This window comes from Pseudomonas sp. S2_H10 (genome assembly GCF_054668285.1).
On record NZ_CP162754.1, the window covers coordinates 5,679,422 to 5,910,107 of the forward strand.

Genomic DNA, 230,686 nt, shown 5'->3' on the forward strand with positions numbered 1-230,686 from the left:
GAGCGATCGCGAAGACCTTCTGGCCAAGGCACGGGAGTGGATCCTGGCCAACCCGGTGGCGGTGCAGCGCTGGGACGTGAAGGGTTACCAGATTCCGGGCGGTACGCCGTCAAGTCCGAAAGTCGCGCAGATGCTGGCGATTGCACCCTCTATCCTGCGCAGCAAAACCCAGTGCACGATGCCCGCGCCGGAGAAGATCCTCTGCGCGGCGGTCGAGGGCGCCCAAGTGGATTTCGACACGGCGCACCTGATCGAAACCCGCTACTTCACCGAACTGACCACGGGTCAGGTCGCGAAGAACCTGATCGGCACGTTCTGGTTCCAGCTCAACGAAATCAACGCTGGCGGCTCGCGGCCTCAAGGCTTTGCGCCGTATGTCACGCGCAAGGTCGGGGTGCTCGGCGCCGGGATGATGGGTGCCGGCATTGCGTTTGTCAGCGCGTCGGCCGGCATCGATGTGGTGCTCAAGGACATCAACCTCGCCGCCGCCGAGAAGGGCAAGGCACATTCGGCGGCGCTGCTGGACAAGAAAGTCGCTCGCGGACAAATGAGCATCGAGCAACGCGATAGCGTGCTGGCGCGCATTCAACCCACTGAAAGCGATGCCGATCTCGCCGGTTGCGACCTGATCATCGAGGCCGTGTTCGAGGATCGTGAGTTGAAGGCCAGGGTCTCGTTGGCTGCACAGAAAGTTGTCGGCCCGGACGCGGTGATCGCCTCCAACACCTCGACCTTGCCGATCAGCGGCCTGGCGTGCGCGGTGCCCGACCAGAGCAAGTTCATCGGCCTGCATTTTTTCAGCCCCGTGGAAAAAATGCCGCTGGTGGAAATCATCAAGGGCGCCAATACCAGCGACGAAACCCTGGCCCGCGGCTTCGATTACGTCCTGCAAATCAAGAAAACCCCGATCGTCGTCAATGACAGCCGCGGCTTCTTCACCTCGCGGGTGTTCGGTACCTTCACCAACGAAGGCATTGCCATGCTGGGCGAGGGCGTCAGCGCGGCGATGATCGAGACCGAAGCGCGCAAGGCCGGCATGCCTGTAGGACCGCTGGCGATCTCTGACGAAGTTTCCCTCAGCCTGATGAACCATATCCGCCAGCAAACGGCCAAAGACCTGCAAGCAGAAGGCAAACCGCTGACGGAGCACCCTGCGTTCGCGGTGATCGACCTGCTGCTCAATGAGTTCAAGCGCCCGGGCAAGGCTGCCGGTGGCGGTTTCTACGAGTATCCGGCGGGCGCCCAGAAACATCTGTGGCCTGAGCTGAAGGCACGTTTCGAGAAAGCCGACGGGCAGATTTCGCCCAAGGATGTACGTGATCGCCTGCTGTTCGTGCAGGCCATCGAAACCGTGCGCTGTGTGGAGGAGGGCGTGTTGACCTCGACGGCGGACGCCAACATCGGCTCGATCTTCGGCATCGGTTTCGCCGCCTGGACCGGCGGTGCGCTGCAGTTCATCAACCAGTACGGCGTGGAGGACTTTGTCGCCCGCGCCCAGTACCTGGCCAGGCAGTATGGCGAGCGGTTCGCGCCACCGGCCTTGCTGCTGGAGAAGGCCGCGAAAGGGGAGGCCTTCTAAGGGCGTGATGATGCATTTCCGGGCTTGCCTTGTGACGGTGTTTCAGGGCAGGCTCTGGGGTGTGCATTATTCCCATCACGTGTCAGGTATTTTTTATGTCGTTACGCATCTGCATTCTGGAAACCGACCACCTGCGTCCGGAATTGGTTGACCAATATCAGGGCTACGGGCAGATGTTCAAACACCTGTTTTCGCAGCAGCCGATTGCCGCCGAGTTCACGGTCTACAACGTGGTGCAGGGTGAATACCCAAGCGACGACCTGACATTCGACGCCTACCTGGTAACGGGCAGCAAGGCCGATTCCTTCGGCACCGACCCGTGGATCGAAACCCTCAGGAAATACCTGCTGACCCGCTACGAGCGCGGCGACAAGCTGCTGGGCGTGTGCTTCGGCCATCAGTTGCTGGCATTGCTGCTCGGTGGCAAGAGCGAGCGTGCGACCCAGGGCTGGGGTGTCGGTACGCACAATTACAAAATGGCCGCCAAGGCGCCATGGATGAGTCCGGTACGTGAAGAGCTGACGTTGTTGATCAGCCACCAGGACCAGGTCACGTCGCTGCCGGAGAACGCTACGGTCATCGCTTCCAGCGATTTCTGCCCGTATGCCGCCTACCACATCAACGATCAGGTGCTGTGCTTCCAGGGGCATCCGGAATTCATCCACGACTACTCCCGTGCCCTGTTGGACATTCGCCAGGAGGCGCTGGGCCAGCAGATCTACTCAAAAGGTATTTCGAGCCTCGAACACGAGCACCACGGCGCGACGGTGGCCGAGTGGATGATGCGGTTTGTTGCGCACAAGCCTCAAACGGCTTGAAGCAAAAGCTTCGCTGGCAAGCCAGCTCCTACATTGATCCCTGCAACACAGAGGATCCACTGTGGGAGCGAGCCTGCTCGCGAAGGTCGTGAACGATAACGCGTAGAACCAGGCACACAGCGACGCCCTTGGGCGTTTACAACCACCCGGACTTCTTGAAACTCGCCCACAACCCCACGCATCCCACCGCAATGAACCCCAGCACCCCGAAATAGCCGTAGTGCCAGGTCAACTCCGGCATGTTCTGGAAGTTCATCCCGTAAATCCCCGCCACCGCCGTCGGGAAGGCCAGAATTGCCGCCCAGGCTGCAAACTTGCGTTGCACCACGCTCTGGCGCGAGGCCTCCAGCAGCACCCCGACCTCAATCGTCTGGCTGGCAATGTCCGCCAGGGTCGTCAGGTCTTCCATCTGCCGTGTTACATGGATCTGCACGTCGCGAAAGTACGGGCGCATGTTTTTGTCGATGAACGGGAAGCTCAGCTTTTGCAGCTCTTCACCGATTTCCACCATCGGCGCGGCAAACCGACGCAAACGCAACACATCGCGGCGCAGACTGTGAAGCTTTTGAATGTCACGCTCATTCAGCGCGCTGCACATCACGTTGCGTTCCAGCTCATCGATCTCGGCGTGGATCGCCTCGCCCATCGGCTGGTAGTTTTCAATGACGAAATCGAGGATGGCATAGAGTACGAAATCTTCCCCGTGCTCAAGCAACAGCGGACGCGCCTCACAGCGTTGTCGGACGTAGGCGTAGGACGCCGAGTGGCCGTTGCGCGCAGTAATGATGTAGCCATTGCCGGCAAAGATATGCGTCTCGATGAACTTGAGCTTGCCGTCTTCCCTGATGGGCGAATACGTCACGATGAACAGCGCATCGCCGAAGGTTTCCAGCTTCGGCCGGCTGTGCTTTTCCAGGGCGTCTTCAATGGCCAGTTCATGCAGGTTGAACTGGCGTTGCAGGTTGTAGAGTTCCTCGGCGTTCGGCTCTTCGAGGCCGATCCAGACAAAGTGGCCGGGCTTGGCCGCCCAGGCTGCGCCTTCGTCGAGGGTGATATTGGTGACTTTCTTACCGGCGCTATAAACCGCAGCAGCAACAACTCTACCCATGATGGTGGTTCACTTCTTCTTGGCAGATTTCAATTGGCAACAAATGTTACGGCAGTGTCGACCAGCTTAGCCTCGCAAGTGTTTGAGAGTCAGTTAAATCTGCCGAGTTCGCAGGTAAAGTCTCCAGGCAAAAGAAAACCCGCACCAGGCGGGTTTTTTGTTCAGGCGGCTTGCAGTTGCCGGTCCATCGACTCGATGCATTCACGCATCTGCTCGCGGCACCGGGCAATCAGCAGGGGCATGTCGTCCAGGCTCAATCCGGCGGTGGGAATCGCCGGCAACGAGCGAATCAGGATGTTCCCGCTGCGCCAGCGGTTCAATCGCATGTGTTTGACGTAACTGCTGACACACACCGGCACGATCGGCACTCCGGCGGCAATGGCCATCTGGAAGGCGCCTTTCTTGAAGGGCAGCAAGTCCTCACCCAGGTTGCGCGTACCTTCCGGGAAAACCCAGATCGAGGTGTCCTTGTTCTGCAGGGTGTGGGTGGTGGTCAGCATCGACTGGCGCGCCTTGTGCGCATTGCCGCGGTCGATCAGTACGTTGCCGGCCAGCCAGAACAGTTGCCCGAACAGCGGCACCCATTTCAGGCTCTTTTTGCCGATGCACACGGTACGGCGTGGCACCACGTTGCCAAACACAAACAGATCGTAGTTGGACTGATGATTGGCGATGATCACGCAGCTGTCAGGTTTATCCATCAACGGCCCGACGTCGGCCTTCACCCGCAAACGCAAGATACGCATGGCCGGCCATGCGTACAGGCGTGCGCACAGACGGCTGTTGTCCGGGTTGAAGGGCCGGCACAGGCCGAGAATCACACCCAGCACACCCGCCACGATAAAGTGCAAGCCCATCAATGACATACGCAACAAAAACAGCATTTACAGGCCCCACCGGGACAAAAGGTGGCGCAGTGTACGGATGTGCACTGTTTTCGGCAATTGCTCCCGGGGAAGCGGGAGATAGCCGATGTTTGAGCTGATGTTTCCGACTCATTGGTCAGATGCGATCTAGAGCGGTCACAGGCGTTCAACACTGGATCTGAATGAAAAAGCCCGACACGACGGTCGGGCTTTTCATTGCAGCAGATCCGGGCTTAACCCAAATGTTCCTGGTCCTGGATGATTGCGTTGTCCAGAGCCTCCAGCAGCGCTTTGCGCACTTTCAACTTGGTGTTCTTGTGCGCGGTCATGTTGATCTTCTTCAACTGGCGAGCGGCCGCCAGTGCCGCGCCCTGCAGTTCGTCAGCCGCCACCACGACATCAAGGAAGCCGGCTGTCACGGCGCCTTGTGGGTTGAACATCTCACCGTTGACCACCGAACGCTGAAGCGCCACCTTGTTCAGGCGATCACGGGCGATCTCGATGCCTGCGTGGTGCATGGTCATGCCGATCTGCACTTCGTTGAGGCCGATGCTGAACGGACCGTCCACACCGATGCGATAGTCGGCCGACAACAACAGGAATGCGCCCTTGGCCACCGCGTGTCCCGGGCATGCAACGATCACCGGGAAAGGGTGCGACAACAGGCGACGGGCCAGGGTCGAGCCGGAGGTCACCAGCGCCACGGCTTCTTTAGGACCGGACGTCATCACCTTCAGGTCATAACCGCCGGACAGAATGCCTGGCTGGCCGGTAATGATCACCACCGCACGATCAGTCACTGCCTGATCCAGCGCAGCGTTGAACGCGGCAATCACATCCGGGGAGATGGCATTGACCTTGCCATTGCTCAAGGTCAGGGTCGCGATACCGTCTTCGAGATGGTAGGAAATCAACTCACTCATGACGCTATTCCTTTCATTAAAGTTGGGCAGACGTTACCCACCGCCGCAGGCCAGGTAAAGCGCCGTGACTGACCCGCCAGTCACCCTTTGCCTGCCCGCCACGCGTAGCCCGCCATGCCTGCTGCGCATTCCCCTCTATATAGAAGAGCGCGCGAAGCCGAAGATTGGCCGGTTTGCCATGGCCCGGAACGAGCGCAAACGCCGAATCGCGTTAACCGCATGAAAATTCTGAAAAAAATGTTTGCCATCGGAAAAGCTTTCGACTACATTAGCGCGCCTCGACAGACAGAACATGTTTGAAGAGATACGGTGAAGTGTCCGAGTGGCTTAAGGAGCACGCCTGGAAAGTGTGTATACAGGAAACTGTATCGAGAGTTCGAATCTCTCCTTCACCGCCACATTCTGAAGACCCCCGCAAACTTATGGTTTGCGGGGGTTTTTCTTTTTCGGCTGTACTACTCCTGATATCCCGCCACTTGCGAGTGACTCTGCTACGTCAGATCAAGTCGCTCCAACGCATAGTCCTTGCCTGCCAGGGTCAGTTCAAAAGTGGTAGCGCCGAACGTACCCCGGGTCACTTTTTGCATCACCAGGTGTTTAACCTGGAGTTGCTTCAGGCCGTCTTCCACTTCCACTTTGCTCAGTGAGACAAGTTTGCAAATGGAGTCCAGGTTTGCAATTTTTCTGAAGTTTGCGTGATAGGCCAAGGCTTCCATCAGCAGCGTTTGGTTGTCTGTCAGTTGTGGAAACTGAGGGTTGTTGTTCTTGTAGATCTTTCGCTCTATCTCATGTAGCTCGCCGTAAACGCCATCAGTGGTGCGGTAGAAGTAAATCGCTACAGCCAAGGCAATGACCAAAGCCACGAAAATCAGCAGAAGTGACCAATTCGGTACTGGCGTTTCCAAACCCAGCCAGCTCCACGCACCCAGCAACCAGGTCTTGGTATCTGCCAGCAACGTCATGTCGAAGTAGGTGTCGAGCAACTTTGTGGCAATTATCAAGGCAATAAGGAAGCCTGCGGCCACGTAGGCCAGCACCTTGAAAGGGATCGGGGAATGATTGCCTTCTGCTGCCATGCTGCTGGTCTCCAGTGCAGGGAACCGATGTTTCAGCATAGCAGCAGGGCACTCCGGCATTGGCCGCGCCAGATTTGATCATGCCGCCGGCAGAATAAGCGTGACGGTGCCGGTCTTTGATACGCTGGCTGATCTTCTGAACAGGAACAAACAGCAATGATCACCACCACAACCCATTCCATTGAAGGCCGGCAAATTACGGCTTACCTGGACATCGTCAGCGCCGAGTCGGTGCAGGGGATCAACGTCGTTCGCGACGTGTTTGCCGGGATGCGCGACTTTTTCGGCGGGCGCTCCCAGACGCTGGAGCGAGCGTTGCAGGAAGCACGCATTCAGGCCACCGATGAAATCAAGGAGCGGGCGCGGGCGCTTCAGGCGGACGCGGTGGTGGGGCTCGATTACGAGATCAGCATGCCGGCTGGCAAGGGCGGGATGGTCGTGGTGTTTGTCACCGGGACTGCGGTCAAGTTGCGCTGAACGTGCGCCGCCATTCGTCGGTCATGGAAGAGTCCGAACGGCAAGTCCGTTAGTGACCGGCTAGTCTCAAAAACCTTGGCGATCGATATTCTTTCAGGCAAAGGGCTTGCCGGTGTCGATCGCGCTTCTTGAAAAGGGGTGAAGAGATGGCTGATCCGTATATCGAAGACGATGGTGCAGAGTTTCCGATCAACAACAGTGTGCGGTGTGGCCAGACCCAGTATGTGGCCAGTTTCGGCGAAGACCAGACAGAGGTCGACAAGATCAAGACCAGGGCGTGCCGGGTACTGAAGGGCAAATTCCTGCCCAAGGTGACAGCGCCGGTCAGGAAGTGAACGAACGCTGGCAAACCCCGTCTTTGAACGCAATGCTGTTCACTTAAGCATGGGGTTGTTAAAAACTGGATTGGGGGGATATCCATTGCTGCGGTAACGGCCACTTATGGTTTCGCCCTTACGGCGAGTCCCTTTTTCAAACGCCAAAAAGGAACCAAAAGGCTCTTGCCCCACCACTCGGTGCCTCGCCTAGGCTCGGCATGCCCTCTCTCCGGCATTGCTCCGTGGGTCGCCGCGCTGGGCCATCCATGGCCCAGCGCGGCTAAACCGGCGTCCTGCCGGTTTAGCCGCTACGCAATGCCTGCGTTCGGCCATCGTGGTTTAACGGGGCGCCACGATCAAAAGCAAAGCGAGGCGGCCTGACAGCCGACCTGTTTCTAGTGAACACGTTTCCCTGTAGGAGCGAGCTTGCTCGCGATGGTCGCCAACGATAAAGCGCCCTGTCTGGATGACTGCGTTGTCTGGAAGTCCATCGTCGGAACGCCGCCCGGAGCAGGCGCGCTCCTACAATTGGATCGCGCACAGACCTGCAATCAGGTCGGCTGTCAGGCCGCCTCGCTTTGGCTTTGGCTTTTTGATTTTCTTGCCCTATATCGAGAGGCCGAGTGGAGGTTCTGCGCAGGCTTTTCCAAGTGACTCGCTGTAAGAGCAAAACCATAGGTGGCCGTGACCGCAGGAATGGATATACACCTAATCCAAATATCCACCTGGAGCCCTCCAACGTAAAGTGAACAGCATTACGTCTTTGAATGGGGTTTTTCATGTCTGTAACAGGATTTTCAAGGGCCTGATCTTTCACAAACTTTTCACAACACCCTGCGTAGGCTCGACTCATCCGTTAGAAAGCAACATCTGGCCCGTTTCCCCAGCGGGCTTTTTTTTGTCCGCGATAAAACCTTTTGCATAAATGCTGTCCAACCGTCGCCAATCGCGAAGTTGTCCGCGCAACAGCATTCAATCTCGCCCCCTTTTTTTGTTTACCCCTATTTTTGAGGTTTTTGTCATGCGTTTATCACTGCCCGCTCTGGTTCTGGGGCTTCTGGTTGCTCAAGGTGCAATGGCTGGCGACGGCACTGCCGCGCTGGGCGGTGGCCTGGGCGGCGCATTGGGTAACGTTGTCGGCCAGAAGATGGGCGGCAGCACGGGCGCAGCGATTGGTGCGGGCGTCGCTGGCGCGGCGGGCAGCGCGGTTGCCGCCAAGAAGGGTCATCGCACCAGCGCAGCCATTGGTGGTGGTGTCGGTGCGGCCGGTGGTTCGGTGATCGGTAACAGCCTGGGTGGCAAGTCCGGTTCCACCATCGGTGCAGGCCTGGGCGGTGCATTGGGCGGCGGCGTAGGCAGCAACCTGGCCAAGGGTCACAAGCGTCACTGATGCTGATCCAGATATGAAAAGAGCCCGGCTTATGCCGGGCTTTTTCATATATGAACGTTTCACGCTGGCGCGGCTCAAATCTTCCATACCCTTGAAGAAAGCGAGGCGTGCCATGAACACGGAAACCGGCGGCAAGCAAAACGTAGCTCGACGATTGATGTTGCCTGCGATTGTTTTTGGATTGCTGGTCTCTCAGGCAGCGCTGGCAGGAGGCAATGGCGATGCCGCAGTGGGCAGTGGTCTGGGTGGGGTGCTGGGCAACGTTGTCGGCGGTCAGGTCGGTGGCAGTACGGGTGCAGCGGTCGGCGCGGGTGTCGGCGGCGCGGCCGGCGGTGCCATTGCCGCGCCCAAGCGCAATCGCACTGAAGCGGCCGTAGGCGGCGGCTTGGGCGCGGCGGGCGGATCGCTGCTCGGCAACAGTCTTGGCGGCTCGACCGGATCGGCCATCGGCGCAGGTGTTGGCGGTGCGGCCGGTGGTGCGATCGGCAATGACCTGGGGGATGGCAGTGGCGGCTCCCATTCCGGTGGCGGGCATAAACACTCGAACAAACACCACAAAAAGCATCACTGATTGAGCGAGGCATCCCATGAGCTCGGAAACGAAAAGCAAGGAAGAAAAAACCAAGGAAGAAAAAGACCCGAGCGGACAGCCGTATATCAACGATCCGGGCAATGAAGACCCCGGGTCGCTGATGGATGACGCGACAGTGCCGCTTAACGATGCCGATGACGCGGGCGATGTGGGCAATATTGAGTTTGAAGACGAGGAAGAGGACGAAGACTGATTGAGCGCTTGTCTCTCTGGACAAGCGCGGCCATCGTCCCGTCCTGCACTTCAGATCAAATGAGAGGTGCGATATGAGCACTGATCCGAAAGTTTTCGACGATGATGACACTCCGGAATATCCGCTGCCGTCACCTACCGATCCCTTGAGTCGCGACCAGCGTCCGCCGGACGACGATGCAGGCGTGGAGCAAGTGCCGAGCGATGACGATGTCGAGGCAGTCCCGCGAGATCGCGAAGATGCCGATGCCGATGGCTCGCCAGAGCGGTCTGTTTCGACGCAACCGTGAGAATGCCCGGGCTTGATTACTCAGGAATTTGCAGGAATCGACCTGAGTGGGTCGTTCAACCCCGGCGGATCTTCCCATCCCGTCGGATTTCGGCTGTACCGATACGGGTTCAACCCACCGGCCAACCCGAGCGGAGCCGGCGTCAAGTAGCGACCTGAGTCCGGATGATAGTAGCGATGACGGCTGTAATGCAGACCCGTCTCGGCGTCGAAGTATTGCCCCTGAAACCGTAGCGGCTGTTCGAATCGTCCGCGGTCATCGCCACGAAATTTGCCGTGGGCGGTGTATTTGCCTGTCCAGATGATGGCGCCGCTGTAGCTGGTCAGTTCCAGCGGGGTGCCGAGGTGGTCGAGTTGGTAGTAGAACGGGCAGGCCTCAGCGCGGCCTTTGCCATCGAGCAGCGCCAGCGGGCGCAAGTTGCCGGGTTCGTAGACGTAGCTGCGGTAGTGCCCGGGGCCGCTTTCGGCGATGAGCCGGTCGCCTTGCCAGAAGAATTGCGTGGTGTAGCCGTCCACGGTTTTGCGGATGCGTCGACCGAAGGCGTCGTAGCCGTAGCTGGCACTTTTACCGTCCGCAGTACTGACGCCGATCAGGCGGTGCTGGTTATCGTAGGTGTATTGCGTGACCTGGGACCGAGTACCACGGCGATCGCGGATCAGGTTGCCGAAGGCGTCGTAATCGTAGTGACTGTCGTTATTGCGGATCAGACGGTTGCCCCGCAGCACGCAGGGGCCGGGACGGTCATGGATCAGCAGGTTGCCGGCCGGGTCGTGGCTGAAGTTCTCTGCGTACTGGTCGCGAGCGTGACGTACGCCGATCAGGCGGTCGAGTGCATCGTATTGATAACGGCGTGCACCGTGGCGGCTGTCGACAATCTGCAAGAGGTTGCCCTTGGGGCTGTAGGCATATTCGCGGTGGTACAGCGGTCGTTGTTTCTGGCTGACGGAATGGGTCTGCAAACGGCCCTGCTCATCGTAGGCGTAATCGCTGAGCAGCAGGCCCTGTTGGCGTTGCCGCTCCTCGCGCCCGCCAACAAAACGATGGCTGGTCAGGCGCCTGCCGTTGAGGTCGATGGCAGTGAGGGCACCGCCTTTGACGCGGTGGTAGACGAGGACACAAGCATCTGGCAGGCGCAGGCCCTTGAGCCGGCCACAGACGTCATAGTCGTAACCCAGGGTTCCCCAACCCTGATGCTCGGTGAGCAGTCGATCCTGAAGGTCGTATTCGAACCGCAGCGCAGGGTCCTGGCCATCATCGACGCTGATCAGGCGACCGAGGTTGTCGTAGCGGTACTCGACCTTGACCCCATCGGGCAGGATTTTGACCAGTAACCGCCCGGCGCTGTCACGCTGATAGGCGGTCACCAACTGTGTGCCATCGTCGCCAAACTCGGTTTTTACCGCCAACTGGCCGTTGAGGTCGTAACTGTAGGCGGTACGACGTCCATCGAAGGCGGTCTCCTGTCGGATCAATCCGCCTGGGCTGTAGTCCAGGCGATAAGTGTCGCCGACTTCGTTTTCGATCTCGGTGAGCAACAGTTGCGCATGCTCATAGCGGTACTTCAGCGTGCTGCCGTCAGGGTTGATCCGGCGGCTGACCAGGTGCAGGTCGTCGGCGTATTCGTAACGGGTGACCCGTCCCAGTTCGTCGGTGTCGGCGATGACCTGGCCGTAGGCGTTGTAGCGCCAGGCACGGCAGGCCCCGGTGGGCAGGGTGGTGCGGGTCAGTCGACCTGCGGCGTCCCACTCGTTCGAGGTGATGGCTCCGTGTTCGTCCTGCCGGGTCATCTGCCTCCCCAGCGAATCGTAGGAAAAAATGCGCCGGCCACCATCGGGCAAGGTCTCTTCAAGCAATTTCCCCAAGGCGTTCCATGCAAACCGGTGCTCGCTGAGGTCGGGTAAGCGGATCGTCAGCAAGCGTCCCTGCGGGTCGTAGCAGTAGCGGCTGACATGCCCGTCGGGATCGGTGACGGCAGTGATGTCGCCCCTGGCATTGCGCTGATAGGTCCACGTCGCCTGGCCGCGGGTGCGAGCGTGCAGGAAACCGTGGCGATACTCGAAGAACTCGGGCGCCTCATCCGGCGCAAGCAGCGCGACCAGTCGACCGGCTTCGTCATAATGGTATTCGGTGACGGCGCCCAGAGCGTCCTGTTCGGCGATCAGGCGACTCTGATCGTCGTAAGCCTTGTGCTGCACACCGCCGTCCTGCCCGACCTGGCACACCAGTCGCGCGCGGTCGTCATGAACGTAGATCTCTTCGCTGCCGTCGGTGTGGTAAACCGTCACGCAGCCTTGATCGTCCCAGGCGTAATGCACGTCCATCTGCGCAAACGAAGCCCAGTGATGGATGCAGCGGGCAGTCTTGCCGGAGCGTTCCCACGCCCAGAAGAAACTCGCTCCACCCGCCAGTTGGCGTTGCAGGATGACGTGCTGCTCGTCGTAGTCGTAGCGTTCGCTTTCACCCGCGGCGTTGGTTGCCTCGATCAGGCGATGACGGGCGTCGTAACGGTAGCTGGCGAGTGTTTGCTCGGTGCGCCAGGTGTGCGCTTGGGGGCCGCAGCGCTGAAACACCTGATAGTCGACGGCCACCAAATGCTTGAGGTCGTAACGCAGCGACAAGGCACGGCCGGCGCCGCTGTCCAGGCGCTCAATCCGCCCAAGGCTGTCGCGCTGTACCGTCAGGCGGTTGTCGCAGGCGTCGCTGATCACGCTCAGTCGGCCGTCGAGAAAATGAAAGAAACGTGGCGCGTCGCCGGCGGGTGCGATGACCAGTTCGTCCGGCTCTTCGCCGAGGTAAATCGCCGCCTGCGTCAGTCTGTCGTGGATCACCGGGCGCGCAGTCGTCGGCCATGGAAATGGCGTGCGGCGGGTTTCGGGGTCGATCCACAGCACTTGCTCGCCGTGGAATTCCAGGTGTTGGCACAGCGAGTGACGCCAGCCAAAACCGAGGCCACTGTCGAGTTCGACGACGCGGGTGCGATAGAGGCGGGTGAAGTCGAATGACAAGATCCCGTCGAGCGTGCCGTCCGTGAGGGTCAGTAGCACTTCGCCGGTGACCATCGACACCGGGCCGTCGTGGGCCTTTTTGGGATCGAACATCTGCAGACTTTCGCTTGGCGGAATGTAGGACGTGAGACTCTGAGCAGGATCTACGAGAAAAGAAGTCAGGAAAGTTAGCGTTTGGCGTAGGTCAATTCGCTAAATCACGAGAGCCATTCGCCCTGGATCGGGATTTCATCGTTGCTCTGAGCCAGCAGCGCTCGTTATGCTGCTGAATCCTTTAATCCATTCGGGCAGCCGGCCGTATCCGAGCCGCCCGGTGCCTGCGAAAACGGATCAGATGCGATGAATGCACCCCTGAAAGCATTCGGCCCGATCAAGGCCGTGATTTTCGATATGGACGGCTTGTTGCTGGACACGGAGGGCATCTACACCGAAGTCACGTCCATCATCGCCGCGCGTTACGGCCGAACGTTCGACTGGAGCATCAAGCAGAACATCATCGGTCGCGGTGCCGGCGATCTGGCGCGCTATGTGGTTGAAGCACTGGACCTGCCGATGACCGCCGAAGAGTTCCTGGTGGTCCGCGAGCCGCTGATGCGCGAGCGCTTTCCTGCAGCGCAAGCAATGCCTGGCGCACAGGAGCTGGTCCGGCATCTGAAGGCCAACAACATTCCCATTGCCGTCGGCACCAGTTCCTCAAGCCAGTCGTTCGCTCAGAAAACCACCTTGCACCGCGACTGGTTCGCCCTGTTCGACTTCATCGTCACCGCCGATGACCCCGAGGTCGGCGCGGCCAAGCCGGCACCGGATATTTTCCTGACGGCGGCACGGCGCCTGGGCGTCGCGCCCGAGGATTGCCTGGTGTTCGAGGATTCGCCCTTTGGTGTCACCGCGGCGAAAGCGGCGGGGATGACGGCGATCGCCATTCCGGATGCGGCAATGGCGGACGCAAAGTACGCACACGCCGACGGCATTCTTCGTACGTTGAAGGCGTTCGAGCCGGATGCTTTTGGTTTGCCGGCGCTGGATTGGGCCTGACGCCAGATAAAAAATGTGGGAGCGAGCAAGCCCGCTCCCACATTTGCTTTGCGTTTAGTGCATCAGGCGCCGAAACCACCGTCGATGGTCAGGCTGGCCCCGGTGATGTAGCCCGCTTCAGGGCTGACAAGGTAGGCGACGAAGCTGGCGATTTCTTCAGCCTTGCCGTAACGACCCACGGCCATCAGCGGGATCAGGCTGTCCGCAAAGTCACCGTGGGCCGGGTTCATGTCGGTGTCGACCGGGCCCGGTTGCACGTTATTGATGGTGATGCCTTGCGGGCCGAGATCACGGGCCAGGCCTTTGGTCAGGCCGACCAGCGCCGACTTGCTCATGGCGTAGGGGCCGCCACCGGCGAAGGGCATGCGGTCGGCGTTGGTGCTGCCGATGTTGATGATGCGACCGCCTTCGGTCATGTGCTTGGCGGCGGCCTGGGTGGCGATGAACACGCTGCGCACGTTGATGGCCAGGGTCTGGTCGAAGTCTTCGAGCTTGAACTCGGCCAGCGGAGCGACGGCCAGTACACCGGCATTGTTGACCAGGATGTCCAGGCGACCGAAGGCGTCCACCGTGGCGGTCACGGCACCGCGGATCGCCTCGGCGTCGGCGCTGTCGGCCTTGATGGCCAGGGCCTTGCCGCCCTTGGCGGTGATGCCGGCTTGCAGTTCTTCAGCCTTGGCCGTCGAGCTGACATAAGTGAAGGCAACGGTCGCGCCTTCAGCGGCCAGGCGCTTGACGATGGCTGCACCGATGCCGCGGGAACCACCTTGAATCAATGCCACTTTGCCGCTGAGGTTCTGAGTAGTCATGTCTGTCTCCAAGTCCCGAGGCGAGATGTCCCGGTTGATGGAGCCTAGTATCGATTCGGGATTACCTGCTGTGTAGACCATGATTACGATAGTCTGTGTAAACCAGAAGTTTATAGTGGCGCCTATGGAAACCTTCAGCAGTATCGAATGCTTTGTACGCAGCGCCGAGGTCGGCAGCTTCGCTGAAGCTGCGCGGCGCCTGAGCCTGACACCGGCGGCGGTGGGCAAGAGCGTTGCCAAGCTCGAGGCACGCCTGGGCGTCAGACTGTTCCAGCGCAGCACGCGCAGGCTGACGCTGACGGAAGCCGGGCAATTGTTTCTCGGCGAAGTCAGCGGCAGTCTGCACACGATCCAGAACGCCGTGGCCAATCTCGCCAGCGCCGGAGGTCAGCCGGCGGGCACCTTGAAAGTCAGCATGGGCACGGTATTTGGCTGCCTGTACATAGTGCCGATGCTCGGCGAGTTTCTGCGGCGATACCCGGCGATCAACCCGGACTGGCATTTCGACAACCGCCAGGTCGACCTGATCGGGCAGGGGTTCGACGCGGCAATCGGCGGTGGCTTCGAATTACCCCAGGGCGTGGTTGCGCGCAAGCTGAGTCCGGCGCATCGGGTGCTGGTGGCTTCGCAGGCTTATCTGGAGGCGCATGAGCCGATCAGCGAACCGGATGACCTCAAGCGCCATGACGGGATTCTGATCCGCTCGCCGCAAACCGGTCGCGTGCGCTCCTGGCAGTTGACCCATCGCAATCAGCATCACAGCCCGTTGACGCTCAAGACGCGGATGACCATGAGCGATTCCGAGGCGGCCTGCGTCACCGCCGCCCAAGGTCTGGGCATCGCGCTGGTGAGCATGCCATTCGCCTCGGGATACCTGGAGACGGGCAGGTTGCAGCGGGTGTTGCCGGACTGGTACATCGACGACGGCCACACCTCCATCTATTACGCCGAACACAAGCTGCTGCCCGGCAAGACCCGGGCGTTTGTCGAATTCGTCATTGAGCAGTTTGCCGAGCGGGGGCTGGGGCAGCGGTTCAGTGCGGTCTGAGTCTGGCTTGAGACCGAGGTGCCCCAATCGCGGGCAAGCCCGCTCCCACAGGGACTGCACTGGACCCTGTGGGATCGGGCTTGCCCGCGATGAACGATAACGCGGTTTATCGGGCAAACCGAGCCGGCCAACCAATGATGTTTTTCGGCCGCGGCGTTGCATAGGTCCGCACTTTCGAGGTCGACAGCCCCAGCCGCACCAGCGACTCGGCAATGGTCACCGCCGCCGTCACCCCGTCCACCACCGGTACGCCGGTGCGCCGGCGAATCTGCTCGTCCAGCCCGGCCATGCCGCCGCAGCCCAGGCAAATCACTTCGGCCTTGTCCTGGGTCACCGCCAGTTCGGCCTGATGCACGATGGCTTCCAGAGCGCGTTGCGGTTCGTGCTCCAGCTCCAGCACCGCCAAACCACTGGCCCGGACCGAGGCGCAACGGTCCCAGAGGCCGGAGAGCTTGAGGCGGTCTTCGATCAGCGGCACGGTGCGGTCGAGGGTGGTGACCACCGAGTAGGCGTGACCGAGAAACATCGCCGTGCTGGCGGCGGCATCGGTGATGTCCACCACCGGCACGTTGAGCAGCTCCTGCAAGCCTTCACGGCCGTGCTCGCCGTAGCCGGCCTGGATCACCGCGTCGAAAGGCTGGTCGTAGGACATCACTCGGTCCATGACCGCGATCGCCGCCAGGTAACTTTCAAAATTGCCCTCGATGGAGTCGGCGCCGAAGTGCGGGGTGAGGCCGACGATTTCCGTGCCGGGCGATGCGACGGCCTGCGCCGAGCGGGCGATGGCCTGGGTGATGGATTCGGTGGTGTTGACGTTGACCACGAGAATGCGCATGGGGAGTCCTTATTGCAGAGGGTTCTGCGGCCCGACAGGGTCAGGCCGCGGCGGGATCAATGACTGACGTTGTCGACCGCGATGGTTTCGCCGCTGACATCGGCGTAGTGCGGTTGGCGTTTGGCGATGATCAGGTAGAGCATCCCGGCGATGCCGGCACCAATCAGCCAGGAGAACGGCGACACGCTGTGGAACCCTGGCACCAGGGCCAGGACGATGGCGATCAGGGCGGCGGGAATGAACGCCGCCACCGCGCGCAAATTGACGCCGCGGCTGTAGTAATACACGCCGTCGGGGTCTTCGCTGTACAACTGCGGCACGTTGACCTGGCCTTTGCGAACCAGCCAGTAGTCGACCATGATCACGCCGTACAACGGGCCGAGCAGGGCACCGAGGCCGGACAGGAAATACACGATCACCAGCGGGCTGTTGTAGAGGTTCCACGGCAGGATCAGCACGGCGATGGTCGCGCTGATCAGGCCGGCGCGGCGGAAGGTCAGGTACTTGGGCGCCAGGTTGCTGAGGACGAACGCCGGGGCGACGAAGTTGGCCATGATGTTCACTGCCACGGTGACGATCAGGAACGCCAGGCAACCGAGCACCAGGAAGAAGGTGTTGGGGATCGAGGCGATGATCTCGGTCGGGCTTTCGATGATCCGGCCATTGATCTGGAACTGCGCGCCGCAGAGCAGGACGGTGATGGCGGCGAACACCAGGATGTTCACCGGCAGGCCCCAGAAATTGCCGACCTTGATGGTCTTGCGGCACGGCGAAGAGCGGGCGAAGTCGCAGAAGTTGAGGATCAGGGTGCCGTAGATCGCCAGCCACAACGCGCCGCCGGCAAAGATGTTGCGCCACATCTCGCCGCCAGTCAGCGGTTCGCGGATCGACCAGGCGATGGTCGCGTTGGCCTGGAAGTACATCCAGGCGGCGAGGGCGGCGACGGTCAGCAGGATCACCGGGCCGGCAAACGCCTCGTAGCGCCGCACCATCTCCATGCCATAGGCAAGGATCGCCAGTTGCACGAACCAGATCGCGACGAAACACACCCAGCCCAGTGTCGACAGGCCGAGTATCGAGTCGTGGTCGTAGTCGGCGAAGCCGGGGTGGACCGCCGTCAACAGCACGCGAAAGACGACGGACGCAAGGTACGTCTGAATCCCGAACCAGGCGATGGCGATCACGGCGCGGATCAGTGCAGGAATCTGCGCCCCGTGAATGCCGAAACTGATCCGGCTGATGACCGGAAACGGCACACCGGTTTTCTGGCCCATGTAGCCGGAGAGGTTCATGAAGAAGTACACCAGCGCCGCGCCGATCCCCAGCGAAAGGAGAATCTGCCAGCCACCCAGACCCAGCGCATACAAGCCGATGGCGAAGGAGTAGTTGGCGATGTTGTGAACATCGTTGGTCCATAGCGCAAAGATGCTGTAGCGCCCCCAGCGCCGGCCTTCGGCCTTGGTTGGCGCCAGATCCTTGTTATGCAGCCTCGGACTCAGCACGACGGGGGCGTGATGCGCCTGATTGTCGGCGGTGTGGGTGGAATGGGAGGAGGGTAGATCCAGCGCGATATTGTTGTTTGAGAGACTAGTACGCATTCCGGCAGGCTCCTGATGCTCGACGCCGCGATGACTGTGCATGAGCGCGTAGCTCGACAAATCTTCGTCGCGGTGTAGCGAATATCATTGGTTACGGGGCATCTGCAGCCTGTACGGGATAGGGCGCTTCAGGCTTGCGGATCTAAAGTGTGTGTATGTTTTGATCTGATTGTATACAAAACATGTATGCACTTAAGCCAGTTCCATGCCAGCCGGAGGTTCTATGCCGGGTGCTGTTCATTTCGTTTTGTTATGGCGTTCCGCCAAGCTGCTGAAAAAAATGAAATATAAATTGACCGTTTGAACAGGTATTTATTTTCAGGAAGGGAGAAACGCGGCGACGCCAGGTGGGCGGAGGGATGTAACTTTTGGGGGCGTAGAAACAAAAAGTGCACACATAAATGGCACCGATGGTGACATTCGTGTGTACACATTTTTGTGGGCAGCAGAGAACACTGTGGGAGCGAGCCTGCTCGCGATGGTCGTTAACGATAACGCGGGGTGCCAGATACCCCGCTGCGTTCTCGGGTTTATCGCGAGCAGGCTCGCTCCTACAGGGGGTTAAGCTTTGGATTTGCTGATGATGTTGCCGGCATGCAACCCGCATTCTTTCTGGGTCGCTTCTTCCCACCACCAGCGGCCTTCGCGCTCGTGGTGGTTCGGCAGGACCGGGCGGGTGCAGGGCTCGCAGCCGATGCTGATGAAACCGCGCTCGTGCAGGCTGTTGTACGGCAGCTCCAGCATGCGGATGTAGCCCCAGATCTCTTCGCTGGTCATTTGTGCCAGCGGGTTGAACTTGTACAGCGTGCGTTCCGGGGTGGAGAAGGCGGTGTCGACTTCCATCACCGCCACAGCGCTGCGGGTGCCGGGGCTCTGGTCGCGACGCTGGCCGGTGGCCCAGGCTTTCACGCCGGACAGCTTGCGACGCAGCGGTTCGATCTTGCGGATGCCGCAGCATTCGCCATGGCCGTCCTTGTAGAAGCTGAACAGGCCTTTTTCCTTCACGAAAGGTTCGAGTTTGGTGTAGTCCGGCGACACCAGCTCGATGTCGATCTTGTAGTGCTCGCGCACCTGATCGATGAAACGGTAGGTCTCGGGGTGCAAGCGGCCAGTGTCGAGGCTGAATACCTTGACGTTCTTGTTCAGCTTCCAGGCCATGTCCACCAGCACCACGTCCTCGGCGCCGCTGAAAGATATCCACAGGTCATCGCCGAACTCGGCAAACGCGAGTTTCAGAATGTCTTGGGCGGATTTGTTGGCATAGGTCGTGGCGAGTTCCACGACGTCGAACGTTGGGCTCATCAGGGCGGCTTCCTACAGGTCGGTGGCGCTGGGCGCTCTATATGGGGCCGATGGTAACAAAAAGCTGCACGGGCCGGGGCATCCTCTGCGTTGCGCAGGCAGGCCCGAGTCGCTAGAGTTCGGCAGTCTTTTTGCTCGCTCGACTCAATAATCAATACAAATGGGAGTGTCTTGTGGAAATTACCTGTCTGGATCTTGAAGGTGTGCTGGTTCCGGAAATCTGGATCGCCTTCGCCGAAAAAACCGGGATCGAATCCCTCAGGGCCACCACCCGGGACATTCCCGACTACGATGTGCTGATGAAACAGCGCCTGCGGATTCTCGACGAGCACGGCCTGAAGCTCTCCGACATCCAGGAAGTGATCGCCACGCTCAAGCCGCTGGACGGCGCCATCGAATTCGTCGACTGGCTGCGCGAGCGCTTCCAGGTGGTGATTCTGTCGGACACTTTCTATGAGTTTTCCCAGCCGCTGATGCGCCAACTGGGCTTCCCGACCTTGCTCTGCCATCGTCTGATTACTGACGACAGCGGGCGAGTCACTGGCTACCAGCTGCGTCAGAAAGATCCCAAGCGTCAGTCGGTCCTGGCCTTCAAGAGCCTCTATTACCGGGTGATCGCGGCGGGGGATTCGTACAACGACACCACGATGCTGGGCGAGGCCGATGCCGGGATTCTGTTCCATGCGCCGGATAACGTGATTGCAGAGTTCCCGCAGTTCCCGGCGGTGCACACGTTTGAGGAGCTGAAGCAGGAGTTCATCAAGGCTTCGAACCGGACCTTGAGCCTGTAACCCGATCCCCTGTGGTGAGGGGGCTTGCCCCCTCACCACAAAAGCGCTGTGTCAGAGGTTTTGCAGGGTATCGAGCAGCACCTTCACCTTGGTGATCGATTCCTGATACTCGGCCTGCCACTCGGAATCCGCGACAATCCCGCCGCCGCCCCAGCAACAGACCTGCCCGTCCTTGACCAGCAAGCTGCGAATGGCGATCGAGCTGTCCATTTCGCCGCGCACGTCCAGGTACAGCAATGAACCGCAATACAGCCCGCGCCGGGTCGGTTCCAGTTCGTCGATGATCTGCATGGCGCGAATCTTTGGCGCGCCGGTAATCGAGCCGCCGGGGAAGCTGCCGGCAATCAGGTCCAGGGCGTCGCGGTCGTCCGCCAGTTCACCGGTGACGCTGCTCACCAGGTGATGCACGTTCGGGTAACTCTCCAGGCTGAACAATTCCGGTACCCGTACCGAACCGATGCGGCAGGTGCGGCCGAGGTCATTGCGCAGCAGGTCGACGATCATCAGGTTTTCCGCGCGGTCCTTGGGGCTGGCCAGCAGTTCGGCGGCGTTCGCGGCGTCTTGCCCGGGCGTCAGGCCGCGCGGGCGGGTGCCCTTGATCGGGCGGGTTTCCACATGGCGCTGGCTGACTTTGACGAAGCGTTCCGGCGACAGGCTGAGTACGGCATCGCCGTCGGGCAGGCTCTGGAAACCGGAAAAGGCGTCGGGCACGCCTCGCGCAGCGCGCAGTAGGCGGTCCACGGATCACCCTGGCTGGGCGCACGAAAACGCTGGGCGAAGTTGACCTGATAACAGTCGCCGGCCTGAATGTATTGCTGGATGCGCTCGATTGCCTGTTGATACTCGTCCGCGCTCAAGTCGGCCGTCATCGGCGTGAGCAGTCTGAATGGCGCAACCGCTTGCGGTGCAGGCTGGACGAACAGCTCGATCAGGCGCTGACGCTCGCTGCCGGGCAGTGTCGGGTGGAACACCAACTGGCTGGTCAGCGCAAGGTGATCGCTGACCAATGCCCAGCCGTACAGGCCGAAACGCGCGTCAGGCAGTTGCAGGTCGTCCCGCGCCTGGCTCGGCAGGCGCTCCAGGTGTCGGCCAAAGTCGTAACTCAGGTAGCCGATCAATCCACCGGCAAACGGCAGCTCATAAGATGCCGGCAGAGCGGCTTTGCCGAGCCGTGTCAGGTTGTCGCGCAGGCGTTGCAGGAACGCCTCGCCACTTTCGTCGGGCGATACCGTCAGTTGTTCCAGCGGCCAGGCGCTGAGCAGGTCATAGCGACCGCGGTCGGCGCTGGGGCGACCGCTGTCGAGCAGTACGGCGCCGGGGGCATGGCGAATCGCCGCGAAGTACTCGGCGGGGTTGGCGCAATAGGGCAGCGGGTGTACGGAACAGGTCAGCATGGGCGGGGGAGATCAGCCATCGAGGCGGGGTGGCGATTGTAGACCCCTGTAGGATTTGGTCCTAGAGGGATGTCGGAAAGAAGCATGTGGCGAGGGGGCAAGCCCCCTCACCACACCGGATCAACCCTCGACCGCAGGAATATGCCCGAACATCTCCTGCACAAACGCTATGCGTTCCTCGACGGTTTCGGTCACGCCGCGGGCCTTCAGGTCTTCCAGGCGAGCCTCGACCGCATGGGTGCGCAACGTCAGCCCGCAGTCATTGGCAATCTGAATGTTCAGCCCCGGCCGGGCGTTGAGTTCAAGAATCAGCGGGCCTTTTTCCTGGTCCAGGACCATGTCGACACCGATGTAGCCCAGCCCGCACAACTCATGACAACCGGCGGCGAGTTTCATGAAACCGTCCCAGTAGGGCAGTTGCACGCCATCCACCGCGTTGGTGGTGTCCGGGTGTTTGTTGATGATGTTGTTCAGCCAGGTGCCGCGCAGGGTCAGGCCGGTGGCCAGGTCCACGCCGACACCGATGGCGCCCTGGTGCAGGTTGGCCTTGCCGTTGGACTGGCGCGTCGGCAGGCGCAACATGGCCATCACCGGGTAGCCCATCAAGACAATGATGCGGATGTCCGGCACGCCTTCGTAGCTGATGCTCTTGAAGATCTGGTCCGGAATCACGCGGTACTCGATCAGCGCCCGGTCGCGGTGACCACCCAGGGAGTACAAACCGGTCAGGATGCTGGAAACCTGATGTTCGATTTCCTCATGGCTGATGATCTTGCCGGACACCGTGCGGTACCGTCCCTCGAAGCGGTCGGCGATCACCAGGATGCCGTCGCCACCGGCACCCTGGGCCGGTTTGATCACGAAGTCGTTGCGTCCGCCGATGATCTCTTCGAGCTTGTCGATTTCCTTCTCGGTGGAGATCACGCCATACAGCTCGGGCACATGGATGCCGGCGGCGATGGCGCGCTCCTTGGTGAGGATCTTGTCATCGACGATCGGGTACAGGCTGCGCTTGTTGTACTTGAGCACGTAGTCTGCGTTGCGCCGATTGATCCCCATGATGCCCCGGGCTTCCAGGGCCTTCCAGGTCTTCCAGAGGCCGAACATCAGGCGTCAGCCTTCTTCAGGAAAGCCTTGAAGCGCACCAGTTCGGTCAGGCGATAACCGCGATAACGACCCATGGCCAGCATGAAGCCCACCAGGATCAGCAGGATCGCCGGGAAGGTGAACACGAAGTACACCAGTTCCGGCACGGTCATGATCAGGTGCGCCAGGGATGCGGCGAACAGCGTGCCGATGGCCACTTTCATGGCGTGGCCGCCGCCACGTTCTTCCCAGGTGATCGACAGGCGTTCGATGGTCATGGTCAGGATCACCATCGGGAACAGCGCCACCGACAAGCCGCGCTCCAGGCCGAGTTTGTGGCTGAACAGGCTGATCGCCGCGATCAGCACCACCACGAAGGTCAGCACCACCGACAGCCGCGGCAGCATTTGCAGCTTCAGGTGTTCGAGATACGAACGTAGCGACAGGCCCAGCGCGGTGATGATGGTAAACAGCACGATGCCGAAACCGAGCTGGGTTTCGCGGAAGGCCAGGGCGATCAGCACCGGCGTGAAGGTGCCCAGGGTCTGGATGCCGATCAGGTTGCGCAGGATCAGGATCACCAGAACGCCGATCGGGATCATCACCATGATCATGAAGGTCTGCTGGGTCTGCAGCGGCAGGCCGTACAGCGAGTACTCGAGGAAGTTGGCGTCGGTGTTTTCGTCGGTCAGCTTGGCCAGGCGAATGGCGTTCATTTCGCTGTTGTTCAGGCTGAAGGTCACGTTGGCTTTCTTGCCGCCGTCGACGGTGATCAGGTTTTCGTCGCCGGTCCACCACAGCAGGCGGTCGGTCGGCAGGCCCTGCTCACCGGTTTCCGGGTTGAAGTACAGCCAGTCGGTGCCGTTGAAACTGCGCAGCCACAGTTCCGGTACTTGCGGCTGGTCGGCCACCAGGCGGATGGTGTGGACCTTCTCGATCGGCACGTGGGCGATGGACAGCAGCAACTCGACGATTTTCGCCTTGTGCGCGGTGGATGGATCACCGGCCAGCAACAGTTTCACGTTGTCGTCGTTGAGGTTGTTGACCCGCTTGATCGCTTCACCGACGAAGGTTTCGACGTCGGCCGAGTGCTGGCGAATCGGTGCGAGCAGGGCTTCGGCGGCGATTTTTTCCGGGCCTTCGATGGCGACGCTGTCACGGAAGGTCGGGCCCTTGATCTTGGCTTTCTCGCCGGAATAACGCTTGGTCAGCACCAGGCGGTAATACAGCGTCTGATTGCCTTTGGCCCGGCGTGCCGACCAGGTGACCTTGCGGTTGCCGTCGACCCGGTTCACGGCCACGCCGTAGTTATTGGAGATGAAGCTCTCGTTGAGGCTGACGAAGTCGCGGCTCAGCGGCGGCACGAACATCTGGATCTTGACCGGATCCTTGGCACTGGCGACGAACTCGACCTTGGCGTCGATGTTCCACAGGTCGTCAGTGGCGTCTTCGGTCACCGGGATGCCCAGCACGAAGATCTGATAGGCCGTGACTGAAATGCCCAGCACCACCAGGATGGCGATCAGCAGTTTCAGATGAAGGGTAAGAGAGCGCATTTGAATTACTCGGCGGTATGAGCGTCGGTGGTGCAGGCGGGTTTGCCGGCAGCATATTTAAGGCTGGGGTCAACCAGTGCATCGAAGCGCTTGAGTGCTTCGGAGCCAATCAGGAGCGGGTATTGGAACGCGCTGCGGTCGGTCAGGTTCACTTCGATGCTGCGCAGGGCCGAGCCCATGCAGATGTCCAGTTCGATCACGGGGCGGGCGGTGTACTTCTTGCCTTCCTCCGGGTCGTAGTCGCCGGCCCGGCGCTTGATCTTGCTGACACGGGCCAGCGGGCGTTCGATCGGGTGCGAATGGGCGGCGTCGATGGCCAGGTAAAAGCGCACCCACGATTCGCCGTTGCGTTTGAAGCGTTTGATATCCCGCGCACTCAAGGAAGCGGTTTTCGCCCCGGTGTCGAGCTTGGCGGCCACTTCCAGGTCGATGCCATTGAGCGAAGCGTACTCGTTGAGGCCATACACGGTCTTTTCCCCGGCCATTGCGAACCCGGGCAGGCAAAGTAAATAAAGGAAGGCAGGGAAGGGCTTGAGTCTCATAAATCCTGATGCGCAGCGGTCCGACTTGATTCAAGGCCCTGGCATCGCTGCGCAAGCTCCCTCGTACGCCTGTCAGGTTTTCATGACAGGCAGTGCAGATGTGACAAACAAATGCGGGCGGCATTCTAGCACGGTGGTTTGACGGCGCCAGCGCTGGCCGGTGGCTATAAACCATGGGGTCGCTTCCTTATGGTGCAACCGGTTATCAGAAGATTGTCGACAATATCTATTTATCCTTTGACTGCGCCGCCGGTATTCGTTAGTTTTTGCGGCATTGGCTCACAAGGTGTCGACAATATGCTGGATCAACTCGATCCCCCGGTTTCTACGCAAGACGATACGGAGACGCTTTCCGAGAACGTCTTCCGCCGCATTCAGGCGGCTATCGTCAAAGGCGAGATCGCGCCGGGCAGCAAAATCTCCGAACCGGAACTGGCGCGCACCTACGGCATCAGCCGTGGCCCGTTGCGCGAAGCCATCCACCGGCTGGAAGGCCAGCGCCTGCTGGTGCGCGTACCGCATGTCGGCGCGCGGGTGGTGTCGCTCAATCACGCCGAACTGGTTGAACTCTACGAAATTCGCGAATCCCTGGAAGGCATGGCCTGTCGCCTGGCCGCCGAGCGCATGAGCCTCGAAGAAATCGATGAGCTGCGTCGAGTCCTGGAAACCCACGAGCGCGATGCGGCGTTCCAGGCAGGTGTCGGCTACTACCAGCAGGAAGGCGATTTCGACTTCCATTACCGAATCATCCAGGGCAGCGGCAACCGCACGCTGACCCAAATGCTCTGCGGCGAGCTCTATCAACTGGTGCGCATGTACCGCATCCAGTTTTCCACCACGCCCAATCGCCCGCACCAGGCGTTCGCCGAGCACCACCGCATTCTCGATGCCATCGCCGACCGTGACGGTGAGCTGGCCGAGTTGTTGATGCGCCGTCACATCGGCGCCTCCAAACGCAATATCGCCCGTCACTACCAGGACGGCGTCAACCCGACAGCCAAACGAGGTGAGTCATGAGTTTGAACAAGAGCACACCAGGCCAGCGTTTCCGCGATGCGGTCGCCAGCGAACATCCCCTGCAAGTGGTCGGCGCGATCAACGCCAACCACGCGCTGCTGGCCAAGCGCGCCGGTTTCAAGGCGATCTACCTGTCGGGTGGCGGGGTCGCTGCCGGCTCCCTCGGCCTGCCTGACCTGGGCATCACCGGCCTGGATGACGTGCTGACCGACGTGCGCCGCATCACTGACGTGTGTGACCTGCCGCTGCTGGTGGACGTGGACACCGGTTTCGGTTCGTCGGCGTTCAACGTGGCTCGTACCGTGAAGTCGATGATCAAGTTCGGCGCGGCGGCGATTCACATCGAAGACCAGGTTGGCGCCAAGCGCTGCGGTCACCGTCCCAACAAGGAAATCGTGACCCAGCAGGAAATGGTCGACCGTATCAAGGCCGCCGTCGATGCCCGTACCGACGACAGCTTCGTGATCATGGCCCGTACCGACGCCCTGGCGGTGGAAGGTCTGGAGTCTGCCCTGGATCGCGCCGCCGCGTGCATCGAGGCGGGCGCCGACATGATCTTCCCGGAAGCCATCACCGAACTGGACATGTACAAGCTGTTCGCCAGCCGTGTGAAAGCGCCGATCCTGGCCAACATCACCGAGTTCGGCGCGACGCCGCTGTACACCACCGAGCAACTCGCCGCTGTCGACGTGTCGCTGGTGCTGTATCCGCTGTCAGCCTTCCGCGCCATGAACAAGGCCGCCGAAAACGTTTACACCGCACTGCGCCGCGATGGCACGCAGGCGAACGTCATCGACACCATGCAGACCCGTATGGAACTTTACGATCGCATCGACTACCACACCTTCGAGCAGAAGCTCGATGCGTTGTTCGCAGCGAAGAAATAATGAACACCCTGTAACTGTAGGAGCGAGCTCGCTCGCGATGGACGTCAACGATAACGCGGGTAGCCTGATGCCCAGCGGTGCAGCGTCCACCATCGCGAGCAAGCTCGCTCCTACAGGAAGCGAGATAAGTTTCTCTGACAAATTCAAGAAAAACTGGAGACAGAAATGGCCGAAGCAAAAGTACTCAGTGGCGCCGGGCTCCGTGGCCAGGTTGCCGGGCAAACCGCACTGTCCACCGTGGGCCAGTCGGGTGCCGGTCTGACCTATCGTGGTTATGACGTTCGTGAACTGGCGGCTGACGCACAGTTCGAAGAAGTCGCTTACCTGCTGCTGTACGGCGAGCTGCCGAGCAAGGCGCAACTGAACGCCTACATCACCAAGCTGAGCAAGCTGCGTGACCTGCCGCAAGCGCTCAAGGAAGTGCTGGAACGCATCCCCGCCGACGCCCACCCGATGGACGTGATGCGCACTGGCTGCTCGTTCCTGGGCAACCTGGAGCCGGAGAACAACTTCTCCGAGCAGCACGACAAGACCGACCGCCTGCTGGCTGCGTTCCCGGCGATCATGACCTACTGGTATCGCTTCAGCCACGAAGGCAAGCGCATCGATTGCGTGAGCGACGAGCAGTCCATCGGCGGCCACTTCCTGCACCTGCTGCACGGCAAGAAGCCGAGCGAGCTGCACGTCAAGGTGATGAACGTTTCGCTGATCCTCTACGCGGAGCACGAGTTCAACGCGTCGACCTTCACCGCACGTGTCTGCGCGTCGACCCTGTCCGACCTGTATTCGTGCATCACCGCGGCCATCGGCTCGTTGCGCGGCCCGCTGCACGGCGGCGCCAACGAAGCGGCGATGGAAATGATCGAGCGCTTCTCGTCGCCGGAAGACGCGATCAAGGGCACCCTCGGCATGCTCGAGCGCAAGGACAAGATCATGGGCTTCGGCCACGCGATCTATAAGGACAACGATCCGCGCAATGAAGTGATCAAGGGCTGGTCGAAAAAACTCGCTGACGAAGTGGGCGACAAGGTGTTGTTCCCGGTATCCGAAGCCATCGACAAGACCATGTGGGAACAGAAGAAACTGTTCCCGAACGCCGACTTCTACCATGCCTCGGCGTACCACTTCATGGGCATTCCGACCAAGTTGTTCACACCGATCTTCGTCTGCTCGCGCCTGACCGGCTGGGCCGCCCACGTGTACGAACAACGCGCCAACAACCGCATCATCCGCCCGAGCGCCGAGTACACCGGCGTTGAACAGCGCAAGTTCGTACCAATCGAACAACGCTGAATGGTGGAGGCCAAGCACTGATATTGAGGTTCACCGAAAAACCTGTGGGAGCGGGCTTGCCCGCGATAGCGGCGGGTCAGTCGACATACCTGTTGGATGTGACTCAGTCATCGCGGGCAAGCCCGCTCCCACAGTGGATGGTGTGAACTTCAATTCTGGTGCCAGGCCCCGCCTTTTGTAACTACCGTGACCGAGTCCTGACGATGAACACTCAATTCCGTAAACCGCTGCCCGGCAGCCACCTGGATTACTTCGATGTCCGCGCAGCGGTCGAGGCGATCCAGCCTGGCGCCTACGACACTCTGCCGTACACCTCCCGTGTGCTGGCGGAAAACCTGGTGCGTCGCTGCGACCCGGCCACGCTCACCGAATCCCTCAAGCAATTCATCGAGCGCAAGCGCGACCTCGACTTCCCGTGGTTCCCGGCTCGCGTGGTGTGCCACGACATTCTCGGCCAGACCGCGCTGGTCGACCTCGCCGGCCTGCGTGACGCCATCGCCCTGCAAGGCGGTGACCCTGCGCAAGTCAACCCGGTGGTGCCGACGCAATTGATCGTCGACCACTCCCTGGCCGTCGAGCGTGGTGGCTTCGATCCGGACGCGTTCGAGAAGAACCGCGCCATCGAAGACCGTCGCAACGAAGACCGCTTCCACTTCATCAACTGGACCAAGAAGGCGTTCAAGAACGTCGACGTGATCCCGCCGGGCAACGGCATCATGCACCAGATCAACCTGGAGAAAATGTCTCCGGTGATCCAGGTGCGTGACGGCGTGGCGTTCCCCGACACCTGCGTCGGTACCGACAGCCACACCCCGCACGTCGATGCGTTGGGCGTGATCGCCATCGGTGTCGGTGGCCTTGAAGCCGAAAGCGTGATGCTCGGCCGCGCATCGTGGATGCGTCTGCCGGAAAGCGTCGGTGTCGAACTGACTGGCAAGCTGCAACCGGGCATCACCGCCACCGACATGGTGCTGGCGCTGACCGAGTTCCTGCGCAAGCAGAAAGTGGTCGGTGCCTGGCTGGAGTTCTTCGGCGAAGGCGCTTCGGCCCTGACCCTGGGCGACCGCGCGACCATCTCCAACATGGCCCCGGAATACGGCGCCACCGCGGCGATGTTCTACATCGACCAGCAGACCATCGACTACCTCAAGCTCACCGGCCGTGAAGACGAGCAGGTTCAGCTGGTCGAGAACTACGCCAAGATCACAGGCCTGTGGGCCGACAGCCTGAAAGGCGCGCAATACGAGCGCGGCCTGACCTTCGACCTGTCCTCGGTCGTGCGCAACATGGCTGGCCCGAGCAACCCGCACGCCCGTGTCGCGGTTTCCGATCTGGCGGCCAAAGGCATCTCCGGCCAATGGGACGATGTACCGGGCCAGATGCCGGACGGCGCTGTCATCATTGCCGCCATCACCAGCTGCACCAACACCAGCAACCCGCGCAACGTGATCGCCGCCGGCCTGCTGGCGCGCAACGCCAACAAGCTCGGCCTGACCCGCAAGCCTTGGGTCAAGTCGTCCCTGGCGCCGGGTTCGAAAACCGTCGCGCTGTACCTAGACGAAGCCGGGCTGACCGATGAGCTGGACAAGCTCGGCTTCGGCGTCGTGGCTTTCGCCTGCACCACCTGCAACGGCATGTCCGGTGCACTGGACCCGGTGATCCAGCAAGAGATCATCGACCGTGACCTGTACGCCACTGCCGTGTTGTCCGGCAACCGTAACTTCGACGGACGGATTCACCCGTACGCCAAGCAGGCGTTCCTCGCGTCGCCGCCATTGGTCGTCGCTTACGCCATCGCCGGCACCATCCGTTTCGACATCGAAAAGGATGTGCTGGGCGTGGTGGATGGCAAGGAAATCCGCCTGAAAGACATCTGGCCGAGCGACGAAGAAATCGACGCAGTGGTTAAAGCGTCGGTCAAGCCTGAGCAGTTCCGCCAGGTGTACATCCCGATGTTCGCCATCCACGAAGACACCGGCCCGAAAGTCGCGCCGCTGTACGAATGGCGCGAAATGAGCACCTACATCCGCCGTCCGCCATACTGGGAAGGCGCGCTGGCCGGCGCTCGTCCGCTCAAGGGCATGCGCCCGCTGGCGGTACTGCCGGACAACATCACCACCGATCACCTGTCGCCGTCCAACGCGATCATGCTCGACAGCGCCGCCGGCGAATACCTGGCGAAAATGGGCCTGCCGGAAGAGGACTTCAACTCCTACGCGACTCACCGTGGTGACCACTTGACCGCGCAACGCGCGACGTTTGCCAACCCGAAACTGTTCAACGAAATGGTCCAGGAAAACGGCAAGGTCAAGCAGGGTTCGCTGGCTCGTGTCGAGCCGGAAGGCAAAGTGATGCGCATGTGGGAAGCCATTGAAACCTACATGGATCGCAAGCAGCCGCTGATCATCATTGCCGGCGCCGACTACGGCCAGGGTTCGTCCCGCGACTGGGCGGCCAAGGGCGTGCGCCTGGCGGGTGTGGAAGCGATCGCCGCCGAAGGTTTCGAGCGCATTCACCGCACCAACCTGGTGGGCATGGGCGTGTTGCCGCTGGAGTTCAAGCCGGGCACCAACCGCCATACCCTGGCCATCGACGGCAGCGAAACCTATGACGTGATCGGCGACCGCACCCCGCGTGCCGAGCTGACCCTGGTGATCCATCGCAAGAACGGCGAGCGCGTCGATGTGCCGGTGACCTGCCGTCTCGACACCGCCGAAGAAGTGTCGATCTACGAAGCCGGCGGCGTGTTGCAACGCTTCGCCCAGGACTTCCTCGAAGAATCGGCGGTCGCCGTTTAACACACGCAATACAGACACGGGACCTTGAGTCCCGTGTCTGCTTTCAAATCAGGAGTAACGAGCATTATGGCTCATGCACCGCAGATCAAGATTCCAGCCACCTACATGCGTGGCGGCACCAGCAAAGGCGTGTTTTTCAGCCTGAAGGATTTGCCCGAAGCGGCACAGGTCCCGGGTCCGGCCCGCGACGGTTTGCTGTTGCGCGTGATCGGTAGCCCCGACCCGTACGACAAGCAAATCGACGGCATGGGCGGCGCGACCTCCAGCACCAGCAAAACCGTGATCCTGTCGAAAAGCACCAAGGCCGATCACGATGTCGATTACCTGTTCGGCCAAGTGTCGATCGACAAGCCCTTCGTCGACTGGAGCGGCAACTGCGGCAACCTGTCGGCCGCGGTCGGCTCGTTCGCCGTCAGCAATGGCCTGGTCGATGCCAGCCGCATTCCGCACAACGGTGTGGCGGTGGTTCGCGTGTGGCAGGCCAACATCGGCAAGACCATCATCGCCCACGTGCCGATCACCAATGGTGAAGTACAGGAGACCGGCGATTTCGAACTCGACGGCGTGACCTTCCCGGCGGCCGAAGTGCAGATCGAGTTCCTCGATCCGGCGGCGGAAGAAGAGGGCGGCGGCGGGTCGATGTTCCCTACCGGCAATCTCGTGGATGACCTGGAAGTGCCCGGCGTCGGTACCTTCAAGGCGACCCTGATCAATGCCGGCATCCCGACGATTTTCGTCAACGCCGAAGACATCGGCTACAAGGGCACCGAGTTGCAGGGCGCGATCAACGGCGACCCGAAAGCCTTGCTGATGTTCGAGACCATTCGTGCCTACGGCGCACTGCGCATGGGCCTGATTGCCAACATCGACGAAGCGGCCAAGCGCCAACACACGCCGAAGGTGGCGTTCGTGGCCAAGCCTGCGGACTACGTTTCGTCCAGCGGCAAAGCCGTTGCGGCAGGCGATGTCGACCTGCTGGTGCGTGCGCTGTCCATGGGCAAGCTGCATCACGCAATGATGGGCACGGCGGCAGTCGCAATCGGCACGGCGGCGGCGATCACCGGCACTCTGGTGAACCTCGCAGCGGGTGGCATCGAACGCAACGCGGTGCGCTTCGGCCACCCGTCCGGCACCTTGCGCGTCGGCGCCGAGGCCAGTCAGGTCAACGGTGAATGGACGGTGAAAAAAGCCATCATGAGCCGCAGTGCGCGGGTATTGATGGAAGGGTTTGTGCGGGTGCCGGGGGATTCTTTCTAGGATCACCAAAAACCCTGTAGGAGCGAGCCTGCTCGCGATGGAGTGTCAGTCGACACCAATGTGAATGACATACCATCGCGAGCAAGCTCGCTCCTACAGTTGATCTTCGCTGGAGATTTACTTGAACCGCCGCTCCACACCTTTCTCCACGAGAATCTTCGCGGAAATTTCTTCCACGGAAAAATGCGTGGAGTTGATGTTCGGAATGTTTTCCCGGCGGAACAGGTTCTCGACCTCGCGCACTTCGAACTCGCACTGGGCGTAGCTCGAATAGCGGCTGTTGGGCTTGCGCTCGTTGCGGATCGCGGTGAGGCGGTCCGGGTCGATGGTCAGGCCGAACAGCTTGTGCTGGTGGGCGCGCAGGGCGGACGGCAGTTGCAGGCGTTCCATGTCGTCTTCGGTCAGCGGGTAGTTGGCCGCGCGGATGCCGAATTGCATCGCCATGTACAGGCACGTCGGTGTCTTACCGCATCGCGACACGCCCACTAGTATCAGGTCGGCCTTGTCGTAATAGTGCGTGCGGGCGCCGTCGTCGTTGTCGAGGGCGAAGTTAACGGCCTCGATACGCTCCATGTAATTGGTGTTGGCACCGATGGAGTGGGATTTGCCCACGGTATAGGAAGAATGCTCGGTCAGTTCCTGTTCGAGCGGTGCCAGGAACGTCGAGAAAATGTCGATCATGAAACCATTCGAGGTCGCGAGAATCTCACGAATGTCCTGATTGACGATGGTGTCGAAGATAATCGGACGGAAGCCGTCGATTTCGGCGGCCTTGTTGATTTGTTGTACCATGGCCCGCGCTTTGTCCACGTTGTCGATGTACGGCCGCGTGACTTTGCTGAAGGTAATGTTTTCGAACTGCGCCAGAAGGCTTTGACCCAGGGTTTCGGCGGTAATGCCGGTACCATCGGAGATAAAGAAAGCAGATCGTTTCATTTGCACCTTGGGCCTTAAGCTAGTAACGAATCTTGGATATGATAGGCGCGATTTGCCGGCCGCCAATGGCCCGCATTCTCACTTATTTTCCAGGTCCAGGCCATACAACTGGCAAACGCTCCTTCGAGCAGCCGGTTTCTGAGCTTTTCCAACACAGTTAGTGGAGAGATCACCTTGGTAGAGTACGTAGTTTCCCTCGACAAGCTCGGCAAAGACGACGTTGAGCACGTGGGGGGCAAGAACGCATCCCTGGGCGAGATGATCAGCAACCTGGCAGGTGCCGGTGTATCGGTGCCCGGTGGCTTCGCCACGACCGCTCAGGCGTATCGTGATTTCCTGGAACTGAGCGGCCTGAACGATCAGATCCATGCTGCCCTCGACGCCCTGGACGTCGACGATGTCAACGCCCTGGCCAGGACCGGTGCCCAGATCCGTCAATGGATCATGGAAGCCGAGTTCCCTGAAAAACTGAATGCCGAAATTCGTACCGCGTTCGCCGCGCTGTCCGCCGGCAACCCTGACGTGGCCGTGGCCGTGCGTTCTTCCGCTACCGCCGAAGACTTGCCGGACGCTTCCTTCGCCGGTCAGCAGGAAACCTTCCTGAACATCCGTGGTGTCGAGAACGTCATTCGCGCCGCCAAGGAAGTGTTTGCCTCCCTTTTCAACGATCGCGCGATCTCCTATCGCGTGCACCAGGGCTTCGACCACAAGTTGGTAGCCCTGTCGGCCGGCGTGCAGCGCATGGTCCGCTCTGAAACCGGCACTGCCGGCGTGATGTTCACCCTCGATACCGAATCGGGCTTCCGTGATGTTGTATTCATCACCGGCGCCTACGGCCTGGGTGAAACCGTCGTGCAAGGTGCGGTGAACCCGGATGAATTCTATGTCCACAAAGGTACGCTGGAAGCCGGTCGCCCTGCGATCCTGCGCCGCAACCTGGGCAGCAAGGCCATCAAGATGATCTACGGCGACGAGGCCAAGGCCGGTCGTTCGGTCAAGACCGTCGACGTCGACAAGGCTGAACGCGCGCGTTTCTGCCTGAGCGACGCTGAAGTCAGCGAGCTGGCCAAGCAGGCGATGATCATCGAGAAGCACTACCAGTGCCCGATGGACATCGAGTGGGCCAAGGACGGTGACGACGGCAAGCTGTACATCGTGCAGGCCCGTCCGGAAACCGTGAAGAGCCGCACCCAGGCCAACGTCATGGAACGTTACCTGTTGAAGGAAACCGGCACCGTGCTGGTGGAAGGCCGTGCCATCGGCCAGCGCATCGGCGCCGGCAAGGTGCGCATCATCAAGGACGTGTCCGAGATGGACAAGGTCCAGCCAGGCGACGTACTGGTGTCCGACATGACCGACCCGGACTGGGAGCCGGTCATGAAGCGCGCCAGCGCCATCGTCACCAACCGTGGCGGCCGTACCTGCCACGCGGCGATCATCGCCCGTGAACTGGGTATTCCGGCGGTAGTGGGTTGCGGCAACGCCACCCAGCTGTTGAAAGACGGCCAGGGCGTGACCGTTTCCTGCGCCGAAGGCGACACCGGTTTCATCTTCGAAGGCGAACTGGGCTTCGACATCAAGAAGAACTCCGTGGACGCCATGCCGGAGCTGCCGTTCAAGATCATGATGAACGTCGGCAACCCGGACCGCGCCTTCGACTTCGCACAGTTGCCGAACGCCGGTGTGGGCCTGGCCCGCCTGGAGTTCATCATCAACCGCATGATCGGCGTGCACCCCAAGGCACTGCTGAACTACGACGGCCTGCCGCTGGAAATCAAGGAAAGCGTCGACAAGCGCATCGCCGGCTACAACGATCCGGTCGGTTTCTACGTCGAGAAGCTGGTTGAAGGCATCAGCACCCTGGCCGCAGCGTTCTGGCCGAAAAAGGTCATCGTGCGTCTGTCGGACTTCAAGTCCAACGAATACGCCAACCTGATCGGCGGCAAGCTGTACGAGCCGGAAGAAGAGAACCCGATGCTGGGCTTCCGTGGCGCTTCGCGTTACATCAGCGAATCGTTCCGCGACTGCTTCGAGCTCGAGTGCCGCGCCCTCAAGCGTGTGCGCAACGAGATGGGCCTGACCAACGTCGAAATCATGGTGCCGTTCGTCCGTACCCTGGGCGAAGCGAGCCAGGTGGTGGATCTGCTGGCTGAAAACGGTCTGGCCCGTGGCGAAAACGGCCTGCGCGTGATCATGATGTGCGAACTGCCGTCCAACGCCATCCTGGCTGAAGAATTCCTCGAATTCTTCGACGGTTTCTCCATCGGTTCCAACGACCTGACCCAGCTGACCCTGGGCCTGGACCGTGACTCCGGGATCATCGCGCACCTGTTCGACGAGCGTAATCCGGCGGTCAAGAAGTTGCTGGCCAACGCCATTGCCGCCTGCAACAAGGCCGGCAAGTACATCGGCATCTGCGGTCAGGGCCCTTCGGACCACCCGGACCTGGCCAAGTGGCTGATGGAACAGGGCATCGAAAGCGTTTCGTTGAACCCGGATTCCGTACTGGAAACCTGGTTCTTCCTGGCTGAAGGTCAAGCTTCGGCTTGATCCTGTAAAAACGGACCGCTCTCTGTAGGAGCGAGCTCGCTCGCGATGGTCGCTAACGATAACGTGTTTTCCCTGGATAAACGCGTTGTTTGGGAGTCCATCGCGAGCAAGCTCGCTCCTACAGGGGGGGGCGGTCTTTTTGAGATTCAAGCAGGGCGGGCTCCTCCGGATGCCGCCCTTTTTTGTGCAAGAGATTATGCAAAGCAGCAGCAACCTATTTCCTGTCGCCCTGATCAGCGCCGAACGACGCGGCGATCTGAGCGAAGATGTGTATCGATTGAAACCCGGCAACAGCCCCGACTTCACCGTCGAACTGGCTGTGACCCGTCTCGGCATGGCCGATGAGCCGACTTCCCGTGGCGTGCCGGTGATCCTGCTGCATGGCAGCTTTTCCAATCGCCGGTTCTGGTTCTCTCCCAAGGGCCTGGGGTTGGGCGCTTATCTGGCCCGCTTGGGGTTCGACGTGTGGATTGCGGAAATGCGCGGCCATGGCCTGTCCCAGCGTAACCATGATTACCGCAAGAACCGCGTCGCCGACTACGCTCGTTATGACCTGCCGGCCATTGGCGCGTTCGTGCGTGAGCAGAGCGGGCAGGTTCCGCACTGGATCGGTCACTCACTGGGCGGTATCACCCTGGCAGCGGCACTGGGGGGCGAGTACATCGGTGAACCGGTCGTGGCTTCCGCGGCGTTTTTTGGTGCCCAGGTCAGTCGCACCTACTGGCCGTTGAAGATCCCGCCGGTGGAGTGGGGTGGTCGCTTCATTCTCAAGCGTTTTGCCCAATTGTCCGGATCAAGGCTCAAGCGCGGCCCGGAGGACGAGCCCATCGGCCTGGCCCTGGAAAGCATGCGCTGGTACGGTCTGTTCGGGCGCTTTGGCGATGCCGACAAGGACTGGTGGGCGGGTTTGGCCGACGTCAAGGTGCCGGTGCTCGCCGTGAGCGCTGCGGGTGACCATCAGGATCCCGCGTGGGCGTGTCGCAAACTGTTCGAGCAGTTCGGTTCCGAGCACAAGCAATTTATCAATCTGGGTCGTGATCAGGGTTTCACCGACAATTTCGGCCACGTTGAAATGCTCGTCAGCAAACCCGCGCAGACCGAAGTCTGGCCGTTGGTGACCCGCTGGCTGGCGGATCAGCAGGCACCGTTGTTGGGCGGGCAAGGCGATTTGGCCGCGGCGGTTTGAGCCTGATGCTCTAACAAGGGCATTTCGCTCTGATCGGCTTGCGGCTAAGATATGACGCATTGAGCTGTTCCGGTCACTTTGCGTGACCGAGTCATCACTGATGTTCGTGCTGTCTTCCTCTTTACAGGAGTTTCTCGATGATCCATTACCTCACGCCTGACCTGTGCGATGCCTATCCGGAACTGGTGCAGGTGCTGGAACCGATGTTCAGCAATTTCGGCGGCCGAGATTCCTTCGGTGGCGAAATCGTGACCATCAAGTGCTTCGAAGACAACTCGCTGGTCAAGGAGCAGGTCGAGCTCAAGGGCGATGGCAAGGTCCTGGTGGTCGATGGCGGCGGTTCCCTGCGCCGCGCGCTGCTGGGTGACATGCTTGCCGAGAAAGCCGCCAAGAATGGCTGGGAAGGCCTGGTGATCTACGGTTGCATCCGTGACGTCGACGTCATCGCGCAAACCGACCTGGGGGTTCAGGCGCTGGCCAGCCACCCGATGAAAACCGACAAGCGCGGTATCGGCGATCTCAATGTTGCCGTGACCTTCGCCGGCGTGACCTTCCACCCGGGCCATTACATCTATGCGGACAACAACGGCGTGATCATCTCGCCCAGCCCGCTGAAAATGCCTGAATAAAGCGCGGGTCGACTAAAGGAGTGCGGATGTTCGAGGAAGAAAACGCGCAATGGGGGCTGGTCCATGCCCTGGTGCTTGACGGTAAAGGCGGCGCGCGTTCGATTGCCCGGACTGAACTCGACGACTTGCAGCTGCAGGCCCATGAAAGCCTGTGGCTGCACTGGGATCGCAGTCATCCGCAAACCCAGACCTGGTTGCGCAAATCCAGCGGTCTGAGCGAATTCAGCTGCGACCTGTTGCTCGAAGAAAACACCCGTCCGCGCCTTCTACAGCTTTCCGACAGCGAACTGCTGCTATTTTTGCGCGGGGTCAATCTGAACCCCGGCGCCGAGCCGGAAGACATGGTGTCGGTGCGGATCTTCGGCTCTGCCAAGCGTGTCATTTCCCTGCGTTTGCGTCCGTTGCGCGCCACTGAAGAGTTGCTGGTGCAACTGGGCGACGGCAAAGGGCCGAAAACCGCCTCCGAACTCATCCTTTGCATGGCGCAGTACCTCACCAACAAGGTGCAGGATCTGGTCAGCGACCTCTCGGAAGTGGTCGACGTGGAGGAAGAAAAGCTCGATGCCGACGAACGGTATACTCCTGAGCACGGATCGGTTTTGCAGATCCGTCGCCGGGCCGCTGCGTTGAAGCGTTTTCTCGCTCCGCAGCGGGACATTTTCGGTCAACTGACGCGGATCAAATTGCCTTGGTTCGTCGAGGACGATGGCGATTACTGGAACGAATTGAACAACAGCCTGACCCGTTATCTGGAAGAGCTCGAGTTGACCCGGGAGCGCGTGGGGCTTGTGCTGGAGGCGGAAGACCGGCGATTGAGCCTGCGCATGAGTCGCACGATGTATCGCTTCGGTGTCATCACCGGGATCTTTTTGCCAATGAGTTTTCTGACCGGGCTTTTGGGGATCAACGTCGGTGGCATTCCATTCTCTGCGAGCCCGTACGGTTTCCTGATCGCTTGCCTTTTGGTGGTCTCGGTGGCGCTGGGGCAGTGGTGGTTGTACCGACGTTTGCGCTGGGTCTGAGGGGAACCATGTGACCCGAGCAAAACTGACCGCGTCTTCCACAGACATCACGAGAGGTGCGTATGCACGATCCGTTTGAACAGTCTTTGCGCGACATGCTCAATGCCTCACCGTCCACCCGGGACGACGATGCGTGCCTTGGGCGTGTACTGAAAACCGCCAACCGCCAGGTCGGCGCCGGTGATTTGTTCAGCCTCCTGGGCCGCTGGTTGCCCGCACTGATGATTGCCCTCAACAACGGATCGGCCCATGTCTCGCCGGTATCCCGTCTTCGTAAACCTGCTGCCCGCACTGCTGATAAGGCTGATTGAATATGGAACTTGATCTCTGGACACAGAGCCTCGTCACTGCAATGACTGCGTTGTGGACCAAGGTTGCGAACTTCATTCCGAACCTGTTCGGCGCACTGGTTGTGCTGCTGTTGGGTTTTGTCGTGGCCAAGCTGCTGGACACCCTGCTGTCCAAATTGCTCGCCAAGCTGGGCCTTGACCGCTTGATGGGCGGCACCGGCCTGACCAAGCTGATGTCCCGCGCTGGGTTGCAGGTACCTATTTCGACCCTGATCGGCAAAATCGTCTATTGGTTCGTTCTGCTTATTTTTCTTGTTTCTGCCGCAGAATCCCTTGGACTTGAGCGAGTTTCAGCTACGCTGGACATGCTGGCGTTGTATTTGCCGAAGGTATTCGGCGCGGCGCTGGTGTTGCTGGTAGGTGTTTTGCTGGCGCAACTGGCCAACGGGCTGGTGCGCGGAGCGGCAGAAGGCGTGGGGCTGGACTATGCTTCAGGGCTTGGACGAATTGCCCAGGGCCTGGTGATCATCATCAGCATTTCGGTGGCGATCAGCCAGTTGGAGGTCAAGACTGACCTGCTCAACCATGTGATCGTGATTGTGTTGATAACCGTTGGTCTGGCGGTAGCGCTGGCCATGGGGTTGGGAAGCCGGGAAATTGCCGGCCAGATTCTTGCGGGAATCTACGTGCGTGAGCTGTACCAGGTTGGGCAACAAGTGCGTGTTGGCGAGGTCGAAGGCCAGATCGAAGAGATCGGCACGGTTAAAACCACATTGCTGACCGATGAGGGTGAGCTAGTCTCTCTTTCCAATCGGATCCTCCTTGAGCAGCATGTGAGTAGCCGCTAACCCGGCAAACCCTGCTAATGTATGCCGCCGCAAAATGCCAGCTGACGCTGGCTGCGGAGGATATTGACCTGACTGTCGGCCCGACTTGTTTTGAATAAAGCTCAATCGCTATCCATGCGCTACGACCCCCGCGAGCTCTCTGATGAGGAGTTGGTCGCGCGCTCGCATACCGAGCTGTTTCACGTAACACGCGCCTACGAAGAACTGATGCGGCGTTACCAGCGAACATTATTTAACGTGTGCGCACGATATCTCGGGAACGATCGCGACGCAGACGATGTCTGTCAGGAGGTCATGTTGAAGGTGCTGTATGGCCTGAAGAACTTCGAGGGCAAATCGAAGTTCAAGACATGGCTATATAGCATCACGTACAACGAGTGCATCACACAGTATCGAAAGGAACGGCGAAAGCGTCGCTTGATGGATGCTTTGAGTCTTGACCCCCTTGAGGAAGCGTCCGAAGAAAAGACGCCGAAACCTGAGGAAAAAGGCGGACTTGATCGCTGGTTGGTGTATGTGAACCCGATTGACCGTGAAATTCTGGTGCTACGATTTGTCGCAGAACTGGAGTTTCAGGAAATTGCAGACATAATGCATATGGGTTTGAGCGCAACAAAAATGCGGTACAAACGCGCTCTAGATAAATTGCGTGAGAAATTTGCAGGCATTGCTGAAACTTAGTTCAGCGCAAATATCTCTTACGTGTAGGCAAGTTCTGATAGACTTGCCGCCGAGTTGTCCCCCGGTTTGCGGGACTGCTTCACAATCACCAGATGGGGATTTAACGGATGAAACTGAAAAACACCTTGGGCTTGGCCATTGGTTCTCTTATTGCCGCCACTTCCATCGGCGCTCTGGCACAGGGCCAAGGCGCAGTTGAAATCGAAGGCTACGCAAAGAAGCAATATTTCGATAGCGACCGTAACTTCAAGAACGACGGCATCCTGCCGGGCGGTTCGATCGGTTACTTCCTGACAGACGACGTTGAACTGCGTCTGGCCTACGACGAAGTGCACAACGCCGTAGCAAACGACGGCAAGAACGTTAAGGGCGCGAACACCGCTCTGGACGCTCTGTACCACTTCAACAACCCAGGCGACATGCTGCGTCCTTACGTCTCGGGCGGTTTCTCCGACCAGAGCATCGACCAGAACGGCTCGAACGGTCGTAACCGTTCCACCTTCGCCAACGTTGGCGGCGGTGCCAAGCTGTACTTCACCGACAACTTCTACGCTCGTGCTGGCGTTGAAGCTCAGTACAACATCGACCAGGGCAACACCGAGTGGGCTCCTAGCGTCGGTATCGGTGTGAACTTCGGTGGCGGCAGCAAGCCAGCCGCTGCTCCAGTTCCAGCTCCGGAAGTTTGCTCCGACAGCGACAACGATGGCGTTTGCGACAACGTTGACAAGTGCCCAGACACCCCAGCCAACGTAACTGTTGACGCTGATGGCTGCCCGGCAGTTGCTGAAGTTGTTCGTGTTGAGCTGGACGTGAAGTTCGACTTCGACAAGTCGGTAGTCAAGCCTAACAGCTACGGCGACATCAAGAACCTGGCTGACTTCATGAAGCAGTACCCATCCACCACCACTACTGTTGAAGGTCACACTGACTCCGTCGGTCCTGACGCTTACAACCAGAAACTGTCCGAGCGTCGTGCAAACGCCGTTAAGCAAGTTCTGACCAACCAGTACGGTGTTGAATCGTCCCGCGTTCAGTCTGTTGGCTACGGCGAATCCCGCCCAGTTGCTGACAACAAAACTGACGCTGGCCGTGCAGTTAACCGTCGCGTAGAAGCGCAGGTTGAAGCTCAAGCTAAGTAATTAGCTCGCAGCTTTGAGAAAAGCCCGGCTCAGGCCGGGCTTTTCTTTGTCTGCGATTTGCTGAATCAGGCGAAAGCGGACACGTCCGATCGCTGCACCGCAGGCTCCCACAGGGATTGAGTCGCGCAGGCTGCCACTGCACCGATCACCAGGATGGCAGGGCTTTTCAGCTGGAATCTGCAGGCAGCGTCATCCATCGCCGTGAGTGTGCTCCGACATTCACGCTGATGGGGCAGCGACGCGTTTTCAATCATGGCCACGGGCGTGTCCATTGCCATGCCGCCAGCCAATAGCTGTTCACGGATTTCCCCGAGCTTGGCCACTCCCATGTAAATCACCAGGGTCGTTCCGCCTTGAGCCAGCGCCTGCCAGTTCAATTGGCTGTCGTCCTGGGTGTGAGCGGTGACCAGCGTTACGCCACGGGCCACACCGCGCAAGGTCAGCGGGATATCGCACTGTGTTGCCCCTGCCAGTCCGGCAGTGATGCCATTGACCAACTCGACTTCGATCCCGCGCTCACGCAACCACTGCGCCTCTTCGCCGCCCCGGCCGAAAATGCACGGATCGCCACCCTTGAGCCGCGCCACGCATTTGCCCTGCCGGGCATAACGCAGCATCAGGCGATGGATGAACGCTTGCGGGGTGGAGCGGCAGCCGCCGCGCTTGCCCACCGGGATGATTCGCGCCCGTGGACAGTGCTCAAGTATCGCGACATTGACCAGGTCATCGATCAGCACCACATCAGCCTCGCGCATGGCACGTACCGCCTTGAGCGTGAGCAACTCCGGATCCCCCGGGCCTGCACCTACCAGCCAGACTTTTGCACTCATAGTGTTTTCCTCACGAGATGACGGTAATGGGCTGCGCCCTGGCAGCCAGCAGGCGTTTTATTTCCGGAACGCAGGACCCGCATTGCGTGCCGCAACCCAGTTCCTGCTTCAGTTCCTGCAAGTCCAGGCCGCGGTCGATGCCGGCGCAGATCGCCTTCTGGCCGACGTTCTTGCAATTGCACAGGATCTTGTTGGCGTTGACAGGCGCGTCGAGGTTGCCCGGTGGTGCGCTCAGCGGCGCAAGCAACCAGCGCCGCAGTTGCTCGTCTGCGCGACCTTCGAGCCACAGCCCCTGCAACCAGTGTTGGGCAAGGGTTTCGCCGGCCAGGCGGATCGCGGTGATGCGGCCGTTTTCGATGCGCACCCGCTTGCCAATCGCGCGTCGCGGGTCGTCGTAAGCCAGCACCGGGCCGTCATTGAGTGCCAGGCTTTGATCGATTTCGCTGAGCCACTCTGCCGAAGGCGCGGAAGGATTAGCCGCCCGTACAAGCAGGGCAGGGCGTTCACGCCCAATAAGGCTGAGGCTGACGTAGGAAAACGCCTCGCAGAGCGGTCGTAGCGTCTCAAAATGCCGTTGAACATCGCCCTCGATCAGGGCGAACAGTTTCCATGGCAAATCCACCGGCTCCAGGCGAACACCGCTGTGTTTGAGTTCGGGCTGTTTGGACAATGGATCGAAGGCGGACAAGGTGAGGCTGTTGACCCCGCCCTTGAGGAAACGGTCGCCCCAATGCATGGGCAAAAAGGCCTGGCCCGGACGCACGCTGTCATCGCTGGCGACTGTGACGATGACTGCGCCGCGCCGGCTTTTCAGGCTGACCAGATCCCCGGGCTGCAAGCGATGGCGGCGCAATTCGTCCGGGTGCAGGCTCACCTGCGCTTCGCTGACATGACCGAACAATTGCGCGGCGGTGCCGGTGCGGCTCATGCCGTGCCATTGATCGCGCAGGCGGCCGGTGATCAGGGTCAGCGGGAAGCGCGCATCGCGTTGTTCCTTGGCGGCGCGATACGGATCGGCCACGAACTGCGCGCGCCCGTTGGCCGTGGCAAATACCCCGTCGACGTACAGCCGCGCCGTGCCTTCAACGGCGCCCGCAGGGAAGGGCCACTGCTGCGGGCCAAGACGATCGATCAGCGCATGGCTGATACCGGACAGATCGAGGTCGCGACCTTGAGTCAGCTGTTTGTATTCATCAAAGACCTGAGCCGGATTATCAAATTCAAACAGGCTGGCTTGGCCGGGACGCAGGTATTTCTCCAGGCGTTGTGCGAAATCTACGGTAATTGCCCAGTCCGGCCGCGCCTCACCCGGTGCGACGACTGCCTGGCGTACGTGGGAAATGCGCCGCTCGGAGTTGGTCACGCAGCCTTCCTTTTCTCCCCAGCTGGCCGCGGGCAGCAGGAGGTCGGCAAACTTCGCGGTTTCAGTGGTGCGAAAGGCTTCCTGCAACACCACGAACGGACAGTCCTGCAAGGCAGCGCGCACGACTGTCTGGTCCGGCATGGATTGCGCGGGATTGGTGCAGGCGATCCACAGCGCCTTGATCTTGCCGCTGCGCACTTGCTCGAACAGCTCGATCGCCGAGAGCCCGGGATTTTCCGGCAGTTGCTCGACGCCCCAGTAGGACGCCACCTCTGCACGGTGTTGCGCATTGGCGGCGTCACGATGGCCGGGCAGCAGATTGGACAAACTGCCGGTTTCGCGCCCGCCCATGGCGTTTGGCTGACCGGTCAGCGAGAAAGGTCCGGCGCCGGGGCGACCAATCTGCCCGGTGGCCAGGTGAAGGTTGATCAGTGCACTGTTTTTAGCGCTGCCGGCGGTGGACTGATTGAGCCCCATGCACCACAGCGACAGAAAGCTTGGGGAAGTGCCGACCCACTCGGCACATTGCTGCAATTGCCCGACGCTGATTCCGCAGAGCTGCGAGACCATTTGCGGCGTGTAGTCCCGCACCAGGCTTTTCAGCTCGGCCAGGCCTTCGGTGTGGGCCTTGATGAAGTCGCGATCGATCCAGTCTTCCCACAGCAGCAGATGCAAAATCCCATGGAACAGGGCGACATCGGTGCCAGGCAAGATCGCCAGGTGCAGGTCGGCCAGATCGCAGGTGTCGGTACGGCGTGGGTCAATGACGATGACCTTCATCTGCGGCCGGCGCGACCGGGCTTCTTCCAGCCGGCGAAACAGCACCGGGTGGGCGTAGGCCATGTTGCTGCCGACGATCATCACGCAATCGCTCGACTCCAGGTCTTCGTAACTGCAGGGCGGGGCGTCGGCACCCAGGCTGCGCTTGTAGCCGACCACTGCCGAGGACATGCACAGCCGCGAATTGCTGTCGATGTTGTTGGTACCCACCAGGGCGCGTGCCAGCTTGTTGAAGGCGTAGTAGTCCTCAGTCAACAGTTGCCCGGAAATGTAGAACGCCACGCTGTCGGGGCCGTGTTCGGCGATGGTCGCGGCAAAGACGCTGGCAGCATGATCGAGGGCGGTATCCCAGTCGGTGCGGCCCCGGGCCAGGTCTTTGCCGAGGCGCAATTCGGGGTACAGCGCCCGCGCCGTCAGGTCACCGGTCAGGTGCAGGGTCGAACCCTTGCTGCACAGCTTGCCGAAATTGGCCGGGTGCGCCGGATCGCCGCTGACGCCGAGGATGCGTGAACCGTCATGCTCGATCAGCACGCCGCAGCCGACCCCGCAGTAACAGCAAGTGGACGCGGTGATCTGGCGGTCCATCAGCCTGCATCCCGCAGGGCGAGCAGGACCCGGCCATTTTCCACCCGGGTCTGATGGTGGTGGGCACAGCCAATGTCCGGGGCCTGGGCTTCGCCGCTTGCCAGATCGATTTGCCAGTTATGCAGCGGGCAGGCCACCCGTTTGCCGTAGATCAGGCCTTGGGACAGCGGTCCGCCCTTGTGCGGGCAACGGTCGTCGAGGGCGAAGACTTCGTCGTCGCTGGTACGAAAAATCGCGATGTCACCCTTGGGCCCGGTGATGATCCGCGAGCCCAGGGCATTGATCTCTTCCAGTGCGCAGATATCCAGCCAGTTCATGCCAGCACCTCCAGGTTTTTCACGGGGATGACGTCGAATTCTTTTTTCAGCTGTGGCTGTTCCAGGCGTTCCTTCCACGGGTCCTGTTCGAACGACAGGGAGAATTGCAGGCGATCGTTAAGCGCTTTGCGACGCTCCGGGTCCTCAAGCACGGCTTTCTTGATGTGGTCCATGCCGACCCGTTGCAGGTAGTGCACGGTGCGCTCGAGGTAAAAGGCTTCTTCGCGGTACAGCTGCAGGAATGCACCGTTGTATTCGCGCACTTCTTCGGCGGTTTTCAGTTTGACGAAAAATTCCGCGACCTCGGTCTTGATCCCGCCGTTGCCACCGATGTACATCTCCCAGCCGGAGTCCACGCCGATGATTCCCACATCCTTGATGCCCGCTTCCGAGCAGTTGCGCGGGCAACCGGAGACAGCCAGTTTCACCTTGTGCGGTGACCACATGTTGAACAGGTCATGCTCCAGCTCGATGCCCAGCTGTGTGGAATTTTGCGTGCCGAAGCGGCAGAACTCGCTGCCGACGCAGGTTTTCACCGTGCGGATGGATTTGCCGTAGGCGTGGCCGGACGGCATGTCCAGGTCCTTCCATACCCCCGGCAGGTCTTGCTTGCGGATGCCCAGCAAGTCGATGCGCTGGCCACCGGTGACCTTGACCATCGGCACGTTGTACTTGTCGGCGACGTCGGCAATGCGCCGCAGTTCCGAAGGATTGGTCACGCCGCCCCACATCCGCGGGACTACCGAGTAGGTGCCGTCTTTCTGAATGTTGGCGTGGGCGCGTTCGTTGATCAGGCGCGATTGCGGATCGTCCTTGGCTTCCCCCGGCCACGTGGAAATCAGGTAGTAGTTGAGCGCCGGCCGGCAGGTGGCGCAGCCGTTGGGGGTGCGCCAGTTCAGGTAGCTCATGGTGCCGGCGATGGTCAGCAGGTGCTGCTCGCGGATGGCCTGGCGGATTTGCCCGTGGTTGAGGTCGCTGCAGCCGCAGATGGCCTTTTCGCTTTTCGGTTTGACGTCGGCGGCGCCGCCCACGGTGTTGATCAGGATCTGTTCGACGAGCCCGGCGCAAGAACCGCAGGAGCTGGCGGCCTTGGTGTGTTTCTTGACGTCGTCGACACTGAACAGGCCGTGTTCCTGGATCGCCTTGACGATGGTGCCTTTGCACACGCCGTTGCAGCCGCAGACTTCGGCCGTGTCGGCCATGCTCATGGCTTTGTCCTGGCCCTGATGTCCTACGTCGCCCAAGGCGTTTTCACCAAACATCAAGTGATCGCGGATCTCACTGATGGCGTGGTTTTCACGGATCTGCCGGAAATACCAGCCACCATCTGCCGTATCGCCGTACAGGCAGGCGCCGACCAGCACGTCATCCTTGATCACCAGTTTTTTGTAGACCCCGCCGATCGGGTCGGAGAGGGTGATGGTTTCCGTGCCTTCACCGCCCATGAAATCGCCGGCGGAGAACAGATCGATGCCGGTGACTTTCAGCTTGGTCGAGGTCACCGAGCCCTGATAGCGGGCGAAGCCCAGTTGTGCGAGGTGATTGGCGCAGACCTTGGCCTGTTCGAACAGCGGCGCCACCAGGCCATAGGCGATGCCCCGGTGGCTGGCGCATTCACCGATGGCATAGATCCGCGGGTCGTAGGTTTGCAGGGTGTCGTTGACCAGGATTCCGCGGTTGCACGGAATGCCGGATTTTTCCGCCAGTTCGGTATTGGGGCGAATGCCGGCGGCCATCACCACCAGGTCAGCGGGAATGATGTCGCCGTTCTTGAATTGCACCGAACCGACCCGGCCGTTGCCTGCGTCGTGCAAGGCCTGGGTCTGCTCGCACAGGCGAAAGTGCAGGCCGCGAGCCTCCAGGGCGGTTTGCAGCAGCTGGCCGCTGGTCTTGTCCAGTTGGCGCTCCAGCAACCATTCGCCGATGTGCACTACGGTGACGTGCATGCCCCGCAGCATCAGGCCGTTGGCGGCCTCCAGACCGAGCAGGCCGCCACCGATCACCACGGCGTGGCGGTGGGTTTTCGCGGTGTCGATCATGGCCTGGGTGTCGGCGATGTCGCGGTAGCCGATCACGCCTTCAAGGGTGTTGCCCGGAATGGGCAGGATGAAGGGCGTAGAGCCTGTGGCGATCAGCAGGCGATCGTATTCGGCTTCGCTGCCGTCTTCGGCAATGACCCGGCGCTTGACCCGGTCGATTTCCACGACTTTGCGGTTGAGCAGCAGTTTGATGTTGTTGTCCAGGTACCAGTCCAGATCGTTGAGCACGATCTCTTCGAAGGTCTGTTCACCCGCCAGCACCGGCGACAACAGGATGCGGTTGTAGTTGGTGTGCGGTTCGGCACCGAAGACCGTGATGTCGTACAGCTCCGAGCTCAGTTTGAGCAGCTCTTCCAGGGTCCGGACCCCAGCCATGCCGTTGCCGATCATCACCAGTTTTAGTTTTTTCATCAGGTTCTCCGGGGAGCTCAGGCCTGCCTCATCAGGGTTCAGGCCATGCTCGAGAAATTTTGCGCAAACAAAAAAAGGCGTCCCGCTAGTTGCCTAGCGAGGACGCCTTTGTCCTGGTCCCGTTCTCTCGGGAAGTGCAGCCTTCGTCGTTGAAGCCTGCGCTTTATGTCTGTTGAAAGAGGTAATGCAGTGGTTATGCCAACTTGCGCGAGGGCCCGTGTTTAATGGCTTTCTTTGCGTCGGCAAGGGCAGAACCCAGAGCAAATGCACCGATTCAAAGCGCGTTGCCCGCTAATGGAGCGCCACCACCAGCAACGCCAGGTTGGCCAGCAGCGATATCAGCGCCAATGTCCGCCAGACTTTCAGCGGCTCGCGCTCCAGCAACGGTTTGGGGCGCACGTTCAAGCTGCGCCGTTCACCCTGTTCGATCAGCAGCAGCCATTCTTCCGCCGTTTCGAAACGCTGCTCGGGGGCTGCCGCCACGGCACGCTCCAGGTGATGGGCGATCCAGTCCGGCAGGTCGGGCCGGTAGCGGCTGGCGCTGACCGGGAGGCCAAATCGGGGGCGCTGGAACGCTTCGATTTCGCCATAGGGATAGTGCCCGGTGAGCAGGAAGTACAAGGTCACTCCGACGGCGTAAAGGTCCTGCCGTGGCGTCGGCACATCGCCCCGAAAGGCTTCTGGGGCGATGTAACTGGGTGTCCCTGGCAGGGCCCAGGGCAGATCCTGCGAAAGACCGGGGCAGTAGGCGAGGCCGAAATCCAGCAGGCGCAATTCACCGTCGTCCCCCAGCAACAGGTTTTCCGGTTTGATGTCGCGATGCAGGATCTGCCGTCGATGCAACAGGCCGACCGCTCGCAGCAAGCGCTCGGCGATGTCTTGCCACTGGGGCAGCGGCAGCGGTCCACTCTGTTCATGTCGCCGGGCCAGCGTAGTGCCCGAATATTCACGCATCACGTAGTACAAATGCTGACGCTGACTGGCGGCATGCACTTCAGGAAAATGGCGGCCGGCCACGCGTTTGAGGAACCATTCTTCCGACAGTAATGCTTGCCCGGCCTGGGGGTCGTCGTGCAGGCGTCCCGGCAGGGTTTTCAACAGCCAGGCGCGTTGCTGATGGTCGCGAACACGGTAAAGCAGTGATTGCTGGCTCTGGGCGACGATCCCTTCGACCTGCCAGCCTTCGAACGCCTGACCCGGTTTCAGGGCTGGCGGCAGTGGCCATTGCTGCAAGTGCATCAACGCATCGCCAATGCTCGCCTCACCGAGGGCGTCAACCCGTACCAGCAAGGCACTGGCGTTGTCCTGACTGCCCGCCAGGTGCGCGGCATTGACCAGGGTTTGCGCGGCGCTGTGCAAGTCCGGTTGATCGCGCAGGATCGCGGCAATCGCGGTATCGCCCAGCACCGCCCAGACGCCGTCGCTGAGCAGGACGAAGCTTTCATCGAGGCGTAGCTCGCCGTCGAGAAAGTCCAGCACCAGGTGTTGATCGAGCCCCAGCGCCCGTTTCAGCACATGCTGCATGCCCGGCTGATCCCAGACGTGATCTTCGCTGATTCGCTGCAATCGATCGGCGTGCCAGCGGTACACCCGGCAATCGCCGACATGCGCCAGGGTAAACCGCCGGCCGCGCAGGACCAGCGCACTGAGGGTGGTCAGCAGCGGTTGTCCGCCGCCATTGGCCTGCAACCAGCGATTTTGCGCCAGCAACAGGCGATCGAGCGCCTGCGCCGCGCTCCAGGTTTCCGGCGTGGCGTAGTAGTCCAGCGCGAGCGCCTGCAGCGTCGAACGGGCCGCCAGGCCGCCATCGGCGCACTGGCTGACACCGTCGGCGATGGCGAACAGATAACCTTTGCTCGCCGCCAGCACCGGGGCCGGTGTGACCAGGCGCAGGGCGTCCTGGTTTTCCTCGCGAGGACCGATGGCGCTGGCTTCGGCGAAACTCAGTTGCAGGCTCATCGAGACGTCAGACCCGCGCAGCCGTTACGGCGGCCGAACCCCAGGTGGTTCTCCAGCGCCGTTTCACGCCGTGCAGACCAAACCAGGCAAGAACGCCGAGGCTGGCGAACAACCACAGCGCCAGCTGATAGCTGCCGGTGCTTTGCTTGATCGCACCCATGCCGGCCGCGAGGGCAAACCCACCGATGCCACCGGCCATGCCGATCAGGCCGGTCATTACGCCGATTTCCCGGCGAAAACGCTGCGGCACCAACTGGAATACCGCGCCATTGCCTGCACCGAGACCGAGCATGGTGCAGACGAAAAGTGCGAGGGCGGCGTAGGAATTCGGCAGGTTGAAACCGACCGCGGTAATGCAGATCGCCGCGACCGTGTACATCGCCAGCAAGGTGCGAATCCCGCCGAACCGGTCAGCCAGCGCACCGCCCAGGGGGCGCATCAGGCTGCCGCCAAACACGCAGGCGGCGGTGTAGTAGCCGGCAGTCACCGGGCTCAGGCCGTACTGGTCGTTGAAATAACCGGGCAGGGCGCTGGCCAGGCCGATGAAACCGCCGAAGGTGACGCTGTAGAAAAACATGAACCACCAGCTGTCACGATCGCCAAGGGCCTTGAAATAGTCGGCCATGGATTTGGCTTTGGGCCGCTCGGGGGCGTTTTTGGCCAGCCAGGCGAAGACGATCAAGGTCAGGATCAACGGAATCAGGGCGAAGCCGAACACGTTGCTCCAGCCAAACGCCGCCGCCAGCACCGGGGCGATCAGGGCGGCGAGTACCGTTCCCGAATTCCCCGCGCCGGCGATGCCCATGGCCTTGCCTTGATGCTGCGGCGGATACCACTGCGAGGCCAGGGGCAGGGCGACGGCAAAGGAAGCGCCGGCCATGCCGAGGAACAGCCCCAGCAGCAAGGCTTGCTCGTAGCTGTGGATGCCGAGTTTCCAGGCGCCGAACAGCGCGCAAATGACGATGACCTGGCCGATCAGGCCGGCGGTTTTTGGTGACAGGCGATCAGCCAGCATCCCCATGGCGAAACGCAAGACCGCCCCGGCCAGAATGGGCGTGGCCACTACCATCCCGCGTTGCTGTGTCGTCAGGTGCAGGTCGGCGGCGATCTGTACCGCCAAGGGTCCGAGCAGATACCAGACCATGAAGCTCAGGTCGAAATAGAGGAACGCTGCGAACAAAGTGGGGGTATGGCCGGATTTCCAGAAGCTTGAATTCATCGCGCACCTCAGCTGTGAAGAGTCTCGGAAGGAGTCATGAGCTTGCAGGTGGGGCGCCGCTACGGCCGCACCACCGGCCCCGTGCTGTGGGGCCAAAACGAAAAAACGCCGCCACCCGATTCGCCAAGGGCAAATGAGATGAGCGACGTCTTTGTCGTAGGTGGGGCAACCGCCGTTGGTTACCTGTGGCGATTACTTAGCGAGATCTGTGCCAACAACCGAGACCGAGTCGTGGCCCATCGCGGGCAAGCCCGCTCCCACAGGGATAGTTGGTGTCCACAAAACCTGTGGGAGCGGGCTTGCCCGCGATGGGGCCCTGACAGGCGATGCGATGTGTCAGCCGAGCAACTCGCTCATGGCAATGATCTGCTCCGCCACCTGAATCAGCTTCTGCTGTCGGCTCATCGCCTGGCGGCGCATCAGGGTGTAGGCATCTTCCTCGTTGCAGTCCTTCATTTTCATCAGCAGCCCCTTGGCCAGTTCGATGCGCTTGCGCTCGGCCAGTTGCTGGTCGCGGGCGTGCAGTTGGGCACGCAAGGCCTGGTCGCTTTCGAAGCGCGCCATGGCCACATCGAGAATCGGCTGCAGGCGCTGTGCGTGAATGCCTTCGACGATGTAGGCACTGACCCCGGACTTGATCGCCTGGCGCATTACAACGGGGTCGTGTTCGTCGGTGAACATCACGATCGGTCGTGGTTGGTCGCGAGTCACCAGCACCACTTGTTCCATGACATCGCGACCCGGTGACTCGGTATCGATCAGGATCACGTCCGGACGCACCGTTTCGACGCGTTCGGGCAGGTCGATGGTCAGGCCGGACTCGTCGATCACCTCGAATCCGGCCTCGGTCAGGGCGGCCTTCAGGCGTCCGACTTTTTTCGCGGTGTCGTTGATCAGCAGGATACGCAGCATGTTCGTGGTCTCCTGTCAGCGGCTGGCGGATCGATGGGCGCTGTCGCTCATCGCGTGCAGTTTGAAACCGCGGGCATAACCGGCGGGGTCCGAGCCGTCCCAGATCTTGCCGTCGATCAACTGGCTGCTGCGCATCTCCCCGGCGGGCGACACGACGCCGACGGCACTGGCGGCCTGACGGTAGAGGTCCAGTTGCTGGACCTGCCGGGCCACCGCGAGATAGTCCGGGTCCTCGCGCAACAGACCCCAGCGGCGGAACTGGGTCATGAACCACATGCCGTCGGACAGGTACGGCAGGTTGACCTCGCCATTGCCGTGCAAACGCAGGGCGTGCGGGTCTTGCCAGCAGTGGCCGAGTCCGTCGGCATATTCGCCCAGCAGGCGCGGTGCGATGCAGTCCAGCGGCGCGTCCAGATACTGCGCGGCACTGAGCAATTGTGCGGTACTGCGGCGATTCTCGGTGCTTGCCTCGATGAAGCGGCTGGCCTCCAGAACCGCCATCACCAGTGCCCGGGCGGTATTGGGGTATTGCTCGACGAACGCGCGGGTGCAGCCGAGGACCTTTTCCGGGTGGTCGGGCCAGATGTTCTGGGTGGTGGCCAGGGTAAAGCCGAGATCCTGCTGCACGGCGCTGGCGGACCAGGGTTCGCCGACGCAAAAGCCGTCGATTCGTCCGGCCCGCAGGTGCGCGACCATTTGCGGCGGCGGCACCACCACGCTGTCGACATCCAGTAGAGGGTGAATGCCCTGGCTGGCCAGCCAGTAATACAGCCACATGGCGTGGGTGCCCGTAGGAAAAGTCTGAGCGAAGGTGAGTTTTGGGCGAGTTTGGTGCACGTGCCGATCCAATGCTTCAGGACTGGTCACACCCTGCGTCTGCAAGCCGCGGGACAGATTGATGCTCTGACCGTTCTGATTCAGGCCCATCAACACCGCCATGTCGGTCGCGGCCACGCCACCGATGCCCAGGTGAACGGCGTAGATCAGGCCATAGAGGCTATGGGCGGCATCGAGTTCGCCGCTGACCAGCTTGTCCCGCAGGTTGGCCCAGGACGCCTGGCGCTTGAGGTTCAGCGTCAGGCCATAGGGTTGGGCGAAGCCCTGGGTGGCGGCGACCACGACCGAGGCGCAGTCGCTCAAGGCCATGAAACCGAGGTTGATTTCGGTTTTTTCCGGGGCATCGCTGCCATTGACCCAGGCCAGAGGGCCGGCTGACGGTTCGTTCATCGTGCGTTCACCTTGCAAAAAAAACGTCGTCCCGGGGCCAAGCACGAGCAGGCCCGGGACGACGCCATTGTCTTTGCACACATTCCGTCATTGGCATGGGTGCTGGTGCCTGGAGTGGTGCAAGGCATATGCCATCAACTGTTGTTTTGATCGCATGCCTCGCTTGCCACCCCGTTGCCCGGCTATAATCGCCGGCTCAATTCGCCGCCAATCGAGTCAATTCCGCCCATGTACACCCTGGCCCGTCAGCTGTTGTTCAAACTCTCCCCGGAAACCTCCCACGATCTGTCCCTGGACCTGATCGGCGCAGGTGGACGTCTTGGGCTCAACGGCTTGCTGTGCAAGGCCCCGGCGAAGGTGCCGGTGAATGTCATGGGCCTGGACTTCCCGAACCCGGTGGGTCTGGCCGCCGGCCTGGACAAGAACGGCGCGGCCATCGATGGTTTTGCCCAACTGGGTTTCGGTTTTGTCGAAATCGGCACCATCACCCCGCGTCCGCAGCCGGGCAACCCGAAGCCACGCCTGTTCCGCTTGCCGGAAGCCGAGGCGATCATCAATCGCATGGGCTTCAACAACCTCGGCGTCGATCACCTGCTGGCCCGCGTGGCGGCGGCCAAGTACAAGGGCGTGCTGGGCATCAACATCGGCAAGAACTTCGATACGCCGGTCGAGCGTGCCGTGGATGACTACCTGATCTGCCTGGACAAGGTTTACGCCCACGCCAGCTACGTGACGGTCAACGTCAGTTCGCCGAACACGCCGGGCCTGCGTAGCCTGCAATTCGGCGACTCGCTCAAGCAGTTGCTGGCCGACCTGGCCGAGCGCCGTGCGGAACTGGCCTTGCGTCATGGCAAGCATGTGCCGCTGGCGATCAAGATCGCACCGGACATGAGCGACGAAGAAACCGCCCAGGTCGCGCAAGCGCTGATCGAAACCGGAATGGATGCGGTCATTGCCACCAACACCACCCTGAGCCGCATCGGCGTCGAAGGCATGGAGCATGGTGACGAGGCGGGTGGCTTGTCCGGTGCACCGGTTCGCGACAAGAGCACCCACACTGTGTCAGTACTGGCATCTGAGCTGGGTGGTCGCCTGCCGATCATCGCTGCCGGCGGCATCACTGAAGGCAAGCACGCGGCGGAGAAAATCACCGCGGGCGCGAGCCTGGTGCAGATCTACTCGGGCTTCATCTACAAAGGCCCGGCGCTGATTCGTGAGTCGGTAGACGCCATCGCGGCCCTGCGCTGAAGACTGCTTGGGGGCTTTTTGTGGCGAGGGGGCTTGCCCCCGTTCGGCTGCGAAGCAGTCGTGTTTTTCCTGGCATACCGAGTTGTTTGGTTTTGGGGCCGCTTCGCAGCCCAACGGGGGCAAGCCCCCTCGCCACAAAGGTTTGCCGCTGATTTTGAGCAGGCATAAAAAAGGGCTCCTTGAAGGAGCCCCTGGGCCGGAGCCCGCGGTCCGGATGGGACACGCATGGTTAATTCAGTACAAAATCAAATTGTCGTGTCGGAGTGTTGTGCCCTGTAATTAGCCGACGGCGTGAAGTTCGTTGAGTCTGTGGATTCCCGCAGTGCCGGTCATACCGTCCCAGTTGTCGCCGCGTCCTTCTCGCCAGCCGTTGATCCAGGCTTGACGTACCGACGGTAGAGTAAATGGGCAAAGCTCACGGGATTTGCCACCAACGCCATATTGATATCCGCGCAAAAATGCTCTTTCCAACGGATCACGCTTAAGTCTTCTCATAGGGTGTTGCCCTCACTTGTTGACTGTATTTATCGCGTCGACCTCTATTGAGGTCTGGCAGAAAAACTCTGCCGTTGGGGGCTCGTTGCCGGCGTGACGAGCCAAGGTGTTGACGTCATTGCGGCGCCAACCTGAGTTGAGTTCTAACCAATGCGTCACATCGAGGGAATGATCGTTTTGTCATAAGGAAGTAACTGTTCATGTGCTAAGACCATAAGTAACAGAGTGTTTGTTGCGTATTTATTAGCCAAACCCCGGTATGATCGGCCCTGCGCTGGATGATGGGTTTAATCCTTTAGTGAGAATGGCTCCCGTTGCCGGGATGCACTATTCGACGAAGGGTCGACTTATGTCATTTTATTGCATCAACTTTTTTATCTGTCCTTGCATCTAAGCTCATTTGACCCGGGCAGCAGGGGTGGAACGGCACACCTTCGTGCCACGCGGGCGCTCTTCGAGAAAAGCGCCTGATTGAAAACCGGACCGGCAATGCGTTGCCCGGTCACTCAGCCAAAGGTTCTGGAATTCCCATGTCCGATCGTTTCGAACTCTTCCTCACTTGCCCAAAAGGCCTTGAAGGCCTGCTCATCGAGGAAGCCGTCGGGCTTGGCCTTGAGGAAGCGCGGGAGCACACCTCTGCCGTGCGCGGCATGGCCACCATGGAAACCGCTTATCGCCTGTGCCTGTGGTCGCGCCTGGCCAACCGCGTGCTGCTGGTGCTCAAGCGTTTCCCGATGAAGGACGCCGAAGACCTGTACCACGGCGTGCTGGACATCGAGTGGCAAGACCACATGCTCAATGACGGCACCCTGGCCGTCGAATTCAGCGGGCATGGCTCGGGCATCGACAACACTCACTTCGGTGCGCTGAAGGTCAAGGACGCCATCGTCGACAAGCTGCGTACTCCGCAAGGCGACCGTCCGTCCATCGACAAGCTCAACCCGGACCTGCGCATTCACCTGCGCCTGGACCGCGGCGAAGCCATTCTGTCCCTCGACCTGTCCGGTCACAGCCTGCACCAGCGCGGCTATCGCCTGCAGCAAGGTGCGGCGCCGCTGAAGGAAAACCTCGCGGCGGCCATCCTGATCCGTTCCGGCTGGCCGCGCATCGCGGCCGAAGGCGGCGCACTGGCCGACCCGATGTGCGGTGTGGGTACATTCCTCGTAGAAGCAGCGATGATCGCCGCCGATATGGCGCCGAACCTGCGTCGCGAGCAGTGGGGCTTCACCGCCTGGCTCGGCCACGTCCCGGCGTTGTGGAAAAAACTTCACGAAGAAGCGTCCGAGCGCGCCGCTGCCGGCCTGGCCAAGCCACCGCTGTGGATTCGCGGTTACGAAGCCGACCCGCGCCTGATTCAACCGGGCCGCAACAACGTCGAGCGTGCCGGCCTGAGCGAATGGATCAAGATCTATCAGGGTGAAGTCGCGACGTTCGAGCCGCGTCCGGACCAGAACCAGAAAGGCCTGGTCATCTGCAACCCTCCGTACGGCGAGCGTCTGGGCGACGAGGCGAGCCTGCTCTATCTCTACCAGAACCTCGGCGAACGCCTGCGTCAGGCCTGCCTGAACTGGGAAGCGGCGGTGTTCACCGGCGCGCCGGACCTGGGCAAGCGCATGGGCATCCGCAGCCACAAACAGTATTCGTTCTGGAACGGCGCCTTGCCGTGCAAGCTGTTGCTGATCAAGGTGCTGCCGGACCAGTTCGTCACCGGCGAGCGTCGTACCCCGGAACAGCGTCAGGTCGAGCGTGAACAAGCGGCCTACGATCAGACGCCGGACGAGCCGCAGGAACGCAAGTTTAACAAAAACGGCAACCCGATCAAACCGACGCCGGCACCGGCTCCGGTGGTCGAGCAGCCGCGCCTGAGCGAAGGCGGGCAGATGTTCGCCAACCGCCTGCAAAAGAACCTCAAGGCCTTGGGCAAGTGGGTCAAGCGTGAAGGCATCGACTGCTATCGGGTTTACGATGCCGACATGCCGGAATACTCCATGGCCATCGACCTGTATCACGATTGGGTCCACGTCCAGGAATACGCCGCGCCGAAATCCATCGACCCGGAAAAAGCCTCGGCACGCATGTTCGACGCCCTTGCTGCAATTCCGCAGGCGTTGAACATCGACAAGAGCCGCGTGGTGGTCAAGCGCCGCGAGCGTCAGAGCGGCACCAAGCAGTACGAGCGCCAGGCGGCGCAGGGCAAGTTCGTCGAGGTCAATGAAGGTGGCGTGAAGCTGCTGGTGAACCTCACCGACTACCTCGATACCGGTCTGTTCCTCGACCATCGGCCAATGCGCATGCGTATCCAGAAAGAGGCGGCCGGCAAGCGCTTCCTCAATCTGTTCTGCTACACCGCAACGGCCAGTGTGCACGCGGCCAAGGGCGGCGCGCGCAGCACCACCAGTGTCGACCTGTCGAAAACCTACCTGGACTGGGCGCGTCGCAACCTGTCGCTGAACGGCTTCTCCGACAAGAACCGCCTGGAGCAGGGCGATGTGATGGCGTGGCTCGAAGCCAGTCGTGACGAGTACGACCTGATCTTCATCGACCCGCCGACGTTCTCCAACTCCAAGCGCATGGAAGGCGTGTTCGACGTGCAGCGCGACCAGGTGCAACTGATTGACCTGGCGATGGCGCGTCTGGCGCCGGGTGGCGTGTTGTACTTCTCCAACAACTTCCGCAAGTTCGAACTGGAAGCCAATCTCGGCGAGCGTTATGCGGTCGAGGAAATCACCGCGCAGACCATCGATCAGGATTTCAGCCGCAACGCCAAGATCCATCGCGCCTGGAAAATCACGGCCCGTTGAAAACTGAGTGAACCCTTGTAGGAGCGAGCTTGCTCGCGATGAACCCGAAAGCGCCGCGTGTATCCAGAAAGCACGCGTTATCGTTATCGACCATCGCGAGCAGGCTCGCTCCTACAGGTGATCAACGCTGGTCAAATTAGTGGCAAATAGCTATAACTCAACTCACGGCCAAAGGGCTTTCCCGCACCTGGCGTTTTGAGTTGCGTTCTATGTCGTTGCACGCCGTGCGCCCAAAGATCCTGGGTTTTATCAGCGAAGATGTCTCGGCCTGGCTGGTCGCGCTGCTGGTATTGCTGGTCGGCGGGGTGCTCACCGGTTTGCTGGCATGGTCGACGCTGAATCTGTTTCACCATCAATTGCGGCAACGCTTTCAACTGCTGGCCAGTGAGCGTTATAGCCGTATCGAAGAGCGTTTCGAAGATCAGGAGCAGCGCCTCGATGGCCTGCGCCGTTTTTTCGCCAACTCCGACTCGGTGTCCCGGGCGGAATTCGACGGTTATACCCAGCCTTTGCTGCTGCGAACCCAAGCCTATTCCTATGCGCAACGGGTCAGCGGTGAGCAGCGGGCGGCGTTCGAACGCCGTGCCCGTGACGAAGGCTTGAGTGACTTCACCCTGCGCGAACTCGATGCCGATGGCGAACTGAAGCTGGCGGGCGAGCGCGACGAGTACGTGGCGGTGCTCTACAGCCAGACCCAAAGCAAACTCGGTTCTCCCCTCGGTTACGACTTGCTGGCCCAGCCGCTGCGGCGTGCCACGCTCGAACGGGCCCATCAGCATGGCCGCATGGCGGTGTCGCAACCGATGCATCTGGTGAGTATCGAGCCGGCTTATGCGCGAGGCGTACTGCTGGTCGCCCCCGTCACACCACGCAACAGAAAGGACCACAACGCCACCAAGCCCTACGGTTATGTGATGGCCGTGATCAGCATGCGCCAGTTGCTCGCGGACGGGCTGCCGGAAGCGAGCCGTGACTATCTCTCGGTGCGCATCCTCGATCTGTCGACCGACGACCAGCACGAAGTGCTCTTCGAGTCGCCCAACCCGCCGGCTGTCAGCGAGTTGTCGGCCACGCGCCTGTTGCGCATGGCCGATCATGACTATCAAGTCGATATCCAGCCCAGCGATGCGTTCCTGCAAGCCAACCACTCTTCCGTGACCAGCCTGGTGGTGTTGGGTGGTCTGCTCAGCGTGCTGCTCAGTGCCTTGCTGTATGTGCTGGTCAGTCAGCGCCAGCGCGCGTTGAAACTGGTCGAGCAACGCACCCAGGAGTTGCGCGATCGGGAGCAGGAGTTGCGCGGCACTCACGGTCAGCTGCGTGGCGTGCTGAATGCCGCCACCCAGGTTGCGATCATTGCCACCGACCTGCGCGGCGTCATCAGCACCTTCAACGCCGGTGCCGAGCAGATGCTCGGCTATGGCAGTGCCGAAGTGGTGGGTCACATGACCCTGGAAAACCTGCATCTGCCGCGCGAACTGGTCGCTCGCTCGGCAGAGTTGAGCGCACGTTATGGCAAGCCGGTGCCGACCTGCCAGGCGATGCTGGTCGAAGGCGAAGTGGGCGGCGGTCACGAGACGCGGGAGTGGACACTGGTGCGCGGCGATGGCAGCCACTTGATGGTCAACATGCTCGCCACACCGGTGCTCGATGAGCAGGGCCTGTGGGTCGGGCACCTGGCGGTGTGCATAGACATCACCGAGCGCAAACGGGTCCACGAAGCGCTTGCGGCGCGGGACCTGCTGCTGAAGAAACTCAGCGCCCATGTGCCCGGTGGCATCTATCAGTTCAAGATGGAGTTCGACGGGCGCTTCAGTGTGATTTACGCCAGCGACGGCATTCGCGAGATCTACGAGCTGGAGCCCGACGTGCTGTTGCTCAATGCCGAGTCGATCTTCACCCGCATTCACCCTCAGGACACCACCCGTGTCCGCGCCTCGATCCGCGCCTCGGCCGAAACCCTCAGCCCCTGGCGCGAGGAGTACCGCGTGCAACTGCCGCAACGTGGCTTGCGTTGGGTTCGCGGCGAAGCCACGCCGGAGGAGTTGCCCGGTGGCGGTGTGCTGTGGCACGGCTATATCTCGGACATTTCCGATATGAAGCGGGTGGAAGAAGAGTTGCGCGCGTTGTCGGTTACCGATTCGCTGACCGGGATCCACAACCGCCGCTATTTCCAGGAACGCCTGACCACCGAAATGGCCCGGGTGGAGCGTGGCGGCGGGGATCTGTCGGTGATCATGCTCGATATCGACCACTTCAAGCGGATCAATGACCTGCATGGCCACGCCATCGGTGACCGGGTGTTGCAGGCCGTGTGCGAACGGATCGGCCACCGGTTGCGTCGCACCGATGTGTTCTGCCGCCTGGGCGGTGAGGAGTTCATGGTGCTGTGCCCGGATATCAGCGGCGAGCATGCCTTTGTGTTGGCCCAGCAGTTGTGGCAAGGCTTGCGCAGTTCACCCATTGAGGGTGTCGGTACGGTCACCGCCAGTTTCGGCATTGCCAGTTGGCGGGTCGGGGAGGGGGCCGATGCCTTGCTGTTGCGCGCGGATTCGGGCGTGTATGCGGCGAAGCAGGCGGGAAGGGATCGGGTTGAGGAGGAGATGAGCTAACCCGGGTTGTACGCAGACCCTGTAGGAGCGAGCTTGCTCCGGGCGGCGTTCCGACGATGGTCGATAACGATAACGCGGACATACTGAATGTACGCGGCGCTCTGGAATCCATCGCGAGCAAGCTCGCTCCTACAAGGGACCGTGCTGTGCTTTACAACACCGAAGCCGTCTGCGGCATTTTCGGTTGGCGGTACAGGTCCAGCAGCACCTGATCGAGCACCGACGAGGCGCCGAACGGGGCCTTGTCGTTGAGGATCGCCACCACCGCCCAGGTGTTGCCGTTGATGTCGCGACTGAAACCGGCAATCGCCCGCACGGTGTTCAGGGTGCCGGTCTTGACGTGGGCTTCACCGCGCATCGCCGTGGTCTTCAGGCGCTTGCGCATGGTGCCGTCGGTGCCGGCAATCGGCATCGAGCTGATGTATTCGGCGGCATACGGGCTGTGCCACGCCGCTTCGAGCATCGAGGCCATTTCCCGGGCGCTGACACGCTCGGCGCGAGACAGGCCGGAGCCGTTCTCCATCAACAGGTGCGGCGCGGTGATGCCTTTTTTCGCCAGCCACTGACGCACGACACGCTGGGCGGCCTTGGCGTCGTCGCCGTCGGCATCGGTGCGGAAGCGTTGGCCGAGGCTCAGGAACAGCTGCTGGGCCATGGTGTTGTTACTGTACTTGTTGATGTCGCGGATGATTTCCGCCAGGTCCGGCGAGAACGCCCGGGCCAGGACCTTGGCGTCTTTCGGTGTTGGCGCCAGCACATCCTTGCCCTGGATGCTGCCACCCAGTTCCTTCCAGATCGCGCGGACCGCGCCGGCGGTGTAGGTCGCGTGGTCGAGCAGCGAGAGGTAGGTCTGCGAGCTGCAGCCTTCACCGAGTTGACCGCCGACCGTCACGGTCACGGTGCCATCGGCCTGGGCCACCGGGTTGTAGCGCACGCCACCGGTGCATTGCTTGGAATTGAGGGCCTTGACCTGGTTGTCGATGCGGATGCTCGCAATCGGCGGCTCCAACGAGACCAGCACCTTGCCCGAGTCATTGCGCGCGACGAAGCGCAGTGCCTTGAGGTTGACCAGCAGCGAATCGGGTTTGACCAGGAACGGCTTGTTCTCGTCGTTGCCGTCGTCATTGAATTCCGGCAGTTGCGGTTGCACGAAGAAGGTCTTGTCCAGCACCAGGTCGCCGGTGACCTGGGTCACGCCGTTGGCACGCAGGTCACGCATCAGCAGCCAGAGTTTTTCCATGTTCAGCTTCGGATCGCCGCCACCCTTGAGGTAGAGGTTGCCGTTGAGGATGCCGCCACTCAAGGTGCCGTCGGTGTAGAACTCGGTTTTCCACTGGTGGTTCGGGCCGAGCATTTCCAGGGCCGCGTAGGTGGTGATCAGCTTCATGGTCGACGCCGGGTTGACCGACACGTCGGCGTTGAACACCGTCGGGGTGCCGGGGCCGGTCAGCGGGATCATCACCAGCGACAGGGCGTTGTCCTGCAACTTGCTGGCTTTCAGGGCTTTTTCAACGTTGGGTGTCAACGCCGTGTTGATGGGAGCTGCGCAAACGGGGAGGGCCAGGGGGAGGAGAAAACCGGCCAACAGCAATGGACGCAAAGATTTGATCATCAGAAATAAAACCCTACAGTCGAGGGGAAAAAAGATGAGGGCATGAAGATAAATTCCCTCAATGGTCATGAAAGTGTCGGCATTATGCCCCAAGGTGTTGCAGCTTGTGCCGTGCGTCGGCGGTCTGATCGGCTATTTTTTTACCGACGGTAGGGGTAGTGGCCCAGAGAGTCAGGCAATTGGCGGCTTAAACTGCTAAAGTGCCGCCCGTTATTACTTAAGAGGATTGTTCCAATGGCGACTAACCGTTCCCAGCGTCTGCGCAAAAAACTGTGCGTCGATGAATTTCAAGAGCTGGGTTTCGAACTGAACCTGGATTTCAAAGAAGATTTGGCTGATGAAGCCATTGATGCTTTCCTCGACGCGTTCCTCAAAGAAGCCATGGAAGCCAACGGTCTGGGTTATGTTGGCGGCGATGACTACGGTCTGGTTTGCCTGCAGAAGCGTGGCTCGGTCAGCGCTGAACAGCGCGCTGCCGTTGAAGCCTGGCTCAAAGGCCGCACCGAGCTGACCAGCGTTGAAGTCAGCCCGTTGCTGGACGTCTGGTACCCGGAAAAGCCGATCAATCCGGTAGCTTGATGTTGAAAAAACGGCGACCCAAGGGTCGCCGTTTTTTTATGCGTTTTTCCCACCGTTCAGGATCAGCAGCGTCACCACCCCCGCGACAATCCCCCAGAACGCCGAACCGATGGAAAACAGCGTCAGCCCCGATGCCGTGACCATGAAGGTGATCAGCGCCGCTTCACGCTCCTTCACTTCACTCATGGCAATGCTCAGGCCGTTGATGATCGAGCCGAACAGTGCCAGTGCGGCGATCGACAGCACCAGTTCCTTGGGCAGCGCGGCAAACAATGCCGCGAGCGTCGCGCCGAACACCCCGGCGATCCCGTAGAAAATCCCGCACCAGACGGCTGCGGTGTAGCGCTTGTTGCGATCCTCATGGGCGTGCGGTCCGGTGCAGATCGCTGCGCTGATCGCCGCCAGGTTGATGCCGTGAGAGCCGAACGGTGCCAGCAGCAAGCTGGCGATGCCGGTGGTGGTGATCAGCGGCGAGGCGGGCACCGTGTAGCCATCGGCGCGCAATACGGCGATGCCGGGCATGTTCTGTGAGGTCATGGCGACGACAAACAGCGGGATGCCGATGCTGATGGTCGCTGCCAGGGAGAAATGCGGCGTGGTCCAGACCGGCGTGGCCACTTCCAGGTGGAAACCGCTGAAGTCCAGCAGGCCCATGAAACCTGACAATGCCGTGCCGATCAGCAATGCCGCCAACACCGCATAACGCGGCGACAGGCGCTTGACCAGCAAATAGGTGACGAACATCCCCAGCACCAGGGCGGTGCGGTGTTGCGCAGCGACGAAAATCTCGCTGCCGATCTTGAACAGGATCCCCGCCAACAGGGCGGCGGCCAAGGAGGCCGGGATTTTTTTCACCAGCCGTTCGAAGCTGCCGGTCAGCCCGCAAATCGTCACCAGCACCGCGCAGGTGATGTAAGCGCCAATGGCTTCGCCGTAGCTCACGCCGCCCAGGCTGGTGATCAGCAGCGCTGCGCCGGGGGTCGACCAGGCAATGGTGATCGGCGTGCGATAGCGCAGGGACAGGCCGATGGAGCACACCGCCATGCCGATGGAAATCGCCCAGATCCACGAAGAAATCTGCCCGCTGCTCAGGCCCGCCGCTTGTCCGGCCTGAAACATCAGCACCAGGGAGCTGGTGTAACCGGTCATCATGGCGATGAAACCGGCGACGATGGCCGAGGGCGAGGTGTCGGCCAGCGGGCGGAGCTGCGTGTGCGTGGCGTCGTTCATGACGGTAGTGTTCCTTGTGCAAATCGCGGAATTCGGGTTTAAGCCTAAACTCAAAAGTAACCGGACGTTGCGATACAGCCGGGGCAACATTCAGCCGTACAGTCGTGTTGCCACTAAGCATTGTGTACAATCGCAGTGTTTTTTACGCGATACTTGCCAGCGACCCACTGTGCCGTATTACAGTCACGGTCAATTCGCCGCAGTTCTTCCGACTCGAGTGCCCATGAACGAACAGTTGCAACCCCTAAAGAAACAACCGCGAGCAGGCAAAGCCGGCCGCAGCGGTACCCAGGACGATATTGTCTACGCGCATATCTTCGAGGCCATCCTCGAACAGCGTCTGGCGCCCGGCACCAAGTTGAGCGAAGAAGCGCTGGGGGAAATTTTCGGGGTCAGCCGCACCATCATTCGCCGCGCCCTGTCGCGCCTGGCCCATGAAGGTGTGGTATTGCTGCGTCCGAATCGCGGCGCCGTGGTCGCCAGCCCGAGCGTCGAAGAAGCCCGCCAGGTGTTCATGGCCCGCCGCCTGGTGGAGCGAGCGATCACTGAACTGGCGGTTCAGCACGCGACCGCCGAGCAGATTGCCGAATTGCGCCAGATGGTCAACGACGAGCGCGACAGCTTCTCCCGTGGCGACCGTGGTGCCGGCATCCGCCTGTCGGGCGAATTCCATCTGAAACTGGCCGAAGCGGCGAAAAACGCCCCGTTGATCAGCTTCCAGCGCAGCCTGGTGTCCCAGACTTCGCTGATCATCGCCCAGTACGAAAGCGGCAACCGCTCCCACTGTTCCTACGATGAGCACACCCAGTTGATCGACGCCATCGAGAAACGCGACGGCGAGCTGGCGGTGAACCTGATGATGCACCACATGGATCACATCGACAGCAAGCTCAACCTCGATGAGGAAAGTGCTTCGGATGACCTGCATGCGGTGTTCTCGCATTTGTTGCAGACCAAGAAGCCAGGGCGCTCGCCGGCGAAAATCTGATAGACCGGGTCGCCCCTATCGCGGGCAAGCCCGATCCCACAGGATTTGCGGTGGAGCGCAAATCTTGTGAACCCCACAAATCACTGTGGGAGCTGGCTTGCCAGCGATAGCAATCGAACAGGTAGTAAAAATCCCCCGGACTGTAGAGTGCGGGGGATTTTTTATGCCCGGAAAACCTTAGCGCTGATGCACCAGGTTGCCCGCCGCATAGGTCTGCTGAACAGTCCGGTCATCCCCCAGGGTCATCAACACGAACAACGTTTCGGCGATGTTGTTGGCCTGCTTCAGGCGATAGCTCAGCAGCGGCGTGGCGTTGTAGTCCAGCACCAGGAAGTCCGCATCGGTGCCCGGTTGCAGGGTGCCGATCTTGTCTTCCAGGCGCAGCGCGCGGGCGCCGCCGAGGGTGGCCAGGTACAGCGACTTGAACGGGCTCAGGCGCGCACCTTGCAGTTGCATGACCTTGTAGGCTTCGTTGAGGGTTTGCAGCAGCGAGAAACTGGTGCCGCCGCCGACATCGGTGCCGATACCGACGTTGAGGTTGTGCTTCTCGGCCATCGGCAGGTTGAACAGGCCGCTGCCGAGGAAGAAGTTCGAGGTCGGGCAGAACGAGATGGCCGAACCGGTTTCTGCCAGTCGCGCGCATTCGTCATCGCACAGGTGCACGCCGTGGGCGAACACCGAGCGCTCGCCGAGCAACTGGTAGTGGTCGTAGACGTCCAGGTAGCCCTTGCGCTCCGGGAACAGCTCCTTGACCCACTCGATTTCCTTGAGGTTTTCGCTGATGTGGGTCTGCATGTACAGATCCGGGTATTCGCTCAGCAACTGGCCGGCCAGGGTGAGCTGTTCCGGGGTGCTGGTCGGTGCGAAGCGTGGCGTCACTGCATAGTGCAGGCGACCCTTGCCGTGCCAGCGCTCGATCAGTGCCTTGCTGTCGACGTAGCTGGATTCGGCGGTGTCGGTCAGGTAGTCCGGGGCATTGCGGTCCATCATCACCTTGCCGGCGATCATGCGCAGGTCGAGCTGCTCGGCGGCTTCGAAGAACGAGTTCACCGATTGCGGGTGCACGCTGCCGAATACCAGCGCAGTGGTGGTGCCGTTGCGCAGCAGTTCCTTGATGAAAATGTCGGCGACTTCGTCCGCGTGGGTCTTGTCGGCGAACTGGCTTTCACACGGGAAGGTGTAGGTGTTGAGCCAGTCCAGCAGTTGCTCGCCGTAGGCGCCGACCATGCCGGTTTGCGGCAAATGGATGTGGGTGTCGATGAAGCCCGGGGTGATCAGTGCATCCTGATAATGGGTGATCCCGATGTCGGCCGGCAGGGTCGGCAGCAGTTCGCTGGCGTGGCCCAGGGCACTGATCTGGCCGTTATCCACAACCAGCAAGCCGTCTTCGAAATACTCGTAGGAGGCTTCGATGCCAACTTTGGCAGGGTCGGCGATGCTGTGCAGGATGGCGGCGCGGTAAGCGTTGCGAGTCAAAGGCATGAGATTCTCAATTCGAGGCTTTCAAGTTTGCGGTTTGGCTGCGGCGTGACGCGGGCAGCAGTTTGGCAATCGGTTCGGCGCTGGACGTTTGCTGGCCGAAATTGGCGTTGTAGGTGGCGATGATTTCGCCGGCGATGGAGATGGCGATTTCCACGGGCAACTTGCCTTTGACTTCGCCGATGCCCATCGGGCAGCGCATGCGTTGCACGACGCCGGTGTCGAAACCGCGATCGCGCAGGCGGTGTTCGAACTTCACGCGTTTGGTCTTCGAACCGATCAGGCCGAAGTAGGCGAAGTCGTTGCGCTTGAGGATCGCAGCGGTCAGTTCAAGGTCGAGCTGGTGGTTGTGGGTCATGACGATGCAGTAGCTGCCGGCGGGCAGATCGTCGATTTCATCCACAGGTTCTTCGCTGACGATCTTGCGTACGCCATGGGGGATCTGCTCGGGAAATTCATCTTCCCGCGAATCGATCCAGCGTACCCGGCAAGGCAGGCTCGCCAGCAATGGCACCAGGGCGCGGCCGACGTGGCCGGCGCCGAACACGGCAATCTGCGCCTGCACCTGGCCCATCGGTTCGAACAACAGAACAGTGGCGCCACCGCAGCATTGGCCGAGGCTGGCGCCGAGGCTGAAGCGCTCCAGATGGGTGTCCTGCTTGCCGCTGGCGAGCATTTCGCGGGCGATCTTCATGGCCTTGTATTCCAGGTGCCCGCCACCGATGGTGTCGAAGGCCTGGTTCGCGCTGATGACCATCTTCGAGCCGGCGTTGCGCGGCGTCGAGCCGAGCTCTTCGATGATGGTGACGAGCACGCAGGGCTCACCGCGGTTTTGCAGGTCGGCGAGGGCGTCGATCCAGTTGTACATGTTTCACCTCAACATCTCTGTTGTCAGTTCGGGCCTCATCGCTGGCAAGCCAGCTCCCACAGGATTTGAGTTGAATCCAAATTCTGTGGACACCACAAGACACTGTGGGAGCTGGCTTGCCAGCGATGGCCGCACCTCGGTCTAGAGCGAAGCTAACTCGGTCTCGGCCTCGACAGCCTTTGCCGCCTTCAGCTGGCGCATCTGCTCACAGCCCCACAACACCCGCTCCGGGGTCGCCGGCGCATCGATTTTCGGTTGATGTTTGTAGTCGCCCAAGCTCGCCACGGCGTCCTTGATCGCACACCACGAGGCGATGCCGAGCATGAACGGCGGCTCGCCCACGGCCTTGGAATGGAACACCGTGTCTTCCGGGTTCTTGCGGTTTTCCACCAGCTTCACCCGCAGGTCCAGCGGCATGTCCGCCACGGCCGGGATCTTGTAGCTGGCCGGGCCGTTGGTCATCAGCTTGCCCTTGTTGTTCCACACCAGCTCTTCCATGGTCAGCCAGCCCATGCCCTGGATGAAACCGCCCTCGACCTGACCGATGTCGATGGCCGGGTTCAGCGAGGCGCCGACGTCGTGGAGGATGTCGGTGCGCAGCATCTTGTATTCGCCGGTCAGGGTGTCGACCAGCACTTCACAGCACGCCGCGCCAAAGGCGAAGTAGTAGAACGGACGGCCACGAGCCTGGCTGCGGTCATAGTAGATTTTCGGAGTCTTGTAGAAGCCGGTGCTCGACAGCGACACCTGGGCGAAGTACGCCTGCTGGATCAGCGCTTCGAAGGTCAGGATGTGATCGCGTACGCGCACGTGGCCGTTGTGGAATTCCACGTCTTCTTCGCTGACCTTGTACTGGCGAGCCGCGAATTCCACCAGGCGTTGCTTGATGGTTTCGGCGGCGTTCTGTGCAGCTTTACCGTTCAGGTCGGCACCGCTGGAAGCCGCGGTCGGCGAGGTGTTCGGCACTTTGTCGGTGTTGGTCGCGGTGATCTGTACGCGGTCCATTTCCACCTGGAACACTTCAGCCACCACCTGCGCGACCTTGGTGTTCAGGCCCTGGCCCATTTCGGTGCCGCCGTGGTTGAGGTGGATGCTGCCGTCGGTGTAGACGTGCACCAGGGCACCGGCCTGGTTGAGGAAGCTGGCGGTGAAGGAAATACCGAATTTCACCGGGGTCAGCGCCAGGCCTTTTTTCAGGATCGGGCTGTTGGCGTTGTAGCGACGGATCGCTTCGCGGCGTTCGGCGTACTGGCTGCTTTCTTCCAGTTCGGCGGTCATCTCTTCGAGCATGTTGTGCTCGACGGTCTGGTAGTAGTGGGTGACGTTGCGCTCGGTCTTGCCGTAGTAGTTGGCCTTGCGCACCGCCAGCGGATCCAGGGCCAGATGGCGAGAGATGGCGTCCATCACTTCTTCGATGGCGACCATGCCTTGCGGGCCGCCGAAACCACGGTAGGCGGTGTTCGACGCGGTGTTGGTCTTGCAACGGTGACCGTTGATGGTCGCGTCGCCCAGGTAGTAAGAGTTGTCCGAGTGGAACATCGCGCGGTCGACGATCGACGCCGACAGGTCAGGCGAGCAGCCGCAGTTGCCGGCCAGTTCCAGGTTGATGCCGTGCAGGCGCCCGGTGCTGTCGAAGCCGACGTCATACTCGACGTAGAACGGGTGACGCTTGCCGGTCATCAGCATGTCTTCGACGCGCGGCAGACGCATCTTGGTCGGCTGGCCGGTGAGGTGCGCGATCACCGCGCACAGGCACGCCGGGCTGGCGGCCTGGGTTTCTTTACCACCGAAACCACCGCCCATGCGGCGCATGTCGACGACGATCTTGTTCATCGACACGTCCAGCACTTCGGCCACCAGTTTCTGCACTTCGGTGGGGTTCTGCGTGGAGCAGTAGACGATCATGCCGCCATCTTCGGTCGGCATCACCGAAGAAATCTGGGTTTCCAGGTAGAAGTGTTCCTGGCCGCCGATGTGCAGTGTGCCCTGGATGCGATGCTCGGCAGTGGCCAGCGCCGTGACCGAATCCCCACGTTTATGGGTATGGCTGTCCAGTACGAAGTGGCGTTTGCGCAGGGCTTCGACCACGTCCAGCACCGGCTCGAGGTCTTCGTATTCGATGATTGCGGCCATGGCCGCCTTGCGCGCGGTTTCCAGGTCTTTCGCCGCCACGGCGAGCACCGGTTGACCGACGAATTGCACGGTATCGATGGCCAGCAGCGGATCGCCCGGCAGCAACGGACCGATGTCTTTCAGGCCCGGTACGTCTTCGTGGGTGATGGCGATGCGCACGCCTTCGAAGGCGTAGCAGGGCGCGGTGTCGATGCTGATGATCCGGGCGTGGGCACGGTCCGACATGCGCGCATAAACGTGCAACTGGTTCGGAAACTCCAGGCGATCGTCGATGTACTGCGCTTCACCGGCCACATGCTTGGCGGCGCTGTCGTGTTTGACGCTGCGGCCGACACCGGTGGTCAGGTCCTTGGCGAACAGTTCAGCCAATTCGGCTTGGGTCTTCTCTACGGCGTGATGATTAGACATAAGCGGTCACCCGAGTCTCGATGTGCGGTGTTTGCAGTTCGATGAAGTATTTGCGCAGCAGGTTCTGCGCGCTGAGCAGGCGGTATTCCTTGCTGGCGCGGAAGTCCGAGAGCGGCGTGAAATCTTCGGCCAGGGCGGCGCAGGCGCGTTCAACGGTGGCCTGCCCTTGGGATAAAGAGTCAAAACGGGAGCCGAGCAGCGCGGCTTCGCAGGCGGCGGCGCGTTTCGGGATGGCGGCCATGCCGCCGAAGGCGACGCGGGCTTCAGCGACCACGCCGTTTTCCAGGCGAATGTTGAAGGCGGCACAAACTGCCGAAATGTCGTCGTCCAGACGCTTGGAGACCTTGTAGGCGCGGAACAGTTTTTCAGCGCTGGCGCGGGGCACGATGATCTTCTCGATGAACTCGCTTTCCTGACGCGCGGTCACGCGGTAATCGATGAAGTAGTCTTCCAGGGCCAGGGTGCGGCGGGTTTCGCCTTTGCACAGGACGATTTGTGCGCCGAGGGCGATCAGCAGGGGCGGCGAGTCACCGATCGGCGAGGCGTTGCCGATGTTGCCGCCCAGGGTGCCCTGGTTGCGAATCTGCAAGGAGGCGAAGCGGTGCAGCAGTTCACCGAAATCCGGGTACTCGGCGTTCAAGGCCTCGTAGCAGTCGGAGAGGGACGTGGCGGCGCCGATTTCCAGGCGATCGTCAAAACGGTCGATGCGTTTCATCTCGGCGACGTTGCCGACGTAGATCATCACCGGCAAGGTGCGGTGGAACTGCGTCACTTCCAGCGCCAGGTCGGTACCGCCGGCCAGCAGGCGGGCCTGTGGATAAGCGTCGTAGAGGTCGGCCAGGTCGGCTACGGTCAGCGGCACCAGGCAGCGTTTGTCGCCGCTGTTGAGTTCGCCGATATCGGTCGGGGCAATGGCTTTGAGGCGCGCGATCGTCTCGGCTTCGCGGGCGTCGAACTGATCCGGTTTTTTGCCGCAGCAGGACTGCTCGGCGGCTTCCAGGATCGGCCGGTAGCCGGTGCAGCGGCAGAGGTTGCCGGCCAGTGCTTCATGGGCCTTGGCATGATCCGGTGCATCGCTGTTCTTTTGCAGGGCAAACAGCGACATCACGAAACCGGGGGTGCAGAAGCCGCATTGCGAACCGTGGCACTCGACCATGGCTTTCTGCACGCTGTGCAGTTCACCCTTGTGCTTGAGGTCTTCAACGCTGATCAGTTGTTTGCCGTGCAGGGACGAGACAAAGGTCAGGCACGAGTTGAGGCTGCGATAGCGAATGTGTTCGCGGCCGTCATCATCGGTCTGCAATTCGCCGACCACCACGGTGCAGGCGCCGCAGTCACCGCTGGCGCAGCCTTCTTTGGTACCGGGTTTGCCGACATGGTCGCGCAGATAATTGAGCACGGTCAGGTTCGGGTCCAGGGCGTGCTCGCTACGGAGTTCCTGGTTTAGTAAAAACTGGATCACGGAAGGCCTCGCAGACTCATTATTGTTGTTAACCGATGGGACCGAATTTAGCAGGTCTGACTTTTCGGTCAATGATTTTCTGACTTAAAGGTCAGGAAAATGTGTTTTATCGATCAACTACCTGTTCCTTGATTATTGTCGCTGGTTCGATTGCCTGCTTTTTTGCTTGAATCGTGCCAAAAACCTCCGGACGGGCACTCCGCCATGACCCGGCAATTGCGCTACACTGCGCCGCTTGTACAGATCGAAGAGTTTGAAGGACAACCATGACGTTCAAGGCGCCGGACAGCCTCGCCGAGCAAATCGCTCACCACCTCGCCGAACGCATCATTCGCGGCGAAATGAAGCCCGGGGAGCGCATCCAGGAACAGAAGGTCACGCTGGCCCTCAATGTCAGCCGTGGTTCGGTCCGCGAGGCCTTGCTGATCCTCGAGCGTCGGCACCTGATCGCGATCCTGCCGCGACGTGGCGCCCACGTCACCGAGCTCACCCCGCACAAGGTGCAGAGCCTGTGCACGCTGATGGGCGAGATGTACATCCTGCTGGCCAACGCGGTGGCCAGCGGCTGGCAAGTCCAGGCCGACCTGGCGCCGTTCGTGCAGATCCAGCAGCGCCTGACCGCCAGCTACGAGCGTCAGGACATCCATACCTTCGTCGACGACAGTTTCAGCGTGATGCGCGCCACCTATGGGTTCGCCAACAATCCGTACCTGCAGGAAACCGTCGAGAACCTGCAGCCGGCCATGAGTCGTGCCTATTTCCTTGCCCTGGACCAGCGCAAGGCTTCGATGAGCGAGTACCTGGAACTGTTCGAACGCTTGCTCGCAGCGGTGATCGCCCGTGATTTTGCGCAGATCCGCGAAGTGCTGACCGCTTACGGCCAGCGCAGTTGCGATCTGGTGATCTCCGCTCTGACGGACGCCTGAGCGTGCGGCTCAAGTGCATCAAGCTGGCGGGATTCAAGTCCTTCGTCGATCCGACCACGGTGAACTTTCCCAGTAACATGGCGGCGGTGGTCGGGCCCAATGGTTGCGGCAAGTCGAACATTATCGACGCCGTACGCTGGGTGATGGGCGAAAGTTCGGCGAAGAACCTCCGTGGCGAGTCGATGACCGACGTCATCTTCAACGGCTCCACCAGCCGCAAGCCGGTGAGCCAGGCGAGCATCGAACTGGTGTTCGATAACTCCGACGGCACCTTGCTCGGCGAATACGCCGCCTATGCGGAAATCTCCATTCGCCGCAAAGTGACCCGCGACAGCCAGACCACCTATTACCTCAACGGCACCAAATGCCGGCGCCGCGACATCACCGATATCTTCCTCGGCACGGGCCTTGGCCCGCGCAGTTACTCGATCATCGAGCAGGGGATGATCTCCAAGCTGATCGAGTCCAAGCCAGAAGACCTGCGCAACTTCATCGAAGAAGCCGCAGGCATCTCCAAGTACAAGGAGCGCCGGCGCGAGACCGAGAACCGCATCCGCCGTACCCACGAAAACCTCGAGCGCCTGACCGACCTGCGCGAAGAGCTTACGCGTCAGCTCGAACGCCTGCACCGCCAGGCCGAGGCAGCCAAGAAGTATCAGGAATACAAGGGCGAGGAGCGTCAGCTCAAGGCCCAGCTGTCGGCCCTGCGCTGGCAGGCGCTGAACGATCAGGTCGGCCAGCGTGAAGCGATCATCGGCAATCAGGAGGTTTCTTTCGAAGCCCTGGTGGCCGAGCAGCGCAATGCCGACGCGAGCATCGAGCGCCTGCGTGACGGGCATCACGACCTGTCGGAACGCTTCAATCTGGTGCAAGGGCGCTTCTACTCGGTCGGTGGCGACATCGCCCGGGTCGAGCAGAGCATCCAGCACGGCCAGCAGCGCTTGCGCCAGTTGCAGGACGATTTGAAAGAGGCCGAGCGCGCTCGCCTGGAAACCGAGTCCCACCTGGGTCACGACCGCACGCTGCTGCTGACCCTGGGCGAAGAGCTGGACATGCTCACCCCGGAGCAGGAAGTCACCAGCGCCGCCGCCGAAGAGGCCGCTGCCGCCCTGGAAGAATCCGAAACCACCATGCATGGCTGGCAGGAGCAGTGGGATACGTTCAACCTCACTGCCGCCGAGCCGCGCCGTCAGGCCGAAGTGCAGCAATCGCGGATCCAGCAGCTGGAAACCAGCCTGGAGCGCCTGGCCGATCGCCAGAAGCGTCTTGGCGAAGAACGCGCCTTGCTCTCGGCGGACCCGGAAGACGCGGCGATCATGGAGCTCAGCGAGCAGCTCGCGGAATCCGAGGCGACCCTTGAGGACTTGCAGACCAGCGAAGAAGCCCAGGTCGAAAAGCTTGAGCAACTGCGCCAGCAACTGCAGCAAACGTTGACGGCGCAACAGCAGGCCCAGGGTGATTTACAGCGACTCAACGGTCGCCTGGCTTCGCTCGAAGCCTTGCAGCAGGCCGCGCTCGATCCGGGCACCGGTACCGCCGAATGGTTGCGCGAACAGAACCTGGCGAATCGCCCGCGCCTGGCCGAAGGCCTGAAGGTTGAAGCCGGTTGGGAGCTCGCGGTGGAAACCGTGCTGGGTGCCGACCTGCAAGCGGTGCTGGTGGACGATTTCAGCGATTTCGATTTGTCCGGGTTTGCCCGGGGCGACCTGCGTTTGCTCAGCCCGGCCAGCGATGGCGTAAGGGTGCCGGGCAGCTTGCTGGACAAGGTCGAGGCACAGATCGATCTGTCGCCTTGGCTGGGGCAAGTCAAACCCGTAGACAATCTCGAACAGGCCTTGGCCTTGCGCGGGCAATTGGCGGTCGGGCAGAGCCTGATCAGCCGTGACGGTTACTGGGTCGGTCGGCATTTTCTGCGCGTGCGTCGGGCCAGTGAAGCGGAAAGCGGCGTGCTCGCCCGCGGTCAGGAAATCCAGCAACTGGGCCTTGAGCGCGACGAGCGCGAAGCCGCCGTCGAAACCCTGGAAACCCAGCTTCAAAATCTAAGGGCGCAGCAGCGTCAGCAGGAAAACGGTCGCGAACATCTGCGCCGCCTGCTGCAGGACGAAGCCCGCCAACAAGGTGAATTGAAGGCGCAATTGTCGGCCGGCAAAGCCAAGGCCGAGCAATTGACCCTGCGCCGCACCCGCCTCGACGAAGAGCTCACCGAGCTGGACGAACAGCGCGCGCTGGAGCACGAAAACATTGGCGAAGCGCGCCTGCAATTGCAGGAAGCCCTCGACAGCATGGCGCTGGACACCGAGCAGCGCGAGCTGTTGCTGGCCCAGCGCGACAGCCTGCGCGAGCGCCTGGACCGGGTGCGTCAGGAAGCGCGGCAACACAAGGATCATGCCCATCAGTTGGCGGTGCGTCTGGGTTCGCTCAAGGCGCAGCACGATTCGACGCGCCAGGCGCTGGAGCGTCTGGAAATGCAGTCCGAGCGCCTGACGGAAAAGCGCGAGCAACTGAGTCTCAACCTGGAGGAGGGCGAGGCGCCGCTGGAAGAGCTGCGCCTGAAGCTCGAGGAGCTGCTCGACAAGCGCATGACCGTCGACGTAGAACTCAAGACCGCACAGATCGCCCTCGAAGACGCCGACCGCGAATTGCGCGACGCCGAGAAGCGCCGCAGCCAGGCCGAACAGCAATCCCAGTTGATCCGCAGCCAGCTCGAAACCCAGCGCATGGAATGGCAGGCCCTGACCGTGCGCCGCAAGGCCTTGCAGGACCAGTTGCTCGAAGACGGCTACGATCTTCACGGCGTACTCGCGACATTGACCGCCGAGGCCAGCGAGAAGGAAGCCGAGGAAGAACTCGAGCGCATTGCCGCGCGGATTGCGCGCCTCGGCGCGATCAACCTCGCGGCCATCGACGAATACCAGCAACAGTCCGAGCGCAAACGTTATCTGGATGCGCAAAACGACGATCTGGTGGAAGCACTGGAGACGCTGGAAAACGTCATCCGCAAGATCGACAAGGAAACCCGTAACCGCTTCAAGGATACCTTTGATCAGATCAATGGCGGTTTACAGGCGCTTTTCCCAAAAGTTTTCGGTGGAGGACGCGCGTATTTGGAACTGACGGGCGAAGATCTACTCGATACAGGGGTGACGATCATGGCGCAGCCGCCAGGAAAGAAGAACAGCACCATCCATTTGCTCTCCGGCGGCGAAAAAGCCCTGACCGCATTGGCCCTGGTTTTTGCGATCTTCAAGTTGAATCCGGCGCCGTTCTGCATGCTCGATGAAGTTGACGCGCCGCTGGATGACGCTAACGTTGGACGCTACGCAAATTTGGTTAAAGAGATGTCTCAGACAGTGCAGTTCATCTATATCACCCACAACAAGATCGCCATGGAAATGGCCGATCAACTGATGGGTGTGACGATGCACGAACCCGGTTGTTCACGTCTGGTGGCAGTGGATGTCGAGGAGGCGATGGCGATGGTGGATGCCTGAGTCCTGGTCGCGGGAAGGCGTGTTTGTGGATTACAGGACTCTTTTCCTCGCTTCGACTTGCTGGCCAATCGACATATTCGCGCTAGCCAACGTGGTAGACGGTGTAAAGTTGCCTTTGGTCGTGCTAGTTTAATGTCAATTTTTCGTATACGTGGGCAAAACGCCTGTCAGAACATAGAGTTGGCGCCACGTTTTAAAGCGGTTTGCAGGTTGTAAACCCCTTATTTTTCAGCATTTTTTATAGAGGCACGGGATTACATGGAAATCGGTCTGCGCGAGTGGCTGATCGTCATCGGCATTATTGTCATTGCCGGTATTCTTTTTGATGGCTGGCGCCGGATGCGCGGCGGCAAGGGAAAACTGAAGTTCCGTCTTGACCGAAGTCTGTCCAACCTGCCCGAAGAGGACAGCAGCGCCGAGCTGCTGGGCCCGCCGCGAGTGCTGGACAACCATAAAGAGCCGCAACTGGACGAGCAGGATCTGCCGTCGGTGAGCATGCCGGCCCGGGAGCCTCGCGAGTCGGGCTCCAAGCGCGGCAAGCGTGGCCACGGCGAGCCTTCCCAGGGTGACATGAACCTCAGCCTGGACCTGGACGGCGGCCCGAGCTTCAGCAGCCGCGACGACGATTTCCCGGATGAAACCAAGTCCTCGTCATCGCTCAATGACAAAGAACAGCCACAAGCTGAAGAAGTGCTGGTGATCAGCGTGATCTGCCGCGACGCTGCCGGCTTCAAGGGCCCGGCGCTGTTGCAGAACATTCTGGAAAGCGGCCTGCGTTTCGGCGAGATGGATATTTTCCACCGTCACGAAAGCATGGCAGGCAACGGTGAAGTGCTGTTCTCCATGGCCAACGCCGTCAAGCCGGGCGTATTCGACCTGGACGACATCGACCACTTCAGCACCCCGGCGGTGAGCTTCTTCCTGGGCCTGCCGGGCCCTCGTCATCCGAAGCAAGCCTTCGACGTGATGGTGGCAGCGGCGCGTAAACTGTCCCAGGAGCTGAACGGCGAATTGAAGGACGATCAGCGCAGCGTACTGACCGCCCAGACGATCGAGCACTACCGTCAGCGCATCGTCGAATTCGAACGCCGCGCCCTGACCCAGAAGCGCTGATATTGGCAGTGTGTGGGCATGACTGCCACGCACTGTAGGAGCCGGCTTGCTGGCGATGCGGACTTGAAACCGCCATCGCCGGCAAGCCGGACTCCTACAATGAATCTGCGCCGCATCAACAGATTGAGCAGCCTCGGCTGCTCTTTTGCTTTATGAGAGAACACCCATGACCGCCGCCAAGAACCGCATTTTAGAGCTGCGCGCTGAGCTGGATCAGCACAACTATCGCTACCACGTGCTCGACGAGCCGAGCATTCCGGACGCCGAATACGACCGCTTGTTCAACGAGCTCAAGGCGCTGGAAGCGGCCAATCCCGAACTGATCACCAGCGACTCGCCGACCCAGCGAGTGGGCAGCGCGGCGCTGTCGGCGTTTACCCAAGTGCGTCACGAAGTGCCGATGCTCAGCCTCGGCAACGCCTTCGAAGAAACCGACATGCGCGAGTTCGATCGTCGCGTGACCGAAGGCCTGGATTTGCCGGCGGGCGATCTGTTCGGTGGCGGCGCAGCCGTTGAATATAGTTGTGAGCCCAAGCTCGATGGCCTGGCCGTCAGCCTGCTGTATCAGGACGGTGTCCTGGTGCGCGGCGCCACCCGTGGCGACGGTACGACTGGCGAAGACATCAGCGTCAACGTGCGCACGGTGCGCAACATTCCGCTCAAGCTGCACGGCAGCGGTTGGCCGGCGACCCTGGAAGTGCGCGGCGAAGTGTTCATGTCCAAGGCCGGTTTCGAGCGGCTCAACGCCACGCAGCTGGAAGTCGGCGGCAAGACCTTTGCCAACCCGCGCAACGCGGCGGCGGGCAGTTTGCGCCAGCTCGATTCGAAGATCACCGCCAACCGTCCACTGGAATTCTGCTGCTACGGCATCGGCCAGGTGTCGGCGGACATTGCCGATACGCACATCGGCAATCTGCAGCAACTCAAGGCCTGGGGCATGCCGATCAGCCACGAGCTGAAACTGGCGCAGGGCATCGCCGAGTGCCTGGATTACTACCGCGACATCGGTGAACGGCGCAGTGCGCTGCCCTATGAAATCGACGGCGTGGTGTTCAAGGTCAACAGCATTGCCTCCCAGCGCGAGTTGGGTTTTCGAGCCCGTGAGCCGCGCTGGGCCATCGCCCACAAGTTTCCGGCGATGGAAGAGCTGACCGAACTGCTCGATGTGGAATTCCAGGTCGGCCGCACCGGTGCGGTGACGCCGGTGGCGCGTCTGAAGCCGGTCAAGGTCGCGGGCGTCACGGTGGCCAACGCCACGCTGCACAACATGGACGAAGTCGCGCGCCTGGGCCTGATGATCGGCGACACGGTGATCATCCGCCGCGCCGGTGACGTGATTCCGCAAGTGGTGCAGGTGGTGATGGAGCGTCGTCCGGAAGATGCGCGGCCGGTGCAGATCCCCGAACAGTGCCCGGTGTGCGGCTCCCATGTCGAGCGCACGCAACTGATCAAGCGCAGCAAAGGCCGCGAGACGGTCAGCGAAGGCGCGGTGTACCGCTGCGTCGGCCGCCTGGCCTGTGGCGCGCAGCTCAAGCAGGCAATCATCCACTTCGTTTCCCGTCGCGCCATGGACATCGAAGGCCTGGGCGAGAAGAGTGTCGAGCAACTGGTCGACGAAGGCCTGGTGAGTTCGCCGGCCGACCTGTACGCCCTGACTTTCGAGCAGATCGTCGATCTGGAAGGTTTTGCCGAACTGTCGAGCAAGAACCTGCTCGGCGCCATCGAAGACAGCAAGAAACCGGGCCTGGCGCGGTTCATCTACGCCCTCGGGATTCCCGATGTCGGCGAGGAAACGGCCAAGGTGCTGGCGCGTTCCCCGGGGTCGCTGGAGCGGGTGCAGCAGGCCTTGCCGCAAGTGCTGACGTACTTGCCGGACGTCGGCCTGGAAGTCGCGCACGAGATCCACAGCTTCTTCGAGGACGCGCATAACCAGCAGGTGATTGCTGATTTGCTCAAGCACGGTCTGCAGATTCAGGATCAGGGCGAGTTGGGCGCCGAGTTTTCCGCGAGCACCACCCTGGGTGGTTTTCTCGACAAGCTGCATATCCCCTTGGTCGGTCCGGGCGGGGCGCAGAAACTGGCGGACAAATTCGGCTCGCTGCAGGCGGTGATCGGTGCGGACTGGCTCGACATGCGTCAGGCGCTGCCGGAGAAACAGGCCAATTCGGTGCGCGAGTTCTTTGCGCTGGAAGCCAATCGCCAACTGGCCGAAGCGGCGGAGAAGCAACTGCTCGATTTCGGCATGCACTGGCAGAGCGAGAAGAAGGTCGTCGAAGGCCTGCCGCTGGCCGGACAGACCTGGGTGCTGACCGGCTCGCTGGAACTGATGAGCCGCGACGTGGCCAAGGACAAGCTCGAAAGCCTCGGTGCCAAGGTCGCAGGTTCGGTGTCGGCCAAGACCCATTGCGTGGTGGCCGGACCGGGTGCCGGTTCGAAGTTGACCAAGGCCAATGAACTGGGGTTGAAGGTGCTGGATGAGGAGGCGTTTGTGGCTTTCCTGAAGGATCACAACATCCCGATCTAACACGAACTCTGTGGCGAGGGGGCTTGCCCCGTTCGGCGGCGAAGCCGTCGTAAAACCAGTGAACCAGGTGCGGCTGGAAAAGATGGGGGCTGCTTCGCAGCCCAACGGGGGCAAGCCCCCTCGCCACAAAAGCGGTTCATCACCAAGGTATGCTGAGGCTGGGAACGATCTTGTCACGGTAATGATCTAGTCTTGGCAAGCCCCAGGGAGAGATCGCCATGTACCGCTTCTTCGAACAGCTCAGCTCGCGCATCGCCGCGCCGTTCATGGCCGAGAATTCGCGCAACAGCAAGGTCTGGTCCTGCCGATGTGGGCAGTCGCTGTTTTTTCGCAACAGCCAGTGCCTGGCCTGCTCGGCGGCGTTGGGGTATCAGCCGCAGCAGAGTCGCTTGTCCTCGCTGCAACCGGGTGTGCAAACGGGCACCTGGCTGCTTGATGTCGATCCCGGGGACGGGCTATTTCGACGCTGCGCCAACCTCGATTCCCCGGCGGCCTGCAATTGGTTGCTGCCTGCCAATGACCACGAGGTTCTGTGCATTGCCTGCAGCCTCAATCGCACCATTCCCGATCTGTCGATCGCCGAGAACCACGAGCGCTGGCGCAAGGTGGAAATCGCCAAGCGGCGCCTGGTCGCGCAACTGGTCAGCCTCGGGCTGCCAGTCATCCCGAAAAGCGTGGACGAAGACATCGGCCTTGCGTTTGATTTCATCGGCGTCGACCGCGAAGGCAAGCCGCCGACCACGGGTCATGCCAACGGCCTGATCACCCTCGATATCAAGGAAGCCGACGACGCGCATCGCGAGCAGGTGCGGGTGCAAATGCACGAACCCTATCGCACCTTGCTCGGGCATTTTCGCCATGAGGTGGGGCATTACTACTGGGACCGGTTGATCGCCAACAGCCAATGGCTGGAACCCTTTCGCCGACTGTTCGGCGATGAACGCGCGAGCTATGCCGAAGCCCTCGAGCGACATTATCAGCAGGGCGCGCCGCTCGACTGGCAACAGCACTACGTCAGCGCCTACGCGACCATGCACCCGTGGGAAGACTGGGCCGAAACCTGGGCGCATTACCTGCACATGATGGACGCCGTGGATACCGCGCTGGGGTTTGGCATGAGTGCCCGGGAAATGGACTTCGACTATCAGCCGTTTCCGTCGGATACCCTCTACGATCCGCAGCATCCCGGTGGCGCGGCGTTTCTGTCGTTCGTCAACGCGTGGATCGAACTGGCGGGCATGCTCAATGAGCTGTCACGCAGCATGGGGCAGCCGGATTTCTATCCGTTCGTCCTGCCGCCAGCCGTCATTGCCAGGCTGCACTTTATTCACCTGGTGATCCAGCAAGAGGGCGGCAGGGCGGACGAGGTGCTTGAGGCGCAATAGCAAGTGCTTGAACCCCCTCATGTTTTTAATCCGAAACCAACGGTTGTAACTTCGTCTCAGATAGGTACAATGGCGCGGCTCGCCGACTGGTGAGCGTCGTTATGGTGACCCTATCGGTCCCCCCGCAACGATTACCCGTGAACCTGGTCAGAGCCGGAAGGCAGCAGCCACAGCGGGAACATTGTGTGCCGGGGTGTGGCTGGTAGGGTTACCACCTTAACGCCACGCGAGTGTTCTCTCGCGTATCTTTCTGAAAACAGACTTTCGCTAGCTGCCAGGATCTTTTCCGGGGCGGTTTTTTGTCGTTTCCGATTTGTCGGCAGCCGCAGGTTCGCTACCGATGTACAGCCGAACGATCGCATCGATCTCCCCGGACGTTTTCATCTGTGCCAAGGTGCGCAGAATGCGCTGCACCGGCACTTGCGGGTCGTTGCGCACGTAACAGCCGACATCCTGTTCCTGCAGCACCGCCACGCTGCGCAGCTGTTGCGCCGGCAGCAGGCGTTGATTGAACCAGTCCAGGGTCCATTGATTGCTGACGGCGTAGCGGTTGCGGCCGGCGAGGAGTTTTTCCAGCACCTGTTGCTGATTGCGGGCGTCGTCGCGATGCAACCGTTCGGTGTCGAACAGCGGTTGCAGGGTCGGGTAGCTGTAGCCCAGCACGGTGCCGATGGACTGATGGGACAAATCCGCCGGATCGATCGCAGCGGGGTGCGCATGCCGGGTGATCAGCAGGTCGGGCTGGGTAAAGAGCGGGATGCTCCAGAGGTAGTCGCCGGACTGATTGGGCAGCCACGATTGCGCGGCATAGCAGCGGACATCGACCTCGCCGTGCTCCATGGCGTTTTGCACCCGTGCGCGGGGCAATACATGGAATTCGGCCGGAACGCCGACCTGGGTCGCGAGGCTGAGCATCACGTCATACAGGATGCCCTGGGTCGGTTTTCCCCGTTCCAGCTGCACCATGGGCATGGTCCAGCTATCGGTTATCGCGAAGCGCAACGGCGCATTCGCCGCCACGCTATCCAGGCTGATCAACAGCAATGCCCCCAAGGCCAGCCGCATAAACACTCCGTTAAAAGCCCCCGATATGCAGCTTAGTCAGAATACACGAGCGCACCGGATGCAATTTGCGCCTTGCTCCGCTAGCATTAGCCGCTTCTGCTTCCTTCGCTGCGACGGTTTTCGATGAGTTATCAGGTTCTTGCACGTAAATGGCGTCCGCGCTCGTTCCGCGAAATGGTCGGCCAGACCCATGTGCTCAAGGCTCTGATCAATGCCTTGGACAGCCAGCGGCTGCACCACGCGTACCTCTTCACCGGTACCCGCGGGGTCGGCAAGACCACCATCGCGCGGATCATTGCCAAATGCCTGAACTGTGAAACGGGTATCACGTCCTCGCCCTGCGGCGAATGCTCGGTGTGTCGAGAAATCGACGAAGGCCGCTTTGTCGACCTGATCGAGATCGACGCCGCGAGCCGCACCAAGGTCGAAGATACCCGCGAATTGCTCGACAACGTGCAGTACGCCCCGAGCCGCGGGCGCTTCAAGGTCTACCTGATCGACGAAGTGCACATGCTCTCCAGCCATTCCTTCAACGCGCTGCTCAAAACCCTCGAGGAGCCGCCACCCTACGTCAAGTTCATCCTGGCCACCACTGATCCGCAGAAACTTCCTGCAACGATCCTGTCGCGGTGCCTGCAGTTCTCCCTGAAGAACATGACGCCGGAGCGTGTGGTCGAGCACTTGACCCACGTGCTGAGCGCCGAGAACGTGCCGTTCGAAGACGATGCGCTGTGGTTGCTGGGCCGTGCCGCCGACGGGTCGATGCGTGATGCCATGAGCCTGACCGACCAGGCCATCGCCTTCGGTGAAGGCAAGGTCATGGCCGTCGACGTGCGGGCAATGCTCGGGACGCTCGATCACGGGCAGGTCTACGACGTCCTGCATGCGCTGATCGAAGGCGATGCCAAGGCGTTGCTCGAAGCCGTCCGCCACCTGGCCGAACAGGGGCCGGACTGGAATGGCGTACTCTCGGAAATTCTCAATGTGCTGCACCGCGTCGCCATCGCCCAGGCGTTGCCCGAGGGCGTCGATAACGGTCATGGCGACCGCGATCGCGTGCTGGCACTGGCCCAGGCGTTGCCGGCCGAAGACGTGCAGTTCTACTACCAGATGGGCCTGATCGGCCGCCGCGACTTGCCGCTGGCGCCGGATCCCCGGGGCGGTTTTGAAATGGTCTTGCTGCGGATGCTGGCGTTCCGGCCCGCGGACACTGCGGATGCCCCGAGGCAACCGCTAAAGCCAGTGGGGATCAGCCAGGCCACAGTTGATTCCGCAAACTCAGTGGCTGCCGCGCCGGTTGTTGCGCCGGTAGTCGCAGCGGCCGTTGCACCGATAGCGCCTCCAGCGCCTGCACCGGAACCGGTGGCGCCGGTGATTGTGCCAGAGCCTGCGCCTGTGGTTGAGACGGTCGTGGTCGAAGAAGTTGTCGACCTGCCGTGGAACGACCCGGTCGAGCCTGCGCCCGTTCAGCAACCGGCGGTGGAACCGGTGCTGGAAACCGCCGGCGAACAACCCGAATTACCGCCGATGCCGTTGCCGACGCCGGACAGCGTGGTGCCGGACGCTCCGGAGTGGGCCGCCGCGCCGATCCCGGAACCTTCGGTGGCCGAAGTCGATGCCGCGACCCCGGGCATGGACCTGGATGACGAACCGCCGCTGGACGAAGATTACATCGAACCGGACATGGATTCGGCTTACAGTTACCTCGACGAACTGGCCAGCGAGCATGCCGCCGACCCGGCGCCCGAGCCCGAGCCGGAACCCGCGGCAATGCCGGCCACCGGCCTGGCCCTGCAATGGCTGGAATTGTTCCCGAAATTGCCGATTTCCGGCATGACTGGCAGTATCGCCGCCAACTGCACGCTGATCGCGGTGGATGGCGACAACTGGCTGATGCACCTGGACCCGGCCCACAGTGCCTTGTTCAACGCCACCCAGCAGCGTCGCCTCAACGATGCGCTGAACCAGTTTCACCAGCGCACGCTGACCCTGAACATCGAGCTGATCAAGCCCGAGCAGGAAACCCCGGCACAGGCGGCTTCGCGCCGCCGCGCCAACCGTCAGCGCGAGGCGGAGGAATCGATCCACGGTGATCCGTTCATCCAGCAAATGATGCAGCAGTTCGGTGCGGTGGTCCGTAACGATACTATTGAACCTGTCGACGCCCTGGTCACTCAGGGCTAACAACTGAAGGTGCCTGGCCGCATGGGCCGGGCGCTGATTCGATCCAAGTACTTTTGAGGTGATTACCATGATGAAAGGTGGCATGGCCGGCCTGATGAAGCAGGCGCAGCAGATGCAGGAAAAAATGGCCAAGATGCAGGAAGAACTGGCCAACGCCGAAGTCACCGGTAAGGCCGGTGGCGATATGGTCACCGTGGTGATGACCGGTCGCCATGACGTCAAGAGCGTGACCATCGACCCGAGCCTGGTCGAAGGCATGAGCGAAGACGACAAGGAAATGCTCGAAGCGGTCATCGCCTCCGCGGTCAACGATGCCGTGCGCAAGATCGAAGCCAACAGCCAGGACAAGATGGGCAGCATGACTGCCGGCATGCAACTGCCGCCGGGCATGAAACTGCCATTCTGATTCGCCTTCAGGCGGCAGATGAGCTACAAAAAATGCCAGGCATAACGCCTGGCATTTTTGTTTCTGGCTGGCCGATATGTGTGGCTGACAGGCCGCCATCGCTGGCAAGCCGGCTCCCACAGGGTATGTATGGCTCACAAAACCTGTGGGAGCTGGCTTGCCAGCGATGAAGTCGCCCCGGTCCAACTGAATAAACATCGAACGCCATACCGCCACAAAGGTCTGCTCCCTATATCACTCAAACCCATCGATCACAGGAGACGCTGCCATGTCCGACCCCATGACCCTCAATCAACGCATTGTCCTGGCTTCTCGCCCGGTAGGCGCGCCAACGCCGGAAAACTTCCGCATGGAGCGGGTGGCGCTGCCGGATCTGGCCGACGGCCAGGTGCTGCTCAAGACCGTTTTCCTGTCGCTGGATCCCTACATGCGCGGACGCATGAGTGACGCTCCGTCCTACGCCGCACCGGTGGAAATCGGCGAAGTCATGACCGGCGGCGCCGTCAGCCGGGTCGAGCGGTCGCTCAATCCGAAGTTCCAGGAAGGTGACCTGGTGGTCGGTGCCACCGGCTGGCAAAGCCACAGCATCAATGACGGTCGCAGCATCATTCCGATTCCCGCGCTGCCAAACCCTTCGATGGCCCTCGGGGTACTGGGTATGCCGGGCATGACCGCGTACATGGGCCTGATGGACATCGGCCAGCCCAAGGCGGGCGAAACCCTGGTGGTGGCGGCGGCGTCCGGCGCGGTGGGGTCGGTGGTCGGCCAGGTGGCGAAGATCAAGGGCTTGCGTGTGGTCGGCGTGGCCGGCGGCGCGGACAAGTGCCGTTATGTGGTCGACGAACTGGGCTTCGACGCCTGCATCGACCACAAGAGCCCGGACTTTGCCGATGAACTGGCCAAAGCCTGCGGCAAGGGCATCGACATCTACTACGAAAATGTCGGCGGCAAGGTATTCGATGCCGTGGTGCCGTTGCTCAATGCCAAGGCGCGAATTCCACTCTGCGGCCTGATTGCCTCCTATAACGCCCACGAAGCGCCGAGCGGGCCGGATCGCCTGCCACTGTTGCAACGCACCCTGTTGACCAAGCGGGTGCGCATCCAGGGCTTCATCGTGTTCGATGACTATGGTGATCGCCAGCCGGAATTCCTCAGCGCCATGGCGCCCTGGGTGCGTGATGGCAAGGTGAAATTCCGCGAAGACGTGGTCGATGGCCTGGAGCAGGCTCCCGATGCGTTCATTGGCATGCTGGAAGGGCGCAACTTCGGCAAGCTGGTGGTTCGGGTTTCCCGCGACTGAGTAATTGACGCTGCAATTTGACGCTCAACCGAGGCGCGGGTATAAACCGCGTCTCGTTGTTTTGTCGGACGTTTCCACCATGAGCTTCAGCCCTTTGATTCGCCAACTGATCGACGCCCTGCGAATTTTGCCCGGCGTGGGTCAGAAAACCGCCCAGCGCATGGCGTTGCAGTTGCTCGAGCGTGACCGCAGCGGCGGCTCGCGCCTGGCACTGGCCCTGAGCCAGGCCATGGAAGGGGTCGGTCACTGCCGTCTGTGCCGTACGCTGACGGAAGATGATCTGTGCCCGCAATGTTCTGATACCCGTCGCGACGACACCTTGCTCTGCGTGGTGGAAGGGCCGATGGACGTCTATGCGGTGGAGCAGACCGGTTTCCGTGGGCGCTACTTCGTGCTCAAGGGCCATCTGTCGCCACTCGATGGCCTGGGCCCGGAAGCCATCGGCATCCCGCAATTGATGGCGCGGATCGAAGAGGCCGGCACCTTCGCCGAAGTCATCCTGGCCACCAACCCGACCGTGGAAGGTGAGGCCACAGCGCATTACATCGCCCAGTTGCTCAGCAGCAAAGGCCTGATCGCCTCGCGTATCGCCCATGGCGTACCACTCGGTGGCGAGCTGGAGCTGGTGGATGGCGGCACGCTGGCGCACTCGTTTGCCGGGCGTAAGCCAATTTCGCTCTGAGTTCATGTGGCGTCCATGCTGACGCCATCGCTGGCAAGCCAGCTCCCACATTTGATTTGTGTGCACCACAGACTTCCGTAGGAGCCGGCTTGCTGGCGATCCAGCCACCTCGGTCCACCTGACCCACACAATCCTGTTGAAAACCAAGCAAGCGCTCGGTTAACTTCACTGACCCCTTCAGTGGAGCTCGCCGATGTCTGCCTTTCAGGAATACTTCGATCCCAGCCACCAATTGGTCCGCGACAGCGTCAGACGTTTCGTCGAGCGCGAGATTCTTCCTGATATCGAGCAGTGGGAAGAAGCCGAAAGCTTTCCTCGCGAGCTTTACCTCAAGGCCGGCGCGGCGGGGATTCTCGGCATCGGCTACCCGGAGGCTTACGGCGGCAGCCACGAAGTCGATCTGTTCGCCAAGGTGGCCGCCAGTGAGGAATTGATGCGTTGCGGCTCAGGCGGGCTGGTTGCCGGCCTGGGGTCGCTGGATATCGGCTTGCCGCCCATTCTCAAGTGGGCGCGCGCCGAAGTGCGCGATCGTGTGGTGCCTCAGGTGCTGTCAGGCGAGAAGATCAGCGCCCTGGCCGTCACCGAGCCCGGCGGCGGCTCCGACGTCGCCAACCTGCAAACCCGCGCCGTGCGTGATGGCGATTGTTACCGGGTCAGTGGCAGCAAAACCTTTATCACCAGTGGTGTGCGTGCGGACTTCTATACCGTCGCGGTGCGTACCGGTGAGCCGGGGTTTTCCGGCATCAGCCTGTTGCTGATCGAAAAGGGCACACCGGGTTTCACCGTAGGACGGCAACTGAAGAAAATGGGCTGGTGGGCGTCAGACACGGGTGAACTGTTCTTCGATGACTGCCGGGTGCCTGCGGGCAATCTGATCGGCGTCGAGAACATGGGTTTTGCCTGCATCATGGGCAATTTCCAGAGCGAACGCCTGGCCCTGGCGTTGATGGCCAACATGACCGCGCAGCTGGCGCTGGAGGAGAGCCTGAAGTGGGCGCGCCAGCGCGAAGCCTTCGGCAAACCAATCGGCAAGTTTCAGGTGATCAAGCATCGTCTCGCCGAAATGGCGACCGCGCTGGAAGTGTCCCGCGAGTTCACTTACCGCCAGGCCGCGAAAATGGCGGCGGGGCAGAGCGTGATCAAGGAAATTTCCATGGCCAAGAATTTTGCGACGGATACGGCGGACCGGATCGTCACCGATGCGGTGCAGATACTCGGTGGTCTGGGTTACATGCGCGAGAGTCTGGTGGAGCGGCTGTACCGCGACAACCGGATCCTGTCGATTGGCGGCGGGACGCGGGAAGTGATGAACGAGATCATCAGCAAGCAGATGGGGCTTTGAACCGATCTTGAATTTTATGGTGTTGCCGCTGACGCTATCGCTGGCAAGCCAGCTCCCACAGTGTTCTTTGTCATGCACAAAATTTGTGTCCGCCAAAGATCCCTGTGGGAGCGGGCTTGCCCGCGATGGCGTCAGCCAAGACGCCACTTACTTATCGGAAAGGGCAAACTGCGTCAGGCAGAACGTAGGAATGCCCATGTCTTCCAGGCGTTGCGATCCACCCAGTTCCGGCAGGTCGATGATCGCCGCCGCTTCATGCACCCGCGCGCCCATGCGGCGGATCAGGTTGGCCGCTGCAATCAGGGTGCCTCCGGTGGCGATCAGGTCATCGAACATCACCACCGAATCCCCTTCGCACAGGCTGTCGGCGTGCACTTCCAGGAAGGCTTCGCCGTATTCGGTCGCATAGCCCTCGGCCAGCACGTCAGCCGGCAGTTTGCCTTGCTTGCGGAACAGCACCAGCGGCTTGTTCAACTGATAGGCCAGTACCGAGCCGATCAGGAAACCACGGGCGTCCATTGCGCCGATATGGGTGAAGTCAGCCTCGACGTAACGGTGGGCGAAGCTGTCCATTACCAGGCGCAGGGCGGTCGGCGACTGGAACAGCGGGGTGATGTCGCGAAAGATCACGCCCGGTTTCGGGAAGTCGATGACAGGGCGGATGAGGGATTTGATGTCGAAGGAGTCGAAGACCATCGTCGTGGTGTCCTGGCAGGGCTGCAAACGACGCATTATAACGGCGGCTGAACCGTTTCGCTCAGCCGCAACGTTTTGTTTCAGCCTTCCAGTGAGCCACCGGCCAGGGCGCACAGCTGGATCGGGTCGATAATCCGGATTTCCTTGCCTTCTGCCGCAATCAGTTCGTTTTGCTGGAAGCGCGTGAACACCCGGGAAACGGTCTCGACCGCCAGGCCCAGGTAGTTGCCGATCTCGTTGCGCGACATGCTCAGGCGGAACTGATTGGCGGAAAAGCCCCGGGCGCGAAAACGTGCCGAGAGGTTGACCAGGAAGGTGGCGATGCGTTCGTCTGCCGTTTTCTTCGACAGCAGCAGCATCATCTGCTGGTCGTCACGGATTTCGCGGCTCATCACGCGCATCAGCTGACGGCGCAACTGCGGCAATTGCAGGGCCAGTTCGTCGAGGCGTTCAAAGGGAATTTCACACACCGAGGTGGTTTCCAGGGCTTGCGCCGACACCGGGTGCTTTTCGGTGTCCATGCCCGACAGGCCGACCAGTTCGCTGGGCAGGTGGAAACCGGTGAGCTGTTCTTCGCCAGTGTCGCTCAGGCTGAAGGTCTTGAGCGCGCCAGAACGCACTGCGTAAACAGAATCGAAGGTATCGCCCTGGCGGAACAGGAATTCGCCTTTTTTCAGCGGTCGGCCGCGCTTGACGATTTCGTCCAGCGAATCCATGTCTTCCAGATTCAGCGACAGTGGCAGGCAAAGAGGGGCCAGGCTGCAATCCTTGCAATGGGCTTGAGTATGAGCGCGCAGTTTTACTGGCTCGGACATTTCTTCAATCCTTGTGGGAAATCACACATAAGACGTAAGGGTAACTCACCATAGGATCTCGGGGCCAGTCTGGGGCGCTTGCTTGCAGAATTAGATGACGCGTGAAAAACGCTGGCGACTGTGTTGTTCCAGGTACGCGTCGAACACCATGCACACCGAGCGCGCCAACAGTCGTCCGGCGGGCAGGATGCTGATCCTGTCGCGATCGAGTTCGATCAGCCCGTCCTTGGCCATGTCTTGCAGCTGCGGCCAGAGATCGCCGAAGTAGCCCTGGAAGTCGATGTTGAAGGCCTGTTCGATGTCAGCGAACTCGAGACTGAAATTGCAGAGCAGTTGCTGTATGACCGCCCGTCGCAGCCGGTCATCGGCATTGCACAGCAGGCCGCGGCTGGTGGCCAGTTGCGACGTGGCGAGGACGTTCTGATACTGGTTCAGATCGCTGCTGTTCTGGCAGTAGAGGTCGCCGATCTGGCTGATCGCCGAGACGCCGAGACCGATCAGATCGCAATGACCGTGGGTGGTGTAGCCCTGGAAGTTGCGCTGCAGGGTCGATTCTTCCTGGGCGATCGCCAGTTCATCGTCGGGCAGGGCGAAGTGATCCATGCCGATGTAGCGGTAACCGGCAGCGATCAGTTGCTCGATGGTGCGCTGCAGCATTTCCAGTTTCTGCGCGGGTGTCGGCAGTTCATTGCTGTTGATGCGCCGTTGCGGCATGAAGCGTTCCGGCAAGTGGGCGTAGTTGAACACCGAAAGCCTGTCCGGCTGCAGGCGGATGACCTCCTCGACGGTGCGGGCGAAGTTCTCCGGCGTCTGTCTCGGCAGGCCATAGATCAGGTCGATATTGATCGAGCGAAACTGCAGGGTGCGGGCGGCGTCGATCACCGCGCGGGTTTCTTCCAGGCTTTGCAGGCGATTGACCGCGCGTTGCACCGCCGGGTCGAGGTCTTGCAGGCCGATGCTGACCCGGTTGAACCCCAGTTCGCGCAGCAGGCCCATGGTCGACCAGTCGGCCTCGCGTGGGTCGATTTCGATGCCATAGTCGCCGGAGTCGTCGTCCAGCAAGTTGAAGTGTTTGCGCAGATGCGCCATCAACTGACGCAGTTCGTCGTGGCTGAGAAAGGTCGGTGTGCCGCCCCCGAAGTGCAGTTGCTCGACTTTCTGCGCGGGGTCGAGGTGGCATGCGATCAACTGGATTTCCTGTTCCAGGCGCTGCAGGTAGGGCTGCGCCCGCCCGCGATCCTTGGTGATGACCTTGTTGCAGGCGCAGTAGTAGCAAATGTTCGCGCAGAACGGCACGTGCACGTACAGCGACAACGGGCGCTGGGCCTTGCGGCTGTCACGCAGGGCGTGAAACAGATCGAAGGTGCCGACCTGGCTGTTGAACTGCACGGCAGTCGGGTACGAGGTGTAGCGAGGGCCCGCCAGGTCATAACGGCGGATCAGATCAGTGTCCCAACGAATGGCGTCGAGCATCATGCGGGCATTCCCCCGGATTGGCTGGCAGTGTCAGCCACTTTATGCGAGGGCGGGGTGGGGCATCTTGATTTGCATCAAGGTCAGAATCTTTGCTGTTTGCGAGGGCCCCTTCGCGAGCAGGCTCGCTCCCACATTTGGAATGCGCTCCTCTGTGGGAGCGAGCCTGCTCGCGAAGGGGGCGCCGCCGATCTAGTGCCCCATGAGCCAATGCTGATGCGGCCCCGGCAAGGTCCAGATGCCGAACAGCATCACCAGCAACCCGCCCGCCATGCGCACGCTGCGTTTGCGCAACAGTGCGGTGATGCGCTCGGCGGCCAGGCCGGTCGCCAGCAGCACCGGCCAGGTGCCGAGCCCGAACGCGAGCATCAACAATGCGCTGTCCAGGGCATTGCCCTGACTGGCCGACCATAGCAAGGTGCTGTAGACCAGACCGCACGGCAGCCAGCCCCAGAGCGCCCCCAGCAGCAGTGCGCGCGGAACGCTCGACACCGGCAGCAAGCGGTTGGCGACAGGCTGGATGTGTCGCCACAGGCCGCGACCGAGGCTTTCGATGCGGGTCAGGCCGCTCCACCAGCCGGCCAGGTACAGGCCCATGGCAATCAGCAGCAAGCCGGCGAGGACGCGCAGGAACATCGCCGCCGGGCTGCTGGCCACGGCCCATCCGGCCAGGCCGATCAGCAATCCGGCGCAGGCATAGCTCAGAATCCGGCCCAGGTTGTAGGCCAGCAGCAGGCGAAAACGCCGGCTGCGTTGTTCCTTGGGAATCGCCAGGGTCAGCGCGCCCATCAAGCCGCCGCACATGCCCAGGCAATGGCCGCCGCCGAGCAAACCGAGGATCACCGCAGACACCAGCATGGGCGCCAACTCAAGCATGGGGCGGAGCCTTGTCTTGCGGCTTGGCCGGTTGGCCGCTGGCCTCATCGACGGCAGCGGTGTGGTTCGGGTCCTGGTCGTCGAACAGGATGCTGTGGGCCGGGCCGTCGAGGTCGTCGTACTGCCCGCTGTCGACCGCCCAGAAGAAGATATAGACGGCAATGGCCACGATCAGCAGCGCAGCGGGAATCATTACGTAGAGAGCTGGCATCTGGACTCCATGCCCGCGCGGCTCAGGCCGGCAGCGGGCGGGTTTCTGGCGAGGTGCTGGCGGCGGGCGCGCTCGGCATGCGAGTCAGGCGCAGCGCGTTCAACACCACGGTCAAAGAACTGATCGACATGCCCACCGCCGCCCAGACCGGAGTGATCCAGCCGAGGGCGGCGAAGGGCAACATGAGGCCATTGTACAACCCGGCCCACAGCAGGTTCTCGATAATCACCCGACGGGTGCGCCGCGCCAGGCTGAAGGCTTGCACCAACGCGTCGAGGCGGTTGGACAGCAGCACCGCATCGGCACTGGTTTTCGCCAGGTCGGTGGCCGAACCCATGGCGACGCTGATATCGGCAGCCGCCAGCACCGGCACGTCATTGACCCCGTCGCCGAGCATCAACACCTTGCGGCCTTCTTTGTGCAGTTGTTGCAGGACTTGCAGTTTATCGTCCGGACGCAAGCCGCCATGGGCTTCATCGATGCCCAGCTCCGCCGCCACGCTGGCGACCATCGGCGAGCTGTCGCCGGACAACAGCAGCGTGCGCCAGCCACGGGCCTTACACGCCTCCAGCAGCGCGGGCGCGTCGGCACGGAGGCGATCGTCGAGGACGAACCAGGCCAGCGGTCCCTGGCTGTCACCCAGCAGCAGCCATTGGCCGGCTTCTTCGGGCATCGACGGCACCATGGCGCCGCTGAGTTCGCAGACGAATCCCGGCTGGCCGATGCGCAGGCGTCGCCCTTCAACCAGCCCCTCCAGGCCAAGGCCCGGGGTGCTGTGGACTTCTTCGGCGGCCATCGGCGCACGTCCGAACGCCCGGGCGATCGGGTGTTCGGAGCGGTTTTCCAGGGCGGCGGCAAGGCCCAGGCATTGATCGCTGTCGAGCGCGCCGAGGGGGCGGATCGAACGCAGCGCCAGGCGTCCTTCGGTGAGGGTGCCGGTCTTGTCGAAAATCACCGTGTCAATCTGGTTCAGGCCTTCCAGCACATGGCCGCGGGTCAGCAGCAGTCCCAGTTTGTGCAAGGTGCCGGTAGCGGCGGTGAGCGCGGTCGGTGTGGCCAGCGACAACGCGCACGGGCAGGTCGCCACGAGCATCGCCAGCACGATCCAGAAGGCCCGCGATGAGTCCAGCTCCCACCACAACAGGCCAATCGCGGCGGCGGCGATCAGCGACAGCAGCAGGAACCATTGCGCGGCGCGGTCGGCGATTTCCGCCAGGCGCGGCTTTTCCGCCTGGGCACGATCGAGCAGGCGAACGATGGCCGAGAGACGGGTGTCCTGGCCCAGGGCCTGGACCTCGACGGTCAGCGCGCCTTCGACGTTCAGGGTGCCGGCGGTGACCGCGTCGCCGAGGGTGCGCGGTTGCGGCAGGTATTCGCCGGTCAGCAGCGACTCGTCGACGCTCGACTGACCGTCGAGGATCTTGCCGTCAGCCGGAAGAATGGCGCCCGGGTGAACCAGCACCTGATCGCCAACACGCAGTTCGCTGAGCAGAATGCGTTCGCTCTGGCCGTCAGGCATCAATCGCAGGCACGAGGCGGGCAGCAGATTCACCAGCTGCGCGGTGGCGGCGGCCGTGCGCTCGCGGGCGCGGCGTTCCAGATAACGTCCGGCCAGCAGGAACAAGGCAAACATGCCGACGGCATCGAAATACAGTTCGCCGACCCCGGTGATCGAGGTCCAGATCCCGGCGATGTAGGCGCTGCCGATGGCCAGCGACACGGAAACGTCCATGGTCAGGTGGCGGGTACGCAAATCGCGCATGGCGCCTTTGAAAAACGGCGCGCAGCTGTAGAACACGATCGGGGTGGTGAGGAACAGCGCGACCCAGCGCAGGATGGTGTGCATTTCCGGGCTGAGGTCGATGTTGAATTCGGGCCAGGTGGCCATGGTTGCCATCATCGCCTGGAACCACAGCAGCCCGGCCACGCCGAGCTGGCGCAGGGCCAGGCGGTTTTCGCTGGCCAGTTGTTCGCAGGCGCGGTCGGCCTGATACGGGTGCGCGGCGTAACCGATGTGGCGCAGTTCGCTGAGGACCCGGCTCAGCGGTAATTGCCCATCGGCCCAGCGTACGTGCAAGCGATGGTTGGACAGGTTCAGGCGTGCTTCGGCCACTGCCGGGAGGGTGCGCAGGTGTTTTTCGATCAGCCAGCCACAGGCCGCGCAGCTGATGCCTTCCATCAACAGTGTGGTTTCGGCGAGGTCGCCATCGTGGCGGACAAAGGGTTGCTGCACATCGGCGCGGTCGTACAGCGCCAGTTCCTCCACCAGTTGCACCGGCAGTGCTTCGGGGTTGGCCGAGGCTTCGCTGCGGTGCCGGTAATAGCTTTCCAGGCCGCCGGCGACAATGGCCTCGGCCACGGCCTGGCAACCCGGGCAGCAGAACTCGCGGGAATCCCCGAGCACGACGGCGGTGAAGCGACTGCCGGTCGGGACGGGCAGGGCGCAGTGGTAGCAGGGGAGTGGGGTGGTCATGGTAGTTCTATGGCGTCTGGGTGGGCCCCATCGCCAGCAAGCCGGCTCCTACATTGGATTTGCGGCGTACGCAAAACCCTGTGGGAGCGGGCTTGCCCGCGATGCGCGAAGCGCAGCTTTTACTTCTTCAGGTCTTCGGCGCCCTGCAGCGGCTCGTCACCGAGCAGCAGGTCCTTGTCATGGCTGACCAGTTCCTCTTCGAACATGCGCCAGATGTGCTCGTCCTGGGTGCCGAGCAATTCGACAAAACGGCGACCTTCGATCTTGTCGCTCAACTGGCCGATGTAGCGGCCCTGTTCGGTGTCGCTGCGGGTCAGGGTGATCTTGCGATCCTTCTCCGGCTGGGTCGGCGAGATCAGGTTCAGCTCCAGGGTCGTGGGCTGGCTGTCGCCGCTCAGGCGCAGGTCGACTTCGCCGGTCACGTCATCGAGATGAACGCTGGCGCGCATTTTCAGGTTCTGGGCCAGCAGCTCACGGTCGAGGGAGCGGTTGATGCCTTTGCCGGCCTCGTAGTAGTTGTCGTTGACCAGGTTGTCCGGATTCTTCACCGCGATGGTCACCATGGACAAGGTCAGCGTCACCGAGCAGGCCAGGATCCCGATGATGATCCACGGCCAGAGGTGCTTGTACCAGGGACTTGCGGCATTTGCAGCGGGCATGTTCAGTTCTCTCAACGATTTTGTGGGCCGATGAACCGGCTCTTGGCTTCAATGTGGATGCTGTCGTCATCGGCATCCTTGAGGATGAATTTCACCTCGTTGGTGCTCGACGGCAGTTTTTCCGGTGCGACGGACAGCTCGGCCGGCTGGCTGACGATCTCGCCGGCCGCGACCTTGATCTCGCGCCGGCCCTGCAATTTGAGATCCGGCAGGCCGGAGGCTTCGAGCAGGTAGGTATGGTCGCGCTGGTCCTTGTTCATGATTTTCAGGCTGTAGACGTTTTCGATCCGGCCTTCGGCGTTCTCGCGGTACAGCACGCGGTCCTTGCTGACATCGAAACCCACCAGCGAGCGCATGAAGAACGCGGTCACCAGCAAGCTGATCATCGCCAGCAGCACCACGGCATAGCCGATCAGGCGCGGGCGCAGTTTATGGGTTTTCTGCCCCGACAGGTTGTGCTCGGTGGTGTAGCTGATCAGCCCGCGCGGGTATTCCATCTTGTCCATGATGGCGTCGCAGGCATCGATGCAGGCGGCGCAACCGATGCATTCGATTTGCAGGCCGTCGCGGATGTCGATGCCGGTCGGGCAGACCTGGACACACATGGTGCAGTCGATGCAGTCACCCAGGCCCTGGGCCTTGTAGTCGATACCTTTTTTGCGCGGGCCACGGCTTTCGCCACGGCGTGGGTCGTAGGAAACGATCAGGGTGTCCTTGTCGAACATCACGCTCTGGAAGCGTGCGTACGGGCACATGTAGATGCATACCTGCTCACGTAGCCAGCCGGCGTTGCCGTAAGTGGCGAGGGTGAAGAAGCCGACCCAGAAGTACGACCAGCCATCCGCCTGGCCGGTGAAGAATTCGAACACCAGTTCGCGGATCGGCGAGAAGTAACCGACGAAGGTCATGCCGGTGACGAAGCCGATCAGCAGCCACAGGCTGTGCTTGCTGAATTTGCGCAGCAACTTGTTGGCGCTCATCGGCGCCTTGTCGAGCTTGATGCGCTGGTTGCGGTCACCTTCGGTGACTTTTTCGCACCACATGAAGATCCAGGTCCAGACGCTTTGCGGGCAGGTATAACCGCACCAGACCCGGCCGGCGTACACGGTGATGAAGAACAGGCCGAACGCGGCGATGATCAGCATGCCGGACAGCAGAATGAAATCCTGGGGCCAGAAAGTGGCGCCGAAAATGAAGAACTTGCGCTCCGGCAGGTTCCACCAGACGGCCTGATGGCCGCCCCAGTTCAGCCACACCGTGCCGAAATACAGCAGGAACAGCACGGCACCGCCGGCCATCCGCAGGTTGCGAAACAGGCCGGTGAAGGCGCGGGTGTAGATTTTTTCCCTGGAGGCGTAGAGGTCGACGCTGTTGTTCGCGTTCTTGGCGGGTGGAGTGACGTCGTGTACCGGAATCTGGTTGCTCATCGTTGCATCCCACGGCAGTGGAAAAGTGCCTCGGTCAGTACGTGCCGACCGCGGTCAAAAAGGGGTGCTGCAGTGGCGCAATGATACGCCTGTCGCTCTAGCCTGCGGGTGCGACCTTTGGTCACGTTTGGCAAAATCATTTGATGGTGTAATGACTTGAATCAATTGACTTGGGAATTATGGACGAGTTTTGCGGTGAGGCGTTCAATCCTCGTTTCCTTTCAAGAGTGCTCTGACCGATTGACCGCCTGAACATCGAAGCCTGGCCTTAAACAAAACGGCCCCGCCAATTCACATTGGCGGGGCCGTTTTTTGTTGCTTCAAGCGTTTGCCTTACTCGGCGTCCGCTGCCTTCTCACCGTGTGACAGGCTGTAGACATAAGCAGCCAGCAGGTGAACCTTGTCGTTACCCTGCATTGCCTCTTGCGCAGGCATCTGGCCCTGACGGCCGTAACGGATGGTCTGCTGCAGTTGAGCGAAGCTCGAACCGTAGATGAACGCGGCCGGGTGAGTCAGGTTGGGGGCGCCCATCGCTGGTGTGCCTTTGCCTTCCGGACCGTGGCACGCCACGCAGTTGGTGGCGAACAGTTTCTGTCCGGCAGCCGGGTCGGCCTTGGCGCCTTCCGGCAACTTGCGGCCATCGAGGTTGGTCAGGATAAACGCGGCCACGTCGGCCACGCCTTGCTCGCCGATCACTTCAGCCCACGCCGGCATCACCGCATGACGGCCGCCCATGATGGTGGTCTTGATGGTTTCCGGCTCGCCACCCCAGCGCCAGTCGGCGTCTGTCAGGTTAGGGAAGCCATAGGCGCCCTTGGCGTCGGAGCCGTGGCAAACCGAGCAGTTGGAAGCGAACAGGCGACCACCCATTTTCAGGGCTTGCGGGTCCTTGGCCACTTCTTCGATTGGCATGGCGGCGAACTTGGCGAAGATCGGACCGAACTTGGCGTCCGACTTGGCCATTTCCTTTTCCCACTCGTGAACGCCGGTCCAGCCGGTCTGGCCGTTGGCGAACGCGGTCTGCTTCTCGTTATCCAGGTAGTTGTAACCCGGCAGCAGGCCTTTCCAGTTGCCCAGGCCCGGGTACAGCACCAGGTAGCCCAGTGCGAAGATGATGGTGCCCACGAACAGCATGAACCACCATTTCGGCAGGGGGTTGTCGTACTCCTCGATCCCGTCGAAGGAGTGCCCAACCGTCTCGTCCGTCTGCTCGCTGCGCTGGCCCTTGCGGGTCGACAGCAACAGCCAGGTCAGGGCGAAGATCGTACCGAGACTGAGGACTGTGACGTACAGACTCCAGAATGTAGTCATTCTTTGTTACTCCTAGAAGCTTGCTCGACGTGCTTGATGGCTTCGGGATCATCCGCGAAAGGCAGCAAGGTCGCGTCTTCAAACTCCGACTTGCGCTTGGGGCTGAATACCCACAACGCCAGACCGATGAAGGCCACCATCACGACAACGGTGCCCAGGCCACGAATCATCCCGATATCCATTTAGATCACCGTTTGCTTTTGATGATGGTGCCCAGGCCTTGCAGATAGGCCACCAGCGCGTCCATTTCGGTTTTGCCCTTCACGGCATCCTTGGCACCGGCGATGTCTTCGTCGGTGTAAGGGACGCCGAGCGTGCGCAAGACTTCCATTTTCTTCGCGGTGTCCTTGCCGTCGAGCTTGTTTTCCACGAGGAACGGGTAGGCCGGCATTTTCGACTCTGGCACTACGTTGCGCGGGTTGTACAAGTGCGCACGCTGCCAGTCATCGGAGTAGCGACCGCCAACACGGGCCAGGTCAGGACCGGTACGCTTGGAACCCCACAGGAACGGGTGGTCCCAGACGCTTTCACCGGCGACCGAGTAGTGGCCGTAGCGTTCGGTTTCAGCACGGAACGGACGGATCATCTGCGAGTGGCAGCCGACACAACCGTTGGCGATATAAACGTCCCGGCCTTCCAGTTCAAGGGCGGTGCGGGGCTTCATGCCCTCGACCGGCTTGTTGGTGACGTCCTGGAAAAACAGCGGAACGATCTGGGTCAGGCCGCCGATGCTGACGGCGATGACCATGAAGAAGGCCAGCAGGCCAATGTTCTTCTCGACTGCTTCATGCTTCATCAGTGAGCTCCAACTACGGCAATCTGTTCGGCGGCTTTGGCTTCAGCCGGGTTCGAGGCGCGTACGGTACGGAATACGTTGTAGGCCATGAACAGCATGCCGGTGGCGAAGAATGCACCGCCCAGGGCGCGGACGATGAAGCCCGGGTGGCTGGCTTGCAGCGCTTCGACGAACGAATAGGTGAGGGTGCCGTCATCGTTGATTGCACGCCACATCAGGCCCTGGGTGATGCCGTTGACCCACATCGAAGCGATGTAGAGCACGGTACCGATGGTCGCGAGCCAGAAGTGCGTGTTGATCAGGCCGGTGCTGTGCATCTGCGCACGACCGAACAGTTTCGGGATCATATGGTAGATCGCGCCGATCGAGATCATCGCCACCCAGCCCAGAGCGCCGGCGTGTACGTGGCCGATGGTCCAGTCGGTGTAGTGCGACAGCGAGTTCACAGTCTTGATGGCCATCATCGGACCTTCGAAGGTCGACATGCCGTAGAACGCCAGCGATACCACGAGGAAGCGCAGGATCGGGTCGGTGCGCAGCTTATGCCAGGCGCCCGACAGGGTCATCATGCCGTTGATCATGCCGCCCCAGCTCGGAGCCAGCAGGATGATCGACATCGCCATGCCCAGGGACTGGGCCCAGTCCGGCAGTGCGGTGTAGTGCAGGTGGTGCGGACCGGCCCAGATGTACAGGGTGATCAGCGCCCAGAAGTGCACGATCGACAGGCGATAGGAGTAGATCGGACGCTCGGCCTGTTTCGGCACGAAGTAGTACATCATCCCCAGGAAGCCGGTGGTCAGGAAGAAGCCCACGGCGTTGTGGCCGTACCACCACTGGATCATCGCGTCCGTCGCACCCGAGTAGGCCGAGTAGGACTTGAACAGGCTGACCGGCAGCGACATGTGGTTGACGATGTGCAGCATCGCGGTCACGACGATGAACGCGCCGTAGAACCAGTTGCCCACATAGATGTGCTTGGTCTTGCGCTTGACGATGGTGCCGAAGAACACCAGACCGTAGGTGACCCAGACAATGGCCAGCAGAATAGCCAGGGGCCATTCCAGTTCCGCGTATTCCTTGGTGGTGGTGAAACCCATCGGCAAGGTAATGATCGCGCCGACGATCACCGCTTGCCATCCCCAGAAGGTGAAGGCGGCGAGGCTGTCGGAAATCAGTCGCGTTTGGCAGGTTCGCTGCACGACGTAATAAGAAGTGGCAAACAGTGCACATCCACCGAAGGCGAAAATCACCAGGTTGGTGTGCAGCGGGCGCAGGCGTCCAAAGCTCGTCCACGGCAGACCGAAGTTCAACTCCGGCCAGACCAGTTGCGAGGCGATGAAGACACCGAGCCCCATGCCAAGGATCCCCCAGACCACCGTCATGATGGCGAACTGGCGGACTACCTTATAGTTATAAGCAGTCGGACTGATTGCTGTGCTCATTCTAAGGTTCCACGGTTTGGGTGTTTTATTAGGATTAAAAATCGGCCGCAAGTATGGAGAAAGCAGGGGGTCATTGCAACGCGCCATGACCTGGGTCAATGCTTTCAAATGCTGATTCTGCGGCCTTTCCATGCACCGCGTAAGGACAAAATTGCCCGCAGGCAAAATGTCCTGGCGAACTCGAAAGGCGAGGGGTTCAGGTGACATGTAACGGGGTGTGTTGAAACGCAACGATCGAGTGACCGATGGCAATTGGCGCGACAGCCGGTATTACCGGCCTTTGCGGCCTGTCATCGGGCAGATTCGTCGGACACCTCGCTTCGGGTCGACCTGGAACCGGTGCTTGCCGGTCCGCATCGGGGGAAGCTTAGACGTGAATCCGGGGAACCGAAAGGAAGAGTCAAAGAGGGTGCGACAATGCGTCGCAAAGAGGCAGGGAAGCTGCCGCATCCGGGTGAATGCGGCAGTAGAGCGGTCGGGAATTATTCGCCCTTGTCTTCGGCCAGCAAATGCTCGGAGCCGGCAGCGTGTGACAGGCTGTAAACGTACGCGGCCAAGAGCTGCACCTTGTCATTGCCGAGCAGTTCGTTTTGCGCCGGCATATGGCCCTGGCGGCCATGACGAATCGTTTGTTCAAGCTGCGTCAGGCTGGTGCCGTAGATGAAACCGGCCGGGTGCGTGAGGTTTGGCGCGCCCATGGCTTCGGTGCCCTGGCCGTTTGCCCCATGGCAGGCGACGCAAGTGGTGCTGAACGCTTGTTGTCCGGCTTGCAGGTCGGTCTTGCTGCCTTCCGGCAATGGCAGCCCGGCCAGGTCGTGGCGCACATAGGCCGCGACGTTTTTCACGCCTGCTTCGCCAAGGACTTCACCCCAGGCCGGCATCATCGCCATCCGGCCACCCATGATGGTGGTCTTGATGGCTTCTGCGTTGCCGCCCCAGCGCCAGTCGCTGTCGGTCAGGTTGGGGAAACCGAACGCACCCTTGGCATCCGAGCCGTGGCACACCGAGCAGTTGGAGGCGAACAGGCGGCCGCCCATTTTCAATGCCTGTGGATCCTTGGCGACCTCTTCCACGGGCATCGCCGCAAACCGGGCGAAGATCGGCCCGAACTTCGCGTCGGCCTTGGTCATCTCCTTTTCCCATTCGTGCACGCCGGTCCAGCCGTTCTCGTAGCCGGGCAGGATGCCTTTCCAGTTGCCCAGGCCCGGGTAAAGAATCAGATAGCCGACGGCAAACACCAGCGTGCCGGCGAACAGCATGAACCACCATTGCGGCAACGGATTGTCGTACTCCTCGATGCCGTCGAAGCTGTGGCCCATGGTCTGGTCGACGCTGCCCTTGGTTTCGCCCTTGCGGGTGCCGATCAGCAGCCAGGTCAGGCCGATCAGGCTGCCGATGGTCAGTACGCAGATCCACGTACTCCAGAAGGTGGTCATGGCCGGGTACTCCTTGTTGCTGATTCTTCGGTGATGTCAGGTTGTGGCTCGTCGGCGAACGGCAGCAGGCGCGCTTCGGCGAATTCCGGGCTGCGCTTGCTGTTGAATACCCACAGGGTCAAGCCGACGAAGGCCACGAACACCACGACGGTGCCGAGACCGCGGATCATTCCAGTGCTCAATTCAAACATTGCTCACCTCTTGCTCTTGATCGCAGTGCCGAGCACTTGCAGGTAGGCGACCAGTGCGTCCATTTCGCTCTTGCCCTTGAGGGAAGCGACGGCGCCGGCGATGTCGTCGTCGGTGTACGGCACGCCCAGGGTGCGCATGGCCTTGATCTTGGTTTCGGTATGACTGCTGTCGACCGGGTTGGCCACCAGCCACGGGTAGGCCGGCATCTTCGATTCCGGCACGACGTTGCGCGGGTTGTACAGGTGCGCGCGGTGCCAGTCATCCGAGTAGCGCGCGCCGACCCTGGCCAGGTCCGGCCCGGTGCGTTTCGAGCCCCACAGGAACGGGTGATCCCAGACGCTTTCACCGGCCACCGAGTAGTGGCCGTAGCGTTCGGTCTCGGCGCGGAACGGGCGGATCATCTGCGAGTGACAGCCGACGCAGCCTTCGCGGATGTAGATGTCGCGACCTTCCAGTTGCAGCGCGGTGTAGGGCTTCATGCCTTCCACCGGTTTGTTGGTCACGTCCTGGAAGAACAGCGGGACGATCTGGGTCAGGCCGCCGATGCTCACGGCCAGGATCATCAGCAGCAGCAACAGGCCGACGTTTTTCTCGATGGTTTCGTGTTTCATGGCGGACTCCTCAGGCCATCTGCGCGGCAGCGGCGACGTCGGCAGGCTGCGAGGCCCGCACGGTGCGCCAGGTGTTGTAGGCCATCAGGAACATGCCGCTGAGGAAGATCGCGCCACCCACCAGCCGCACGACGAAGCCAGGGTGGCTGGCCACCAGGGTCTCGACGAAGGAGTAGGTCAGCGTGCCGTCCTCGTTCACCGCACGCCACATCAGGCCCTGGGCGATGCCGTTGACCCACATCGAGGCGATGTACAGCACGGTGCCGATGGTGGCGAGCCAGAAGTGCGCGTTGATCAGGCCGATGCTGTGCATCTGCTCGCGTCCGAAGACTTTCGGGATCATGTGGTACAGCGCGCCGATGGAAATCATCGCCACCCAGCCGAGTGCACCGGCGTGTACGTGGCCGATGGTCCAGTCGGTGTAGTGGGAGAGGGCGTTGACCGTCTTGATCGCCATCATCGGCCCTTCGAAGGTCGACATGCCGTAGAACGCCAGCGACACCACGAGGAAGCGCAGGATCGGGTCGCTGCGCAACTTATGCCAGGCGCCCGACAGGGTCATCATGCCGTTGATCATGCCGCCCCAGCTCGGCGCCAGCAGGATCAGCGACATCACCATGCCCAGCGACTGCGCCCAGTCCGGCAGCGCGGTGTAGTGCAAGTGGTGCGGGCCGGCCCAGATGTACAGGGTGATCAGCGCCCAGAAGTGCACGATCGACAGGCGATAGGAATACACCGGGCGCTCGGCCTGTTTCGGCACGAAGTAGTACATCATCCCGAGGAAACCGGCGGTGAGGAAAAAGCCTACGGCGTTGTGTCCGTACCACCATTGCACCATCGCGTCGGTGGCGCCGGAGTACAGCGAGTAGGACTTGGTGAAGCTGACCGGCAACTCCATGTTGTTGACGATGTGCAGGATCGCCACGGTGATGATGAACGCACCGAAGAACCAGTTGCCGACGTAGATGTGCTTGGTCTTGCGCTGCATGATCGTGCCGAAGAACACGATGGCGTAGGCGACCCAGACGATGGTGATCAGGATGTCGATCGGCCATTCCAGCTCGGCGTATTCCTTGGAACTGGTGTAGCCCAATGGCAGGCTGATGGCCGCCAGGAGAATCACAAGCTGCCAGCCCCAGAAGCAGAACGCGGCGATTTTCGGCGCGAACAGCTGAGTCTGGCAGGTACGTTGTACTGAATAAAACGAACTGGCGAACAGCGCGCAGCCGCCAAAGGCGAAGATCACCGCGTTGGTGTGCAGCGGGCGCAAGCGGCCGAAGCTGGTCCACGGCAGATTGAAGTTGAGTTCGGGCCAGACCAACTGGGCGGCGAGAAAAACCCCGAGCCCCATGCCGACGATGCCCCACACCACCGTCATAATGGCGAATTGGCGGACCACCTTGTAGTTGTAGGCGGTACTGATTGAAGTGTTCATGGTTCCCCATCCACGGTTCAGCCGAAGTGAGTGCGGCAGCGCATCCTTCGCCTGGAGTTATAGGCAGACTAAAAGCGAGGCAAGCATGGACAAACAGCACAAGGCCGGTATTGACGGGGATCAATGGGCGCAGTGCGTGCGGGATCATGGATGGTTGTGGAATGCCGCCAGCGGCAAGGCTGCGGCGACGCTGATCCTCGCCCACGGCGCCGGCGCGCCGATGGACAGCGACTGGATGAGCGACATGGCTGCACGCCTCGCCACGCAAGGCGTCAACGTGTTGCGCTTCGAGTTTCCGTACATGGCGCAGCGGCGCATCGACGGCGGCAAGCGCCCACCGAACCCGGCGCCGAAACTGTTGGAGTGCTGGCGTGAGGTGTATGCCGAGGTGCGACGTCATGTCACTGGGCCGATGGCCATCGGCGGCAAGTCCATGGGCGGGCGCATGGCGAGTTTGCTGGCCGATGAGTTGGGCGCGGATGCGCTGGTGTGCCTGGGCTATCCGTTCTATGCGGTGGGTAAACCGGAGAAACCACGGGTCGAGCACCTGGCTTCGTTGAAAACCCGCACGCTGATCGTGCAGGGCGAGCGCGATGCCCTGGGCAATCGCGAGGCAGTGGAAGGCTATGCGCTGTCACCGAGTGTCGAGGTGTTCTGGCTGGTGGCGGGGGATCATGATCTGAAGCCGTTGAAGGCTTCGGGGTTTAGTCATGAGCAGCATTTGGCGACTGCGGCCCAGCGGGTGGTTGAATTTCTTCAGTGAGGTTTTCGCCAGCAGCCAGGGCCTCATCGCTGGCAAGCCAGCTCCCACAGGTTTCAGTGTGTGAATGCAATTGATATCACACAGCGGAACCCTGTGGGAGCGGGCTTGCCCGCGAAGAGGTCTGTCCAGGCGATATACATTTCAGACTGGTAATAAAAAACAATCAGCGGTTAAACCGCTCCACCAACGAGTATTGCGTGTTGGCGGTCTTGGTCAGCTCTTCACTCAACAACGCCGAGTTCTGCGCCTGTTCCGAGGTCTGGTCGGCCAGGTGCGAGATGTTGCTGATGTTGCGGCTGATCTCTTCGGCCACGGCACTTTGCTCTTCGGTCGCGGCGGCGATCTGGGTGGTCATGTCGGTGATGTTGGCCACCGCTTCGCTGATCCCCACCAGTGCCTGGTCGGCCTCCAGTACTCGCGCCACGCCTTCTTCGGCCTGGCGATGCCCGGCTTCCATGGTTTGCACGGCGGTGCTGGCGGTTTGCTGGAGCTTGGCGATCAGCGCATGAATCTGCCCGGTGGACTCGCTGGTGCGTTGCGCCAGTTGACGGACTTCGTCGGCCACCACCGCAAAACCACGACCCATCTCGCCGGCACGGGCCGCTTCGATGGCGGCGTTCAGGGCCAGCAGGTTGGTCTGGTCGGCGATGCCTTTGATCACGTCGACCACGCCACCGATTTCGTTGCTGTCCTTGGCCAGTTGGGTCACGGTCACGCCGGTTTCACCGACCACCACCGACAGGCGCTGGATGGCCTCGCGGGTTTCCCCGGCGATGTCACGACCACGCCCGGTCAGGCGATTGGCTTCCTGGGTGGCGTCGGCGGTGCGTTGTACGTGGCTGGCGACTTCCTGGGTGGTCGCGGCCATCTGGTTGACCGCGGTGGCCACTTGCTCGGTCTCGACGCGTTGACGCTCCAGGCCGCTGGAGCTGTTGTGCGCCAGGGCATCGGATTGCCGGGCCTGATCGGTCAGGTGTTCGGCCGTGTCCTGCAGACGCGTCAGGCAGGTTTTCAGGCGCGCTTCCTGACTGAGGATGGACATTTCCAGGCGCGCCTGATCGCCGCGACTGTCGGTGTACATCTGTGCGATCAACGGATCCGAGGTGGTCTGTTCGGCCAGGCGCAGCAAACGCTTGAGGCCGCGTTGTTGCCAGCGCAGGCCCATCAGGCCCAGTGGCACCGAAAGGCCGGCCGCCAGGGCAAAACCCCAATGGGAGTTCAGCGAGGCGCCGATCATGAAGCTCAATTGGCTGACCAGAATGAACGGCAGCCAGTCCTGCAGGATCGGCACCCATTTATCCGAAGAAGGAATGGCCGACTTGCCCTGGTTGATGCGTTGGTAGAGCGCCTCGGCACGGCGGATCTGTTCGGCGGTGGGCTTGACCCGCACCGACTCGTAACCGGTCACTTGCTTGCCTTCGAAGACCGGGGTCACGTAGGCGTTCACCCAGTAATGATCACCGTTCTTGCAGCGATTCTTGACAATGCCCATCCATGGCAAGCCTTGTTTCAGCGTGGCCCACATGTGTGCGAACACCGCGGCCGGGACGTCGGGGTGACGGACCTGGTTATGCGGTGCACGGATCAACTCCTCTCGGGAAAACCCGCTGATTTCGACGAAGGCGTCGTTGCAGTAGGTGATCATGCCCTTGGCATCGGTGGTGGAAATCAACCGTTGCTGAGCCGGGAAGGTCCGCTCGCGCTGTGTAATTGGCTGGTTGTTACGCATGGCTTTTTTAATCCGCAAGGCTTTCAAGTGCTGTATCGGCAAGACCTGCGGATTGTTGAGATTATTTTTCGATACTCTGTGGATTCCCCCGGTCCCCACATACAAAAACACCGCCCGAAGGCGGCGTTTGTATCAGCGCATGCCTAGGAGGCAATCATCTGCCGCAACACGTAGTGCAGAATCCCTCCCGCCTTGAAGTACTCCACTTCATTAAGGGTATCGATGCGGCACAGCACCTCGATTTTCTCGCGGCTACCGTCTTCGCGCGTGATGACCAGCGTCAGGTTCATTCGCGGCGTCAGTTCGGCGCCGGTCAAGCCGAGGATGTCCAGGGTTTCACTGCCGTCCAGATTCAGGCTCTTGCGGTTCTGATCCAGCTTGAACTGCAACGGCAGCACGCCCATGCCCACCAGGTTGGAGCGGTGGATGCGTTCGAAGCTTTCGGCGATGACCGCTTTGACCCCCAGCAGGTTGGTGCCTTTGGCCGCCCAGTCGCGGCTCGATCCGGTGCCGTATTCCTGACCGGCGATCACCACCAGCGGCGTGCCCGACGCCTGATAGCGCATGGCGGCGTCGTAGATCGGCATTTTCTCTCCGGTGGGAATGTAGCGGGTGTTGCCGCCTTCCTCGCCGCCGAGCATTTCATTGCGTATGCGGATGTTGGCGAAGGTGCCGCGCATCATCACTTCATGGTTGCCACGCCGCGAACCGTAGGAGTTGAAATCCCGTGGTTCTACGCCTTTGTCGCGCAGGTATTGCCCTGCCGGGCTGTCCGCCTTGATATTGCCGGCGGGGGAGATGTGGTCGGTGGTCACCGAGTCGCCGAGCAGGGCGAGTATGTTCGCTGCGCTGACATCCTTGATGACCGGCGGCGGCCCGCCGATGCCGTCGAAGAACGGAGGATGCTGGATGTAGGTCGAGTCGTCCTGCCAGACATAGGTCGCCGCTTGCGGAACCTCGATCGCCTGCCATTGCGCGTCACCGGCAAACACTTCGGCGTACTCCTTGTGGAACATGGCAGTGTTGACCTGATTCACCGCGTCGGCGATTTCCTTGCTGCTGGGCCAGATGTCCCGCAGGTACACCGGTTTGCCGTCCTGGTCTTCGCCCAACGGTTCGCGGTTGAGGTCGGTGCGCACCGTGCCGGCCAACGCATAGGCGACCACCAGCGGCGGGGAGGCCAGCCAGTTGGTTTTCACCAACGGGTGCACCCGGCCTTCGAAGTTGCGGTTGCCCGAGAGCACGGAAGCCACGGTGAGATCGGCTTGCTGGATGGCTTTCTCGATGGGCTCCGACAGCGGCCCGGAGTTGCCGATGCAGGTGGTGCAGCCATAGCCGACCAGGGCAAAACCCAATTCATCGAGGTAACGGGTCAGGTCGGCCGCCTTGTAGTAGTCGGTGACCACTTTTGAACCGGGGGCCAACGAGCTCTTGACCCACGGCTTGCGTTTCAGGCCTTTTTCCACGGCTTTCTTCGCCACCAGCCCGGCCGCCATCATCACGCTTGGGTTGGAGGTGTTGGTGCAGGAGGTGATGGCGGCAATCACCACCGCGCCGTTTTTCAGGCGATAGGTCTGGCCTTCATAGTGGTAATCCGCTTCACCGGCCAGATCGGCGTTGCCGACGGCGACGCCGCCACCGCCCTCACTTTCCAGCCGGCCTTCTTCCTTGCTGGTGGGTTTGAATTGCAGGTCGATGAAGTCACTGAAGGCCTGGGCGACGTTCGACAGGGACACCCGGTCCTGCGGGCGTTTCGGCCCCGCGAGGCTGGCTTCGACGCTGCCCATGTCCAGCGCCAGGCTGTCGGTGAACACCGGCTCCTGGCCGGGCAGGCGCCACAGGCCCTGGGCCTTACTGTAGGCCTCGACCAGTTGCACCGTTTCGAGGGGGCGCCCGGACAGGCGCAGGTACTCGAGGGTTATCTCGTCCACCGGGAAAAAACCGCAGGTGGCGCCGTATTCCGGGGCCATGTTGGCGATGGTCGCCCGGTCGGCCAGCGGCAGGTCGGCTAGGCCGTCGCCGTAAAATTCGACGAACTTGCCCACCACGCCTTTCTTGCGCAGCATCTGGGTCACGGTCAGCACCAGGTCGGTGGCGGTGATGCCTTCCCTGAGCTTGCCGGTGAGTTTGAAGCCGATCACTTCCGGAATCAGCATCGACACCGGTTGCCCGAGCATCGCTGCTTCCGCCTCGATGCCGCCGACGCCCCAGCCGAGCACGCCGAGACCGTTGATCATGGTGGTGTGGGAATCGGTGCCGACCAGGGTGTCGGGGAAGGCATAGGTGCGACCGTCCTCGTCCTTGGTCCAGACCGTGCGGCCAAGGTACTCAAGATTCACCTGGTGGCAGATCCCGGTGCCCGGCGGCACCACGCTGAAATTGTCGAAGGCGCTCTGGCCCCAGCGCAGGAAGGCATAACGCTCGCCATTGCGCTGCATTTCAATGTCGACGTTCTGCTCGAAGGCACTGCTGCTGGCGAATTTGTCGACCATCACCGAGTGGTCGATCACCAGGTCTACCGGCGACAGCGGGTTGATCCGCTGCGGATTGCCACCGGCCTTGGCCATCGCCGCGCGCATGGCGGCCAGGTCGACCACCGCCGGTACGCCGGTGAAGTCCTGCATCAGTACCCGCGCCGGGCGGTACTGGATCTCGCGGTCGGAGCGCCGCTCCTTGAGCCACGCGGCCAGTGCCTTGAGGTCGGCGCCGGTGACGGTTTTTTCGTCCTCCCAGCGCAGCAGGTTTTCCAGCAGGACTTTCAACGACATCGGCAACCTGTCCAGCTCGCCCAGGCTCTTGGCGGCATCGGGCAGGCTGAAGTAGTGGTAGGTCTTGTTGCCGACTTGCAGGGTCTTGAGCGTTTTCAGACTATCGAGGGACGGCATTGCAATCACTCCTTTGAGTCCGCACGGCCACGGACGGAGGGGACGGACAGAGCCTTAAACCTAGCCCTGTTTTCGGTAGCTGGCTAATAACTGGACTCTATGGACAGACCCCAGGTTCCGATCTCGGCTATCATGCGCCGGTTTTCGTGACAGGCTTTGCTTCAACGCAAGCCTGGGCATCGCGCAGTGGCTGAATTTCCTCGCCATTGCCCAGGAGTAAGAATGAACACCCTATTCATGCATTGCCGGCCGGGCTTCGAAGGCGAAGTCTGTTCCGAGATTTCCGACCTTGCCGCACGGCTGAACGTGGCCGGTTATGCCAAGGCCAAGGCCGCCACGGCCTGCGCCGAATTCGTCTGCACCGAAGAAGACGGCGCCGAGCGCCTGATGCGCGGGCAGCGTTTCGCCGAACTGATCTTCCCGCGCCAGTGGGCCCGGGGGATTTTCATCGATCTGCCGGAAACCGACCGCATCAGCGTGATCCTCGCCCATATGGCGGACTTTCCGCTGTGCGGCAGCCTGTGGCTGGAAATGGTCGACACCAATGACGGCAAGGAACTGTCGAACTTCTGCAAGAAATTCGAAGGGCACCTGCGCAAGGCGCTGATGGCCGCCGGCAAACTGGTGGAAGACGCGCACAAGCCGCGTTTGCTGCTGACGTTCAAGAGCGGCCGCGAAGTGTTCATGGGCCTGGCCGAGTCGAACAACTCGGCCATGTGGCCGATGGGCATTCCGCGTTTGAAATTCCCCCGCGAGGCGCCGAGCCGTTCGACCCTCAAGCTGGAAGAGGCCTGGCACCACTTCATCCCGCGCGACCAGTGGGACGAGCGCCTGCACGGCGACATGACCGGCGTCGACCTCGGGGCCGCTCCCGGTGGCTGGACCTGGCAACTGGTCAACCGCGGCATGCTGGTGACCGCCATCGACAACGGCCCGATGGCCGAAAGCCTGATGGACACTGGGCTGGTGCAGCACTTGATGGCCGACGGTTTTACCTTCAAGCCCAAGCAACCGGTGGACTGGATGGTCTGCGACATCGTCGAGAAGCCGGCACGCAACGCCGCGATGCTGGAAGAGTGGATCGGCGACGGCCATTGCCGCGAAGCGGTGGTCAACCTCAAGCTGCCGATGAAACAGCGTTATGCCGAAGTGAAACGATTGCTGGAACGCATTGCCGATGGCTTCAAGGCGCGGGGCATCAGGGTCGAGATCGGCTGCAAGCAGCTGTACCACGACCGCGAAGAAGTGACGTGCCATTTGCGTCGGCTGGATGTGAAGAAGCCGAAATCCCGCTGAAACACCGCAACCCCCTGTAGGAGCGAGCCTGCTCGCGATGGACCTGAGAGCACCACGGGGTGTCAGGTCTCCCGCGTCATCGTTGACGACCATCGCGAGCAGGGCTCGCTCCTACAGGGGGGCGGCGTAATGCCACAGATGACGTTGCACCCGGCAATGCGCGACAATGCCGGCCTGTTTCAGGAGTTGATCATGAGTGAAATGCTTGATACGCCGGTAGACGGCACCCTCGACGCCACCGGCCTCAACTGCCCGGAGCCGGTGATGATGCTGCACCAGCACATTCGTGACCTGGTGCCCGGCGGCCTGCTCAAGGTGATCGCCACCGACCCGTCGACCCGTCGCGACATTCCCAAGTTCTGCGTGTTTCTCGACCACGAACTGGTGGCGCAGCACGAGGATCAGGGCACCTACCTCTACTGGATTCGCAAGAAGTCCGGCTGATCAGCGCCCCCCTGTAGGAGCGAGCCTGCTCGCGATGGACGTCAACGATAACGCGTTAAACCTGATGCCCCGCGGTGTCCTGACGTTTTTCGCGAGCAGGCTCGCTCCTACAGGTGATGCGGTGATCAGTGCTGGCACAGGCGAATCCGCCGGCGCGCACTGAGCGTCAGGCGGATCGACAGCATCAGCGCCGCACAGCTCAACCCGGCAATCAACCCTTCCCACAGCCCGCTCGGGCCGCTGGCCGGACCGAACCAGTCGGTCAGTCCCAGCAAGTAACCGACCGGCAGGCCGATGCCCCAATAGGCGAACAGGGTCAGGATCATCGTCACCCGGGTGTCCTGGTAGCCACGCAACGCGCCCGCGCAGATCACCTGGATGGCATCGGAAAACTGATACAGCGCGGCATAGACGATCAGCATCGAGGCAATCTGGATCACGGCCCGGTCAGGCGTGTAGATCGAGGCGATCTGTTCGCGCAGCAGCAGGATCAGCGCCGCCGAGAACGCCGCGAACACCAGTGCCGCGCCGAGCCCGACCTTCGCCGCGAAACGCGCCTGCCAGGGATTGCCGGCCCCCAGCGCCTGGCCGACCCGCACGGTCACCGCCATGCCCAGCGAGTAAGGGATCATGAACAGCAGCGAGCTGATATTCAGGGCGATCTGATGCCCGGCCACCACGGTAGAGCCGAGACTGCCGATCAACAGGGCAATGACCGCGAAGATGCTGGACTCGGCGAAGACGGCGATACCGATCGGCAGGCCAATGCTGACCAGACGCTTGATCACGGCCCATTGCGGCCGGTCGAAGCGCACCAGTACACGGGTGCGGGCATAGAAGGGGGCCCAGAACGTCCAGCCGGCCATGCTCAGCGCCATGAACCACATCACGATGCCGCTGGCCCAGCCGCACCCGACGCCGCCCAGGGCCGGAGCGCCGAAATGGCCGTAGATCAACGTGTAGTTAAGCGGGATGTTCAGCAGCAGGCCACACAAGCCAATGACCATGCTCGGACGGGTACGCCCCATGCCATCGCTGTAGCAGCGCAGCACGTAATAAAAAGCCATGCCCGGAAAGCCGAAGGCGATCCCGTGCAGGTAACCCATGCTCGGCTCGATCAATTGCGGATCGACTTTCATCCAGTGCAGGATCGGCTCGGCGCCGAGCAGCAGGCCACTGCCGATCAAGCCGACACACAGTGCGAGCCACAGTGCCTGGCGTACCAGCGGGCCGATTTCGTCAAGCTGCCCGGCGCCAAAGCGTTGCGCGACCTTGGGCGTGGTTGCCAGCAGGACGCCAGACATCAACAGGTAGACCGGAATCCAGATCGAATTGCCCAGGGCCACCGAGGCCAGGTCCCGTGGGCTGACGCGGCCGGCCATCACCGCATCGACGAAGCCCATGGCCGTGGTGGCCAGTTGCGCGATCATGATGGGCAGGGCCAGGCTGAGCAGGCCCTTGAGTTCCAGGCGAACGGGGGTCGTCCGCGCAGGAGCAGTGGCGACGGTATTCTCTATTACAGGATTCAAAGGCGAAACGTCCAAAAGGTGTTGATGCACAGGCGCGCATTCTACGCGTTGACGCGCCAGTCAGGAAAAGACCCGTGTTGTGGATTTGTAATCAAAGCAGGAACCCGATTTCTGTGGCGAGGGGCGCGCAATGCCTACTGGCTCACAACGGCCATCTACGCCTAAACTGCCGATCCGCCAAAGGAGCCTGCCATGCTGATTGTTGCCGACGAAAATATCCCCCTGCTCGATGCGTTCTTCGCAGGCTTCGGTGAAATCCGCCGGGTGCCGGGACGCGCCATCGACCGTGCCATGGTCGAGCAGGCCGATGTGCTGTTGGTGCGTTCGGTGACCAACGTCAATCGCGCGCTGCTCGAAGGCAGCAAGGTGCGCTTTGTCGGCACCTGCACCATCGGCACCGATCATCTGGACCTGGATTACTTTCAGCAGGCCGGCATCACCTGGTCCAGCGCACCGGGCTGCAATGCCCGCGGCGTGGTCGACTACGTGCTCGGCAGTCTGCTGACCCTGGCCGAAATCGAAGGTGTCGACCTGACCCGGCGTACCTACGGCGTGGTCGGTGCCGGCGAAGTGGGCGGACGGCTGGTCAAGGTCCTGCAAGGCCTGGGCTGGAAGGTGCTGGTGTGCGATCCACCTCGGCAAGCTGCGGAAGGCGGAGACTACGTCAGTCTCGAGCAGATCATCGACGAGTGCGATGTCATCAGCCTGCACACGCCATTGACCAAGCAGGGCCAGCAATCGACCTGGCATCTGTTCGATGACAAACGCCTGAACCAGCTGCGATCGGGTGCCTGGCTGATCAATGCCAGTCGCGGGCCGGTAGTCAACAACGCGGCACTGCGTGATGTGCTGCTGGAGCGCGAAGACCTGCAAGCGGTGCTCGACGTCTGGGAAGGCGAGCCTGAAGTCGACGTGGCGCTGGCCGAGCTGTGCGTGCTGGCAACGCCGCACATTGCCGGTTACAGCCTCGACGGCAAGCAGCGTGGCACCGCGCAGATCTATCAGGCGTATTGCGAGTTCCTCGGGCAACCGGCCCGCGTCAGCCTGAGCGATTTGCTGCCGGCACCGTGGCTGTCGCACGTGACCCTGAATGCGCAAAGCGACCCGGCCTGGGCATTGGCGATGCTGTGCCGTGGCGTGTATGACCCGCGTCGTGACGATGCGGATTTTCGGCGCAGCCTGGTCGGCAGTGTCAGCGAGCAGCGGGCGGCATTCGATGCGCTGCGCAAGAACTATCCATCGCGGCGGGAGATTGATGGGTTGCAGGTGCGGATCGAGGGGGATGCGCCGCAGTTGCAGAGGATTGTGGCGGCGTTGGGGGCGACACTGGTTTAAAGACCGCATTGGCCTTATCGCGGGCAAGCCCGCTCCCACAGGGATCACACTGAACCTGTGGGAGCGGGCTTGCCCGCGAAGGGCGCGCCTCAGTTCCGAATTGGAATAGCAGGCATAAAAAACCCGGCCAACAAAGGGCCGGGTCAAGAAGACGGTGGCTATATCACTCTTGTTCGGCAGGCTTGACCAATCGCTTTTCCAGTTCGCTGCAAGCTTTCTGGATCATCTCTTCAGTGATCGGTACTTCGCGACCCTGCTCGTCGATAATCGAGCAACCCAGAGACTGGTCTGGTTGCGTGCGGATCACTTGAATCTTGTCATCGCTGCTGTGTTGCAAGGACATGGCCTGTCTCCTCATCAGGTTGTGTGCTTACTGTAGAACCGCCAGGTGACCGGGCTATGACAACTCCCTGCGATCTTTCCGGGGGGACACATCCAGTCCAGCAGAAATGCCTTCGCGTGGCTACCCGAACTTTAGACCAATAGCGTCTAGCCTCTAGTGTTGGTGGACATAATTAACCTGACTCATTGTGATTTGCAGCGAGCCACCCCATTGAGCGGTATAGGCTGACCCTGATGACTGCCTTGTCCTGGAAAATTACGATGCTCTCTGCCCGTCACCGCCGTGCTGTTCGCCTGGCCATCCGTTTCATCGCGCCCTATCGTTGGCAGGCCTTTGGCGCCTTGCTGGCGCTGATCGTCACCGCGGGCATCACCTTGTCCATGGGGCAGGGCATCCGCCTGCTGGTGGACAAGGGGTTCATGACCCAGTCACCGCATCTGCTCAATCAGTCCATCGCGCTGTTCATGCTGCTGGTGGTGGGGCTGGCGATCGGGACGTTTGCACGGTTTTACCTGGTGTCATGGATCGGCGAGCGCTGCGTCGCCGATATCCGGCGTCAGGTGTTCAATCACCTGATTTACCTGCACCCCGGGTTTTATGAAGACAATCGCAGTTCCGAAATCCAGTCCCGCCTGACCGCCGACACCACGCTGCTGCAATCGGTCATCGGCTCTTCGCTGTCATTGTTCCTGCGCAATCTGTTGATGGTGATCGGCGGGATCGTCCTGTTGTTCATCACCAACCCCAAGCTCACCAGCATCGTGGTGGTGGCCTTGCCCCTGGTGATCGCGCCGATCCTGATCTTCGGGCGCCGGGTGCGTAACCTTTCACGCCTGAGTCAGGACCGGATTGCCGATATCGGCAGTTATGTCTCGGAAACCCTGGGACAGATCAAGACCGTGCAGGCCTACAACCATCAGGCCCAGGACGAGCGCCGGTTTGCCGTGACGGTGGAGGAGGCGTTCAACACCGCGCGCAAGCGCATCTTCCAGCGGGCCTGGCTGATTACCCTGGTCATCGTGCTGGTATTGGGCGCGGTCGGGGTGATGCTCTGGGTCGGCGGCATGGACGTCATCGCCGGGCGAATTTCCGCCGGCGAGCTGGCGGCGTTCGTGTTCTACAGCCTGATCGTCGGCAGTGCGTTCGGTACCTTGAGCGAAGTGATTGGCGAATTGCAGCGGGCAGCCGGCGCGGCCGAACGGATTGCCGAGTTGCTGCGTTCGCAGAACATCATCCTGCCGCCGGTGGCGGGTGCGGTGGCATTGCCGGAGCGGGTCAACGGCCACCTGCAATTGCAAAATGTGCGTTTTTCCTACCCGTCGCGCCCGGAAAGTTATGCTGTCGACGGCTTGAGCCTGACCGTCAATGCCGGTGAGACCCTGGCGTTGGTCGGACCGTCAGGGGCCGGCAAGTCGACGGTGTATGACCTGCTGCTGCGTTTCTACGACCCGGCCGGGGGGCGCATCCTGCTCGATGGCGTGCCGTTGACCCAACTCGATCCGCTGGATCTGCGGCGCTGCTTCGCCCTGGTGTCGCAGACCCCGGCGCTGTTTTTCGGCAGCATTGAAGAAAACATCCGCTACGGCAATCCGCAGGCAACGTTGGCCGAAGTCCAGGAAGCGGCAAGGATCGCTTACGCCCATGACTTCATCGAAGCCATGCCCAACGGCTACCAGACGCATCTGGGCGATGGCGGTCTCGGCTTGTCCGGGGGGCAGCGCCAGCGCCTGGCCATCGCCCGCGCGTTGCTGGTGGACGCCCCGATACTGCTCCTCGACGAAGCCACCAGCGCCCTCGACGCCCAGAGCGAGCACCTGATCCAGCAGGCGCTGCCGAGCCTGATGAAAAACCGTACCACCCTGGTCATCGCCCATCGCCTGGCCACGGTGAAAAACGCCGACCGGATCGCCGTGATGGATCAAGGGAAGCTGGTGGCGGTGGGCACGCACCAGGAACTGATCGCCAGCAATGCGTTGTATGCGCGGTTGGCGGCGTTGCAGTTCAACGACGACAAGGTCGTCGTTGAACAGTAGGAGCTGGCTTGCCAGCGAAGGCAATCAGACATTCAACGCTGATGTTGAATGTACCGCCGCCTTCGCCGGCAAGCCGGCTCCCACAGGATCATTGATCGTCGAAAAACCGCTCATGCCAATCCACGATCGGCTGAGGCGAGTTGAGCTTCTGGCCGTAGATCACCGAGTACGACAAAACGTTCTGCACGTACTGGCGGGTTTCGTCGAACGGGATGCTTTCCACCCACACGTCGAAACTCAGGTGGTCGGCGCCGCGCAGCCATTGGCGGACGCGGCCGGGGCCGGCGTTGTAGGCGGCGGAGGCGAGGACGCGGTTGCCGTTGAACTGGCTGTGCACCTGGCTCAGGTAGGCGGCGCCCAGCTGGATGTTCTTGTCCGGGTCGAACAGTTGCTGTGGCGAGCTGTAGGGAATGCTGAACTTGCGCGCGGTTTCCTTGGCGGTGGCAGGCATCAGCTGCATCAGGCCCGAGGCGCCGACTCCGGAGCGGGCGTCGTCCATGAAGGCGCTTTCCTGGCGGGTGATGGCGAACGCCCAGCTTGGATGCAGGCCGCGATTTTTCGCTTCACGCACCAGCGTATTCTGGTGAGCCATCGGGAAGCGGATATCCAGGTCATCCCAATACTGCGCCTGACTGATGGTGCGGATCGCCGGGAAGTACCATTTCAGGTCGTAGGCCAGTTTGGCCTGGGCGACCATTTCGTCGCGGCTGAAGTGACGGCTGACGTAGTACCACTCGCGCCGACCATCGACGATTTGCCCGCGGGCGTGCAGTTCCAGGGCGCGGCGTACACCGGGCGTGTTGCGCACCTTGTTGATGGTGGCCTGGCTGAGCACCAGCGGCTTGTTGAGCAGCGAGTAAGGCGACTGCGAGCGATCGGCGGCGAGGAAACCATAGAAGTCGCGTTCGCGCGCCAGGTTTTTATACAGCGTCTGCACCTCCGGGTTTTGCGGTTGCGCCAGTTCCAGGCTGCGGGCCTGCCAGTAACGCCAGCGATTGGTGGTGGCCAGGTCCTGGGGCAGGCGGCGGGTCAACTGATAGGCATCGTCCCAGCGTGCCAGGCGCAGGAGCAGGCGCAGGCGCCATTCGGAAACCGTGTTGTCGCGCAACTCGGGATCGTACCTGGTCATGACATCCAGTGCGCGGCTGTCGAAACGTCGTGCGAGGGTCAGCCCGATTTCCCGGGCGATCGCCACTTTTTCATCCCGGGAGAAGTGCATGCTGCTGGCATACCCGTCGAGCAGGGCCATGGCCTTGTCCGGGTCCTGGCGAGCCAGGCGGCGCAGGCCGAGGCTGACCACGTCGGACATGGGTTCATCGGCCGGGGTGAAGCGTGACGGCTGGTTGAGCAGCTCCGGTTTCTGCGCGACGTCCACCAGCAGGCGACCACGAGGGGCCAGGGTGGACATGCCGTTGACCAGGCTGTTGGCCAACGGGTAGTTGCGCGCCTGGGCGGCGAGTTTGGCGCGCTCCCAGCGTCTTTGCTCGGTCAACTGGCCATCGGCGGCCCACATGCCGAACAGCGTGTCACAGGCCTCGGGCTGGGACTTGCCGGTCAGCCAGAGCTTTTCGGCGTTGGCGTTGCCTTCGGCCTTGAGGCCGTGGCTGAGCTGGTACTGCGCGTTCAGGCAGTCCAGTTCGGTGAAGTTCATTTTCGGGTCGTAGTACTTGACGAAGGTCGCCCAGTCGCCGCGATCAGCCAGCCAGCGCAACCAGCGCAGTTTCATCCAGTTGGCCTGGGGCAGGTCGCCGTGTTCGGCGAGGAACTTCTCGATTTCGGCGTTGCTCGCGGTTTTCAGGCGCGCGGTCAGCTCGTCGTACGCCAGGTACGGTTCCAGCGGATAATCGGCGAGGGCCTGGCTGTAGCGGAAATATGGGCCGGTATCACCCTTGGCCAGGGCGCGCTTGGCTTCATCGTAATACTGGCGTTGGGTGGACAGGTCCACCGCCTGGGCGGATTGAAACGCTGCGGCTGAAAGTAAAAAGCACGACAAAAGATTGAAAAGGCGACTGCGCATGAGACGTCCAGGCAGAGAAAACATGACAAGTGCGGGCCAGGGCCCGCACTGAATTGTCTGTAGCTTAGCCTTTTGCCAGCAGCCGGCGAAAGCTTTGCGGGTCTTACCGCATCAGTTCGCAACATTTGTCATTCAGAGTGCTACGAGAGTGAAATTGCCGGCCTTCTGAAGCCTCAAGTCAGGTAGAATGCGCGCCCGGTTTTTGGAGAAGCTCATGACCCTGCTCAAATTCAGCGATGTGTCCCTTGCTTTCGGCGCTATGCCGTTGTTGGACAAGGTGTCCTGGCAGATCGCCCGTGGTGAGCGGGTGTGCATCATCGGCCGCAACGGCACTGGCAAGTCCAGCATGATGAAGCTCGTCAAGGGCGACCAGAAGCCCGATGACGGCTCCGTTTGGCGCGCACCCGGGCTCAAGATCGGCGAATTGCCGCAAGAATTGCCGGTAGCCGACGAGCGGACCGTGTTCGACGTGGTGGCCGAGGGGCTGGACGGCGTGGGCGAATTGCTCGCGCAATACCACCACCTGAGTCAGAACTGCGTTACCGACGCCGATCTGGACAAGCTGATGCACGTCCAGCACGACCTCGAAGCCCGCGATGGCTGGCGTTTACAGCAATTGGTCGACAGCACCCTGAGCCGCCTGCAACTGCCGGCGGACAAGACCCTCGCCCAGTTGTCCGGCGGCTGGCGTCGTCGCGTCCTGCTGGCCCAGGCCCTGGTGTCCGAGCCGGACCTGCTGCTGCTCGACGAGCCGACCAACCACCTGGACATCGGTGCCATCGCCTGGCTTGAAGAAGCGCTGAAGGATTTCCAGGGCGCCGTGCTGTTCATCACGCACGACCGTTCTTTCCTGCAGAACCTGGCCACCCGCATCCTCGAACTGGATCGCGGCGGCCTGATCGACTGGAACGGCGACTACGCCAGTTTCCTCGTGCACAAGGAAGCCGAACTCGCTGCCGAAGCCACCGCCAACGCGCTGTTCGACAAGCGCCTGGCCCAGGAAGAGGTGTGGATTCGCCAGGGCATCAAGGCCCGTCGTACCCGTAACGAAGGGCGCGTACGTGCGTTGAAAGCCTTGCGTGTCGAGCGCAGCGAGCGCCGCGAACGTACCGGCAAGGCGAATATCCAGCTGGACACCGCCGACAAGTCCGGCAAGCAAGTGATGGTGCTCGAGAACGTCAGCTTCGCTCACCCGGGCGGCCCGTTCCTGATCAAGGACTTCTCCATGGTGCTGCAGCGCGGCGACCGTATCGGCCTGCTCGGCGCCAACGGCACCGGCAAGACCACGCTGTTGAAGCTGATGCTCAGCGGCTTGCAGCCAACCAGCGGCAAAGTGGAAGAGGGCACCCGGATCGATGTTGCCTACTTCGACCAGTTGCGCCATCAACTGGACCTGGAAAAGACCGTGATCGACAACGTCGCCGAAGGTCGCGACTTCATCGACATAGACGGCCAGAGCCGCCACGTGCTGAGCTACCTCGGCGACTTCCTGTTCAGCCCGCAACGTGCCCGCACGCCGGTCAAGGCGCTGTCCGGTGGCGAGCGTGCCCGTCTGTTGCTGGCCAAGCTGTTCAGCAAGCCGGCGAACCTGCTGGTGCTCGACGAACCGACCAACGACCTCGACGTTGAAACCCTGGAATTGCTCGAGGAGGTCTTGCTGACCTTCAACGGCACCGTACTGATGGTCAGCCACGACCGGGCATTCCTCGACAACGTGGTCACCAGCACCCTGGTCTTCGAGGGTGAAGGCAAAGTTCGCGAGTACGTCGGTGGCTACCAGGACTGGCTGCGTCAGGGTGGCTCGCCGCGCCTGCTGGGCGTGACCGAGAGCAAGTCCGGCAAGGCCGACTTGAACTCCGCGGTGGTGAAGGCCGAGCCGGCACCGCTTGCGGCAGCTGTCGAAGCGCCTGTGGCGAAGAAAAAGCTCAGCTACAAGTTGCAGCGCGAGCTGGAAGCGTTGCCGGGGCAGATCGAAGCCATGGAGCAGCAGATCGCTGCTGTTGAAGCGCAGATGGCGGATGCGGGCTTCTATCAGCGTCCGGCGGCCGAAACGGCTGCGGTGATTGCTCAGCTGGAGCAGTTGCAGGCTGAGCTCGACGTGATGGTCGAGCGTTGGGCCGAGCTGGATGCCTGATTGATCCGGCAATAAAAAAGCCCGGCGCTCAGTGATGAGCGCCGGGCTTTTCGTATGCAATGCGATTTGCTGTTTGAAATGGATTCCCTGTAGGAGCGAGCTTGCTCGCGATGGACCTGGAAGCCCCGCGGGGTGTCAGGTTGGTAGCGTCATCGTTGACGACCATCGCCAGCAAGCCGGCTCCTACAGGGGGTGGCTTCAGTTTTTGCTTTGCAGACGCACCGCCAGCACATCGCAAGGCGCGCCATGCAGTACATCGTTGGCGGTGGAGCCCAGCAGGAGTGCCAGGCCGTGCCGGCCATGGCTGCCCACCACGATCAGGTCGCATTGTTGCTCCTTGGCGAAATGGTGGATTTCCTGGCGTGGCTGGCCGTAGGTCAGGTGGCAGTTGGCGCCTTCGAGTTCGGCGTACTTGTGCTTGAGGCGCTCCAGGCGCTCCTTGGCCTGATCGAACTGCTGTTGTTGCAGTTGTGACAGGTCCATCGGCACGTCGCCGCCAAAGGCCATCGCCATCGGCTCGACAATGTGCACCAGTGACAGTTTCGCGCCGTTGCTCACCGACAGCTCGCGAGCGCGGTGGATCACAGGGTCGCACTCTTCGGTCAGATCTACAGCGACCAGAATATGGTTGTAGGGCATGAGGTGCTCCTCCTGAGGATTGCAATATTGGTAAGTATGGCTGGTTTCAAGCGCATTGGTTCCAAAGTGACACAATGGGCTCATCAAGAATCGGGAGTACAGATATGACGGTCTGGATAGTGGTGTCAATCCTGTTGGTGGTACTCAGCCCTCTGGCATGGTTGCGCCCGTCACGTGCCCAGAGCGGACGAATTGCCCTGCGGATGGAGGCTCGGCGCATTGGCCTGGCCATGCAACTGGCGCCCCAGGAGTGGCCGCACTGGCTGAGCCAGGAGCCGCCGAGCCCGTGCGCCCAGTACCATCGTCCGCGGCGTGGCAATCAGCCGGCGTGCTGGAGCTACTGGCAAAAATCACCGGGCGTCTGGGTGAATCAGTGGCAGGAAACCTGCGAGGATCCGGGCCTGCTCAATCATTTCGAAAAATTGCCAGGCAACGTCTACAAAGTCGAGGCCGACAAGCAAATGATCGCCTTGTACTGGGGCGAGAAGGGCGAGGCCGAGGTGTTGCAACACATCGATGCCACCCTCAAGGCGCTCGCCTGAAACTGGTCCTCTGTAGGAGCGAGCCTGCTCGCGATGGTCGTCAACGATGACGCTGGCAACCTGACACCCCGCGGCGTCCTCAGGTTCATCGCGAGCAGGCTCGCTCCTACAGGTTTTCATGCAGGCAATAAAAAGCCCGACAACATCATCGGGCGGGATGGCCAGGCAGGCCGGTAAAACAATGTGAGCTTGATCTTACGCCGGGCGTTCGCCCAAGCGTTCAACTTTTTCCCTAGATTTCGCCAGCGTAGCTCGTTAAACACGGGCTGCAGCGATTTAGGGCGACATTTCTAATAATTGATTCTATGAATGACCTCGCATGTTTCGGCGTGTTGAAGGTCTTCGCAGTACGGATATGACCGGAAAGTCGCGTTTCAACCCGTGTTTCAGGCGATTGACAATTGTCGGAAATTCCGTGAAGGTGACGTACCCGAATCAAACGGGCGTATGAATTGAGCGTTTGTATTTCAGACCGCTCCTACAGAATCCCGACTATCGCGTTGGCGGGTGTGCCGGGGGAATGGGCGTAGCATTGACGATCAACGTCCCTGCCAAGCCGTTCGCCTGCGTCCGACGTGTACTGTTCAGCTTCCATATCGTGGAGATCAGTTGATGATTTACGAAGGTAAAGCCATCACGGTTAAGGCTCTTGAAAGTGGCATCGTCGAACTGAAGTTCGACCTCAAGGGTGAGTCCGTCAACAAGTTCAACCGTCTAACCCTGAACGAACTGCGTCAGGCCGTAGACACCATCAAGGCAGATGCTTCGATCAAGGGCGTGATCGTCAGCAGTGGCAAGGACGTGTTCATCGTCGGCGCCGACATCACCGAATTTGTCGACAACTTCAAGCTGCCGGATGCAGAACTTGTTGCTGGCAACCTCGAAGCCAACAAGATTTTCAGCGATTTCGAAGACCTCAACGTCCCGACTGTAGCTGCGATCAACGGCATCGCACTGGGTGGCGGCTTTGAAATGTGCCTGGCCGCAGACTTCCGCGTCATGTCGGCCACTGCCAAAATCGGCCTGCCAGAAGTCAAACTGGGCATCTACCCAGGTTTTGGCGGCACCGTACGCCTGCCGCGCCTGATCGGGGCCGACAACGCCATCGAGTGGATCGCCGCCGGTAAGGAAAACCGTGCTGAAGACGCGCTGAAAGTCGGTGCCGTCGACGCCGTGGTTGCCCCGGACAAACTGGCCGAAGCTGCACTGAACCTGATCAAGGGCGCCATCAGCGGCGAATTTGACTACAAGGCCAAGCGTCAGCCGAAGCTGGAAAAACTCAAGCTCAACGCCATCGAACAAATGATGTCGTTCGAAACCGCCAAAGGTTTCGTGGCTGGCCAGGCCGGCCCGAACTACCCGGCGCCGGTTGAAGCGATCAAGACCATCCAGAAAGCCGCGAACTTCGGTCGTGACAAGGCGCTGGAAATCGAAGCCGCCGGTTTCGTCAAGCTGGCCAAGACCTCTGCCGCGCAGAGCTTGATCGGCTTGTTCCTGAACGATCAGGAGCTGAAGAAAAAGGCCAAGGCCTACGACGAAATCGCCAAGGACGTGAAGCAGGCTGCCGTATTGGGCGCCGGCATCATGGGTGGCGGTATCGCCTATCAGTCGGCTTCCAAAGGCACGCCGATCCTGATGAAGGACATCAACGAGCACGGCATCGAGCAGGGTCTGGCCGAAGCCGCCAAACTGCTGGTTGGCCGCGTTGATAAAGGCCGCATGACCGCCGCGAAAATGGCTGAAGTGCTCAACGGCATTCGTCCAACCCTGTCGTACGGTGATTTCGGTCACGTGGACCTGGTGGTCGAAGCGGTTGTCGAGAACCCGAAGGTCAAGCAAGCGGTACTGGCTGAAGTCGAAGACAAGGTCAAGGAAGACACCATCCTGGCGTCCAACACCTCGACCATTTCCATTACCTTGCTGGCCAAGGCCCTCAAGCGTCCGGAAAACTTCGTCGGCATGCACTTCTTCAACCCGGTGCACATGATGCCGCTGGTCGAAGTGATCCGTGGCGAGAAGTCCAGCGAGCTGGCCGTTGCCACCACCGTTGCCTACGCCAAGAAAATGGGCAAGAACCCGATCGTCGTCAACGACTGCCCGGGCTTCCTGGTCAACCGCGTGCTGTTCCCGTACTTCGGCGGTTTCGCCAAGCTGGTCAGCGCCGGTGTGGACTTCGTCCGTATCGACAAGGTCATGGAAAAATTCGGCTGGCCGATGGGCCCGGCCTACCTGATGGACGTGGTCGGCATCGACACCGGCCACCACGGTCGTGACGTGATGGCTGAAGGCTTCCCGGATCGCATGAAGGATGACCGTCGCTCGGCCATCGACGTGCTTTACGAAGCCAAGCGCCTGGGCCAGAAGAACGGCAAGGGCTTCTACGCCTACGAGGCCGACAAGAAAGGCAAGCAGAAGAAAGTCGCCGATCCGTCGGTGCTGGAAGTGCTCAAGCCGATCGTTTACGAGCAGCGCGAAGTCACTGACGAAGACATCATCAACTGGATGATGATCCCGCTGTGCCTGGAAACCGTGCGTTGCCTGGAAGACGGCATCGTTGAAACCGCCGCCGAAGCCGACATGGGTCTGGTCTACGGTATCGGTTTCCCTCCATTCCGTGGCGGTGCGCTGCGCTACATCGACTCGATCGGTGTGGCAGAGTTCGTTGCCCTGGCTGACCAGTACGCTGATTTGGGCGCGCTGTACCACCCGACCGCGAAGCTGCGCGAAATGGCCAAGAACGGCCAGAGCTTCTTCGGTTAAGCGCCCCCAACTAGAGTGAGAGTGAACTTATGAGCTTGAATCCTAGAGACGTCGTGATTGTCGACTTCGGTCGTACTCCGATGGGCCGCTCCAAGGGCGGCATGCACCGCAACACCCGCGCCGAAGACATGTCGGCGCACCTGATCAGCAAACTGCTGGAACGCAACGTCAAGGTCGATCCTGCCGAAGTCGAGGACGTGATCTGGGGCTGCGTCAACCAGACCCTGGAGCAGGGCTGGAACATCGCGCGCATGGCGTCGCTGATGACCCAGATCCCGCACACTTCGGCCGGCCAGACCGTCAGCCGTCTGTGTGGCTCGTCCATGAGCGCCCTGCACACTGCTGCGCAAGCGATCATGACCGGTAACGGTGACGTATTCGTCGTTGGCGGCGTCGAGCATATGGGCCACGTGAGCATGATGCACGGTGTCGATCCGAACCCGCACATGTCGCTGTACGCGGCGAAAGCCTCGGGCATGATGGGCCTGACCGCGGAAATGCTGGGCAAGATGCACGGCATCACTCGCGAGCAGCAGGACGCTTTCGGCGTGCGCTCCCACCAACTCGCCCACAAGGCGACCGTGGAAGGCAAGTTCAAAGACGAAATCATCCCGATGCAGGGCTACGACGAGAACGGTTTCCTGAAAACCTTCGACTACGACGAAACCATTCGTCCGGAAACCACCCTGGAAAGCCTGGCGGCCCTCAAGCCGGCATTCAATCCAAAGGGCGGCACCGTGACAGCGGGTACTTCGTCGCAGATCACCGATGGTGCTTCGTGCATGATCGTGATGTCGGCGCAGCGTGCACAGGACCTGGGCATCCAGCCTTTGGCGGTGATCCGTTCGATGGCAGTGGCAGGTGTGGATCCGGCAATCATGGGCTATGGTCCAGTACCGGCCACACAGAAAGCACTGAAGCGCGCGGGTCTGAGCATCTCCGACATCGACTTCTTCGAGCTCAACGAAGCTTTCGCCGCACAGGCCCTGCCAGTGCTGAAAGATCTGAAAGTGCTCGACAAGATGAACGAGAAGGTTAACCTGCACGGCGGCGCGATCGCCCTGGGTCACCCGTTCGGTTGCTCCGGTGCGCGTATCTCCGGCACTTTGCTCAACGTGATGAAGCAAAATGGCGGCAACCTCGGGGTAGCCACCATGTGCATTGGTCTCGGCCAAGGCATCTCCACCGTCTTCGAACGCGTTTAAGCGACTCGTTGATGGAAGCCGGGGCCAAGTGCCCCGGTTTTTGTTTTTGCGGATTTATTTTTGTTTTTATTTTGAAAGAATTTGAGTGAGGGCCAAAGCATGCCGATACAACCTGGGCTCTACCAACATTACAAAGGTCCGCAGTACCGCGTTTTCAGTGTTGCGCGGCATTCGGAAACCGAAGAGGAAGTGGTCTTCTACCAAGCCCTGTATGGCGATTACGGCTTTTGGGTACGTCCCTTGAGCATGTTCCTGGAGTCCGTCGAGGTTGACGGCGAACAGGTGCCACGCTTTGCTTTGGTGCAGGCCGAAGAAAGCCTTTTTACCAAGCCATAAGCTGAGTTCGCGCAAAACCCTGCGCTTGACCTCACCTTGTTGCCACTATATATAGCGGTGCCGCGTCAGGCGCCAACCGCCTTTCACTTCTCGAATTCAGGAATTTTCCGATCCATGGGCAAATCGCTGGTCATTGTGGAATCCCCGGCTAAGGCCAAGACCATCAACAAGTATTTGGGCAACGAATACGTGGTGAAGTCGAGTATCGGCCATATCCGAGACCTGCCCACCAGCGGTTCGGCTAGCGCCAGCAAAGAGCCAGCCGCCAAGCGCGGCAAGGCTGCTGCGGGCGAAGCGCCGGCCTTGTCGCCGAAAGAAAAGGCGCGCAAGCAGCTGGTCGCGCGCATGGGCGTCGATCCGGATCATGGCTGGAAAGCCAAGTACGAGATCCTCCCGGGCAAGGAAAAGGTCATCGAAGAGCTGCGCCGGCTCGCCAAGGATGCTGACACCATCTATCTCGCAACCGACTTGGACCGCGAGGGGGAAGCCATTGCCTGGCACCTGCGCGAAGCCATCGGTGGTGACGACACCCGCTACAAGCGCGTGGTGTTCAACGAAATCACCAAGAAGGCGATTCAGGAAGCCTTCTCGAAACCCGGCGAGCTGGATATCGACCGTGTCAACGCCCAGCAGGCGCGTCGTTTCCTCGACCGCGTCGTGGGTTACATGGTTTCGCCGCTGCTGTGGGCCAAGATCGCTCGCGGTCTGTCCGCCGGCCGTGTGCAATCGGTTGCCGTGAAGCTGGTGGTCGAGCGCGAACGTGAAATCCGCGCGTTCATCCCGGAAGAGTACTGGGAAGTGCACGCCGACCTCGGCACCGCCAAAGGCGCGACCGTGCGTTTCGACGTGGCCCGCGAGAAAGGCGAAGCCTTCAAGCCGCTCAACGAAACCCAGGCCATGGCCGCGCTGGAGAAGCTCAAGGCTTCCAGCTACAGCATCGTCAAGCGCGAAGACAAACCGACCAGCAGCAAGCCGTCGGCGCCGTTCATCACTTCCACCCTGCAACAGGCCGCGAGCAACCGCCTGGGCTTCGGTGTGAAGAAGACCATGATGATGGCCCAGCGCTTGTACGAAGCCGGCTACATCACCTACATGCGTACCGACTCCACCAACCTCTCGGTTGATGCCGTGGCGATGGCGCGTACTTATATTGAAGGCGAGTTCGGCAAGAAGTACCTGCCGGAAAACCCGAACGTCTACAGCAGCAAGGAAGGCGCACAAGAGGCTCACGAAGCGATTCGTCCGTCCGACGCCAACACCGAGCCAAGCAAGCTGTCGGGCATGGAGCGTGACGCTGAGCGCCTCTACGAGCTTATCTGGCGCCAGTTCCTCGCTTGCCAGATGCTGCCGGCGCAATACCTGTCGACTACCGTCACCGTGGGCGCTGGCGACTTCGAGCTGCGTGCCAAGGGCCGCATCCTCAAGTTCGACGGTTACACCCGTGTCATGCCGCAAATCGCCAAGCCGGGCGACGACGATGTACTGCCGGACATGGCCCAGGGCGACGCGATGAAGCTGATCAAGCTTGATCCGACCCAGCACTTCACCAAGCCGCCGGCGCGTTACTCGGAAGCCAGCCTGGTTAAAGAAATGGAAAAACGCGGCATCGGTCGTCCTTCGACCTATGCGGCGATCATTTCGACCATCCAGGACCGTGGTTACGTTGCGCTGCATAACCGTCGTTTCTATTCGGAAAAGATGGGCGACATCGTCACCGAGCGTCTGTCCGAAAGCTTCTCCAACCTGATGGACTACGGCTTCACCGCCGGCATGGAAGAACATCTCGATGACGTGGCCCAGGGCGAACGCGACTGGAAAAACGTGCTCGACGAGTTCTACGGCGACTTCAAGAAGAAGCTCGAAGTGGCCGAAAGTCCGGAAAGTGGCATGCGTGCCAACCAGCCGGTGATGACCGACATTCCGTGCACCACTTGCGGCCGTCCGATGCAGATTCGTACCGCGTCGACCGGCGTGTTCCTCGGTTGCTCGGGCTATAGCCTGCCGCCGAAAGAACGCTGCAAGGCCACCGTCAACCTGGTGCCTGGCGACGAAATCGCCGCGGACGACGAGGGCGAGTCGGAGTCGCTGGTACTGCGCGGCAAGCATCGCTGCCCGATCTGCAGCACGGCGATGGATGCCTACCTGCTCGATGAGAAACGCAAGCTGCACATCTGCGGTAACAACCCGGATTGCGATGGCTACGAAATCGAAGAGGGCACCTATCGCATCAAGGGCTATGAAGGTCCGAGCCTGGAATGCGACAAGTGCGGCAGCGAGATGCAGCTCAAGACCGGCCGTTTCGGCAAGTTCTTCGGTTGCACCAATGCCACCTGCAAAAACACCCGCAAACTGCTCAAGAGCGGTGACGCGGCGCCGCCGAAGATGGACCCGGTGAAGATGCCTGAGCTGAAATGCGAAAAGGTCAACGACACCTACATCCTGCGGGACGGTGCATCGGGTCTGTTCCTGGCGGCCAGCCAGTTCCCGAAAAACCGCGAGACCCGTGCTCCGCTGGTGCTGGAAATCATCCCGCACAAGGATGAGATCGATCCGAAGTATCACTTCCTCTGCGAAGCACCGAAGAAAGATCCGGATGGTCTGCCAGCCGTGATCCGTTACAGCCGCAAGACCAAGGAGCAGTACGTGCAGACCGAGGTCGACGGTAAACCGACTGGCTGGAAAGCGTTCTACGACGGCGGTAAGTGGAAAGTCGAAGACAAGCGCCCGGCTGCCAAGGCGTAAAGCGTCGAGGTACTGAAAAGGCCGCATGACAACCCTTTGGGGTTTTCATGCGGCCTTTTTGTTTCTGCTGCTTTTCTGTAGGAGCGAGCAGGCTCGCTCCTACAGTATCGGCAGAGGACTTGCGGATTGCCTGGCTGATCCACGACACTGTCTGACCTGCTAGAAGCCCTTATTCGTTGTGGAGGCTGCCGTCATGGCCCACGAACTCTATACCCGTACCAATCAGAAGATCTATTTCGCCGGCCTGTCACTGGAAGCACTGGCTCGCACTGAAGAGGGTCGGGCGATGAATTCGCTGGCGCTGATCCAGGCGGGACGCGAATCCGCGCTGTTTCACCTGTACGGCGCGCTGCTGGGCCTGTGTCACGAAATCGCCGGTTTCTATCGCCTGCCTCAGGCCAATGCACCTCGTGCAGAGCTGTTGCTGACTCGCGAAGTGCTGGAAACCATCGCCATTCCGGAAATGGCCGAGCTGGTCGAACTGGCCAATAACCCGGAAACCTGGCTGGCCAGGCTGCTGACTGCCCATGCTGCGCTGTTTCAGCCGCCACGCGCGCCGCACAAGCCGAAAGGGGACGTGACCCAGCCGCTGATCCAGGCTGTCAATCTGGATGAAGAGGACGCGCCGCAGGAGTTGAGCCGGGAAGAGCTGGAGAGCTGGCGCCAGAACCTGAAAGGATTGGCGATCCGGTTTCGTGAAGGGTTGAACGAGTGCTGACACAAGCGGCCGGGTAATGACATCTGGTCAAGATCCCAAGCGAAGCCCGAGCGATGCCTATATAATCCCCGCCTTTCGTGGAGAACAGTCCTTTATGCCAACGTCCTTTCTAGAAATTGTCGAGTTACCAGACGGCCGTATCGAGCTGCGCAGGGCCGAGGACGAGGGTTCTCTGGTTACTTTGGATTTCTCCGAGGACGCCAAGGCGTTCCTGCAAGGGCAGCACGTGGAAGTCGCCAAGGCGATGTTGAGCGTAGGTGTTCAGATGGCAGGACGCCTGGTTGAAGGCGAATTCGACAAGGACGAGGGGACACGGGTTCTTCATTGATCCCCGTCCGTCGTTTTTTCTTGATCTCGCAACACTTCGGCTTCTCTGTCCCTGGAGAAGCCTCGCGCGGTGAAGCTCGCGCCCCTGCTGTCAGTTAACCCAAACGAATATTCAGGCTCTGAGCGTCCCCGGTGCGGGCGGCGCTGATCAGCTGTTGCCGCGATTGGCTGCTCAGCGGGTTGAGCCAGCTGACCACCGTATGGCTGCGCCCCAGGCGCAGGGCTTCGCAAGTGAGCTGCTGGGCACTCTGGGCGCCCCGTGGTTGCAGCAACAGAATACGCTCGCGATTGAGGCCGGCATCTCGCAGCCAGGCTTGAGTCAGGCTGGCAGGTGGCGCGATCAGTGTCAGCCAGCGTGCGTCCTGGTCTTGGCTCAGTTCCCTGAGGATCGGTGCCAGAAGGCTCAGGCAGTTCCCGGCTGCACCACGCAGTGACAGCTCGCTGAAAACGTCGGGTTCGGCGCTCCAGGGGGACTCGACTACGTCTTTCAGAATCGGCGCCAATGGCTGTGCCATGAACGCTTCGAACAACGGCAGTTGGGTTTGCTGTGGTGATGTCTGTGGAAACTGCATGGTGCCTCCTTTAGCGGCGAATGACGCCGACACTCAAGCCTTCGATCACCAGTTCCTGGTCTTGAAGGTTCACTTCGATAGGGGCGAACTCGGGGTTCTCGGCGATCAGCCAGACTTTGCTGCCGTCACGCTTGAAACGCTTGACGGTCACTTCGTCGCCGATTCGCGCCACCACGATCTGACCGTTACGCGCTTCGCGGGTGGTGTGGACCGCCAGCAGGTCGCCATCGAAAATGCCGACATCCTTCATGCTCATCCCGTGGACGCGCAGCAGGTAGTCGGCGCGCGGATGGAAGAAGGCAGGATTGATGTTGCAGGACTCTTCGATATGTTGCTGCGCAAGAATCGGGGCGCCGGCTGCGACCCGGCCAATGATCGGCAGGGTGGAGTCGTCGGCCTTGGCTTCGAAACCGGGGATGCGGATGCCGCGCGAGGCGCCAGGCGTCATCTCGATGGCACCCTTGCGGGCCAGGGCCTTGAGGTGCTCTTCCGCCGCGTTGGGCGACTTGAAACCCAGTTCCTGAGCGATTTCCGCACGGGTCGGCGGGTAGCCGTTGTCTTCCAGGCAGCGTTTGATGAAGGCCAGAATCTCGGCTTGGCGTGGCGTCAGCTTTAGCATATTGATCGCTCTGTTTTTTTATACAGTGACTGGGATTATATACAGTGGCGCGGTCTTGGCAATGCTCCATTTTTCAGTGGCCGCCGGACGGTCGATCAGTCAGTGGATTGAAGCTTTGCCGTTGTGTGGTTAAATGTCTGACCGACCATTCCCGAAACGAACTGCCAGACTTGACAAGGCACAGGCTGAAACGTATGTTTCAAACAAGTGTTTGTCAGGCGGAGTAGCCATGGCCCAGTCGGAAACCGTTGAACGCATTCTTGATGCAGCCGAGCAGTTGTTCGCGGAAAAAGGTTTCGCTGAAACCTCGTTGCGCCTGATCACCAGCAAGGCCGGTGTCAATCTGGCGGCGGTGAACTATCACTTCGGTTCGAAGAAGGCGTTGATCCAGGCGGTTTTCTCGCGGTTCCTCGGGCCGTTTTGCCTGAGCCTCGATAAAGAGCTGGAGCGGCGCCAGGCCAAGCCTGAAATCAGGCCGACCCTCGAAGAGTTGCTGGAAATCCTCGTCGAGCAGGCCCTGGTGGTGCAGCCGCGCAGCGGCAACGACCTGTCGATCTTCATGCGTTTGCTGGGACTGGCGTTCAGTCAGAGCCAGGGGCATTTGCGTCGTTACCTGGAAGACATGTACGGCAAGGTCTTCCGCCGCTACATGATGCTGGTCAACGAAGCGGCACCACGCATTCCACCGATCGAACTGTTCTGGCGCGTGCACTTCATGCTCGGTGCGGCGGCGTTCAGCATGTCCGGTATCAAGGCCTTGCGCGCGATTGCCGAAACCGACTTCGGCGTGAACACCTCGATCGAGCAGGTCATGCGCCTGATGGTGCCGTTCCTGGCCGCCGGCATGCGTGCCGAGTCCGGTGTGACGGATGCGGCCATGGCCACTGCCCAGTTGCGTCCACGCAGCAAATCGACACCGGTTGCCGCCAAGGTTTGACCGCACACGGGTGGGCGAGGCAGCTGACATCCGTTAAGCTAGCCGCCCATGCCGACTCTCGTTCTGAACCCGTTCCCCATTGAATTCGCCAATCTGCCGGGCCATGCCCTTGGCGGCGAATGTGTGTGGGCCGGGTTTTCTGTTATGAAGGAATTCTTATGACTGCTGGCTTGCAAGGCTCGTTGATGGTGGATGTCGCCGGTACCTGGCTGACGGCTGAGGATCGCCAATTGTTGCGCCAGCCCGAAGTGGGCGGCCTGATCATCTTTGCCCGCAACATCGAGCATCCGCGTCAAGTGCGCGAGCTGAGTGCGGCCATTCGCGCCATTCGTCCCGATCTGCTGTTGGCGGTGGATCAAGAGGGCGGCCGCGTGCAGCGCCTGCGCCAGGGTTTCGTGCGCTTGCCCGCCATGCGCGCCATTGCCGACAATCCGAACGCCGAATACCTGGCCGAGCAGTGCGGCTGGATCATGGCCACCGAAGTGCTGGCCGTTGGCCTGGACCTGAGCTTTGCCCCGGTGCTGGATCTGGATTACCAGCGCAGTGCCGTTGTCGGCACCCGTTCGTTCGAAGGTGATCCCGAGCGCGCGGCCTTGCTCGCGGGTGCATTCATCCGCGGGATGAACAGCGCTGGCATGGCGGCCACCGGCAAGCACTTCCCTGGCCATGGCTGGGCCGAAGCAGACTCCCACGTCGCGATCCCGAATGATGAGCGCAGCCTCGACGAGATCCGCGCCAACGACCTGGTGCCGTTCACCAAACTGAGCAAGCAACTGGCCGCGGTCATGCCGGCCCACGTTATTTATCCACAGGTCGATTCCCAGCCTGCAGGTTTCTCCCGTCGCTGGCTGCAGGACATCCTGCGTGGCGAGTTGCAGTTCGATGGCGTGATCTTCAGTGACGACCTGTCGATGGCGGGTGCTCACGTGGTCGGCGATGCCGCCAGTCGTATCGAAGCGGCGCTGACGGCAGGTTGCGACATGGGCCTGGTGTGCAACGACCGTGCGGCCGCCGAACTGGCCCTGAGCGCTGCCCAGCGTCTGAAGGTCAAGCCATCGGCACGGATTGCGCGGATGCGCGGCCAGTCGTTCGCCGGCACCGAATACCGTCAGGACCCACGCTGGCTGGCCGCTGTCGGCGCGCTCAAAGAAGCTCAATTGATTGATTAAGGACTGTTCGTTATGACGGTTTACGCGATTATCGGTGGCACTGGCCTGACGCAGCTCGAAGGCCTGAGCATTCGCCAGTCACTGGCAGTGGACACACCTTATGGTGCGCCTTCGGCCGAGGTTCAGATCGGCGAATACGCCGGCAGGGAAGTGCTGTTCCTCGCACGCCACGGTCATCCCCATCGTTTTCCGCCGCATCAGGTCAACTACCGCGCCAATCTCTGGGCGTTGAAGCAGGCCGGTGCCGAAGCCATCCTGGCGGTCAACGCCGTGGGCGGTATCCATGCAGCCATGGGCACCGGGCATTTCTGCGTGCCGCATCAGTTGATCGACTACACCAGCGGCCGTGAGCACACCTACTTTGCCGATGATCTGGAACAGGTCACCCATATCGACTTCAGCTACCCCTACAGCGAACCGTTGCGCCAGCAACTGATCGCGGCCTTGGCAGCCGAAGGTGTGGGCTACAGCAGTCATGGCGTGTACGCCTGCACTCAAGGGCCGCGCCTGGAGACCGTGGCTGAAATCGCCCGACTGGAGCGCGACGGCTGCGACATCGTCGGCATGACCGGCATGCCGGAGGCCGCCCTGGCCCGTGAGCTGGAACTGGATTATGCCTGCCTGGCGCTGGTGGTGAATCCGGCGGCGGGCAAGTCGACGGCGGTGATCACCATGGCCGAGATCGAGCAGGCTCTGCATGACGGCATGGGGAAGGTGAAATCGACGTTGGCGCGGGTGCTCAAGGGCTGAGTCAGACTGCAACACCGAGTTGACCCTATCGCGGGCAAGCCGCGCTCCCACAGGTTCGGTGTCGATCACAAATTCTGTAATCGACTCAAGACCTGTGGGAGCGTGGCTTGCCCGCGATGCGATTTGTCTGGCTCCACACCTTTCAACGTTTTTCGAGGTTTTCCGGCAGCGGCGCAAACAGCGCCTCGATATCATCGCTCTGCAGTTTCCAGTCCCCGGCCTTGCGCCCATCCAGCACGCCGGCCGCGAGGTCGGATTTTTCCTTTTGCAGGTGCTGGATCTTTTCCTCCACCGTGCCCCGCGCAATCAGTTTGTAGACGAAAACCGGCTTCTCCTGGCCGATGCGATACGCCCGGTCGGTCGCCTGGTTTTCCGTCGCCGGGTTCCACCATGGGTCGTAGTGAATCACCGTGTCCGCTTCGGTCAGGTTCAGGCCAACACCGCCGGCCTTCAAGCTGATCAGAAAGATCTGACGTTTGCCGCTCTGGAATTCCTTCACCGGTGTGCGGCGGTCTCGGGTCTGGCCGGTCAGCAGGGCGTAGGCCACGCCGCGCTTGTTCAGTTCGTCTTCGATCAGCGACAGCATTGAAGTGAACTGCGAGAACAGCAGGATCCGCCGACCCTCCTCGAACAACTCCTCGAGCATTTCCATCAGACTGTCGAGCTTGCCTGAGGTGCTGCCACGGCTTGGCAGGGTCGCTTCGTTGACCAGGCGCAAATCGCAGCACACCTGGCGCAGCTTGAGCAGCGCTTCGAGAATGATGATCTGACTGCGGGCCACGCCTTTGCGGGTGATCTCGTCGCGGACTTTCTTGTCCATGGCCAGGCGCATGGTTTCGTACACGTCGCGTTGCGCTTCGTTGAGCTCGACCCAGTGGATGATCTCGGTTTTCGGCGGCAATTCGGTGGCCACCTGCTCCTTGGTGCGGCGCAACAGAAACGGCTTGATCCGACCGTTGAGGTGCGCAAGCCTGACTTCGCTGGCGCGCTTTTCAATCGGTACGCGGTAATCGCGGTTGAAGCTTTTGACATCGCCCAGCCAGCCCGGCAGGAGGAAGTGAAACAGCGACCACAGTTCACCCAGATGGTTTTCCAGCGGTGTGCCACTCAGGCACAGGCGCTGCCGGGCATTCAGCTCGCGGGCGGCCTGGGCGGCCTTGCTGGTCGGGTTCTTGATGTATTGCGCTTCATCCAGCACCAGTATGTGCAGCGGCTGCGCAGCCAGGCGTTCGACATCCTTGGGCAGCAGGGCGTAGGTGGTCAGGATCAGATCGTAGTCAGCCAGCTTGTCGAAGTGCTTTTTGCGGCCGGCACCGTAGAGCGCCAGCACCTTGAGCTGCGGCGTAAAGTGCGCCGCTTCGTCGAGCCAGTTGGGGATCAGGCTGGTCGGCATCACCACCATGCTAGGTCGATCGAGGCGCCCGGCGTTTTTCTCGCTCAGCACGTGCGCCAGTGTCTGCAGGGTTTTGCCCAGGCCCATGTCGTCCGCAAGAATTCCGCCTACGTCCAGTTGCCGCAGCGACTGCATCCAGCTCAAGCCCTCGAGTTGGTAAGGGCGCAGCGTCGCATTCAGGCCGTCCGGGGCGGCGGCGGTGTAGTCCTTGACGTCGCGCAGGCGCTGGGCAAAGGTGCGGATCTGTTCGCCGCCCTCCCAGAGCAGTGGCATGTCTTCCAGCGGGTTCAGGCGCGTGGCGTCGGCCTTGCTCAGGCGCAAGGTGGTTTCGCCGGGCTCCTGCAGGTAGAACTCGCCAAGGGTGGCCAGCACCGGCTTCAAGCGGCCGAAGGGCAGGGCGACTTGCAGCGGGCCGTGCTCGGAGTTCGGGCGATTGGGGATGTTGACCAGGATCAGCTCGTCGTCGCGGCGTCGGGCCAGGCGTTCCGGGTTGAGGATTTCGGTGTGCGAGCGCATCAGGTTGAGCAGGATCGGCAACAGGCTCAGGCGTTCGCCGTTGACGATGATCCCCAGTTCCAGATCGAACCAGTCGCGCTCCGGTGCCTGTTCAACGGTGGCGTACCAGTCGTCCACTGCGGTCAGGTCGAAGCCGAATTCCTCATCGATCTGCAGTTCCCAGCCCTGGGTGCGCAACTTCGGCAGTTCATTGAGGGTAAAGGTCAGCCAGGCGCTGTCATTGACCATCTCGAACAGTTCGCCGGCACTTTCCGGCAGGGCCTTGCTTTGTCGGGTGGCGACTTTGAAGCCGAGGATTCGCAACTGTTCCCGGTAGGACTGTTCCACTTCCGGGTGACGTTTTATCCGTAGCGTCTGGGTTTCCTGGCGAATCAGGATGTCGGCGTTCTTCTGCCCGGACACGTACTCGTCCAGGTAACTGAACGACAGCGCCGCGCGATGCTGGATATAGCGCTGCATGCGGCCGTTGCGCGGCTCGAATGCGCTGAACTCGATGCTCGCCAGCCACAGGCGCGGGACCGGTTGCACGTTGTCCACGAGCACTTGCGGCGGGGCTTTCGGGCTGCGGTTTTCCAGGACGGCCTGGAGTTTTTCCAGGAGTTCGGCGTCTTTGGCGGCGGCAGGGTAGTCGAGGGTTTCCTGCACTTGCAGGAGCACCGCCGCGCAATGTTTGCAGTTGTTGTGCACCGGGCACGAGCAGGTGGCGTCGACCATCAGCAGGGTGCCCTTGGCTGACTCGCGCAAGCGAATGGTCTGGCGGTAAACGTTACCGCCAGAGCCTTCGCAAGCGGCGACGATGGTGGCGTCGCCGGCCTCGACGATCCTGACGCGATTCTCCAGCGCGTAGCGGCGACCGCGCTCCAGGCTCTGTTCTTTGAATCGGCTGACCCAGGACGGTGCCAGGGGTTTGCTCAGGGTCGCGGACATAGATCAGTCCGGAATTTCTTCGGGAGCTGCTCGGGGTGCGGGAGCGGTCAGCGAGGTGATCTTGATCAGCAGGCCGAGATGGCCGGCGTCGAGGAAGTTCAACTGGCCGTTTTTGGTATGACTGTCGGTCTTCAGGCGTTCGCTGGCGGTGACCAGGCCATCTTCGTTGATCTGGTTCACCCAGAAGTCTGCGTCGACGTCGGTAAAGCGCCCCAACTTCATGCTCAACGTGCCCTCGATAGGGAATTGGCCAAATTGTTCCTTGCCGTCGCTGATCGCGATTCGGGTGGCTTCCTCGCCAAGGTTCTGTTGCCAGGCCTTGTGCAGCAACACCGTGTATTCATTGCTGGCGGTGAGTTTTTCCACCTCGCCATTGAGGCTTGGCGTGCGCAGGCTGTCGGCGCTGACGGGCTGGGCGCCAGCCGCCCAGTCTTCCGGTGCGGCGCGGCTGACAATCGCCGGCACGGCGTTTTGACGGACCAGAATCATTTCGACCTGATACAGGTCATCGGCAAATGCCGTGGGGGCGACCAGCGCTGGCATCAGCAGGGTCAGCAAAGTCAGAGAGCGAAACAGGCGCATGCGGCGTCCTTCAAGCAGTTTTCGGAACGAGGCGCTCGAACAGCGCCTCTACAGTATTAAAGCGCTCTTCCGGGCGCTCCATCGGAACCATGAACTTGAACATCGTGGCGCCTTCGAATTTGTAGCGTTTTGGCTGGCTCTGGATCAGCTTGATCAGGGTCAGCGGGTCGACCGGCGTCTGTGCGGCGAACTCGACGCGACCGCCTTGCGGGCCACCATCGACTTTCTTGATGCCCAGTTGCTCGGCCTGCAATTTCAGCGCAGTGATGCGGATCAGGTTCTTGGTCGGTTCCGGCAGCAGGCCGAATCGATCGATCATCTCCACCTGCAAATCCTTGAGGCCATCCTCATCGGTGGCCGAGGCGATGCGCTTGTAGAGGATCAGGCGGGCGTGGACATCCGGCAGGTAATCTTCCGGAATCAACGCCGGTACCCGCAAGTTGACTTCCGGGCCGCCGCCGAGCGGTTGATCGAGGTTCGGCTGCTCGCCCTTGCGGATCGACTTCACCGCGCGTTCGAGCATTTCCATGTACAGCGTGAAACCGACTGCCTGGATCTGCCCGCTCTGGCCGTCACCGAGCAGTTCGCCGGCGCCACGGATTTCCAGGTCGTTGGTGGCGAGCACGAAGCCCGCGCCGAGGTCCTGGGTATTGGCAATCGCTTCCAGGCGCTTTTCTGCGTCCGGGGTGATTTGCTGGCGTGGCGGCGTCAGCAGGTAGGCGTACGCCTGGTGGTGGCTGCGTCCGACCCGGCCGCGCAACTGGTGCAACTGTGCCAGGCCGAACTTGTCGGCGCGCTCGATGATGATGGTGTTGGCGCTCGGCACGTCGATACCGGTCTCGATGATGGTCGAGGCGATCAGCACGTTGAAGCGCTTGTGGTAGAAGTCGCTCATCACCTGTTCGAGATCACGTTCGCGCATCTGCCCGTGACCGATGCCGATCCGTGCTTCCGGCACCAGCTCGGCGAGGTCGGCGGCGCATTTCTCGATGGTTTTCACATCGTTGTGCAGGTAATACACCTGGCCGCCCCGCAGCAGCTCACGCAGCAAGGCCTCTTTGACCGTGCTCTTGTTCTGTTCCATGACGAAGGTGCGCACCGACAGGCGGCGGGCCGGCGGCGTGGCGATGATCGACAGGTCGCGCATGCCCGACACCGCCATGTTCAGCGTGCGCGGAATCGGCGTGGCGGTCAGGGTGAGGATGTCGACTTCGCTGCGCAGGGCCTTGAGCTGTTCTTTCTGGCGCACACCGAAACGGTGTTCCTCGTCGATGATCACCAGCCCGAGGTTTTTGATCTTCACGTCGTCCTGCAGCAGCTTGTGCGTGCCGATGACGATGTCGATCTTGCCTTCGGCCAGATCGGCGACCGCGGCGTTCACTTCCTTGGCCGACTTGAAGCGGCTCATCACCTCCACGGTCACCGGCCAGTCGGCGAAGCGGTCACGGAAGCTGTTGTAGTGCTGCTGGGCGAGCAGGGTGGTCGGCACCAGGATCGCCACCTGGCGACCGCCGTGAACCGCGATGAACGCGGCGCGCATGGCCACTTCGGTCTTGCCGAAGCCCACGTCGCCGCACACCAGGCGGTCCATCGGCTTGGGCGCGAGCATGTCTTCGCGCACCGCTTCGATGGTGGTTTGCTGGTCCGGGGTTTCTTCGAACGGGAAGCCGGCGCTGAAGGTCGCGTAGTCGGCTTTCGGGTCGGCGAAGGCATAACCTTCGCGGGCGGCACGGCGGGCATAGATGTCGAGCAGCTCGGCGGCGACGTCGCGCACCTGTTCGGCAGCCTTGCGCTTGGCTTTCTGCCAGGTCTCGGAACCGAGGCGATGCAGCGGGGCCAGGGCATCGTCGCTGCCGGTGTAGCGGGCGATCAGGTGCAGGTTGGCCACCGGCACGTAGAGCTTGGCGTTCTCGGCGTATTCCAGTGTCAGGAATTCAGCGGCCTGACTGTCGATCTCGAGGATCGTCAGGCCGAGGTAGCGGCCGACACCGTGGTCGATGTGCACCACCGGCGCGCCTTCGCGCAGCTCGGTGAGGTTCTTGATGACGGCATCGTTGTTGGCGTCGGCGCGTTTTTCCCGGCGTCGACGTTGCATCACGCGCTGGCCGAACAACGGGCTTTCGGCAACCAGGGCCAGGGCCGGGTCGTCGAGCTGCAGGCCTTCATCGAGCGGGGCGATGGTGATCGCCAGGCGCTCCTTGCCGGCGACAAAGTCCGGCCAGCTGTCGACGGTTTTCGGCCGCAGCTTCAGGCGTTCCAGCAGTTCCAGCAGTACTTCTCGACGGCCTGCCGATTCGGCGGTAAACAACACGCGGCCGGGGAACTGGTCGAGGAACTCGGCCAGCGCCGCCAGCGGCTGCGTGGCCTTGGCTTCGATGGCCAGGTTCGGCAGCTCCCGAGCGGGGAATCGCTCGCGACCGCTACCGCTTTCCACGTCCTGTTGACTGGCCACCACGCGCGGCCAGTTCTTCAGGCGCGCGAAGCAGTCTTCCACCGGCAGGAACAGTTCGGCGGGCGGCAATAAAGGACGGGACGGGTCGACGCGGCGTTCTTCATAACGATTGCGCACATCGTTCCAGAAGTTTTCCGCCGCCTGTTCGATGCCCGGCAGGGAAAACACTTGCGTGTCCTGGGGCAGGTAATCGAACAGCGTCGAGGTTTCTTCGAAGAACAGCGGCAGGTAGTACTCGATGCCGGCCGGGGTAATCCCGCTGCTCAAGTCCTGGAAGATCGGGCAGCGGCGGAAGTCGACGTCAAAACGCTCGCGGAAGCGTGCCTTGAAACGGGTGACCGCTTCTTTCTGTAGCGGGAACTCCCTGGCCGGCAACAGCTTGACCGAATCGACCTTGTCGATGGAACGCTGGTTCTCCGGATCGAAGGTGCGCAGGGTTTCGATTTCGTCGTCGAACAGATCGATGCGGTATGGAAGCTTGCTGCCCATCGGGAACAGATCGATCAGCGAGCCGCGCACGGTGAATTCGCCGTGTTCATACACCGTATCGACGTAGCGATAACCGGTGGCTTCAAGCCGGGTGCGCATTTGCTCGACGTCGAGTTTCTGGCCGATATCCAGCACCAGGCTGCTGCCGAGCAGGAATTTGGTCGGTGCAAGGCGATGCAGGGCGGTCGTGATCGGCACCACCAGCACGCCATGGCTCAGTTCCGGCAGTCGGTAGAGGCTGGCGATGCGCTGGGAGATGATGTCCTGATGCGGCGAGAACAGGTCGTAGGGCAGGGTTTCCCAGTCGGGAAAGTGCAATACGGGCAAATCCGGGGCGAAGAAGGCCAGCTCCTGCTCCAGCCGTTCGGCACTTTGGCTGTCGGCGGTCAGCAGCAGGGTAAAGCGCTTGGCAGCGCTGGCGGCCTCGGCGATGGCCAGGCTCAGGGCGGCACCGGGCAGGTTGCCCCAGTGCTGTTTACCTGCCGCGGCAGGGAGAAGCGGTAGACGCAGAACGGGCACGGAAGGTTGAGCTCCAAGCGTTGCGACAAAGTCGGTAATTGTAGCGGTCTACGGTGCCGCCTGTCAGTTGCTGACTGCGTCTAAAGCACCGGTTTGGCGAAATGTAGTGGTAAAGACAAAATTAGACGGTTTTTTGCCGGGATTTATTGAATATGTAGTGGCAAAAACAACCAGTGTTACGGAGGGTTACGGATAAGGGGGCGTGACCTCCAAAAAATTGACTGCGCTGAAAGCCCCGGTTTTATTGGGCTTGCGCGAGGCGTAAGTTTTTTGAACGACGAATTGTTACGTAAAGCACGACGGGCGCGCATTGCTACCGCAGTCACTCGGCGGCATAATGTAGCCCCTTTTTTCTGCCCCTACATGTGGAAGGTTCCCGTGACTCAGAAGCCCGACCAGTGTCTTGGTGAATGGATCGACCGTGAAGCACTCGCAGAAGCGATGATTCCGCTTATCGGTCAGCTCTACCGCAATAACAACGTGGTGAGCTCGATCTATGGCCGCAGCCTGATCAATCGTTCAGTCATTGCGATTCTCAAAGCGCACCGCTTTGCCCGTCACCGTCAGTCCGACGAAAGTGAGCTGTCCGTCCACGAAACATTCCCGCTGATCAAGGCGATGAGCGAGCTCAAGCTCGGCGCCGCTTCGGTGGACCTGGGCAAGCTGGCGGCCAAATTCAAGGCCGAAGGCAATGGCCGCAGTGCCGAGCAGTTCGTCCGTGAAGAACTGGCCGACGTGGTTGGCCAGCAGAACGCTTCCGCCCGCAAAGGCACCGACGTTGTCCTGTACGGCTTCGGTCGTATCGGCCGTCTGCTGGCACGCATCCTGATCGAGAAAACCGGTGGTGGCGACGGCCTGCGCCTGCGCGCCATCGTTGTCCGCAAGGGTGCCGAGAACGACCTGGTCAAGCGCGCCAGCCTGCTGCGTCGCGACTCGGTTCACGGTCCGTTCGATGGCACCATCACCATCGATGAAGCCAACAACACCATCACCGCCAACGGCAACCTGATCCAGGTTATCTACGCCAAGAGCCCGGCCGAAGTCGACTACACCCAGTACGGCATCGAAAACGCTCTGATCGTCGACAACACCGGTGTATGGCGTGACGCCGACGGCCTGGGCCAGCACCTGGCCTGCCCGGGCGCTGCCCGCGTGATCCTCACCGCACCTGGCAAGGGCGCGCTAAAGAACATCGTGCATGGCATCAACCATGGCGACATCACCCCTGACGACAAGATCATCTCGGCGGCTTCCTGCACCACCAACGCCATCGTGCCGGTGCTCAAGGCAGTCAACGACAAGTTCGGCATCGTCAACGGCCACGTCGAAACCGTTCACTCGTTCACCAACGACCAGAACCTGATCGACAACTTCCACAAGGGCAGCCGTCGTGGCCGCGCCGCGCCGCTGAACATGGTTATCACCGAGACCGGTGCCGCCACCGCAGCCGCCAAGGCGCTGCCAGTGCTCAAGGGCAAGCTGACCGGCAACGCGATTCGCGTTCCTACGCCGAACGTGTCGATGGCCATCCTGAACCTGAACCTGGAAAAGGCCACCACTCGCGAAGAGATCAACGAGTACCTGCGCCAGATGGCCATGCACTCGGACCTGCACAAGCAGATCGACTACGTGAGCTCCCAGGAAGTGGTTTCCACCGACTTCGTTGGCTCGCGCCACGCTGGCGTCGTGGATGCTGAAGCGACCATCACCCAGGATAACCGCGTTGTTCTGTACGTCTGGTACGACAACGAGTTCGGTTACAGCTGCCAGGTGGTTCGCGTGATGGAAGACATGGCCGGTGTAAACCCGCCAGCATTCCCGCGCTAAGCCTTTAGCTGCACATGAAACGCCCCGGCCTTGGTCGGGGCGTTTTTGTTTGTGCGCCCCGCATGGACGCAATGTCTTGTGGGTGTGCGTGGTTCGACAGGCCGTTCTTCCTGCCGATTGTTATCGGCCCTCTTGTTTTTCTGTCTGAAGAGATCCGCTTTAGAAGCACTCTTGTAGGAAATGGATTTTTTCTTTTGGCGAAATTTCCTGATCGCCCTGTAGGCCCTGCTGTTGGGGGCGCGACGCTGTTAGCGTCCACCGCATTATTGCGGGCGACCGGATGAAAAAGGAGAAACAACAGTGAGCAAGGGTTATTACATTGGCCTGGGCGACAAGACCACCTGTGGCGGTAAGGTCCTGGATGGAGACACCCGGATCATGATGTACGGCATTGCCCATGCCCGTGATGGTGATCGAGTCACCTGTGGCAAGGACGGCGAGACTTACAAAATCGTCGGTGGCATTTCACACATGATCAGTCATGGCAAAGCCATGGCGGGCACGCTGGATAGCCGTAGTGGTTGCCCCTGTAAAGCGCAACTGATTCCCTCGGTGTTCACCGCCAGCTATCGGAATGAAGCCAGTCCTGCACGGCAAACCACCCGTGCCACCGCGTCGCCAACGACTCAAGCGGATAGCGGGTTTGCGATGAAATCCGGGGTGGACGATCCAAGGCTTGCAGAAAAAGTCGCTGCCCCACTCGACAACCTTGATGGAGGCGCAGCCTGTAACCATCCAGACCAAATGGAAGAGCTTGCCGCCTACATCGCCGGCGAGATGAATCGAAACATCAAACATCCGTCTGTATTGAAAATGAAAGAGTTGATCAGCTACGACAGCGATGCGGCTGCCAAGAAGTTTCGGGAACTACCCTGGTACGCCAGACTGGCGGGGCCACCGAACTTCAATACCATCGCATGGACGAAGAAGCTTGAGGCGATGGCGATCTGGACGAAGCAGGTGGGTCAAAATATGGAGTGGGACCATAAGCCGAAACTGGAGGCGATGTACAACGGTGTCGTCCGGCACAAGCAAGGGAAGTACGAGTACTACTACGATATCTGGTCGAACATTCACTATGGGTACGTTGGTATTGCAGGTGGTCTCTCAGAAAGTGTGCTGCTGGATGGAGCAGGAGCTGAACAGATCGCTTCGGACGCCCTGCGTAAGGTGAAGGAGTCGTTAACAAAGCCAATAGAGGAAAGAAAGCGCCTCGGTCCCCGACCTACAGCGAGTCCTTGGACGGAGCTACGATCATGGGATGATGTAGCTGATAGAGTTTCGATCAGCATCGGCACGAAGCTAGCCATCCAGTACCCTAATGGCGGGATAACTGCGCAGATAGTTGTGAATGAAGTGTTGGCAATTGCTCCAGAAAACTGGGGAGATGGAGTCCGTGTCCATTCCTGCTAATAAACCTCGGTCGCGTTACCTTCGGTGGCTATGGATTCTGTTGATACCACTATTGCTGCCATTGGCGGTTCTTCTGCTGATCGCCCTCTGGCAAATTATTGTGCTGCCCGCCGCAACAGTTCATTACTCCAAGAATGGTGAAGACGAATTGCGGTTCATCTGGAATGTACAACACCGGATATACAAAGGTGGTATGCCCCCTGGCAGCAGCACACGCGATCATGGTTTTTTGTTTCCTGATGAGAAGTTTTTCATGGAGATTTCCTGGTGGAGCAAGAACATTCGTGCGCATTGCGTCAAGATAACCCCGACGTGGACCAACACGCATATTTACCTCGATGCCAACGGCGATATTGATCTCAGCGAAGGCAGCGGCACGGATTCGGATCGACTAAAACAATGCGTCACAGATACCGCGACTCCGTGAAAAGACCAACATTTGCAGCCAATACTGTTCAGCTAAGAATTTTGTAGGAGCGAGTTTGTTAGTGATGGAGCAAGAGCGCTGCGTTTAACCAGTAAACAAGCGTTATCGTTGACGACCATCGCGAGCAGGCTCGCTCCTACAAAGAATCACCTCGCGTATTCGCCGGTAAGCCGGTTTGGGGGTGGTGCATAATGGTCGGCCTTTGGGGCCATGTCGGGGCGGGCTGTAAGAGATGGATGTATTGAGCAGGCGCCTGGGCGGTCTTGTGGTTTTGATTTGCCTCCTGTCTGGCTGTGGCCATGGCGACTCGATGGAATCTTTCAGCGGCCCCACCATGGGTAGCACCTATTCGATCAAGTACGTGCGTCGCTCCGGTCTTCCCGCTCAGGCGGACGTGCGCGTTGAAGTCGAAAAAATTCTCGCTGACATCGACCGGCAAATGTCGACCTACCGCAGCGACTCGGACATCGAGCGCTTCAATGCATTGCCGGCCAGCCGCTGTCAGGCAATGCCGACGTCGATCCTCGAATTGATCCGTGTGGGCGAGCAACTGTCAGTGCAAAGCGACGGTTCCTACGATCTGACGGTGGAGCCGCTGCTCAACCTCTGGGGCTTTGGTCCGCAGGCCCGCGGGGAAAAGGTCCCGACCGCCGAAGCCCTCGCCGAAGCCCGCCAACGCGTCGGCCATGAACACTTGCGCATCGTGGGCGACCAGTTGTGCAAGGACGCCACCGTCGAGGTCGACTTCAACAGTATCGCCGCCGGTTATGCGGTGGACACGATCGCTGCAAAACTCGAGGCGATGGGCATCCATGACTACCTCGCCGAGGCGACGGGGGAGCTCAAGGCGTCAGGCCACAAGGCTGATGGCTCGCCGTGGCGCATCGCCCTGGAAGAGCCGCGGGATGACCGGCAAGTGGCCGAGCGGGTCATTGCTGTCGACGGCTTCGGGTTGTCCACCTCCGGCGACTACCGCAATTTTTTCGAGCAGGACGGCCAGCGTTTTTCCCACACCTTCGATGCCCGCAGTGGTGCGCCGGTCTCACACAAGCTGGCGTCGGTCACGGTGATTCATCCTTCAGCATTGATGGCCGATGGCTTATCGACGCTGTTGCTGATTCTCGGCCCGGAGCGCGGTTGGGACTACGCTGAAAAACACGATATCGGCGCATTTTTTGTGATTCGTGCCGATACAGGTTTCGTCACACGCAGCAGTCACGCTTTTGAACGCCTCAGTGGCAAAAAAACCGAATGATTTCGGCGATTTGAGCATTGAAAACTGGCGTTGTAGCGCAGGCAAAAGTAGCCTACGACGCGACCAAGGGTTAATGTGCGCGGCGTTGACGCTTCTATAGACTGTGTCCGGGTTCTGCACTGGCCCCAAATTGTTCCTTCATGCCACGCATTGGCGTGATTTAGCCGCAGGTGCCGAGGGTGCCGCGGCCTGTTCTGAGGAGTACGCATGGCTGTCTACAACTACGACGTGGTGGTGTTGGGTTCCGGCCCGGCAGGGGAAGGCGCGGCAATGAACGCCGCCAAGGCAGGGCGCAAGGTGGCGATGGTCGATAGCCGTCGCCAGGTCGGCGGCAACTGCACTCACTTGGGCACCATCCCGTCCAAGGCACTGCGTCACTCGGTGCGGCAGATCATGCAGTTCAACACCAACCCGATGTTCCGGGCCATTGGTGAGCCGCGCTGGTTCTCGTTCCCGGACGTGTTGAAAAGCGCCGAGAAAGTCATCTCCAAGCAAGTCGCATCGCGCACCGGCTACTACGCCCGTAACCGCGTCGACGTGTTCTTCGGCACCGGCAGCTTCGCCGACGAGCAGACCATCGAAGTGGTCTGCGCCAACGGCGTGGTCGAGAAACTGGTGGCCAAGCACATCATCATCGCCACCGGCTCGCGCCCTTATCGCCCGGCGGACATCGATTTCCACCACCCGCGCATCTACGATAGCGACACCATCCTCAGCCTCGGCCACACCCCGCGCAAACTCATCGTTTACGGCGCCGGCGTGATCGGTTGCGAATACGCCTCGATCTTCAGCGGCCTGGGTGTATTGGTTGAATTGGTGGACAACCGTGGCCAGTTGCTGAGTTTCCTTGACTCGGAAATCTCCCAGGCCCTGAGCTATCACTTCAGCAACAACAACATCACGGTCCGCCACAACGAAGACTACGACCGCGTCGAAGGTGTGGACAACGGCGTGATCCTGCACCTCAAGTCCGGCAAGAAGATCAAGGCCGACGCCTTGCTCTGGTGCAACGGTCGTACCGGCAACACCGATCAACTGGGTCTGGAAAACATCGGCGTGAAGGTCAATGGCCGTGGCCAGATCGAAGTCGACGAAAACTATCGCACCGGCATCCAGAACATTTATGGCGCCGGCGACGTGATCGGCTGGCCGAGCCTGGCCAGTGCCGCCCACGACCAGGGCCGTTCGGCCGCTGGCAGCATCGTCGATAATGGCAGCTGGCGTTTCGTCAATGACGTGCCGACCGGCATCTACACCATTCCGGAGATCAGCTCGATCGGCAAGAACGAGCAGGAGCTGACCCAGGCCAAGGTGCCGTACGAAGTCGGCAAGGCGTTCTTCAAGAGCATGGCGCGCGCGCAGATCGCCGGCGAGCCGCAAGGCATGCTGAAGATCCTGTTCCACCGTGAAACCCTGGAAGTGCTGGGCGTTCACTGCTTCGGTTATCAGGCGTCGGAGATCGTGCACATCGGCCAGGCGATCATGAACCAACCGGGCGAACTGAACACGCTGAAGTACTTCGTCAACACCACGTTCAACTACCCGACCATGGCCGAAGCCTATCGGGTAGCTGCATACGACGGCCTCAACCGGCTTTTTTGAGCGGCTCCGGCCGGTGGCCTGAGCCGGCCGGGGAGACCGATTTCAGCAATTCTCGAGCGTGGCAGTGGCCAAACCGGGAAAGTCTGTAATCAGGCTGTCAACGCCGAAGTCGGCGAGTCTGCGCATCAGCGCAGGCTCGTTGACGGTCCACACCGACACATGCAGCCCCTGACGCTGCGCTTTTTGCAGGCGTTCCGGCGTGCACAGGGTCCAGTTCAGCGCCAGAATCTCGCAGCCGTAACTGGCCGCGACCTTCAGCGGGTCGAGCCAGGCGTACTCGGCCACCAGTCCGCGGGATACGTCCGGCACCAGCTCCAGCGCCGCCTTGAGCACTTCACGGGAACTCGAGGTGATGGTCACCTTGTCCATCAGGCCATGACGCTGGGCCATTTCGCGAATCGCCAGCACGGTGGTCGCTGCACGCATCCGTGATGCGCTCTTGACTTCCAGTTGCCAGTGATCGAAGTCGCATTTCTCGAACAGTTCTTCCAGCGTCGGGATCGGGCATGGCTTGATCCAGCCGGGGCCGCCCTTGCGTGCGTCATAGGTCACAAGCTCGGCCGCCGTGTGTTCGACGACCTTACCGCGACGGTCAGTGGTGCGTTTGAGGGTCGGGTCGTGGATGACCATCAACTCGCCGTCACTGGACAGGTGCAGGTCCAGTTCGCAGCGACGCACGCCGTGCTTGAGACATTCCTGAAAGCTGGTCAGGGTGTTTTCCGGTGCTTCGCCCTTGGCGCCGCGATGGCCGTAGATGAGGGTCACGGTTCTTCCTTAATTTAATTGCCTGATTCGAGTTGTTCGCGGGCCTGGCGTCGTTCCTGGGCCTGCTTTTGCAAGATGTGGCGGGCCAACAGTTGGCGCTGGGCGTCGCTCAGGTGTTCGAACTCGGTGCCGACGTCATAGCCATCGCCCTTGCGGTCGCAATGGGTGACGCGAGCGCGCAGCAACAGGCCCAGGGCTTGCGGCATCAGCACCAGCTTGACCGACAGGTGTGCGCCGGCGGCAATGGGCGTTGGATGCTGAAAGTCGATGCCGCCTTCGGAGATGATCACCGGCTGCGGTTCGCCGATCTGCCCGAGCACCGTCAGAGCGACGACCTGGCTCAGCAAATCGATGCGCTTGTTCTGGGATTTGAGGAATGCAGCGGTCGTGCGGTCGCGTTCGCTGATCTGGCGCAACAGGTGTTGCGACTCGAATTCGCTCAGGTGCAGTTCGCTGAGCAAGTTGAAGAGTGGGGAAGCATCCTGCAACACTTCCTGGCCTGTGGCTTCAGCAGCAGACAGGGGCCGAATTTCCAGTGCGATCGTATCCTCGATACGGTAGTATTCGCGGCGATCTTCTTCATCTAATGTCGACATGGCGAACCCATGGTAGCGGCGGTGGTCTGAGTGTAAAGCTGGTTATCGACCCCCGCCACAAGGACGTTCCTTTTCCCTCCGAACAAGCCCCGACATGTTCAGACCTCTCTTCGTATTTATCGGCACGCGTTACACCCGTGCAAAGCGTCGCAATCATTTTGTGTCATTCATTTCCCTGACTTCGATGATCGGGCTCGCCCTTGGCGTGGTCGTGATGATCGTGGTGCTGTCGGTGATGAACGGCTTCGATCATGAGATGCGCACCCGCGTGCTGGGCATGGTGCCCCACGCGACCATCGAGTCCGGCGAGGCGATCAGCGACTGGCAAAGCCTGGCCGCCAAGGTCAAGCAGAACCCGCAGGTGACGGCCGTGGCGCCGTTTACCCAAATGCAGGGGCTGCTGACCAACAACGGCAAGGTCTCGAAAGTCCTGCTCAATGCCATCGACCCGGCGCTGGAGCGCCAGGTCTCGATCATCGATCACTTCATGACCCAGGGCAAACTCGACGACCTGGTGCCGGGCGAGTTCGGCATCGTCATCGGCGACAAGGCCGCGGCCAAGCTCGGCGCGGCCATCGGCGACAAGCTGACGTTCGTGGCGCCGGAAGTCACCGTGACCCCGGCCGGGATGTTCCCGCGCATGAAGCGCTTTACCGTGGTCGGCATCTTCCATGTCGGCGCCGGTGAGCTCGATGGCTACCTGGGCGTCACCAACCTGCAGGACCTGGCCCGGCTGCACCGCTGGAAACCGGATCAGGTGCAGGGCCTGCGCCTGAAGTTCGACGACCTGTTCCAGGCGCCGCGCACCGCGTGGAGCATCGCCCGTGACCTGGGCGAAGACCGTTTCTACGCCCGCGACTGGACCCGTACCCACGGCAACCTGTACCAGGCGATCCGCATGGAAAAAGCCATGATCGGCCTGTTGCTGCTGCTGATCGTTGCTGTCGCGGCGTTCAACATCATTTCAACACTGGTGATGGTGGTGAACGACAAGAAGGGCGACATCGCGATCCTGCGCACCCTGGGCGCCACGCCGGGTACGATCATGCGCACGTTCATGGTGCAAGGCACCGTCATTGGTGTGGTCGGCACCGCGATCGGTGCTGTGGTCGGGATCTTCGCCGCGCTGAATGTCAGTGCCGCGATCTCGGCCCTCGAAGGCCTGATCGGTCATAAATTCCTCAACGCCGACGTGTACTTCATCGATTACCTGCCGTCGCAGGTGCAGAGCCAGGACGTGGTCATGGTCTGCTCCGCGGCGTTGGTCCTGAGTTTCCTCGCCACCCTGTATCCAGCCTGGCGTGCCGCGCGCACCCAGCCGGCGGAGGCGCTACGTTATGAGTGAGTCGGGCATGAGTGATAAAGCAATCTTGAGCTGCCGCAGCCTGGGCAAATCCTACGAGGAAGGCCCGGAATCGGTGGAAGTGTTGGCCGGCCTGCAACTGGAGTTGCACCCGGGTGAGCGTGTGGCGATCGTCGGCAAGTCGGGCTCGGGCAAAAGTACCTTGCTCAATCTGCTGGGCGGCCTCGATACGCCGACCACGGGCAGCGTCTGGCTCGCCGGCGAAGAGCTGTCGGCGCTGAGCGAGAAAAAGCGCGGCCTGCTGCGCAATCGCGCCCTCGGCTTCGTGTACCAGTTCCACCACCTGCTGCCAGAATTCACCGCCCTGGAAAACGTCTGCATGCCGCTGCTGATCGGCAAGACCGCGATCCCTGAAGCGCGCCAGCGTGCCACGGCGTTGCTGGAGCGGGTCGGGCTGGGCCATCGCCTGGAGCACAAGCCGGCCGAACTGTCCGGTGGCGAGCGTCAGCGCGTGGCCATCGCCCGCGCCCTGGTGAACAATCCGGGCCTGGTGATGCTCGACGAGCCGACCGGCAACCTCGACTCCCACACCGCCCAAGGCATTCAAGACTTGATGCTGGAGCTCAGCACCTCGATGCGCACGGCGTTCCTGGTGGTGACCCACGACATGAACCTGGCTCGTCAGATGGATCGTGTCCTGCATTTGCAGGAAGGTTGCCTCACGTCCATCTGATTGGCTGAAACCCGATGCCCGTAAAGGCGTCGGGTCTTTTATTTTTATACGGTGCACCAGCGAATGTTCAGACCGTTATCGATCTTTATCGGCACGCGCTATACCCGCGCCAAGCGCCGCAATCGCTTTGTCTCCTTCATCTCGATGACCTCGATGATCGGCCTCGCCCTGGGCGTGCTGGCGATGATCGTGGTGTTGTCGGTGATGAACGGCTTCCAGCGCGAAATGAGCTCGCGCATCCTCGGCATGGTGCCGCACGCCACCATCGTCGGCGTCAACCCGATTGACGACTGGAAGCCCGTGGCCGCGGCCGCGATGAAAAACCCGGAAGTGACGGCGGCGGTGCCGTTCACCGAGATGGAAGGCATGCTGTCCTACAAGGGCACGATGCAGCCCATCCAGGTCAGCGGTGTCGACCCGGCGCTGGAAGGCCAGGTGTCGATCGTCGCCAAGCACATCGTCCAGGGCAGTCTCGAGGCCCTGAAGCCGGGCGAATTCGGCGTGGTGATCGGTGAGATCACGGCGCGCCGCTTCCGCTTGAACGTCGGCGACAAGATCACCCTGATCGTGCCGGAAGTCAGCACTGCGCCGGGCGGCATCACCCCGCGCATGCAACGGCTGAACGTGGTCGGCGTGTTCAAGGTCGGTGCCGAACTGGACGGCACCATGGCGCTGATCCACATGGCCGATGCCGCGCAGATGCAGCACTGGGAGCCGAATCAGGTGCAGAGCGTGCGCCTGGCGGTGAAGGACCTGTATGCCGCGCCGCAAGTGTCGAGCGACATCGCCACGGGGCTGGGCGCCGCCTACACGGCTGATGACTGGACCCACACCCAGGGCAGCCTGTTCAGTGCGATGAAGATGGAAAAAACCATGATCGGCCTGCTGTTGCTGATGATCGTCGCGGTGGCGGCGTTCAACATCATTGCGACCCTGATCATGGTGGTGAACGACAAGGGCGCGGACATCGCGATCCTGCGCACCATCGGCGCCACGCCACGGCAGATCATGGCGATCTTCATGGTGCAGGGCACCGTGATCGGCATCGTCGGCACCTTGATCGGCGGTGTGTTGGGCGTGATAGCCGCGCTGAACGTCAGCCAGATCGTGGGCTGGATCGAGCGGGTCAGCGGGCAGCACATCTTCAGTTCCGACGTGTACTTCGTCAGCAACCTGCCGTCTGAGCTGCAAGGCGCGGATGTGGCGTTGATCTGCTCTGCCGGGTTTATCCTGAGCTTCCTGGCGACTGTGTACCCGGCATGGCGGGCGGCGAAGATCGAGCCGGCTCATGCGTTGCGCTATTCCTGATATCGCCATCGCGGGCAAGCCCGCTCCCACAGTAGACCGGGTTGAATCATTTATTTATGAACACCCCCAGACCCTGTGGGAGCGGGCTTGCCCGCGATGAGGCCGGAACTACTGGCCTCAATCCCCCCTTGGCAACTCGATCACAAACCTGGTCCACCCATTCTCCGATTCACAACGAATCTGCCCGCCATGGGCACGGATGATCGACTGGGTAATCGCCAATCCCAGTCCCGCATGTTCGCTGCTGCCTTCGCGGCGTGCCGGGTCTGCGCGGTAGAAGCGGTCAAACAGCTTCGGCAGTAACTGTGCGTCTATCCCGCTCCCGGTGTTTTCGACGCTCAATCTCAGGCCATGCGCTTGCTCGACAATGTTGACCCGGACCTCGCCGTCGGCGGGGGTGAAACGCAGCGCGTTATCCAGCAGGTTGGACAATGCTCGCCGCAACATGCTGCGGTCGCCCTCCAGACACCCATGACCCTCCCTGGCGAGTGTCACCCGCGCGTCTTCCGCCAGCGGCGCAAAGAACTCCAACAGCAGATCCGCTTCTTCCGCCAGTTCCAGCGCTTCGCGTTTGGGCATCAGCAAGCCATGGTCAGCCTTGGCCAGGTAAAGCATGTCGTTGACCAGCTGCGCCATCCATTGCAGCTCTTCGAGATTGCTGTGCAATGCCTCGCGATAATCTTCGATGGGCCGCGGGCGGGTGAGGGTGACCTGGGTGTGGGTCAGCAGGTTCGACAGTGGCGTGCGCAGTTCATGGGCAATGTCGGCAGAGAACGCGGACAGGCGCTGAAACGAGTCGTCGAGGCGTCCGAGCATGGCGTTGAAGTTGTGGGCCATTTCCGCCAGTTCCGGTGGCATGTTCTCTTCAGGCAGGCGCGAGTTGAGCGATTGCGCGGAAACACCGCTGGCCACCGCACTGATCCGCCGCAACGGGCGCAAGCCGCTGCGTGCCGCCCAGGCGCCCAGCAGTGCGGTGGCCAGGGCTGACAGGCCGACAGTCAGCCAGATCAAATGCTGCATGCGCTGCAGGAAGTGCTGGTGGTGGGTGATGTCCAATAGCAGGGTCAGTTGCGGCGATTCGGGTTTATCCGCGAAGAGCGGCGCATTGAGCACGCGGTAGTCCGTGCCTTCATGACTCACCGTCGACAATCCGGGCTGGCTCGGCAATGTCTGGGGAATGTGGGTCGAGCTGTCATACCAGCGCTGGCCGTCGCTGCCGGTGATGCGCAGGGACAGGTCGGCCTGCCGGCTCAACTCCTCGGCGAGTTTCACCTCGCTGTCACTCGACTGAAGGTCGTGCAGGGCCCGGCGCAAGCCAATCAGCTTGCCGTCCAGCAGTTGCTGGTCGAGTTCGACGAAGTGCGCCTCACTGGCGCGGCTGAACAACACCCCGGCGAACAACGACACCACGGCGGTGCACGCCGCAAACAACAGCGCCAGGCGGCTGCTCAAGGTCAGTCGGCGCATCAGGCGGGGCGCTCTTCAAGGACATAGCCCATGCCGCGCACGGTGTGGATCAGCTTGTTGGGGAATTCGTCGTCGATCTTCAGGCGCAGGCGACGGATCGCCACCTCGATGACATTGGTGTCGCTGTCGAAATTCATGTCCCAGACCTGGGACGCAATCAGCGACTTGGGCAGGACTTCGCCCTGGCGACGCAGGAGCATTTCCAGCAGGGCGAACTCCTTGGCGGTCAGGTCGATGCGCTGGCCGCTGCGTTCGACCCGGCGCCGGATCAGGTCGAGGCGCAAATCGGCCAGTTGCAGGCTGGTTTCCTGGGGCGTGGCGCTGCCGCGACGCAACAGGCTGCGAACCCGGGCCAGCAGTTCGGAGAAGGCAAACGGCTTGACCAGATAGTCATCGGCGCCCAGTTCGAGGCCGTGAACCCTGTCCTCCACAGCGTCACGCGCTGTCAGAAAAAGTACCGGTGTGTCCAGGCCGGCGCTGCGCACCGCCTGCAGAATCTGCCAGCCATCACGACCGGGCAGCATCACGTCGAGGATCAGCAAGGCATATTCACCACTGAGGGCCAATTGCTGGCCGGTAGTGCCATCGGCCACCAGTTCCGTATTGAACCCGGCCTCGGCCAGGCCCTGGCGCAGGTAATGGCCGGTTTTCGGTTGGTCTTCGACAATCAGCAGTTTCATGGGCGACTCTTGGCAAATGGAACGAACGCTTTATACCGTGGGCAGCATTCATACAGGGCAACCTGACAAAGTTGTAATCTGCCTGTCAGGTTGCAGGCAGTGGCGGCAGTTTAGAGTTTTGCCCATGCTGAGCCTTATCTTGTTGGAGTATGATGATGTTTTTACGCAAATCCGTGGCGCAGATCCTCTGCTTGCTGGCGCTGAGTTCGCCGGTGTGGGCGGACGCCGGGCATGGCTACGATTTCGGTCAGCCGGCCCCGGCGGCCAAGGCGACCCGCAGTGTCGAGGTGGTCATGGGCGACATGTCCTTCACGCCCAAGGCCATCGACATCAAGGCCGGGGAAACCGTGCGCTTCGTGCTGGTCAATAAAGGCCAGTTGTTGCATGAGTTCAACCTCGGCGATGCGGCGATGCACGCCAGACACCAGCAGGAAATGTTGCAGATGCAGCAGAGCGGCATGCTGACGCCGACCGGCATGAAGGCCATGGACCACGGCGACATGGCCGGCATGGATCACGGCAAAATGGACCACGGCATGCAGCATGACGACCCCAACAGCGTACTGGTGGAGCCGGGCAAGACCACCGAGCTGACGTGGACCTTCAACAAGGCCACCAACCTGGAGTTGGCCTGCAATATCCCCGGCCATTACCAGGCGGGCATGGTCGGCAAACTGACTGTCAGTCAGTAAGCACTCAAAGGCGGGAGCAAAGGCTGATAGAATCCGCTGATTCTTCAGTCAGGTTTCCGCCATGCATCCCGCAGCCGAACACTCGCCGCTGGGCAAGTCCAGCGAATACATCGCCACTTACACGCCGTCCCTGCTGTTCCCGATCCCGCGCACCGCGAAGTGGGCGGAACTGGGTCTGACGGCGCAAACCCTGCCGTACAAAGGCGTGGACTTCTGGAACTGCTTCGAGCTGTCCTGGCTGTTGCCGTCGGGCAAGCCCGTAGTGGCGATCGGCGAATTCAGCATCCCGGCGGATTCACCGAACATCATCGAGTCGAAGTCGTTCAAGCTCTACCTCAACTCCCTGAATCAGACGCCGTTTGCCGACACCGCGAGCCTTGAGGCGACGCTGGCCAAGGACTTGTCGGCGGCTGCCGGCAAGCCGGTGGGCGTGCGCATTCGCAGTCTCAAGGATGTCGAGAGTGAAGGCGTCGTGGCCTTGCCGGGCGTGTGCATCGATGAACTGGATATCAGCGTCAGCAATTACGAGCATCCACGCCCGGAACTGCTGCGTTGCGATGATTCGCGCATTGTCGAGGAGAGCGTGCACAGCCATTTGCTCAAGTCCAACTGCCCGGTCACCAGCCAGCCGGACTGGGGCAGCGTGGCGGTGGAATACCGTGGCGCGGCGCTGGATCACGCCAGTCTGCTGGAGTACATCGTCAGCTTTCGCCAGCATTCGGACTTCCATGAGCAGTGTGTGGAGCGGATCTTCCTCGACCTGCAGCGGTTGCTCAAGCCGGAGAAACTGACCGTGTATGCGCGTTATGTGCGGCGCGGCGGGCTGGATATCAACCCGTACCGCAGCACGGAAGAGGTGCAGTTGCCGAATCATCGGCTGGTCCGCCAGTAACATCAAAACTGTAGGAGCGAGCTTGCTCGCGATGGTGTGTCAGTCGACGCCAAGGTCGCTGACACTCCATCGCGAGCGAGCTCGCTCCTACAGAGGCATTGGTGGGTTCAGATCCCCATGTTGGCCAAGGCCTGCCCAATGTTGCGCAGGGTGCCGGCAAGGGTCGGATGTTCGAGTTCGAAGCGTTCCACGGCCAGGTTGACGCCGTCGGCAAGGCTGGAGTCCTGGGTTTTGGTTTCCAGCTCAAGCTTCAATTCAATCTGTTGCATGAGCTCGTGCAGGTCGGCGCGTTCGTTTTCGGACAGCGGAGGATTCTGTTCCAATTGCTCGCGCAGGGCATTGAGCTGTTCTTGCAGTTCGCGGGCAGGCATGGCGTTCTTCCTTCTTTAATCGATAGGCACTGGCATAGACCATGGCGACAAGCCAAAGGTCGATGCCTGACCTTTAGATTAATCCACTCGCGCGCAACGTGCATGATCTCGGTCAGGGCTTTTCGCCCTTGAGCCGACGCAAGCTGATATCGGCCAGGCAGGTGTCGAGTTCACCGAGGTGATCGATCACCGAATGCACGCCCAGGCCGAACAGTTGCATCGTCGCCCTGGCGCGTTTGCTGTCGCGTTCCTGTGGGGGCATCGCCAGCCATTCCTGGGGCGTCAAACCGCAGAGCGAGCCGCAGGACGCCAGGCCGATGGTCCACAACCCGGCATTGAGCCCGGCTTGCAGCAGGCGGGGTTCGCCGCTCACCAGTACACAGCCGTCGAGTCGCGAGACGTTCAGGCTCATCAAGGCTTGCCAGCAGGCATTCGGGGCCGGCCATGGATTGTTTGTTGCCGGATGTTGCGAAGGTTTGATCCAGTCCGGCAGCGCGGCGGCCAGGGATTGGCTGAGGGCAGGGGGCAGTTCATCGAGCCAAGCGCAGGGGATTTGCTGGCGCTGCAAGCTGCGCAGGCTGTCCAGTGCGCCGGGTGTGGCTTCGGCGTGCTCGGCCGAGTGGTTGCCGTGCCGATGCGTGTGTGCGCCGAAATCCACCAGGCAGCCACTCAGGCCGAACAGTACGGCGGTCAGGCTGGGTGCGGTTTGCGGCATGGCTTCGGCGAGCGGCATATGGACGTCCCTGAAATAGTCCCGAGGCTAGCGGGCGACGGTGACAGTTGAGTGACATGGATGTGAATCGCTCACAGTTGGCACGATTGCTGTGACACCGGTTTCGTGCAAAGTGCCTTAAACGGCATTTACGTCTTATACTTGCCCACTTATTGCCCGGGCCAGGCGCCCGAGCCGGTACAAACCAAGGAGTTTTTCTATGCGCTGGAGCAACCATCTAGCCAGGATTTGTGTAACCGCCGGTGTGATGCTGGTTCCGTTCGTTGCCCAGGCAGCCTCGGAAGATGATCCTTGGGAAAGCGTCAACCGCCCGATCTACAAGTTCAACGACGTGATCGACACCTACGCACTGAAGCCGCTGGCCCAGGGCTACCAGTACATAGCGCCGCAGTTCGTCGAGGACGGCGTCCACAACTTCTTCCAGAACATCGGTGATGTGCGCAACCTGGCCAACGATATCCTCCAGGCCAAGCCTCACGCCGCAGGCGTTGATACCGCACGCCTCATTTTCAACACCACCTTCGGCTTGCTGGGCGTGATCGATGTCGGCACCAAGATGGGCCTGCAGCGCAATGACGAAGACTTCGGCCAGACGCTGGGTTACTGGGGTGTCGGCAGCGGCCCTTACGTGATGCTGCCGCTGCTGGGCCCAAGCACCTTGCGCGATGCGCCGTCCAAGTACGTCGACAGCTACACGGCCCCCTATCGCTACGTAGACGACGTGCCCGTGCGTAACTCGTTCTACGCCCTGGACATCATCGATACCCGTGCCAGCCTGCTGTCGAGCGAGAAGCTGATCAGCGGCGACCGGTACACCTTCATCCGCAATGCGTACTTGCAGAACCGCGAGTTCAAGGTGAAAGACGGCCAGGTTGAAGACGATTTCTGATTCCGACCGGTAAACTGAAAAAGGCGGCCCTCAAGGCCGCCTTTTTTTGCCTGCGCAGACCCGCATGCCCGATGAAAATCACGCTTTTCGCTGTAGTCCCGAGCGGTTTGACTCATGGGTTGGATCCTTCCATTGGGTTTCGGTTTTGACCGTTCTTATAACTCTCGGTGATTTGACAAGCAAAGTCGTCAAGCGACCATCGGCGTGAGCTTGAAACGCCCCGCGGATGGGAGTACCGTCTGCGCCTTAGAAGGGCACCTCTGGTGAACACGTGTGTAGGGCAAATGCCCGAAAGCGGTGCGACAGAGAGGCTAGAAAGCGAATCCAGTAGTGAGTGCCGGGTCTAAATCCCCGCCTGCTACGCCAACCTAATTCTGGCGCCGTTTGCCCACATGCCAAAAACCAGTGCCACGCTGCTGATAATCGATGATGACGAAGTAGTGCGCGCGAGCCTCGCCGCCTATTTGGAAGACAGTGGTTTCAGCGTCTTGCAGGCCAGCAATGGCCAGCAGGGTCTTCAGGTATTCGAGCAAGACAAGCCCGACTTGGTCATCTGCGATCTGCGCATGCCGCAGATGGGCGGACTCGAACTCATCCGCCAGGTCACCGAGCTGTCGCCGCAAACGCCGGTGATCGTGGTGTCGGGTGCGGGCGTGATGAACGACGCGGTCGAAGCCCTGCGCCTGGGCGCGGCGGACTACCTGATCAAGCCTCTCGAAGATCTGGCCGTGCTCGAGCACTCTGTGCGCCGGGCCCTGGATCGTGCGCGCCTGCTGCTGGAGAACCAGCGCTACCGCGAGAAGCTGGAGAAGGCCAACCGCGAGCTCGAAGCCAGCCTGAACCTGCTCCAGGAAGACCAGAACGCCGGTCGTCAGGTGCAGATGAACATGCTGCCGGTCAGCCCGTGGACCATCGACGAGTTCAAATTTGCTCACCAGATCATCCCGTCGCTGTACCTGTCGGGTGATTTCGTCGACTACTTTCGCGTCGACGAGCGTCGGGTAGCCTTCTACCTGGCGGACGTTTCCGGGCATGGCGCCTCTTCAGCCTTCGTCACCGTGCTTTTGAAGTTCATGACCACGCGCCTGCTGTTCGAGTCCAAGCGCAGCGGTACCTTGCCGGAATTCAAGCCTTCAGAGGTTCTTGGTCATATCAACCGGGGCCTGATCAGTTGTAAGCTGGGTAAACACGTCACAATGGTCGGTGGAGTCATCGACGAGGAGACAGGTTTGTTGACCTATAGCATCGGTGGTCATCTGCCGTTGCCAGTGTTGTACACGCCAGACAGTGTCAGTTATCTGGAAGGGCGTGGTCTGCCGGTGGGGCTTTTCAACGAAGCCACCTACGAAGACCACGTGCTGGAGTTGCCACCGACGTTCAGCCTGACGCTGATGTCTGATGGCATTCTGGATCTTTTGCCAGAACCCACACTCAAAGAAAAAGAAGCGGCGTTGCCCCAACGGGTCAAGGCTGCGGGCGGCACCCTGGATGGGCTGCGGCAGGTTTTTGGATTGGCCACGCTAGGGGAGATGCCGGATGATATCGCCCTGTTGGTGTTGAGCAGGAATCTTTGATGAGTACCGGTAGAATCCAGTTCGCCGAACAGGACGGCACCTTCGTCCTCAAGTTCGTCGGTGAAGTTCGCCTGACCCTGTGTTCGGCGTTGGATGCGACTATTGAGCGGATCTTCAGCGCGTTGAATTTCAACTCGATCGTGATCGATCTGACCGAAACCCGCAGCATCGACAGCACCACGCTTGGCCTGCTGGCCAAACTGTCGATCCTGTCGCGGCAGAAAGTCGGCCTGCTGCCGACGGTCGTCACCACCCACGAAGACATCACGCGGCTGCTGCAGTCCATGGGCTTCGAGCAGGTCTTCAACATCGTCGACAAACCGGTGCCATGCCCGGAATGCCTGGACGACCTGCCAGACCAGGATCAGTCGGAAGAAGTGGTGCGGATCAAAGTGCTCGAAGCGCACAAGATCCTCATGGGCCTGAACGACACCAATCGTGAAGCCTTCCATGACCTGGTGAATGCGCTCGAACGGCATTGATCCTTGAAATGGTGTGGGCCGGGCTGGCCCCATCGCGAGCAAGCTCGCTCCCACAGGTCCCTTGTTTAGCACACGACTTCAGCCATCCCACAAGTCCCTTGTGGGAGCGAGCTTGCTCGCGATGGCGTCCTGACAGTCACCAAACACATACAAAAAGGGCGAACCCGTGAAGGTTCGCCCTTTTTGCATTACACCCACTCAGATCACAGCTTGGCCTGCAACAACGCCTCAAGCTTCTCCTGATCCCGCGCGAACTGGCGAATGCCTTCAGCCAGTTTCTCGGTCGCCATCGCATCTTCGTTGGACAACCAGCGGAACTGCGACTCGTTGAGGCTCAGGCGCGCTTCACCGGCATGGCCCGGCGCCAGTTTGCGCTCCAGCTTGCCGGTATCCGCTGCCAGCTTGTCGATCAGGTCCGGGCTGATGGTCAGGCGGTCGCAGCCGGCCAGTTGCTCGATCTGGCCCAGATTGCGGAAGCTCGCCCCCATGACCACGGTCTTGTAGTCATTGGCCTTGTAGTAGTTGTAGATGCGCGTCACCGACTGCACGCCCGGATCATCCGCGCCGGTGTAGTCGTTGCCGTTGGCTTTCTTGTACCAGTCGTAGATACGGCCCACGAACGGCGAAATCAGGAACACCCCGGCCTCGGCGCAGGCGGCGGCCTGGGCGAAGGAGAACAGTAGGGTCAGGTTGGTCTGGATGCCTTCTTTTTCCAGGATCTCGGCAGCACGGATGCCTTCCCAGGTGGACGCGATCTTGATCAGCACGCGCTCGCGGCCAATGCCGGCCTTGTCGTACAGCTCGATCAGGCGATGCGCACGCTTCAACATCGCGTCGGTGTCGAACGACAGGCGCGCATCCACTTCAGTGGAAATACGGCCCGGGATCACTTTGAGGATTTCCTGCCCCACTGCCACGCCAAAACGGTCGCTGGCCAGGCCCACATCGCCCTTGCAGTCATTGACGCTGGCATTCAGCAGCTCGGCATACGCAGGAATGGCCGCGGCCTTGAGCAGCAGGGAAGGGTTGGTGGTAGCGTCCACCGGCTTGACGCGAGCGATAGCTTCGAAGTCGCCGGTGTCGGCAACCACGGTAGTCATTTGTTTGAGTTGTTCCAGCTTGGAAGTCATGGGCGTGCTCTGTCCTATGGGTCTGATGACATTACCCGAGCGCTGACAGCCACTCAAGGGCGCGTATGTGTATCGACGGCCCCTGCGGCAACAACCTGAAAACGGCTGTTTGAAAGGCGGGGCCTGGTAATGATGAATACGATGCCGAAACGCGGCACAGGTTCCAGGCAACTGATCGTCAGCACCCCGTGGATGTACGTCCTACCGCGGATTCAACTCGGTAGAGGCTGCCATTTTAGCCGGTTTCGCTTGGCCGTCGGAGGTCAGGAAACCGAAGTTTCTTTCCCGGTCGTTGCTGCCCGTTTCACTGTTTTTCCACTCGTAGATCGATGTCAGCGGGATATCGAGCTTCTTGACGTCGGCGATGAAGGTGCTGATTTTGCTGGCCTGCCCTTCGATCCCGCCGTTGGAGCTGAGGGAAGGCACACCCCATTCACTGATGACCCCCGGTAGATGGAAGTTTTGCTGAATAAACGCCTGGGTCTTGCTGATCTGCGCGCCGGACATGCCATAGGGGTGATAAGAGATCGCACTCAGGCATCGGGGGTATTCACTGACGATTTTCTTCAACGCCAATGCTGACGTCGTGCCGGCACTCGGTGGGCGGGCGAAGCCAAAGCCGATCAGCGGCGTCGATGGCGGTTTGTCCTGCAGCGAGTTGCACAGGGCACTCATGAACGGAACAAAGGTCGTGTCGAGATTTCGGGTTGGCCAGTACTTCGCCAGGTCCGGTTCGTTCCATATTTCAATGGCGACGAGCTGCGCGCCGTATGACTGCTCCAACCTTTTCACCGAACTGGCGAACGATTCGCCGGCAGCAACGAGTTCGCTGGTGTTGTCGGGGGCGGAGGTCAGCGCCTTGGTCGAGCGTACGGTCATCAGTACCGGCAGATCGGCGGACTTGGCTGCGGCGAAGGCATCGCTGATCTGCTTTTGATACGCCGCGCCGCCCAGGCTGTTGGTCCATACGCCAAAGCGCACGAATCCGAAGCCCGCGGCCTTGATCTGCTCGGCGTCGGTGGGGGAGAAGGTCTGGATCTTCACCTGGACACCGATGGTTTTGTTGGCGGCAAGCAGGGGGAACAAGTCACTGGCGTCAACCTGACTGGCTGCACCCAGCATTAACAGGGTTGAAGCGGTGAGCCGTTTGAAGCGTGCTGATTTCATGCCTGCACTCCTGGCGGGTAATGACATTTTCCAATGGTTGATTCGTTACTTTCATTTGGATGCTCGCGAGGGTGCCAAGTGCGCGAATGTTATTTTTTGTCAGGTAGTTGGTTCCGGAAAATCACAGTTATTTTTGGTCCGGTAATTCTGGTTGGGTGGCTTTTGGGGGCTGTGGTACTTAATGCACTTGTATTAACAGGGCGAATCTATTTCTCAGTGCCGCAAGGTCTTTTGGGTTCAGTAAAGCCCACTCGAAATGTTGGCATATTGATATTGCGCGGGAAAGTAACCTTGTTCAGAAAGATCCTTGTTGTCTGCGTGGGCAATATCTGCCGAAGTCCGACAGCAGAAACTTTGCTGCGTAACGCGCTGGCCCCTTCAGCGATCACGGTGACCTCGGCGGGTCTTGCCGCGCGGGTTGGCGAGGCCATGGAACCGTCGGCCCTCCAGGTTCTGGAAGACCACGGGCACAACGCCCAGGGGTTTAAAGCGCGGCAAATTACACCGGACATCGTCAATGAATCAGACTTGATTCTGGTCATGGAAAAAGAGCATGTAAAACAAGTACTGAAGATTGCCTCTCATGCCAGGGGCAAAGTGTTTCTGCTCGGTAAGTGGCAGAGCGAGCGAGAAATACAGGATCCGTATCGTCAAGGAAAGGCCGCTTTTATTCATGCCCATGCATTGATTGAAGATGCTGTTAGCTCATGGGCGCAGCGCCTCGGACATTGATGAACATTCTTCAGATCAGTGAATGGTAAGAACAGACTTATGCAGTTACCGTCAGTAATCGGCACCCGTGACAACGATCAAGACAGCATTGATCTTCTCGGCATATTTGGCAGTTTGATCGACCAGAAATGGTTGATCGGCGCGCTCACCGGTGCCTTCATGGCGACCGGCGTTGCCTATGCGGTTTTGGCGACTCCCGTGTACCTGGCGAACGCGCTGGTGCAGGTTGAACCGAAGAAGAACGACATGCTCGGGTTCTCCGATCTCAACAGCATGCTCGGCGGGCAATCGCCGTCGGTGACCGAAATCGGCATCATCAAGTCCCGCGCGGTGATCGGCAAAACGGTCGACGATCTTCGCCTTGATATCGACGTCACCCCCAAAACCTTCCCGGTCATTGGCGGTTTTCTTGCCCGGCGTTATCGCGGCGAGACCGAGTTCAGTGTCGCGGCGCCGCGTTTGGGCCTGAACAGCTACGCCTGGGGCGGAGAACGCCTGGAGATTAACCGGCTCAATCTGCCGAAAGAACTGCTGGGCAAGAAGCTCACGCTGGTCGCCGGCGAGCAGCATCGATTCCAGTTGTTCGATGAAAACGACAACTTGCTGGCCGAAGGCGTCGCAGGCGAAGCGTTCAAGCACGACGATGTAGAGGGGTTGATCGCTCAACTGTCGGCAAACCCCGGCACCCGCTTCGAAGTGGTGCGCAATCCACGGATCGTGACCATCCAGAGTTACCAGGATGCGCTGGATATTTCCGAACAAGGCAAGGAGTCGGGGATCATCCGTTTGGCCCTGGCCAGCACCGATGCGGCCGAGGCAGTGAAAATCCTCAATAAAATCGCTTCGTTGTATGTGCAGCAGAATGTGCAACGCACGTCGGCGGAAGCGGCGCAGAGTCTGGAGTTCCTGCAAGGCCAGTTGCCGCAGGTCAAGCGTGACCTGGCCAAGGCCAGCGATGCGCTCAACGGTTATCAAACCCGTGGCAAGACGGTCAACATTTCCCTCGAAACCCAATCGGTGCTGGAACAGGTTGTCAGTCTGGACACCCGTATCTCCGAACTGAAAATGCAACAGGCGGAGATGGATCGCAAGTTCACCAGGCAGCACCCGGCGTACCGTGCGCTGATGACCCAGATCGGCGAATTGACCCAGCAGCAGAAGGCGCTGGAGGGCAAGGCCCAGGACCTGCCTGCGACGCAACAGGAGCTGCTGAACCTGACCCGCGACGTGGAAGTGGCGTCGCAGATCTACACACAACTGCTGAACAAATCCCAGGAGCTGGACATCGTCCGGGCGGGGGCTGTGGGCAACGTGCGATTGGTCGACACCGCGGATGTCGACCTGACCAGCCCGGTCAAACCGAAAAAAGCCTTGATCGTTCTGATTGCCACCTTCCTCGGCGCCTTTTTCGGCGTTGCGCTGGTGTTGCTGCGTAAATCCCTGAGCCGGGGCCTGGAAGGTCCGGAGGCCATCGAGCAACTCGGCTTGCCGGTGTACGCGTCGATTCCCTACAGCGTCTTGCAACAGGAAGAGGACAGCAAAAAAGTTCGCGCCCGGGATGGGGCGGACAAGCCCGCGTACCTGTTGGCCCTGCGTAACCCGACGGACCTTTCCATCGAGTCGATCCGCAGTTTGCGCACCTGCCTGCACTTTGCGGGGCTGGATTCGACCAACAACCGGATCATGATTTCCGGTCCGAGCCCGCAGGTCGGCAAGACTTTCGTCTCCTCCAACCTCGCGGCGGTCATGGCGCAGAGCGGGCAGCGGGTGGTACTGATCGATGCCGACATGCGCAAAGGCCATCTGCACAAGACGCTGAACACACCGATCACCAATGGCTTGTCGGACCTGTTGGTCAAACGCTGCAACATCGAGCAGGCAATCAACAGAGTCGAAGTCGACAACCTGCATTTCATCAGTCGCGGGCAGGTCCCGCCCAATCCTTCCGAGCTGCTGATGCACGCCAACTTTCGTGAGCTGCTGGCGCAACTCAGCGAGCTGTATGACGTGGTGATCATCGACACGCCACCGCTGCTGGCGGTGACGGATGCGGCGATTGTCGGTCGCGAAGCGGGGATCAGCCTGATTGTCACGCGCTTCGGGGTGAACCCGGCCAAAGAGATCGAGCTGACGATTCGTCGATTCGCCCAGAACGGCATCGAGTTGAAGGGTGCGGTGTTCAACGGCGTCGAGAAGCGTGCGGCCAGCTATTACGGTAACGGCGGCTATTACAACTACGAATACGCGTCCGACAAATCCTGAGTGTCAGCGGTTGTCCTTTCATGTTTGAAGTGGGTGAGTTGTGAAAAAAATACTGCACGTGGCAGAGACGATCAAAGGTGGCGTCGCAACGGTGATCCGCACGATCTCGGTTTCACCCGAAGGCGACGCGGCAAACTATGAGCTGGTCTATCTGGTCCCGCAGGATCAGGAAAAGGAACTGCACGGGATTGCCGGGCAACAGATCCGCACCTTCACCCGGACTGGACGCAATGTGCCGTCGTTGCTGCGCTTCGCCTGGCGACTGACCCAGGTGATGCTCAAGGAAAAACCCGATGTCGTGCATTTGCACAGCACCTTTTCCGGGGTTATCGGACGTTGTGTGTGCGTGCTGTTGCGACCTTGGCGCAAGCCGAAGATCGTCTACTGCCCGCATGCTTTTTCGTTCCTGATGGAAAGCTCTCCGACCAAACAGAAAGCCTACGCGTGGATCGAGCGGGCACTGCAGAAGGTCACCGACGTGATCATCTGCGTCAGCCAGTACGAGCTCGACAAGGCCGCGCGATTCGGCATTGAGCGCAAGCGCATGAAGCTGATCTACAACGGCATTCATCACAAGGATGACGCGCCCAAAGCCAACAGTCCCGAGCCGATTCATCTGCTCTTTGTCGGCCGTCTCGATTATCAGAAAGGCTTCGACGTGCTGCTCAAGGCTTTCGCCAAAGTCCAGCGCAGTGATCTGAAACTGACGGTGGTTGGCAGCGCCGTGAACGAGGATTCGGTCGAGTGCCCGCCGATGGAAGGGGTTGAATACCTGCCGTGGGTGACGCCTGGCGAAGTCCAGGTGCTCTACCGCAAAGCCGATGCGTTGATCGTCCCGAGTCGCTGGGAAGGCTTTGCGATGGTGCCGCTCGAAGGCATGGCCATGGGCTTGCCGGTGATTGCCAGCAACTGCACGTCGCTACCCGAACTGGTCACCAACGAGGTGTCCGGCTACGTCTTCCCCAGTGGGGATCACCAGGCGCTGGCCGATGTGTTGACGATAATCCAGAAGCCGCGGTTGCTCGACCTCGGCAGCGAAGGGCGCAGCATCGTCCGCGAGCGCTTCAGCGCCGCGTTGATGATCCGCCAGACCTACGACCTGTATCGCGCCCCCACTTTTTAATTAGAACTCAAACATATGAACGTAACGATTTTGCATGGCTACAGTGCGTCCAACTCCGGTGACGGTCTGCTCGTGGATCTGGCCATTGCCCTGGTGCAGCGAAACTTTGGTGATGACACCTCGATCAGTGTCGTGGCCTCCGATCCAGAGTCCTTCAGTTACTTGCCGCACCCGCGTTTTGACGCGCCGGTCATGGCGGCCAAGGGACTGGGGAGGGTCAAGCAGGCAGTGTTCCTCAACCAGTCCTACGCCGGTCTTGCTGATCTGTTGAAGAAAACCGATTTGATCGTCGGCGTCGGTGGCGGCTACATGCGCTCCAAAAGCGCCTTCGAACACATCAAGTTGAAACTGGGCCACGCCAAGCAACTGGAAACGGCGATCCTCAGCAAAGTGCCGTCGGTGTACCTGCCGCAAAGCATCGGACCGTTCCACGGCGAGAGCAGCAAGATCGTCGAGCATTACGCCAGCGCCGATGCGGTGTTCGTGCGTGACAACAGGTCGTCGGCGATTTTCGATGCCTGTGAAAATGTCTACCGCGCGCCGGATCTGGCGGTCCAGTCATTGGCCAGCAAAATCCTCATGCAGCCCAAGTTCACCCGTTGCGCGTCATCGCCGGCAACGGTGTGTGTGGTGCTGCGCAAGCCGCCGGAGTGGAGCAAGGAAAAGAAGGTCGCCTACGTGGCGAACTTGAAGCTGCTGCTGCAACGCTTGAAGAACAAAAGCAAAGTGGTTTGCGCGGTCCAGAGCGCCGTTCGCGGCAACGATGACGGTGCGTTCTATCGCGAATTGGGCATTACCGAAGACCTGCTGCCGTTGAAGGCGACGCTGGCCAAATATCAGCCGGACCTGGTGATTTCCGTGCGCCTGCACGGCGCCATCGAATCGCTGCTGTCCGGCGTCCCGGCGTACCACATCAGCTATGAGCGCAAAGGTTTCGGCGCCTATCAGGACATGGGCGTGGAAGACTGGGTGATCAACGGCGGCGACATTAATGTCGACACCATCATCGACACGGTCTACGCGCCGAACGCACTGTCCAGTTTCGGCAAACGCCTGACCGACACTTGCCGCGAGATCGAGGCAAAAACCGTGGCCATGGACGACATCATCAAAGGTATCGTTCGATGATATTTCGGCTACTGCTTCGCGGCGGAGCATTGGGCGCGAAGTTTTTGCTGGTGCTGGCGATCACCCATTTCCTCGGTTATGAGGCGCTGGGTTTTTACGGCGTGGTGGTCGCCGCCTCGTTGATTGCGTCGAAGTTCTACAGCGTCGGCTTCAGTTCCGAAATCAATCGGTTGATCAGCGTCGGTGGCAGTTCGCGACGGGTCGTCGACAAGGTCCTGCTGCTGTACCTGGCTGTGGGGCTGTTGTTGTCGGTGGTGACGGTGTTGGTTTATTCGCTGTTCCAGGACGTCGAGGCAACGACCACGCTGATCCTCTGCGTGACCCTGGTTTTGCTCACGGAACATCTGTCGTTCGAAATCAACTCGTTCGTGTTTTCGGCGCAGAAAGCCACGGCGGGCGCGCTGCTGTTTTTCATCAAGACCGGCCTCTGGGCGCTGTTGGCGGTGGGCGGGATGATGCTCGGCTGGGTGTCCGGGATCGCCAGTGTGCTGTGGCTGTGGGTTGCGGCCAACGTGCTGGTGATCGTCGCCGGTTACCTGATTGTGGTGAACGTGCACAAGGGCCGGGTGAGCGGGTCGCTGGCCACGGCGACCGTGTGGAAGGCCGGGTTGCCGTTCTATCTCGGCACGGGCTTGATCGCGTTGAGTCAGTACGCCGAGCGCTTTCTGATTATCGACCTCGAGCCCTACGCCAGCCTTGGTAAGTACGTGTACGCCTGGTCGGCTGCCAATACCCTGCAGGCGCTGTCCTATGCGGTGGTGGCGGTGGTCGGCATTCCGGTGCTCGCCAAGCGTTTTCAGGCTGATCAACAGCCGTTCACGGTCCGGCAACTGTTCGTGAACAAATGGGTCATGCGCTCGCTGGTGGTGTCCGCCGCAGTGGCGGTGCTGATTTATCTGTTCTTCAACGTTGTGCTCGATTACGTCGCCACGACCGTGCCGCGTCCGGACAACGCGATCCTCGGCGTGCTGATTTTTTCCTTCGCCCTGCGTGCCATTGGCGACATCGTCTGGGGCGGTTTGATTGCCTCGAAGAACAGCCGGGTGTCACTGGCCAGTGCGGCAATCTGCTTGCTGGTTTCGGTGCCGGCCAGCTACCTGCTGATCAAGCACTATTCGATCTACGGCGCTGCCTGGGGCAACGTCTTTGCGATCATCGTGCAGCTCGGCGTGATTGCCGTGTTGACCCGTGTGACCCGGCCGAAGGGGGCTTTGGCATGGGGTTGAAGCTGCCGTGCATCGAGTTTCGAGGCAAGAGACTCGACTCGTCGATATCGTTCCTGATCCTGTTCACCGGGTTGTTTCTGTCAGTGGCCATGCCGCTGTTGGTCCCTCGCGATCCTGGCCCGGATGCCATGACCTTGTGGTCGTCCTACGCCCGTGCCGACAACTGCAATTTCTGGAACCCGTTCTCGCCGGATCGCTCTTCCTATGAGTGTTCGGCGTTTCTGCTGCGACCCACCGGGATCAATCTGACCAATGCCTGGGCGTACGGCATGTTCTGCAATTTTTTCCTCACGGCGATTCCGGTGGTGGTCTTCCGGCGCATGCCGCTGACGATTTTCGGCACGCTGTGTCTGTGGGGCATCGTTCGTTCGTTCTTCCTTGAAAACCTGACCAAGGAAATCATTGTGTCGGTGGCGGTGTTGAGCATTTTACTCAGCTCTTTGACGCGCAAGTATCGCGGCGGATTTTTCTTCTCGGCGGTGATCTACGGTGTGCTGATCCGGCCCTACTGGATTCTGTTTTCACTGTCCTGGGTCGGCGTCTGCGTGATGAAGAAGTATGTCTCGCGCCTCACCTTTTTCCTGATGCTGTTCTTGTTCTACCTGGCGGTCGCCATGGCGATCCAGGTGGCGCTCGGGTTTCCGGTGTCGTCGATTCGCGCCAGCAACAATGAACTGCGCACCGCGGGCGAAGAGGGCTCCAAGTCGTTGATCGTCTCGTGGCTCAGCGGCAGCGACTTTGTCTCGCAAGCGCTGGACTCGATGATCATTTTCTTCCGGCTGTCGTTCCCGGTGGAACTGATTTTGCTGTCGGGGCCGGGGCAGGTGATCTTCGTGGCGTTGATGATCTTGACCGCATTGCTGCTATTCAAAGTCATCACCTCGACCGATTACAAAGGCGCGCCGATCCAGACCAAGCCGAAGGAACTTATCGCGATTCCGCTGGCGTTCCTGCTGGTTCAAGGCCTGTTCGAGCCGGACTTCGGCTCCTTCGCCCGGCACTTCTCGATGGTGGTGCCGGTGTTGTTCGTCGGTCTGGGATTGATGTTGCGGGCGAACAAGCCGGTGCAGGTTGAATCAAGAATTCTGAATTGAGGCAGGTGCTTTATGTCGAGTAGGAAAAAGTCCCTGGAGATCGAAACCCTGCGTGGCCTGGCGTGCCTGCTGCTGGTGCTCTATCACGTCATCGGCCCGTTGGGCGGCGGCTTGAAAATAGACCTGGGCTCGCCGTTCCGGGTGATTGCCGACTCCATGGTGTACGTGCGGATGCCGCTGTTCACCTTTATCTCGGGCTACATTTACTCCATCTACAAAATACGCGGCAATGACTTTTCCGCGTTTTTCAGCGGCAAGGTGCGACGCTTGATCGTGCCGCTGTTTTGCGTGGGCGTGCCGTTCTCGGTGTTGCAGGCGGTGGGGCCGGGTGTGAACAAGGACGTCGGTGTGATCGACGCGTTGTTGTCGTTCTGGGTGCCGATCAACCACTTCTGGTTCCTGCAGGCGGTGTTCATCATTTTCATGTTCGTCGGCCTGCTGGAGTGGCGTGGTTTGCTGCGCTCGGCGACGCGCTTGTATCTGCTGTTTGCCTTTTCGGCGGTGTTGTTTTTGTTACCGCAGTTCAAGTTCGATGCGTTCGGCATTAATGGCGCGATCTACCTGCTACCGTTCTTTGTGGCGGGGATGATTGGCCAGGAAAATGTCGATGCGGTGAAACAACGGTTCAAGGTGATCGGGCCGTTGGTGTTTGTGTTGATCTCGCTGACGCTACTGTACGTGGCGGCGGTGGATCGCGAGTTGATCGTCGACCGCCGCAGCCTGATCGGTTTGACCGTGGGTTGCGTGTCCTGCATTGCGTTGCTGTCCAGTGACATGCGCTCGAAATGGCTGACCTGGCTCGGCGGGTATTCCTATGGGATTTTCCTGTTCCATGTGTTGTTTGCCGCCACTTCGCGGTTGGTCCTGGGGCGTTTGGGCGTGAAGGACGAAAGCCTTCTGGTGCTCGGTGGCTTGACGTGTGGCTTGCTGGGGCCGGTGGTTCTATCGATGGTTTTCAGTCGATTCAACTTCACCTCCGTGCTGTTCCTGGGTGAGCGTGCGGCGGCTAAAAAACCGCCGGCAAACGTCGCCCCGGTACCCCAGACCTGATGAGTGTTCGAGTGAAGGAAGCGATGCATGTTGGCAGTTGATGACGTCCAGCCTGTTGCGGCGTCAGTGGTCGAAGTCGGCGACGCTCGCGAACGGTTTGGCCAGTGGCGCGAAGGGAAGGGTGGGAAGGTCCTGTCGATCTCGGTGATCGGCGACAGCTATAGCGCCGGGCAGGATTTCTATCTGAACAAACTGGTACAGCGGCTGGCCGGGGAGACGGGTTTCGCCGGTCCCGGCTATGTCGGTTTCAACCATGGCGCGGCACTTGGCGGCACGCACTTCAAATACACCCGCAGCAGCGAAAAATACTTCGGCGGCGACTGGCAGGTGTCCGCCCTCGGCCAGGCCAGCCCCGATAGTCGCACCTTTACCGGAGGGCCCGGCGCCTGGCTGCAGATCGATGCCAATCCGACAGCGGCCATCAACACGGCTGTCTCCCTAGCCAAACTGCTCTACCTCGGCAATGGCGAACCCAATGAGGTTCGTTACCGCTGGGCACCGTCCCAATCCTGGCAGCCATTGACGCTCGCAGGCTCGGGGGTTCAGGAAGTGCCGCTGCCGGGCACCTCGGCAGCGACAAACTGGTCGTTCCGGCTGGAAGTGGTGAAAGGCGCGCCAACGCTCTTTGGCTTGTGGATGAGCAACGACCAGGGCGGCGTGCGGGTATCAAAGCTGGCGGCGTCCGGCGCGGCATCCGCTGACTTCTACCACAGCGATAGCCGTTGGCAGGCGCAGTGGAAGACGGTGGTGTCGAAGATTCCAGCTGACATCTACCTGATCATGCTGGGTGGCAACGACCAGGGTTTTGGCGTGAAGCCCGAGCAGTACCAGAAGAACATTCAGGGATTGGTGGGGATGGTCCGTGAGATTCAACCGGCGGCGAGCATCAACCTGATCCTGCGTCAGGACACGACGCGTTCCAGTGCTTACCCGATGTCGGCCTATGCGCAAGTCCTGGAACCCTGGGCACGCGAGCAGCATTTGGGTTACGCCAATCTGCAATGTGCATTCGGTACCGACGTCAAACGCTACACCGCCACCATGATCGGCCCGGACAAGATTCATCCGGTGCCGGCCACGGGTGGGCAAGTGATCGCTGATTACTTCTATCGTCTTCTTGTCGGTGGCAACTCCGGGGTATCAGCACAGGGCAGCCGATTCGAAGTGCTCCAGATGAGCGAGCAGCTCTGCGGTTTTAAGCGGCATCAGTTGCGTAGCGCAACGGGTCTCCACATTGATGATGATGGCCGGGTCATTGCAGCAAATGCGCACCCGGAATCGCCAGTCGCTGAAAATCACTTTCAGTCCATCGCGGTCATCGATTTCCAGCGCCTGCCCGCGGTAAAGCCTTTTCAGGTGAGCGAGGAGGGGATAGGGGTCGAGCATCGGCCGGCGGATGTCTCCGGAAGAGGGAAACATACCGATCCGTTCCACCAGCAGAGTGGGGCCGAGCCAGGATTCGTTGGCGCTCGGCAACCGCTGATGGCGCGATAACGAGGACATCACCCCGAGGTTGCCCACCTCCATTTCAATGTATGCCGAGAGTTTTTTAATGTTCATGGTTGGCCTGCCTGAAATGAAGAGTGGGCGTCGGGTGCTGGAGCCGTCTTAGCGGCCCTTGAGGTACACGTTTTCGTAGCAGAAGTTGGTCGCCTGCAAGTAACCCTCGGCGTCGCCGCAATCGAAGCGCAAACCCTTGAACTTGTAGGCCAGCACACAGCCGTTCTGCGCCTGTTTCATCAGCGCGTCGGTGATCTGGATCTCGCCACCTTTACCCGGTTCGGTGTCGGCGATCAGGTCGAAGATATCCGGCGTCAGAATGTAGCGGCCGATGATTGCCAGGTTCGATGGGGCGTCCTGTGGGGCCGGTTTTTCCACCATGTTGTTGACCCGGTAGATCCCGTCGGAGATCGGCTCGCCGGCAATCACGCCGTACTTGTGGGTCTGGTCGCGGGGGACTTCCTGGATGGCCACGATCGAGCAGCGGTATTTCTTGTACAGCTCGATCATTTGCGTGAGAACGCCATCACCTTCCAGGTTCAGGCACAGGTCATCGGCCAGTACCACGGCGAAGGGTTCGTCACCGATCAACGGACGGCCACTGAGAATGGCGTGGCCCAGGCCCTTCATTTCCACCTGACGGGTGTAGGAGAAGGTGCAGGTGTCGATGAGCTCGCGGGTTCCGGCCAGGAACTTCTCTTTCTCGGTGCCGCGAATCTGGTGCTCCAGTTCATAGCTGATGTCGAAGTGGTCTTCCAGCGCACGCTTGCCCCGCCCGGTGACGATCGCCATGTGTTGCAGGCCGGCGTCCCGTGCTTCTTCGACGGCGTACTCGATCAATGGCTTGTTGACGATCGGCAGCATTTCCTTGGGCATGGCTTTGGTCGCTGGCAAGAAACGAGTGCCATAGCCGGCAGCGGGGAACAAACATTTACGAATCATAAAAGTATCCTGGACAGTCATAGAACACGGACAACGGGTGCGCGCAATAACGAGTGATTGCAAGTTTCAATGTTTATTGAAGGCTTACTTTAATACCTGAGTATGGCCGCTAGTGGCAAATAGCAATGTGCGGATAACGCGACAATGTTATGAGATGTCGGGTTGATAGTTGTTGGTTATTTTTAGTCGGTATCTGTTGATAGTGGTGCGTGCGTCGGAATGCTAATAAGTATCCCGCAATACAGTTTGGTCTGAAAAAATATTTATTGCTAGTCGTTGAACTAATTTTGTTTTGGGTTGTTGTCGCTCTTATTTGTGTGGTTCAGCACACACCTTTAACAAGAGGCGCTTGACGAGCAACTTCGCACCTTTCCCACTATGGACCGCGCTATGAAAATTCTGGTAACGGGTGGAGCTGGATATATCGGTTCGCACACCACGCTCGCACTGCTTGAGGCAGGCTATGAAGTTGTTGTGCTGGATAATCTTTGCAACAGCAGCGATGCGGCATTGCACGCGGTGGAAGTCATTTGCGGCAAGAGTGCGCTGATGATTCGCGGCGATGTGTGCGATCGGGCCTTGCTGGACCGGATTTTCCAGCAGCATGCCATCGATGCTGTCCTGCATTTTGCCGGTCTCAAGGCTGTGGGCGAGAGCGTGCGCAAGCCGCTTGAGTATTACGAGACCAACGTCAGCGGCAGCATCACGCTGTGTCAGGCGATGGCCGCTGCCGGGGTGTTTCGCCTGGTGTTCAGTTCGTCGGCCACGGTCTACGGCGAGCCGGAGCAGATGCCGATCCGCGAGGATTTCCCCACGGGCAACCCGACCAATCCCTACGGTCAATCCAAGCTGATCGTCGAAAATGTGCTGCGTGACCTGAGCCTGGCCGAGCCGCGCTGGAGCATCGCGTTGTTGCGTTACTTCAACCCGATCGGCGCGCATGACAGCGGCCATCTGGGCGAAGACCCGAGCGGCATTCCGAATAACCTGGTGCCCTACATCAGCCAGGTGGCGGTTGGCAGCCTGCAAGAGTTGTCGATCTTCGGTAACGACTACCCCACGGTCGACGGCACCGGGGTGCGCGACTACATCCACGTCGTGGACCTGGCGGACGGCCATCTCAAGGCCTTGCAGTCCATCGCCGGGCGCACCGGCATTCATACCTGGAACCTGGGCACGGGCGACGGCTACAGCGTGTTGCAAGTACTGCGGGCGTTCGAGCAGGCCTGCGGTCAGCCGGTGCCCTATCGGATGATGCCGCGTCGCTCGGGTGATATCGCCGAGAGCTGGGCCGATCCTTCCAAGGCGGAGAAAGAGCTGGGCTGGAAGGCTACGCGCAACTTGCAGGACATGGTCATTGATACCTGGCGCTGGCAATCGAATCACCCCAAAGGCTACCTGGGATGATGGCGTTTTAGCCTAACGTTATTTTCGGTCGGGTTGTTAGATGTTGTCGGGAAAATACACTGGCTATGCCTTTTGCAAGTCCGTAGATATAAACCTGCCGTTCGACTTTTATTAGTTGGGTAAGACTGTGAAAGAACGACGGATCTTGTCCGCACTTTTCGCGGGCTTGAACTCTACCACCTCTAACGCACTACCCGATTTCGATCAGGTCGAATGTTAGAAAGGAGTTGATATGAAGAAAGTGATGGCAATTGCCCTGTTGACGATGTTGAGCAACTGGGCGTCCGCGGTAGAAGCGCCGCTTACAACTGCGACCAATGTATTGGGTAGCGTGGCGGCGACTCAAGCCACTGCAGCCAGTACTGCAATGGTCGCCAGTGCTGTAGCAGCGTCCAACAGTGGTGGAAGTGCAAACGGCGGTACGACGGGTACGACAGGTACCACGGGTACAACCGGTACGCACAACTAACTGAAACATCTGTTGGTGCAGTACAAGGTCGCCCGATGCAAATCGGGTGACTTTGTTTTGAGATTCGCCCTTGAATAGCGTAGTGCCATTATGACTCGTAGTTTTTCTCTTTTAATGTTGGCAAGCATCGCTTTACAAGGTTGCATGTTTTCCCCCGGCCAATACCTGAGCACCAGTGATATCACACGCCAGGGCGCCAGTGAGAGCAGCCGGGTCGAGCTCATTCCGATCACGCCCAAGCTCATCGCCATGAACAGGGCCACGCAAAAGCGTGAGTCCGTGCCGACGGAACTGTTGGCGGCACCGGCCGAGTACCGCATCGGCAGTAACGATGTCCTGTACATCACGGTCTGGGATCACCCGGAGCTGACCGCACCCTCCGGCGCGCAACAGCAGATTGATGCCAACGGTCGCCTGGTTCGGGCCGATGGCACGCTGTACTACCCGTTTATCAAAGAGGTGCAGGCGGCCGGTAAGACCGTCCAGCAACTGCGATCGGACATCGAAGAAAGGTTGTCGGCCTTCATCGCGGACCCGCAGGTGGATGTCGCCGTGTTGCGCTTTTCCAGTCAGAAAGTCGTGGTCACGGGCGCCGTTTCGAAGGCCGGTCCGCAAGCGATTTCCACCAACCCGCTCAGTGTGGTCGAGGCCCTCGGTTCTGCCGGTATCGATACGACGAGTGCGGACTTGTCCGGTCTGTTGCTGACGCGAAACGGGCGGGTCTACACGCTCAATCTCGACACGCTCAACCAGCCGGATTCCGAGTTGCAGAACGTCTACCTCAAGGGTGGCGATCAGTTGTATCTGCCGTACAACGACAAAAAGCGCATCTACGTCATGGGTGAGGTCAACCAGCCCCGCGCACTGAGCTTCAAGACTGCCACCATGAACCTGTCCGATGTGCTGGGCTCGGTCGGCGGATTGAGTCAGACCACCTCCAACGGTAACGCCGTGTACGTGATCAGGGGGTTGAAAACCTCGATGTCGAACCGGCGAAGGTCTACCAACTGCAAGCAGAATCACCGACCGCCATGGCGCTGGCCACGCACTTTGAAGTACGTCCCCAGGACGTTGTCTACGTCGGTCCTGCCAACGTGACTCGCTGGAATCGCTTCGTCAGCCAATTGGTGCCGTCGGCGGCGATTGTCGGTTCGGGCGCTTCCGCGGCGAAGAACATGAGTGAAGTCAGCAGCAACAGCAATTAAGGCCGGGTCCGATCGTGAGAACGTTGAATGTTGGCGTCTGCTTGATAGCGGCCTTGATGTTGTGTGGCTGTAACCCGCTGATGGTTGCTTCGATGACCAACCTCAAATCGGCGGTGGCGGGCCCGGATGAGCTGGACGTGACGGCGGCCCAGGTGGCGGATGTGCGCTTTCCCCAGCTCAAGCTGACCACGCCGTCCGGTTCCGGCGTGCTGGCGCTGGTGCGTGAGCGCGGCGACCTGCAGTTCTGGGTCGCGTCCGGCAAACAGGTTCTGCTCATGCGCGACGGTCTCGCGGTGCGCAGCATCGGCCTGGGCCTGGGCGGTGATCTGGACGGGACGCGCCTCGCTGACGTCTCGCCCTTCAAGCAAGGCCTCCATCAAGTACCGGATGGCTACACCAGCAAGCGCTGGATCGATCTCTACCAGGGCCAGGAAGTCGGGGTGACCTTGAACAGTCGCTTCTTCCGCAAATCCATGGAAACCCTGGAAATCCTCAACAAGGAATATGCCGTGCTACGTGTCGATGAGCAGATTGACGCGCCGGCCATCGGCCTGCGTGCGACCAATCGTTACTGGGTCGATCCCGTTGACGGTTTCATTGTGCAGAGTGAGCAGCAACTGACCTCGCAGCTGCGGGTCAAGATCGTGCAACTGACCCCTGACCGCAGGCATGCCCGGTGAAGCGGGTCAGGGCTCTATCGGCATGCCTGCTGTTCATCGCCGGCGCCTGCCATGCAACGGTCACCGTCACCGGTGATGTTGCCAATCCGGGGGCGGTCGAGCTGCCGGCGGGCGGGCGATTGCTGGACGTGATCAGCGTGGCACAGCCCAATGCCGAGAGTTACTGGTTGGCGGGCGTATTGCTGCGTCAGTCCCTGGTCGAGCAACAGACCCGGCTCAAGGTCGGGGTGCTGTTTGATCTGGACGTGCTGCAGCGCATGGCCGTGCTTTTCGACAGGCCGAGCCGGGCTGCCCTGGCGGTGCGGTTGGCCGAGCAAGTCAGGCGCATGCCGGTCACTGGGCGCCAGGTGGCTGTCCTGGACCCGGTCGCCGTGGAAGTCGGGTTTGCCCGCAACATTCGCCTGGACGACGGCGATCGCCTCATCTACCCGTTGCGGGTCGACGAAGTCGAGGTGCTCGGCGCTGTCGCCGAGTCGTGTCGGTTGCCCTATCAAGCGCTGCAAGAGGCCCGCGATTACCTGCAGGGTTGCACACCGCTTGTCGATGCGGACGCCGATTACCTGTGGTTGATCCAGCCCAACGGCGTCACCCGGCGCGTCGGCATTGCCCACTGGAATCGCGAGAGCGGGCAGATACCTGCCGCCGGCAGCAAGATTCTGGTCCCGGTCAAAAGCGATGACCTTGATCCGCCTATCCCTGAACTGAATCAGCAGTTGGCCGAATTTATTGCCACGCAGCTGGCTGAGGTGGTTCGTTGAATTTACGTTTTGCAGCCGTATTGTTATTGCCGTGTGGTCTGGCTCATGCAGAACCACGCATTACCCAGAATGATTTCGGTGGCGCAGGCTTGTTACAAACGCCGACGGCGCGCATGGCGCCGGCCGGTGAGTTGAGTCTGAATGCCAACCGCACCGACCCCTATAGTCGCTACAGCGTTTCACTTCAGCCATTTGAGTGGCTGGAAGGCTCGTTTCGCTACACCGCGATCACCAACCGCCCTTACGGCCCTGAATCGCTGAGTGGCAGCCAGAGCTACAAGGACAAGGCGGTCGACCTCAAGGCCCGCCTGTGGGAAGAAAGCCATTGGGCGCCCGAGGTGGCCGTGGGCTTCCGGGACATCGGTGGTACAGGCCTGTTCTCCAGTGAATTCGTGGTGGCCAACAAGCGCTACGACAATCTTGATTTCAGCGCCGGCATTGCCTGGGGTTACCTGGGCAACCGCGGTGACTTCGAAAACCCGCTGGGCTACATCAGTGATCGCTTCAAGACCCGGCCCGACAGCGAGGGCACCGGTGATGTCAACGCCGGGGCCTATTTTCGCGGCAGCCCTTCCTTTTTCGGCGGCGTGAGCTATCAGACGCCCTGGGATCGGCTCAGTCTGAAACTCGAATACGAAGGCAACGATTACAAGCACGAGCCGAAGGACAACGAGATCAAGCAGGACTCGCCGATCAACCTCGGCGCGGTGTTCAAGCTGACTGACTCGATCGACGTCAGCGCGGCCTGGGAGCGCGGCAACACGGCGATGTTCGGTGTCACTTTCCATACCAACTTTGTCAGCCGCAAGGCGCCGGCGAAGACGTTCGACCCGCCGGCTGAACCCTTGCCAGTGAAAGCGCCAAGCACCGGGATGGATCAGGTCAACTGGGCCGATGTGTCCCGGCGCCTGCAGCAAAATGCCGGGTACAAGGTCGAGCGCATCAGCCAGCGCGATTCCGAGTTGATCGTGTATGGCGAGCAGCAGCGTTACTTCCATTCGGCCAAGGCCGTTGGCCGGGCGAGCCGGATTCTGGACAACAGCGTCAACGACGATATCGACTGGTTCACCGTAGTGAACAAGCGCTACGACTTGCCCCTCGAAGAAACCAGCGTGCCACGGCAAACCTTCCGCGAAGTGATCAACAACGAGGAGCCGCTGCAAACGCTGCACCGCACCACCGAAATCAACCCGGCGATGCCGCACAACGAGAAAACCCTCTACACCGAAGCGATGCAGCCATTCGCTTATGGCGTCGGACTGGGCTTCAAGCAGAACGTCGGTGGCCCCGATGGCTTGCTCTATCAGTTCAGTGCCGACGCGGACGCCGAGTACCGCTTCAACCGCAACACCTGGTGGAGCGGCTTGCTCAGTGCCAACCTGATCAACAACTTCGACAAGTTCACCTATGACGCACCCAGCGGCTTGCCCCGCGTGCGCACGGACTTGCGCCAGTACATGACCACGTCCGACGTCACCATGCCGTTGTTCCAGTTCAGCCATGCCGAACAGTTGGACAAGGACCTGTATGGCATGGTCTACGGTGGCTACCTGGAGTCGATGTTTGCCGGCGTCGGGGGCGAGGTGCTGTTCCGTCCGACCGGCGAGCGCTGGTCGGTGGGCGCGGACCTGAACTACGTCCGCCAGCGTGAGTTCGACCAAGGGTTTGGCTTGCGTGATTATTCAGTGGTAACCGGCCACATCACCGGCTACACCGACTTGCCCTACGATACGCTGGCAGCCGTCAGCGTCGGGCGTTACCTGGCAGGCGACTGGGGCGGCACGCTGGATATCTCGCGAGAGTTTTCCAACGGGGTACGGTTTGGCGCCTGGGCAACGATCACCACCGCAACCGGTGCTGAATACGGCGAAGGTAGTTTCGACAAAGGCATCTACCTGTCCATTCCGTTCGACGAACTGATGAGCATGTCGACCATGCGTCGCGCCAACCTCGTCTGGTCGCCACTGACCCGGGACGGCGGTGCACGGCTCAATCGCAGCTACCAGTTGCACTCCATGACCGACAGTCGCGACGACGACATGTTCTATCGCAACTTCGAGAAGATCACCGAGTAACCTGCAGGAGCGAGCCTGCTCGCGATGACGTCGGTACATTCAGCATTGATGTTGACGGACCCAACGCCTTCGCGAGCAGGCTAGCTCCTACAGTGGTTTTTTGCTGATCCAGAAATCCGGGTAGACCCCCGACTCCCAAATCACAGCCACAAAAAAGGGGACTTGCGTCCCCTTGCGGTGTTGCCTTGTGCAGCCCTAAACCATCAGTAGATGTCTTTCGACAACAAGGTGAACGGCGTCTTCACCAAAATCTTCAGGTCCAGCCACAACGACCAGTTGTTGATGTACTTGAGGTCGATCTCGACACGCTTCTGCATCTTGTCGATGGTGTCGGTCTCGCCACGGCAACCGTTGATCTGCGCCAGGCCAGTGATGCCCGGTTTGATTCGATGGCGCGCCATGTAGGCGAGAATCTTCCCGGAGTAGTAGTTGTTGTGCGCGATGGCGTGAGGGCGCGGGCCGACCAGTGCCATGTGCCCTTGCAGCACGTTGAACAGTTGCGGCAACTCGTCCAGCGAAGTGCGACGGATGAAGCGTCCGACGGCGGTGATGCGCGAGTCATTACGGCTGGCCTGCTTGACCTCATGATCATCGTGCACACGCATGGAGCGGAACTTCCAGACCTGAATCACCCTGCCGTTCCAGCCATGACGGTCCTGCTTGAAGAACACCGGGCCGGGGGAGTTGAGCTTCACGGCCAGGGCAATGACTAGCAAAACCGGGCTCAGCAGGATAATGGCCAGCAGGGCCACGCTTTTTTCCACCAGGCTTTTGCTGAGCGCGGCGGTGGGCCGGCTGGTCAGCGGACTTTCGTTCAAGTAGATCGCCGGCAGGCCGTCCACGACTTTCACCGAGTGATTGAGCAGCGTCAGGCTGTTCAAGTCCGGCACCCAGACCACGTCAACGCTGGCATCCAGCAAATCGACGTACATGGCTTCGATTTTTGCCGCTTCCGACAGGGGCAGGGTGATGTACAAGCGACGGATGTCATGGGTCTTGATCAGTTCCAGCAGGTCTTCCTGGGCGCCGACGATGCGCGGTGCGCCCGGCTCCATGACAGGAAGGGCACCGTTGCTGACCAGGCCCACCAATGGCAGGTTTTCGAGGTCGCTCAGTTTGTTCGCCAATCCCAGCGCCAGTTCACCGGTGCCGACGATCAGGGTTTTATGCTCGCTTTTGCGGGACCGCTGGTAGAACTTCGAGAACGCATGCAGCGGCGCATACAGCAACGCCTGGCCGAGGAAACCGTACACCGCCCAACCCAGGATGACTTGCCGGGAAAACAGCTCATCGGCCTTGCAGATAAACGCGATGCAGGCCAGCGCCGCCATCGTCATGGACCAGCCCATGAACAGGCGTCCCAGCCCTGACAGATAATTGTCTCTTTTTCGGTACACGCCACTGAACGTATAAGCCGGAACCGAGGCCAGTACGGCGAGCGTTGCGCACATTCGGTAATAGAACTCGACCGTTCCAGTGTGCCGCTCGGCAAGTATGAACAACAGAGAAACTACAAAGCCCTGTGCCAGCGCCCATTGCCCCCAAAAGGTAAGTCCCTTGAGGCCGGTGTTTCGATTGATACTAAGAGTAAGATCCATACAATATCCCCAAAAGACGTCCATTCAGGTTTCGACAGTTGAAATCCGAGTTGTTAAACAGACTTTTTATTGTTGTTGTAGTGAGTGTCCTGAGGTAACAACGTCGATATGCCGAACTGTCGTCAGTCAATAGACTAAGTTATTAGCGGGGATGCTGTCTGACGAGTTCTAACAAGATGGCAAAGTGCCAACTATTAAGTTTTTAGAAAAGGCCGAGCGTTAGAAAAGGTCGAATGGAAGGGGGTGAATAATTAGAGTGGTGTTTGGTATTGTTGGAGGGGTGGGGATGAGGGCGGTTTGACTGGCGCGGAGGTTGAAACCAAACAGAGTGCTTTTTTTATTGTTGTAATCGCACTGTTTCTGTTTGTTTTATTCGCTAAAGGTGTAAGCGTTTACGCCACGACTTCCTGGATCAGGCAATAGCCACGATTCCTTACTGCACGAAACAGGCGTTCACCGTTACTGGCCATTTTGAATTTGTCTTGCAGCCGACTCAGGCACATTTCCAGGCCACGGTATTGTTCCGGCTCCCTGCCGATGCTGAGGATCAGTTCGTCTCGACTGACGACACGCTCTTCATGGTGCAGCATTTTCTTTACCAGCGCGGCTTCCAACCCGGTCAGGCTGATCTCGACGCCCTCTTTTACCAATGCGCTTTGATCCTTGTCGAGTTGCCAGGCCTTGCTGCAAGGAGTATCGCCCTCGATGGTTCGCGCAATGTCGCTGGCTGCCCCGGCTGTTGCCGGCATGCTGTGGAAAGGATTCGTCGATTGCGCTGCCAGCCATTCGGATTCCAGGGTGGCCAGTAGTCGCTGTGTATCATGTTCGATACTGCGCGCGACGTTTTTCCTTGAAACGCTTGGGTAGCTGAACTCCATCAGCACAGGAGCGGAAGAGGGCGAAGCAACACCTTCAATAAACATTTGTGCCTGGGAGGTGCCAAACGAGTTGAAGCGCTCACTGGACAGGATGGTCTCAAGTTCACGCTGAGACGTTGTGCTGTGGGTCACGACGACAAAGTATTTTCTTGGGAGGGTTGTACTAGTTTCCATGTCTCTCTCCTGAAGTACACACCAAATTTGGCTAAAAGATGATCGGCAGGGGAGCAATGACTCCCTGGGAAGTAGTCGAAAGGCAGGGTCTGGGCCCAAGTTTGGCCCTCGATGGGTTCCACTCGATCTGCTGCTATAGAATAAACTTTTATTGTTATGGTTCGATGTTGCCACGGTCATGGAATCGATAAATGCCTTTGGTATGAAATACAAAAAAAACGATGAAGTCGAGATCTTTGTGCTGTTGAGAAAAACGTCTGTTTAGTTGGTGCTAAAGCGCCATCACTTCTGTGTGTCAGGGGGTTGAAATCAGACCTCTCATCAACCTGTACCCATGCCCCCTGATGCTTTGGATGGCGTTTGTGCCATACATGTCCTTGATTTTTCCACGAAGGCGGCTGATCGACTTTTCCAAAGCCCTGGGGTCATAAAAGTTGGTGTTGAGCCCCATGATGTTGGCGATTTCATCGTGACTTAGTATGTGGTTACTGGTTTGCGCAAAGGCTTCCAGGATCTTCATTTCTGCAAAGGAGATGTCCAGCTTCTTGCTGGTACCCAGTAGGCAAATACGGGTAGGGTCCAATATCAAATTGATATCTCTTTGCCATTCTTCACTGCTGAAGAACTCGGCGAGCGACTCAGGGCTTTCATCGGAAAGGGTATTGAGCTTGATACAGTAGTCGGCCCCCGCAAGATAGTACTTGATCTTGTTGTAGGTGCCTCGGCCTGTGATGACCGCGCAAATGATGGGTTTCAAGTTGCCGTTGCGCAGGTTTTCCACTAGCGCGAGGCTTTCTTCGAGGGCCGGAGGGCTGTCGATGATGATGAAGATGGCGCGATACGAACCGGAGCGTTCATTCTTCTTGACTGTACTAGTGTAGGAATTGGCCTCTAGTGCCATATCGGTCCGCACATGCCTTGCGACTAGCGCTCTAAAATGTTCAGCCACGCCACGGGTACGACCCAGAGTGAGAACTCCGGGTTCATCGTTTGTCTGGCGCTGGCTTCTAGTCGCTAAGTTCCCTGTAAGCATCATGCATTGACTCGAATAGGTGCTGACATCGGGATGTTAAAGCACCGGTTCTCATCTGTGACTGACAATTGGTAACATTTACGCGAATTTTAGACGTGGCTTCCGAGTTTTCTAACAATAGTTAAGCTTTTCAAGCTTTTAGTTGACTTTTTCCGGTGAGCTGAACTAGTGGAGTAGTGCCGTTAGATGGTGGCAATATGGAATTGTGCCACTCTTTTGAAACGATGGCGATTATTTTTTATGTCCTTTTGCCACTATTTGGCCCACTGCGTGCCACCATTCATGCCAAGGTGCTGAATCTACTAAGAAACACAAATAGTGTGAGAGCGATCACACTTTATTGAGTGGCGAGACTTTTTTCCACTAAATACCTAAATATAGTTCCGGGGCGTTCGTACTCGGACGATTATTAACATGGCTTGAGTGTGTCTTTTGATAAGACATATTCTTTCTCGCTACATCAGGTAATGGGTGTGGATGTCTCGATTGTTTTGCTTGAGCTACTCAATATCTGAGTGCAGTTGACGGATCGTTCCCAAAGAACGGTCTGACGGAGGATTGATGGATTTCTGGACCCTTTTCAAAGTGTTGATCCTGGGCGCGGTAGAGGGCCTGACTGAGTTTTTGCCGATCTCCAGTACGGGTCACCAGATTATTGTAGCGGACTTGCTGGGATTTGGCGGTGAACGCGCCATGGCGTTCAATATCATTATTCAGTTGGGCGCCATTCTTGCCGTTGTCTGGGAGTTTCGGCGCAAAATCTCAGAGATCGTCAAAGGACTGCCGACCCAGCGTAATGCACAACGATTCAGCCTGAACTTGCTGATCGGTTTTCTTCCGGCCGTGGTTCTGGGTGTATTGTTCGCCGAGCAGATTCATCACTATCTGTTCAACCCGATCACCGTGGCAGTCGCCTTGGTCGTGGGCGGCATTGTCATGTTGTGGGCGGAGCAGAGGGACCACGTGGTGCACGTCGACCATGTCGACGACATGCGCTGGCCGGATGCGCTGAAGGTAGGCTTCGCGCAATGCCTGGCGATGATACCGGGCACTTCCCGCTCCGGATCGACCATTATCGGCGGCTTGCTGTTTGGTCTGTCGCGCAAGGCGGCCACCGAGTACTCGTTCTTCCTGGCGATGCCCACCATGGTCGGCGCGGCGGTGTATTCAGGTTACAAGTACCGGGAACTGTTCCAGGCCAGCGACCTGCCGGTATTCGCCCTGGGCTTCGTCACAGCGTTCTTTTTCGCCATGATCGCCGTACGCGGCTTGCTCAAGTTCATTGCGAACCACAGTTATGCCGCCTTCGCGTGGTACCGGATCGCTTTCGGATTGTTTATCCTGGCAACCTGGGCATTCGGTTGGGTGAACTGGACGGCGACGGCCGCCGGCTGACAGGTGCGCCAGGCGGATCAAACCGCCTGGCTGAAATGGCGAGAAAAACCGGGCATTAACGCCCTTCAAGCAGCTCCGCAGCTTGATCCAGCAAGGCCAGGGGTTCCTTGGCCTTGTGGATATCCACCGACAACAACTGCCGAAACTTGCGCGCCCCCGGGAACCCGGTGCCCAGCCCCAGCACATGGCGAGTGATGTGGTGCATCGAACCGCCGGCGTCGACGTGTGCAGCGATATACGGCCGCAGCTGCGCCAGTGCTTCAGCACGTGTGATCACTGGCGCCGTGCTGCCGAACAGCTGCTGGTCCACCTCGGCCATCACATAAGGGTTGTGATACGCCTCGCGGCCCAACATCACACCGTCGAAGGTCTGCAAATGCTCGTGGCAGGCCTCCAGCGTCTTGATGCCGCCGTTGAGAATGATCTCCAGCTCCGGAAAGTCCGCCTTCAACTGCGCCGCCACGTCATAGCGCAGGGGCGGAATGTCGCGGTTCTCCTTCGGCGACAACCCCTCCAGAATCGCGATCCGCGCGTGCACGGTAAAACTGGTGCACCCGGCATCGCGCACCGTGCCGACGAAATCACACAGCTCCTCGTAACTGTCCCGCCCGTTGATCCCGATCCGATGCTTGACCGTCACCGGAATCGACACCGCATCACGCATCGCCTTCACACAATCGGCCACCAACTGCGGATGCCCCATCAGGCACGCACCGATCATATTGTTCTGCACCCGATCACTCGGGCAGCCGACATTCAGGTTCACCTCGTCGTAACCATGCTCCTGCGCCAGGCGCGCACACGCCGCCAGGTCCAGCGGCACACTGCCGCCAAGCTGCAACGCCAGCGGATGCTCGGCCTCGTTGTGCCGCAGGAAACGCTCGTGATCGCCGTTGAGCAGGGCTCCGGTGGTGACCATTTCGGTGTAGAGCAGGGCGTTTTTCGACAGCAGGCGCAGGAAAAAGCGGCAGTGGCGGTCGGTCCAATCCATCATCGGCGCGACGGAAAAACGGCGGGAGAGCGGGGCGGGTGTAGCGTTGGCTGCGGACATTGGGAATCTGGAATCGGTGAGGCTGGGAGGTGGGGGAGTTTATCAGGATTAGACAAACCAAGGCGCAAACAGGAATGACGTGGCGTTGCTAACTTGCTTGATCGCTTACACAAACGGCAACACACCCGACAGACGAGCTAGCATTCTGATGGCACCCATCTAATCTCATCTGACAAATTCCCCCCGTCCCGCCTCGTCCCCTTCCAGAAGGTGTGTGCCATGCCCAATTTTGGTGAAACTCTAATCAACACCACCACTGCAGGCGATCAGGAAGATCCGAATATCTATGGGCTAATCGACGGTGGTTTTGTCATCGCCTGGCATGGCAATGGTCTTGGCGATGCCACTGGAATATTCACCCAGCGCTATAACGCCAGCGGCGCGAAGGTGGGTGGCGAGACGCTGGTCAACACCACGCTGGCGGGCGAGCAGAGTCAGCCTTCGGTGGTCGGGTTGTTGAACGGCGGTTACGTTGTGACCTGGTCCGGCCTCAATACCGGGGGGGCTGATTGCATCTTTACCCAGCAGTACAGCGCCAGCGGGGCCAAGGTCGGTGGCGAAACTGTTGTCAATACAACCACGGCGGGCTTTCGCGATTCCCCTGAAATTACCGCGTTGGCCGACGGTGGTTATGTGGTGACCTGGGGGGCTGAGGAAACCCCTGGCGACTTCGGGTCTTATCTGCAGCGTTTCAATGCCAGCGGGGTCAAGGTCGGTGGGGAGGTTCATATCAACACCACCACGGTGGGGCCTCAGGATTTTCCACAGATTTTTGGTGTTCCCGACGGTGGTTACCTGGCGGTGTGGGAGGGGAGTGGCCCGGGAGATGACTACGGCATCTTCACCCAGCGCTTTAACTCGGCTGGCGCCAAGGTCGGTGTGGAAACCCTGGTCAACACACCCTCTGCGGAGATTCAGTCCGAGCATATGGTCGCTGTGCAGGCCAACGGCAATTACCTGCTCATCTGGGAGTCTTACCCTAATACGGTTACCGGAGTGGAACAAAGAGACGTATTTTCCCAGCTCTATAACTCCGCCGGCGGCAAGATCGGTGCGCAGACCCGGGTCAACACCACGACCCCTGGTGGTCAGGGGGAGCCTCACGTTTCGGCAATGTTCGACGGTGGCTACCTGGTCACTTGGGTGGGTAATGGCCCGGGTGATGTCGATGGCGTTTTCACTCAGCGTCTTAATGCCAGTGGCGTTCTGGTCGGTGCGGAAACCCGGGTCAATACGACGGTAGCGGGCGACCAGGTCATCACGCGGGTGACCACACTGATTGATGGTGGTTATGTGGTTGTCTGGGAGTCGATCGGCCAGGATGGGGCCGGTTTCGGCAATTACTTCCAGCGGTTCGATGCAAGCGGCAACAAAGTCACGGGCCTGCCGGGCGATGCCGCGGCCAACGTGCTGACCTGGGCGGGGGTGGGAAGCGTGGTCATCGATGCCGGGGCGGGGAACGACACCCTCACGGGCGGCAGCGCAAACGACCATCTCAACGGCGACGCCGGCAACGACACGCTCAACGGCGGTGGCGGCGCAGACCGGATGACCGGCGGCGACGGCTCCGACACTTACTTCGTCGATAATCTGTTCGATGTCGTCAGCGAAACCAACGCCGTTGCGGCTACCGGTGGCATCGATACGGTCAACAGTCTGCTGGCGACCAACGTCCTCGGCGCCAACGTGGAAAACCTGCGCCTGTTGGCCACGACTGCCGCGAACGGTACCGGCAATGCATTGAACAACACGATCTTCGCCGGTGCCGGCAACAATATCCTCAATGGCGGCGATGGCATCGATACTGTGTCCTACGCTTTTGCCACCAGTGCGGTGACGGTCAGCCTGGCGGTCACCACCGCCCAGGCCACCGGTGGTTCCGGCAGCGATACGCTGCTGGCCTTCGAGAACCTGACCGGCAGTAACTTCAACGACACCCTGACTGGCAATGCGGGCGCCAACACCCTCAACGGCGGCGCGGGCAATGACACCCTCAACGGCGGCGCCGGCGCAGACACGCTGATCGGTGGTGACGGTTCGGACTCCTACGTTGTCGATAATGTCGGCGATGTGGTCAGTGAAACCAATGCTGTCGCCGCCACCGGTGGCACGGATACCGTCAGTAGTTCTCTGGCCGCCTATACCCTGGGCGCCAACGTGGAAAACCTGCGCCTGGTGGCGACAACCGCCGCCAACGGTACTGGCAATACCTTGAACAACACGCTGTTTGCCGGGGCCGGCAACAACATCCTCAATGGCGGCGATGGTGTCGATACCGCGTCCTATGCCTTTGCCGCCACTGCGGTGGTGGCCAGCCTGGCTGTGACGACCGCCCAGGCAACGGGGGGCTCGGGCAGCGATACGTTGCTGGCCTTCGAGAACCTGGCGGGCAGTAACTTCAACGACACCCTGACCGGCAATGCGGGTGCCAATACCCTCAGTGGCGGCGCGGGCAACGATGCCCTCAATGGCGCTGCCGGCAATGACACCCTTGATGGTGGTGCCGGTGCAGACACGCTGGTCGGTGGCGACGGTTCGGACATTTACATTGTCGATAACGTCGGTGATGTGGTCAGTGAAACCAACGCCGTTGCCGCTACCGGCGGCACGGATTCTGTCTATACCACCCTGGCGGGCTATATCCTCGGCGCCAACGTGGAAAACCTGCGCCTGATGGCCACGACCGCTGCCAACGGCACCGGTAATACCTTGAACAACACGCTGTTTGCCGGGGCCGGCAACAACATCCTCCATGGCAGCGATGGCATCGATACCGCGTCTTATGCCTTTGCCGCCAGTGGGGTGGTTGCCAGTCTGGCAGTCAGCACCGCCCAGGCTACGGGCGGCTCGGGCAGCGATACGCTGCTGGCCTTCGAAAACCTGGCCGGCAGTAACTTCAACGACACCCTGAGCGGCAATGCGGCTGCCAATACTCTCACCGGCGGCGCGGGCAACGATGCCCTCAATGGCGGTGCCGGCAATGACTCTCTCGATGGCGGTGCCGGCGTAGACACAATGGTGGGAGGCGAGGGTTCGGACATCTACGTTGTCGATAACATCGGCGATGTTGTCAGTGAAACCAACGCGGTTGCCGCCACCGGCGGTACGGACACTGTCTATAGCTCGCTGGCCGGTTATACCCTGGGCGCCAACGTGGAAAACCTGCGCCTGCTGGCAACCACCGCCGCCAACGGTACCGGCAATACGTTGAACAACACGCTGTTTGCCGGGGCCGGCAACAACATCCTCAATGGCGGCGATGGTGTCGATACCGCGTCCTACACCTTTGCCGCCAGCGCGGTGACTGCCAGCCTGGCTGTGACCACTGCCCAGGCCACCGGCGGTTCGGGCAGCGATACGCTGCTGGCCTTCGAAAACCTGACCGGCAGCAATTTCAACGACAGCCTGACGGGCAATACGGCTGCCAACACCCTCATCGGCGGCGCGGGCAATGACGTGCTCAATGGGGGAGCCGGTAACGACCTGCTGATCGGCGGGGTGGGGGTTGACCAGCTCACAGGCGGTGTCGGAGCCGACCGCTTCGATTTCGATGCCTTGAGTGAAATGGGCCTGGGCACATTGCGCGACGTGATCGGGGATTTCAAAACTGTCGAGGGCGACAAAATCGATCTGTCGACCCTGGACGCCAACGTGGCCACCGCGGTCAATGATGCTTTCAGTTTTATCGGGGCGAACGCCTTCAGTGCCAATGCGACCGGGCAGGTGCGCTTCGCCGGCGGCGTCCTGTTCGGCAGCACCGATGCCGACACGGCGGCGGAGTTCGAGATTTCCCTGGTGGGTGTTGCGACGTTCGCGGGCACAGACCTGATTGCCTGATCGTGCGTCGCCGGGGCTCTATGGAGCCCCGGTGCACAGGGTTCCTGAACCGATGCTGTCGCCGCGCAACATTTCATGATGCCCGGCACGGACGAGGCCTAGGATGACAGCCAAATGTCGTGTCCTCCGCGCCTCAGCCCACAGGAATGAAAAAATGATCGCAAACCTGGTCAAAGTCTCGCTGATCGCGGGTGCCGTGCTATTGAGCGCCTGTTCCGGCATGAGCGCTCAGCGCGACTATTCAGCCGACTCGGTGCAGCCGGCCGGCTTTGGCCCGGGGCCCACCAACAGCAACGCCAGCAAGATGAATTTCCATGGCAGTGCGCTGGGCAATAGCTTTGGCGAGTACAGCTCGGGTTTGCTGCACGACGATTGACCGGTGGCGCAGCGCTGGCGTGATGTCCAGCGCTGCGCACTGGATCAGGCTCAGGTCATCCTCAAGCCTTCGAAAGGATTCCAGCCTTGCGAGCCTTTTACCTGTTTCAGGTAGTAGGCGTAGTTGGCGCTCAATCCGTACATGAGTGCAAAGACAACGTTCATGCCGCTGTTGAAGGCCTTGGGTGCTTCTTCATAACCCAGCAGGGCGAAAACCACTGTCAGGGCAATGGATATGGCAACGATGATCGCGATGATCGCCAGGTTCTTTTTCCACAGCCCAAGCACGAAAAAATAGATCGGCCCGAAAAAAAACGCGATGAGGTTCAGGTTGATCAGGAGGCGCTTGCGCGCTGGCAACTGTTTGAAAGCCAGTTTGAAATCCGGGCTTTTGGGGCCGCCGTGCTGATCAAAAAAAGCGAAGCGTTCTTGCCATTTCGGGCTGACATTGTAGGTTTGCAATTCATCCGTGCTGCTCATTATCTGTCCTTTTTTGAGAGTGCTGCCCGGTCGAGGCATCGACCGGACTGTCGTTCGGTGCGAGAGTAGTTTCAAACATGTAACGAGAATTGACAAGGCATGGCCCAAGGCCTTGGCCTGCGGTTCTCGCGTCAGGTCGTGCGGGAAAAACGACCTGACGGCGGTCACCCATTCCAGTCGCAGGCACGCCGTTATTTGCCCTCGGGCACCGCCAGCCACTGCCGCAGAATCTTCTGGTAATTGCCGGTCACCTTGGCCAGGTGCAGCCACTGATCGACGTACAGCTTCCAGGTGATGTCGTCGCGGGGCAGCAGGTAGGCTTTTTCGCCGTATTGCATGGAGTGCGTCGGGTTGACTGCGCACAGGCCGGGCTTGAGCTTCTGCTGATACAGCGCCTCCGACGCGTCGGTGATCATGACGTCGGCTTTTTTATCCAGCAGTTCCTGAAAGATGCTGATGTTGTCGCGCAGCTGCAATTGCGCCCGGGGCAGGTAAGCGTGGACGAACGCTTCGTTGGTGCCGCCGGCAGGTTCGACCAGGCGAACCGCGGGCTGGTTGATCTGTTCGACCGTCTGGTACAGCGCCTGGTCTTCGCAGCGCACCAGCGGGATTTTGCCGTCGACGTCCAGGGTGGTGCTGAAGAAGGCTTTTTTCTGCCGTTCGAGGGTGACCGAGATGCCGCCCATGGCGATGTCGCACTTGCCGGCGAGCATGTCGGGCATCAGGGTTTTCCAGGTGGTGGGCACCCACTCGACCTTGACGCCCAGGCTCTCGGCCAGGCTGCGGGCCATGGCGATGTCGATGCCGGAATACTCGCCGTCTTCGGCCTTGAAGGTGTAGGGCTTGTAGTCACCGGTGGTGCAAACGCGCAGCTGTCCCTGTTGCATGACGCTGTCCAGGTGCGAAGGTTCTGCCTGGGCGCCGAGGGAGAGTGCGAGCAAACCGCCGAGCATCATTGCTCTGTTGATTTTCTTCATTGTTATCGGGCTTTTGTGCTGGAGTGGTTTTGAAGGGGGGAGTGTAGTGAAGTTTTTAGCGCTGTGAAAAATCAACACCCGCTAAAAGCCGCTCGTTTCCACTTCCGGACTCAAGGTCCCCAACCACGCCACCAACCCCACAATCAACAGCGCCGCGGCCATTTCCACCACCACGCTGCGCCGAAGTGCGTGGGCCGCCGTGCGATGTTGGCCGTCGCGCAACGACCGCTCCAGCAAGGGGCCGAGATGGAAGCGGTTCAGTGCCGCCAACACCAGCATTCCGGCAAACAGCAGTACTTTTATCGCCAGCAGGATTCCGTAGTGGCTGAGCAGAACCTCTTCGAGTTTCGGCCCGACGATGAACAGGTAGTTCACCACGCCCGTCACGCTGATGATCACCACGATCAGCGCACCGACTGGCTCGAATCGCTTGACCGCGCGAACCAGCAATCCTGTGTGCGCTCGGGTTGGCAGGGCGCGGTTTTGCGCCAACAACGCAAAGGCCAGCAACGCGCCGAGCCAGGCGCCCGCCGCCAACAGGTGCAGGATGTCCGCCAGGAAGTGCCAGAAACGGCGACTGCCTTCGTCCATGGCGCCATGCCCGCTCCAGGCCAGGCTGGCGAGGGCGATGCCGCCGGCCGTGGCGGCGATCAGCAGGCTGCTGGCGGGGGCGCGCGGGTAAAGCATCAACGCCAGCCCCGCGACCACCAGCGCAATCATCCGCACGACCCAGGCCAATCCGACGTCGGTCTCGAACAGCATCATCTCGAGGTGCGGACGCAATTCGGCAACGTCTGATTCGCCGCTCATGGCGCTGGCCATCAGCACCATGCCTGCGCTGGACAGCAGTGCACCGACTCCCGCAGTTCCCGTCAGCACGCGGCGAAAGGGCAGCCCGGATAGCCGCTCCTGCCCTCTGAAGCTGTACAGCCCGAACAGTGCGACGCCAAACAACAGCATCAAATCCACATACAGCACAAACCGCAGCACGACATTGGCCGAGTCGCTCATCGATCATTTCACTTTGAACGTGACGTTGCCGGTGATCGGGTGGGTGTCCGACGACACCGCGCGCCATTCGACCTTGTAGGTGCCGGCAGTCAAGGGCGCTGTCGGTGTGATGAGCATGGTCTTCGGATCACTGCCGGCGCTGACTTTGGCCTTGACCGGCATCGGGGCATGGGCCATGCCCGACATTTCGGTCATCAGCAGTTTTGCCCCGGAAAACTGGGTGACGAGGTTTTCGGAAAAGTGCAGTTCGATCTTGTCCGGCGGGGCACCTGTCGCGCCTTCCGCCGGGGTGGAGGCGAGCAGTTTCGGGTGAGCTTGAGCGAGGGTGCTCATGAGCATCGCGATAACGACAGCGGCGGGTTTTATGTGGCGCATGCAAGGTCCTATACCGCTTGAAGCGGTTGTTGTTGGTTTGGGGGTGTTCAGAACCACATCCGCACACCGAGCACCAGGCGCGCTTCGCTGCGCTCCTCGCCTTCTTCGCTGGCGTAGTCGGCGGTGTTGCCGTAGGTGCGGTTCCAGGTCACGCCCAGGTAGGGCGCGAATTCCCGGCGGATTTCGTAGCGCAGGCGCAGGCCGGCTTCGGTGTTGGACAGCCCCGCGCCGATGCCCCGCTGCGGATCGTTTTTGCCGTAGGCGTTGAGTTCGACGGTCGGTTGCAGGATCAGCCGATTGGTCAGCAGGATGTCGTAGTCGCCCTCCAGCCGCACGGCGCTCTGGCCACCTTCGCCAATGAAGGCCGTCGCTTGGGCTTCGAAGTTATACAGCGCCATGCCTTGCACGCCGAGCGCGGCCCAGGTTTGCGGGGCGCCGGGTTTGAAGTCCTGGCGCACCCCGCTGACGACGTCCCACCACGGGGAAATGGCGTGGCCCCACAGGGCCTGGATTTCCGCGTCCTCGGTCACGCCGTCGCTGTGTTCGCCTTCGGAGCGCAGCCACAGGCGATCGATGTCACCGCCGACCCAACCGGACAAATCCCAGGCCAGGGTGCTGCCGTCATCGGCGTCCTGCCATTCGAGTTTGTCGGCGAGGAAAAAACTGTTGAGCGCGCTGTCATGTACGCGGTGACCGGCGGGATCGACATACACCGCCGCGCGATCGGCATCGGTCAGCAGCGGGATGGGCGTACGGCTTTCGCTGGGTGCGGCGGGCTGCATCCGGCCGTCGTCCATGCTCTGCATCTGGCCGTGGTCCATCTGGCTGTGATCCATGCCTTGCATGTCATCGTTGGCGGCCATCGTCGTGGAGGTCGCGAGTGCGATGAAAAACGGGGTGAATCGAATCATGGGGTGCGCCTCATTCTTCCACGCGAACTTCACGGAACATGCCCATTTCCATGTGGTACAGGAGATGGCAGTGATAGGCCCAATGGCCGAGCGCATCGGCAGTGACCCGATAGCTGCGCCGGGAACCGGGTGGCATGTCGATGGTGTGTTTGCGCACCATGAACTGGCCGTTCTCGTCTTCGAGGTCGCTCCACATGCCGTGCAGGTGGATGGGGTGCATCATCATCGTGTCGTTGACCAGCACGATGCGCAGCCGCTCGCCGTACTTGAGGCGCAGGGGCTGTGCGTCAGAGAACTTCACGCCGTTGAACGACCAGGCGAATTTTTCCATGTGGCCTGTCAGGTGCAGCTCAATGGTGCGGCCGGGGTCGCGCCCATCGGGGTCTTCGAAGGTGCTGCGCAGGTCGGCGTAGGTGAGCACGCGGCGCCCGTTGTTGCGCAGGCCCATGCCCGGGTCGTCGAGTTTCGGTGAGGTGGACATGGCTTGCATGTCCACCAGCGGGTTGTCGGTTTCCGAGGCCGGGTGCGACTGCATGCCGGGCATGTCGGCCATGTTGCTGTGATCCATGCCCGCCATGCTGCCGTGGTCCATGCCGGCCATGCCCATGTCGTCCATGGTCACCAGGGGGCGCGGGTCCAGTGGCGGCAGCGGTGCTACCAGTCCGGCCTTCACCGCCAAAGTGCCGCGTGCGTATCCGCTGCGATCCATCGCCTGGGCGAACAGGGTGTAGGCCGCTTCGGTCGGCTCGACGATGACGTCGAAGGTCTCCGCCACGGCAATGCGAAACTCGTCGACGCTCACCGGTTTGACGTGCAGGCCATCGGCAGCGACCACGGTCATTTTCAGGCCGGGGATGCGCACGTCGAAGTAGCTCATGGCCGAGCCGTTGATGAAGCGCAGCCGCAGTTTTTCCCCCGGGCGGAATATCCCGGTCCAGTTCATGTCCGGCGCCTGGCCGTTCAACAGGTAGGTGTAAGTGGCGCCGCCGACGTCCGCCAGGTCGGTGGGGTTCATCTTCATTTGCGCCCACATGGTGCGGTCGGCGACGGTCGGCCCCCAGCCCTTTTCGCTGACGTCGTGGATGAAGTCGCCCACGGTGCGCTTGTTGAAGTTGTAGTAGTCGGACTGTTTTTTCAGGGTCTTCATCAGGCCGACCGGGTCTTCGTCGGTCCAGTCGCTGAGCATTACCACGTAGTCGCGGTCGTACTGGAACGGCTCCGAGTCCTTGGCGTCGATCACCAGCGGGCCGTAGACGCCGGATTGCTCCTGGAACCCCGAATGGCTGTGATACCAGTAGGTGCCGTTCTGGCGCACGGTGAACTGGTAGACGTACATGCCGCCCGGCTCGATGCCCTTGAAGCTCAGACCCGGCACGCCGTCCATGTTGGCCGGCAGCAAGATGCCGTGCCAGTGAATGGAGGTGCTGTCCTTGAGTTTGTTGCGCACCCGCAGCGTCACCGTATCGCCTTCGCGCCAACGCAGCAGCGGGCCGGGGATGCCGCCGTTGATGGTCATCGCGGTGCGTGGGTTGCCGGTGAAGTTGACCGGGGATTGGCCGATGACCAGGTCGAAATCGCTGCCGGCCAACACCTGCGGTTCGCCGGGACTGTCGAGCGCCCAGACCGGTGTGCGCCATAACCCGAGGCCGCCGAAAAGCCCGCCGATGGCCAGCCCTTTGACGAAAGTGCGTCTTGAAGTGTGGGAGTGCATGCCGTCTGTTCCGCCCGTCAGCCTGTTGAACTTGTCGACGAGGCTAGCGGGCGGCGCCTTTCAGCAGCCTGAGGCGGGGATTACAGTTTTGACAGGTTGGACGTGGTTTTCTGGCTTGAAGCGGGTTTTTCCCTTGAGGCCACGGTGTCGCCGCAGTTGATGTAGGAAGACGACTTCAGCCAGCGTTGGTCCGGGTAGTAGGAAAACAACAACTGCCCGTCCTTCATCGAGTCGATCAGGCGATGGGCGATTGCCGGGCGAACGGCCGGGCAACCCAGGCTGCGGCCGATGCGGCCATTGGCGCGGGCCAGCACCGGGCTGACATAGGGCGCGCCGTGAATGACGATGGCGCGGTCAAAGGCGTTGTCGTTGAAGCCGGGCTCCAGGCCCTCCATGCGCAGCGAGTAACCGTTCTGGCCGCTGTAGCTTTGCTGGGTGCGGAACAGGCCGAGGCTGGTGGCGTGGCTTTCGTTGCGGTTGGAGAACAGCGTGGCCATGTTTTCACCGCTGTTGCGGCCATGGGCGACCAGTTCGTGAAACAGCAACTTACGCCGCTTAAGATCAAAGACCCACAGGCGTTGTTCGGTCGAGGGCAGGGAGTAATCGATCACTGCCAGCCGTTGGGCCGGGGCGACACCTTGGGCGCGGCTGCATTGAGTTGCGCGAACGGCCAGGGCAATCACTTTGGCGTCGGCGCCTGGTGCTGCTTTGACCAGCGCGTTTTCAAGCGAATCGGCGTAGGCTGACGTTACTGAAAGGCACGTCAGTAAAATGGCAAATAAAAGGCCAAAGCGGTTTAGCGCCATAGTCGGGTCTCATCATGATAATTTCGAGTCTAGCTAGCAGCGAGCGGAAAGCTAGTCGGTTGAAACGGGGGATTAAGGATTATCCATGGTGCAATTAACAAGGTCATTCGTCATAAGCCGCATATTTTTTATGGGCTTTCTGATCAGCGGTGCAGCGATTGGGCAAACGTCGCCGATTGAGCCGGTATCTGCGACAAGCAGCACAATCGACGCCGCGGCGCCCGACGATGCGCTCGGCCAGGCCATTCAGGCATCGCTGGAACCGCTGCGCTCGGCCTTTCCGCCGTTGCTCACGTCCAGGCGCAATCAGCGTGTGGATATCAACCGGGTGGTGCTGGATTTCTATATGCACCGCAACTACCGCGCCGCGTGGACGGATGATCGGGACGTGGCGCAGTTGGTCAAGAGCCTCGAAGACACCCGGATCGACGGCCTGAACCCGGCGGATTTTCGCATCACCGAACTGGCCCAGGCCCATGAGTCGCTGGTGGCGGCCATGCCTTCCACGGCACAACGGGTGATGTTCGACATGGCCGCCACCCGCACGTTCATCACCGCGCTGCTGCAACTGCGGCGGGGCAAGGTCGATCCGTCGCGGCTGGACATTCACTGGAATTTCGACCCGGCCGGCGGTGATGCCCGCGAAGACATGAACAACCTGTTCGCCGCCCTCGATGCCCATGACGTGGCACGTGCATTCGCCGATGCGCCGCCTCAGGAAACGATCTACCGCAATTTGCGTGAGGGCCTGGCCCGTTTGCGCCAGGTCCGTGAGGCAGGCGGCTGGCCGAAAGTCGCCGAAGGTCAATCGCTCAAGCCCGGTATGGACGGGGTGGCGGTCGCACAATTGCGTGCGCGTCTGGTGGCGGGCGGTTACCTGGACCCGCAAACGTCGAAAAAGGCCGGCTACGACGACAAGGTCATTGCTGCGGTGAAGAAGTACCAGGTCGAGCAATACCTGGGGGCCGACGGCGTGGCGGGGGCGGCGACGCTGAAGGCTCTGAACGTGCCGGTCGAGGCGCGGATCGATCAGGTGCGGGTCAACATGGAGCGTGCCCGCTGGTTGCTGTACAAGCTTCAGGGCACGTTCGTGATCGTCGATATCGCCGGGTACAAGGTGGCGATGTACCGCGATGGTCTGCCGATCTGGCATTCGCGGGTGCAGGTCGGCAAGCCGGTGCGCAGTACGCCGGTGTTCCAGGCCGAAATCACCTACATCACGTTCAACCCGACCTGGACCGTGCCGCCGACCATTCTCAAGCAGGACGTGATTCCAAAGGTCCAGAACGATCCGGGCTATCTGGCCGCCAACCGGATTCGCGTGCTTGATCGCGAAGGCAATGTGCTCAATCCGTCGGACGTTGACTGGAGCAACCCGCGGGGCATCCACCTGCGTCAGGATGCCGGGCCCGACAGTTCGCTGGGGCAGGTGGTGATCCGCTTCCCCAACGACTATGCGATTTACCTGCATGACACGCCGCACCGCGAGCTGTTCGCGAAAACGGTCCGGGCCACCAGTTCAGGCTGCATCCGTGTGGAAAATCCGCTGCAACTGGTCGAGTTGTTGTTCAACGATCCGGTGCGTTGGAACAGCGCCGGGATTCAAAAACAGTTGGCCAACGGCCGGACCGAGAACATCCGGCTGCCGGTGAAAGTACCGGTGTTGCTGGCCTATTGGACCGTGGACCTGAGCAATGACGGGCGGGTGACGTTCAAGCCCGACATTTATGATTACGATGCCCGGGTGCTGCAGGGCTTGAGCCAGCCGACCAAGTTGCCGCCCCTGGATCTGCGTCGGGCAGAGGTGCCGTTGGTGGTGACGGGGCAGTAAGCCCCTTGTAGGAGCCAGCCTGCTGGCGATGGCCGTTAACGAAAACGCGTGCTAACCGGATAAACGCAGCGCACTCGAGCCCATCGCCAGCAAGCCGGCTCCTACAGGTGAAGCTCAACGCTGACTTTTGTAGGAGCTGGCTTGCCAGCGATGGTCGTTAACGAAAACGCGTGCGAACTGGATAAACGCGGCGCACTTGAGCCCATCGCCAGCAAGCCGGCTCCTACAGGTGAAGATCAACGCTGACTTTTGTAGGAGCTGGCTTGCCAGCGATGGTCGTTAACGATAACGCGTGCGAACTGGACAAACGCGGCGCACTCGAGCCCATCGCCAGCAAGCTGTAGTGGTCAAATGTTTTTGGACCATGATGTAGGAGCGTCGACTTTAGGAATCATCATGGGATATCGGGTTGTTACATCTGAGGAAAAAGCGGAGGCGATCCGTTTGGTTGTGGAAATGGATTACTCCATACCTAAAGCCTGTGAAACTACCGGTGTTGGCGCTACAGCCCTGCGCCGCTGGGTTTCGCGTTGGCGGCGAGAGCAGGAAGGGATGGTGCAACCTCCTCGACTGCAGGATCAGGAACTGATCGAGTCGCTTCAGGCGAAATTGGCGCTACTCGAAGCTGAGAACCAAGTGCTAAAAAAGCAATTGCCCTCTCATCTAAAGGTTCTGTTTGGTCGAACCAAGTGATTGATGGCGTTAGAGGCGCGATGTCGATTAGGCGTATGTGCGCCGTGTTCGGTCTGGCCCGCAGCAGCTATTACGTGAAGCGCAAACCCGAACTGTTGCTACCTGCGCAGCGATGGCTGGGGCGCAAACTCCGTGCATTGCATAAGGAGCATCGCAAAGCGTTAGGTACTCGCGGGCTATCCAAGGAATTAAGAAAAGAAGGCATTTTCATTGGCCGCTATCGAATGCGCACCTTGATCAAGACCTTCGGTTTGCACCGGCGTAGGCCTCGCTACGCCCATTATCGCCGTGCGACGAAGCCGGCAGTCGCTGCACCGAACATACTTGATCGTCGTTTCAATCCGGTCCGGCCTGACACGCTTTGGGCAGGCGACATCACTTACATCAAGGTGGGGAGCGGCTGGTTGTATCTGGCCGTGGTGATGGACCTGTTTTCACGCAGGATCGTGGGGTGGGCTTGTTCGCGAACCGCTGATACTGAGCTGTCTATGAAAGCACTTAAGCTGGCAGTGGCGTTACGCCGTCCGATGCCTGAGTTGCTATTTCACTCCGACCAGGGCTGCCAATACACCGCTGATCGATTTGTTGCATGTCTGGCAGAAAACCGGATCGTTCAGAGCATGAGTCGTCGAGGCAACTGCTGGGATAACGCGGTGGTTGAGCGCTATTTCAGGACGTTGAAGCACGATTGGATGCCAGAAAACGGCTACCAAAATCATTTCGAAGCGGAGAAGGATGTGATGGGCTTCATCTCACATTACAACCATCGCCGTTGCCATTCCGCTTCAAACCACCTGCCGCCTGCGCTATTTGAGCAGCAAGCGGCTTAATGCTCCTACAGAGCGGTTCAAAAAAACTGAACCACTACAAGCCGGCTCCTACAGGTGAAGATCAACGCTGACTTTTGTAGGAGCTGTCTTGCTGGCGATGGTCGTTAACGATAACGCGTGCTAACCGGATAAACGCAGCGCACTTGAACCCATCGCCAGCAAGCCGGCTCCTACAGGTGAAGATCAACGCTGATTTTTGTAGGAGCTGGCTTGCCAGCGATGGTCGTTAACGATAACGCGTGCGAACTGGATAAACGCGGCGCACTTGAGCCCGTCGCCAGCAAGCCGGCTCCTACAGGTGAAGATCAACGCTGACTTTTGTAGGAGCTGGCTTGCCAGCGATGGTCGTTAACGATAACGCGTGCTAACCGGATACACGCAGCGCACTTGAGTCCATCGCCAGCAAGCCGGCTCCTACAGGTTTCGTGTGTCATCCGATCGGCCAATCCCTTAAAGCGCCAACCCTTGTTGCACCACCACAAGCAGATCGCTTTCCGTCAGCGCCACTGCATCCAGTTGCGCTGTGGCTTGCTCGATCGTTTGCAGCCACCAGTGCGTTTCGCCGTGGTCGTCCACGGTGCGCAACAGGGCGAACTCGTTGCCCTGGGAGTGAATCTCGACCCGCCCTTCGCCATCCGCCGTGAAGCGCGCAACGGGGTCGAGGGTGAGGCTGTGTTTGTTGCCGGTGATCACCAACTGGTCGATGGCGTAGTCGTAAGCGTCGCCATCGGGGTGACTTTCGAACACGTGTGTGGCGTTGCGCCGCAGGACCAGGCCAGCCTCGGTCAAGGGCAGCAGCCAGTGCTCTATCTGTTGATACAGCTCGTAGACCTGGCCCGGCCAGGCGTCGATCGCTTGATCCGTGCCGGTCAGCCGGGTCTGTTTCAATTTTGCCGCGAGCTCGTCTGCCTTGCTCATGTCGATTCCCTGTATTGAGGTCTGTCTAATCGTAGCTCGTTGACGCGCAGGTAGCGCTGCCCTGGATCATGTTTACCGCACTGCCCCTGCGGGTGTGATACCGCTGGGCAAGTGGCTGCCCAATTATTCTGGATAACCCCGTAAACTACGGCCCACAAAAACTGAGGGCCTTGGGTCGTTGCCCATGCCTTGCCCCCGACAGGATGAACTTTTGCCCACGCGCTTTAACCACCCGGACCACGTCCCTGGCGTTGCATTGAAGCGCATACCGCTGCGCAAGGCCGCGGTGTTGTTCATTGCCACGGTGTGTCTGTGCCTGTGCGGCTTGCTCTACCTGCAACTGGAACAGTCCCGTCGCCATGACTTGAGCCTTGCGCAAGTGGCGTCTTCGAACCTGACGCGGGCCATGGCCCAGCAAGCCGAAGACACCTTCATGAAGGCCGATCTGGTGCTGACCAGCCTGGTCGACTGGATTCAGGTCGACGGTTTCGGTCCGGAGCAGCGCTCGCGCCTGCAGCAGACCTTCGCCCGGCGGGTGCTGGCGCTGGATCAACTGCACGGCATCCTGCTGTTCGACCAGAAGGGCCAGTGGGTGGTGACCTCGTTTGAAAACCTGCCCCGGGGTGCCGGAGTCGCGGATCGCGAGTACTTCAAGTATCACCAGCAGAACGTCTCGTCGGTGGCGCACATCGGCCCGGCCATCCGCAGCCGGGAAAACGGCGAGTGGATCATTCCGGTTTCCAAGCGGGTCAACGACAGGAACGGGCATTTCCAGGGCGTGTTGCTGGCCGGCATCAAGATGTCGTACTTCGACCAGTTCTTCAAAAGCTTCGACCTCGACGACAACGGCTCGATGTTTCTTGGCCTGACCGATGGCACCTTGTTGGCGCGGCGACCTTTTGTCGAGGCACAGATCGGCGTGTCACTGGCCCAGAGCGAGATTTTCCAGAAATTCCTGCCACTGGCCACCTCCGGCAATGCGATGTTCACGTCCATCATCGATGGCGTGACGCGCATGTACGGTTACCGACAGTTGGAGGCGTATCCGCTGGTGGTCGCCGCCGCGTCGTCCACCGAATCCATTCTCGCGGGCTGGTACGAGACGGCGTTCCGCTCCAGCCTCATCGTTGCCCTGGTGCTGGTGGGCGTGGGGTTGTTCGGTTGGGTGTTCATTCATCAGGTGCGTGTTGGCGAACGGGTCGAGTCGGACTTGCGCAGGGCCCAGGAAGCCCTGGAACTGATCGCCACCCATGACAGCCTGACCGGCCTGGCCAACCGCCGGTTGTTCGAACGGGCGCTGGACATCGAGTTCGGACGCGGTGCCCGGCAGGCCAGCCCCTTGAGCCTGATCATGCTCGATATCGATTACTTCAAGCGCTACAACGACACCTACGGCCACGTGGTGGGGGATCATTGCCTGGCCGAAGTGGCACGCGCGCTGAAGAGTTGCTGCCACCGCAAGGCCGATCTGGCAGTGCGTTACGGCGGCGAAGAGTTTGCGGTGCTGCTGCCTGACACCGACATCCATGGCGCGATGACGATTGCCGAGCAGATTCGTCGCAGCGTAATCGACAAGAACATCAGTCACACCGGCTCGCCCAATGGCTATGTGACGGTCAGCCTGGGTTGCTATTCGTTCGTGCCCTCGGGCCGTGACAGCATGGATGTGTTTGTCGAACGGGCCGATGCGGCGTTGTATCAGGCCAAGCATTCGGGGCGAAACCGCGTGGCAACCTTGTCGATGGCGGGCGGGGTCGAGGCGTTGATGCGTTCTGATCGTTGAGTCTCTACCTGTGTTCCAGAACGAAAGCCCCAGACGACAAAAAGCAGCCAATGACGGCCTGTCAGCGGCTGCTTTTGTTTGTCCAGCTGCCCGTCCCGCCGCCAGCGCCGCCTGTTCCGCCTCCGGGGGCGCCGGTACCACCGCCCGCGCCGCTGCCCGGACCATTGACGCCGGTAGTGCCGCTTGCCGAGCTGGGGCCGTTACCGCGGCCGTTGTCACCCGAGGGTTCGCTGGGGCGGTTGTGGTCCGGCGACATGGTTGAGTTGCGGGTCGCGCCCGATGTCGTATTGCTCGAGCCATCGTCAGCGCCGGACGCCGCCAATGCAGCCAGCGGCGATGCCGACAACAATCCCGCCAGGAACAGCGAAGTCATTCTGATGTTCATCATGGTCGTCTCCCGGGAAGAGTCTTACCTGACGTTGGGCTGACGGGCGCGCGGTTGGTGCCGCCCGCTTGACGAGTGGCATCGATTGGCACGTGGCAGGGATCTCGGGTGCAACCCGCGAAAAGGGCAGGTGTCACAGTTCAGGCACCTCATCCCCAGGAGTGTTCGTTCATGAAGAAGCTGCGGATCGCCACATTCAACGTCAATGGCCTGCGTGCACGGCTGCCGAACCTGCTGGCCTGGCTTGAACGGGAAAAGCCGGACATTGCCTGCTTGCAGGAGTTGAAGGCGGTGGACAGCGCATTCCCGGTTGCCGAGCTCGAGGCGGCCGGCTACGGCGCGATCTGGCAGGGACAGGCGTCATGGAACGGCGTGGCGATCCTGGCGCGGGATGCGCAACCGCTGGAAAGCCGGCGCGGGCTGCCCGGCGATGACAGCGACAGTCACAGTCGTTATCTGGAAGCCGCCGTCCACGGGGTTCTGGTGGGCTGCCTGTACCTGCCCAACGGCAACCCGCAGCCGGGGCCGAAGTTCGAGTACAAGCTGGCGTGGTTCGAGCGCCTGATCCGTCACGCGCAGACCCTTCAAGGCAGCGACCATCCGGTGGTGCTGGCGGGTGACTACAACGTGGTGCCCACCGACCTGGACATCTACAACCCGCGCTCGTGGCTCAAGGACGCCTTGCTACAACCGCAAAGTCGCGAGTGCTACCAGCGGTTGCTGGACCAGGGCTGGACCGATTCATTGCGGCACTTGCATCCGCAGGATCGGCTCTACACGTTCTGGGATTACTTCCGCCAGCACTGGCAGAAAAACTCGGGGCTGCGCATCGACCATCTGCTGCTCAACCCGGCCCTGAGTCCGTATCTGCAAGACGCCGGAGTGGACGCGTGGGTACGCAACGAGCCCCACGCCAGTGACCACGCGCCCACCTGGATTCAATTGGGTTCGCGCAAGCGCCGTTGAGTTTTTTCATGCCGGGTGATTGGCTAAATCAATTGTCGGCAGCAGTGGCTGATCCCGTATACATAACGCCACTGGCGGAGCAATCCGCCGCTTGCGTGCAAAAGGATTGAACGATGAGCGAGCCACGCCTGACCGACCGTGCTTTGTATCTGCGCCGCCTGGGCTTCGATGTCCCCCCGGCACCGACCCTGGAAACCCTGCGCCAACTGCAATTGCGCCATACCGGCGTCTTCCCGTTTGAAAACCTCACCACGTTATCCGGCGAACCGGTGCTGATCGACTTGCCGTCCATCGAGCGCAAGGTCTTGCACGATGGCCGTGGCGGTTACTGCTACGAACTCAACAACCTGTTTCTGGCCTTGCTGCAAGAACTGGGGTTCGACGCCCGCGCCATCAGCGGCCGGGTAGTGATGGGCCAGCCGGAAGGCGCTTGGACCGCCCGTACCCATCGCCTGAGCCTGGTGATCATCGACGGGGTACGCTACATCACCGACGTCGGCTTCGGTGGCATGGTGCCGACCGCGCCACTGCTGCTCGATTCCCGAGCCGAACAACTCACCCCGCACGAACCGTATCGCATCGACCTGCATGTCGACGGCTTTACCCTGCGGGCCAACGTTGCGGGTGAATGGCGAGCGATGTACATCTTCGACCTGCAACGCCAGGAGGATATCGATTTTGCAGTCGGCAACTGGTACGTCTCGACCCATCCCGAGTCGTCTTTCGTCAAGCAGTTGATGGTGGCGCGCACCGGGGAGGGGTGGCGCCGTACGCTCAACAACGGCAGTTTCGCGATCCACCGCATTGGCCATGACAGTGAGCGGCGGCAGATTGCGGATGTGCAATCGCTGATTGAACTGTTGCACCGTGAGTTTGGCATTCAGGCACCGGAGCATGGGCAGTTGAACGGGATGCTCGATCGCTTGCTTTCAGAGCCAAAGTAGGTCGCTCATTGTATGCACTGGAACGGGGCCGAATGCATCGATCGGCCCCGTTTTTGTTTTCAGTGTGGCGCTGACTGATAGCCATAGCCTTCACAGGCGCCCCCGTCGTGTCGATGCTGCAAACAAGCCAAAGACCCCGTCATTGCTGGCGGTGACGGCATTTAGTCGAGCCTCTCCGGCGTCCTGTACTGCATTCAATTGCCCGTGCCAGCCAAGAGCGGCGCGTTTTTTGCCTTGTGATTGGCGATTCCGGCAACGCTTCGCCGGTCGTCAGGAAATCCATAAATTCGTATGCAAAAAAACAGGCCATGGAGTGACATGTTTGAAGGCTTTTCAAGATGTGATTGCCCACGGGCGCTGGGCTGAATGGCTGTCCGGTCATTATGTGGATGATAAGTTGTATACAACTCTATAGACATTTGTCCTGACTATTGAATACAGTGTGCGCATAACAAAAACCAGGGAACCCCCTACCATGAAAACGCCCCATGTTTCACACCAACGGCCCGAGGACGAAAACCTAGGGATCGGCGCGAATATGGCTTATGGCCTGCAACATGTTCTAACCATGTATGGCGGTATTGTCGCGGTGCCTTTGATCATCGGCCAGGCGGCCGGGCTCTCGCCGGCGGACATCGGTTTGTTGATTGCTGCTTCATTGTTTGCGGGGGGGCTGGCGACGCTGCTGCAAACCCTGGGTCTTCCGTTTTTTGGTTGTCAGTTGCCGCTGGTGCAGGGCGTCTCCTTCTCCGGCGTCGCGACCATGGTGGCGATTGTCAGCAGTGGCGGGGAGGGCGGGTTCCAGTCGGTATTGGGGGCGGTGATAGCGGCGTCCCTGATCGGGTTACTGATAACCCCGGTGTTCTCGCGTATCACCCGGTTCTTCCCGCCGCTGGTGACCGGCATCGTGATTACCACCATCGGCCTGACGCTGATGCCGGTAGCCGCGCGCTGGGCCATGGGCGGCAACAGCCACGCGCCGGACTTCGGCAGCATGGCGAACATCGGGCTGGCGGCAGTGACGCTGGTGCTGGTGCTGCTGCTGAGCAAAATCGGCAGTGCGACCATCTCCCGCCTGTCGATTCTGCTGGCCATGGTCATCGGCACGATCATCGCGGTGTTCCTCGGCATGGCGGATTTTTCGTCCGTATCCCAGGGCCCGATGTTCGGCTTCCCGACGCCGTTCCACTTCGGTATGCCGACCTTCCACTTCGCCGCGATCCTGTCGATGTGCATCGTGGTGATGGTGACGCTGGTGGAAACCTCGGCCGACATTCTGGCGGTCGGTGAAATCATCGGCACCAAGGTCGACTCCAAGCGCCTGGGCAACGGTTTGCGCGCCGACATGCTGTCGAGCATGTTCGCGCCGATCTTCGGCTCCTTCACCCAGAGCGCCTTTGCCCAGAACGTCGGGCTGGTGGCGGTCACCGGGATCAAGAGCCGCTATGTGGTGGCCACCGGTGGTCTGTTCCTGGTGATCCTCGGCCTGCTGCCATTCATGGGCCGGGTCATCGCCGCCGTGCCGACCTCGGTACTGGGGGGCGCCGGCATCGTGCTGTTCGGCACCGTGGCGGCCAGCGGCATCCGGACCTTGTCCAAGGTCGACTACCGCAACAACGTCAACCTGATCATCGTTGCCACCTCGATCGGCTTCGGCATGATCCCGATCGCGGCACCGAGCTTCTACGATCACTTCCCGAGTTGGTTCGCGACCATTTTCCATTCGGGCATCAGCTCCTCGGCGATCATGGCTATCGTGCTGAACCTGACCTTCAACCACCTCACTGCCGGCAACTCCGATCAGCAGTCGGTGTTTGCGGCGGGTACCGAGCGCGTGCTGTGTTATCAGGATCTGGCGGCATTGCGTGAAGGCGACTACTTCAGCGACGGCAAGCTGCACGATTGCGACGGCAAGGAGATTCCGGTACTGGAATCGGAGCACGACGTTGCAGAACCACGGGCGGCGCACGCGAAAAGCAGTGAACATGTCTGACGTTCACGGCGACTGAAAAGGGCCGATCTGTCGAATGGACAGATCGGCTTTTTGCTTTTCTGAAGATGGCTTTTCAAACGACCACAAAAAAGCCCCTGGATCTTTCGATTCAGGGGCTTTTCGATGTTGCTGTCTGGCTCCACGACCTGGACTCGAACCAGGGACCCAGTGATTAACAGTCACTTGCTCTACCAACTGAGCTATCGCGGAATGGCGCCTATGTTACTGATTCAAAAAGAGAAGTCAAGCACCGAATGGCAAATGGACGGATTCATGGGGGCGGGCGGTGGTTTAGCGGTCATTGGCGGTTACCAGAATCGCAGCAGAGGTCTACCATGGCCGCCCGGAAGTGGTGACACGCGCTGCCGGCCATTTCGCCGAAAAGGTACGCGCCATGAATCAATTGAAACTCACACCTCGACATTCCGGGGTGCACCCATGAGCATCTCTCAGATCAGCCTGCCCAAAGGTGTCGGCCCCCATGCCGAAAAGCTGTTCGACGCAATCACTCAGGCCGGCACCGCTGAAGCATTGAACCGTGCGGGCGGCAAGGCGGAAGGTTTTGTCCTGGGGCTGGAAAGCACCAAGGCGATCAAGAGTCAGATCGCCGAATCGCTCTACGTCGCCTATGACGACGCGGCCAGCCAGCGTGCGACCGAACTGGCCTAACCGCCGAAGGTAATGGTGCCAAGCATCAGTTTGGCGTAGAGCGCCGTGGCCCCCAGTTGCACCAGCCACAGGGCCAGGCCGCCGAGAAATACGCCGGTGGCCACTTGCATCACCAGGTTGTTGCCGCGTTTGGCCGGGGTGCGCGGGATGAAGCGATCCAGTTCATCCAGGTCATCGCGGTCGGCGCGCAGGTCATCGTTTTTCATAAAGGGTTCTCGCAGAATACTCAGGCATACATAAAACCTGTAGGAGCCGGCTCCTACAGGGTAGATGTGTGCAGTCTAGAGGGCTGGGTCGTTGCTTTGAAAATTATCTGAAGCGAATGAAAAACGGGAAGCCACATGGCTTCCCGTTTTTCATTTCAAGGCCGGATCAGATGACCTGGACGATAGCGTCCGTCACCACCTCGATGTTGCTCTGGTTCAGCGCAGCCACGCAGATGCGGCCGGTGTCCAGGGCGTAGATGCCGAACTCGTTGCGCAGACGGTGAACTTGCTCAACCGTCAGGCCGGAGTACGAGAACATGCCGCACTGACGACCGACGAAGCTGAAATCGCGCTGAGGCGCTTTTTTGGCCAGCAGGTCGACCATCTGGGTGCGCATGCCACGAATGCGCAGGCGCATTTCGGCCAGTTCGGCTTCCCACTGGGCGCGCAGTTCCGGGCTGTTGAGTACGGCAGCAACAACGCTGGCACCGTGGGTCGGCGGGTTGGAGTAGTTGGTGCGGATCACGCGTTTGACTTGCGACAGCACGCGCGCGCTTTCTTCTTTCGATTCGCTGACGATCGACAGGGCACCTACGCGCTCGCCGTACAGCGAGAACGATTTGGAGAACGAGCTGGAGGCGAAGAAGGTCAGGCCCGACTCGGCGAACAGGCGCACGGCGGCGGCGTCTTCGTCGATGCCATCACCGAAACCTTGATACGCCATGTCGAGGAATGGCACGTGGCCTTTGTTTTTGACGACTTCCAGGACGTTTTTCCAGTCCGCCGGGCTCAGGTCCACGCCGGTCGGGTTGTGGCAGCAGGCGTGCAGCACAATGATCGAGCCGTTTGGCAGCGCGTTCAGGTCTTCGAGCATGCCGGTGCGGTTCACGTCGTGGGTCGCGGCATCGTAGTAGCGGTAGTTCTGCACCGGGAAACCGGCGGTTTCGAACAGCGCGCGGTGGTTTTCCCAGCTCGGGTCGCTGATCGCCACGACGGCGTTCGGCAGCAGTTGCTTGAGGAAATCGGCACCGATTTTCAGTGCGCCAGTGCCGCCAACGGCCTGGGTGGTGATGACGCGGCCAGCGGCGAGCAGTGGCGAATCATTGCCGAACAGCAGTTTTTGCACGGCCTGGTCGTAGGCGGCAATGCCGTCGATTGGCAGGTAGCCACGGGAAACGTGTTGAGCGGCGCGAATGGTTTCGGCTTCGACAACGGCGCGCAGGAGTGGAATTCGCCCCTCCTCGTTGCAGTAAACACCGACCCCCAGGTTGACCTTGTTGGTACGGGTATCGGCGTTGAATGCTTCGTTGAGGCCCAGGATTGGATCGCGTGGTGCCATTTCGACAGCGGAGAACAGGCTCATTATTGCGGCGGCTCTGAATGGAGAGTGGAGGGACGTGTCGCGCTCCAGCCGAATGCACTAGAGCGGTGCACAAACGGGGAGCTAGTATAGAGGCCATCCGCGATCAATGGCGACAGGCTATTCGGCTTTTAAGGTAAGTTTTTTTGATTATTTTTCGACCGTTAGTCGATTGGTTATGTCGGACACTTTACCGGATGTAGGACGTTTGCCTTGAAAGGGCTGGCAATCGGCTCCACATTGAGCACAATCCAGTTTTTTCCTCGGGAGACATCGGTCGTTTGCGGTCTTTCTCGTTCGTGCCTGATCCAGAGGTTTTTCATGTCTGAATTCCAGCTAGTCACCCGTTTCGAGCCAGCCGGCGATCAGCCGGAAGCCATCCGCCTGATGGTCGAGGGCATCGAGGCCGGGCTGGCGCACCAGACGCTGCTCGGTGTGACCGGCTCGGGCAAGACGTTCAGCATCGCCAACGTGATCGCGCAGGTGCAGCGCCCGACCCTGGTGCTGGCACCGAACAAGACCCTGGCGGCGCAGTTGTACGGGGAGTTCAAGGCGTTCTTCCCGAACAACGCGGTGGAGTATTTCGTTTCCTACTACGACTACTACCAGCCTGAAGCCTACGTACCTTCCTCGGACACCTTCATCGAGAAAGACGCCTCGATCAACGACCACATCGAACAGATGCGTCTTTCCGCGACCAAGGCCTTGCTGGAGCGCAAGGACGCGATCATCGTCACCACGGTGTCGTGCATCTACGGTCTGGGCAGCCCGGAAACCTATTTGAAGATGGTGCTGCACGTGGATCGCGGAGACCGGCTCGATCAGCGTGAGTTGCTGCGACGCCTGGCCGACCTGCAATACACCCGCAATGACATGGATTTTGCCCGTGCGACCTTTCGCGTGCGTGGCGATGTGATCGATATCCATCCGGCGGAATCCGATTTTGAAGCGATCCGCATCGAACTCTTCGACGACGAAGTGGAAAGCCTGTCGGCATTCGATCCGCTGACCGGCGAAGTCATTCGCAAACTGCCGCGCTTCACCTTCTACCCCAAGAGCCACTACGTGACGCCACGGGAAACCCTGATGGGTGCCGTGGAAGGGATCAAGGAGGAGTTGAAGGAGCGCCTGGAATACCTGCGCGCCAACAACAAACTGGTGGAAGCCCAGCGTCTGGAGCAGCGCACCCGTTTTGACCTGGAAATGATTCTTGAACTGGGTTACTGCAACGGCATCGAAAACTATTCGCGCTATCTGTCTGGCCGTGAAGCCGGAGCGGCGCCGCCGACCCTTTATGATTACCTGCCGGCAGACGCCTTGCTGGTGATCGACGAATCCCACGTCAGCGTGCCGCAGGTGGGCGCGATGTATAAAGGCGACCGTTCGCGAAAAGAGACGCTGGTCGAGTACGGCTTCCGTCTGCCCTCGGCGCTGGACAACCGGCCGATGCGTTTCGACGAATGGGAAAGCATCAGCCCGCAAACGATTTTCGTCTCGGCGACCCCCGGCAACTACGAAGCCGAACACGCCGGCCGCGTCATTGATATGGTCGTGCGTCCCACCGGTTTGGTGGACCCGCAAATCGAGATCCGCCCGGCACTGACCCAGGTCGACGACTTGCTTTCGGAAATCAGCAAGCGCGTCGCTCTGGAGGAGCGGGTGCTGGTCACCACGCTGACCAAGCGCATGGCCGAGGACTTGACCGATTACCTGGCCGACCACGGCGTGCGTGTGCGCTATCTGCACTCGGACATCGACACCGTGGAACGGGTCGAAATCATCCGCGACCTGCGCCTGGGCACTTTCGATGTGCTGGTGGGCATCAACCTGTTGCGCGAAGGCCTGGACATGCCGGAAGTTTCGCTGGTGGCGATCCTCGATGCCGACAAGGAAGGTTTCCTGCGATCCGAGCGCTCGCTGATCCAGACCATCGGCCGGGCGGCACGTAACCTCAATGGCCGGGCGATTCTGTATGCCGACCGGATCACCGGTTCCATGGAGCGCGCGATCGGTGAAACCGAGCGTCGTCGTGACAAGCAGATCGCTTTCAACCTGGCCAACGGCATCACGCCAAAAGGCGTGTTCAAGGACGTCGCCGACATCATGGAAGGCGCCACCGTGCCCGGTTCGCGCAGCAAGAAGCGCAAAGGCATGGCCAAGGCCGCCGAGGAAAACGCCCGGTACGAGGCCGAACTGCGCTCGCCGGGCGAGATCGCCAAGCGTATCAAGGCGCTGGAAGAGAAGATGTATCAGCTCGCCCGCGACCTGGAATTCGAAGCGGCGGCGCAGATGCGCGACGAGATTGCCAAGTTGCGCGAGCGCCTGCTGACTGTTTGATTGGCGGCGCCTGACAGGGCCTCATCGCGGGCAAGCCCGCTCCCACAGGTCGGTGGGTGGACACAAGTTTTGTGAGCACCCTCAATCCTGTGGGAGCGGGCTTGCCCGCGATGGGGCCAGTCCTGGCACCACAATACCTGACTAGTGCGCCTCGCCAGCCTTCAACCCCTCCGGCAACTTCCGGGTCAGCAACACCGCCACCATGCTGATCCCCAGCGCAATCCCGACAAAGTGAAACGCGTCGTTATAGGCCATGATCGACGCCTGTTGATGCGCGATCTCGCTGAGTTTGCCCAGTGCCGCCGTTTCACCGCCCAATCGTTCAGCCAGCGAGGCGATGCGCTCGGCCACCTGCGGATTGCTTGGCACGATGGATTCGCGCAGGTAGTCGAAGTAAACCTTGGTCCGCGCATCGAGCAACGTCGCGAGCAGGGCGATGCCGATGGCGCCGCCGAGGTTGCGCAGGATGTTGAACAGGCTCGATGCCGACCCCGCATCCTGGGGCAGGATGTAGGAGGTCGCGATCAACGAGATGGTGACCATGATCAGCGGTTGCCCCAGGGCGCGGATGATCTGGATCTGGTTGAACTGCGGCCCGGCAAAGTCCGGGTTGAGCACCCCCGAAGAGAAACTCGCCAGCCCGAACAGCCCGAAGCCCAGGGTGCACAGCCATTTCGGCGAGATGAACTTCATCAGCTTGGGCACCAGCGGAATCAGAAACAGCTGCGGCACGCCCATCCACATGATCACCTCGCCAATCTGCAAGGCGTTGTAGTTCTGGATCTGCGCCAGGTACAGCGGCAGCAGGTAGATCGAACCGTACAACCCGACCCCCATGCCGACGCTGGAAATACTGGACAAGCCGAAGTTGCGATTGCCGAGGATGCCGAGATTGATCAACGGATTGGGTTTGGAGAACTGCACGATCACAAAGCTGATCAGGCTGACCAGGGCAATGCTGCCCAGGGTCACGATCAGGCTCGATTCCAGCCAGTCCTTGCGGTGGCCTTCCTCCAGGAATACCTGCAAGCAGCCAAGCCCGACGCCGAGGGTGAGAATGCCGGCGTAGTCGGTGCTTTTGAGCAGTTCCCAGTGCGCTTCCTTTTTCTCCAGGCCATACATCAGGCCGGCGATCATGATCAGGCCGGGCGGGATGTTGATGTAGAAAATGTACTCCCAGCCCCAGTTTTCCGTCAGCCAGCCGCCGAGTGTCGGGCCGATGGAGGGGGCGAAGGTGGCGGTCATGGCGAACATGGCCATGCCCTTGGCGCGGTGGTGTTCCGGCAGTTTGATCAGGGTCAGGGTGAACGCCAGCGGAATCAGCGCGCCGCCGGTAAAGCCCTGCAGCGCACGAAAGACGATCATGCTTTCCAGGCTCCAGGCCATGGAGCAGAGCAGGGAAGCGACCAGGAATCCGAGGGACACCCACACCGCCAGGCGTCGTGCCGAGAGCAACTGCACGAGCCAGGCGGTGAGCGGGATCATGATGATTTCCGCGACCAGGTAGGAGGTGGAAATCCACGAGCCTTCTTCCAGGGTCGCCGACAACGCGCCCTGGATATCCTTGAGCGAGGAGTTGGTGATCTGGATGTCGAGCACGGCCATGAAGGCGCCGAGCATCACGCTCATCACCGCGATCCAGTCCCGCCGGGTCGGTTCGCCGACCGGGCGGATCAGTTGGTCACCGGCCATCGTCGGCGGCGTCTTGGCGGCTCACTTTGGTGGCGACATCGTCGGCGGCGTCCTTGATGTTCACCTTGGCGGTCACCGACATGCCCGGACGAATCTTGCCGCGCAACGGGTTGTCGGCGGCGAAGGTCAGCTTTACCGGAATCCGTTGTACGACTTTGGTGAAGTTGCCCGTGGCATTGTCTGGCGGCAACAGGCTGAACTGCGCGCCCGAGGCGGCAAACAGGCTGTCGACCCGGGCCTGGATCGGTGTGTCGCTGTAGGCGTCGAAGATCAGCTCGGCTTTCTGGCCGGGGTGCATGTGGCCGATCTGGGTTTCCTTGAAGTTGGCCTGAATCCAGATGTCCCGGTCCGGAACGATCGACAGCAAATACGCGCCGGCCTGCACAACCTGGCCTTCGCGGGCGGCACGCTGGCCGATCAGGCCGCTGATGGGCGAGTGGATTTCAATGCGGGTCAGGTTCAGCTCGGCTTGCGCCAGGTCGGCCTTGGCATTGGCGATCTGCGCGTCGAGGCGCTTGATCTCGGCGTTCAGTGCGTTGACTTGCTGGCGCTGGCCCTGGGCATCCGCCTGAGCCTTGGCCAGTTGCGAACGGGCAATGTGGTTGTCGGCGGAGAGGGTGGTCACCCGTTCTTCCGAGACATAACCAGGCTTGCGCAAGGTCTCGGCGCGGGTCAGATCAATCTGTGAGCGGCCCAGGCTGGCCTGGCTGGACTGTACTTGCGCTTCGCTGGCGGCAATCAGGCTGGCCTGTTGGGTCAGTTTGCTCTGGGCTTGCAGGCGCTCGGCTTCGCGGGTGGCGAGGGTCGCGTTGGCACGGTCGACAGCGAGGTGGAAGTCGTCGCCTTCGAGTTTAATCAGCAACTGGCCTTTCTCGACGTGCTGGTTGTCCTGCACCAGCACCTGATCGATGCGCGCGCCCAATTGGCTCGACACGCGGGTGATCTCGCCCTGGACATAGGCGTTGTCGGTGCTTTCATAAAAGCGCCCCTTGAAGAACCAGTGGGCAAACAGGCCCCCGGCAATCAGCAGGACAATCAGCAGGAAGGTAAAGAGGCGACGCTTGAGTTGGGCAGGCATGAGGCAAACTGTAGTCGAGAAATTGTAAGAGAAGGTATCAGCAGGCAAATCTGGCATACAGCCGATAAACGGTAAATGCCAACGGCTGATATTCGGCCATTCGCTGCGCCATACGGGCGTTACAGACGCAACCTTGGCTTAAATGCCCTGTTCACTGGAGCCGGGCGGGTGTCGCCTGTTACCATTCGCGCCTTGTTTGAACTTCGCTTTTATTCTTTTCGAGACATGCCATGACCACCGTCCGCACTCGCATCGCGCCATCGCCTACCGGGGATCCCCACGTAGGTACCGCCTACATCGCCTTGTTCAACTACTGCTTTGCCAAGCAGCATGGCGGTGAGTTCATCCTGCGGATCGAAGACACCGACCAATTGCGTTCGACCCGCGAGTCCGAACAGCAGATTTTCGACGCCCTGCGCTGGCTGGGGATCGAGTGGAGCGAGGGCCCGGACGTCGGCGGCCCGCACGGTCCGTACCGTCAAAGCGAGCGTGGCGATATTTATCAGAAATATTGCCAACAGTTGGTAGAGCTCGGTCATGCCTTCCCGTGCTTCTGCACCGCCGAAGAGCTGGACCAGATGCGCGCCGAGCAGATGGCCCGTGGTGAAACCCCGCGCTACGACGGCCGTGCGCTGCTGCTGTCGAAGGAAGAGGTTGACCGTCGCCTGGCTGCTGGCGAGCCACACGTGATCCGCATGAAGGTGCCGAGCGAAGGCGTCTGCGTGGTGCCGGACATGCTGCGCGGCGACGTCGAGATCCCGTGGGACCGCATGGACATGCAGGTCCTGATGAAGACCGACGGCCTGCCGACGTACTTCCTGGCCAACGTGGTCGATGACCACCTGATGGGCATCACCCACGTATTGCGCGGCGAAGAGTGGCTGCCATCGGCACCGAAGCTGATCCTGCTGTACGAGTACTTCGGCTGGGAACAACCGGAGCTGTGCTACATGCCGCTGCTGCGTAACCCGGACAAGAGCAAGTTGTCCAAGCGCAAGAACCCGACCTCGGTGACGTTCTACGAGCGTATGGGCTTCATGCCCGAAGCGATGCTCAACTACCTGGGCCGCATGGGCTGGTCGATGCCGGACGAGCGCGAGAAGTTCTCGTTGCAGGAAATGGTCGAGCACTTCGATCTCAAGCGCGTGTCCCTTGGCGGGCCGATCTTCGACATCGAGAAGCTGTCGTGGCTCAACGGCCAGTGGTTGCGTGACCTGCCGGTGGAAGAATTCGCCGCGCGCGTGCAGAAGTGGGCGTTCAACTCCGAATACATGATGAAGATCGCGCCGCACGTACAGGGCCGGGTCGAGACCTTCAGCCAGGTGGCACCGCTGGCCGGGTTCTTCTTTGCCGGTGGCGTGAACCCCGATGCCAAGCTGTTCGAATCCAAGAAGCTCTCGGGCGATCAGGTCCGCCAGTTGATGCAGTTGATCCTGTGGAAGCTGGAAAGCCTGCGTCAGTGGGAAAAGGACAGCATCACCGCGACCATCCAGGCGGTGGTCGAATCCCTGGAGCTGAAGCTGCGTGACGCCATGCCACTGATGTTCGCCGCGATCACCGGCCAGGCCAGCTCGGTGTCGGTGCTGGATGCGATGGAGATTCTCGGGCCGGACCTGACCCGTTTCCGCCTGCGCCAGGCCATCGACCTGCTGGGCGGCGTGTCTAAGAAAGAAAACAAAGAGTGGGAAAAGCTGTTGGGCGCGATTGCCTGATCCCGCTGGGTTGGACCTGTAGGAGCCGGCTTGCTGGCGAAGCGACCTTGCAGCCTGCATCAATCTTGCGGCTGCTATCGCTGGCAAGCCAGCTCCTACAGTTGGGGAAAACCCCGTTTTTTCCGGGGAAGGGCGGTAAGTGATTGTTATGTCGGCAAAAAATTTTAAAAAAAATCAAAAATAAGTTTGACAGACTTTCGATACGCCCTTAAGATTCGCCCCGTCCTCAGCGATGACATCGAAGATGCATCAATGATGAGGGGCTTTAGCTCAGCTGGGAGAGCGCCTGCATGGCATGCAGGAGGTCAGCGGTTCGATCCCGCTAAGCTCCACCAATTTTACAAGTTCAAGGTCTGGCCACACCGGTCTTGAATCGATCAGCACTCAGCACTGATCAGTTGTATAGAAGGGTTTGCGTCCCCTTCGTCTAGTGGCCTAGGACACCGCCCTTTCACGGCGGTAACAGGGGTTCGAGTCCCCTAGGGGACGCCAGTTTTACAGAAGTGATGTTGCAAGATGTCACTCCGCCGCGAGGCGAAAAATCCGGGGCTTTAGCTCAGCTGGGAGAGCGCCTGCATGGCATGCAGGAGGTCAGCGGTTCGATCCCGCTAAGCTCCACCAATTTTACAGTTCAAGGTCTGGCCACACCGGCCTTGAATCGATCAGCACTCAGCACTGGTCAGTTGTATAGAAGGTTTTGCGTCCCCTTCGTCTAGTGGCCTAGGACACCGCCCTTTCACGGCGGTAACAGGGGTTCGAGTCCCCTAGGGGACGCCACGATTACCCGCTCTGCGGGATTTTATAAGGGTCATTCAATTATTGAATGGCCCTTTTGTTTGTCTGGCGTTTGGCCAAATTCCCCCATTTCCAAAAAAAACTGTTCGTCAGACCAGCGGTCGCAGCCATGACTTGCTAAAATTTATTATGAGAATAATATTTCAATCGTAATATTCGGAGGCAACGATGAACGATAAAAAAGCTCAAACCCGCGAACGCATCCTCAAGGCCGCCAGCGCCGCGCTGATTCAGCGCGGCCCGGCCGAGCCAAGCGTGGGCGAAGTGATGGGCGCGGCGGGCCTGACGGTCGGCGGCTTCTACGCACACTTCGAAAGCAAGGACGCGATGATGCTCGAGGCGTTCAAGCAATTGCTCGGTCATCGCCGCGACCTGATTGCCGACATGGACGCGCAGTTGACCGGCGAAGAACGTCGCGCTCTGGTGGCCGCGTTTTATCTGTCGCGCAGGCATCGTGATTCCTCCGAATCGGCTTGCCCGATCCCGGCATCGGTCGGCGAGCTGGGGCGGCTGCCGGAAGCGTTTCGTGTCGCCCTGAATGAGCATGTGGAACTGATGGTCGCGCAGTTGGCGGCCAGTCCTGAAGAAACCGAAAAAGCCTTGGCCGATATGGCCTTGATGGTGGGTGGGCTGGCTCTGGCGCGGGCGCTGGGGCCGGGAGAGCTGTCCGATCGATTACTGCGTGCCGCCAAATCGGCAGTGCGTTGACCTGAAGGCTGCGGCCTGAGGAGAATGCGATGAGCGCGTTAAAGTGGGTTCGTGGCGTTAATGGCACCTTGGGCTGGTTTGCCCCGAAACTGGTCGCGAGCAAAATGCGCGTGGCCTTCATGACCCCGCGGGATCTGCCGCCCCGCGACTGGGAATTGCCGCTGCTGGCGCGATCGGAGCGCATCACCCTGCGCTTCGGCCTCTCCGCGCTGCGTTGGGGGCAGGGGCCTGCCGTGCTGCTGATGCACGGCTGGGAAGGTCGGCCGACGCAGTTTGCCAGTCTCATCACCGCGCTGGTCGATGCCGGATATTCGGTGGTCGCCCTGGATGGTCCGGCTCACGGTCGCTCGCCGGGCAGTGAAGCGAACGTGGTGCTGTTCGCTCGCGCCATGCTGGAAGCCGCTGCCGAACTGCCACCCCTGCAAGCGGTCATCGGCCATTCCATGGGCGGCGCCAGTGCCATGCTCGCGGTGCAGTTGGGCCTGCGTACCGAAACCCTGGTCTCCATTGCCGCTCCGGCGCGGATTCTGGGGGTGCTGCGCGGTTTTGCCCGTTATGTGGGGCTGCCGCCGAAAGCACGTTCGGCGTTCATTCGCCAGGTCGAGAGGGATGTCGGCATGCGCGCCGCGACGCTGGATGTTGCGCACTATCAGCTCGACATGCCTGGCCTGATCGTCCACGCCGAAGATGACAACATGGTGCCGGTGAAGGAGTCGCAACTGATCCACGAAGCCTGGTTCGACAGCCGCTTGTTGCGCTTGCAAGAAGGCGGGCATCAGCGCGTGCTCGCCGATCCGCGGGTGATTGATGGCGTGTTGTCACTGCTGGCCGGTCGCAGTCTGCAATCGCGCCAATCCGCCTGAGCATCCGTTACACTGCCCCGGTCGAAATCATCTGACCGGGAGTTGGGGCATGGGCTGGGATCGGGAAACGCCATTTATCATTGATCTGCAGGTGGGCGACGAGGACATTGACGGGCTGGGGCACGCGAACAACGCGGTCTACGTGACCTGGCTCGAACGCTGTGCCTGGCGCCACTCCCAGCGCCTTGGCCTGGATCTGGTCGAGTATCGGCGGCTGGACCGGGCGATGGCGGTGGTGCGTCACGAGATCGATTACCTGGCGGCGGCCTATGAAGGCGATGAGCTGCAATTGGCGACCTGGATCGTCGATTGGGACCAGCGCCTGAAAATGACCCGGCACTTCCAGTTGATCCGCCCAAGCGACAATGCAACGCTGCTGCGTGCGCAAACCACGTTCGTCTGCATCGAGCTGTCCACCGGCAAGCCCAAGCGCATGCCGACGGAGTTCATCGAGGGCTATGGCCCGGCGTTGACCCAATGTGGGAGCGAGCTTGCTCGCGATGAACGATAACGCGGTGTGTGTCTGATAAACCGCGTCGCCTGAATCGCGAGCAAGCTCGCTCCCACAGGTGGTCGCGATGTTCTGCAGATTCTTCGCGCAATCCAGTAAACTGCCGCACGTTTTTCCTCGAGTGTGTTTTTCATGCAAATTGCTTTGGCGCCCATGGAGGGGTTGGTCGACGACATCCTGCGCGATGTGCTGACCCGCGTGGGTGGTATTGACTGGTGCGTGACCGAGTTCATTCGGGTCAACGACCAGTTGCTGACGCCTGCCTATTTCCACAAGTTCGGCCCGGAGTTGCTCAACGGTGCCCGGACGGCCTCCGGCGTGCCGCTGCGTGTGCAACTGCTCGGTTCCGATCCGGTGTGCCTGGCGGAAAATGCCGCGCTGGCTTGCGAACTGGGTTCCGAAGTGATCGACCTGAACTTCGGCTGCCCGGCCAAGACCGTCAACAAATCCCGGGGTGGCGCGGTATTGCTCAAGGAACCCGAGCTGCTCAACCAGATCGTCGAGCACGTCCGCCGCGCCGTCCCCGCGCACATTCCGGTCACCGCCAAGATGCGCCTGGGCTTCGACAGCCCGGACGGTTCGCTGGTGTGTGCCACGGCCCTCGCCGAAGGCGGCGCGGAACACATCGTGGTGCATGCGCGGACCAAGGTCGACGGCTACAAGCCGCCGGCGCACTGGGAGTGGATTCCACGGGTGCAGGACGTGGTCAAGGTGCCGGTATTCGCCAACGGTGACATCTGGAGCGTCGAAGACTGGCGTCGCTGCCGCGAGATCAGCGGCGTGGAAGACATCATGCTCGGCCGTGGCCTTTGTTCACGCCCGGACCTTGCCCGGCAGATCGCCGCCGCACGGGCCGGAGAGGAGGTCGTGGAGATGACCTGGAACGAGTTGCTGCCACTGGTCCAGGACTTCTGGCTGCAGGCCAAGGCGCAGATGACCCCACGCCAATCGCCGGGGCGGCTGAAGCAATGGCTGGCGATGCTGACCCGCAATTATCCAGAGGCGGTAGAGCTGTTCACCGTCCTGCGTCGTGAGACCGAGCTGGATAATGTCTCGCGCTTGTTGGGGCTGCCGGTGGCGGAAGCGGCCTGATAAAAATCTGAAAACAGTCTCTTGAAATGCAATCAGCGGTCCCTATCTAAGGGTTACGCGATGCCGAATCCGGGTCGCGGAGACAAAAAACCTTGCTGATTGTTTTCAGGAGATTTGAACCATGAGTACTGCTTTTTCCCTGGCCCCACTGTTCCGTTCCTCGGTAGGTTTCGACCGTTTCAATGACCTGTTCGAAACCGCCCTGCGCAATGAGCCAGGCAGCACCTATCCACCTTACAACGTGGAAAAACACGGCGACGATCAATACCGCATCGTCGTAGCGGCCGCCGGTTTCCAGGAAGACGACCTGGAACTGCAAGTCGAGAAGGGTGTGCTGACCATCAGTGGTGGCAAACGTGACGCCAACGAGGGCGTGACCTTCCTGCACCAGGGCATTGCCCAGCGTGCGTTCAAGCTGTCCTTCCGCCTGGCCGATCACATCGAGATCAAGGCTGCCGACCTGCGCAACGGTCTGTTGAGCATCGACCTGTTGCGAGTGATTCCGGAAGAGGCAAAAGCCAAGCGCATCCCGATCAACGGGGCGCAGAAACCGACTCTGCAACATTGAGTCGAGACTGATGCCGGGTTTGTGATTGATCAAACGGCCGGCTAAAACAAAAAGACCCCGACCTGTCGGGGTCTTTTTTTTGGCCATTCGCTGGCTTGTCGGGTCGCCGCATCGCAGCGATGGTCGTCAAAGATAACGTGGGAAAGTTGGATAAACGCGGCGCACTGGAGTCCATCGCCAGCAAGCCGGCTCCTACAGGTATTGCGTTTTCCCGGGGTGGGGTGAAGCGCTCAAGTCCAGCCGTAGCGCACCAGATGAAAGAAGATCGGTGCTGCAAAACACACCGAGTCCAGTCGGTCGAGCATGCCGCCGTGGCCTTCGATCATGTGTCCCCAATCCTTCACGCCCCGGTCGCGCTTGATCGCCGACATCACGATGCCGCCGGCGAAACCCAGCAAATTGATCAGTAGAGCGATGAACAGTGACTGCCACGCCGTGAACGGCGTGATCCACCACAAGGCGCAGCCGATCAGCGAGGCCAGCAGAATGCCGCCGACAAAGCCTTCCACGGTTTTGGAGGGCGACAGTTTCGGCGCGATCTTGCGTTTGCCGAACAGCTTGCCGCACACGTATTGCAGCACATCCGACATCTGCACCACGATCACCAGATAGGCGATCAACAGCAGGTTTCGCCCTTCATAACCGGCGATGTCCAGGGTCAGCAGGGCGGGTACGTGGGACACGCAGAACACCGCGATCATCAGACCCCACTGGACCTTTGAGGCGCGCTCGAGAAAGTGTGTGCTGTCACCACCCAGGGACGCCAGGATCGGCAGCAGCAAAAACACGTAGACCGGGATGAAGATGGAAAACAGCCCGTACCAATCGTAGTAGATCAACAGGTATTGCAACGGCAGTGCCAGGTAGAAAGCCGCCACCAGTGCCGGGTAGTCGCTGCCGCGGGTCGGCGTGAGGGTCATGAATTCGCGCAGGGCGTAGAACGACACCAGGTAGAACAGCAGGATCACCGCAGTGGTGCCAAGCCAGAAGGCGACCCCGATCACCAGCACCATCACCCACCAGGCATTGATGCGCGCGTTGAGGTTGTCGATCACCGGGTTGGCGGTTCCCCGGGTGCGTCGTTTGAGTACAAAACCGATCAGCGAGGCCAGCAGCAGAAACGCGCCGATACCTGCGAACAACATCAAGGTCTGTCTGTCCATGTCAGGCATGCTCCCCGGCCAGGTTCAGCAGCGCTTCGCGGCTGCGCTCGAGAAACTGCGCCTTGCTTTCCTCTTCGCCCACGGCCAGCGCGGCGCCAAAACTGATGGTGCACAGCAGCGGTAGCGGCAGCACGCGCCCCTTGGGCATGACGCGGTTGAGGTTGGCGATCCACACCGGGATCAATTGCGCCTGTGGGTACTGTTTCGCCAGGTGATACAGCCCGCTTTTGAACGGCAGCAGGCCGTCTTCGGGATTGCGCGTGCCTTCAGGGAAGATGATCAGCGAATCGCCGTTTGCCAGGGCATCGAGCATCGGCTGCAACGGATTATCGGCGTTGTCCTTGCGCTCGCGGTCAATCAGCACGCCATTGAACACCCGGTTGATGATGTACCGGCGCAGGGGGCTTTTGAGCCAGTAATCGGCGCCGGCGACCGGTCGGGTGATGTCGCGCAAGGTGGGCGGCAGCGATGCCCACAGCAGCACGAAATCGCCATGGCTGCTGTGGTTGGCGAAATAGATGCGCTGCACCGCTTGCGGCGCACAACCGAGCCACAGGCTGCGGGCGCCGGTAAGGAGGCGCGCGGCAGACGTGATGAGGGTGGCAACCACGGGTTCCAGCATGAGAACTCCTTATCCCGCTACGGCCAGCCAGGGGCCGGCCAGGATGAAAACCAGGGTCAACAGGACTTGCGCCGCCACCAGCATTGCCTGGCGCCGCAACAGCTTGAGGGCACCGGCGATGCGTTGGCTCCAGGGGCGCCCTGCGCGTTCGGCGGGCTGTAGATTCAGCGCTGTCAGGGCTTGATCGAGGGCCTGGGTGCGCTCGCCGAGATCTGCAGCGCTCCGGGCAAGGCGCTGGAACAGATCGGCATCGAAAGCGACCCGCAGCGCCCAGTATTTCTGCCACAGGCCGAGCACCAAAAGCCCGCTGCTGCAGGTAACGCCCCAGGCCCCCGGGTTGGTCAGGACATACTGGCTGAGGCCGAGCAAGGCGCCCAACAGGGTGAGCCCGGTGGACAGCCGATCCAGCGAGTCGCCACGACGCAACAGACTGGCTGTCAGCTGCAGTTGCATATCAATGGACAATGTTGCTCTCCATGCGGGTCGCTACCTGCTGCAGGGCTTTTCGATGAAGGGGGCCCAGAACTATACCCGGGCGTGCGCACTGGATCAGTTGGATAGCGTCATCGACGCTCGCGGCTCGCCCGGTCTGCAGCAACCAGGCAGCCACCGCAGTGGCGCTGCGTGAGTAACCCAGGGCGCAGCAGACCAGCAACGGTCCTTGCTGACGCAGGCTTTCGATGGACTGCGCGGCTTCCTCGCATTGCGCGGCATTGAGTGCCGTCAGATCCAGGACAGGCAATGAGCGGTAGGTGACGGTGCCGGGATTGAGCGAGAGCTCGGCACACAGATCGAAGACTGCGTTGAAGGCACTGTCCTTGAGTTCCCGCCGAGTCGGTATGCGCCCGAGCCAGACGTTGTCGAGTACCCGATCGGGATCCGGGGCCTTGCGGGTCCACAGGCGCGAATTGAGCCAGGCGGTGGCCAGATAGGGGCCAAACAGCCAGCGGGCGGCGGCGGACAGGCGTCCGTTGGCGCGCTTCTGAAAGCCGCCGGCGTCCAGCACGGCGTAATTGAACGCCACCAGCAGCAGGGCCAGCGCCGGCCAGAGCAGCCACAGCCAGATTCCCCCCAAGGCAAAAGCCGGGACCGTGAAAGCCACCGCCCCCAGCAGGTAAAGCAGCGCCAGTTTCCAGCGTTTGCCCCGGGGTGCCAGACGCACGGTTTGCAGGACGGAGGAACCCTCCAGCGGCCATAACCAGACACACAGCCAGCCGAGCATTGCGCCGGTGGGCAGATCGATGAAGTGGTGCTGGTAAGTGGTCAGTACGGAGATCCCGATCAGGGCGAACCAGCCATGCATCACCGTGCGCCAGATGCCCTGCAAGTGCCGTTGATAGCAGCTCCAGAGGATTACCAGCAAGGCGATGTGCAGCGATGGCGCCTGATTGAACGGCTTGTCAAAGCCGGCGAGGACGTCGAACAGCCAACCAAACACGCCATCCAGTTCCGGCCGGGCGAAAGTGAAGCGCAGCGGCCAGATCAGAAAGCAACTGACGGCGATCACCTGCGCGGTCAGCAGGCGCAAGGCATGACGCTTCAGTTCTTCGCGGCTGCGCGGCAGCAGCAGGGACAAGCCGTACAGCAGGTCGATGGACCAGTACGGGACAATGGTCCAGGCCCAGAAAGGCATATGGCTTTCCCAGCCGAACACCAGGCTGCCGACATCGTCGCGCTGATCGGTGACCCAAGTGGCGAAACCATAAGTGCCGAAAAACAGCGGCGCCAGCAGCACTAGCCAGAGCACCGCCGGTTTGAGCAAGCCAGGCTCACGTGTCGCCGTTGCAGTGAGTTGCATCACGACACCCGTTGCGCGAGGGCGACGCTGAAAATGCCCCACTCATCCACGCGCAAGTCGATCCTGCGAAAACCGGCGGCCTCCACCAGTTGGTCCATTTCCGCCTGGGTGCGGCGGCGCATGACCCATGCCTGGCCTTCGCGGTGGCTGGTCAGGGCGCGGGCGATCAGTTCCAGCTGTGGGTGCCAGGGTTGACCGGTATAGACCAGATAGCCGCCGGGCTCGACGGCTTCGGCCAGCCCGGCGAGGGAGGCGCCGACCATTTGGTTGTCGGCGAACAACTCGTACAAACCGGATACCACCGCCAGGGTCGGCCTGGGGGCCAGTGCGGCCAGATCGGCGCGGTCGAAGGCGTCGCCCTTGACGAATCGAGCGATCCCTTCCAGTCCTTTTTCGCGGATCAGCGCGCTGCCGTCGCGCACATTGATGTCGCTGTAGTCGCGCAACAGAATTGATTCCGGCAGCGGGCTGACGCCCTGCAAGGCTTCGAGAATGTAGCGTCCGTGTCCGGCGGCGATGTCGACGATGCGCACCTCGCGTCCCTGGTTGCGCAACTGCTGCATGGCCAGGCGCAGCAGCACTTCGACATGCAGCTTGCGTTGGCGAATGCCGCGCCAGCCGATGGAGTCGAGGTAGTTGCGGTCGATCAGGCGGCCGAGACCGGATGTGCCGGTGGGGGTATTGCGGTAGACGTAGTCGAGGGTGCTGCCGGAGTCGAAGCCGGTGTCGAACCCCAGCTTGATCCCCGACGACAGCTGACTGCCCAGGCGCATGCTGGCGCGGGTCATGCGCCAGTACAGATCACGCAAGGAGTTGTGTGGCAGCGGCGCGGCCAGCGATTCGGACTCGGCGCAGGTCAGGCCCAGGCGATCGGCGGCCAGCAGGGAAGGGCGGGTGCCTGGTTGGACGAAGTTCTGCAGGATGAAGCGGCGTGCACTGGCGACGGCGAGGCCGCGATTCTTTTCGCCCAGGGTGTCGTGGAAGAAGCCCGGCAGCACATGTTTTTCCTTGTGCGGGCTGCCCAGGCGATCGAAGAACTGTTCCTGCGGATGGCGATGCACGACGAAATCGGCACCGGAAATCAGCAACTGAACAGGTATCTGAATGGCCTGGGCGTCGGCCACGACCCGCTCGGCGGCTTCGTAGAGACCGAGCAAGACATTCACGGAAATGGCCTTGGTGATCAGCGGGTCATTGTCGTAGCTGGCGACGCGTTGCGGGTCATGGCTGAGAAAGCGCGCCTTGACGTAGCTGTTGACGAAAAAATTGCCGCGCCACTTGCGCAGCAGTGCCAGCCCCTGACGGGCGAAGGGCACATACAGCTTGACCCTGAACGCCGGCGACGCCAGCACCAGCGAGCGTATGCGTGGCGCGTAATCGTGGGCCCAGGTGGCAACGATCACCGCGCCGACGCTCTGGGCGATCACCGCGAGATTTTCTTCGTCAATCTGGTAGGTCGTCTTCAGGTGTTCGCAGAAGGTCTGCACGTCGCGCACGTTGGTGGCAAACCCCGGGCTGTCGCCGCGAGCGCCGGGCGAGAGGCCATGGCCACGGGCATCCCAGGCGAAGAAGTCGTAGTCGGGCAAGTCCAGTTCATCCACCAGGTGGGCAATGCGCCCCGAGTGCTCATGGCCGCGATGAAACAACAGCACGGCCTTGCGCGCCTCGGCCGGGGCGGGGGTGCCAGGCCAGTATCGGTAAAACAGTTCCACGCCATCATGGGTGGTGAATGTCTGCGGGCGAGCTTCGCGCATTGCCGATTCCTTAGGCTGAAGAGCCGTCTTGTTGTACTTCCCTGAGGCCCTGGCGGACCCTGTTTAACAGTGTGCAGAGCAACAGCACCGCGATGATTGCGAACACTCCATTGATCCAGAAAGCGTTGATCCAGCCCACCGCGATGCCGGCGGCCACCACCCCCAGCACGAAAGCCCGGTCACTCTTGCCCATGGGCCCGTCATAGCGCCGCGAGGCACCGATCATCGGCCCCAGCACGCCGCTGTACTCGCTGAACAACGCCAGCAGGGTCACCAGCAGCACCAGCCACAGGCTGACGTCCGGCAACAGGGCAAAAGGCAGGATCAGGGCGCAGTCGGCGGCAATATCGCAAAGCTCATTGAGGTAGGCGCCCAGGCGCGACTGTTGGCCGAATTCCCGAGCCAGCATGCCGTCTATGGCGTTGAGCGCCATGCGCACGATCATCCACACCGGCACCAGTGCGAACACCCAGGGGTGCCGCACGAAGCCGGCGATCACCGCACCCACCAGCACCGAGCCAATGCCCGCCAGCAGCGTGATCTGGTTGGCCGTGGTGCCGTTGTCGAACAAACGTCGGACCAGAGGGCGCAGGAGGTTTTGGAAGGCGGGTTTGATCTGGTAGATGCTGGGCACGTGGAGGGGTCTCAGCCAGTGGGGGGACGGAAATTGAGTGTAGATGGCATCTTGCGAGACCGGGGGCAGGCGTTCCCGGCAGTTCGCTGAAGGAAGGACACCCGGTCCCGTGCTCGAGCATGGGCGAAGCCAAACATCATGATGCGCGTATCGGCGCCTGCTCCCGAGTGAAAACCGGGACATGGCAAAGTGCGGCGCACAGGGTTAACGCGGGGGAGATAAACGTAAATGGGACGTTTCCGGGATGTGTGTAGGAAATGGAGAATCAATCGCCTTCTGCTACGGTTTTTTGGCGAAAGTGTGTAGGAGACCGTATTTTTCCAGTCTGCACGCGTAATCGTTCGCGTCCATCGTCGGAGCGCCGCCCGGAGCAGGCTCGCTCCTACAGTTGGGGGTTATTTCAAAAGTTTTTGAAACTCTTCCACCGGCAACGGCTGGCTGTGCAAATACCCCTGGTAGAAGTGACACTCCAGCCCCTGCAAGAACTCCAGTTGCTCCGCTGTTTCCACCCCTTCGGCAATCACTTTCAAATCCAGGCTGCGGGCCATGGCGACGATGGCGCGGATGATCTCGGCGTCGTTCGGGTCGCTGGTGGCGTCGCGGATGAACGACTGGTCGATTTTCAGGGTGTCGACCGGCAGGCGCTTGAGGTAGGTCAGCGAGGAATAGCCGGTGCCGAAGTCGTCCATGGCGAAGCTCACGCCGAGTTTTTTCAGACGGCGCATTTTGTTGATGGTGTCCTCCAGGTTCTGGATGACGATGCCTTCGGTGATTTCCAGCTTCAGCAACGTGCAGGGCAGCCCGTAGGTGGCGAGGCTGTTTTCGATGCGCTCGACGAAGTCGTTCTGGCGGAACTGGCGCGGGCTGATGTTCACGCACAGGCTGAATTTGTACGGGTTCACCAGGCCGCGGTCGATCAATTGCTTGAAGGCCTGGCAGGCTTCGTCGAGGATCCAGGTGCCGACCTCGAGGATCAGTCCGCTGTCTTCCAGGACCTTGATGAATTCGGTGGGTGACTGCGCACCGAGGTCCGGGTGATTCCAGCGCACCAGGGCCTCGGCGCCGACGATGCGGTCGCCCCGGGCGTCGACCTGGGGTTGGTAATGCACGCGAAACTCGCCCCGGGAAAGGGCCAGGCGCAGATCGGTTTCCATGCGCAGGCGTTCGCTCGCGGCCTTCTGCATGGTGTTGTGGTACATCTGCGCGGTATTGCGCCCCGAGTCCTTGGCGCGATAGAGCGCAATGTCGGCGCGCTTGAGCAGGTCGGTCGGGGTCGAACCGTGATCGGGGATCAGCGCAATGCCGATGCTGGGTGTGACTTGCAGGCGCTGGCCGTCGAGGAACATCGGTTCGGACAGCAGCTCGCGGATGGTGTCGGCCACTTCGCGAACCTGATCGCTGACCTCGTTGCGCGAGCCTTCGAGGCCGCTGAGCAGCACCACGAATTCGTCACCGCCCAGGCGCGCAACGGTGTCCTCCATGCGCACGCTGGCCTCCAGGCGCGCGGTGATGATTTTCAGCACCGTATCGCCCACCGGGTGCCCGAGGGAGTCGTTGATGTGCTTGAAATGGTCGAGGTCGAGGAACATCAGCGCGCCGCGCAGGTTATGCCGTTTGAGCAGGGCAATTTGCTGGCTCAGGCGGTCCATCAGCAAGGCGCGGTTGGGCAGGTTGGTCAGCGGGTCGTGATAGGCCAGGTGGCGAATCTGCGCTTCGGCGTTTTTCAGCAGGCTCACGTCCCGCGCGGTCAGCAGCAGGCAGGCGGTTTCATTGAGGGTGATCGGCTCCACCGAGACTTCGACGGTGAGCAGCTCGCCGCGCTTGTTGCGCCCGAGCATTTCCTGGTGATGAACCCGACCCTTGATCTGCAATTCGGCGAGCAGCGCCGAGCGTTGTTTTTCTTCCGCCCAGATCCCGACCTGGTACACCGTGCGGCCCACCACTTCTTCGGCGCGGTAGCCGGTCAGGCGGCAGAATCCGTCGTTGACCTCCAGGTAGCGTCCGGTGTCGCGCTCGGTGATGGTGATGGCGTCGGGGCTGGAGTGGAAGGCCTTGGCGAATTTCTCCTCGCTGGCCTTGAGCGCCGCTTCCGAGCGCTGTTGCTGGGTGATGTCGCGCAGCGTGGTGACGATGCAGGGCTGGTCGCCGACGCTGATCTGGCGGCTGGAAATCACGCAGGTCAGGACCTGTCCGTCCTTGTGCTGGACCAGAATGGCGACGTTGTTCAGGCCTTGTTCGCGGATCACTTGCTCGATCCGTCGCAGGCTTTTCGCCGAGGCGTCCCACAGGCCGATTTCGTCGGCGCTGCGGCCGATCACATCGGCGGCGCTCCAGCCGAAGGTCTGGGTGAAGCTGGAGTTGATTTCAATGAACTGGCCGCTGTCCTGGTGGGTGACGCAGATCGGGTCGGGGCTGACCTGGAACAGCGTGGCGAATTTCTCTTCGGAGGCCACCAGCCGTTGTTCGCGCTCCACCTGGTCGGTGATGTCCAGCAAGGTGCCGGCCATGCGCACCGGCACGCCGCTTTCATCGCGGTAGAGGCGGGCGCGGCTTTCCAGGTAACGTGAACTGCCGTCGGCCAATTGCACGCGGTAGGTCAATTGATAGTTGCCGGCCGGGCCTTCACGCAGGCTGCGGTAGGCGTCGCGCATGGTGTCGCGTTCTTCATCGGGCACGCCCTCGAAGAATTCGTCGAAGGACTCGTGGAAAGGTTTGGCTTCCAGGCCGTGCAGTTGGGCGGCCCGTGCCGATCCGTAGAGCATGCCGCTGGGAATGTGCCAGTCCCAGGTGCCCAGTTGCGCCGAGTCCAGGGCCAGGTCGAGGCGTTCCTGGCTGTCCTTGAGGGCATGTTCGGCGACTTTGCGTTCGGTGGTGTCAAGGAAGGTGCTAAGCAGATAGGGCTGGCCTTCGAGCTCGACTTTTTGCGCGCTGAGGATGCCGTCATGGATCTGGCCGTTGCTGGCGCGAAACTGCACTTCCATGCTGACCACGTCGCCTTTGGCTTTGGTGGCCTTGACCAGGTCGGCCCGTTGCTCGGGGTGCACCCACAGACCCAGTTCCAGGGTGGTGCGGCCGATCGCGTTTTGCACCGGCCAGCCGAACAGGCTTTCGAAATACTGGTTGGCTTCGGTGATCAGCCCGTCTTCCTGGCGGGTCAGCAGGACCATGTTCGGACACAGGTGGAACAGGGTGGCGAAGCGTTTTTCCGAGCTGCTCAACGCCTGTTCACGCTGACGCTGGTGGGTGATTTCGCGGATCACGCCGATCATGCGTGGCCGCCCCTGCTTGTCCGGCAACAGGCTGCCGCTGATTTCCAGCCAGTGCAGGCTGCCGTCGGGCCAGCGTATGCGGTGGTGCATGGCCTGCTCCAGCGGCGCGCCGGCGATGACCGCGTGGAAGGCGCGGACGGTTTTGGCGCGATCCTCCGGCGGCAGCAGGTCGAGGTATTCCAGATCATGTGGCAACGGTTGCCGGGGATCGAAGCCGAACAGTGCCTGCGTACCCCGGGACCAGCTGATCTGCCCGCGTTCGATGTCCCAATACCAGGCGCCAAGGCGCGCGCCGTTGAGCGCGGCCAACAATTGCGAGGCACTTTCCCAGCCCTGTTCGGAGCTTTGCGGGTCAATGGCCTGGATACGCGGCATCGGCGGGATACGGTCAACAGATTTGGGCATTGGCAAGCCTTAGGCTGAATTTGGGCGTTTGTTGCAGGAATTCGCGGCTCTATAGGAGTAGCACAAGTTAGCCTTGAGTCCCTGGCGATTCGAGTTGAGCGTCCAGCAGGGCCATGAAGGCCCGGGCAGCGTTCGACAGCGTCCTTTCCGTGTGCAGGATATAGCCTAGCTGGCGAGTGAGCTGTATGCCCGGCAAAGGTATGCGCGCCACCTGTTCATCGAGCATGGTGCGCGGCAGAACGCTCCAGGCCAGGCCGATCGAGACCATCATCTTGATGGTTTCCAGGTAGTTGGTGCTCATGGCGATGTTCGGCGTCAGGCCCTGGGCTTCAAACAGCCGCTGCACGATGTGGTGGGTAAAGGTATTGCCGCCGGGGAACACCGCCGGGTGGCGGGCGATGTCCGCCAGGCTGACCTTGCCGTTGTGCAGCAGTGAATGCTCCGGGGCGACCACGAAATCCAGCGGGTCGTCCCACACCGGCGTGGCCTTGACCAGTGCATGGGGTTCCGGTGCGAGGGTGATGACCGCCAGTTCGGCGCGGCCATGGAGAATTTCCTCGTAGGCCACTTCCGAATCGAGAAACTGGATATCCAGCGCCACCTCGGGATAGCGGCGGGTGAACTCCTTAATAAGGGAGGCAAGCGGTGCAAACCGATGTGGTGACTGGTGGCCAGGGTCAGACGACCGGTCACCTCGCCGGTGAGGTTGGTCAGGGCGCGGCGCGTATCATCAAGGACATTCAGAATCTGGTAGGCCCGTGGCAGCAGGGCGCGGCCGGCTTCGGTCAGCCCGACCTCGCGTCCCAGCCGGTCGAACAATCGCACCTTCAATTGCTGCTCCAGGCCGGCGATGCGTTTGCTGATCGCCGGCTGCGTCAGATGCAGGCGTTCACCGGCGCCGGAGAAGCTGCCGGTCTCGGCGATGGCAATAAAGGCATTGAGGTTGGCCAGGTCCATGGTCGTATTCCAGTTGGTTATCCAAAGCATAAAAAATATGAATTTGAGTTATTTAATGTAACCCCATAGGATCAGCCTCACAAGCCAAAGGGTTATTGAAAATTTCAAAGCCCGGGGCATAGAAACAAGCTGATGAGGAACCGTCTGATGGCCGGCAAAACGCTCTACGACAAGCTCTGGGATTCGCACTTGGTCAAGCAGCGCGACGATGGCTCTGCGCTGATCTACATCGATCGTCACATCATCCACGAAGTGACCTCGCCGCAAGCCTTCGAAGGCCTGCGTCTGGCCGGGCGCAAGCCATGGCGCATCGATGCCAACATCGCGACCCCGGACCACAACGTACCGACCACGCCGGAGCGCAAGGGCGGCATCGACGCCATCGTCGACCAGGTCTCGCGCCTGCAAGTCCAGACCCTCGATGACAACTGCGATGAATACGGCATCGTCGAATTCAAGATGAACGACATCCGCCAGGGCATCGTCCACGTCATCGGCCCGGAGCAGGGCGCCACCTTGCCGGGCATGACCGTGGTCTGCGGCGACTCCCACACCTCGACCCACGGCGCATTCGGCGCATTGGCTCACGGTATCGGCACTTCCGAGGTCGAGCACGTGCTCGCCACCCAGTGCCTGGTCGCCAAGAAGATGAAAAACATGCTGGTGCGCGTCGAAGGCGAATTGCCGTTCGGCGTGACCGCCAAGGACATCGTCCTCGCCGTGATCGGCAAGATCGGCACCGCCGGCGGTAACGGCCACGCCATCGAATTCGCTGGCAGCGCGATTCGCGACCTGTCCGTCGAAGGCCGCATGACCATTTGCAACATGTCCATCGAAGCCGGCGCTCGTGTAGGCCTGGTGGCTGCGGACGAAAAAACCGTGGAGTACGTCA

188 protein-coding genes, 6 tRNA genes, 1 other RNA gene and 5 pseudogenes (2 of these 200 cut by a window edge) are annotated in these 230,686 nt (G+C 60.7%); 107 read left to right on the forward strand and 93 right to left on the reverse strand.

Going from position 1 to position 230,686, the window contains the following annotated elements; translation table 11 throughout:
• Positions 1 to 1,579 carry the 3' portion of a 3-hydroxyacyl-CoA dehydrogenase NAD-binding domain-containing protein gene (locus AB4O16_RS25650; RefSeq protein WP_160388762.1) on the forward strand. 566 nt of this gene lie to the left of the window's left edge, so only the last 1,579 of its 2,145 coding nucleotides appear in the window; its start codon lies beyond the left edge, outside the window; its stop codon occupies positions 1,577 to 1,579.
• A gap of 95 nt (positions 1,580 to 1,674) precedes the next feature.
• Positions 1,675 to 2,397, forward strand: coding sequence for an amidotransferase (locus tag AB4O16_RS25655; RefSeq protein ID WP_460156138.1), 723 nt, complete (start codon positions 1,675 to 1,677; stop codon positions 2,395 to 2,397).
• Between the two features lie 136 nt (positions 2,398 to 2,533).
• Here AB4O16_RS25655 and AB4O16_RS25660 read toward each other — a convergent pair whose 3' ends face one another.
• From AB4O16_RS25660 to AB4O16_RS25670, 3 genes are all read right to left on the reverse strand, one after another.
• Positions 2,534 to 3,505: a magnesium and cobalt transport protein CorA gene (locus AB4O16_RS25660; protein ID WP_160388764.1), complete on the reverse strand. Its 972-nt coding sequence runs from the start codon at positions 3,503 to 3,505 to the stop codon at positions 2,534 to 2,536.
• Positions 3,506 to 3,666: 161 nt separating this feature from the next.
• Entirely contained in the window at positions 3,667 to 4,389 is a 723-nt protein-coding gene (locus AB4O16_RS25665; RefSeq protein WP_160388765.1) for a lysophospholipid acyltransferase family protein, read from the reverse strand.
• Between the two features lie 215 nt (positions 4,390 to 4,604).
• A complete protein-coding gene (locus AB4O16_RS25670) occupies positions 4,605 to 5,294 on the reverse strand; it encodes a crotonase/enoyl-CoA hydratase family protein (RefSeq protein WP_160388766.1) in 690 nt (229 codons plus the stop codon).
• Positions 5,295 to 5,602: 308 nt separating this feature from the next.
• On the opposite strand from AB4O16_RS25670, the gene AB4O16_RS25675 reads away from it, so the two are divergent.
• Positions 5,603 to 5,692 (forward strand) — tRNA-Ser (locus AB4O16_RS25675).
• Positions 5,693 to 5,785: 93 nt separating this feature from the next.
• On the opposite strand, the gene AB4O16_RS25680 is transcribed toward AB4O16_RS25675, so the two are convergent.
• Positions 5,786 to 6,370, reverse strand: a complete 585-nt coding sequence (locus AB4O16_RS25680) for a hypothetical protein (RefSeq protein ID WP_160388767.1) — start codon at positions 6,368 to 6,370, stop codon at positions 5,786 to 5,788.
• A gap of 156 nt (positions 6,371 to 6,526) precedes the next feature.
• Here AB4O16_RS25680 and AB4O16_RS25685 point away from each other — a divergent pair, with 156 nt between their 5' ends.
• The 6 genes from AB4O16_RS25685 (at position 6,527) to AB4O16_RS25710 (ending at position 9,628) form a co-directional block, all read left to right on the forward strand.
• Positions 6,527 to 6,847, forward strand: a complete 321-nt coding sequence (locus tag AB4O16_RS25685; protein WP_160388768.1) for a YbjQ family protein — start codon at positions 6,527 to 6,529, stop codon at positions 6,845 to 6,847.
• A 146-nt stretch (positions 6,848 to 6,993) separates the two neighbouring features.
• Positions 6,994 to 7,182, forward strand: a complete 189-nt coding sequence (locus tag AB4O16_RS25690; protein ID WP_032829518.1) for a hypothetical protein — start codon at positions 6,994 to 6,996, stop codon at positions 7,180 to 7,182.
• A 1,003-nt stretch (positions 7,183 to 8,185) separates the two neighbouring features.
• Positions 8,186 to 8,554 (forward strand): bacteriocin, encoded by a 369-nt coding sequence (locus AB4O16_RS25695; RefSeq protein WP_160388769.1) that lies wholly within the window; start codon positions 8,186 to 8,188, stop codon positions 8,552 to 8,554.
• Between the two features lie 112 nt (positions 8,555 to 8,666).
• Positions 8,667 to 9,125 (forward strand): YMGG-like glycine zipper-containing protein, encoded by a 459-nt coding sequence (locus AB4O16_RS25700; protein ID WP_160388770.1) that lies wholly within the window; start codon positions 8,667 to 8,669, stop codon positions 9,123 to 9,125.
• A gap of 16 nt (positions 9,126 to 9,141) precedes the next feature.
• Complete coding sequence (locus tag AB4O16_RS25705; RefSeq protein WP_460156139.1) at positions 9,142 to 9,339, forward strand: hypothetical protein; 198 nt, start codon at positions 9,142 to 9,144, stop codon at positions 9,337 to 9,339.
• A 73-nt stretch (positions 9,340 to 9,412) separates the two neighbouring features.
• Positions 9,413 to 9,628: a hypothetical protein gene (locus AB4O16_RS25710; RefSeq protein ID WP_460156140.1), complete on the forward strand. Its 216-nt coding sequence runs from the start codon at positions 9,413 to 9,415 to the stop codon at positions 9,626 to 9,628.
• Positions 9,629 to 9,648: 20 nt separating this feature from the next.
• Here AB4O16_RS25710 and AB4O16_RS25715 read toward each other — a convergent pair.
• Positions 9,649 to 12,699: pseudogene (locus AB4O16_RS25715) on the reverse strand (RHS repeat-associated core domain-containing protein); the annotation flags it as partial.
• 273 nt (positions 12,700 to 12,972) lie between these two features.
• Between AB4O16_RS25715 and AB4O16_RS25720 the strand changes: the two are divergent.
• Complete coding sequence (locus AB4O16_RS25720) at positions 12,973 to 13,668, forward strand: HAD-IA family hydrolase (protein ID WP_460156141.1); 696 nt, start codon at positions 12,973 to 12,975, stop codon at positions 13,666 to 13,668.
• Between the two features lie 62 nt (positions 13,669 to 13,730).
• Here AB4O16_RS25720 and AB4O16_RS25725 read toward each other — a convergent pair whose 3' ends face one another.
• Positions 13,731 to 14,477, reverse strand: a complete 747-nt coding sequence (locus tag AB4O16_RS25725) for a 3-oxoacyl-ACP reductase family protein (RefSeq protein ID WP_460156142.1) — start codon at positions 14,475 to 14,477, stop codon at positions 13,731 to 13,733.
• Positions 14,478 to 14,601: 124 nt separating this feature from the next.
• Here AB4O16_RS25725 and AB4O16_RS25730 point away from each other — a divergent pair, with 124 nt between their 5' ends.
• Complete coding sequence (locus AB4O16_RS25730) at positions 14,602 to 15,525, forward strand: LysR family transcriptional regulator (protein ID WP_160388775.1); 924 nt, start codon at positions 14,602 to 14,604, stop codon at positions 15,523 to 15,525.
• Between the two features lie 106 nt (positions 15,526 to 15,631).
• On the opposite strand, the gene AB4O16_RS25735 is transcribed toward AB4O16_RS25730, so the two are convergent.
• From AB4O16_RS25735 to AB4O16_RS25745, 3 genes are all read right to left on the reverse strand, one after another.
• Positions 15,632 to 16,360, reverse strand: coding sequence for an aspartate/glutamate racemase family protein (locus AB4O16_RS25735; RefSeq protein WP_008017624.1), 729 nt, complete (start codon positions 16,358 to 16,360; stop codon positions 15,632 to 15,634).
• A 56-nt stretch (positions 16,361 to 16,416) separates the two neighbouring features.
• Positions 16,417 to 17,958 (reverse strand): NCS1 family nucleobase:cation symporter-1, encoded by a 1,542-nt coding sequence (locus AB4O16_RS25740; RefSeq protein ID WP_160388777.1) that lies wholly within the window; start codon positions 17,956 to 17,958, stop codon positions 16,417 to 16,419.
• A gap of 561 nt (positions 17,959 to 18,519) precedes the next feature.
• Positions 18,520 to 19,260, reverse strand: a complete 741-nt coding sequence (locus AB4O16_RS25745) for a phosphoadenylyl-sulfate reductase (protein WP_460156143.1) — start codon at positions 19,258 to 19,260, stop codon at positions 18,520 to 18,522.
• A gap of 173 nt (positions 19,261 to 19,433) precedes the next feature.
• On the opposite strand from AB4O16_RS25745, the gene thrH reads away from it, so the two are divergent.
• Entirely contained in the window at positions 19,434 to 20,051 is a 618-nt protein-coding gene (gene thrH / locus AB4O16_RS25750; RefSeq protein WP_460156144.1) for a bifunctional phosphoserine phosphatase/homoserine phosphotransferase ThrH, read from the forward strand.
• A 51-nt stretch (positions 20,052 to 20,102) separates the two neighbouring features.
• Here the strand turns inward: thrH and pabB are convergent.
• From pabB to rloA, 4 genes and pseudogenes are all read right to left on the reverse strand, one after another.
• Positions 20,103 to 21,445 (reverse strand): annotated as a pseudogene (gene pabB, locus AB4O16_RS25755) (aminodeoxychorismate synthase component I).
• Positions 21,446 to 21,565: 120 nt separating this feature from the next.
• Positions 21,566 to 22,552 (reverse strand): alpha-L-glutamate ligase-like protein, encoded by a 987-nt coding sequence (locus tag AB4O16_RS25760; protein WP_160387422.1) that lies wholly within the window; start codon positions 22,550 to 22,552, stop codon positions 21,566 to 21,568.
• Positions 22,552 to 24,087: an osmotic stress tolerance membrane protein RloB gene (rloB, locus tag AB4O16_RS25765; protein WP_110661525.1), complete on the reverse strand. Its 1,536-nt coding sequence runs from the start codon at positions 24,085 to 24,087 to the stop codon at positions 22,552 to 22,554. The genes AB4O16_RS25760 and rloB overlap by 1 nt, the downstream gene beginning before the upstream one ends.
• Positions 24,088 to 24,092: 5 nt before the next feature.
• Entirely contained in the window at positions 24,093 to 24,629 is a 537-nt protein-coding gene (gene rloA / locus AB4O16_RS25770; protein ID WP_085716837.1) for a retropepsin-like aspartic peptidase RloA, read from the reverse strand.
• Positions 24,630 to 24,926: 297 nt separating this feature from the next.
• Between rloA and AB4O16_RS25775 the strand changes: the two genes are divergently transcribed.
• The 5 genes from AB4O16_RS25775 to prpF all read left to right on the forward strand — a co-directional run bounded on the left by AB4O16_RS25775 (position 24,927) and on the right by prpF (position 31,881).
• Positions 24,927 to 25,646, forward strand: coding sequence for a GntR family transcriptional regulator (locus AB4O16_RS25775; RefSeq protein WP_150715717.1), 720 nt, complete (start codon positions 24,927 to 24,929; stop codon positions 25,644 to 25,646).
• Positions 25,643 to 26,533 carry a methylisocitrate lyase gene (prpB, locus tag AB4O16_RS25780; protein WP_007971535.1) on the forward strand — a complete coding sequence of 297 codons (891 nt, stop codon included), beginning with the start codon at positions 25,643 to 25,645 and terminating at the stop codon, positions 26,531 to 26,533. Before AB4O16_RS25775 ends, prpB begins: the two co-directional genes overlap by 4 nt.
• Positions 26,534 to 26,698: 165 nt before the next feature.
• Positions 26,699 to 27,826, forward strand: a complete 1,128-nt coding sequence (gene prpC, locus AB4O16_RS25785) for a bifunctional 2-methylcitrate synthase/citrate synthase (RefSeq protein WP_046042905.1) — start codon at positions 26,699 to 26,701, stop codon at positions 27,824 to 27,826.
• Positions 27,827 to 28,029: 203 nt separating this feature from the next.
• Positions 28,030 to 30,624 (forward strand): Fe/S-dependent 2-methylisocitrate dehydratase AcnD, encoded by a 2,595-nt coding sequence (gene acnD / locus AB4O16_RS25790; protein WP_460156145.1) that lies wholly within the window; start codon positions 28,030 to 28,032, stop codon positions 30,622 to 30,624.
• A gap of 66 nt (positions 30,625 to 30,690) precedes the next feature.
• A complete protein-coding gene (prpF, locus tag AB4O16_RS25795) occupies positions 30,691 to 31,881 on the forward strand; it encodes a 2-methylaconitate cis-trans isomerase PrpF (RefSeq protein ID WP_460156146.1) in 1,191 nt (396 codons plus the stop codon).
• A gap of 117 nt (positions 31,882 to 31,998) precedes the next feature.
• On the opposite strand, the gene ppsR is transcribed toward prpF, so the two are convergent.
• Positions 31,999 to 32,817, reverse strand: coding sequence for a posphoenolpyruvate synthetase regulatory kinase/phosphorylase PpsR (gene ppsR / locus AB4O16_RS25800; RefSeq protein ID WP_160387416.1), 819 nt, complete (start codon positions 32,815 to 32,817; stop codon positions 31,999 to 32,001).
• A 174-nt stretch (positions 32,818 to 32,991) separates the two neighbouring features.
• Between ppsR and ppsA the strand changes: the two genes are divergently transcribed.
• The 8 genes from ppsA (at position 32,992) to AB4O16_RS25840 (ending at position 41,162) form a co-directional block, all read left to right on the forward strand.
• Positions 32,992 to 35,367: a phosphoenolpyruvate synthase gene (gene ppsA, locus AB4O16_RS25805; protein ID WP_460156147.1), complete on the forward strand. Its 2,376-nt coding sequence runs from the start codon at positions 32,992 to 32,994 to the stop codon at positions 35,365 to 35,367.
• Positions 35,368 to 35,563: 196 nt separating this feature from the next.
• Positions 35,564 to 36,553, forward strand: coding sequence for an alpha/beta fold hydrolase (locus tag AB4O16_RS25810; RefSeq protein WP_460156148.1), 990 nt, complete (start codon positions 35,564 to 35,566; stop codon positions 36,551 to 36,553).
• Between the two features lie 140 nt (positions 36,554 to 36,693).
• Entirely contained in the window at positions 36,694 to 37,182 is a 489-nt protein-coding gene (gene rraA / locus AB4O16_RS25815) for a ribonuclease E activity regulator RraA (protein WP_172435379.1), read from the forward strand.
• Between the two features lie 26 nt (positions 37,183 to 37,208).
• Entirely contained in the window at positions 37,209 to 38,204 is a 996-nt protein-coding gene (locus AB4O16_RS25820; protein ID WP_160387408.1) for a zinc transporter ZntB, read from the forward strand.
• Positions 38,205 to 38,266: 62 nt separating this feature from the next.
• Complete coding sequence (locus AB4O16_RS25825) at positions 38,267 to 38,515, forward strand: hypothetical protein (RefSeq protein WP_007971509.1); 249 nt, start codon at positions 38,267 to 38,269, stop codon at positions 38,513 to 38,515.
• Between the two features lie 2 nt (positions 38,516 to 38,517).
• Complete coding sequence (locus AB4O16_RS25830; protein WP_007916401.1) at positions 38,518 to 39,342, forward strand: mechanosensitive ion channel family protein; 825 nt, start codon at positions 38,518 to 38,520, stop codon at positions 39,340 to 39,342.
• Between the two features lie 90 nt (positions 39,343 to 39,432).
• Positions 39,433 to 40,023, forward strand: a complete 591-nt coding sequence (gene sigX / locus AB4O16_RS25835; RefSeq protein WP_015096065.1) for an RNA polymerase sigma factor SigX — start codon at positions 39,433 to 39,435, stop codon at positions 40,021 to 40,023.
• Positions 40,024 to 40,130: 107 nt separating this feature from the next.
• On the forward strand, positions 40,131 to 41,162 hold the full coding sequence (locus AB4O16_RS25840) for an OmpA family protein (protein ID WP_160387406.1): 1,032 nt from the start codon (positions 40,131 to 40,133) through the stop codon (positions 41,160 to 41,162).
• Between the two features lie 65 nt (positions 41,163 to 41,227).
• Here AB4O16_RS25840 and cobA read toward each other — a convergent pair whose 3' ends face one another.
• The 8 genes from cobA to AB4O16_RS25880 all read right to left on the reverse strand — a co-directional run bounded on the left by cobA (position 41,228) and on the right by AB4O16_RS25880 (position 52,804).
• Positions 41,228 to 41,992, reverse strand: a complete 765-nt coding sequence (cobA, locus tag AB4O16_RS25845) for a uroporphyrinogen-III C-methyltransferase (protein ID WP_160387404.1) — start codon at positions 41,990 to 41,992, stop codon at positions 41,228 to 41,230.
• A gap of 10 nt (positions 41,993 to 42,002) precedes the next feature.
• Positions 42,003 to 44,720, reverse strand: coding sequence for a nitrate reductase (locus tag AB4O16_RS25850; protein WP_460156149.1), 2,718 nt, complete (start codon positions 44,718 to 44,720; stop codon positions 42,003 to 42,005).
• A complete protein-coding gene (gene nirD / locus AB4O16_RS25855; protein ID WP_160387400.1) occupies positions 44,720 to 45,037 on the reverse strand; it encodes a nitrite reductase small subunit NirD in 318 nt (105 codons plus the stop codon). Before nirD ends, AB4O16_RS25850 begins: the two co-directional genes overlap by 1 nt.
• Positions 45,034 to 47,487, reverse strand: coding sequence for a nitrite reductase large subunit NirB (gene nirB, locus AB4O16_RS25860; RefSeq protein WP_150715730.1), 2,454 nt, complete (start codon positions 47,485 to 47,487; stop codon positions 45,034 to 45,036). Before nirB ends, nirD begins: the two co-directional genes overlap by 4 nt.
• Before the next feature lie 291 nt (positions 47,488 to 47,778).
• A complete protein-coding gene (locus AB4O16_RS25865; protein WP_160387398.1) occupies positions 47,779 to 49,446 on the reverse strand; it encodes a bifunctional protein-serine/threonine kinase/phosphatase in 1,668 nt (555 codons plus the stop codon).
• A gap of 7 nt (positions 49,447 to 49,453) precedes the next feature.
• Entirely contained in the window at positions 49,454 to 50,665 is a 1,212-nt protein-coding gene (locus AB4O16_RS25870; protein WP_160387396.1) for a nitrate/nitrite transporter, read from the reverse strand.
• 336 nt (positions 50,666 to 51,001) lie between these two features.
• Positions 51,002 to 51,577 (reverse strand): ANTAR domain-containing response regulator, encoded by a 576-nt coding sequence (locus AB4O16_RS25875; protein WP_460156150.1) that lies wholly within the window; start codon positions 51,575 to 51,577, stop codon positions 51,002 to 51,004.
• Between the two features lie 15 nt (positions 51,578 to 51,592).
• A complete protein-coding gene (locus AB4O16_RS25880; protein ID WP_460156151.1) occupies positions 51,593 to 52,804 on the reverse strand; it encodes a CmpA/NrtA family ABC transporter substrate-binding protein in 1,212 nt (403 codons plus the stop codon).
• A gap of 228 nt (positions 52,805 to 53,032) precedes the next feature.
• Here AB4O16_RS25880 and AB4O16_RS25885 point away from each other — a divergent pair, with 228 nt between their 5' ends.
• A complete protein-coding gene (locus tag AB4O16_RS25885) occupies positions 53,033 to 54,052 on the forward strand; it encodes a quinone-dependent dihydroorotate dehydrogenase (RefSeq protein WP_460156152.1) in 1,020 nt (339 codons plus the stop codon).
• Positions 54,053 to 54,331: 279 nt separating this feature from the next.
• Here the strand turns inward: AB4O16_RS25885 and rmf are convergent, their stop codons facing one another.
• Positions 54,332 to 54,547 carry a ribosome modulation factor gene (rmf, locus tag AB4O16_RS25890; RefSeq protein WP_003223300.1) on the reverse strand — a complete coding sequence of 72 codons (216 nt, stop codon included), beginning with the start codon at positions 54,545 to 54,547 and terminating at the stop codon, positions 54,332 to 54,334.
• A 530-nt stretch (positions 54,548 to 55,077) separates the two neighbouring features.
• Here rmf and rlmKL point away from each other — a divergent pair.
• Together rlmKL and AB4O16_RS25900 are read left to right on the forward strand one after the other, a co-directional pair.
• A complete protein-coding gene (rlmKL, locus tag AB4O16_RS25895; RefSeq protein WP_160388781.1) occupies positions 55,078 to 57,348 on the forward strand; it encodes a bifunctional 23S rRNA (guanine(2069)-N(7))-methyltransferase RlmK/23S rRNA (guanine(2445)-N(2))-methyltransferase RlmL in 2,271 nt (756 codons plus the stop codon).
• 209 nt (positions 57,349 to 57,557) lie between these two features.
• Entirely contained in the window at positions 57,558 to 59,957 is a 2,400-nt protein-coding gene (locus AB4O16_RS25900) for a sensor domain-containing diguanylate cyclase (protein ID WP_460156153.1), read from the forward strand.
• Positions 59,958 to 60,108: 151 nt separating this feature from the next.
• Here the strand turns inward: AB4O16_RS25900 and dacB are convergent, their stop codons facing one another.
• Positions 60,109 to 61,569, reverse strand: coding sequence for a D-alanyl-D-alanine carboxypeptidase/D-alanyl-D-alanine endopeptidase (dacB, locus tag AB4O16_RS25905; RefSeq protein WP_460156154.1), 1,461 nt, complete (start codon positions 61,567 to 61,569; stop codon positions 60,109 to 60,111).
• A 234-nt stretch (positions 61,570 to 61,803) separates the two neighbouring features.
• Between dacB and AB4O16_RS25910 the strand changes: the two genes are divergently transcribed.
• Positions 61,804 to 62,148, forward strand: a complete 345-nt coding sequence (locus tag AB4O16_RS25910; RefSeq protein ID WP_007971486.1) for a YggL family protein — start codon at positions 61,804 to 61,806, stop codon at positions 62,146 to 62,148.
• A gap of 36 nt (positions 62,149 to 62,184) precedes the next feature.
• Here AB4O16_RS25910 and AB4O16_RS25915 read toward each other — a convergent pair whose 3' ends face one another.
• On the reverse strand, positions 62,185 to 63,378 hold the full coding sequence (locus AB4O16_RS25915; protein WP_460156155.1) for a benzoate/H(+) symporter BenE family transporter: 1,194 nt from the start codon (positions 63,376 to 63,378) through the stop codon (positions 62,185 to 62,187).
• Between the two features lie 223 nt (positions 63,379 to 63,601).
• Here AB4O16_RS25915 and AB4O16_RS25920 point away from each other — a divergent pair, with 223 nt between their 5' ends.
• Positions 63,602 to 64,366, forward strand: a complete 765-nt coding sequence (locus tag AB4O16_RS25920) for a GntR family transcriptional regulator (RefSeq protein WP_150715740.1) — start codon at positions 63,602 to 63,604, stop codon at positions 64,364 to 64,366.
• Between the two features lie 177 nt (positions 64,367 to 64,543).
• Here AB4O16_RS25920 and guaD read toward each other — a convergent pair whose 3' ends face one another.
• The 4 genes from guaD to xdhA form a co-directional block, all read right to left on the reverse strand.
• Positions 64,544 to 65,842, reverse strand: a complete 1,299-nt coding sequence (gene guaD / locus AB4O16_RS25925) for a guanine deaminase (protein ID WP_460158086.1) — start codon at positions 65,840 to 65,842, stop codon at positions 64,544 to 64,546.
• A gap of 13 nt (positions 65,843 to 65,855) precedes the next feature.
• Complete coding sequence (xdhC, locus tag AB4O16_RS25930; RefSeq protein ID WP_460156156.1) at positions 65,856 to 66,713, reverse strand: xanthine dehydrogenase accessory protein XdhC; 858 nt, start codon at positions 66,711 to 66,713, stop codon at positions 65,856 to 65,858.
• Positions 66,714 to 66,854: 141 nt separating this feature from the next.
• Complete coding sequence (gene xdhB, locus AB4O16_RS25935; RefSeq protein WP_160388787.1) at positions 66,855 to 69,254, reverse strand: xanthine dehydrogenase molybdopterin binding subunit; 2,400 nt, start codon at positions 69,252 to 69,254, stop codon at positions 66,855 to 66,857.
• Complete coding sequence (xdhA, locus tag AB4O16_RS25940) at positions 69,247 to 70,716, reverse strand: xanthine dehydrogenase small subunit (RefSeq protein WP_460156157.1); 1,470 nt, start codon at positions 70,714 to 70,716, stop codon at positions 69,247 to 69,249. The genes xdhB and xdhA overlap by 8 nt, the downstream gene beginning before the upstream one ends.
• A gap of 266 nt (positions 70,717 to 70,982) precedes the next feature.
• Here xdhA and AB4O16_RS25945 point away from each other — a divergent pair, with 266 nt between their 5' ends.
• The 6 genes from AB4O16_RS25945 to ffs all read left to right on the forward strand — a co-directional run bounded on the left by AB4O16_RS25945 (position 70,983) and on the right by ffs (position 80,363).
• Positions 70,983 to 71,642 carry a GntR family transcriptional regulator gene (locus tag AB4O16_RS25945; protein WP_460156158.1) on the forward strand — a complete coding sequence of 220 codons (660 nt, stop codon included), beginning with the start codon at positions 70,983 to 70,985 and terminating at the stop codon, positions 71,640 to 71,642.
• A gap of 2 nt (positions 71,643 to 71,644) precedes the next feature.
• Positions 71,645 to 75,133: a chromosome segregation protein SMC gene (smc, locus tag AB4O16_RS25950; RefSeq protein ID WP_460156159.1), complete on the forward strand. Its 3,489-nt coding sequence runs from the start codon at positions 71,645 to 71,647 to the stop codon at positions 75,131 to 75,133.
• Between the two features lie 258 nt (positions 75,134 to 75,391).
• Complete coding sequence (gene zipA, locus AB4O16_RS25955; protein ID WP_160388791.1) at positions 75,392 to 76,246, forward strand: cell division protein ZipA; 855 nt, start codon at positions 75,392 to 75,394, stop codon at positions 76,244 to 76,246.
• 166 nt (positions 76,247 to 76,412) lie between these two features.
• Positions 76,413 to 78,770 (forward strand): NAD-dependent DNA ligase LigA, encoded by a 2,358-nt coding sequence (gene ligA, locus AB4O16_RS25960; protein ID WP_460156160.1) that lies wholly within the window; start codon positions 76,413 to 76,415, stop codon positions 78,768 to 78,770.
• Between the two features lie 218 nt (positions 78,771 to 78,988).
• On the forward strand, positions 78,989 to 80,155 hold the full coding sequence (locus AB4O16_RS25965; RefSeq protein ID WP_460156161.1) for a zinc-binding metallopeptidase family protein: 1,167 nt from the start codon (positions 78,989 to 78,991) through the stop codon (positions 80,153 to 80,155).
• Between the two features lie 111 nt (positions 80,156 to 80,266).
• Positions 80,267 to 80,363, forward strand: an RNA gene (gene ffs, locus AB4O16_RS25970) — signal recognition particle sRNA small type.
• 59 nt (positions 80,364 to 80,422) lie between these two features.
• On the opposite strand, the gene AB4O16_RS25975 is transcribed toward ffs, so the two are convergent.
• Positions 80,423 to 81,220 carry a substrate-binding periplasmic protein gene (locus tag AB4O16_RS25975; RefSeq protein WP_460156162.1) on the reverse strand — a complete coding sequence of 266 codons (798 nt, stop codon included), beginning with the start codon at positions 81,218 to 81,220 and terminating at the stop codon, positions 80,423 to 80,425.
• Positions 81,221 to 81,343: 123 nt separating this feature from the next.
• Between AB4O16_RS25975 and dnaX the strand changes: the two genes are divergently transcribed.
• The 5 genes from dnaX (at position 81,344) to AB4O16_RS26000 (ending at position 87,134) form a co-directional block, all read left to right on the forward strand.
• Positions 81,344 to 83,404 (forward strand): DNA polymerase III subunit gamma/tau, encoded by a 2,061-nt coding sequence (gene dnaX / locus AB4O16_RS25980; RefSeq protein WP_460156163.1) that lies wholly within the window; start codon positions 81,344 to 81,346, stop codon positions 83,402 to 83,404.
• A gap of 67 nt (positions 83,405 to 83,471) precedes the next feature.
• Positions 83,472 to 83,810, forward strand: coding sequence for a YbaB/EbfC family nucleoid-associated protein (locus AB4O16_RS25985; RefSeq protein ID WP_007971455.1), 339 nt, complete (start codon positions 83,472 to 83,474; stop codon positions 83,808 to 83,810).
• A 268-nt stretch (positions 83,811 to 84,078) separates the two neighbouring features.
• Complete coding sequence (locus AB4O16_RS25990) at positions 84,079 to 85,110, forward strand: NADP-dependent oxidoreductase (protein ID WP_460156164.1); 1,032 nt, start codon at positions 84,079 to 84,081, stop codon at positions 85,108 to 85,110.
• 79 nt (positions 85,111 to 85,189) lie between these two features.
• Positions 85,190 to 85,792 (forward strand): recombination mediator RecR, encoded by a 603-nt coding sequence (gene recR / locus AB4O16_RS25995; protein WP_160388813.1) that lies wholly within the window; start codon positions 85,190 to 85,192, stop codon positions 85,790 to 85,792.
• 193 nt (positions 85,793 to 85,985) lie between these two features.
• Positions 85,986 to 87,134 carry an acyl-CoA dehydrogenase family protein gene (locus tag AB4O16_RS26000; protein WP_160388814.1) on the forward strand — a complete coding sequence of 383 codons (1,149 nt, stop codon included), beginning with the start codon at positions 85,986 to 85,988 and terminating at the stop codon, positions 87,132 to 87,134.
• Positions 87,135 to 87,281: 147 nt separating this feature from the next.
• Here AB4O16_RS26000 and AB4O16_RS26005 read toward each other — a convergent pair whose 3' ends face one another.
• The 16 genes from AB4O16_RS26005 to ccoN (AB4O16_RS26080) form a co-directional block, all read right to left on the reverse strand.
• A complete protein-coding gene (locus AB4O16_RS26005) occupies positions 87,282 to 87,830 on the reverse strand; it encodes an adenine phosphoribosyltransferase (RefSeq protein WP_008057870.1) in 549 nt (182 codons plus the stop codon).
• Between the two features lie 80 nt (positions 87,831 to 87,910).
• Positions 87,911 to 88,645: a fumarate/nitrate reduction transcriptional regulator Fnr gene (gene fnr / locus AB4O16_RS26010; RefSeq protein WP_460156165.1), complete on the reverse strand. Its 735-nt coding sequence runs from the start codon at positions 88,643 to 88,645 to the stop codon at positions 87,911 to 87,913.
• A 90-nt stretch (positions 88,646 to 88,735) separates the two neighbouring features.
• Positions 88,736 to 90,118 (reverse strand): oxygen-independent coproporphyrinogen III oxidase, encoded by a 1,383-nt coding sequence (hemN, locus tag AB4O16_RS26015; RefSeq protein ID WP_460158087.1) that lies wholly within the window; start codon positions 90,116 to 90,118, stop codon positions 88,736 to 88,738.
• Positions 90,119 to 90,310: 192 nt separating this feature from the next.
• Positions 90,311 to 90,994, reverse strand: coding sequence for a sulfite exporter TauE/SafE family protein (locus AB4O16_RS26020; RefSeq protein ID WP_150715755.1), 684 nt, complete (start codon positions 90,992 to 90,994; stop codon positions 90,311 to 90,313).
• Positions 90,987 to 91,205, reverse strand: coding sequence for a cbb3-type cytochrome oxidase assembly protein CcoS (ccoS, locus tag AB4O16_RS26025; RefSeq protein WP_007971444.1), 219 nt, complete (start codon positions 91,203 to 91,205; stop codon positions 90,987 to 90,989). Before ccoS ends, AB4O16_RS26020 begins: the two co-directional genes overlap by 8 nt.
• A 22-nt stretch (positions 91,206 to 91,227) precedes the next feature.
• Positions 91,228 to 93,678 (reverse strand): heavy metal translocating P-type ATPase, encoded by a 2,451-nt coding sequence (locus AB4O16_RS26030; RefSeq protein ID WP_460156166.1) that lies wholly within the window; start codon positions 93,676 to 93,678, stop codon positions 91,228 to 91,230.
• A 119-nt stretch (positions 93,679 to 93,797) separates the two neighbouring features.
• The gene (locus AB4O16_RS26035; RefSeq protein ID WP_160388817.1) at positions 93,798 to 94,337 is read right to left on the reverse strand and encodes a FixH family protein; all 540 of its coding nucleotides are present in this window, start codon (positions 94,335 to 94,337) and stop codon (positions 93,798 to 93,800) included.
• Between the two features lie 11 nt (positions 94,338 to 94,348).
• Positions 94,349 to 95,764: a cytochrome c oxidase accessory protein CcoG gene (ccoG, locus tag AB4O16_RS26040; protein WP_160388818.1), complete on the reverse strand. Its 1,416-nt coding sequence runs from the start codon at positions 95,762 to 95,764 to the stop codon at positions 94,349 to 94,351.
• Between the two features lie 333 nt (positions 95,765 to 96,097).
• Positions 96,098 to 97,075 (reverse strand): cytochrome-c oxidase, cbb3-type subunit III, encoded by a 978-nt coding sequence (gene ccoP, locus AB4O16_RS26045; protein ID WP_160388819.1) that lies wholly within the window; start codon positions 97,073 to 97,075, stop codon positions 96,098 to 96,100.
• A complete protein-coding gene (locus tag AB4O16_RS26050) occupies positions 97,072 to 97,257 on the reverse strand; it encodes a CcoQ/FixQ family Cbb3-type cytochrome c oxidase assembly chaperone (protein WP_003175465.1) in 186 nt (61 codons plus the stop codon). Before AB4O16_RS26050 ends, ccoP (AB4O16_RS26045) begins: the two co-directional genes overlap by 4 nt.
• Positions 97,258 to 97,262: 5 nt before the next feature.
• Complete coding sequence (gene ccoO, locus AB4O16_RS26055) at positions 97,263 to 97,871, reverse strand: cytochrome-c oxidase, cbb3-type subunit II (RefSeq protein WP_009042961.1); 609 nt, start codon at positions 97,869 to 97,871, stop codon at positions 97,263 to 97,265.
• Positions 97,871 to 99,313 carry a cytochrome-c oxidase, cbb3-type subunit I gene (gene ccoN, locus AB4O16_RS26060; protein ID WP_046041350.1) on the reverse strand — a complete coding sequence of 481 codons (1,443 nt, stop codon included), beginning with the start codon at positions 99,311 to 99,313 and terminating at the stop codon, positions 97,871 to 97,873. Before ccoN (AB4O16_RS26060) ends, ccoO (AB4O16_RS26055) begins: the two co-directional genes overlap by 1 nt.
• A 482-nt stretch (positions 99,314 to 99,795) precedes the next feature.
• A complete protein-coding gene (gene ccoP / locus AB4O16_RS26065; protein WP_460156167.1) occupies positions 99,796 to 100,749 on the reverse strand; it encodes a cytochrome-c oxidase, cbb3-type subunit III in 954 nt (317 codons plus the stop codon).
• Positions 100,746 to 100,940 (reverse strand): cbb3-type cytochrome oxidase subunit 3, encoded by a 195-nt coding sequence (locus AB4O16_RS26070; RefSeq protein ID WP_160388821.1) that lies wholly within the window; start codon positions 100,938 to 100,940, stop codon positions 100,746 to 100,748. Before AB4O16_RS26070 ends, ccoP (AB4O16_RS26065) begins: the two co-directional genes overlap by 4 nt.
• 3 nt (positions 100,941 to 100,943) lie before the next feature.
• Positions 100,944 to 101,552, reverse strand: coding sequence for a cytochrome-c oxidase, cbb3-type subunit II (gene ccoO / locus AB4O16_RS26075; RefSeq protein ID WP_160388822.1), 609 nt, complete (start codon positions 101,550 to 101,552; stop codon positions 100,944 to 100,946).
• A gap of 10 nt (positions 101,553 to 101,562) precedes the next feature.
• A complete protein-coding gene (gene ccoN, locus AB4O16_RS26080) occupies positions 101,563 to 102,987 on the reverse strand; it encodes a cytochrome-c oxidase, cbb3-type subunit I (protein WP_160388823.1) in 1,425 nt (474 codons plus the stop codon).
• Between the two features lie 85 nt (positions 102,988 to 103,072).
• Between ccoN (AB4O16_RS26080) and AB4O16_RS26085 the strand changes: the two genes are divergently transcribed.
• Positions 103,073 to 103,750 (forward strand): alpha/beta family hydrolase, encoded by a 678-nt coding sequence (locus AB4O16_RS26085; RefSeq protein ID WP_460156168.1) that lies wholly within the window; start codon positions 103,073 to 103,075, stop codon positions 103,748 to 103,750.
• Between the two features lie 163 nt (positions 103,751 to 103,913).
• Here AB4O16_RS26085 and AB4O16_RS26090 read toward each other — a convergent pair whose 3' ends face one another.
• Together AB4O16_RS26090 and acnA are read right to left on the reverse strand one after the other, a co-directional pair.
• Positions 103,914 to 105,479 (reverse strand): methyl-accepting chemotaxis protein, encoded by a 1,566-nt coding sequence (locus AB4O16_RS26090; RefSeq protein ID WP_160388824.1) that lies wholly within the window; start codon positions 105,477 to 105,479, stop codon positions 103,914 to 103,916.
• Between the two features lie 143 nt (positions 105,480 to 105,622).
• Entirely contained in the window at positions 105,623 to 108,364 is a 2,742-nt protein-coding gene (gene acnA / locus AB4O16_RS26095) for an aconitate hydratase AcnA (RefSeq protein ID WP_460156169.1), read from the reverse strand.
• A gap of 222 nt (positions 108,365 to 108,586) precedes the next feature.
• Between acnA and rlmM the strand changes: the two genes are divergently transcribed.
• Both rlmM and tusA read left to right on the forward strand, forming a co-directional pair.
• Positions 108,587 to 109,660: a 23S rRNA (cytidine(2498)-2'-O)-methyltransferase RlmM gene (rlmM, locus tag AB4O16_RS26100; RefSeq protein ID WP_160388826.1), complete on the forward strand. Its 1,074-nt coding sequence runs from the start codon at positions 108,587 to 108,589 to the stop codon at positions 109,658 to 109,660.
• A gap of 192 nt (positions 109,661 to 109,852) precedes the next feature.
• A complete protein-coding gene (tusA, locus tag AB4O16_RS26105) occupies positions 109,853 to 110,104 on the forward strand; it encodes a sulfurtransferase TusA (protein WP_160388929.1) in 252 nt (83 codons plus the stop codon).
• A 125-nt stretch (positions 110,105 to 110,229) separates the two neighbouring features.
• Here the strand turns inward: tusA and AB4O16_RS26110 are convergent, their stop codons facing one another.
• Positions 110,230 to 111,633 (reverse strand): MATE family efflux transporter, encoded by a 1,404-nt coding sequence (locus AB4O16_RS26110; RefSeq protein WP_160388827.1) that lies wholly within the window; start codon positions 111,631 to 111,633, stop codon positions 110,230 to 110,232.
• 192 nt (positions 111,634 to 111,825) lie between these two features.
• On the opposite strand from AB4O16_RS26110, the gene pdxB reads away from it, so the two are divergent.
• Entirely contained in the window at positions 111,826 to 112,968 is a 1,143-nt protein-coding gene (pdxB, locus tag AB4O16_RS26115) for a 4-phosphoerythronate dehydrogenase PdxB (RefSeq protein WP_460156170.1), read from the forward strand.
• Between the two features lie 163 nt (positions 112,969 to 113,131).
• On the opposite strand, the gene AB4O16_RS26120 is transcribed toward pdxB, so the two are convergent.
• A complete protein-coding gene (locus tag AB4O16_RS26120) occupies positions 113,132 to 113,311 on the reverse strand; it encodes a PA1571 family protein (protein WP_007974065.1) in 180 nt (59 codons plus the stop codon).
• A gap of 260 nt (positions 113,312 to 113,571) precedes the next feature.
• Between AB4O16_RS26120 and AB4O16_RS26125 the strand changes: the two genes are divergently transcribed.
• On the forward strand, positions 113,572 to 115,344 hold the full coding sequence (locus AB4O16_RS26125; protein WP_460156171.1) for an ABC transporter transmembrane domain-containing protein: 1,773 nt from the start codon (positions 113,572 to 113,574) through the stop codon (positions 115,342 to 115,344).
• Positions 115,345 to 115,432: 88 nt separating this feature from the next.
• Here the strand turns inward: AB4O16_RS26125 and AB4O16_RS26130 are convergent, their stop codons facing one another.
• Positions 115,433 to 117,361, reverse strand: a complete 1,929-nt coding sequence (locus AB4O16_RS26130; RefSeq protein WP_160388831.1) for a transglycosylase SLT domain-containing protein — start codon at positions 117,359 to 117,361, stop codon at positions 115,433 to 115,435.
• Positions 117,362 to 117,575: 214 nt separating this feature from the next.
• On the opposite strand from AB4O16_RS26130, the gene AB4O16_RS26135 reads away from it, so the two are divergent.
• Complete coding sequence (locus AB4O16_RS26135) at positions 117,576 to 119,495, forward strand: ATP-binding cassette domain-containing protein (protein ID WP_460156172.1); 1,920 nt, start codon at positions 117,576 to 117,578, stop codon at positions 119,493 to 119,495.
• A 198-nt stretch (positions 119,496 to 119,693) separates the two neighbouring features.
• On the opposite strand, the gene AB4O16_RS26140 is transcribed toward AB4O16_RS26135, so the two are convergent.
• A complete protein-coding gene (locus AB4O16_RS26140) occupies positions 119,694 to 120,134 on the reverse strand; it encodes a universal stress protein (RefSeq protein ID WP_160388833.1) in 441 nt (146 codons plus the stop codon).
• A 104-nt stretch (positions 120,135 to 120,238) separates the two neighbouring features.
• Here AB4O16_RS26140 and AB4O16_RS26145 point away from each other — a divergent pair, with 104 nt between their 5' ends.
• The 7 genes from AB4O16_RS26145 (at position 120,239) to AB4O16_RS26175 (ending at position 128,765) form a co-directional block, all read left to right on the forward strand.
• Positions 120,239 to 120,676 (forward strand): hypothetical protein, encoded by a 438-nt coding sequence (locus AB4O16_RS26145; protein WP_160388834.1) that lies wholly within the window; start codon positions 120,239 to 120,241, stop codon positions 120,674 to 120,676.
• Between the two features lie 612 nt (positions 120,677 to 121,288).
• Positions 121,289 to 123,436 carry a fatty acid oxidation complex subunit alpha FadB gene (gene fadB, locus AB4O16_RS26150; RefSeq protein ID WP_460156173.1) on the forward strand — a complete coding sequence of 716 codons (2,148 nt, stop codon included), beginning with the start codon at positions 121,289 to 121,291 and terminating at the stop codon, positions 123,434 to 123,436.
• Between the two features lie 29 nt (positions 123,437 to 123,465).
• A complete protein-coding gene (fadA, locus tag AB4O16_RS26155) occupies positions 123,466 to 124,641 on the forward strand; it encodes an acetyl-CoA C-acyltransferase FadA (RefSeq protein ID WP_160388836.1) in 1,176 nt (391 codons plus the stop codon).
• 99 nt (positions 124,642 to 124,740) lie between these two features.
• Positions 124,741 to 124,977, forward strand: coding sequence for a DUF1653 domain-containing protein (locus tag AB4O16_RS26160; protein WP_007986363.1), 237 nt, complete (start codon positions 124,741 to 124,743; stop codon positions 124,975 to 124,977).
• A gap of 114 nt (positions 124,978 to 125,091) precedes the next feature.
• Entirely contained in the window at positions 125,092 to 127,719 is a 2,628-nt protein-coding gene (gene topA / locus AB4O16_RS26165) for a type I DNA topoisomerase (RefSeq protein WP_160388837.1), read from the forward strand.
• Between the two features lie 193 nt (positions 127,720 to 127,912).
• Positions 127,913 to 128,437 carry a DUF6586 family protein gene (locus AB4O16_RS26170; RefSeq protein WP_460156174.1) on the forward strand — a complete coding sequence of 175 codons (525 nt, stop codon included), beginning with the start codon at positions 127,913 to 127,915 and terminating at the stop codon, positions 128,435 to 128,437.
• A gap of 94 nt (positions 128,438 to 128,531) precedes the next feature.
• A complete protein-coding gene (locus tag AB4O16_RS26175; RefSeq protein WP_053161660.1) occupies positions 128,532 to 128,765 on the forward strand; it encodes a hypothetical protein in 234 nt (77 codons plus the stop codon).
• Between the two features lie 94 nt (positions 128,766 to 128,859).
• Here AB4O16_RS26175 and sulA read toward each other — a convergent pair whose 3' ends face one another.
• Both sulA and lexA read right to left on the reverse strand, forming a co-directional pair.
• Positions 128,860 to 129,336, reverse strand: a complete 477-nt coding sequence (gene sulA, locus AB4O16_RS26180; protein WP_150717102.1) for an SOS-induced cell division inhibitor SulA — start codon at positions 129,334 to 129,336, stop codon at positions 128,860 to 128,862.
• Positions 129,337 to 129,346: 10 nt separating this feature from the next.
• Entirely contained in the window at positions 129,347 to 129,955 is a 609-nt protein-coding gene (gene lexA, locus AB4O16_RS26185) for a transcriptional repressor LexA (protein ID WP_007974043.1), read from the reverse strand.
• A gap of 229 nt (positions 129,956 to 130,184) precedes the next feature.
• Here lexA and AB4O16_RS26190 point away from each other — a divergent pair, with 229 nt between their 5' ends.
• The 3 genes from AB4O16_RS26190 to AB4O16_RS26200 all read left to right on the forward strand — a co-directional run bounded on the left by AB4O16_RS26190 (position 130,185) and on the right by AB4O16_RS26200 (position 132,811).
• Entirely contained in the window at positions 130,185 to 130,892 is a 708-nt protein-coding gene (locus tag AB4O16_RS26190; RefSeq protein ID WP_150717101.1) for a TetR/AcrR family transcriptional regulator, read from the forward strand.
• A gap of 158 nt (positions 130,893 to 131,050) precedes the next feature.
• Positions 131,051 to 132,061, forward strand: a complete 1,011-nt coding sequence (gene nagZ, locus AB4O16_RS26195) for a beta-N-acetylhexosaminidase (protein WP_160388840.1) — start codon at positions 131,051 to 131,053, stop codon at positions 132,059 to 132,061.
• Between the two features lie 12 nt (positions 132,062 to 132,073).
• Entirely contained in the window at positions 132,074 to 132,811 is a 738-nt protein-coding gene (locus tag AB4O16_RS26200; protein ID WP_160388841.1) for an S-methyl-5'-thioinosine phosphorylase, read from the forward strand.
• Positions 132,812 to 132,953: 142 nt separating this feature from the next.
• On the opposite strand, the gene AB4O16_RS26205 is transcribed toward AB4O16_RS26200, so the two are convergent.
• The 3 genes from AB4O16_RS26205 to mfd are packed head-to-tail and all read right to left on the reverse strand — an operon-like array spanning position 132,954 to position 139,689.
• A complete protein-coding gene (locus tag AB4O16_RS26205; protein WP_160388842.1) occupies positions 132,954 to 135,647 on the reverse strand; it encodes a DEAD/DEAH box helicase in 2,694 nt (897 codons plus the stop codon).
• 3 nt (positions 135,648 to 135,650) lie between these two features.
• Complete coding sequence (locus AB4O16_RS26210) at positions 135,651 to 136,229, reverse strand: CsiV family protein (RefSeq protein ID WP_160388843.1); 579 nt, start codon at positions 136,227 to 136,229, stop codon at positions 135,651 to 135,653.
• A 10-nt stretch (positions 136,230 to 136,239) separates the two neighbouring features.
• Complete coding sequence (mfd, locus tag AB4O16_RS26215) at positions 136,240 to 139,689, reverse strand: transcription-repair coupling factor (protein ID WP_160388844.1); 3,450 nt, start codon at positions 139,687 to 139,689, stop codon at positions 136,240 to 136,242.
• A 363-nt stretch (positions 139,690 to 140,052) separates the two neighbouring features.
• On the opposite strand from mfd, the gene AB4O16_RS26220 reads away from it, so the two are divergent.
• From AB4O16_RS26220 to sthA, 5 genes are all read left to right on the forward strand, one after another.
• Positions 140,053 to 141,516, forward strand: coding sequence for a glyceraldehyde-3-phosphate dehydrogenase (locus tag AB4O16_RS26220; protein WP_160388845.1), 1,464 nt, complete (start codon positions 140,053 to 140,055; stop codon positions 141,514 to 141,516).
• Between the two features lie 300 nt (positions 141,517 to 141,816).
• Positions 141,817 to 142,929: a polymorphic toxin type 44 domain-containing protein gene (locus AB4O16_RS26225; RefSeq protein WP_371925985.1), complete on the forward strand. Its 1,113-nt coding sequence runs from the start codon at positions 141,817 to 141,819 to the stop codon at positions 142,927 to 142,929.
• Positions 142,913 to 143,356, forward strand: a complete 444-nt coding sequence (locus AB4O16_RS26230) for a hypothetical protein (RefSeq protein WP_371925986.1) — start codon at positions 142,913 to 142,915, stop codon at positions 143,354 to 143,356. Before AB4O16_RS26225 ends, AB4O16_RS26230 begins: the two co-directional genes overlap by 17 nt.
• A 232-nt stretch (positions 143,357 to 143,588) precedes the next feature.
• The gene (locus AB4O16_RS26235; RefSeq protein ID WP_460156175.1) at positions 143,589 to 144,611 is read left to right on the forward strand and encodes an FAD:protein FMN transferase; all 1,023 of its coding nucleotides are present in this window, start codon (positions 143,589 to 143,591) and stop codon (positions 144,609 to 144,611) included.
• A gap of 207 nt (positions 144,612 to 144,818) precedes the next feature.
• Complete coding sequence (gene sthA / locus AB4O16_RS26240) at positions 144,819 to 146,213, forward strand: Si-specific NAD(P)(+) transhydrogenase (RefSeq protein WP_053161582.1); 1,395 nt, start codon at positions 144,819 to 144,821, stop codon at positions 146,211 to 146,213.
• Between the two features lie 42 nt (positions 146,214 to 146,255).
• Here the strand turns inward: sthA and AB4O16_RS26245 are convergent, their stop codons facing one another.
• Both AB4O16_RS26245 and AB4O16_RS26250 read right to left on the reverse strand, forming a co-directional pair.
• Positions 146,256 to 146,978, reverse strand: a complete 723-nt coding sequence (locus AB4O16_RS26245) for a glycerophosphodiester phosphodiesterase (RefSeq protein ID WP_110659754.1) — start codon at positions 146,976 to 146,978, stop codon at positions 146,256 to 146,258.
• A gap of 14 nt (positions 146,979 to 146,992) precedes the next feature.
• Positions 146,993 to 147,574: a PilZ domain-containing protein gene (locus tag AB4O16_RS26250; protein ID WP_160388847.1), complete on the reverse strand. Its 582-nt coding sequence runs from the start codon at positions 147,572 to 147,574 to the stop codon at positions 146,993 to 146,995.
• A 94-nt stretch (positions 147,575 to 147,668) separates the two neighbouring features.
• Between AB4O16_RS26250 and AB4O16_RS26255 the strand changes: the two genes are divergently transcribed.
• From AB4O16_RS26255 to AB4O16_RS26265, 3 genes are all read left to right on the forward strand, one after another.
• The gene (locus AB4O16_RS26255) at positions 147,669 to 148,919 is read left to right on the forward strand and encodes a lipoprotein-releasing ABC transporter permease subunit (RefSeq protein WP_160388848.1); all 1,251 of its coding nucleotides are present in this window, start codon (positions 147,669 to 147,671) and stop codon (positions 148,917 to 148,919) included.
• Positions 148,920 to 148,926: 7 nt separating this feature from the next.
• Entirely contained in the window at positions 148,927 to 149,610 is a 684-nt protein-coding gene (gene lolD, locus AB4O16_RS26260) for a lipoprotein-releasing ABC transporter ATP-binding protein LolD (RefSeq protein WP_460156176.1), read from the forward strand.
• A 63-nt stretch (positions 149,611 to 149,673) separates the two neighbouring features.
• Positions 149,674 to 150,918 (forward strand): lipoprotein-releasing ABC transporter permease subunit, encoded by a 1,245-nt coding sequence (locus AB4O16_RS26265; protein WP_460156177.1) that lies wholly within the window; start codon positions 149,674 to 149,676, stop codon positions 150,916 to 150,918.
• 117 nt (positions 150,919 to 151,035) lie between these two features.
• Here AB4O16_RS26265 and AB4O16_RS26270 read toward each other — a convergent pair whose 3' ends face one another.
• Both AB4O16_RS26270 and AB4O16_RS26275 read right to left on the reverse strand, forming a co-directional pair.
• Positions 151,036 to 152,385: a heavy metal sensor histidine kinase gene (locus tag AB4O16_RS26270; protein WP_460156178.1), complete on the reverse strand. Its 1,350-nt coding sequence runs from the start codon at positions 152,383 to 152,385 to the stop codon at positions 151,036 to 151,038.
• Positions 152,385 to 153,065: a heavy metal response regulator transcription factor gene (locus AB4O16_RS26275; protein ID WP_008053332.1), complete on the reverse strand. Its 681-nt coding sequence runs from the start codon at positions 153,063 to 153,065 to the stop codon at positions 152,385 to 152,387. The genes AB4O16_RS26270 and AB4O16_RS26275 overlap by 1 nt, the downstream gene beginning before the upstream one ends.
• A gap of 155 nt (positions 153,066 to 153,220) precedes the next feature.
• Here AB4O16_RS26275 and copI point away from each other — a divergent pair, with 155 nt between their 5' ends.
• Both copI and queF read left to right on the forward strand, forming a co-directional pair.
• Entirely contained in the window at positions 153,221 to 153,757 is a 537-nt protein-coding gene (gene copI / locus AB4O16_RS26280; protein ID WP_460156179.1) for a copper-resistant cuproprotein CopI, read from the forward strand.
• Positions 153,758 to 153,818: 61 nt separating this feature from the next.
• Positions 153,819 to 154,649: an NADPH-dependent 7-cyano-7-deazaguanine reductase QueF gene (queF, locus tag AB4O16_RS26285; protein WP_150717086.1), complete on the forward strand. Its 831-nt coding sequence runs from the start codon at positions 153,819 to 153,821 to the stop codon at positions 154,647 to 154,649.
• A gap of 107 nt (positions 154,650 to 154,756) precedes the next feature.
• On the opposite strand, the gene AB4O16_RS26290 is transcribed toward queF, so the two are convergent.
• Both AB4O16_RS26290 and AB4O16_RS26295 read right to left on the reverse strand, forming a co-directional pair.
• The gene (locus tag AB4O16_RS26290; protein ID WP_160388852.1) at positions 154,757 to 155,020 is read right to left on the reverse strand and encodes a DUF4404 family protein; all 264 of its coding nucleotides are present in this window, start codon (positions 155,018 to 155,020) and stop codon (positions 154,757 to 154,759) included.
• A 112-nt stretch (positions 155,021 to 155,132) separates the two neighbouring features.
• Entirely contained in the window at positions 155,133 to 155,753 is a 621-nt protein-coding gene (locus AB4O16_RS26295) for an HAD family phosphatase (RefSeq protein ID WP_460156180.1), read from the reverse strand.
• A gap of 199 nt (positions 155,754 to 155,952) precedes the next feature.
• Here AB4O16_RS26295 and AB4O16_RS26300 point away from each other — a divergent pair, with 199 nt between their 5' ends.
• The 3 genes from AB4O16_RS26300 (at position 155,953) to rssC (ending at position 158,698) form a co-directional block, all read left to right on the forward strand.
• Positions 155,953 to 156,642, forward strand: a complete 690-nt coding sequence (locus tag AB4O16_RS26300; RefSeq protein WP_460156181.1) for an MlaA family lipoprotein — start codon at positions 155,953 to 155,955, stop codon at positions 156,640 to 156,642.
• Positions 156,643 to 157,034: 392 nt separating this feature from the next.
• A complete protein-coding gene (rssB, locus tag AB4O16_RS26305) occupies positions 157,035 to 158,216 on the forward strand; it encodes a two-component system response regulator RssB (RefSeq protein WP_150717083.1) in 1,182 nt (393 codons plus the stop codon).
• The gene (gene rssC, locus AB4O16_RS26310; protein ID WP_057715633.1) at positions 158,216 to 158,698 is read left to right on the forward strand and encodes an anti-sigma factor antagonist RssC; all 483 of its coding nucleotides are present in this window, start codon (positions 158,216 to 158,218) and stop codon (positions 158,696 to 158,698) included. Before rssB ends, rssC begins: the two co-directional genes overlap by 1 nt.
• Positions 158,699 to 158,901: 203 nt before the next feature.
• Here rssC and tal read toward each other — a convergent pair whose 3' ends face one another.
• Both tal and AB4O16_RS26320 read right to left on the reverse strand, forming a co-directional pair.
• Positions 158,902 to 159,828 carry a transaldolase gene (gene tal / locus AB4O16_RS26315; RefSeq protein WP_150717082.1) on the reverse strand — a complete coding sequence of 309 codons (927 nt, stop codon included), beginning with the start codon at positions 159,826 to 159,828 and terminating at the stop codon, positions 158,902 to 158,904.
• A 201-nt stretch (positions 159,829 to 160,029) separates the two neighbouring features.
• On the reverse strand, positions 160,030 to 160,995 hold the full coding sequence (locus tag AB4O16_RS26320; RefSeq protein ID WP_460156182.1) for a glycosyl hydrolase family 5: 966 nt from the start codon (positions 160,993 to 160,995) through the stop codon (positions 160,030 to 160,032).
• 291 nt (positions 160,996 to 161,286) lie between these two features.
• On the opposite strand from AB4O16_RS26320, the gene AB4O16_RS26325 reads away from it, so the two are divergent.
• From AB4O16_RS26325 to AB4O16_RS26360, 8 genes and pseudogenes are all read left to right on the forward strand, one after another.
• The gene (locus AB4O16_RS26325) at positions 161,287 to 161,727 is read left to right on the forward strand and encodes a low molecular weight protein-tyrosine-phosphatase (RefSeq protein ID WP_046038070.1); all 441 of its coding nucleotides are present in this window, start codon (positions 161,287 to 161,289) and stop codon (positions 161,725 to 161,727) included.
• Between the two features lie 39 nt (positions 161,728 to 161,766).
• Positions 161,767 to 163,989, forward strand: coding sequence for a polysaccharide biosynthesis tyrosine autokinase (locus tag AB4O16_RS26330; protein ID WP_460156183.1), 2,223 nt, complete (start codon positions 161,767 to 161,769; stop codon positions 163,987 to 163,989).
• A 40-nt stretch (positions 163,990 to 164,029) separates the two neighbouring features.
• Entirely contained in the window at positions 164,030 to 165,112 is a 1,083-nt protein-coding gene (locus AB4O16_RS26335; protein WP_460156184.1) for a glycosyltransferase, read from the forward strand.
• Positions 165,113 to 165,127: 15 nt separating this feature from the next.
• A complete protein-coding gene (locus AB4O16_RS26340; RefSeq protein WP_160388858.1) occupies positions 165,128 to 166,240 on the forward strand; it encodes a polysaccharide pyruvyl transferase family protein in 1,113 nt (370 codons plus the stop codon).
• Positions 166,237 to 167,466 carry an MATE family efflux transporter gene (locus AB4O16_RS26345; protein ID WP_160388859.1) on the forward strand — a complete coding sequence of 410 codons (1,230 nt, stop codon included), beginning with the start codon at positions 166,237 to 166,239 and terminating at the stop codon, positions 167,464 to 167,466. The genes AB4O16_RS26340 and AB4O16_RS26345 overlap by 4 nt, the downstream gene beginning before the upstream one ends.
• Positions 167,457 to 168,560: a hypothetical protein gene (locus AB4O16_RS26350; RefSeq protein ID WP_460156185.1), complete on the forward strand. Its 1,104-nt coding sequence runs from the start codon at positions 167,457 to 167,459 to the stop codon at positions 168,558 to 168,560. The genes AB4O16_RS26345 and AB4O16_RS26350 overlap by 10 nt, the downstream gene beginning before the upstream one ends.
• Before the next feature lie 12 nt (positions 168,561 to 168,572).
• Positions 168,573 to 169,610: an acyltransferase family protein gene (locus AB4O16_RS26355; RefSeq protein ID WP_460156186.1), complete on the forward strand. Its 1,038-nt coding sequence runs from the start codon at positions 168,573 to 168,575 to the stop codon at positions 169,608 to 169,610.
• A gap of 27 nt (positions 169,611 to 169,637) precedes the next feature.
• Positions 169,638 to 170,744 (forward strand): annotated as a pseudogene (locus tag AB4O16_RS26360) (SGNH/GDSL hydrolase family protein); the annotation flags it as partial.
• Positions 170,745 to 170,750: 6 nt separating this feature from the next.
• Here the strand turns inward: AB4O16_RS26360 and AB4O16_RS26365 are convergent.
• Both AB4O16_RS26365 and galU read right to left on the reverse strand, forming a co-directional pair.
• Positions 170,751 to 171,170, reverse strand: a complete 420-nt coding sequence (locus AB4O16_RS26365; RefSeq protein WP_256678329.1) for a mannose-1-phosphate guanylyltransferase — start codon at positions 171,168 to 171,170, stop codon at positions 170,751 to 170,753.
• Positions 171,171 to 171,218: 48 nt separating this feature from the next.
• Entirely contained in the window at positions 171,219 to 172,052 is an 834-nt protein-coding gene (gene galU / locus AB4O16_RS26370; RefSeq protein ID WP_160388862.1) for a UTP--glucose-1-phosphate uridylyltransferase GalU, read from the reverse strand.
• A gap of 390 nt (positions 172,053 to 172,442) precedes the next feature.
• Here galU and galE point away from each other — a divergent pair, with 390 nt between their 5' ends.
• The 6 genes and pseudogenes from galE to AB4O16_RS26400 all read left to right on the forward strand — a co-directional run bounded on the left by galE (position 172,443) and on the right by AB4O16_RS26400 (position 178,646).
• Positions 172,443 to 173,459: a UDP-glucose 4-epimerase GalE gene (galE, locus tag AB4O16_RS26375; RefSeq protein WP_160388863.1), complete on the forward strand. Its 1,017-nt coding sequence runs from the start codon at positions 172,443 to 172,445 to the stop codon at positions 173,457 to 173,459.
• 232 nt (positions 173,460 to 173,691) lie between these two features.
• Positions 173,692 to 173,928, forward strand: a complete 237-nt coding sequence (locus AB4O16_RS26380) for a hypothetical protein (protein ID WP_160388864.1) — start codon at positions 173,692 to 173,694, stop codon at positions 173,926 to 173,928.
• Positions 173,929 to 174,018: 90 nt separating this feature from the next.
• Positions 174,019 to 175,133: pseudogene (locus AB4O16_RS26385) on the forward strand (polysaccharide biosynthesis/export family protein).
• Between the two features lie 14 nt (positions 175,134 to 175,147).
• On the forward strand, positions 175,148 to 175,813 hold the full coding sequence (locus tag AB4O16_RS26390; RefSeq protein WP_460156187.1) for a YjbF family lipoprotein: 666 nt from the start codon (positions 175,148 to 175,150) through the stop codon (positions 175,811 to 175,813).
• Complete coding sequence (locus tag AB4O16_RS26395; protein ID WP_160388867.1) at positions 175,810 to 176,571, forward strand: capsule biosynthesis GfcC family protein; 762 nt, start codon at positions 175,810 to 175,812, stop codon at positions 176,569 to 176,571. The genes AB4O16_RS26390 and AB4O16_RS26395 overlap by 4 nt, the downstream gene beginning before the upstream one ends.
• Entirely contained in the window at positions 176,568 to 178,646 is a 2,079-nt protein-coding gene (locus AB4O16_RS26400; protein ID WP_460156188.1) for a YjbH domain-containing protein, read from the forward strand. The genes AB4O16_RS26395 and AB4O16_RS26400 overlap by 4 nt, the downstream gene beginning before the upstream one ends.
• Before the next feature lie 203 nt (positions 178,647 to 178,849).
• Here the strand turns inward: AB4O16_RS26400 and AB4O16_RS26405 are convergent, their stop codons facing one another.
• The 3 genes from AB4O16_RS26405 to AB4O16_RS26415 form a co-directional block, all read right to left on the reverse strand.
• The gene (locus tag AB4O16_RS26405) at positions 178,850 to 180,244 is read right to left on the reverse strand and encodes an undecaprenyl-phosphate glucose phosphotransferase (protein WP_460156189.1); all 1,395 of its coding nucleotides are present in this window, start codon (positions 180,242 to 180,244) and stop codon (positions 178,850 to 178,852) included.
• Between the two features lie 392 nt (positions 180,245 to 180,636).
• Positions 180,637 to 181,296 carry a winged helix-turn-helix domain-containing protein gene (locus AB4O16_RS26410; protein ID WP_160388870.1) on the reverse strand — a complete coding sequence of 220 codons (660 nt, stop codon included), beginning with the start codon at positions 181,294 to 181,296 and terminating at the stop codon, positions 180,637 to 180,639.
• 295 nt (positions 181,297 to 181,591) lie between these two features.
• Positions 181,592 to 182,332 carry a winged helix-turn-helix domain-containing protein gene (locus AB4O16_RS26415; protein ID WP_460156190.1) on the reverse strand — a complete coding sequence of 247 codons (741 nt, stop codon included), beginning with the start codon at positions 182,330 to 182,332 and terminating at the stop codon, positions 181,592 to 181,594.
• Between the two features lie 558 nt (positions 182,333 to 182,890).
• Here AB4O16_RS26415 and AB4O16_RS26420 point away from each other — a divergent pair.
• A complete protein-coding gene (locus AB4O16_RS26420) occupies positions 182,891 to 183,724 on the forward strand; it encodes an undecaprenyl-diphosphate phosphatase (RefSeq protein WP_460156191.1) in 834 nt (277 codons plus the stop codon).
• A 55-nt stretch (positions 183,725 to 183,779) separates the two neighbouring features.
• Here the strand turns inward: AB4O16_RS26420 and dusA are convergent, their stop codons facing one another.
• A complete protein-coding gene (gene dusA, locus AB4O16_RS26425; RefSeq protein ID WP_460156192.1) occupies positions 183,780 to 184,775 on the reverse strand; it encodes a tRNA dihydrouridine(20/20a) synthase DusA in 996 nt (331 codons plus the stop codon).
• 219 nt (positions 184,776 to 184,994) lie between these two features.
• On the opposite strand from dusA, the gene AB4O16_RS26430 reads away from it, so the two are divergent.
• Positions 184,995 to 188,612 (forward strand): beta strand repeat-containing protein, encoded by a 3,618-nt coding sequence (locus AB4O16_RS26430; RefSeq protein ID WP_460156193.1) that lies wholly within the window; start codon positions 184,995 to 184,997, stop codon positions 188,610 to 188,612.
• A 154-nt stretch (positions 188,613 to 188,766) separates the two neighbouring features.
• Positions 188,767 to 188,988, forward strand: a complete 222-nt coding sequence (locus tag AB4O16_RS26435; protein ID WP_460156194.1) for a hypothetical protein — start codon at positions 188,767 to 188,769, stop codon at positions 188,986 to 188,988.
• 50 nt (positions 188,989 to 189,038) lie between these two features.
• Here the strand turns inward: AB4O16_RS26435 and AB4O16_RS26440 are convergent, their stop codons facing one another.
• From AB4O16_RS26440 to AB4O16_RS26470, 7 genes are all read right to left on the reverse strand, one after another.
• Positions 189,039 to 189,467, reverse strand: coding sequence for a DUF2628 domain-containing protein (locus AB4O16_RS26440; protein ID WP_460158088.1), 429 nt, complete (start codon positions 189,465 to 189,467; stop codon positions 189,039 to 189,041).
• Between the two features lie 191 nt (positions 189,468 to 189,658).
• Positions 189,659 to 190,444 carry a transporter substrate-binding domain-containing protein gene (locus AB4O16_RS26445; protein WP_460156195.1) on the reverse strand — a complete coding sequence of 262 codons (786 nt, stop codon included), beginning with the start codon at positions 190,442 to 190,444 and terminating at the stop codon, positions 189,659 to 189,661.
• 81 nt (positions 190,445 to 190,525) lie between these two features.
• The gene (gene copD / locus AB4O16_RS26450) at positions 190,526 to 191,455 is read right to left on the reverse strand and encodes a copper homeostasis membrane protein CopD (RefSeq protein WP_460156196.1); all 930 of its coding nucleotides are present in this window, start codon (positions 191,453 to 191,455) and stop codon (positions 190,526 to 190,528) included.
• 3 nt (positions 191,456 to 191,458) lie between these two features.
• The gene (gene copC, locus AB4O16_RS26455) at positions 191,459 to 191,830 is read right to left on the reverse strand and encodes a copper homeostasis periplasmic binding protein CopC (protein WP_460156197.1); all 372 of its coding nucleotides are present in this window, start codon (positions 191,828 to 191,830) and stop codon (positions 191,459 to 191,461) included.
• 47 nt (positions 191,831 to 191,877) lie between these two features.
• Complete coding sequence (locus AB4O16_RS26460; RefSeq protein WP_460156198.1) at positions 191,878 to 192,741, reverse strand: copper resistance protein B; 864 nt, start codon at positions 192,739 to 192,741, stop codon at positions 191,878 to 191,880.
• 10 nt (positions 192,742 to 192,751) lie between these two features.
• Positions 192,752 to 194,452 (reverse strand): copper resistance system multicopper oxidase, encoded by a 1,701-nt coding sequence (locus AB4O16_RS26465; protein WP_460156199.1) that lies wholly within the window; start codon positions 194,450 to 194,452, stop codon positions 192,752 to 192,754.
• A gap of 80 nt (positions 194,453 to 194,532) precedes the next feature.
• Positions 194,533 to 195,258, reverse strand: a complete 726-nt coding sequence (locus AB4O16_RS26470; RefSeq protein WP_160388925.1) for a murein L,D-transpeptidase catalytic domain family protein — start codon at positions 195,256 to 195,258, stop codon at positions 194,533 to 194,535.
• Between the two features lie 85 nt (positions 195,259 to 195,343).
• Between AB4O16_RS26470 and AB4O16_RS26475 the strand changes: the two genes are divergently transcribed.
• From AB4O16_RS26475 to AB4O16_RS26485, 3 genes are all read left to right on the forward strand, one after another.
• Positions 195,344 to 197,089: a L,D-transpeptidase family protein gene (locus tag AB4O16_RS26475; RefSeq protein WP_460156200.1), complete on the forward strand. Its 1,746-nt coding sequence runs from the start codon at positions 195,344 to 195,346 to the stop codon at positions 197,087 to 197,089.
• A gap of 351 nt (positions 197,090 to 197,440) precedes the next feature.
• On the forward strand, positions 197,441 to 197,782 hold the full coding sequence (locus AB4O16_RS26480) for a transposase (protein WP_460156201.1): 342 nt from the start codon (positions 197,441 to 197,443) through the stop codon (positions 197,780 to 197,782).
• 35 nt (positions 197,783 to 197,817) lie between these two features.
• Positions 197,818 to 198,612, forward strand: coding sequence for an IS3 family transposase (locus tag AB4O16_RS26485; protein WP_460156202.1), 795 nt, complete (start codon positions 197,818 to 197,820; stop codon positions 198,610 to 198,612).
• Positions 198,613 to 199,062: 450 nt separating this feature from the next.
• On the opposite strand, the gene AB4O16_RS26490 is transcribed toward AB4O16_RS26485, so the two are convergent.
• The gene (locus AB4O16_RS26490; RefSeq protein ID WP_160389431.1) at positions 199,063 to 199,530 is read right to left on the reverse strand and encodes a hypothetical protein; all 468 of its coding nucleotides are present in this window, start codon (positions 199,528 to 199,530) and stop codon (positions 199,063 to 199,065) included.
• A gap of 184 nt (positions 199,531 to 199,714) precedes the next feature.
• On the opposite strand from AB4O16_RS26490, the gene AB4O16_RS26495 reads away from it, so the two are divergent.
• Positions 199,715 to 201,313: a sensor domain-containing diguanylate cyclase gene (locus AB4O16_RS26495; RefSeq protein ID WP_460156203.1), complete on the forward strand. Its 1,599-nt coding sequence runs from the start codon at positions 199,715 to 199,717 to the stop codon at positions 201,311 to 201,313.
• 61 nt (positions 201,314 to 201,374) lie between these two features.
• Here the strand turns inward: AB4O16_RS26495 and AB4O16_RS26500 are convergent, their stop codons facing one another.
• Positions 201,375 to 201,701, reverse strand: coding sequence for a hypothetical protein (locus tag AB4O16_RS26500; protein ID WP_460156204.1), 327 nt, complete (start codon positions 201,699 to 201,701; stop codon positions 201,375 to 201,377).
• A gap of 168 nt (positions 201,702 to 201,869) precedes the next feature.
• On the opposite strand from AB4O16_RS26500, the gene AB4O16_RS26505 reads away from it, so the two are divergent.
• The 3 genes from AB4O16_RS26505 (at position 201,870) to AB4O16_RS26515 (ending at position 205,601) form a co-directional block, all read left to right on the forward strand.
• Positions 201,870 to 202,664 (forward strand): exodeoxyribonuclease III, encoded by a 795-nt coding sequence (locus tag AB4O16_RS26505; RefSeq protein ID WP_460156205.1) that lies wholly within the window; start codon positions 201,870 to 201,872, stop codon positions 202,662 to 202,664.
• A 113-nt stretch (positions 202,665 to 202,777) separates the two neighbouring features.
• The gene (locus tag AB4O16_RS26510; RefSeq protein WP_460156206.1) at positions 202,778 to 203,608 is read left to right on the forward strand and encodes an arylamine N-acetyltransferase family protein; all 831 of its coding nucleotides are present in this window, start codon (positions 202,778 to 202,780) and stop codon (positions 203,606 to 203,608) included.
• A 475-nt stretch (positions 203,609 to 204,083) separates the two neighbouring features.
• Entirely contained in the window at positions 204,084 to 205,601 is a 1,518-nt protein-coding gene (locus AB4O16_RS26515) for a nucleobase:cation symporter-2 family protein (RefSeq protein ID WP_460156207.1), read from the forward strand.
• A gap of 134 nt (positions 205,602 to 205,735) precedes the next feature.
• Here AB4O16_RS26515 and AB4O16_RS26520 read toward each other — a convergent pair.
• Positions 205,736 to 205,811, reverse strand: a tRNA-Asn gene (locus AB4O16_RS26520).
• A gap of 228 nt (positions 205,812 to 206,039) precedes the next feature.
• On the opposite strand from AB4O16_RS26520, the gene AB4O16_RS26525 reads away from it, so the two are divergent.
• The gene (locus tag AB4O16_RS26525; protein WP_429491921.1) at positions 206,040 to 206,270 is read left to right on the forward strand and encodes a hypothetical protein; all 231 of its coding nucleotides are present in this window, start codon (positions 206,040 to 206,042) and stop codon (positions 206,268 to 206,270) included.
• On the opposite strand, the gene AB4O16_RS26530 is transcribed toward AB4O16_RS26525, so the two are convergent.
• Positions 206,267 to 206,476 (reverse strand): hypothetical protein, encoded by a 210-nt coding sequence (locus AB4O16_RS26530; RefSeq protein ID WP_460156208.1) that lies wholly within the window; start codon positions 206,474 to 206,476, stop codon positions 206,267 to 206,269. The two genes, AB4O16_RS26525 and AB4O16_RS26530, sit on opposite strands and share 4 nt — an antisense overlap.
• 166 nt (positions 206,477 to 206,642) lie before the next feature.
• Complete coding sequence (locus AB4O16_RS26535; protein ID WP_150717016.1) at positions 206,643 to 207,839, reverse strand: amino acid aminotransferase; 1,197 nt, start codon at positions 207,837 to 207,839, stop codon at positions 206,643 to 206,645.
• A gap of 318 nt (positions 207,840 to 208,157) precedes the next feature.
• Between AB4O16_RS26535 and uvrB the strand changes: the two genes are divergently transcribed.
• Positions 208,158 to 210,173 (forward strand): excinuclease ABC subunit UvrB, encoded by a 2,016-nt coding sequence (gene uvrB, locus AB4O16_RS26540; RefSeq protein WP_160389423.1) that lies wholly within the window; start codon positions 208,158 to 208,160, stop codon positions 210,171 to 210,173.
• A 141-nt stretch (positions 210,174 to 210,314) separates the two neighbouring features.
• On the opposite strand, the gene AB4O16_RS26545 is transcribed toward uvrB, so the two are convergent.
• Together AB4O16_RS26545 and AB4O16_RS26550 are read right to left on the reverse strand one after the other, a co-directional pair.
• Entirely contained in the window at positions 210,315 to 211,865 is a 1,551-nt protein-coding gene (locus AB4O16_RS26545; protein ID WP_460156209.1) for an MDR family MFS transporter, read from the reverse strand.
• Positions 211,855 to 212,943 (reverse strand): HlyD family secretion protein, encoded by a 1,089-nt coding sequence (locus AB4O16_RS26550; RefSeq protein ID WP_460156210.1) that lies wholly within the window; start codon positions 212,941 to 212,943, stop codon positions 211,855 to 211,857. The genes AB4O16_RS26545 and AB4O16_RS26550 overlap by 11 nt, the downstream gene beginning before the upstream one ends.
• 230 nt (positions 212,944 to 213,173) lie before the next feature.
• Here AB4O16_RS26550 and gltX point away from each other — a divergent pair, with 230 nt between their 5' ends.
• From gltX to AB4O16_RS26600, 10 genes are all read left to right on the forward strand, one after another.
• Positions 213,174 to 214,655 (forward strand): glutamate--tRNA ligase, encoded by a 1,482-nt coding sequence (gltX, locus tag AB4O16_RS26555; RefSeq protein ID WP_460156211.1) that lies wholly within the window; start codon positions 213,174 to 213,176, stop codon positions 214,653 to 214,655.
• Between the two features lie 259 nt (positions 214,656 to 214,914).
• Positions 214,915 to 214,990 (forward strand) — tRNA-Ala (locus AB4O16_RS26560).
• 81 nt (positions 214,991 to 215,071) lie between these two features.
• Positions 215,072 to 215,147, forward strand: a tRNA-Glu gene (locus AB4O16_RS26565).
• Positions 215,148 to 215,200: 53 nt separating this feature from the next.
• Positions 215,201 to 215,276, forward strand: a tRNA-Ala gene (locus AB4O16_RS26570).
• An 80-nt stretch (positions 215,277 to 215,356) separates the two neighbouring features.
• Positions 215,357 to 215,432 (forward strand) — tRNA-Glu (locus AB4O16_RS26575).
• 186 nt (positions 215,433 to 215,618) lie between these two features.
• Entirely contained in the window at positions 215,619 to 216,158 is a 540-nt protein-coding gene (locus tag AB4O16_RS26580; RefSeq protein WP_460156212.1) for a TetR/AcrR family transcriptional regulator, read from the forward strand.
• Between the two features lie 29 nt (positions 216,159 to 216,187).
• On the forward strand, positions 216,188 to 217,021 hold the full coding sequence (locus AB4O16_RS26585; protein WP_160389418.1) for an alpha/beta fold hydrolase: 834 nt from the start codon (positions 216,188 to 216,190) through the stop codon (positions 217,019 to 217,021).
• A 49-nt stretch (positions 217,022 to 217,070) separates the two neighbouring features.
• On the forward strand, positions 217,071 to 217,532 hold the full coding sequence (locus tag AB4O16_RS26590) for an acyl-CoA thioesterase (protein WP_160389417.1): 462 nt from the start codon (positions 217,071 to 217,073) through the stop codon (positions 217,530 to 217,532).
• 132 nt (positions 217,533 to 217,664) lie between these two features.
• Complete coding sequence (locus AB4O16_RS26595; RefSeq protein WP_150717010.1) at positions 217,665 to 218,624, forward strand: tRNA dihydrouridine synthase; 960 nt, start codon at positions 217,665 to 217,667, stop codon at positions 218,622 to 218,624.
• A 121-nt stretch (positions 218,625 to 218,745) separates the two neighbouring features.
• Positions 218,746 to 219,192 (forward strand): Hsp20 family protein, encoded by a 447-nt coding sequence (locus AB4O16_RS26600; RefSeq protein WP_110659879.1) that lies wholly within the window; start codon positions 218,746 to 218,748, stop codon positions 219,190 to 219,192.
• 230 nt (positions 219,193 to 219,422) lie between these two features.
• Here the strand turns inward: AB4O16_RS26600 and AB4O16_RS26605 are convergent, their stop codons facing one another.
• The 8 genes and pseudogenes from AB4O16_RS26605 to AB4O16_RS26640 all read right to left on the reverse strand — a co-directional run bounded on the left by AB4O16_RS26605 (position 219,423) and on the right by AB4O16_RS26640 (position 229,794).
• Positions 219,423 to 220,355: a phosphatidate cytidylyltransferase gene (locus AB4O16_RS26605; protein ID WP_460156213.1), complete on the reverse strand. Its 933-nt coding sequence runs from the start codon at positions 220,353 to 220,355 to the stop codon at positions 219,423 to 219,425.
• A 1-nt stretch (position 220,356) separates the two neighbouring features.
• The gene (locus AB4O16_RS26610; protein ID WP_160389414.1) at positions 220,357 to 220,977 is read right to left on the reverse strand and encodes a lysophospholipid acyltransferase family protein; all 621 of its coding nucleotides are present in this window, start codon (positions 220,975 to 220,977) and stop codon (positions 220,357 to 220,359) included.
• 9 nt (positions 220,978 to 220,986) lie between these two features.
• Positions 220,987 to 221,442 (reverse strand): hypothetical protein, encoded by a 456-nt coding sequence (locus AB4O16_RS26615; protein WP_460156214.1) that lies wholly within the window; start codon positions 221,440 to 221,442, stop codon positions 220,987 to 220,989.
• Positions 221,432 to 222,775 (reverse strand): phosphatase PAP2/dual specificity phosphatase family protein, encoded by a 1,344-nt coding sequence (locus AB4O16_RS26620; RefSeq protein WP_460156215.1) that lies wholly within the window; start codon positions 222,773 to 222,775, stop codon positions 221,432 to 221,434. The genes AB4O16_RS26615 and AB4O16_RS26620 overlap by 11 nt, the downstream gene beginning before the upstream one ends.
• The gene (locus tag AB4O16_RS26625) at positions 222,775 to 224,529 is read right to left on the reverse strand and encodes a bifunctional alpha/beta hydrolase/class I SAM-dependent methyltransferase (RefSeq protein WP_460156216.1); all 1,755 of its coding nucleotides are present in this window, start codon (positions 224,527 to 224,529) and stop codon (positions 222,775 to 222,777) included. The genes AB4O16_RS26620 and AB4O16_RS26625 overlap by 1 nt, the downstream gene beginning before the upstream one ends.
• A gap of 10 nt (positions 224,530 to 224,539) precedes the next feature.
• On the reverse strand, positions 224,540 to 225,163 hold the full coding sequence (locus tag AB4O16_RS26630; protein ID WP_160389410.1) for a CDP-alcohol phosphatidyltransferase family protein: 624 nt from the start codon (positions 225,161 to 225,163) through the stop codon (positions 224,540 to 224,542).
• Positions 225,164 to 225,558: 395 nt separating this feature from the next.
• The gene (locus AB4O16_RS26635) at positions 225,559 to 228,837 is read right to left on the reverse strand and encodes a PAS domain S-box protein (protein ID WP_160389409.1); all 3,279 of its coding nucleotides are present in this window, start codon (positions 228,835 to 228,837) and stop codon (positions 225,559 to 225,561) included.
• A gap of 67 nt (positions 228,838 to 228,904) precedes the next feature.
• Positions 228,905 to 229,794 (reverse strand): annotated as a pseudogene (locus AB4O16_RS26640) (LysR family transcriptional regulator).
• Positions 229,795 to 229,941: 147 nt separating this feature from the next.
• On the opposite strand from AB4O16_RS26640, the gene leuC reads away from it, so the two are divergent.
• Positions 229,942 to 230,686, forward strand: partial view of a 3-isopropylmalate dehydratase large subunit gene (leuC, locus tag AB4O16_RS26645; protein WP_460156217.1) — the 5' portion only. The gene runs 686 nt beyond the window's last position; the window shows 745 of its 1,431 coding nt (coding positions 1-745); it begins with the start codon at positions 229,942 to 229,944; the stop codon falls past the right edge of the window.

Coding starts and splice junctions, on each gene's coding strand:
- AB4O16_RS25655 (WP_460156138.1), top strand. CDS start 1,675: ATGTCGTTACGCATCTGCATTCTGGAAACCGACCACCTGCGTCCGGAA.
- AB4O16_RS25660 (WP_160388764.1), bottom strand. CDS start 3,505: ATGGGTAGAGTTGTTGCTGCTGCGGTTTATAGCGCCGGTAAGAAAGTC.
- AB4O16_RS25665 (WP_160388765.1), bottom strand. CDS start 4,389: ATGCTGTTTTTGTTGCGTATGTCATTGATGGGCTTGCACTTTATCGTG.
- AB4O16_RS25670 (WP_160388766.1), bottom strand. CDS start 5,294: ATGAGTGAGTTGATTTCCTACCATCTCGAAGACGGTATCGCGACCCTG.
- AB4O16_RS25680 (WP_160388767.1), bottom strand. CDS start 6,370: ATGGCAGCAGAAGGCAATCATTCCCCGATCCCTTTCAAGGTGCTGGCC.
- AB4O16_RS25685 (WP_160388768.1), top strand. CDS start 6,527: ATGATCACCACCACAACCCATTCCATTGAAGGCCGGCAAATTACGGCT.
- AB4O16_RS25690 (WP_032829518.1), top strand. CDS start 6,994: ATGGCTGATCCGTATATCGAAGACGATGGTGCAGAGTTTCCGATCAAC.
- AB4O16_RS25695 (WP_160388769.1), top strand. CDS start 8,186: ATGCGTTTATCACTGCCCGCTCTGGTTCTGGGGCTTCTGGTTGCTCAA.
- AB4O16_RS25700 (WP_160388770.1), top strand. CDS start 8,667: ATGAACACGGAAACCGGCGGCAAGCAAAACGTAGCTCGACGATTGATG.
- AB4O16_RS25705 (WP_460156139.1), top strand. CDS start 9,142: ATGAGCTCGGAAACGAAAAGCAAGGAAGAAAAAACCAAGGAAGAAAAA.
- AB4O16_RS25710 (WP_460156140.1), top strand. CDS start 9,413: ATGAGCACTGATCCGAAAGTTTTCGACGATGATGACACTCCGGAATAT.
- AB4O16_RS25720 (WP_460156141.1), top strand. CDS start 12,973: ATGAATGCACCCCTGAAAGCATTCGGCCCGATCAAGGCCGTGATTTTC.
- AB4O16_RS25725 (WP_460156142.1), bottom strand. CDS start 14,477: ATGACTACTCAGAACCTCAGCGGCAAAGTGGCATTGATTCAAGGTGGT.
- AB4O16_RS25730 (WP_160388775.1), top strand. CDS start 14,602: ATGGAAACCTTCAGCAGTATCGAATGCTTTGTACGCAGCGCCGAGGTC.
- AB4O16_RS25735 (WP_008017624.1), bottom strand. CDS start 16,360: ATGCGCATTCTCGTGGTCAACGTCAACACCACCGAATCCATCACCCAG.
- AB4O16_RS25740 (WP_160388777.1), bottom strand. CDS start 17,958: ATGCGTACTAGTCTCTCAAACAACAATATCGCGCTGGATCTACCCTCC.
- AB4O16_RS25745 (WP_460156143.1), bottom strand. CDS start 19,260: ATGAGCCCAACGTTCGACGTCGTGGAACTCGCCACGACCTATGCCAAC.
- AB4O16_RS25760 (WP_160387422.1), bottom strand. CDS start 22,552: ATGTTCGGCCTCTGGAAGACCTGGAAGGCCCTGGAAGCCCGGGGCATC.
- rloB (WP_110661525.1), bottom strand. CDS start 24,087: ATGCGCTCTCTTACCCTTCATCTGAAACTGCTGATCGCCATCCTGGTG.
- rloA (WP_085716837.1), bottom strand. CDS start 24,629: ATGAGACTCAAGCCCTTCCCTGCCTTCCTTTATTTACTTTGCCTGCCC.
- AB4O16_RS25775 (WP_150715717.1), top strand. CDS start 24,927: ATGCTGGATCAACTCGATCCCCCGGTTTCTACGCAAGACGATACGGAG.
- prpB (WP_007971535.1), top strand. CDS start 25,643: ATGAGTTTGAACAAGAGCACACCAGGCCAGCGTTTCCGCGATGCGGTC.
- prpC (WP_046042905.1), top strand. CDS start 26,699: ATGGCCGAAGCAAAAGTACTCAGTGGCGCCGGGCTCCGTGGCCAGGTT.
- acnD (WP_460156145.1), top strand. CDS start 28,030: ATGAACACTCAATTCCGTAAACCGCTGCCCGGCAGCCACCTGGATTAC.
- prpF (WP_460156146.1), top strand. CDS start 30,691: ATGGCTCATGCACCGCAGATCAAGATTCCAGCCACCTACATGCGTGGC.
- ppsR (WP_160387416.1), bottom strand. CDS start 32,817: ATGAAACGATCTGCTTTCTTTATCTCCGATGGTACCGGCATTACCGCC.
- AB4O16_RS25810 (WP_460156148.1), top strand. CDS start 35,564: ATGCAAAGCAGCAGCAACCTATTTCCTGTCGCCCTGATCAGCGCCGAA.
- AB4O16_RS25820 (WP_160387408.1), top strand. CDS start 37,209: ATGTTCGAGGAAGAAAACGCGCAATGGGGGCTGGTCCATGCCCTGGTG.
- AB4O16_RS25825 (WP_007971509.1), top strand. CDS start 38,267: ATGCACGATCCGTTTGAACAGTCTTTGCGCGACATGCTCAATGCCTCA.
- AB4O16_RS25830 (WP_007916401.1), top strand. CDS start 38,518: ATGGAACTTGATCTCTGGACACAGAGCCTCGTCACTGCAATGACTGCG.
- AB4O16_RS25840 (WP_160387406.1), top strand. CDS start 40,131: ATGAAACTGAAAAACACCTTGGGCTTGGCCATTGGTTCTCTTATTGCC.
- cobA (WP_160387404.1), bottom strand. CDS start 41,992: ATGAGTGCAAAAGTCTGGCTGGTAGGTGCAGGCCCGGGGGATCCGGAG.
- AB4O16_RS25850 (WP_460156149.1), bottom strand. CDS start 44,720: ATGGACCGCCAGATCACCGCGTCCACTTGCTGTTACTGCGGGGTCGGC.
- nirD (WP_160387400.1), bottom strand. CDS start 45,037: ATGAACTGGCTGGATATCTGCGCACTGGAAGAGATCAATGCCCTGGGC.
- nirB (WP_150715730.1), bottom strand. CDS start 47,487: ATGAAAAAACTAAAACTGGTGATGATCGGCAACGGCATGGCTGGGGTC.
- AB4O16_RS25865 (WP_160387398.1), bottom strand. CDS start 49,446: ATGAGCCTGCAACTGAGTTTCGCCGAAGCCAGCGCCATCGGTCCTCGC.
- AB4O16_RS25870 (WP_160387396.1), bottom strand. CDS start 50,665: ATGAATTCAAGCTTCTGGAAATCCGGCCATACCCCCACTTTGTTCGCA.
- AB4O16_RS25875 (WP_460156150.1), bottom strand. CDS start 51,577: ATGCTGCGTATCCTGCTGATCAACGACACCGCGAAAAAAGTCGGACGC.
- AB4O16_RS25880 (WP_460156151.1), bottom strand. CDS start 52,804: ATGAACGAACCGTCAGCCGGCCCTCTGGCCTGGGTCAATGGCAGCGAT.
- AB4O16_RS25885 (WP_460156152.1), top strand. CDS start 53,033: ATGTACACCCTGGCCCGTCAGCTGTTGTTCAAACTCTCCCCGGAAACC.
- rmf (WP_003223300.1), bottom strand. CDS start 54,547: ATGAGAAGACTTAAGCGTGATCCGTTGGAAAGAGCATTTTTGCGCGGA.
- rlmKL (WP_160388781.1), top strand. CDS start 55,078: ATGTCCGATCGTTTCGAACTCTTCCTCACTTGCCCAAAAGGCCTTGAA.
- AB4O16_RS25900 (WP_460156153.1), top strand. CDS start 57,558: ATGTCGTTGCACGCCGTGCGCCCAAAGATCCTGGGTTTTATCAGCGAA.
- dacB (WP_460156154.1), bottom strand. CDS start 61,569: ATGATCAAATCTTTGCGTCCATTGCTGTTGGCCGGTTTTCTCCTCCCC.
- AB4O16_RS25910 (WP_007971486.1), top strand. CDS start 61,804: ATGGCGACTAACCGTTCCCAGCGTCTGCGCAAAAAACTGTGCGTCGAT.
- AB4O16_RS25915 (WP_460156155.1), bottom strand. CDS start 63,378: ATGAACGACGCCACGCACACGCAGCTCCGCCCGCTGGCCGACACCTCG.
- AB4O16_RS25920 (WP_150715740.1), top strand. CDS start 63,602: ATGAACGAACAGTTGCAACCCCTAAAGAAACAACCGCGAGCAGGCAAA.
- xdhC (WP_460156156.1), bottom strand. CDS start 66,713: ATGTACAACTGGATCGACGCCCTCGCCGACCTGCAAAACCGCGGTGAG.
- xdhB (WP_160388787.1), bottom strand. CDS start 69,254: ATGTCTAATCATCACGCCGTAGAGAAGACCCAAGCCGAATTGGCTGAA.
- AB4O16_RS25945 (WP_460156158.1), top strand. CDS start 70,983: ATGACGTTCAAGGCGCCGGACAGCCTCGCCGAGCAAATCGCTCACCAC.
- zipA (WP_160388791.1), top strand. CDS start 75,392: ATGGAAATCGGTCTGCGCGAGTGGCTGATCGTCATCGGCATTATTGTC.
- ligA (WP_460156160.1), top strand. CDS start 76,413: ATGACCGCCGCCAAGAACCGCATTTTAGAGCTGCGCGCTGAGCTGGAT.
- AB4O16_RS25965 (WP_460156161.1), top strand. CDS start 78,989: ATGTACCGCTTCTTCGAACAGCTCAGCTCGCGCATCGCCGCGCCGTTC.
- AB4O16_RS25975 (WP_460156162.1), bottom strand. CDS start 81,220: ATGCGGCTGGCCTTGGGGGCATTGCTGTTGATCAGCCTGGATAGCGTG.
- dnaX (WP_460156163.1), top strand. CDS start 81,344: ATGAGTTATCAGGTTCTTGCACGTAAATGGCGTCCGCGCTCGTTCCGC.
- AB4O16_RS25985 (WP_007971455.1), top strand. CDS start 83,472: ATGATGAAAGGTGGCATGGCCGGCCTGATGAAGCAGGCGCAGCAGATG.
- AB4O16_RS25990 (WP_460156164.1), top strand. CDS start 84,079: ATGTCCGACCCCATGACCCTCAATCAACGCATTGTCCTGGCTTCTCGC.
- recR (WP_160388813.1), top strand. CDS start 85,190: ATGAGCTTCAGCCCTTTGATTCGCCAACTGATCGACGCCCTGCGAATT.
- AB4O16_RS26000 (WP_160388814.1), top strand. CDS start 85,986: ATGTCTGCCTTTCAGGAATACTTCGATCCCAGCCACCAATTGGTCCGC.
- AB4O16_RS26005 (WP_008057870.1), bottom strand. CDS start 87,830: ATGGTCTTCGACTCCTTCGACATCAAATCCCTCATCCGCCCTGTCATC.
- fnr (WP_460156165.1), bottom strand. CDS start 88,645: ATGTCCGAGCCAGTAAAACTGCGCGCTCATACTCAAGCCCATTGCAAG.
- hemN (WP_460158087.1), bottom strand. CDS start 90,118: ATGCTCGACGCCATTCGTTGGGACACTGATCTGATCCGCCGTTATGAC.
- AB4O16_RS26020 (WP_150715755.1), bottom strand. CDS start 90,994: ATGCTTGAGTTGGCGCCCATGCTGGTGTCTGCGGTGATCCTCGGTTTG.
- ccoS (WP_007971444.1), bottom strand. CDS start 91,205: ATGCCAGCTCTCTACGTAATGATTCCCGCTGCGCTGCTGATCGTGGCC.
- AB4O16_RS26030 (WP_460156166.1), bottom strand. CDS start 93,678: ATGACCACCCCACTCCCCTGCTACCACTGCGCCCTGCCCGTCCCGACC.
- AB4O16_RS26035 (WP_160388817.1), bottom strand. CDS start 94,337: ATGCCCGCTGCAAATGCCGCAAGTCCCTGGTACAAGCACCTCTGGCCG.
- ccoG (WP_160388818.1), bottom strand. CDS start 95,764: ATGAGCAACCAGATTCCGGTACACGACGTCACTCCACCCGCCAAGAAC.
- ccoP (WP_160388819.1), bottom strand. CDS start 97,075: ATGACTACATTCTGGAGTCTGTACGTCACAGTCCTCAGTCTCGGTACG.
- AB4O16_RS26050 (WP_003175465.1), bottom strand. CDS start 97,257: ATGGATATCGGGATGATTCGTGGCCTGGGCACCGTTGTCGTGATGGTG.
- ccoO (WP_009042961.1), bottom strand. CDS start 97,871: ATGAAGCATGAAGCAGTCGAGAAGAACATTGGCCTGCTGGCCTTCTTC.
- ccoN (WP_046041350.1), bottom strand. CDS start 99,313: ATGAGCACAGCAATCAGTCCGACTGCTTATAACTATAAGGTAGTCCGC.
- ccoP (WP_460156167.1), bottom strand. CDS start 100,749: ATGACCACCTTCTGGAGTACGTGGATCTGCGTACTGACCATCGGCAGC.
- AB4O16_RS26070 (WP_160388821.1), bottom strand. CDS start 100,940: ATGTTTGAATTGAGCACTGGAATGATCCGCGGTCTCGGCACCGTCGTG.
- ccoO (WP_160388822.1), bottom strand. CDS start 101,552: ATGAAACACGAAACCATCGAGAAAAACGTCGGCCTGTTGCTGCTGCTG.
- ccoN (WP_160388823.1), bottom strand. CDS start 102,987: ATGAACACTTCAATCAGTACCGCCTACAACTACAAGGTGGTCCGCCAA.
- AB4O16_RS26085 (WP_460156168.1), top strand. CDS start 103,073: ATGGACAAACAGCACAAGGCCGGTATTGACGGGGATCAATGGGCGCAG.
- AB4O16_RS26090 (WP_160388824.1), bottom strand. CDS start 105,479: ATGCGTAACAACCAGCCAATTACACAGCGCGAGCGGACCTTCCCGGCT.
- acnA (WP_460156169.1), bottom strand. CDS start 108,364: ATGCCGTCCCTCGATAGTCTGAAAACGCTCAAGACCCTGCAAGTCGGC.
- rlmM (WP_160388826.1), top strand. CDS start 108,587: ATGAACACCCTATTCATGCATTGCCGGCCGGGCTTCGAAGGCGAAGTC.
- tusA (WP_160388929.1), top strand. CDS start 109,853: ATGAGTGAAATGCTTGATACGCCGGTAGACGGCACCCTCGACGCCACC.
- pdxB (WP_460156170.1), top strand. CDS start 111,826: ATGCTGATTGTTGCCGACGAAAATATCCCCCTGCTCGATGCGTTCTTC.
- AB4O16_RS26120 (WP_007974065.1), bottom strand. CDS start 113,311: ATGTCCTTGCAACACAGCAGCGATGACAAGATTCAAGTGATCCGCACG.
- AB4O16_RS26125 (WP_460156171.1), top strand. CDS start 113,572: ATGCTCTCTGCCCGTCACCGCCGTGCTGTTCGCCTGGCCATCCGTTTC.
- AB4O16_RS26130 (WP_160388831.1), bottom strand. CDS start 117,361: ATGCGCAGTCGCCTTTTCAATCTTTTGTCGTGCTTTTTACTTTCAGCC.
- AB4O16_RS26135 (WP_460156172.1), top strand. CDS start 117,576: ATGACCCTGCTCAAATTCAGCGATGTGTCCCTTGCTTTCGGCGCTATG.
- AB4O16_RS26140 (WP_160388833.1), bottom strand. CDS start 120,134: ATGCCCTACAACCATATTCTGGTCGCTGTAGATCTGACCGAAGAGTGC.
- AB4O16_RS26145 (WP_160388834.1), top strand. CDS start 120,239: ATGACGGTCTGGATAGTGGTGTCAATCCTGTTGGTGGTACTCAGCCCT.
- fadB (WP_460156173.1), top strand. CDS start 121,289: ATGATTTACGAAGGTAAAGCCATCACGGTTAAGGCTCTTGAAAGTGGC.
- fadA (WP_160388836.1), top strand. CDS start 123,466: ATGAGCTTGAATCCTAGAGACGTCGTGATTGTCGACTTCGGTCGTACT.
- AB4O16_RS26160 (WP_007986363.1), top strand. CDS start 124,741: ATGCCGATACAACCTGGGCTCTACCAACATTACAAAGGTCCGCAGTAC.
- topA (WP_160388837.1), top strand. CDS start 125,092: ATGGGCAAATCGCTGGTCATTGTGGAATCCCCGGCTAAGGCCAAGACC.
- AB4O16_RS26170 (WP_460156174.1), top strand. CDS start 127,913: ATGGCCCACGAACTCTATACCCGTACCAATCAGAAGATCTATTTCGCC.
- AB4O16_RS26175 (WP_053161660.1), top strand. CDS start 128,532: ATGCCAACGTCCTTTCTAGAAATTGTCGAGTTACCAGACGGCCGTATC.
- sulA (WP_150717102.1), bottom strand. CDS start 129,336: ATGCAGTTTCCACAGACATCACCACAGCAAACCCAACTGCCGTTGTTC.
- lexA (WP_007974043.1), bottom strand. CDS start 129,955: ATGCTAAAGCTGACGCCACGCCAAGCCGAGATTCTGGCCTTCATCAAA.
- AB4O16_RS26190 (WP_150717101.1), top strand. CDS start 130,185: ATGGCCCAGTCGGAAACCGTTGAACGCATTCTTGATGCAGCCGAGCAG.
- nagZ (WP_160388840.1), top strand. CDS start 131,051: ATGACTGCTGGCTTGCAAGGCTCGTTGATGGTGGATGTCGCCGGTACC.
- AB4O16_RS26200 (WP_160388841.1), top strand. CDS start 132,074: ATGACGGTTTACGCGATTATCGGTGGCACTGGCCTGACGCAGCTCGAA.
- AB4O16_RS26205 (WP_160388842.1), bottom strand. CDS start 135,647: ATGTCCGCGACCCTGAGCAAACCCCTGGCACCGTCCTGGGTCAGCCGA.
- AB4O16_RS26210 (WP_160388843.1), bottom strand. CDS start 136,229: ATGCGCCTGTTTCGCTCTCTGACTTTGCTGACCCTGCTGATGCCAGCG.
- AB4O16_RS26220 (WP_160388845.1), top strand. CDS start 140,053: ATGTGGAAGGTTCCCGTGACTCAGAAGCCCGACCAGTGTCTTGGTGAA.
- AB4O16_RS26235 (WP_460156175.1), top strand. CDS start 143,589: ATGGATGTATTGAGCAGGCGCCTGGGCGGTCTTGTGGTTTTGATTTGC.
- sthA (WP_053161582.1), top strand. CDS start 144,819: ATGGCTGTCTACAACTACGACGTGGTGGTGTTGGGTTCCGGCCCGGCA.
- AB4O16_RS26250 (WP_160388847.1), bottom strand. CDS start 147,574: ATGTCGACATTAGATGAAGAAGATCGCCGCGAATACTACCGTATCGAG.
- AB4O16_RS26255 (WP_160388848.1), top strand. CDS start 147,669: ATGTTCAGACCTCTCTTCGTATTTATCGGCACGCGTTACACCCGTGCA.
- lolD (WP_460156176.1), top strand. CDS start 148,927: ATGAGTGATAAAGCAATCTTGAGCTGCCGCAGCCTGGGCAAATCCTAC.
- AB4O16_RS26265 (WP_460156177.1), top strand. CDS start 149,674: ATGTTCAGACCGTTATCGATCTTTATCGGCACGCGCTATACCCGCGCC.
- AB4O16_RS26270 (WP_460156178.1), bottom strand. CDS start 152,385: ATGCGCCGACTGACCTTGAGCAGCCGCCTGGCGCTGTTGTTTGCGGCG.
- AB4O16_RS26275 (WP_008053332.1), bottom strand. CDS start 153,065: ATGAAACTGCTGATTGTCGAAGACCAACCGAAAACCGGCCATTACCTG.
- copI (WP_460156179.1), top strand. CDS start 153,221: ATGTTTTTACGCAAATCCGTGGCGCAGATCCTCTGCTTGCTGGCGCTG.
- queF (WP_150717086.1), top strand. CDS start 153,819: ATGCATCCCGCAGCCGAACACTCGCCGCTGGGCAAGTCCAGCGAATAC.
- AB4O16_RS26290 (WP_160388852.1), bottom strand. CDS start 155,020: ATGCCTGCCCGCGAACTGCAAGAACAGCTCAATGCCCTGCGCGAGCAA.
- AB4O16_RS26295 (WP_460156180.1), bottom strand. CDS start 155,753: ATGCCGCTCGCCGAAGCCATGCCGCAAACCGCACCCAGCCTGACCGCC.
- AB4O16_RS26300 (WP_460156181.1), top strand. CDS start 155,953: ATGCGCTGGAGCAACCATCTAGCCAGGATTTGTGTAACCGCCGGTGTG.
- rssB (WP_150717083.1), top strand. CDS start 157,035: ATGCCAAAAACCAGTGCCACGCTGCTGATAATCGATGATGACGAAGTA.
- rssC (WP_057715633.1), top strand. CDS start 158,216: ATGAGTACCGGTAGAATCCAGTTCGCCGAACAGGACGGCACCTTCGTC.
- tal (WP_150717082.1), bottom strand. CDS start 159,828: ATGACTTCCAAGCTGGAACAACTCAAACAAATGACTACCGTGGTTGCC.
- AB4O16_RS26320 (WP_460156182.1), bottom strand. CDS start 160,995: ATGAAATCAGCACGCTTCAAACGGCTCACCGCTTCAACCCTGTTAATG.
- AB4O16_RS26330 (WP_460156183.1), top strand. CDS start 161,767: ATGCAGTTACCGTCAGTAATCGGCACCCGTGACAACGATCAAGACAGC.
- AB4O16_RS26340 (WP_160388858.1), top strand. CDS start 165,128: ATGAACGTAACGATTTTGCATGGCTACAGTGCGTCCAACTCCGGTGAC.
- AB4O16_RS26345 (WP_160388859.1), top strand. CDS start 166,237: ATGATATTTCGGCTACTGCTTCGCGGCGGAGCATTGGGCGCGAAGTTT.
- AB4O16_RS26350 (WP_460156185.1), top strand. CDS start 167,457: ATGGGGTTGAAGCTGCCGTGCATCGAGTTTCGAGGCAAGAGACTCGAC.
- AB4O16_RS26355 (WP_460156186.1), top strand. CDS start 168,573: ATGTCGAGTAGGAAAAAGTCCCTGGAGATCGAAACCCTGCGTGGCCTG.
- AB4O16_RS26365 (WP_256678329.1), bottom strand. CDS start 171,170: ATGAACATTAAAAAACTCTCGGCATACATTGAAATGGAGGTGGGCAAC.
- galU (WP_160388862.1), bottom strand. CDS start 172,052: ATGATTCGTAAATGTTTGTTCCCCGCTGCCGGCTATGGCACTCGTTTC.
- galE (WP_160388863.1), top strand. CDS start 172,443: ATGAAAATTCTGGTAACGGGTGGAGCTGGATATATCGGTTCGCACACC.
- AB4O16_RS26380 (WP_160388864.1), top strand. CDS start 173,692: ATGAAGAAAGTGATGGCAATTGCCCTGTTGACGATGTTGAGCAACTGG.
- AB4O16_RS26405 (WP_460156189.1), bottom strand. CDS start 180,244: ATGGATCTTACTCTTAGTATCAATCGAAACACCGGCCTCAAGGGACTT.
- AB4O16_RS26410 (WP_160388870.1), bottom strand. CDS start 181,296: ATGGAAACTAGTACAACCCTCCCAAGAAAATACTTTGTCGTCGTGACC.
- AB4O16_RS26415 (WP_460156190.1), bottom strand. CDS start 182,332: ATGATGCTTACAGGGAACTTAGCGACTAGAAGCCAGCGCCAGACAAAC.
- AB4O16_RS26420 (WP_460156191.1), top strand. CDS start 182,891: ATGGATTTCTGGACCCTTTTCAAAGTGTTGATCCTGGGCGCGGTAGAG.
- dusA (WP_460156192.1), bottom strand. CDS start 184,775: ATGTCCGCAGCCAACGCTACACCCGCCCCGCTCTCCCGCCGTTTTTCC.
- AB4O16_RS26430 (WP_460156193.1), top strand. CDS start 184,995: ATGCCCAATTTTGGTGAAACTCTAATCAACACCACCACTGCAGGCGAT.
- AB4O16_RS26435 (WP_460156194.1), top strand. CDS start 188,767: ATGATCGCAAACCTGGTCAAAGTCTCGCTGATCGCGGGTGCCGTGCTA.
- AB4O16_RS26440 (WP_460158088.1), bottom strand. CDS start 189,467: ATGAGCAGCACGGATGAATTGCAAACCTACAATGTCAGCCCGAAATGG.
- AB4O16_RS26445 (WP_460156195.1), bottom strand. CDS start 190,444: ATGAAGAAAATCAACAGAGCAATGATGCTCGGCGGTTTGCTCGCACTC.
- copD (WP_460156196.1), bottom strand. CDS start 191,455: ATGAGCGACTCGGCCAATGTCGTGCTGCGGTTTGTGCTGTATGTGGAT.
- copC (WP_460156197.1), bottom strand. CDS start 191,830: ATGCGCCACATAAAACCCGCCGCTGTCGTTATCGCGATGCTCATGAGC.
- AB4O16_RS26460 (WP_460156198.1), bottom strand. CDS start 192,741: ATGATTCGATTCACCCCGTTTTTCATCGCACTCGCGACCTCCACGACG.
- AB4O16_RS26465 (WP_460156199.1), bottom strand. CDS start 194,452: ATGCACTCCCACACTTCAAGACGCACTTTCGTCAAAGGGCTGGCCATC.
- AB4O16_RS26470 (WP_160388925.1), bottom strand. CDS start 195,258: ATGGCGCTAAACCGCTTTGGCCTTTTATTTGCCATTTTACTGACGTGC.
- AB4O16_RS26475 (WP_460156200.1), top strand. CDS start 195,344: ATGGTGCAATTAACAAGGTCATTCGTCATAAGCCGCATATTTTTTATG.
- AB4O16_RS26480 (WP_460156201.1), top strand. CDS start 197,441: ATGTTTTTGGACCATGATGTAGGAGCGTCGACTTTAGGAATCATCATG.
- AB4O16_RS26485 (WP_460156202.1), top strand. CDS start 197,818: ATGTGCGCCGTGTTCGGTCTGGCCCGCAGCAGCTATTACGTGAAGCGC.
- AB4O16_RS26490 (WP_160389431.1), bottom strand. CDS start 199,530: ATGAGCAAGGCAGACGAGCTCGCGGCAAAATTGAAACAGACCCGGCTG.
- AB4O16_RS26495 (WP_460156203.1), top strand. CDS start 199,715: ATGCCTTGCCCCCGACAGGATGAACTTTTGCCCACGCGCTTTAACCAC.
- AB4O16_RS26500 (WP_460156204.1), bottom strand. CDS start 201,701: ATGATGAACATCAGAATGACTTCGCTGTTCCTGGCGGGATTGTTGTCG.
- AB4O16_RS26505 (WP_460156205.1), top strand. CDS start 201,870: ATGAAGAAGCTGCGGATCGCCACATTCAACGTCAATGGCCTGCGTGCA.
- AB4O16_RS26510 (WP_460156206.1), top strand. CDS start 202,778: ATGAGCGAGCCACGCCTGACCGACCGTGCTTTGTATCTGCGCCGCCTG.
- AB4O16_RS26515 (WP_460156207.1), top strand. CDS start 204,084: ATGAAAACGCCCCATGTTTCACACCAACGGCCCGAGGACGAAAACCTA.
- AB4O16_RS26525 (WP_429491921.1), top strand. CDS start 206,040: ATGAGCATCTCTCAGATCAGCCTGCCCAAAGGTGTCGGCCCCCATGCC.
- AB4O16_RS26530 (WP_460156208.1), bottom strand. CDS start 206,476: ATGAAAAACGATGACCTGCGCGCCGACCGCGATGACCTGGATGAACTG.
- AB4O16_RS26535 (WP_150717016.1), bottom strand. CDS start 207,839: ATGAGCCTGTTCTCCGCTGTCGAAATGGCACCACGCGATCCAATCCTG.
- uvrB (WP_160389423.1), top strand. CDS start 208,158: ATGTCTGAATTCCAGCTAGTCACCCGTTTCGAGCCAGCCGGCGATCAG.
- AB4O16_RS26545 (WP_460156209.1), bottom strand. CDS start 211,865: ATGGCCGGTGACCAACTGATCCGCCCGGTCGGCGAACCGACCCGGCGG.
- AB4O16_RS26550 (WP_460156210.1), bottom strand. CDS start 212,943: ATGCCTGCCCAACTCAAGCGTCGCCTCTTTACCTTCCTGCTGATTGTC.
- gltX (WP_460156211.1), top strand. CDS start 213,174: ATGACCACCGTCCGCACTCGCATCGCGCCATCGCCTACCGGGGATCCC.
- AB4O16_RS26580 (WP_460156212.1), top strand. CDS start 215,619: ATGAACGATAAAAAAGCTCAAACCCGCGAACGCATCCTCAAGGCCGCC.
- AB4O16_RS26585 (WP_160389418.1), top strand. CDS start 216,188: ATGAGCGCGTTAAAGTGGGTTCGTGGCGTTAATGGCACCTTGGGCTGG.
- AB4O16_RS26590 (WP_160389417.1), top strand. CDS start 217,071: ATGGGCTGGGATCGGGAAACGCCATTTATCATTGATCTGCAGGTGGGC.
- AB4O16_RS26595 (WP_150717010.1), top strand. CDS start 217,665: ATGCAAATTGCTTTGGCGCCCATGGAGGGGTTGGTCGACGACATCCTG.
- AB4O16_RS26600 (WP_110659879.1), top strand. CDS start 218,746: ATGAGTACTGCTTTTTCCCTGGCCCCACTGTTCCGTTCCTCGGTAGGT.
- AB4O16_RS26605 (WP_460156213.1), bottom strand. CDS start 220,355: ATGGACAGACAGACCTTGATGTTGTTCGCAGGTATCGGCGCGTTTCTG.
- AB4O16_RS26610 (WP_160389414.1), bottom strand. CDS start 220,977: ATGCTGGAACCCGTGGTTGCCACCCTCATCACGTCTGCCGCGCGCCTC.
- AB4O16_RS26620 (WP_460156215.1), bottom strand. CDS start 222,775: ATGCAACTCACTGCAACGGCGACACGTGAGCCTGGCTTGCTCAAACCG.
- AB4O16_RS26625 (WP_460156216.1), bottom strand. CDS start 224,529: ATGCGCGAAGCTCGCCCGCAGACATTCACCACCCATGATGGCGTGGAA.
- AB4O16_RS26635 (WP_160389409.1), bottom strand. CDS start 228,837: ATGCCCAAATCTGTTGACCGTATCCCGCCGATGCCGCGTATCCAGGCC.